The sequence below is a fragment of the Streptococcus sp. FSL E2-3488 genome, from assembly GCF_038003585.1.
In the GTDB taxonomy this organism is placed as follows: Bacteria; Bacillota; Bacilli; order Lactobacillales; family Streptococcaceae; genus Streptococcus; species Streptococcus thermophilus.
On record NZ_JBBOPL010000001.1, the window covers coordinates 230686 to 461371 of the forward strand.

210 protein-coding genes, 1 tRNA gene, 15 pseudogenes and 1 riboswitch (2 of these 227 running past the window's edge) are annotated in these 230686 nt (G+C 40.1%); of the genes and pseudogenes, 174 read left to right on the plus strand and 52 right to left on the minus strand.

Annotation, left to right across the window (positions count from 1 at the left end; genetic code table 11):
- The 3 genes from recD2 to rnhC all read right to left on the minus strand — a co-directional run.
- Window positions 1-2397 carry the 5' portion of an SF1B family DNA helicase RecD2 gene (gene recD2 / locus MHH90_RS01385; RefSeq protein ID WP_011681635.1) on the minus strand. Its footprint begins 108 nt before the window's first position, so only the first 2397 of its 2505 coding nucleotides appear in the window; its start codon is at window positions 2395-2397; its stop codon lies beyond the left edge, outside the window.
- 61 nt (window positions 2398-2458) lie between these two features.
- Entirely contained in the window at window positions 2459-3082 is a 624-nt protein-coding gene (lepB, locus tag MHH90_RS01390) for a signal peptidase I (RefSeq protein ID WP_002947854.1), read from the minus strand.
- An 18-nt stretch (window positions 3083-3100) separates the two neighbouring features.
- Complete coding sequence (rnhC, locus tag MHH90_RS01395) at window positions 3101-3991, minus strand: ribonuclease HIII (protein WP_011681634.1); 891 nt, start codon at window positions 3989-3991, stop codon at window positions 3101-3103.
- Between the two features lie 313 nt (window positions 3992-4304).
- Between rnhC and MHH90_RS01400 the strand changes: the two genes are divergently transcribed.
- Both MHH90_RS01400 and MHH90_RS01405 read left to right on the plus strand, forming a co-directional pair.
- Window positions 4305-4622 carry a hypothetical protein gene (locus MHH90_RS01400; RefSeq protein ID WP_002947863.1) on the plus strand — a complete coding sequence of 106 codons (318 nt, stop codon included), beginning with the start codon at window positions 4305-4307 and terminating at the stop codon, window positions 4620-4622.
- Complete coding sequence (locus tag MHH90_RS01405) at window positions 4619-5161, plus strand: CvpA family protein (RefSeq protein ID WP_002947866.1); 543 nt, start codon at window positions 4619-4621, stop codon at window positions 5159-5161. Before MHH90_RS01400 ends, MHH90_RS01405 begins: the two co-directional genes overlap by 4 nt.
- Window positions 5162-5261: 100 nt before the next feature.
- Here the strand turns inward: MHH90_RS01405 and MHH90_RS01410 are convergent, their stop codons facing one another.
- The gene (locus tag MHH90_RS01410) at window positions 5262-7613 is read right to left on the minus strand and encodes an endonuclease MutS2 (RefSeq protein ID WP_014621960.1); all 2352 of its coding nucleotides are present in this window, start codon (window positions 7611-7613) and stop codon (window positions 5262-5264) included.
- Between the two features lie 206 nt (window positions 7614-7819).
- Here MHH90_RS01410 and polA point away from each other — a divergent pair, with 206 nt between their 5' ends.
- The 4 genes from polA (at window position 7820) to MHH90_RS01430 (ending at window position 11960) form a co-directional block, all read left to right on the plus strand.
- The gene (gene polA, locus MHH90_RS01415) at window positions 7820-10459 is read left to right on the plus strand and encodes a DNA polymerase I (RefSeq protein WP_082309136.1); all 2640 of its coding nucleotides are present in this window, start codon (window positions 7820-7822) and stop codon (window positions 10457-10459) included.
- A gap of 588 nt (window positions 10460-11047) precedes the next feature.
- Window positions 11048-11392, plus strand: a complete 345-nt coding sequence (locus MHH90_RS01420) for a hypothetical protein (RefSeq protein ID WP_023909938.1) — start codon at window positions 11048-11050, stop codon at window positions 11390-11392.
- Window positions 11379-11606 carry a hypothetical protein gene (locus MHH90_RS01425; protein ID WP_011681629.1) on the plus strand — a complete coding sequence of 76 codons (228 nt, stop codon included), beginning with the start codon at window positions 11379-11381 and terminating at the stop codon, window positions 11604-11606. The genes MHH90_RS01420 and MHH90_RS01425 overlap by 14 nt, the downstream gene beginning before the upstream one ends.
- A 102-nt stretch (window positions 11607-11708) precedes the next feature.
- Window positions 11709-11960: a hypothetical protein gene (locus tag MHH90_RS01430; RefSeq protein WP_011226551.1), complete on the plus strand. Its 252-nt coding sequence runs from the start codon at window positions 11709-11711 to the stop codon at window positions 11958-11960.
- Between the two features lie 326 nt (window positions 11961-12286).
- Here the strand turns inward: MHH90_RS01430 and mutY are convergent, their stop codons facing one another.
- Together mutY and MHH90_RS01440 are read right to left on the minus strand one after the other, a co-directional pair.
- Complete coding sequence (mutY, locus tag MHH90_RS01435; RefSeq protein WP_011681626.1) at window positions 12287-13438, minus strand: A/G-specific adenine glycosylase; 1152 nt, start codon at window positions 13436-13438, stop codon at window positions 12287-12289.
- Window positions 13439-13977: 539 nt separating this feature from the next.
- Complete coding sequence (locus MHH90_RS01440) at window positions 13978-14931, minus strand: hypothetical protein (RefSeq protein ID WP_011681625.1); 954 nt, start codon at window positions 14929-14931, stop codon at window positions 13978-13980.
- Window positions 14932-15149: 218 nt separating this feature from the next.
- Here MHH90_RS01440 and rpsF point away from each other — a divergent pair, with 218 nt between their 5' ends.
- From rpsF to rpsR, 3 genes are read left to right on the plus strand one after another with little or no spacing between them, the layout of a single operon-like run.
- Window positions 15150-15440, plus strand: coding sequence for a 30S ribosomal protein S6 (rpsF, locus tag MHH90_RS01445; protein WP_011681624.1), 291 nt, complete (start codon window positions 15150-15152; stop codon window positions 15438-15440).
- An 11-nt stretch (window positions 15441-15451) separates the two neighbouring features.
- Entirely contained in the window at window positions 15452-15970 is a 519-nt protein-coding gene (locus tag MHH90_RS01450) for a single-stranded DNA-binding protein (RefSeq protein WP_002951905.1), read from the plus strand.
- A gap of 41 nt (window positions 15971-16011) precedes the next feature.
- Complete coding sequence (gene rpsR / locus MHH90_RS01455; RefSeq protein ID WP_002945024.1) at window positions 16012-16251, plus strand: 30S ribosomal protein S18; 240 nt, start codon at window positions 16012-16014, stop codon at window positions 16249-16251.
- Window positions 16252-16377: 126 nt separating this feature from the next.
- Here the strand turns inward: rpsR and MHH90_RS01460 are convergent, their stop codons facing one another.
- The 3 genes from MHH90_RS01460 to MHH90_RS01470 form a co-directional block, all read right to left on the minus strand.
- Window positions 16378-17259: a DUF4300 family protein gene (locus MHH90_RS01460; protein WP_011681623.1), complete on the minus strand. Its 882-nt coding sequence runs from the start codon at window positions 17257-17259 to the stop codon at window positions 16378-16380.
- Window positions 17260-17375: 116 nt separating this feature from the next.
- Window positions 17376-18047 carry a DUF1129 domain-containing protein gene (locus MHH90_RS01465; protein WP_011227551.1) on the minus strand — a complete coding sequence of 224 codons (672 nt, stop codon included), beginning with the start codon at window positions 18045-18047 and terminating at the stop codon, window positions 17376-17378.
- A 69-nt stretch (window positions 18048-18116) separates the two neighbouring features.
- Window positions 18117-19061 (minus strand): magnesium transporter CorA family protein, encoded by a 945-nt coding sequence (locus MHH90_RS01470; protein ID WP_340725743.1) that lies wholly within the window; start codon window positions 19059-19061, stop codon window positions 18117-18119.
- Between the two features lie 302 nt (window positions 19062-19363).
- Between MHH90_RS01470 and uvrA the strand changes: the two genes are divergently transcribed.
- The 11 genes from uvrA to nusB all read left to right on the plus strand — a co-directional run bounded on the left by uvrA (window position 19364) and on the right by nusB (window position 27804).
- The gene (gene uvrA, locus MHH90_RS01475; RefSeq protein ID WP_011681621.1) at window positions 19364-22189 is read left to right on the plus strand and encodes an excinuclease ABC subunit UvrA; all 2826 of its coding nucleotides are present in this window, start codon (window positions 19364-19366) and stop codon (window positions 22187-22189) included.
- Between the two features lie 162 nt (window positions 22190-22351).
- A complete protein-coding gene (locus MHH90_RS01480; RefSeq protein WP_231910741.1) occupies window positions 22352-22555 on the plus strand; it encodes a DUF3923 family protein in 204 nt (67 codons plus the stop codon).
- Between the two features lie 161 nt (window positions 22556-22716).
- On the plus strand, window positions 22717-22908 hold the full coding sequence (locus tag MHH90_RS01485) for a hypothetical protein (RefSeq protein WP_014727693.1): 192 nt from the start codon (window positions 22717-22719) through the stop codon (window positions 22906-22908).
- Window positions 22909-23116: 208 nt separating this feature from the next.
- Entirely contained in the window at window positions 23117-23485 is a 369-nt protein-coding gene (locus tag MHH90_RS01490; protein WP_231838383.1) for an ATP-binding cassette domain-containing protein, read from the plus strand.
- A gap of 145 nt (window positions 23486-23630) precedes the next feature.
- Window positions 23631-23861, plus strand: coding sequence for a hypothetical protein (locus tag MHH90_RS01495; protein ID WP_232694062.1), 231 nt, complete (start codon window positions 23631-23633; stop codon window positions 23859-23861).
- Between the two features lie 231 nt (window positions 23862-24092).
- On the plus strand, window positions 24093-24521 hold the full coding sequence (locus MHH90_RS01500; RefSeq protein WP_095559450.1) for a hypothetical protein: 429 nt from the start codon (window positions 24093-24095) through the stop codon (window positions 24519-24521).
- Window positions 24522-24708: 187 nt separating this feature from the next.
- Window positions 24709-25770, plus strand: coding sequence for a M24 family metallopeptidase (locus tag MHH90_RS01505; RefSeq protein ID WP_011681620.1), 1062 nt, complete (start codon window positions 24709-24711; stop codon window positions 25768-25770).
- Window positions 25771-25788: 18 nt separating this feature from the next.
- Window positions 25789-26244 (plus strand): deoxycytidylate deaminase, encoded by a 456-nt coding sequence (locus MHH90_RS01510; RefSeq protein WP_002951893.1) that lies wholly within the window; start codon window positions 25789-25791, stop codon window positions 26242-26244.
- A gap of 112 nt (window positions 26245-26356) precedes the next feature.
- Entirely contained in the window at window positions 26357-26917 is a 561-nt protein-coding gene (efp, locus tag MHH90_RS01515; protein WP_011227545.1) for an elongation factor P, read from the plus strand.
- Window positions 26918-26987: 70 nt separating this feature from the next.
- Window positions 26988-27377, plus strand: coding sequence for an Asp23/Gls24 family envelope stress response protein (locus tag MHH90_RS01520; protein WP_002951891.1), 390 nt, complete (start codon window positions 26988-26990; stop codon window positions 27375-27377).
- Window positions 27370-27804, plus strand: a complete 435-nt coding sequence (gene nusB, locus MHH90_RS01525) for a transcription antitermination factor NusB (protein WP_002951890.1) — start codon at window positions 27370-27372, stop codon at window positions 27802-27804. The genes MHH90_RS01520 and nusB overlap by 8 nt, the downstream gene beginning before the upstream one ends.
- Window positions 27805-27893: 89 nt before the next feature.
- Here the strand turns inward: nusB and MHH90_RS01530 are convergent, their stop codons facing one another.
- Together MHH90_RS01530 and MHH90_RS01535 are read right to left on the minus strand one after the other, a co-directional pair.
- Complete coding sequence (locus tag MHH90_RS01530; RefSeq protein ID WP_340725744.1) at window positions 27894-28718, minus strand: LacI family DNA-binding transcriptional regulator; 825 nt, start codon at window positions 28716-28718, stop codon at window positions 27894-27896.
- Window positions 28719-28726: 8 nt separating this feature from the next.
- Window positions 28727-30169: a sucrose-6-phosphate hydrolase gene (locus MHH90_RS01535; RefSeq protein WP_101415702.1), complete on the minus strand. Its 1443-nt coding sequence runs from the start codon at window positions 30167-30169 to the stop codon at window positions 28727-28729.
- 248 nt (window positions 30170-30417) lie between these two features.
- On the opposite strand from MHH90_RS01535, the gene MHH90_RS01540 reads away from it, so the two are divergent.
- From MHH90_RS01540 to recG, 10 genes are all read left to right on the plus strand, one after another.
- A complete protein-coding gene (locus tag MHH90_RS01540) occupies window positions 30418-32319 on the plus strand; it encodes a sucrose-specific PTS transporter subunit IIBC (protein ID WP_340725745.1) in 1902 nt (633 codons plus the stop codon).
- A gap of 183 nt (window positions 32320-32502) precedes the next feature.
- A complete protein-coding gene (gene scrK / locus MHH90_RS01545; protein WP_100273134.1) occupies window positions 32503-33396 on the plus strand; it encodes a fructokinase ScrK in 894 nt (297 codons plus the stop codon).
- A 65-nt stretch (window positions 33397-33461) separates the two neighbouring features.
- Window positions 33462-34409, plus strand: a complete 948-nt coding sequence (gene manA / locus MHH90_RS01550; RefSeq protein WP_011226534.1) for a mannose-6-phosphate isomerase, class I — start codon at window positions 33462-33464, stop codon at window positions 34407-34409.
- A gap of 86 nt (window positions 34410-34495) precedes the next feature.
- Window positions 34496-34756, plus strand: a complete 261-nt coding sequence (locus MHH90_RS01555; RefSeq protein ID WP_014621950.1) for a hypothetical protein — start codon at window positions 34496-34498, stop codon at window positions 34754-34756.
- A 182-nt stretch (window positions 34757-34938) separates the two neighbouring features.
- A complete protein-coding gene (secA, locus tag MHH90_RS01560; RefSeq protein WP_084830776.1) occupies window positions 34939-37506 on the plus strand; it encodes a preprotein translocase subunit SecA in 2568 nt (855 codons plus the stop codon).
- Between the two features lie 5 nt (window positions 37507-37511).
- Complete coding sequence (locus tag MHH90_RS01565) at window positions 37512-38543, plus strand: 3-deoxy-7-phosphoheptulonate synthase (RefSeq protein ID WP_011681613.1); 1032 nt, start codon at window positions 37512-37514, stop codon at window positions 38541-38543.
- Window positions 38544-38640: 97 nt separating this feature from the next.
- The gene (locus MHH90_RS01570) at window positions 38641-39672 is read left to right on the plus strand and encodes a 3-deoxy-7-phosphoheptulonate synthase (protein WP_002947699.1); all 1032 of its coding nucleotides are present in this window, start codon (window positions 38641-38643) and stop codon (window positions 39670-39672) included.
- 3 nt (window positions 39673-39675) lie between these two features.
- Entirely contained in the window at window positions 39676-40035 is a 360-nt protein-coding gene (gene acpS / locus MHH90_RS01575) for a holo-ACP synthase (protein WP_002951878.1), read from the plus strand.
- Window positions 40036-40055: 20 nt separating this feature from the next.
- On the plus strand, window positions 40056-41159 hold the full coding sequence (gene alr, locus MHH90_RS01580; RefSeq protein ID WP_014727691.1) for an alanine racemase: 1104 nt from the start codon (window positions 40056-40058) through the stop codon (window positions 41157-41159).
- Window positions 41160-41287: 128 nt separating this feature from the next.
- Window positions 41288-43306, plus strand: a complete 2019-nt coding sequence (gene recG, locus MHH90_RS01585; protein WP_014608687.1) for an ATP-dependent DNA helicase RecG — start codon at window positions 41288-41290, stop codon at window positions 43304-43306.
- Between the two features lie 768 nt (window positions 43307-44074).
- Here the strand turns inward: recG and MHH90_RS01590 are convergent.
- Window positions 44075-45040 (minus strand): asparaginase, encoded by a 966-nt coding sequence (locus MHH90_RS01590; RefSeq protein ID WP_041827163.1) that lies wholly within the window; start codon window positions 45038-45040, stop codon window positions 44075-44077.
- A 73-nt stretch (window positions 45041-45113) separates the two neighbouring features.
- Here MHH90_RS01590 and MHH90_RS01595 point away from each other — a divergent pair, with 73 nt between their 5' ends.
- The 7 genes and pseudogenes from MHH90_RS01595 (at window position 45114) to addA (ending at window position 57540) form a co-directional block, all read left to right on the plus strand.
- Complete coding sequence (locus MHH90_RS01595) at window positions 45114-46499, plus strand: Cof-type HAD-IIB family hydrolase (protein ID WP_084830774.1); 1386 nt, start codon at window positions 45114-45116, stop codon at window positions 46497-46499.
- Window positions 46500-46616: 117 nt separating this feature from the next.
- A pseudogene (locus MHH90_RS01600) lies at window positions 46617-47640 on the plus strand (DUF6574 domain-containing protein).
- 461 nt (window positions 47641-48101) lie between these two features.
- On the plus strand, window positions 48102-48722 hold the full coding sequence (locus MHH90_RS01605; RefSeq protein ID WP_011226524.1) for a hypothetical protein: 621 nt from the start codon (window positions 48102-48104) through the stop codon (window positions 48720-48722).
- 217 nt (window positions 48723-48939) lie between these two features.
- Window positions 48940-49386, plus strand: coding sequence for a LytTR family DNA-binding domain-containing protein (locus MHH90_RS01610; protein ID WP_011681598.1), 447 nt, complete (start codon window positions 48940-48942; stop codon window positions 49384-49386).
- A gap of 4 nt (window positions 49387-49390) precedes the next feature.
- Complete coding sequence (locus MHH90_RS01615; RefSeq protein WP_011681597.1) at window positions 49391-50086, plus strand: hypothetical protein; 696 nt, start codon at window positions 49391-49393, stop codon at window positions 50084-50086.
- A gap of 490 nt (window positions 50087-50576) precedes the next feature.
- Entirely contained in the window at window positions 50577-53897 is a 3321-nt protein-coding gene (rexB, locus tag MHH90_RS01620) for an ATP-dependent nuclease subunit B (RefSeq protein WP_340725747.1), read from the plus strand.
- Window positions 53887-57540, plus strand: coding sequence for a helicase-exonuclease AddAB subunit AddA (addA, locus tag MHH90_RS01625; RefSeq protein ID WP_340725748.1), 3654 nt, complete (start codon window positions 53887-53889; stop codon window positions 57538-57540). Before rexB ends, addA begins: the two co-directional genes overlap by 11 nt.
- Window positions 57541-57891: 351 nt before the next feature.
- On the opposite strand, the gene MHH90_RS01630 is transcribed toward addA, so the two are convergent.
- Window positions 57892-58623, minus strand: coding sequence for a DUF554 domain-containing protein (locus tag MHH90_RS01630; protein WP_014608678.1), 732 nt, complete (start codon window positions 58621-58623; stop codon window positions 57892-57894).
- Window positions 58624-58897: 274 nt separating this feature from the next.
- Between MHH90_RS01630 and MHH90_RS01635 the strand changes: the two genes are divergently transcribed.
- The 6 genes from MHH90_RS01635 to MHH90_RS01660 all read left to right on the plus strand — a co-directional run bounded on the left by MHH90_RS01635 (window position 58898) and on the right by MHH90_RS01660 (window position 64597).
- Window positions 58898-59629 (plus strand): ABC transporter ATP-binding protein, encoded by a 732-nt coding sequence (locus tag MHH90_RS01635; RefSeq protein ID WP_002891761.1) that lies wholly within the window; start codon window positions 58898-58900, stop codon window positions 59627-59629.
- A 2-nt stretch (window positions 59630-59631) separates the two neighbouring features.
- Complete coding sequence (locus tag MHH90_RS01640) at window positions 59632-61221, plus strand: ABC transporter permease (protein ID WP_014608677.1); 1590 nt, start codon at window positions 59632-59634, stop codon at window positions 61219-61221.
- A gap of 120 nt (window positions 61222-61341) precedes the next feature.
- Complete coding sequence (gene proB / locus MHH90_RS01645; RefSeq protein WP_014621941.1) at window positions 61342-62145, plus strand: glutamate 5-kinase; 804 nt, start codon at window positions 61342-61344, stop codon at window positions 62143-62145.
- A 1-nt stretch (window position 62146) separates the two neighbouring features.
- Window positions 62147-63397, plus strand: coding sequence for a glutamate-5-semialdehyde dehydrogenase (locus MHH90_RS01650; protein ID WP_113870479.1), 1251 nt, complete (start codon window positions 62147-62149; stop codon window positions 63395-63397).
- 333 nt (window positions 63398-63730) lie between these two features.
- A complete protein-coding gene (locus MHH90_RS01655; protein ID WP_014621939.1) occupies window positions 63731-64021 on the plus strand; it encodes a hypothetical protein in 291 nt (96 codons plus the stop codon).
- 219 nt (window positions 64022-64240) lie between these two features.
- A complete protein-coding gene (locus tag MHH90_RS01660) occupies window positions 64241-64597 on the plus strand; it encodes a DUF805 domain-containing protein (RefSeq protein ID WP_014621938.1) in 357 nt (118 codons plus the stop codon).
- A 305-nt stretch (window positions 64598-64902) separates the two neighbouring features.
- On the opposite strand, the gene MHH90_RS01665 is transcribed toward MHH90_RS01660, so the two are convergent.
- Window positions 64903-65166, minus strand: a complete 264-nt coding sequence (locus MHH90_RS01665; protein WP_164926319.1) for a hypothetical protein — start codon at window positions 65164-65166, stop codon at window positions 64903-64905.
- A 67-nt stretch (window positions 65167-65233) separates the two neighbouring features.
- On the opposite strand from MHH90_RS01665, the gene MHH90_RS01670 reads away from it, so the two are divergent.
- From MHH90_RS01670 to MHH90_RS01730, 13 genes and pseudogenes are all read left to right on the plus strand, one after another.
- Window positions 65234-65620, plus strand: a complete 387-nt coding sequence (locus MHH90_RS01670) for a hypothetical protein (RefSeq protein WP_011681587.1) — start codon at window positions 65234-65236, stop codon at window positions 65618-65620.
- A complete protein-coding gene (locus MHH90_RS01675) occupies window positions 65617-65832 on the plus strand; it encodes a hypothetical protein (protein ID WP_011681586.1) in 216 nt (71 codons plus the stop codon). Before MHH90_RS01670 ends, MHH90_RS01675 begins: the two co-directional genes overlap by 4 nt.
- Complete coding sequence (locus tag MHH90_RS01680) at window positions 65798-66226, plus strand: hypothetical protein (protein ID WP_011681585.1); 429 nt, start codon at window positions 65798-65800, stop codon at window positions 66224-66226. The genes MHH90_RS01675 and MHH90_RS01680 overlap by 35 nt, the downstream gene beginning before the upstream one ends.
- 164 nt (window positions 66227-66390) lie before the next feature.
- Window positions 66391-67341, plus strand: coding sequence for a 16S rRNA (cytosine(1402)-N(4))-methyltransferase RsmH (rsmH, locus tag MHH90_RS01685; protein WP_014621931.1), 951 nt, complete (start codon window positions 66391-66393; stop codon window positions 67339-67341).
- Window positions 67342-67343: 2 nt separating this feature from the next.
- Complete coding sequence (ftsL, locus tag MHH90_RS01690; protein ID WP_002948801.1) at window positions 67344-67664, plus strand: cell division protein FtsL; 321 nt, start codon at window positions 67344-67346, stop codon at window positions 67662-67664.
- 3 nt (window positions 67665-67667) lie between these two features.
- Window positions 67668-69935 (plus strand): penicillin-binding protein PBP2X, encoded by a 2268-nt coding sequence (gene pbp2x / locus MHH90_RS01695; RefSeq protein WP_167401594.1) that lies wholly within the window; start codon window positions 67668-67670, stop codon window positions 69933-69935.
- Window position 69936: 1 nt separating this feature from the next.
- Complete coding sequence (gene mraY / locus MHH90_RS01700) at window positions 69937-70959, plus strand: phospho-N-acetylmuramoyl-pentapeptide-transferase (protein WP_167401593.1); 1023 nt, start codon at window positions 69937-69939, stop codon at window positions 70957-70959.
- A 74-nt stretch (window positions 70960-71033) separates the two neighbouring features.
- Window positions 71034-72377, plus strand: a complete 1344-nt coding sequence (locus MHH90_RS01705; RefSeq protein ID WP_113870481.1) for a DEAD/DEAH box helicase — start codon at window positions 71034-71036, stop codon at window positions 72375-72377.
- Window positions 72378-73224: 847 nt separating this feature from the next.
- Window positions 73225-74580, plus strand: a complete 1356-nt coding sequence (locus MHH90_RS01710; RefSeq protein ID WP_113870501.1) for a bifunctional metallophosphatase/5'-nucleotidase — start codon at window positions 73225-73227, stop codon at window positions 74578-74580.
- A gap of 52 nt (window positions 74581-74632) precedes the next feature.
- The gene (locus MHH90_RS01715) at window positions 74633-75355 is read left to right on the plus strand and encodes a YutD family protein (protein WP_113870482.1); all 723 of its coding nucleotides are present in this window, start codon (window positions 74633-74635) and stop codon (window positions 75353-75355) included.
- A 63-nt stretch (window positions 75356-75418) separates the two neighbouring features.
- Window positions 75419-75955 (plus strand): annotated as a pseudogene (locus MHH90_RS01720) (23S rRNA (adenine(2503)-C(2))-methyltransferase RlmN); the annotation flags it as partial.
- 56 nt (window positions 75956-76011) lie between these two features.
- A complete protein-coding gene (locus MHH90_RS01725; protein ID WP_013646119.1) occupies window positions 76012-76692 on the plus strand; it encodes an IS6-like element IS1216 family transposase in 681 nt (226 codons plus the stop codon).
- A gap of 193 nt (window positions 76693-76885) precedes the next feature.
- Complete coding sequence (locus MHH90_RS01730; RefSeq protein ID WP_340725749.1) at window positions 76886-81850, plus strand: mucin-binding protein; 4965 nt, start codon at window positions 76886-76888, stop codon at window positions 81848-81850.
- A gap of 64 nt (window positions 81851-81914) precedes the next feature.
- Here MHH90_RS01730 and MHH90_RS01735 read toward each other — a convergent pair.
- Window positions 81915-82148 (minus strand): annotated as a pseudogene (locus MHH90_RS01735) (transposase); the annotation flags it as partial.
- 93 nt (window positions 82149-82241) lie between these two features.
- Here MHH90_RS01735 and MHH90_RS01740 point away from each other — a divergent pair.
- Window positions 82242-83389, plus strand: a protein-coding gene (locus MHH90_RS01740) for an IS3 family transposase (protein WP_144239074.1) whose coding sequence is annotated in 2 segments (ribosomal slippage) — window positions 82242-82494 and window positions 82494-83389 — 1149 coding nt in all. Because the reading frame shifts where the segments join, the coding sequence is not laid out codon by codon here.
- Window positions 83390-83430: 41 nt separating this feature from the next.
- Here the strand turns inward: MHH90_RS01740 and MHH90_RS01745 are convergent.
- Window positions 83431-85001 (minus strand): IS3-like element ISSth1b family transposase gene (locus tag MHH90_RS01745; RefSeq protein WP_113870474.1). Its coding sequence is split into 2 segments (ribosomal slippage): window positions 83431-84356 and window positions 84356-85001, totalling 1572 coding nucleotides; the frame shifts between segments, so codons are not numbered across the junction.
- Between the two features lie 193 nt (window positions 85002-85194).
- On the opposite strand from MHH90_RS01745, the gene MHH90_RS01750 reads away from it, so the two are divergent.
- The 4 genes from MHH90_RS01750 (at window position 85195) to MHH90_RS01765 (ending at window position 87672) form a co-directional block, all read left to right on the plus strand.
- A complete protein-coding gene (locus tag MHH90_RS01750) occupies window positions 85195-86121 on the plus strand; it encodes a thioredoxin family protein (protein WP_084829083.1) in 927 nt (308 codons plus the stop codon).
- A 164-nt stretch (window positions 86122-86285) separates the two neighbouring features.
- Window positions 86286-86582 (plus strand): bacteriocin immunity protein, encoded by a 297-nt coding sequence (locus MHH90_RS01755; RefSeq protein ID WP_004197070.1) that lies wholly within the window; start codon window positions 86286-86288, stop codon window positions 86580-86582.
- 321 nt (window positions 86583-86903) lie between these two features.
- Window positions 86904-87167, plus strand: coding sequence for a hypothetical protein (locus tag MHH90_RS01760; protein ID WP_002945924.1), 264 nt, complete (start codon window positions 86904-86906; stop codon window positions 87165-87167).
- Window positions 87168-87291: 124 nt separating this feature from the next.
- The gene (locus MHH90_RS01765) at window positions 87292-87672 is read left to right on the plus strand and encodes a hypothetical protein (RefSeq protein WP_002951783.1); all 381 of its coding nucleotides are present in this window, start codon (window positions 87292-87294) and stop codon (window positions 87670-87672) included.
- Window positions 87673-87751: 79 nt separating this feature from the next.
- Here MHH90_RS01765 and MHH90_RS01770 read toward each other — a convergent pair whose 3' ends face one another.
- On the minus strand, window positions 87752-90019 hold the full coding sequence (locus MHH90_RS01770) for a Xaa-Pro dipeptidyl-peptidase (protein WP_113870483.1): 2268 nt from the start codon (window positions 90017-90019) through the stop codon (window positions 87752-87754).
- Between the two features lie 120 nt (window positions 90020-90139).
- On the opposite strand from MHH90_RS01770, the gene gla reads away from it, so the two are divergent.
- Window positions 90140-91003, plus strand: coding sequence for an aquaglyceroporin Gla (gene gla / locus MHH90_RS01775; protein WP_002951781.1), 864 nt, complete (start codon window positions 90140-90142; stop codon window positions 91001-91003).
- 86 nt (window positions 91004-91089) lie between these two features.
- Here the strand turns inward: gla and MHH90_RS01780 are convergent, their stop codons facing one another.
- Window positions 91090-91452: a CPBP family intramembrane glutamic endopeptidase gene (locus tag MHH90_RS01780; RefSeq protein WP_014608659.1), complete on the minus strand. Its 363-nt coding sequence runs from the start codon at window positions 91450-91452 to the stop codon at window positions 91090-91092.
- Window positions 91453-91733: 281 nt separating this feature from the next.
- On the opposite strand from MHH90_RS01780, the gene MHH90_RS01785 reads away from it, so the two are divergent.
- From MHH90_RS01785 to MHH90_RS01810, 6 genes and pseudogenes are all read left to right on the plus strand, one after another.
- Window positions 91734-92489 (plus strand): CppA family protein, encoded by a 756-nt coding sequence (locus tag MHH90_RS01785; RefSeq protein WP_011681560.1) that lies wholly within the window; start codon window positions 91734-91736, stop codon window positions 92487-92489.
- Complete coding sequence (locus MHH90_RS01790) at window positions 92489-93445, plus strand: serine hydrolase domain-containing protein (protein ID WP_002951776.1); 957 nt, start codon at window positions 92489-92491, stop codon at window positions 93443-93445. Before MHH90_RS01785 ends, MHH90_RS01790 begins: the two co-directional genes overlap by 1 nt.
- A gap of 202 nt (window positions 93446-93647) precedes the next feature.
- Window positions 93648-94298, plus strand: coding sequence for an ABC transporter ATP-binding protein (locus tag MHH90_RS01795; protein WP_011681559.1), 651 nt, complete (start codon window positions 93648-93650; stop codon window positions 94296-94298).
- Window positions 94295-95050, plus strand: a complete 756-nt coding sequence (locus MHH90_RS01800; protein ID WP_011681558.1) for an ABC transporter permease — start codon at window positions 94295-94297, stop codon at window positions 95048-95050. Before MHH90_RS01795 ends, MHH90_RS01800 begins: the two co-directional genes overlap by 4 nt.
- Window positions 95051-95494: 444 nt before the next feature.
- Window positions 95495-95997, plus strand: a pseudogene (mobV, locus tag MHH90_RS01805) (MobV family relaxase); the annotation flags it as partial.
- A gap of 129 nt (window positions 95998-96126) precedes the next feature.
- Window positions 96127-96333: a restriction endonuclease subunit S gene (locus tag MHH90_RS01810; RefSeq protein ID WP_223899683.1), complete on the plus strand. Its 207-nt coding sequence runs from the start codon at window positions 96127-96129 to the stop codon at window positions 96331-96333.
- A 350-nt stretch (window positions 96334-96683) separates the two neighbouring features.
- On the opposite strand, the gene MHH90_RS01815 is transcribed toward MHH90_RS01810, so the two are convergent.
- The 3 genes and pseudogenes from MHH90_RS01815 to pflB form a co-directional block, all read right to left on the minus strand.
- Complete coding sequence (locus MHH90_RS01815; protein WP_167740672.1) at window positions 96684-97136, minus strand: GNAT family N-acetyltransferase; 453 nt, start codon at window positions 97134-97136, stop codon at window positions 96684-96686.
- A 50-nt stretch (window positions 97137-97186) separates the two neighbouring features.
- Window positions 97187-97969, minus strand: a pseudogene (locus MHH90_RS01820) (carbonic anhydrase).
- A 266-nt stretch (window positions 97970-98235) separates the two neighbouring features.
- Window positions 98236-100545, minus strand: a complete 2310-nt coding sequence (gene pflB, locus MHH90_RS01825; protein ID WP_011226473.1) for a formate C-acetyltransferase — start codon at window positions 100543-100545, stop codon at window positions 98236-98238.
- Window positions 100546-100823: 278 nt separating this feature from the next.
- Here pflB and dinB point away from each other — a divergent pair, with 278 nt between their 5' ends.
- The 14 genes and pseudogenes from dinB (at window position 100824) to MHH90_RS01895 (ending at window position 113243) form a co-directional block, all read left to right on the plus strand.
- Window positions 100824-101927 (plus strand): DNA polymerase IV, encoded by a 1104-nt coding sequence (gene dinB, locus MHH90_RS01830; protein WP_011681554.1) that lies wholly within the window; start codon window positions 100824-100826, stop codon window positions 101925-101927.
- A gap of 317 nt (window positions 101928-102244) precedes the next feature.
- On the plus strand, window positions 102245-102478 hold the full coding sequence (locus MHH90_RS01835) for a hypothetical protein (protein WP_002947030.1): 234 nt from the start codon (window positions 102245-102247) through the stop codon (window positions 102476-102478).
- A 459-nt stretch (window positions 102479-102937) separates the two neighbouring features.
- Entirely contained in the window at window positions 102938-103768 is an 831-nt protein-coding gene (locus MHH90_RS01840) for a transporter substrate-binding domain-containing protein (protein ID WP_014608653.1), read from the plus strand.
- Between the two features lie 395 nt (window positions 103769-104163).
- Window positions 104164-104910, plus strand: a complete 747-nt coding sequence (locus MHH90_RS01845; RefSeq protein ID WP_095559509.1) for an amino acid ABC transporter permease — start codon at window positions 104164-104166, stop codon at window positions 104908-104910.
- Window positions 104910-105653: an amino acid ABC transporter ATP-binding protein gene (locus MHH90_RS01850; RefSeq protein WP_011681551.1), complete on the plus strand. Its 744-nt coding sequence runs from the start codon at window positions 104910-104912 to the stop codon at window positions 105651-105653. Before MHH90_RS01845 ends, MHH90_RS01850 begins: the two co-directional genes overlap by 1 nt.
- Window positions 105654-105867: 214 nt before the next feature.
- The gene (locus tag MHH90_RS01855) at window positions 105868-106092 is read left to right on the plus strand and encodes a DUF4059 family protein (RefSeq protein WP_082309114.1); all 225 of its coding nucleotides are present in this window, start codon (window positions 105868-105870) and stop codon (window positions 106090-106092) included.
- Window positions 106093-106124: 32 nt separating this feature from the next.
- Window positions 106125-107078, plus strand: coding sequence for a thioredoxin-disulfide reductase (trxB, locus tag MHH90_RS01860; protein WP_259699870.1), 954 nt, complete (start codon window positions 106125-106127; stop codon window positions 107076-107078).
- A gap of 90 nt (window positions 107079-107168) precedes the next feature.
- A pseudogene (gene rsmD / locus MHH90_RS01865) lies at window positions 107169-107768 on the plus strand (16S rRNA (guanine(966)-N(2))-methyltransferase RsmD); the annotation flags it as partial.
- A gap of 33 nt (window positions 107769-107801) precedes the next feature.
- Entirely contained in the window at window positions 107802-108299 is a 498-nt protein-coding gene (gene coaD, locus MHH90_RS01870) for a pantetheine-phosphate adenylyltransferase (protein WP_014621910.1), read from the plus strand.
- Window positions 108277-109353, plus strand: coding sequence for a SepM family pheromone-processing serine protease (locus MHH90_RS01875; protein ID WP_011681549.1), 1077 nt, complete (start codon window positions 108277-108279; stop codon window positions 109351-109353). The genes coaD and MHH90_RS01875 overlap by 23 nt, the downstream gene beginning before the upstream one ends.
- A gap of 84 nt (window positions 109354-109437) precedes the next feature.
- The gene (locus MHH90_RS01880; RefSeq protein ID WP_011226463.1) at window positions 109438-110382 is read left to right on the plus strand and encodes a TIGR01212 family radical SAM protein; all 945 of its coding nucleotides are present in this window, start codon (window positions 109438-109440) and stop codon (window positions 110380-110382) included.
- Window positions 110379-110927 carry a tRNA (mnm(5)s(2)U34)-methyltransferase gene (locus MHH90_RS01885; protein WP_011226462.1) on the plus strand — a complete coding sequence of 183 codons (549 nt, stop codon included), beginning with the start codon at window positions 110379-110381 and terminating at the stop codon, window positions 110925-110927. Before MHH90_RS01880 ends, MHH90_RS01885 begins: the two co-directional genes overlap by 4 nt.
- The gene (locus MHH90_RS01890) at window positions 110924-111166 is read left to right on the plus strand and encodes a hypothetical protein (RefSeq protein ID WP_084830769.1); all 243 of its coding nucleotides are present in this window, start codon (window positions 110924-110926) and stop codon (window positions 111164-111166) included. The genes MHH90_RS01885 and MHH90_RS01890 overlap by 4 nt, the downstream gene beginning before the upstream one ends.
- Before the next feature lie 8 nt (window positions 111167-111174).
- Window positions 111175-113243 (plus strand): annotated as a pseudogene (locus MHH90_RS01895) (cation:proton antiporter).
- Window positions 113244-113864: 621 nt separating this feature from the next.
- On the opposite strand, the gene MHH90_RS01900 reads toward MHH90_RS01895, so the two are convergent.
- Complete coding sequence (locus MHH90_RS01900) at window positions 113865-114647, minus strand: ABC transporter ATP-binding protein (protein ID WP_011226459.1); 783 nt, start codon at window positions 114645-114647, stop codon at window positions 113865-113867.
- Between the two features lie 110 nt (window positions 114648-114757).
- On the opposite strand from MHH90_RS01900, the gene MHH90_RS01905 reads away from it, so the two are divergent.
- The 5 genes from MHH90_RS01905 (at window position 114758) to MHH90_RS01925 (ending at window position 118705) form a co-directional block, all read left to right on the plus strand.
- The gene (locus MHH90_RS01905; RefSeq protein ID WP_002951727.1) at window positions 114758-116089 is read left to right on the plus strand and encodes a hemolysin family protein; all 1332 of its coding nucleotides are present in this window, start codon (window positions 114758-114760) and stop codon (window positions 116087-116089) included.
- 697 nt (window positions 116090-116786) lie between these two features.
- Window positions 116787-116897, plus strand: a complete 111-nt coding sequence (locus tag MHH90_RS01910; protein ID WP_014621906.1) for an LPXTG cell wall anchor domain-containing protein — start codon at window positions 116787-116789, stop codon at window positions 116895-116897.
- A gap of 187 nt (window positions 116898-117084) precedes the next feature.
- Window positions 117085-117885, plus strand: coding sequence for a pyruvate formate-lyase-activating protein (gene pflA / locus MHH90_RS01915; protein ID WP_002946980.1), 801 nt, complete (start codon window positions 117085-117087; stop codon window positions 117883-117885).
- Window positions 117886-118096: 211 nt separating this feature from the next.
- Window positions 118097-118471: a membrane protein gene (locus MHH90_RS01920; protein WP_011681547.1), complete on the plus strand. Its 375-nt coding sequence runs from the start codon at window positions 118097-118099 to the stop codon at window positions 118469-118471.
- 60 nt (window positions 118472-118531) lie between these two features.
- Entirely contained in the window at window positions 118532-118705 is a 174-nt protein-coding gene (locus MHH90_RS01925; protein WP_167401590.1) for a hypothetical protein, read from the plus strand.
- Window positions 118706-118776: 71 nt separating this feature from the next.
- On the opposite strand, the pseudogene MHH90_RS01930 reads toward MHH90_RS01925, so the two are convergent.
- Both MHH90_RS01930 and MHH90_RS01935 read right to left on the minus strand, forming a co-directional pair.
- Window positions 118777-119348: pseudogene (locus tag MHH90_RS01930) on the minus strand (IS30 family transposase); the annotation flags it as partial.
- Between the two features lie 179 nt (window positions 119349-119527).
- Entirely contained in the window at window positions 119528-119980 is a 453-nt protein-coding gene (locus tag MHH90_RS01935; protein WP_002946987.1) for a universal stress protein, read from the minus strand.
- Window positions 119981-120334: 354 nt separating this feature from the next.
- On the opposite strand from MHH90_RS01935, the gene MHH90_RS01940 reads away from it, so the two are divergent.
- The 22 genes and pseudogenes from MHH90_RS01940 to MHH90_RS02045 all read left to right on the plus strand — a co-directional run bounded on the left by MHH90_RS01940 (window position 120335) and on the right by MHH90_RS02045 (window position 140928).
- A complete protein-coding gene (locus tag MHH90_RS01940) occupies window positions 120335-121549 on the plus strand; it encodes a pyridoxal phosphate-dependent aminotransferase (protein WP_002951721.1) in 1215 nt (404 codons plus the stop codon).
- A gap of 259 nt (window positions 121550-121808) precedes the next feature.
- Window positions 121809-122594, plus strand: coding sequence for a GTP-sensing pleiotropic transcriptional regulator CodY (codY, locus tag MHH90_RS01945; protein ID WP_002951720.1), 786 nt, complete (start codon window positions 121809-121811; stop codon window positions 122592-122594).
- Window positions 122595-122656: 62 nt separating this feature from the next.
- On the plus strand, window positions 122657-123208 hold the full coding sequence (locus tag MHH90_RS01950) for a cysteine hydrolase family protein (RefSeq protein ID WP_002946999.1): 552 nt from the start codon (window positions 122657-122659) through the stop codon (window positions 123206-123208).
- Between the two features lie 123 nt (window positions 123209-123331).
- Window positions 123332-124180, plus strand: coding sequence for a MetQ/NlpA family ABC transporter substrate-binding protein (locus MHH90_RS01955; protein ID WP_014608646.1), 849 nt, complete (start codon window positions 123332-123334; stop codon window positions 124178-124180).
- An 11-nt stretch (window positions 124181-124191) separates the two neighbouring features.
- On the plus strand, window positions 124192-124701 hold the full coding sequence (gene msrA, locus MHH90_RS01960) for a peptide-methionine (S)-S-oxide reductase MsrA (RefSeq protein WP_041827375.1): 510 nt from the start codon (window positions 124192-124194) through the stop codon (window positions 124699-124701).
- Window positions 124702-124853: 152 nt separating this feature from the next.
- A pseudogene (locus MHH90_RS01965) lies at window positions 124854-126298 on the plus strand (6-phospho-beta-glucosidase).
- A 363-nt stretch (window positions 126299-126661) separates the two neighbouring features.
- A complete protein-coding gene (locus MHH90_RS01970; protein ID WP_224102937.1) occupies window positions 126662-126823 on the plus strand; it encodes a glycosyltransferase in 162 nt (53 codons plus the stop codon).
- 12 nt (window positions 126824-126835) lie between these two features.
- Window positions 126836-127090 carry a glycosyl transferase gene (locus MHH90_RS01975; protein ID WP_024010053.1) on the plus strand — a complete coding sequence of 85 codons (255 nt, stop codon included), beginning with the start codon at window positions 126836-126838 and terminating at the stop codon, window positions 127088-127090.
- Window positions 127091-127229: 139 nt separating this feature from the next.
- Complete coding sequence (gene gatC, locus MHH90_RS01980) at window positions 127230-127532, plus strand: Asp-tRNA(Asn)/Glu-tRNA(Gln) amidotransferase subunit GatC (RefSeq protein ID WP_002884769.1); 303 nt, start codon at window positions 127230-127232, stop codon at window positions 127530-127532.
- Entirely contained in the window at window positions 127532-128998 is a 1467-nt protein-coding gene (gatA, locus tag MHH90_RS01985; RefSeq protein WP_014608642.1) for an Asp-tRNA(Asn)/Glu-tRNA(Gln) amidotransferase subunit GatA, read from the plus strand. The genes gatC and gatA overlap by 1 nt, the downstream gene beginning before the upstream one ends.
- A complete protein-coding gene (gatB, locus tag MHH90_RS01990) occupies window positions 128998-130440 on the plus strand; it encodes an Asp-tRNA(Asn)/Glu-tRNA(Gln) amidotransferase subunit GatB (protein ID WP_113870484.1) in 1443 nt (480 codons plus the stop codon). Before gatA ends, gatB begins: the two co-directional genes overlap by 1 nt.
- Before the next feature lie 97 nt (window positions 130441-130537).
- Window positions 130538-130891 (plus strand): hypothetical protein, encoded by a 354-nt coding sequence (locus MHH90_RS01995; protein ID WP_014727668.1) that lies wholly within the window; start codon window positions 130538-130540, stop codon window positions 130889-130891.
- A 106-nt stretch (window positions 130892-130997) separates the two neighbouring features.
- Window positions 130998-131912, plus strand: coding sequence for a DMT family transporter (locus tag MHH90_RS02000; protein ID WP_014727667.1), 915 nt, complete (start codon window positions 130998-131000; stop codon window positions 131910-131912).
- Window positions 131913-132048: 136 nt separating this feature from the next.
- The gene (locus MHH90_RS02005; RefSeq protein WP_002951705.1) at window positions 132049-132576 is read left to right on the plus strand and encodes a YqeG family HAD IIIA-type phosphatase; all 528 of its coding nucleotides are present in this window, start codon (window positions 132049-132051) and stop codon (window positions 132574-132576) included.
- Complete coding sequence (gene yqeH, locus MHH90_RS02010) at window positions 132576-133694, plus strand: ribosome biogenesis GTPase YqeH (RefSeq protein ID WP_002951703.1); 1119 nt, start codon at window positions 132576-132578, stop codon at window positions 133692-133694. Before MHH90_RS02005 ends, yqeH begins: the two co-directional genes overlap by 1 nt.
- A 238-nt stretch (window positions 133695-133932) precedes the next feature.
- Complete coding sequence (gene yhbY, locus MHH90_RS02015; RefSeq protein ID WP_002951701.1) at window positions 133933-134250, plus strand: ribosome assembly RNA-binding protein YhbY; 318 nt, start codon at window positions 133933-133935, stop codon at window positions 134248-134250.
- 103 nt (window positions 134251-134353) lie between these two features.
- Complete coding sequence (locus MHH90_RS02020; RefSeq protein WP_002951698.1) at window positions 134354-134986, plus strand: nicotinate-nucleotide adenylyltransferase; 633 nt, start codon at window positions 134354-134356, stop codon at window positions 134984-134986.
- Window positions 134983-135573: a bis(5'-nucleosyl)-tetraphosphatase (symmetrical) YqeK gene (gene yqeK, locus MHH90_RS02025; protein WP_002951696.1), complete on the plus strand. Its 591-nt coding sequence runs from the start codon at window positions 134983-134985 to the stop codon at window positions 135571-135573. The genes MHH90_RS02020 and yqeK overlap by 4 nt, the downstream gene beginning before the upstream one ends.
- 23 nt (window positions 135574-135596) lie before the next feature.
- Window positions 135597-135950 carry a ribosome silencing factor gene (rsfS, locus tag MHH90_RS02030; protein WP_011227491.1) on the plus strand — a complete coding sequence of 118 codons (354 nt, stop codon included), beginning with the start codon at window positions 135597-135599 and terminating at the stop codon, window positions 135948-135950.
- Window positions 135951-136274: 324 nt separating this feature from the next.
- A complete protein-coding gene (locus MHH90_RS02035) occupies window positions 136275-137015 on the plus strand; it encodes a class I SAM-dependent DNA methyltransferase (protein ID WP_277426406.1) in 741 nt (246 codons plus the stop codon).
- A gap of 6 nt (window positions 137016-137021) precedes the next feature.
- Complete coding sequence (locus MHH90_RS02040; protein WP_011681536.1) at window positions 137022-138113, plus strand: nucleotidyltransferase; 1092 nt, start codon at window positions 137022-137024, stop codon at window positions 138111-138113.
- Between the two features lie 715 nt (window positions 138114-138828).
- On the plus strand, window positions 138829-140928 hold the full coding sequence (locus MHH90_RS02045; protein ID WP_011681535.1) for an ATP-dependent Clp protease ATP-binding subunit: 2100 nt from the start codon (window positions 138829-138831) through the stop codon (window positions 140926-140928).
- Between the two features lie 377 nt (window positions 140929-141305).
- Here the strand turns inward: MHH90_RS02045 and MHH90_RS02050 are convergent, their stop codons facing one another.
- A complete protein-coding gene (locus tag MHH90_RS02050) occupies window positions 141306-142481 on the minus strand; it encodes an IS256-like element IS1191 family transposase (protein WP_340725732.1) in 1176 nt (391 codons plus the stop codon).
- A gap of 177 nt (window positions 142482-142658) precedes the next feature.
- Between MHH90_RS02050 and MHH90_RS02055 the strand changes: the two genes are divergently transcribed.
- The 3 genes from MHH90_RS02055 to MHH90_RS02065 all read left to right on the plus strand — a co-directional run bounded on the left by MHH90_RS02055 (window position 142659) and on the right by MHH90_RS02065 (window position 143792).
- Window positions 142659-142784, plus strand: a complete 126-nt coding sequence (locus tag MHH90_RS02055) for a hypothetical protein (protein ID WP_011681534.1) — start codon at window positions 142659-142661, stop codon at window positions 142782-142784.
- A gap of 18 nt (window positions 142785-142802) precedes the next feature.
- The gene (locus MHH90_RS02060) at window positions 142803-143438 is read left to right on the plus strand and encodes a DUF4230 domain-containing protein (protein WP_011681533.1); all 636 of its coding nucleotides are present in this window, start codon (window positions 142803-142805) and stop codon (window positions 143436-143438) included.
- Window positions 143439-143507: 69 nt separating this feature from the next.
- On the plus strand, window positions 143508-143792 hold the full coding sequence (locus MHH90_RS02065; protein ID WP_445330286.1) for a hypothetical protein: 285 nt from the start codon (window positions 143508-143510) through the stop codon (window positions 143790-143792).
- Window positions 143793-143816: 24 nt separating this feature from the next.
- Here MHH90_RS02065 and MHH90_RS02070 read toward each other — a convergent pair whose 3' ends face one another.
- Complete coding sequence (locus MHH90_RS02070; RefSeq protein WP_340725732.1) at window positions 143817-144992, minus strand: IS256-like element IS1191 family transposase; 1176 nt, start codon at window positions 144990-144992, stop codon at window positions 143817-143819.
- A 61-nt stretch (window positions 144993-145053) separates the two neighbouring features.
- On the opposite strand from MHH90_RS02070, the gene MHH90_RS02075 reads away from it, so the two are divergent.
- On the plus strand, window positions 145054-145506 hold the full coding sequence (locus MHH90_RS02075; RefSeq protein WP_340725754.1) for a hypothetical protein: 453 nt from the start codon (window positions 145054-145056) through the stop codon (window positions 145504-145506).
- Window positions 145507-145557: 51 nt separating this feature from the next.
- Here MHH90_RS02075 and MHH90_RS02080 read toward each other — a convergent pair whose 3' ends face one another.
- Both MHH90_RS02080 and MHH90_RS02085 read right to left on the minus strand, forming a co-directional pair.
- Window positions 145558-145857, minus strand: coding sequence for a hypothetical protein (locus MHH90_RS02080; protein ID WP_014621895.1), 300 nt, complete (start codon window positions 145855-145857; stop codon window positions 145558-145560).
- Window positions 145854-146273 carry an HIT family protein gene (locus MHH90_RS02085; protein WP_011681530.1) on the minus strand — a complete coding sequence of 140 codons (420 nt, stop codon included), beginning with the start codon at window positions 146271-146273 and terminating at the stop codon, window positions 145854-145856. The genes MHH90_RS02080 and MHH90_RS02085 overlap by 4 nt, the downstream gene beginning before the upstream one ends.
- 64 nt (window positions 146274-146337) lie before the next feature.
- Here MHH90_RS02085 and MHH90_RS02090 point away from each other — a divergent pair, with 64 nt between their 5' ends.
- From MHH90_RS02090 to MHH90_RS02110, 5 genes are all read left to right on the plus strand, one after another.
- The gene (locus MHH90_RS02090) at window positions 146338-147069 is read left to right on the plus strand and encodes an ABC transporter ATP-binding protein (protein WP_002951673.1); all 732 of its coding nucleotides are present in this window, start codon (window positions 146338-146340) and stop codon (window positions 147067-147069) included.
- Window positions 147066-148103: an ABC transporter permease gene (locus tag MHH90_RS02095; protein WP_113870485.1), complete on the plus strand. Its 1038-nt coding sequence runs from the start codon at window positions 147066-147068 to the stop codon at window positions 148101-148103. Before MHH90_RS02090 ends, MHH90_RS02095 begins: the two co-directional genes overlap by 4 nt.
- Before the next feature lie 57 nt (window positions 148104-148160).
- Complete coding sequence (ccrZ, locus tag MHH90_RS02100) at window positions 148161-148952, plus strand: cell cycle regulator CcrZ (protein WP_002951667.1); 792 nt, start codon at window positions 148161-148163, stop codon at window positions 148950-148952.
- A 9-nt stretch (window positions 148953-148961) separates the two neighbouring features.
- Window positions 148962-149603 (plus strand): tRNA (guanosine(46)-N7)-methyltransferase TrmB, encoded by a 642-nt coding sequence (gene trmB, locus MHH90_RS02105; RefSeq protein ID WP_002947526.1) that lies wholly within the window; start codon window positions 148962-148964, stop codon window positions 149601-149603.
- A gap of 59 nt (window positions 149604-149662) precedes the next feature.
- A tRNA-Ser gene (locus MHH90_RS02110) sits at window positions 149663-149749 on the plus strand.
- 89 nt (window positions 149750-149838) lie between these two features.
- On the opposite strand, the gene MHH90_RS02115 is transcribed toward MHH90_RS02110, so the two are convergent.
- Entirely contained in the window at window positions 149839-151020 is a 1182-nt protein-coding gene (locus MHH90_RS02115; RefSeq protein ID WP_002951656.1) for a BaiN/RdsA family NAD(P)/FAD-dependent oxidoreductase, read from the minus strand.
- A 112-nt stretch (window positions 151021-151132) separates the two neighbouring features.
- On the opposite strand from MHH90_RS02115, the gene ilvD reads away from it, so the two are divergent.
- Window positions 151133-152851: a dihydroxy-acid dehydratase gene (gene ilvD, locus MHH90_RS02120; RefSeq protein WP_011226435.1), complete on the plus strand. Its 1719-nt coding sequence runs from the start codon at window positions 151133-151135 to the stop codon at window positions 152849-152851.
- 147 nt (window positions 152852-152998) lie between these two features.
- Here the strand turns inward: ilvD and MHH90_RS02125 are convergent, their stop codons facing one another.
- Window positions 152999-153358, minus strand: coding sequence for a metal-sulfur cluster assembly factor (locus MHH90_RS02125; RefSeq protein ID WP_011681528.1), 360 nt, complete (start codon window positions 153356-153358; stop codon window positions 152999-153001).
- Between the two features lie 504 nt (window positions 153359-153862).
- Here MHH90_RS02125 and MHH90_RS02130 point away from each other — a divergent pair.
- The 4 genes from MHH90_RS02130 (at window position 153863) to MHH90_RS02145 (ending at window position 156230) form a co-directional block, all read left to right on the plus strand.
- Window positions 153863-154399 carry a DUF536 domain-containing protein gene (locus MHH90_RS02130; protein WP_011681527.1) on the plus strand — a complete coding sequence of 179 codons (537 nt, stop codon included), beginning with the start codon at window positions 153863-153865 and terminating at the stop codon, window positions 154397-154399.
- Window positions 154400-154448: 49 nt separating this feature from the next.
- On the plus strand, window positions 154449-155039 hold the full coding sequence (locus tag MHH90_RS02135) for a 3'-5' exonuclease (RefSeq protein WP_014608634.1): 591 nt from the start codon (window positions 154449-154451) through the stop codon (window positions 155037-155039).
- Window positions 155040-155213: 174 nt separating this feature from the next.
- Complete coding sequence (locus MHH90_RS02140) at window positions 155214-155942, plus strand: MerR family transcriptional regulator (protein ID WP_014608633.1); 729 nt, start codon at window positions 155214-155216, stop codon at window positions 155940-155942.
- Window positions 155943-156047: 105 nt separating this feature from the next.
- Window positions 156048-156230, plus strand: a complete 183-nt coding sequence (locus tag MHH90_RS02145) for a hypothetical protein (protein WP_014608632.1) — start codon at window positions 156048-156050, stop codon at window positions 156228-156230.
- A gap of 265 nt (window positions 156231-156495) precedes the next feature.
- Here MHH90_RS02145 and MHH90_RS02150 read toward each other — a convergent pair whose 3' ends face one another.
- Window positions 156496-156795, minus strand: a complete 300-nt coding sequence (locus MHH90_RS02150) for a YbaB/EbfC family nucleoid-associated protein (RefSeq protein ID WP_002884818.1) — start codon at window positions 156793-156795, stop codon at window positions 156496-156498.
- Between the two features lie 308 nt (window positions 156796-157103).
- Between MHH90_RS02150 and MHH90_RS02155 the strand changes: the two genes are divergently transcribed.
- From MHH90_RS02155 to MHH90_RS02225, 15 genes are all read left to right on the plus strand, one after another.
- Window positions 157104-157499 (plus strand): hypothetical protein, encoded by a 396-nt coding sequence (locus MHH90_RS02155; RefSeq protein WP_011681525.1) that lies wholly within the window; start codon window positions 157104-157106, stop codon window positions 157497-157499.
- Window positions 157500-157759: 260 nt separating this feature from the next.
- Entirely contained in the window at window positions 157760-160120 is a 2361-nt protein-coding gene (locus MHH90_RS02160; RefSeq protein WP_340725755.1) for an HAD-IC family P-type ATPase, read from the plus strand.
- Between the two features lie 81 nt (window positions 160121-160201).
- Window positions 160202-160552, plus strand: a complete 351-nt coding sequence (locus MHH90_RS02165) for a PBECR3 domain-containing polyvalent protein (RefSeq protein ID WP_084829037.1) — start codon at window positions 160202-160204, stop codon at window positions 160550-160552.
- Window positions 160553-161146: 594 nt separating this feature from the next.
- Window positions 161147-161428 carry a chorismate mutase gene (locus MHH90_RS02170; protein WP_011681522.1) on the plus strand — a complete coding sequence of 94 codons (282 nt, stop codon included), beginning with the start codon at window positions 161147-161149 and terminating at the stop codon, window positions 161426-161428.
- 76 nt (window positions 161429-161504) lie between these two features.
- Entirely contained in the window at window positions 161505-162860 is a 1356-nt protein-coding gene (trpE, locus tag MHH90_RS02175; RefSeq protein WP_084829036.1) for an anthranilate synthase component I, read from the plus strand.
- Window positions 162857-163423 (plus strand): aminodeoxychorismate/anthranilate synthase component II, encoded by a 567-nt coding sequence (locus MHH90_RS02180; protein ID WP_011681520.1) that lies wholly within the window; start codon window positions 162857-162859, stop codon window positions 163421-163423. The genes trpE and MHH90_RS02180 overlap by 4 nt, the downstream gene beginning before the upstream one ends.
- Window positions 163424-163513: 90 nt before the next feature.
- Window positions 163514-164518, plus strand: coding sequence for an anthranilate phosphoribosyltransferase (gene trpD / locus MHH90_RS02185; protein WP_011681519.1), 1005 nt, complete (start codon window positions 163514-163516; stop codon window positions 164516-164518).
- Entirely contained in the window at window positions 164515-165282 is a 768-nt protein-coding gene (gene trpC / locus MHH90_RS02190) for an indole-3-glycerol phosphate synthase TrpC (RefSeq protein WP_084829035.1), read from the plus strand. The genes trpD and trpC overlap by 4 nt, the downstream gene beginning before the upstream one ends.
- Window positions 165269-165850: a phosphoribosylanthranilate isomerase gene (locus tag MHH90_RS02195; protein ID WP_011681517.1), complete on the plus strand. Its 582-nt coding sequence runs from the start codon at window positions 165269-165271 to the stop codon at window positions 165848-165850. The genes trpC and MHH90_RS02195 overlap by 14 nt, the downstream gene beginning before the upstream one ends.
- Window positions 165847-167055: a tryptophan synthase subunit beta gene (gene trpB / locus MHH90_RS02200; protein WP_084829034.1), complete on the plus strand. Its 1209-nt coding sequence runs from the start codon at window positions 165847-165849 to the stop codon at window positions 167053-167055. The genes MHH90_RS02195 and trpB overlap by 4 nt, the downstream gene beginning before the upstream one ends.
- A gap of 3 nt (window positions 167056-167058) precedes the next feature.
- On the plus strand, window positions 167059-167841 hold the full coding sequence (gene trpA, locus MHH90_RS02205; RefSeq protein WP_084829033.1) for a tryptophan synthase subunit alpha: 783 nt from the start codon (window positions 167059-167061) through the stop codon (window positions 167839-167841).
- 144 nt (window positions 167842-167985) lie between these two features.
- On the plus strand, window positions 167986-168417 hold the full coding sequence (locus MHH90_RS02210; RefSeq protein WP_014608622.1) for a CopY/TcrY family copper transport repressor: 432 nt from the start codon (window positions 167986-167988) through the stop codon (window positions 168415-168417).
- Window positions 168418-168420: 3 nt separating this feature from the next.
- Entirely contained in the window at window positions 168421-170649 is a 2229-nt protein-coding gene (locus tag MHH90_RS02215) for a heavy metal translocating P-type ATPase (RefSeq protein ID WP_084829032.1), read from the plus strand.
- A 73-nt stretch (window positions 170650-170722) separates the two neighbouring features.
- The gene (copZ, locus tag MHH90_RS02220) at window positions 170723-170926 is read left to right on the plus strand and encodes a copper chaperone CopZ (protein ID WP_004197587.1); all 204 of its coding nucleotides are present in this window, start codon (window positions 170723-170725) and stop codon (window positions 170924-170926) included.
- A gap of 160 nt (window positions 170927-171086) precedes the next feature.
- Window positions 171087-172133: a D-alanine--D-alanine ligase gene (locus MHH90_RS02225; protein WP_011681512.1), complete on the plus strand. Its 1047-nt coding sequence runs from the start codon at window positions 171087-171089 to the stop codon at window positions 172131-172133.
- Between the two features lie 85 nt (window positions 172134-172218).
- On the opposite strand, the pseudogene MHH90_RS02230 reads toward MHH90_RS02225, so the two are convergent.
- Window positions 172219-173469 (minus strand): annotated as a pseudogene (locus tag MHH90_RS02230) (ISL3 family transposase).
- Between the two features lie 525 nt (window positions 173470-173994).
- Between MHH90_RS02230 and MHH90_RS02235 the strand changes: the two are divergent.
- The 4 genes from MHH90_RS02235 to MHH90_RS02250 are packed head-to-tail and all read left to right on the plus strand — an operon-like array spanning window position 173995 to window position 176969.
- On the plus strand, window positions 173995-174675 hold the full coding sequence (locus MHH90_RS02235; RefSeq protein ID WP_011681511.1) for an amino acid ABC transporter permease: 681 nt from the start codon (window positions 173995-173997) through the stop codon (window positions 174673-174675).
- On the plus strand, window positions 174635-175312 hold the full coding sequence (locus tag MHH90_RS02240; protein ID WP_023909876.1) for an amino acid ABC transporter permease: 678 nt from the start codon (window positions 174635-174637) through the stop codon (window positions 175310-175312). Before MHH90_RS02235 ends, MHH90_RS02240 begins: the two co-directional genes overlap by 41 nt.
- Before the next feature lies 1 nt (window position 175313).
- Window positions 175314-176072 carry an amino acid ABC transporter ATP-binding protein gene (locus MHH90_RS02245; RefSeq protein ID WP_004197293.1) on the plus strand — a complete coding sequence of 253 codons (759 nt, stop codon included), beginning with the start codon at window positions 175314-175316 and terminating at the stop codon, window positions 176070-176072.
- A gap of 42 nt (window positions 176073-176114) precedes the next feature.
- Window positions 176115-176969 (plus strand): cysteine ABC transporter substrate-binding protein, encoded by an 855-nt coding sequence (locus MHH90_RS02250; protein ID WP_004197296.1) that lies wholly within the window; start codon window positions 176115-176117, stop codon window positions 176967-176969.
- Window positions 176970-177061: 92 nt separating this feature from the next.
- Here the strand turns inward: MHH90_RS02250 and MHH90_RS02255 are convergent.
- Window positions 177062-177742, minus strand: a pseudogene (locus tag MHH90_RS02255) (hypothetical protein).
- 808 nt (window positions 177743-178550) lie between these two features.
- Here MHH90_RS02255 and MHH90_RS02260 point away from each other — a divergent pair.
- From MHH90_RS02260 to MHH90_RS02270, 3 genes are all read left to right on the plus strand, one after another.
- Window positions 178551-179924, plus strand: coding sequence for a UDP-N-acetylmuramoyl-tripeptide--D-alanyl-D-alanine ligase (locus MHH90_RS02260; RefSeq protein ID WP_014608619.1), 1374 nt, complete (start codon window positions 178551-178553; stop codon window positions 179922-179924).
- 88 nt (window positions 179925-180012) lie between these two features.
- Window positions 180013-180678 (plus strand): YwaF family protein, encoded by a 666-nt coding sequence (locus tag MHH90_RS02265; RefSeq protein WP_011681504.1) that lies wholly within the window; start codon window positions 180013-180015, stop codon window positions 180676-180678.
- Window positions 180679-181027: 349 nt separating this feature from the next.
- Window positions 181028-182572 (plus strand): peptide chain release factor 3, encoded by a 1545-nt coding sequence (locus MHH90_RS02270; protein ID WP_011681503.1) that lies wholly within the window; start codon window positions 181028-181030, stop codon window positions 182570-182572.
- 369 nt (window positions 182573-182941) lie between these two features.
- Here the strand turns inward: MHH90_RS02270 and MHH90_RS02275 are convergent.
- From MHH90_RS02275 to thiT, 3 genes and pseudogenes are all read right to left on the minus strand, one after another.
- Window positions 182942-184120 (minus strand): annotated as a pseudogene (locus tag MHH90_RS02275) (ryptide export MFS transporter).
- Between the two features lie 116 nt (window positions 184121-184236).
- Window positions 184237-185100, minus strand: a complete 864-nt coding sequence (locus MHH90_RS02280; RefSeq protein WP_100262537.1) for a helix-turn-helix domain-containing protein — start codon at window positions 185098-185100, stop codon at window positions 184237-184239.
- Between the two features lie 451 nt (window positions 185101-185551).
- On the minus strand, window positions 185552-186127 hold the full coding sequence (gene thiT, locus MHH90_RS02285; RefSeq protein WP_340725756.1) for an energy-coupled thiamine transporter ThiT: 576 nt from the start codon (window positions 186125-186127) through the stop codon (window positions 185552-185554).
- A 77-nt stretch (window positions 186128-186204) separates the two neighbouring features.
- Window positions 186205-186325, minus strand: a riboswitch (TPP riboswitch).
- Between the two features lie 102 nt (window positions 186326-186427).
- Between thiT and MHH90_RS02290 the strand changes: the two genes are divergently transcribed.
- The 3 genes from MHH90_RS02290 (at window position 186428) to MHH90_RS02300 (ending at window position 189507) form a co-directional block, all read left to right on the plus strand.
- Complete coding sequence (locus MHH90_RS02290) at window positions 186428-186808, plus strand: PH domain-containing protein (protein ID WP_011681500.1); 381 nt, start codon at window positions 186428-186430, stop codon at window positions 186806-186808.
- A 13-nt stretch (window positions 186809-186821) separates the two neighbouring features.
- Window positions 186822-187730, plus strand: a complete 909-nt coding sequence (locus tag MHH90_RS02295) for a magnesium transporter CorA family protein (protein ID WP_340725757.1) — start codon at window positions 186822-186824, stop codon at window positions 187728-187730.
- A 190-nt stretch (window positions 187731-187920) separates the two neighbouring features.
- Window positions 187921-189507, plus strand: coding sequence for a DEAD/DEAH box helicase (locus tag MHH90_RS02300; protein WP_014608618.1), 1587 nt, complete (start codon window positions 187921-187923; stop codon window positions 189505-189507).
- A 554-nt stretch (window positions 189508-190061) separates the two neighbouring features.
- Here the strand turns inward: MHH90_RS02300 and MHH90_RS02305 are convergent.
- The 3 genes and pseudogenes from MHH90_RS02305 to MHH90_RS02315 all read right to left on the minus strand — a co-directional run bounded on the left by MHH90_RS02305 (window position 190062) and on the right by MHH90_RS02315 (window position 192046).
- On the minus strand, window positions 190062-190331 hold the full coding sequence (locus MHH90_RS02305) for a GIY-YIG nuclease family protein (protein ID WP_011226404.1): 270 nt from the start codon (window positions 190329-190331) through the stop codon (window positions 190062-190064).
- A 3-nt stretch (window positions 190332-190334) separates the two neighbouring features.
- Complete coding sequence (locus MHH90_RS02310; RefSeq protein WP_011681498.1) at window positions 190335-191099, minus strand: tRNA1(Val) (adenine(37)-N6)-methyltransferase; 765 nt, start codon at window positions 191097-191099, stop codon at window positions 190335-190337.
- A 49-nt stretch (window positions 191100-191148) separates the two neighbouring features.
- Window positions 191149-192046: pseudogene (locus tag MHH90_RS02315) on the minus strand (polysaccharide deacetylase family protein).
- A gap of 93 nt (window positions 192047-192139) precedes the next feature.
- On the opposite strand from MHH90_RS02315, the gene MHH90_RS02320 reads away from it, so the two are divergent.
- Complete coding sequence (locus MHH90_RS02320; protein ID WP_232971255.1) at window positions 192140-192895, plus strand: lysophospholipid acyltransferase family protein; 756 nt, start codon at window positions 192140-192142, stop codon at window positions 192893-192895.
- On the opposite strand, the gene MHH90_RS02325 is transcribed toward MHH90_RS02320, so the two are convergent.
- A complete protein-coding gene (locus tag MHH90_RS02325) occupies window positions 192833-193519 on the minus strand; it encodes a hypothetical protein (RefSeq protein ID WP_176243228.1) in 687 nt (228 codons plus the stop codon). The genes MHH90_RS02320 and MHH90_RS02325 overlap by 63 nt on opposite strands.
- Before the next feature lie 849 nt (window positions 193520-194368).
- Between MHH90_RS02325 and MHH90_RS02330 the strand changes: the two are divergent.
- A pseudogene (locus tag MHH90_RS02330) lies at window positions 194369-195618 on the plus strand (ISL3 family transposase).
- 47 nt (window positions 195619-195665) lie between these two features.
- Here MHH90_RS02330 and MHH90_RS02335 read toward each other — a convergent pair.
- The 8 genes from MHH90_RS02335 to MHH90_RS02370 all read right to left on the minus strand — a co-directional run bounded on the left by MHH90_RS02335 (window position 195666) and on the right by MHH90_RS02370 (window position 201476).
- A complete protein-coding gene (locus MHH90_RS02335) occupies window positions 195666-196244 on the minus strand; it encodes a hypothetical protein (protein WP_014621870.1) in 579 nt (192 codons plus the stop codon).
- The gene (locus tag MHH90_RS02340; RefSeq protein ID WP_014621869.1) at window positions 196237-196977 is read right to left on the minus strand and encodes a hypothetical protein; all 741 of its coding nucleotides are present in this window, start codon (window positions 196975-196977) and stop codon (window positions 196237-196239) included. Before MHH90_RS02340 ends, MHH90_RS02335 begins: the two co-directional genes overlap by 8 nt.
- Window positions 196974-197867, minus strand: coding sequence for an ABC transporter ATP-binding protein (locus MHH90_RS02345; RefSeq protein ID WP_340725758.1), 894 nt, complete (start codon window positions 197865-197867; stop codon window positions 196974-196976). Before MHH90_RS02345 ends, MHH90_RS02340 begins: the two co-directional genes overlap by 4 nt.
- A complete protein-coding gene (locus MHH90_RS02350) occupies window positions 197860-198123 on the minus strand; it encodes a hypothetical protein (RefSeq protein WP_014621867.1) in 264 nt (87 codons plus the stop codon). The genes MHH90_RS02345 and MHH90_RS02350 overlap by 8 nt, the downstream gene beginning before the upstream one ends.
- Window positions 198110-198628: an SPASM domain-containing protein gene (locus tag MHH90_RS02355; protein WP_340725759.1), complete on the minus strand. Its 519-nt coding sequence runs from the start codon at window positions 198626-198628 to the stop codon at window positions 198110-198112. Before MHH90_RS02355 ends, MHH90_RS02350 begins: the two co-directional genes overlap by 14 nt.
- A 51-nt stretch (window positions 198629-198679) precedes the next feature.
- The gene (locus MHH90_RS02360) at window positions 198680-199195 is read right to left on the minus strand and encodes a radical SAM protein (RefSeq protein WP_340725761.1); all 516 of its coding nucleotides are present in this window, start codon (window positions 199193-199195) and stop codon (window positions 198680-198682) included.
- Entirely contained in the window at window positions 199185-200318 is a 1134-nt protein-coding gene (locus tag MHH90_RS02365; protein WP_231838380.1) for a radical SAM protein, read from the minus strand. The genes MHH90_RS02360 and MHH90_RS02365 overlap by 11 nt, the downstream gene beginning before the upstream one ends.
- A gap of 285 nt (window positions 200319-200603) precedes the next feature.
- On the minus strand, window positions 200604-201476 hold the full coding sequence (locus MHH90_RS02370) for an Rgg/GadR/MutR family transcriptional regulator (protein WP_014621863.1): 873 nt from the start codon (window positions 201474-201476) through the stop codon (window positions 200604-200606).
- 369 nt (window positions 201477-201845) lie between these two features.
- Here MHH90_RS02370 and MHH90_RS02375 point away from each other — a divergent pair, with 369 nt between their 5' ends.
- The 11 genes and pseudogenes from MHH90_RS02375 to MHH90_RS02425 form a co-directional block, all read left to right on the plus strand.
- Entirely contained in the window at window positions 201846-202541 is a 696-nt protein-coding gene (locus tag MHH90_RS02375; RefSeq protein WP_014621862.1) for a helix-hairpin-helix domain-containing protein, read from the plus strand.
- Window positions 202531-204771: a DNA internalization-related competence protein ComEC/Rec2 gene (locus MHH90_RS02380; RefSeq protein ID WP_340725763.1), complete on the plus strand. Its 2241-nt coding sequence runs from the start codon at window positions 202531-202533 to the stop codon at window positions 204769-204771. The genes MHH90_RS02375 and MHH90_RS02380 overlap by 11 nt, the downstream gene beginning before the upstream one ends.
- Before the next feature lie 85 nt (window positions 204772-204856).
- A complete protein-coding gene (locus MHH90_RS02385; protein ID WP_014608612.1) occupies window positions 204857-206119 on the plus strand; it encodes a UDP-N-acetylglucosamine 1-carboxyvinyltransferase in 1263 nt (420 codons plus the stop codon).
- Between the two features lie 65 nt (window positions 206120-206184).
- Entirely contained in the window at window positions 206185-206730 is a 546-nt protein-coding gene (locus MHH90_RS02390; RefSeq protein WP_014608611.1) for a GNAT family N-acetyltransferase, read from the plus strand.
- A complete protein-coding gene (spxR, locus tag MHH90_RS02395) occupies window positions 206723-208003 on the plus strand; it encodes a CBS-HotDog domain-containing transcription factor SpxR (RefSeq protein ID WP_014608610.1) in 1281 nt (426 codons plus the stop codon). The genes MHH90_RS02390 and spxR overlap by 8 nt, the downstream gene beginning before the upstream one ends.
- 43 nt (window positions 208004-208046) lie before the next feature.
- Window positions 208047-208907 carry a methionyl aminopeptidase gene (locus tag MHH90_RS02400; RefSeq protein WP_011226395.1) on the plus strand — a complete coding sequence of 287 codons (861 nt, stop codon included), beginning with the start codon at window positions 208047-208049 and terminating at the stop codon, window positions 208905-208907.
- A 1-nt stretch (window position 208908) separates the two neighbouring features.
- Window positions 208909-209874 carry a YihY/virulence factor BrkB family protein gene (locus MHH90_RS02405; RefSeq protein ID WP_002946154.1) on the plus strand — a complete coding sequence of 322 codons (966 nt, stop codon included), beginning with the start codon at window positions 208909-208911 and terminating at the stop codon, window positions 209872-209874.
- Between the two features lie 90 nt (window positions 209875-209964).
- The gene (locus tag MHH90_RS02410; protein WP_014608608.1) at window positions 209965-210474 is read left to right on the plus strand and encodes a QueT transporter family protein; all 510 of its coding nucleotides are present in this window, start codon (window positions 209965-209967) and stop codon (window positions 210472-210474) included.
- Between the two features lie 50 nt (window positions 210475-210524).
- Complete coding sequence (ligA, locus tag MHH90_RS02415; protein WP_024703971.1) at window positions 210525-212483, plus strand: NAD-dependent DNA ligase LigA; 1959 nt, start codon at window positions 210525-210527, stop codon at window positions 212481-212483.
- Window positions 212484-212492: 9 nt separating this feature from the next.
- Complete coding sequence (locus MHH90_RS02420) at window positions 212493-213506, plus strand: diacylglycerol kinase (RefSeq protein WP_004196827.1); 1014 nt, start codon at window positions 212493-212495, stop codon at window positions 213504-213506.
- A gap of 134 nt (window positions 213507-213640) precedes the next feature.
- Window positions 213641-214478: pseudogene (locus tag MHH90_RS02425) on the plus strand (transposase); the annotation flags it as partial.
- On the opposite strand, the gene MHH90_RS02430 reads toward MHH90_RS02425, so the two are convergent.
- Together MHH90_RS02430 and MHH90_RS02435 are read right to left on the minus strand one after the other, a co-directional pair.
- Complete coding sequence (locus MHH90_RS02430) at window positions 214456-214935, minus strand: QueT transporter family protein (RefSeq protein ID WP_002944734.1); 480 nt, start codon at window positions 214933-214935, stop codon at window positions 214456-214458. The pseudogene MHH90_RS02425 and the gene MHH90_RS02430 sit on opposite strands and share 23 nt — an antisense overlap.
- 73 nt (window positions 214936-215008) lie before the next feature.
- Window positions 215009-215836: an exodeoxyribonuclease III gene (locus tag MHH90_RS02435; RefSeq protein WP_011681485.1), complete on the minus strand. Its 828-nt coding sequence runs from the start codon at window positions 215834-215836 to the stop codon at window positions 215009-215011.
- A gap of 530 nt (window positions 215837-216366) precedes the next feature.
- Here MHH90_RS02435 and MHH90_RS02440 point away from each other — a divergent pair.
- Window positions 216367-216525, plus strand: a complete 159-nt coding sequence (locus MHH90_RS02440; protein ID WP_014727655.1) for a hypothetical protein — start codon at window positions 216367-216369, stop codon at window positions 216523-216525.
- 469 nt (window positions 216526-216994) lie between these two features.
- Here the strand turns inward: MHH90_RS02440 and tehB are convergent, their stop codons facing one another.
- Complete coding sequence (gene tehB, locus MHH90_RS02445) at window positions 216995-217873, minus strand: SAM-dependent methyltransferase TehB (protein WP_002951563.1); 879 nt, start codon at window positions 217871-217873, stop codon at window positions 216995-216997.
- A 432-nt stretch (window positions 217874-218305) separates the two neighbouring features.
- Here tehB and rpsP point away from each other — a divergent pair, with 432 nt between their 5' ends.
- The 7 genes from rpsP (at window position 218306) to MHH90_RS02480 (ending at window position 225118) form a co-directional block, all read left to right on the plus strand.
- Window positions 218306-218578 carry a 30S ribosomal protein S16 gene (gene rpsP, locus MHH90_RS02450; RefSeq protein ID WP_002884675.1) on the plus strand — a complete coding sequence of 91 codons (273 nt, stop codon included), beginning with the start codon at window positions 218306-218308 and terminating at the stop codon, window positions 218576-218578.
- Between the two features lie 11 nt (window positions 218579-218589).
- On the plus strand, window positions 218590-218838 hold the full coding sequence (locus MHH90_RS02455; RefSeq protein WP_002951562.1) for a KH domain-containing protein: 249 nt from the start codon (window positions 218590-218592) through the stop codon (window positions 218836-218838).
- 154 nt (window positions 218839-218992) lie between these two features.
- On the plus strand, window positions 218993-220255 hold the full coding sequence (locus MHH90_RS02460; RefSeq protein WP_022097000.1) for a bifunctional folylpolyglutamate synthase/dihydrofolate synthase: 1263 nt from the start codon (window positions 218993-218995) through the stop codon (window positions 220253-220255).
- Between the two features lie 63 nt (window positions 220256-220318).
- Window positions 220319-222163 carry an APC family permease gene (locus MHH90_RS02465; protein WP_340725764.1) on the plus strand — a complete coding sequence of 615 codons (1845 nt, stop codon included), beginning with the start codon at window positions 220319-220321 and terminating at the stop codon, window positions 222161-222163.
- A gap of 145 nt (window positions 222164-222308) precedes the next feature.
- Window positions 222309-222872, plus strand: coding sequence for a GTP cyclohydrolase I FolE (gene folE, locus MHH90_RS02470; protein WP_011226385.1), 564 nt, complete (start codon window positions 222309-222311; stop codon window positions 222870-222872).
- Between the two features lie 18 nt (window positions 222873-222890).
- The gene (folP, locus tag MHH90_RS02475; RefSeq protein WP_023909858.1) at window positions 222891-223691 is read left to right on the plus strand and encodes a dihydropteroate synthase; all 801 of its coding nucleotides are present in this window, start codon (window positions 222891-222893) and stop codon (window positions 223689-223691) included.
- A gap of 75 nt (window positions 223692-223766) precedes the next feature.
- Window positions 223767-225118, plus strand: a protein-coding gene (locus MHH90_RS02480) for an IS3 family transposase (RefSeq protein WP_148259541.1) whose coding sequence is annotated in 2 segments (ribosomal slippage) — window positions 223767-224226 and window positions 224226-225118 — 1353 coding nt in all. Because the reading frame shifts where the segments join, the coding sequence is not laid out codon by codon here.
- Between the two features lie 45 nt (window positions 225119-225163).
- On the opposite strand, the gene MHH90_RS02485 is transcribed toward MHH90_RS02480, so the two are convergent.
- A complete protein-coding gene (locus MHH90_RS02485; protein ID WP_011681482.1) occupies window positions 225164-226615 on the minus strand; it encodes an alpha-amylase in 1452 nt (483 codons plus the stop codon).
- Window positions 226616-226835: 220 nt separating this feature from the next.
- Here MHH90_RS02485 and folB point away from each other — a divergent pair, with 220 nt between their 5' ends.
- The 5 genes from folB to MHH90_RS02510 form a co-directional block, all read left to right on the plus strand.
- Window positions 226836-227195 carry a dihydroneopterin aldolase gene (folB, locus tag MHH90_RS02490; protein ID WP_011681481.1) on the plus strand — a complete coding sequence of 120 codons (360 nt, stop codon included), beginning with the start codon at window positions 226836-226838 and terminating at the stop codon, window positions 227193-227195.
- Window positions 227192-227683 carry a 2-amino-4-hydroxy-6-hydroxymethyldihydropteridine diphosphokinase gene (gene folK, locus MHH90_RS02495; RefSeq protein ID WP_011681480.1) on the plus strand — a complete coding sequence of 164 codons (492 nt, stop codon included), beginning with the start codon at window positions 227192-227194 and terminating at the stop codon, window positions 227681-227683. The genes folB and folK overlap by 4 nt, the downstream gene beginning before the upstream one ends.
- 188 nt (window positions 227684-227871) lie before the next feature.
- On the plus strand, window positions 227872-228774 hold the full coding sequence (gene murB / locus MHH90_RS02500) for a UDP-N-acetylmuramate dehydrogenase (RefSeq protein WP_014608604.1): 903 nt from the start codon (window positions 227872-227874) through the stop codon (window positions 228772-228774).
- Window positions 228775-228818: 44 nt separating this feature from the next.
- Window positions 228819-229973, plus strand: coding sequence for an ABC transporter ATP-binding protein (locus MHH90_RS02505; protein ID WP_002953381.1), 1155 nt, complete (start codon window positions 228819-228821; stop codon window positions 229971-229973).
- A protein-coding gene (locus MHH90_RS02510) for an ABC transporter permease (protein ID WP_002951547.1) crosses the window boundary here: on the plus strand, window positions 229957-230686 show its 5' portion. 65 nt of this gene lie beyond the right edge of the window; the window shows 730 of its 795 coding nt (coding positions 1-730); it begins with the start codon at window positions 229957-229959; its stop codon lies beyond the right edge, outside the window. The genes MHH90_RS02505 and MHH90_RS02510 overlap by 17 nt, the downstream gene beginning before the upstream one ends.

Sequence of the window (230686 nt, forward strand, 5' to 3'; positions counted from 1 at the left end):
AGGTTTGTTAACAGACTTATCCACAGGATGTGAATAAGTGTTAATAAGAGTTTGGGATGGATTGATATTTTCCGAGAAGTCTTTGTTTTCAAGGGTTTCTGAGGGTCTATTGTTTTCCGTTTTTGTTTGATTGAAGGCGTCTGTTCCCTCGTTTTTAACATTCTTTTCGACAGACTTATCAACAGCTTGTGTATAAGTTTGTTCAAAACGTTGGATGAGGTAGGTATTACGTTTGGCCCCCTCGTTGTGAACGGCATAATCGAAGGCTGCGATTTCCCCCAACATGACCAGTTTACTCTTGGCGCGTGTGATAGCGGTGTAGATGAGGTTACGTTGAAGCATACGCCCACTTTGGCGTGTGATGGGAAGGATAACGACTGGGAATTCACTCCCTTGGGATTTGTGTATAGACATGGCATAGGCCAGAGTAATCTTATTCCATTCGTTACGAGGATAGATAACCTCATTGCCATCGAAGGACATGTAAATTTCATCTTGCTTACTTTCAGTATATTTACCAGGTATGAGATCAGTAATGATTCCGATATCGCCATTGAAGACATTGAGTTCTGTATCGTTGACCAGGTGGAGAATCTTGTCATTCTTACGGAAGAAAATATCATTAAAGGCAAATTGATTGGCTTTTTCTTTGGGATTAAGTAGATCCTGCATAATGGTATTGAGATTGTTGATACCAGCCTGTCCCCGGTACATGGGGGCCAGAATCTGTACATCCTGAGCAGCGATCCCACTTTTAATAGCAGCAGAGACAATTTTAGGGACCATCTGTGGAATATGGTTAGCATTAGCCTCAAAGTATGATCGGTCAGCTTTTTTCTCTGTGAAATCAGTGGGTAGTTGGCCTTGGCGTATCTGGCTAGCTAAGGTAACAATAGTGGAATCCTCAGATTGTCTGAAAATTTTGGTTAGGGAAACCTTAGGCAAGTCATCAATCTGCAAAAGGTCAGCTAAGACTTGGCCAGGGCCTACAGAAGGTAGCTGATCTTGGTCACCTACAATGATTACTTGAGTAGTATCGGAAATGCTTTCGAAGAGTTGATTGGCCAACCAAGTATCAACCATAGAGAACTCATCGATGATAATCAAATCGCAATCAAGATAGTCATCTAAGGTCTTGAAATCGTCCTCGCCATTAAGCCCCAAATGTCTATGGATAGTGGCACTAGGAAGCTTGGTCAGTTCGTTCATCCGACGAGCAGCCCGTCCCGTTGGCGCTGCTAAAATAATGGGTAAATCAGACTTTTTGAGGTCTAAACCATGAAGGTCAGCATAGGTTTTAATAATTCCGTTAATAACAGTGGTTTTTCCTGTTCCGGGACCACCTGTCAGGATGAAGACCTTGCTTTGTAGGGCTTTAATAATGGCATCTTTTTGAACCTTGTCATAGGTGATACCAAGCTCATCTTCCACCCTTTCAAGACTTGCTTGGATTTTGTCCTCAGCACTGATGTCAGGCTGGTCTTTCGTGATACGAGTTAGGTGGGTATAGATGCCCTGTTCTGCAAAATATAGGGTATTATCAAAAATTTTAGTCTCTATATTTTGCACCTTATCCTCTTGGATGAGGTTGGTCAATTGGTGAGCAACCAAGGCAGGGTCAAGTTCAATCTGGCGAGAACTTTCCAAAAGAATGATAGTCCGTTCAAGCAAGGACTTGGCTTCGATGTAGGTGTCCCCTTCTTCCATACTAGCTTCTAGCAGACAGTGAATTAGGGCGGCTCGTAAACGCTCAGGAGCATCGCTAGCAATCCCTAGGCGTTCGGCTAGTTGATCGGCCATTTTAAATCCAATTCCCTGGACTTCCTCTACCAAGAGATAAGGATATTTTTCGATAAGGTTAAGTGATTCTTCCTTATATTGGTTGAAAATTTGTGCGGCAGCCTTTGGTGTGAGTCCATAGCTGGAAAGTTTTGACAAGATTTGTTCAGTACCATAGTTGATTTTTAATTTTGCAAGGAAGGCTTCTCGGTTTACCTTGGACAGATTAGGAATCTGCTCTAATTTACTAGGGTCTTCGAGAATCTTGTCAATAGGGTCTTCGCCATAAATCTCGACAATACGCTCGGCCGTTTTCTTACCGATTCCTTTGAAATTATCACTGGAGAAATATTTGATAAGGCCACTGGCAGAGGGTTTTGAACGCTCGTAGCGAGTCATTTGGAGTTGTTTGCCATATTTGGGGTGATTGGTTAGCTGACCCCAGAAGGTATAGTCTTCCCCCTCCATGACTTCCCCCATAGTTCCAGTAACAATGATTTCATAGTCTTCAAAATCACTGTCAGTTTCATCAATTTCTAAGAGTAGGATACGAAAAAAATTACTGGCATTTTCAAAAATGATGCGCTCGATAGTTCCTGAAAAATAAAATTCTTGCATGTGTTTTTTCCTAGATACATAATAAGGCTGGGTCTCCCCAACCTTATCTTATTTAGTGTTCTTAGTTGTCCTCAACTGTGCCAATTTTATCAAGTGGCCAGAAGCGGAATTTGACTTCCCCGACAAGAGCACTCTTGTCAAAGTAACCAACTTCGCGGCTATCTTTTGAAACGATACGGTTATCTCCGAGTAAGAAATATTTGCCTTCAGGAACAGTGACAGAAAAAGTAGTGTTTTTGTCAGCATTGACAGTGAAGGCCTTTGATTCCTTAGCCAGTTGTTGGAAGTAGTCGCTGTAGGCGTACTCTTTTTGGAGTTTATCCTTAGCAAAGGCAGCGTGGAATTCTTTGAGGTATTCTTCCTTAACTTCTTTACCATTGATAGTAAGTTTATCGTTTTGATAGGTAATGGTATCACCTGGCATACCGATGATACGTTTTACGATTTGTTTAGTCTTACCATTTTCAACTTCCTTGGCAACGACAATGTCAAAACGCTCAATGGACGTGTGTTTTAAAACGATCACACGTTGTCCATCTGCTAGGGTAGGATCCATTGAGTGTCCTTCAACCTGAACAGGGAGCCAGAGGAAGAGACGGGTCAAGAGGAAGAGACTGATAAAGAGAATGAAGAGTCCCCATTCATGAAGAAAAGTGAGGAAATATCGGGTCCATTTGTTTTGCATAGTTAAGGCCTTTCAGGTTTATTTTAAGCGTTGGTAGGCTTTTTTAGTATTGGCAAAATGATATTTAGCAGTAGTCTGGAGAGCCTGGTCTCCATAAGCTTGAAGGAGTTTAGCAGCGACCTGGTCTGACTTGGCACCAGCACCTGAAGGAAGGGTGTAACCCACCTCTTGGCTGAGTTTATCCAGATTTTCCAGGAAGAGGTTTCGAGCAATGATAGAGCTCACCGCGACGGCCAAGTATTTACCTTCAGCCTTTTCTTCTAGAGTGATGGGGAATTCAAAGTGATTGCGTTCGTTCTTGAGGTATTTTTGATAATTCTTCTCACTGATAAAAGCATCAATGACAATCTTATCTGGTTTAGCACCAGATTGTAATAGTAGGAAAATAGCCTGATTGTGGAGGGCTACTTTGACGGATACAGCATTGTGAGCTTTACCGTCTCCAACTACCTCATTGTACTTTCTAGGAGAAAGTAGGAGTGCTTTGTGGGGAATTTTCTCCTCCAAGAGAGGTGCAATCTGACGAATCTTGCTATCATTTAGATTTTTAGAATCGTCGACTCCTAGAGATTTCAAAAAAGCATGGTCAGCGGGAGTAACTAGGCTAGCTACAACAGCCAAACCACCAAAATAGGAGCCGTTTCCGACTTCGTCTGATCCAATTAGGGCTAGGTTTTGCCCATCAGGTGACTGCTTAGGCTCAGCTTGGTAACCAAAACGGCTAGCTAGGATTTCTGGTTTAGCACCCTGGAAGGTCACCTTGCCTGAAGTATAGGCGATGACACTTGTTCCATCGACCTTGGCTGAAAAAAAAGCGTATGGATTTTTAGTCGCAGTTGCATAGCTTGCTAGATCCTTCTGGAGTACTGAAATCTGCTCTGCTGTCATTTTTAATACGATTGTGCCCATGGAATCTATTTTAGCACAAAAAAGGAAAATTGGTAGATATTTTACAGGTTAGGAATCCTTGAAAAATGATTTTTCTGGAGAAGAACAAAGTCTAAAATTTACGAAATTTAAAATTTAGGATATAATGATTAGAAAGAGAATGCCAAATTCTGCTCTTTTTTTCGATGATTGGAGGAGTCAGTTGGTATTTATGTGTCGAACACGCCCTGGAGAAGGTGTTAAAATCTGACTAAAAAGGGTGCTAAAAACAAAAATAAGGAGAAGCTGCGGTGGAGACTCCATGTCCACCATTGATTAGGCAGTTAATAAGCAAATGGCAAACAAAAACCGTTACAAATTTCATTTTGGAGAAAAAAATCTCACGCTAACAACTGATAAGGATAACTTATTCATGGAAGAGGTGGAGCGTGTTGCTTATGAAAAATATAAAATTATTAAAAAGCAGATGAAAAATGCTGATAATGAAACGATTGCTATCCTAATGGCCATCAACTCTTTGTCGACTCAGTTGGAACGTGAAATTCAAGTTGAAGATATGGAAAAAGAGTTGGAAATTTTGAGAGCTAAGCAACTCGAACAACTTAAAGTCAAGGCGACAGCTCAAAGTGATGACGATGAGGAAGACGCATGATTGGACTCCTTGTCTTAGCCCTCATGGCTTGGAATTTCTATATTGGCTACCGAAGAGGTCTCTTTATGCAAGCCTATTACGTGGTTTCAGTCATTATCGCCATGTGCGTCGCGGCCTATTTTTATAAGTCTCTAGGAGAGGCTATCAATCTTTGGGTACCTTATACTAATCCAACTAAAGATGCCAGTGTAGCTTTTTTTACAGACCAGAATATCTTCTCACTTGACCGTGTCTATTATGCGGGCGTCGCCTACTTCGCCATTTATTGTGTGGCCTATTATGGTTTGCGTTTTCTTGGGATTTTCTTCCATTTTGTGAGAATTGAGCGCCTTGATCAGACACGGTTCAAAGTGATAGGCGGTGTTTTGGCTTCCTTGGTAAGTCTGGTACCTTTGACGATGTTGGGGAATATCCTTGCGACCGTTCCCATAAACAATATTCAAACGGTCTTGTCATCTAGCTGGGTTTTGCGTCTTTTAATTAATTGGAATTTTCCAGTTAGCCAGATTATCCAACACTTGTGGACAAGTGTGATATAGAAAACAGACGTCTTCCTTGCTTAAGGGAGACTTTTTTGTGTTTGGATTTGAGATATATGAAAAAGACTGGACATAGTGTCTCAGTCTCTCTTAATTAGTTTTAACCCAAGGTTGCGATGGTACATCCGGAACCACCAGCACTTTGTGGGGCATATTCAAAATTTTTAACATGGCGATGACGGCGGAGATATTTGGTTACAGCATCTCGGATGACACCGGTACCAATACCGTGAATGATTTCCACCTGACTCATGTTGTTAAGTAGAGCTTGGTCAATAAAGGCATCGAGCTCTTGCATGGCTTCTTCGTAACGTTTCCCACGAAGGTCTAGACGGGCACGAGGCCCATCAGAAGATGTCTTCTTGGCTTTTTTAACCACATTAATTTGTTTTTTCTTGGGTTGTTGTGCTTCTGCTTGGGCACGAACCAGAGTGAATTCGTCTGCCTTTAGGCTCATCTTGATGAGACCCACTTGAGCTTCCCAGTTACCATTTTTGGCTTGACTGGTGAGCGTACCACGTTGCCCATAGGCAGTAACGATGATATCATCACCGACACGAGGGGCACGCGCAGCCTTTTCTTTCTTGGCTTTACGAAGAACCTTGTTCTTAGAAAGGTCGACTTGTGCGGCAAGTTTCTTAAGTTTCCCTTTGGCGTCGATAACTTCATGAGGCTTGAGTTGACTCTTATCATGGAGATTTTTGAGAATACTATCGCTTTCAGCTAAAGCTGTATCCACCATCTCTTGAATTTCTTTTTGAGCCTTTTCGAGTTCCTTGTCGTACTCATGGGAGAATTCATTATAGAGTTTCTTGACCGCACGGTTGAATTTAAGGTTCTCTTGCTCAACGTCCTTGATGTGCTCCAGACGTTTTTGTGTTTCTACAGTTTGGGCTTCAAGTTGCTCGATGATACGGTTGACATCACTATCCGTATCAGTGAGGTTTTCTGCTTCCTTGACAATAATCTCATTCAGACCGAGGCGGCGAGCAATCTCAAAGGCGTTAGAGCGACCAGGAACCCCTTGCATAAAGCGATAGGTAGGTCTTAGAGTTGCTGTGTCAAACTCCATGCTAGCATTTTCCACATGTTGTGTCTCAATCCCATAGGCCTTAAGCTCAGGATAGTGAGTAGTAGCCATGGTCTTAATCTGGCTCAAACGGAGGTGCTCTAGGATTGCCATGGCTAGACTAGCCCCTTCCTGAGGGTCGGTACCAGCCCCAAGCTCATCGACCAAGACCAAGCTATTGCTGTCGGCAGTGTTCAAAATCTCGACAATGTGCGTCATGTGACTAGAGAAAGTTGACAAGCTCTGTTCGATAGACTGTTCGTCTCCGATATCCGCAAAAATCTCTTGGAAAATGGCTACACGACTGCCCTTATCAGCCAAAATTGGCAGACCAGATTGAGCCATTAGTTGAGCTAGTCCTAGAGTTTTAAGCATGACCGTTTTACCACCAGTATTGGGACCTGTAATGACAATGACCGTGAGATCCTCATCAAAGCGCAAATCGTTGGCTACTGGATTGATTAAAAGAGGGTGACGAACGTTAAGCAGTTGGAGTGTTTGGTTGTCACTAATCTCTGGAATAATTGCCTTTTTATCATGGAGATAGAGGTATTTTCCTCTAATGAAGTCCATATGGCCCAAAATCCAAGCATTGTTAGCGATGGCAGCAGTATGTGGACGGAGTTGATCAGACAGTTCATGTAGGATACGTGCCATCTCATGGCGCTCGTCTGCACGTAATTGTGTAATTTTTTCGTTAAGCTGGATAACGGCTCGTGGCTCGATATACACTGTGTTCCCAGAGCTTGAGATGTCATGAACAACCCCCGCAATACGGTTACGGTAGGTATTTTTGACAGGAAGCACTGAACGACCATTACGACTAGCAATTAAGTTCTCGGCTAACATGTGCCCAGATTTCTTGAGAATGTCTTGCAAGGTCTGGCGAATGGCATCATCACAAGCCTTAAGTTGACGACGGATATTTTGCAACTCAGGACTAGCAAAATGCTCAATAAAACCACCATCATTAATACTTTGAAGACTACCTTGTAGACTTGGAAAGGCCTCAATCTTTTCAAAAAGACGTTTAAGAGCGATGAGTTCAACATTTTCAAGGTCAGCGTAGAAGCGGCTAAGGTCAGCTGAAGCTTGCAAGACCTTCTTGATAGCAATGAGCTCCTGGATGTTGAGGTCAGCATCCAGTTCCAAGCGACGCAAGGGCTCAGAAATATCTCTTAAGCTACCAATGGCAAAGCCATGATGCTCTACGAAAATCTCAGACATTTCTTGGATTTCTGTAAATTGGTTTTGAATTCTTTCTGGATTGGTCATAGGCACCAAGTCACGTAACTCCGCCTGAGCCTGTTCGGTCTGCAGGTATTCTGTGAACTGGTCTTTGACCTTGTTAAATTCTAATTGGTCTAAAATCTTTGTGTTCATAGCTCCTATTATAGCATATTTTACTATAGGACGTGGAGCTGGGAAATACCTGTAACAATACTGTTGACTGATTCGTTCTAAAATTTGTCGATGGACAATTTTCCTTATGGCTTATTATTTATGAATGTTTATTTTACAAAACAGTCTTCTCAAAATAAGAGATTTTCAATCAAAACCAATGCACCCATCTATGCTATAATAAACCTATGACTAATCAAAAAAAATTACTATTAATCGACGGTTCGTCCGTTGCCTTTCGTGCTTTTTTCGCACTCTATAATCAAATTGACCGTTTTCGTAACAATAACGGCCTTCATACCAATGCCATCTACGGCTTTCACCTTATGTTGGACAACCTACTTGAGCGTATTCAGCCGACCCATGTCTTAGTAGCTTTTGATGCGGGAAAAACAACTTTTCGTACAGAGATGTTTGCGGACTATAAGGCTGGTCGTGCCAAGACTCCAGAGGAATTCCGTGAACAGCTCCCTTATATCCGTGAGATGTTGGCTGCACGTGGCATTGCCTATTATGACTTGGCTCAGTACGAAGCAGATGACATTATCGGTACCTTAGCTAAGATGGCTGAAAATACTAGTGAGGCCTTTCAAATTACTGTTGTTTCTGGGGATAAAGACTTGATTCAGCTGACTGATGAAAATACAGTCGTTGAGATTTCGAAGAAAGGCGTAGCTGAGTTTGAGGCCTTCACTCCTGACTATCTCATGGAGAAAATGGGGATTACTCCAGCTCAATTCGTCGATCTTAAGGCCCTCATGGGTGACAAGTCCGACAATATTCCAGGGGTTACTAAGATAGGTGAAAAGACTGGTCTCAAGCTCCTCTTGGAACACGGTTCCCTTGAAGGCATCTATGACCACATTGATGAGATGAAAAAGTCCAAAATGAAGGAAAATCTCATCAACGACAAGGAACAAGCCTTCCTTTCTAAGACCTTGGCGACCATTGATACACAGTCACCTATTGAAATTGGCCTAGATGATACGGCCTTTAAGGGACCTAACCTTGAAAAATTGCTAGCCTTTTATGACGAGATGGGCTTTGTTCATTTCAAAAATGCTCTTCGCAGAGAGGCTGTCCCACAGGATTTTGATGTGGCCTATGTAGAGCCTAGCCAAGTGACAGCGGATCACTTTAGCTCTGAAGATTTCTTCTATTTTGAAATCCTCGGTGATAATTATCACACAGAACCTATCATCGGTTTTGCTTGGGGAAATGAAAAGCAGATTTATGCGTCTACAGATACTGACCTACTCAAATCAGAAGCATTCCAAGCAGCTCTTTCTAAGGCTGTTAATATCTACGATTTCAAGCGCAGTAAGGTCCTTTTGAGCCATCTAGGTATTGACTTGCCGACAGCTAATTTTGATGCCCGTTTGGCCAAGTATTTGCTCTCAACTGTTGAGGACAATGAATTGTCAACCATTGCTCGTCTCTACACAGATTTACCACTGGAAACAGATGAGGTGGTCTATGGTAAGGGAGCTAAGCGTGCCATTCCTGAAAAAGAGGTCTTGCTCAGCCACCTGGCTAAAAAAGTCAAGGTCCTTCAGGTTGCCAAACCGGTCATGCTAGAAAAGTTAGCTGAACATGGCCAATCAGAGCTTCTCTTTGACATGGAATTACCATTGGCAAATGTGTTAGCCAAGATGGAAATGGCTGGTATTAAGGTCGATGGACAAACCCTTAACGAGATGGCAGTGGAAAACCAAGCAGTCATCGACAAATTGACCCAAGACATCTACGAAATGGCGGGCGAAGAATTCAATATTAACTCGCCTAAACAGTTGGGTGTTATCCTCTTTGAAAAAATGGGTCTACCTTTGGAATACACTAAGAAAACCAAGACAGGTTATTCAACGGCAGTGGATGTCCTTGAACGTTTGGCACCAATTGCTCCAATAGTAGCTAAGATTTTAGAGTACCGCCAAATCACTAAGCTTCAGTCTACCTATGTCTTGGGGCTTCAGGATTATATCCTTGAGGATGGTAAGATCCATACCCGTTACATGCAAGATTTGACCCAGACAGGTCGACTTTCATCTGTGGATCCTAACTTGCAAAATATCCCCGTTCGCTTGGAGCAGGGTCGTCTCATCCGTAAGGCCTTTGTCCCATCGACTAAGGACGCAGTGCTACTAAGCTCGGATTACTCACAAATTGAGTTGCGCGTGCTTGCCCACATTTCGGGAGATGAGCATTTGATTGCAGCCTTTAAGGAGGGGGCGGATATCCATACCTCTACAGCCATGCGTGTCTTTGGTATTGAAAAGCCAGAGGATGTCACACCTAACGACCGTCGTAACGCTAAGGCTGTTAACTTCGGTATCGTTTATGGTATTTCTGACTTTGGTCTTTCTAACAACCTTGGTATTAGCCGTAAGAAGGCCAAGGAGTATATTGACACCTATTTTGAGCGTTATCCTGGTATTAAGGCTTATATGGATAATGTGGTTCGTGAAGCCAAGGATAAAGGATATGTATCAACCCTCTTCCACCGCCGTCGTGAGTTACCAGATATCAATTCTCGTAACTTTAATGTCCGTAACTTCGCAGAGCGAACAGCCATAAACTCTCCTATCCAAGGAAGTGCTGCTGATATCCTCAAGATTGCTATGATTAACTTAGACAAGGCTCTGGTAGAAGGTGGCTATAAAACCAAGATGCTCCTCCAAGTACACGATGAAATCATCCTTGAGGTGCCAAGAGACGAACTTTTAGCTATGAAAGCTTTGGTTAAAGAAACCATGGAAGCTGCAGTAGAACTCGCTGTCCCCCTCATCGCAGATGAAAATGAGGGCTGTACATGGTATGAGGCAAAGTAAAGCATGAAAGAAAATCTCCCATTTACCTATTTTCTCCTGCGTTATATGCTGGGGTTTCTAGCCGTTGTCCTGGGTATCGTAGCAGTATTGGTGATTATCACCTACTTTATGACCAAGTAGAAATAGACAGATAAAAGCTGGACTGAGGTCCGGCTTTTTTGGTAGAACTACTTGTAATTATAAAGGATTATTGCTTAATCTATAGATAATTTAATTAATCTTCTAATTTAATCTAGTTTAGAATTGCTAAAACATAGCATTTAGTCCAATTGTATAAACGATTAGAGATATAAAAATATAGATTGATTTCTCAAAAAAATACTTAACTTATCACCTGTGGGTAGTGTAAAATAAGTTGTGTAAACACAAAAAAGGAATAAATCCGTTATAGTAGAGTTGCGAAACATTACTAGAAAGAGATTTAAGTGATTTAATGTTTTTATTAGGTCATTTTTCATGAAAGAATAGTTATGAAAAAGAAATTAACAGGATTTGCGCTCTTATCAAGTTTGTTCTTGCTGACAGCTTGTAAACGCAACACATACGGATGGTTCAGGATCAGGAGACGGTACTGCTAAGTCTGAGCAAGTGAGTGGCGATTCGTCCGAAATCGAGGAAGTGAGCTACGATGAGCTCTATGCTTCAGTCTTGGATCTCTATCGACCTATTGCTTTGAACGGCGATACATCAGCTGTTCCAAGCAACCTCTCAACTGAGGAAGCTTATTCAACTAATACGATTTTTGAAGCCAATAGAGTGGGTGAAAAAGTCCAATATAGCTATGTAGATATCAACGATGATGGCTCGGCTGAGGTTTTGATTGATACCCATGACAGTGTTCATGCATTATATTATCTTAATAATGATGATGAGCTTGTATTTGCCAAAAGTGCTGGAACCTTTGCTAAGCTTGAGCACTATGAAATACTATAAAGATGGTACCTTTAATCAGCTTCAATCGGTTGATTTCAGCATATCTGAGACGACAGATGGTGCAAGTAAGGTTAGCCTGGGAGACGTTCAGACCTTGGACTTGTTTTCCGAAGACTGGTACGACTTTGATGACTCAAGTAGCGACAATATAGAAGAAAGTAGTAGCAACAGCAAGTCAAGCAAAGAGACTGGAATAGATATCGATGCTATTTAGGATGGTGATTTTAGTATTCTGGAAGGAACTTGAGAAAATGGAAGAGGAGACACTATTGTATTTAGCAAGGATAGAGTCACACAATCTGGTACAATTATTATATTGAAATTCGGAGAAGTAAAAGAGCGTATTTTGAAGGAGTATAGTTGGGCGGGGGAATCTGTAGGAAGTTCACAACTTTTTATGATTTCTTCGGGAGTTTCTATTCTAGACAATAACGAATCTGATAATAGTAAAGATAGACTTTTAGGAACACAAAGTGAGCTTGAGTTAGGTCAATCATCTGATTTTTATTATCGTAAAATAAGACAAAGTGGTTGGGATTTGTATTCTCAATGGCTTTGTTCCCCATAGTGACATTTATGTTATTATTTTTATGCACTTATTCTTGCAATCTATCATAAATAAAAGCGGAACCAGAAGCTGTGATAGGAGCTTAAAAAAGCAAAAGGAGAACCCATGTTTGATTTGAAAAGTTATATAATAGGGATGGTTTGTATGGGTTTGTTGACTCTTTTTGATAGGTCAATTATATCCTATCTTAAAAAATATAAGTCAAGTAAACAGAGGAAAGATATTTACTGACTCTTATGATAGCACTATTATTTTGATTGGTTATATTAAGGGTCGTAGCCGTAAGTACGATAAACTTGGCGCATAAGAAAAAGGCTAGCGCGATGCTACCCTTTTTTGCTATCTTCATAAGTTTTAATCATTTTTTTCTGTGGTGTGGCCATTGGGAACTGGTTAAAGTCCTCAGTCGTTACCCAGCATAGCTCCTTGTGGGTAGGGAGTTTGTCATCTTTAACAATACCTTCCACTATTTCGATGTTCCATTTTTGGTGGCTAAAGGTATGTTTTACGGGTGTAAAGTTATTGTCTGTCCAGACTGGTTTAAGAGCATAATTTTCCTCGAAAATAGCTTTTTGTGAAACGGTTTCGAGGGCACAATTATCCTTTTTAAAAAGACTGAGTTGTTGGCCAATAAAGTCCGTCTCTATGATAGGGAAAGTCCAGAAACCACCTAGTAGGCGCCCGTCGATATTTTTTTCTAGAAGAAATTCACCCTTCATATTTCTGATAATAAAAGCCTGAATTTGCACAGGTTTGGGCTTTTTCTTTGGCAATTTGATGGGGTATTTGTCATAGGTTCCATTGAGATAGGCTGCACAGAAAAAGCGAATAGGACTTTCGTCTGGTCTTGGATTTTTAGCCGATTCGATATCGGACCCGAGGTCCATAAGCGCCTGATTGAAGTCACCTGGACGGTCAGGATCAATCAAAATTTCCATAATAGCTTGGAAAATCTTACGATTCTTAGGGTCTCCGATGTCATAGTTAACTTCAAAGAGGCGAGCCATGACTCGCATAACATTCCCATCAACAGCAGGTTCAGGGAGATCAAAAGCGATGCTAGAAATAGCACCAGCAGTATAGGGGCCGATCCCCTTGAGTTTTGCAATATTGTCATAAGTATCTGGGAACTGACCAGCAAAGTCAGTCATGATTTGTTGTGCGGCCTTTTGCATGTTTCGGACACGTGAGTAGTAACCTAGACCCTCCCAAGCTTTGAGGAGTTTTTCTTCTGGAGCCTCAGCCAAATCCTTAACTGTTGGAAACCAGTCTAAAAAGCGCTCGTAATAGGGAATGACAGTCTGCACTTGAGTTTGTTGTAACATGATTTCACTGACCCAGATATAGTAGGGATTCTTAATTCGACGCCAAGGTAGGTCCCGTTTTTCACGATCGTACCAGTCCAGGAGGGTGCGACGAAAAGATGCAATTTTCTCAGCATCCCACATAACAATGCCATATTCTTTTAAATCTAACATATATCTATTGTAGCAAAGAAATCTTTTTTCAAAAAATCTTGCATTTCCTAGAGAAAAAGATTGATAAAAGTAAGCGTTTACATTATAATAAAAATGTAAAGAAGATAAGGATTCATCAAGGAGGTAAAAGCCATGGTGAGAATCAATATTTCAAGGTATAAAAACGGAGACCAAGATCTCTAAACAAAATAGTAGGCAAAACAAATAACTTTACCAATCATCTCTGAGGAGCGTGGTCACATGACAGTAGGGCGTTACAAGAATGGAGATTAATTAAGTCGCATAAAATAGCTACAAGGGAGTGATACCATCAGAAGTTGAAAGCTAAAATCAAATCAATTAACTTACGAAAAAAGTGAGGTAAAGCTCATGAGAAATGTTAGTAGGTATAAAAATGGTGACACACAATAGCTCTTCCTTATGAAAATATTTTTTACAAAATTCCTAAAGGATGTTCTAATGACAATTGAAAAATCTTAAAAGCTCATTCTAGTGTGTAAGAATGAGCTTTTTGATATGTTTATTTTGGCGAAAGATTCTTAGTCCTTATTGTTTAACTGAACCTTTCGAAGCAAGGCTAGTCTTTTTTGTTCCTCTACTAGAGATAAAAAAATTTGGTATTGTTTTTGAAGATGTGGCAGGAAACTCTTGGGAATTTTGCTATCAAAACTTAAGTTGTCCAGAAAAATCGGTGCACTACTATCTCTGTAAATTTGACCCTGAAAGAAGTAGTTATTAGTCACGATGTCAACAGAAATACGTGAAGATCGCCAACGGCGTTTGCGCATGTATTTAGGTTTCCAACGGATCTTAAGCTGTTGATCTTTAATATACCAGCCCATGATGTCGATTTTGACAGTCTGTCCAGTTTTATCATCAAAGTAGGTCACAGGTATACTCAGGACCTGATGGTTCCGTGGTGAGCTTAAAAAGGGATGGAAATCAGGGAGAAAATCGTAGTCTTTGCTAGACACCTCGGACAAGTTGTTTTCTTCTTTCACCTTGCCTCGACTGGTGTACTTGAAAAATTCAAAAACCTTACCTTGTCTTTCTAGTTTCTCCGACTCCAGTTGGTACCTTGTTACCTGGTCACCTATATTTTTTGTCGTCTTGAGGTAACGCATGGTTTCTGGGTCTTTAAAGTATAGAGCGACTAGATTTTTAAGATACTGACTGGGTGCCAGAGAGTGTAATTCCTTTGGAAAAGCAAAAATCTGGATGCTGTAGACAGCCGCTAGGGGTACAGCTGCGATACCTGATAGGAGCTTGTCTTTTGTAAATAGAGAGGCGGCATCAAAGTGACTGGTGTGACCAAGATCATGTGTCATATCAACAATAAAGAGGTTGTTGTCCTGTTTGAAAGTAATGATGTAGGTATCACTCTGTCCCGGGTTTTTAAGGTAAAATTCAAGAGCAGTGATAGAAATATTATAGTAGTGGTTAAAGATCGGAAGCTCTAGTTCCTCTCCCAGTTTATTTTTACGGTAAAGCATTCTATTATTTTAGCATGAAGTTTGACCTGAGAAAAGATAACAGATAGGGCTTAGTATTTTCTGAGTGATTTTTAAGTCTCACAAAAATAGAGCAGACACATTGACTTTTTCCTTGCATTATCACCTATTATTTGGTAAAATTATCTATTGTGAGTGCACCTCACTTACTCGTGGCGAAAGACCATGAGTCATTAGACCAAAAGAGGAGGAAAATATCAATGGCTAAATACGAAATTCTTTATATCATTCGTCCAAACATTGAAGAAGAAGCTAAAAACGCTTTGGTAGCACGTTTCGATTCTATCTTGACTGACAACGGTGCAACTGTTGTTGAATCAAAAGATTGGGAAAAACGTCGTCTTGCATACGAAATCCAAGATTTCCGTGAAGGAATTTACCACGTCGTAAACGTTGAAGCAAACGACGCTACAGCTCTTAATGAGTTCGACCGTCTTTCAAAAATCAACGGCGATATTCTTCGTCACATGATCGTTAAACTTGACGCGTAAGAAGGTAAATTATGATTAATAATGTCGTACTCGTTGGTCGCATGACCCGTGATGCGGAACTTCGTTACACACCAAGTAATGTTGCTGTTGCAACATTCAGCCTTGCGGTTAATCGTAACTTTAAAGGTGCTAATGGTGAACGTGAAACTGACTTTATTAACTGTGTTATCTGGCGCCAGCAGGCTGAAAATTTGGCTAACTGGGCTAAGAAAGGTGCATTGGTTGGAATTACAGGTCGTATTCAGACCCGTAACTATGAAAATCAACAAGGTCAACGTGTTTACGTAACTGAAGTTGTCGCTGATAATTTCCAAATGTTGGAAAGCCGTGCGGCACGTGAAGGTCATAGTGGTGGTTCATACAACGTTGGAGGATTTGATAATTCAAATTCATTCGGTGGTGGAGCTTCCACTGGTGGTTCGTTTGGTGAATCACAACCTGCACAATCTACACCAAACTTCGGTCGTGATGAAAGTCCATTTGGTAATTCAAATCCAATGGATATTTCAGATGACGATCTTCCATTCTAAGAATGGGCAAAACGAATTAAATATATAAAGGAGAAATAAACATGGCTCAACAACGTCGTGGCGGATTCAAACGCCGTAAAAAATTTGATTACATCGCAGCTAACAAAATCGAATATGTTGATTACAAAGATACTGAGCTTCTTAGCCGTTTCGTTTCAGAACGTGGTAAAATTCTTCCACGTCGTGTAACAGGAACTTCAGCTAAAAACCAACGTAAAGTAACAACAGCTATTAAACGCGCTCGCGTTATGGCACTTATGCCTTACGTAAACGAAGATTAAAAATAATGCCCTCATCTGAGGGTGTTTTTTTCTGTCTTAATTTTTTAGATTTTTGTCATTTCTAGGGCTAAGAGTGGAGAGATTTAATCTTGTGCTTTAGGGTAAAAGAAAAATCAACTGGTCTTCTCATTTATCTTGAGGAGCTAGTTGGTTGTTCTGTGGTATAAAGAATGTATTTTCTAAGAAATCATCAAATTTCTGATCATTAACGAGGATATCAACATTGTCTTTGAAAACCTTGAAACGATTGCCTAACCAGTGTGCTTTGATATCGGCCCAATTGTTGAAACGACTCCAGCGGTAAGGAAGTGTTGGATCTTGTTTTTCAAAAACATAGATACTACCATCTTTTTCGTAAGCTATAGCTGTATGGAAGTTACTAACATCACCAGGGCTATTTTGAAAGACGGAGAGGAGTTTTACATTTTCTAGAAACTTGAGTCCAGCTTCTTTCCAAGCTTTCAGGAGGTCATCTGTAGACTGGTAGTTGATATTATCCCCAAAGAGGAGGCTGTAGAGGGCTTGATCCTTGGCGTTTAGCTCTTTGTGATGGGACTTGAGATCAAGAAATTCATTTTGAAGGGGGAGGTCCAATTTAGTAAGGTCCTCTGAACTTGTAATGAGGTCGTGAAGGATGAGGAAGGACGTCCGTCGGCAGTTCAAATCATCGGTGAAGTGAGATTTATTATCTTCGAAAGTTTTTTCGTTAAGGAAGGTGACAAATTGATTTTGATCCTTACCGATTTTGCTTGTGGTCCATTTTTTGACAACAGGTTGAAGATTTGTGTTTTCCTGATTGTAGCGGTTGATATAAGGAACTAGATTATCCCAGTCTTTTGTTGGAATACCCTTGTTTTTTAAATCTTTAGCTAGCTGCTTTACCTGAGTTGGAATTGTCACATTGTTGAAATTATAGTAAGCCTGATAGCTTTTTTGACTAGTCTTGTGGCCGCAAGCCATCAGTAATAGGCAGCAAGAGATGATAAGTAAAGGAAATTTGATACGCATCTATTGGAGTTCTTTCTTTTGTCTATTAGCTTTAATATTTTAGTATAGAACAGCCAGCTATGTCAAGATTTCTGACGCAAAAAAGCACCCTTGTGGGTGCTTGAGGTATCGGTTGATTAAGATACTGGTGCGTAAGTGCTTTGAACGTTGTAATGACGTTTGAAGAAATATTTGGCAACACCAGCGATAACACCAATAATAAGGGTTACAATTGGAGAAAGCCCAGGATTGAGGTAAGTTGGAAGAAGGGCTGTAAGACTAAAGAGGGCAAACCATGCAATGAAAGAAAGTGTAATGATGGTCATGCTAAACCACCATTTAGGACGTTCTTCTTTTGGTTTGTTGTTATGACGATAGATATAGTGGTAAGGGGTATACATAGCAAGGCCACCAATAAATGAGACTGAAAGAAGGGTTGTGAGGCCGTAGCTTGTTTGTGTTCCCGAGAAACCAAAGATTGCGTTCATAATAGCAACAATGGATAGAAGGAATAATGAGGTATCAAGCCACATCTTCCAAGGAGTTTTGTCTGTTTCTGGAATTTCTTTGCTAGGTTTTCCAGAAACAGCTTGTTGGTGCTTTTCAGGAGAGAAGCTAGCTGCCCAAACAGTTGGAGCACCAAGGAATCCACGGCCTGTGATTCCTTTTTTCTGATTTTTGATAAGTTCAGGAATAACATCGCTAAGGATATCTTTGATTTCTTGGTCTGACTTACCATCTTTGATAAGTTGGTTAGTTGCTATGTGAATAAATTCTTGGTTTTTCTTGGTGAGTTTTTGGATGTCCATGAGATGACCTTTCGATAATTAATATTATTTTTAGTGTTGAAGTTTAGAGAAAAGAAGAGGGGCTCTATGTTAGAACCATTTTTTTCTGATAAAGTAGATAACAACGCAAGATGACCCGAAAGCCGCAATGAAGAAAATGATCCAAAAGGCGTTATCTAAATCGTTTAGTGGTATAGAATTGTTTTTAAAGTTCATACCGTAAGCGGAGAAGATAACGGTTGGGATGTCCAGAGCCATAGTCATGAGAGCGAGTGTTTTCATGATAGTGTTCTGGTTGTTATTGATGATAGAGGCTGAGGTTTCGGTCATGGCGTTCAAGACATTTTCATAGATGCCTGCCATCTCAATGGCCTGTTGGGTTTCGACTAAGGTATCTTCCAAGAGATCCTCGTCCTCGATATATTTCTTCAAGCTAGAGGCATTACCTGTTAGTTTTTTGACAATTCGCTCATTCATCTTAAGTGAGGCTTTTAGATAGACAATGGATTTTTCCAATTCCATCATGTCAATCAAGTGTTCATTCTTTGTCGAATTTTCCAACTGAGCTTCCAATTTATCGTTTTGACGGTCGATAGAACGTAGGGCGGTTAGGTAATGTTGAGCATTGCGATAGAGAATTTGGAAGACAAAGCGTGTCTTCATGAAGGTATAGAAGTTACGTACACGGTGATTGAGGAAGTCGTCCATAAGGCTGATGTTCTCGAGGCAGGTAGTTACGACTACCTCATCGGTAACGATGATACCCAATGGAATGGTAACGTAATAACTTTTGTTATTACGCTCTTCTTGGGTTGGGATGTCGACCAGGATTAGGGTGTAGTCATCTTCGACATCGATACGTGATGTTTCTTCCACGTCCAGAGGGGCGCGGAGATCTTGGATATCAATGTTAAAACGTTCTGCAACCTTTAAGGCTTCTTCCTGGGAAGGGTTTATCAAATGAATCCAAGCACCAGGCTCGAATGTTTCAATTTCTTTGAATTCTTTTCCGGTGGATAAGAACATTTGTTTCAATGGGAACCCCTCCTTTGTCATTCGTTAAGTGTTGGCGTTATTATCTGAAAATGTCTTGTCCGTTTTTGGACCAGAAAAAGTCAGATAAATAAGCAGCTCTTAGCTTTTTAGTGATATCAATTGAGGCCTAGAGACTATTCTCTTTGCCTTTTTTACACACTCAACCATTATACTATATTTGAAACATTTTTGGGTTGGATAAATTGAAATTTTGTTATAATTATGAAAGAGACTAGGGATGGTGTTCCCATCCGTCTGTAGAAAGGAGTGGCAGTGGCTTTAGGTCTAGGCCTCTTAAAAATATGCAAGATAAGTTAGTGATTCGCGGAGCAAGAGCTCACAATTTAAAAAATATTGATGTAGAGATTCCTCGTGACAAGCTCGTCGTCGTGACGGGGTTGTCGGGGTCTGGTAAGTCTTCTTTGGCTTTTGATACAATTTATGCAGAGGGTCAGCGCCGTTATGTTGAAAGTCTCTCAGCTTATGCCCGCCAATTCTTGGGAAATATGGAGAAACCTGATGTGGACTCGATTGATGGCTTGAGTCCTGCCATCTCCATTGATCAGAAAACAACGAGTAAGAACCCTCGTTCGACTGTGGGAACTGTAACGGAGATTAATGACTATCTTCGTCTCCTTTATGCGCGTGTGGGTGTGCCTTATTGTATCAATGGGCATGGAGCCATTAAGTCGTCATCAGTGGAACAGATTGTAGATGAGGTTTTAGCCCTTCCTGAACGGACACGTATGCAGATTTTAGCGCCGATTGTCCGTCGTCGAAAGGGGCAACACAAGGCGATTTTTGAGCGCGTGCAGAAGGACGGTTATGTTCGTGTTCGTGTGGATGGTGAGATATACGATGTGACGGAAGTCCCTGAGCTATCCAAGTCGAAGATGCATAATATTGAGGTGGTTGTGGACCGTTTGGTTAATAAGGAAGGTATCCGTAGTCGTCTCTTTGACTCAGTCGAGGCAGCGCTACGTTTAGCGGATGGCTACTTGATTGTGGATACTATGGATGATAATGAATTGCTCTACTCGGAGCATTATTCTTGTCCAGTTTGTGGTTTTACAGTGCCTGAGTTGGAGCCGCGTCTCTTTTCCTTCAATGCGCCATTTGGTTCTTGTCCGACCTGTGACGGTTTAGGAAATAAACTAGAAGTTGATATTGATTTGGTCATTCCTGACCCTAGTAAGACCTTGCGTGAAGGTGCACTAGCGCCTTGGAATCCTATCTCATCCAACTACTATCCTGCCATGCTTGAGCAGGCCATGGAACAGTTTGGCGTGGATATGGATACGCCATTTGAAAATCTTAAAAAAGAAGAACAAGATTTGATTCTCTACGGATCTGGTGACCGCGAGTTCCATTTCCATTATGTTAATGATTTTGGTAGGGTGCGTGATATTGACATTCCTTTTGAAGGGGTTGTGACTAATATCAATCGACGCTATCATGAGACTAACAGTGATTTCACCCGCAATGTCATGCGTGGTTATATGAATGAACTGTCATGTCCAACTTGTCATGGCTATCGTCTTAACGAAGCAGCACTCTCGGTTCGTGTTGGTGGTGAGGATGGCTTAAATATTGGTCAAATTTCTGAGCTGTCTATTTCTGATCATCTTCAAGAAATAGATCGCCTTGAATTAGGTGAGAATGAAGAAATGATTGCCCGTCCAATTATCAAGGAAATCAAGGATCGTCTGACTTTCTTAAACAATGTCGGCCTTAATTACTTGACTCTCTCTCGTATGGCCGGAACACTTTCAGGTGGTGAGAGTCAGCGTATCCGTTTGGCGACACAGATTGGCTCCAACCTTTCTGGAGTCCTTTATGTTTTGGATGAGCCCTCTATAGGTCTTCATCAGCGTGATAATGATCGCTTGATTTCAAGTCTTAAAAAGATGCGTGATTTGGGCAATACCTTAATTGTGGTGGAGCATGATGAAGATACCATGCGTGAAGCTGACTGGCTTATCGATGTAGGACCTGGCGCCGGTGCCTTTGGTGGACAAATCATAGCTTCAGGAACCCCAGAAGCAGTTGCTAGAAATAAGAAATCAATTACTGGTCAGTACCTGTCAGGTGCTAAATCAATTCCTGTACCGACGGAACGCCGTGTAGGAAACGGCTGTTTTATCGAGGTTAAAGGAGCCAGTGAAAATAATCTTAAAAATGTGTCTGTCAAGTTCCCACTTGGAAAATTAATCGCAGTGACAGGCGTTTCTGGTTCTGGAAAGTCAACTTTGGTTAACAGTATTCTCAAGAAAAAGATTGCCCAAGAGCTTAATCGAAACAGTGAGAAACCTGGGAAACATAAATCGGTGACTGGAATCGAGAATATCGAGCGTTTGATTGATATTGATCAAAGTCCAATCGGGCGTACTCCACGTTCCAACCCTGCAACCTACACAGGCGTCTTCGACGATATTCGCGATCTTTTTGCTCAAACCAATGAGGCCAAGATTCGCGGTTATAAGAAGGGACGTTTCTCTTTCAATGTCAAAGGTGGCCGTTGTGAAGCCTGCTCTGGTGATGGGATTATCAAGATTGAGATGCACTTCTTGCCTGATGTTTATGTACCTTGTGAGGTTTGCCATGGCACACGCTATAATTCTGAGACCTTAGAAGTTCGTTATAAAGGGAAGAATATTGCTGAAATTCTGGATATGACAGTTGATGACGCGGTTGATTTCTTTGCGGCTATCCCTAAGATTGCTCGTAAGGTGCAGACAATCAAGGATGTGGGGCTCGGGTATGTGACTTTGGGGCAATCAGCAACAACCCTATCAGGTGGTGAGGCACAGCGTATGAAACTGGCTAGTGAACTTCACAAACGCTCTACTGGGAAGTCTTTCTACATTCTCGATGAGCCTACGACTGGTCTCCATACAGATGACATTGCTCGTCTCTTGAAGGTGCTTCAGCGTTTTGTGGACGATGGTAACACGGTTCTCGTGATTGAGCACAATCTGGATGTTATTAAGACAGCAGACCATATCATTGATTTGGGTCCTGAAGGTGGTGTTGGTGGAGGTACTATCGTAGCTACAGGGACTCCAGAAGAGGTAGTAGCCGTTCCCAAAAGCTATACAGGACAATATTTGAAAGAAAAATTGAAATAAAGTGAAAAGGGCTCTCTGAGTCTTTTTTTGCTTTAGTCTGGTTTAAGTTGAGTTTGCTATTCTACGGTTAAGAAAAAACAAAAGAGTCACACTATGGTTAAAAAGCGTTTTTTCATATGATTTAACGGTATTTTTCTAGTCCTATTTCTAGATATTTGTCTTTTGATTAGTATTCGTACAGTTGATCATCATGGTCGTTTTGAATCAATAACGGATAAATGGCAAACCTTACTTTACGTTTCTGGAGTTTATGTTAGTCTTCTCCTTTTTGAAATGATTTTGTTTCTTATTATGAGACATCGTAAAATAAGCAGATTGTTGGACAAGTCATATAAGGACTTGTTTTTTCGTAGCTATTTATGGTGACATCTATGTCACTATTTTTTTGATAAGGGAGATTCTATAATAAAGTCAAGCTCTATAAAATTAGCTGCTAAAAATAAGAGAGTAGCTGTATTTTTTTGGCTTCAAATCTCATCTAAAAGATTACTCAAGAACAGCTATTTTTAGAGTTATCAGGGATTAGAATGACACCTTTGAAAGGACCAGATATGGAGAAGAAAAATATGGATGTAATGACAATGAATAAATTTGATGGTTTGTCTATTGATAAGCTTTCTGAAATTGTTGGAGGAAATGTACCATATGATATTGGCTATGGAGTAGAGCCGGTAAGTTATATTGCGGTTGAGATTCTAAAACTAAGAAAAATAAGATAGCATATTGGAAAATATTTATGTTTATGAGAATTAATGAAGAAGAATTGTTATAAGTTTTCATCGTCCAAGTGAATAGTTCACTTGGATGTTAAAGATTTATATTTAAAATATAATTAAGCAAAGAAAGGAAATACATTACAGTACTAGAGGTAGAGGGGTAAACTACAATTTTGGAAAGCAACCTGTCTTGGATAATATCTCTCTAACCTTGAAAAAGGGGAATATTGCTGGTCTGATTGGCAATAATGGTGCAGGAAAGACGACCTTAATGAAATTAATTTCGGGTATCTTAGAGAGACCTAATGGAACTATTGACTTAAATACTAAAACTGTGGGTGTCTTGATTGAAGCTCCAGCTCTATATCCCAACATGACGTTTGAGGCTAACCTTAAGTTTTATTGCAGACTTTATCATAAAGATTATTCATCGATTGATTGCGATAAAGAAGATTTAGAGGTAGCAACCTATCTCAAACGCAAGGCTTCCAAATTGTCCTTGGGTATGAAGCAACGTGTAGGTTTGTTTATTGCTTTAATTGCATCAGATGAATTTATTCTTCTTGATGAGCCTACCTAGCTTGGATGCCAATGGTATCAATAGTCTTTTAATCTTGATTGAAAGGATAGCTAAAAATCATGGTCTAACTTTTATTATTTCCAGTCACATCTTATCAAATCTTTAACAGGTTTGTACAAAAAACTATTTGTTGAAGAATCACAAATTGATTTGTTTGGATGATGATGCGAATGCCAAATATAAAATTTACACTGAGGATTTAAGCATGAAGTCTTTGATGACCCTACTAAAACTAAATGACCTTGCTTTTGAACGTCAAAAGAATGATATTCTGGTTAAAGGAATAGAAAAGATCAAACAGGTTTTGGGACAAGGGGGAATTCTTTTCACATATGAAAAAGCGGGATTGAGTGAGGTACTTTTTTATGGCGACTAGATTGAAAACGGTATTTTTAAAGCAAGAATGTGTGACAAAGAGTGCCTTTATTTGTCTTGTATTGCTAGGGCTGATTGGTGCGATTGTTATCTTATGTGATGGTTACAAGGGATCTTATCTTGGACTATCTGCGATTTTAGCTAGCTATTCTATCATGGTGTGGTGGATATTGTCTTTGCTTACTTAGCTTTATCCAGTTTGGGAAGAGAATTTCAGAATTGAACGATTAATATGATTCGGGTGAGTGACTTATCTGGTCGGGAAGTGATTCTCCGAAAGCTTCTGAGCTTCCTTATTTTATCTATATTTGCAGCTACTATCTTGGCTTTAGAGTTGATTTTTTACAAGTACTATGTGCAGCATGTCAATTTTCCTTTGTGGGTTTATGTCAGACAAATCTATGTTTATTTTCTAGCTTATGGGACTTTTGTTTATATGGTTTCAACTTTGATTATCTTACTTTTAAAGAATACCTTAACAGCTTTTGTAACAGTCTATTTTGGGGTAACAGGAATGACCTTCTTTACACTCTATTTGGCTAGTTTAGGAGATACTATGACTAATCTAATGACTTACGTTTCGCTGAGTTTTATGCGAGCGGTCTTTACTAGTGGTCAACAGTTCTTTAGTCTTCGTGATGCCTTTGTTTTGTTTGCTTGAACCCTATTTTTGCTCCTTTTGACGCCAGCCATTTACGAAAAGCGAGCCTATGTATAGTACTTATAAAGTCAGAGTTTCATCTGGCTTTTTATTAATGCCATCAAAAAAACACGCCAAAGCATCAACTTCGTTCTTTAAAATCTGAAAATTTGATATAATTAACCTAAAATACAAAGGGGTCATTCAAATGCAACGTAGACTTGAGCGATTTGATGCTAAACTTGTCCAATCAGGCCTAGATGCCTTGTTGGTGACAGGACAAAATAATATTTACTATTTGACGGATTTCTGGGGGACAAATGCGACTGTTTTCATTACGAAAAATCGTCGTCTCTTTTTAACTGATTCACGTTATACGCTTATTGCCAAACAATCTGTACACGGCTTTGATATTATCGAAAGTAAGGATCCACTAAAAGATATCGTTAAATTTGTCGAGGTAGATAAACTTGAGACAATAGGCTTTGACAATCAGGTGTCATTCGCTTATTATCAAGCTCTTCAAGCGATTTTTGAAGGCTATACCTTGTCACCGCAAACCAACTTCATGGAAGAGTTGCGTATGATTAAGGATGAGAAAGAATTGGCAACTATCCGTAAGGCTTGTTCTATCTCAGATCGTGCCTTTACAGATGTTCTTGATTTTATCAAACCAGGTCAAACAACAGAACTACAAGTGGCTAACTTCCTAGATTTCCGTATGCGTGAATATGGAGCTTCAGGTATTTCCTTTGAGTCTATCATTGCTTCAGGTTACCGTTCAGCTATGCCTCACGGTGTTGCTTCAGACAAGGTCATCCAGTCAGGAGAAACTTTGACTATGGACTTTGGTTGTTACTACAATCATTATGTTAGTGATATGACTCGTACTATCCATATTGGTGAAACGACTGACGAGGAGCGTGAAATTTATGATATCGTCTTACGTTCAAATCGATCTTTGATTGATGCAACTAAAGCTGGCATGACGCGTCGTGATTATGATAAGGTTGCGCGTGATGTTATTGTTGAAGCGGGTTATGGTGATTACTTTACACATGGTATCGGGCATGGTATCGGTCTTGACATTCACGAGATTCCTTACTTCGGTAATTCTGATGAGACTATCGAAGCTGGTATGGTCTTGACGGATGAACCAGGTATTTATTTGGCTGACAAATACGGTGTTCGTATTGAAGATGATATCATTATTACTGAGAATGGTTGCGAAGTGATTACGCTTGCACCTAAGGAATTGATTGTGCTCTAAGATTTGGAGGAATACTTTATGACAAACCGTCTATCTTGGCAAGACTATTTTATGGCTAATGCAGAGCTGATTTCTAAGCGTTCTACCTGTGATCGTGCTTTTGTTGGTGCTGTTTTGGTCAAGGACAAGCGTATTATTGCTACAGGTTATAACGGTGGAGTCTCTGAGGCAGATAACTGTAATGAGGTAGGTCACTACATGGAAGATGGTCATTGTATTCGTACGGTCCATGCGGAGATGAACGCTCTTATCCAGTGTGCCAAAGAGGGGATTTCTACTAAAAATACAGAAATCTATGTGACGCATTTCCCTTGTATTAACTGCACTAAAGCTCTCCTTCAGGCTGGCGTTGTTAAGATTACTTATAAGGCTAATTATCGCCCCCACGCCTTTGCGATTGAGTTGATGGAACAAAAGGGAGTCTCTTATGTGCAACATGATGTTCCAGAGGTACACTTGGGGATGGATGACTAGATTCTCCTTGGAAAATCCTAGGGTTTAGGTTTGATTCTATAAAATATTTGAGCCATGCTGTCATTTATGGTAAAATAAACTGATAATAATTTTTACAAAGAGGTATTTAATAATGATTGAAGCAAGTAAACTCCGTGCGGGTATGACTTTCGTAACAAATGATGGCAAATTGCTCAAAGTTCTTGAAGCTAGTCACCACAAACCTGGTAAAGGTAACACAATCATGCGTATGAAATTGCGTGATGTCCGCTCAGGTTCAACTTTTGACACCAGCTACCGTCCAGAAGAGAAATTTGAACAAGCGATCATCGAAACAGTACCAGCACAATACTTGTACCAAATGGATGATACTGCATACTTCATGAATACTGAAACATATGATCAATATGAAATTCCAGTAGTCAACGTTCAAGAAGAATTGAAATTTATCCTTGAAAACTCAGACGTAAAAATCCAATTCTACGGAACAGAAGTTATCGGTGTGCAAGTACCAACAACTGTTGAATTGACAGTTACTGAAACACAACCATCAATCAAAGGTGCAACAGTTACAGGTTCAGGTAAACCTGCAACACTTGAAACTGGTCTTGTGGTTAACGTTCCAGACTTTATCGAAGCTGGTCAAAAATTGGTTATCAACACAGTTGAAGGTACTTACGTATCACGTGCCTAAGCCTAACTAAGTCTTTCGAACCACTGGTTTGAAAGATTTATTTTCCAAACTAACGGAAAGGAAATATGCGATGACTACAGAAAATATCGGTGAAATCGTAATTGCCCCTCGTGTTCTTGAGGTGATTACTGGTATCGCTGCAACTAAAGTGGACGGTGTTTACGCCCTTCAAAACAAAAACGTTACGGATGGTCTCAGCAAAACAAGCTTGGGACGTGGTGTTTATCTTCAAACTGAGGAAGATGGTACAGTAAACGTTGATATCTACGTTTCCCTTCAGTATGGCGTTAATGTGCCTGCGGTTTCAATTGAAATTCAAAAAGCTATTAAAACAGCTGTCTACGATATGGCCGAAGTGTTAATTTCAGAAGTAAACGTTCACGTTGAATCTATTGTCACTGAAAAGTCACAAAAACCAGACTTGGCTGAATTGTTTAACGAGGATTTTTTGAATGACTAATATCTTTAAAGATTCACGTCGTGACCTTCGTGAGCGTGCTTTTCAAACGCTGTTTGCCCTGGAGTTTGGTGGCGAAGCTTTAGATCAAGCCTATTTTGCTTACACTTACGACAAGCCAATTGATGAAGAAACAGAAGTTGATCTACCATCTTTTTTACTTAGTCTAGTAACAGGTGTTCGTGAAGAGTTGCCTCAACTGGATAGTCAAATTGAAGAAAAATTGAAAGAAGGTTGGAGTCTCTCACGTTTGATTATGACAGACCGTACCCTCCTTCGTTTGGGGCTTTATGAAATCACGTCTTTTGAAGAGACACCAGGACGTGTGGCTATCAATGAAATTATTGAAATTGCTAAAAAATATTCTGATAAAACATCTGCTAAGTTCATTAATGGTGTTCTTAGTCAGTTCGTGACAGATGAAGCATAAGAAAAAGAAGTTGATTGCTGTTTCAACTTCTTTTTTTGATAACTAAGCTCAAGAAAAAGTCGCAAGTACAGACTTCTTGCGACTTTTATTTATATACTGGAACCAGAAATCAAATTTATTGGTAGCACATAATCACGACTGACTATTTCGCCTTTGATTTTCTTCAATAGAATTTCGACACAAAGTTTAGCAATTTCATCCAAAGGCTGTTGGATGGTTGTTAGCTCTGGATAGAAGTGTCGGATAAAGGCAGTACCGTCGTAACCGATGATTTTTAAGTCATTTGGGACAGGACAGACAATACCCTGTTTATTCAATTCGTAATTAAATCCAAGTTGACGGAGTCCAGTTGGGGAATCTGAATTATCATTACCTGTAATCATGACAATACGCTGACAACCGGCCTTGACCAAGGTTTTTGCGGCTAATTTTCCTCCTTCAAAGTTATCAGATGAGATAATAGGAATCTTTGGGGCCAGATTACGGTCGAAGGCAATGATAGGAGCTTCAACCTTTTCATAATCTTCTATACCAAGATTGTGAGAAGACGAGATGATACCATCACATTGGTTGGCGGAAAGCATTTCCAAATAGTCCTTTTCCTTGTTGGGATCATGCTCACTGTTACAAATGATGGTTTTATAACCCTGCTTAAAGAGCTCGTCCTCAAGTCGTTCGATAAGCTCAGCGTAAAAAATGTTGGAAATATTTGGAAAAATCAAGCCAACGAGCTTGGCTGATTTTCCTTTGAGACCTCGAGCCAAATTATTAGGCTTGTAATTCAGCTCCTGCATGGCAGCGTGTACTTTGTCAATGGTTTTTTGTGAGAGGTAGCCCTTTTTGTTTATGACGCGGGAAACTGTGGTTGGGCTCACACCAGCCAGTTCGGCAACGTCAGTAAGCTTTGCGACCATAAATCACCCTAGTATTTTAAGTCGAAGTAGTGACCAGAAACGTTCCCTGATGCTACTTTGATACCAGTTTGTTCAGCACTTGGGAAGACGCGGCTAGTGAAGACTTTCTCACCTTTATTGAAGAAAATTTCAACAATTGAGTTATCCACAAAGATGTTTGCTGTTGCAGCTTGTCCGGCATCAAGAGTGCATTCACGACTTGTGCCAAAGTCTGTAGCGTACTGTTCGCCAGCTTTAGAACGGTCAAGGATAACTTTTCCTTTTGCAGTATCAACGGTAAGTGATAAGCCATTTCCTTCTTGGTCTGCGAAGAGGACAAGTTCTGTTTGAGTGTTAGCTTGGAAGTTAAGTTCAAGCTCGTAAGTGTTAGTTGTTGCCGTTTTTTCAGAGAAATCTTCTTGTCTAGTACGTAAGCTTGTAATAGCTTCTACTGGGTATTGGTAGAGTTTTCCATCTTTGATAGATAATTCTTTAACCAAGCTCATAGCACCTTGGTAGTCGTATTTGTCAGTTGGATAGTCCACGTCTGGGAGACCAATCCAGCTAACAATAAGCGCACGACCATCAGGAGTGCTAAATCCTTGAGTAGCATAAGCTTCGAACCCGTAGTCCAAGTTGATGATTGGTGTACCACCAACAAGGGCAGCTTTCTCAGGGTCGAAATCTTGGAAAATCTTATAAGTATTAGGATAAATATTGTTATAGTCGAGTTCAGCTTTATCAAGACCTTGTGGGCAATAAAGAAGAACAGGTTTGCCATCTACAAAGACAATATTTGGACACTCAATCATGTATTCTGAGCCAGTGCCACCAAAGTCGAGGTCTCCAACCTCAACCCAGTTTTCGACATCATTATCAACTGCTTTGTAAAATTTGATGAAACCTTGTTTATTATGGTTTTGAGCACCTATGATAGCATAAAATTGTCCCTTGTAATCGAAGATTTGAGGGTCACGGAAGTGCTCAGTAACGTCAGTAGGTTTTTTGATAAGAACCTTGTCGATTTTTTTGATTTTGTAGTTTTTATCCATCCAGGCACCGATTTGACGTGGATCGCGAATCCAGTTTTCATCACGGACATTACCTGTATAGAAGATAAAAAGTTTATCACCGATTTGATAAGCAGAACCTGAGTAGGCACCGTGGCTGTCATTTTCATGATCTGGCAAGAGTTTGACACCAGTTTCTGTAAAGTGAACCAAATCTTCAGATTCAGTATGAACCCATTGTTTCAAACCATGAGCGGCTCCAAATGGCCAACTTTGATAGAAAAGTTGGAACTTACCATTAAAGTAAGAAAAACCGTTTGGGTCATTTAGAAGTCCTGTTTCTGGTTCAATATGGTAGCTTGCACGCCAAGGTGATTTGCCAACATTCTCTTTAATCTTTGTTTTTTCTCCGTCTATCCAATCTGTGTATGGACGGTAACGAACTTCTGTTGGTAGATTCATATTTAATAATCTCCTAATTTATTTGTTAGTAATATAGTAAACGTTTTACCTAGAAAAATCAACGATTTATAATAAGAAAACAAAAAAATGCTAAACGTTTGACATATGACAGAAAGATGTTAAAATTAATATCGTAAAGAAAAGTGAAACGTTTTCAAAAACAAATTTTGTTAAAGATGTTAAAATTGATATCGTAAAGAAAAGCGAAACGTTTTCAAAAACAAATTTTATTAAGGAGAATTTTGCAAATGGATTACAAACAAATTGCAAAAGAAGTCATCGAAGCCCTCGGTGGACGTGAAAATGTTAACAGTGTTGCTCACTGTGCGACACGTCTACGTGTTATGGTTAAAGATGAAAACAAAATCAATAAAGAAAAAGCTGAGAATATTGAAAAAGTTCAAGGTGCTTTCTTTAACTCAGGTCAATACCAAATGATATTTGGTACAGGTACTGTTAACAAGATTTACGACGAAGTCGTTGCTCAAGGTCTTCCAACAGCATCTAAAGACGAACAAAAAGCAGAAGCTGCTAAACAAGGGAACTGGTTCCAACGTGCCATCCGTTCATTCGGTGACGTTTTCGTTCCATTGCTTCCAGCTATCGTAGCGACTGGTCTTTTCATGGGTATCCGTGGAGCCATCAATAATGATACAGTTCTTGCTCTTTTTGGTACAACATCTAAAGCCTTCGCTGCTACTGATTTCTACACTTATACAGTTGTATTGACAGATACAGCCTTTGCCTTCTTCCCAGCCTTGATCTGTTGGTCAGCCTTTAACGTTTTCGGTGGTTCACCACTTCTTGGTTTGGTTCTTGGTTTGATGATGGTTAACAATGTTCTTCCAAATGCTTGGGATGTTGTATCAGGTGCTGCAAAACCAATTTACTTCTTTGACTTTATTCCAGTAGTTGGTTACCAAAACTCAGTCCTTCCAGCCTTCTTCGTAGGTTTGATTGGTGCTAAGTTTGAACAATGGGTTCGTAAATGGGTTCCAGATGTTCTTGACCTTCTCTTGCGTCCACTTGTTGTCTTTGCTGTGATGTCAGCTTTGGCCCTCTTTATCATTGGTCCTGTCTTCCACACAGTTGAGAGCTACGTACTTGCTGGTACAGAGTGGATTCTTGCCTTGCCATTTGGTCTTGCAGGTCTTGTTCTAGGTGGTATTCACCAAATTATCGTCGTTACAGGGGTTCACCACGTTTTCAACTTGCTTGAAGCTAACCTTATTTCTAATACAGGTAAAGACCCACTTAACGCTATCATCACAGCTGCGATGACTGCTCAAGCTGGTGCAACACTTGCTGTTGGTGTTAAAACTAAAGACTCTAAGTTGAAAGCTCTCGCTTTCCCTGCAAGTCTTTCAGCAGTACTTGGTATCACTGAACCAGCTATCTTCGGGGTTAACCTTCGTTTCGGTAAACCATTTATCATGGGTCTTATCGCTGGTGCTGCTGGTGGTTGGTTGGCATCAATCCTTAACCTTGCTGGTACAGGATTTGGTGTAACAATCGTTCCTGGTACTCTTCTCTACCTAAATGGTCAAGTACTTAAGTATGTAATCATGGTACTTGTAACACTTACTCTTGGTTTCGCTCTTACTTGGATCTTTGGATATAAAGAGGAAGAGGTTGAAGCTCAAACAGAAGTTGTTGCTGAAGATATCGCCTCAGCAGGTTCTGCTCCAGTTGCATTGCAAGCTGAAACAATTGCTGCACCACTTAAAGGTGAAGTTGTAGCTTTGGAAAATGTAAATGACCCAGTCTTCTCTTCAGGAGCTATGGGTAAAGGTTCCGCTATCAAACCTTCAGGTAACCGAGTTGTTGCACCATTTGATGGTGAAGTGCAAATTGCCTTCCCAACAGGTCACGCTTACGGTCTAAAATCTGATAAAGGTGCTGAAGTGCTTATCCACATCGGTATCGATACTGTCTCACTTGACGGTAAAGGATTTGATGCTAAGGTTCAAGCAAATCAACGTGTTAAAAAAGGTGATGTCTTGGCTACCTTCGATAGCTCAGTTATCACTGAAGCAGGTCTTGACGATACAACTATGGTTATCGTTACAAACACTGCAGACTACGAAGATGTTTCATCAGTAGCAACTGGTTCAGTTGCTGAGGGTGATGACTTCATCGCAGTTAAATAATAAGCTAGAAAAGTCGAAGCTGTTTCGGCTTTTTTAGTTGAATGTTTTATAAAGAAGAGTGATATGAAGCCAAGTTGGTAGCAGCTTAAATATGCTTTTATTTAGATTGTCTTTTATCTTGCTTTTCTTTATAATAGTGACAAGATAGTTATTTATTAATCATAAAAGGAGTTAGCTTTACATATGGCTAAACTATACGGAAGCTTGGAAGCTGGTGGTACAAAGTTTGTTTGTGCTGTTGGTGATGAGAAATTCCAAGTCATTGAAAAAACTCAATTCCCAACAACTACACCTTACGAAACAATTGATCGTACGGTTGAATTTTTCAAACGTTATGAAGATCAGTTGGAAGGAATCGCTATTGGTTCATTTGGTCCGATAGATGTTGATCCAAATTCAGAAACATATGGTTTTGTAACTTCAACGCCAAAACCACACTGGTCAAACATAGACCTTCTTGGTTTAATCGCTAAGGAATTTAATGTTCCGTTCTACTTTACGACTGATGTGAATTCATCTGCTTATGGTGAAACACTTGCTCGTAAAGGTGTTAAGAGTCTTGTTTATTACACTATCGGAACTGGTATTGGTGCTGGTGCTATTCAAAATGGAGAATTCATTGGTGGCTTAGGTCATACTGAGGTGGGTCACGTCTATGTACCACTTCACCCAAATGATGTTGCCAATGAATTTAACGGAACGTGTCCATTCCACCGCGGATGTTTGGAAGGTTTGGCTGCTGGTCCATCGCTTGAAGCCCGTACAGGTATTCGTGGTGAATTGATTGAGCAAAACTCTGAGGTTTGGGATGTTCAATCTTACTACATTGCTCAAGCTGCTGTCCAAGCAACTGTGCTCTACCGCCCAGAGGTTATCGTCTTTGGGGGTGGTGTTATGGGACAAGAACACATGCTTCGCCGTGTCCGTGAAAAATTCACAGCTCTGTTGAATGGTTACCTTCCAGTGCCAGACGTGACTGAGTATATTGTGACACCGGCTGTTTCAGGTAATGGGTCTGCGACACTTGGTAACTTTGCACTTGCCAAAGATGTAGCTGACAAATACTCACGCAAATAACCCAAATATGTAAAATCGCTTTAAGACATGATCTTAAGGCGTTTTGCTCTATACAGGAGGATGTAATGGAACCTTTATTTTTAGATTCGCCAATGCATGAAAAAATATGGGGAGGTAATCGACTTAAGACAGAGTTTGGTTATGATATTCCTAGTGAACACACTGGAGAATACTGGGCAATCTCTGCTCATCCTAATGGTGTATCTTACGTCAAGAACGGGAAGTATTCTGGTTTTCATCTAGCAGAACTTTACAAAGACAAACCAGAACTTTTTGGACATCCAAAGGCGAGTGTATTTCCTTTGTTGACAAAGATTTTGGATGCTAATGATTGGCTGTCAGTGCAGGTACACCCAGACGATGCCTATGGTATGGAGCATGAAGGTGAACTAGGAAAGACGGAGTGTTGGTATATTATTGACGCCGAAGAGGGCGCTGAAATTATCTATGGCCACAAGGCTCAAACCAAGGAAGAGCTGGCAACTTTGATTGAAGCGGGTGATTGGGATGGGCTTTTGTCGAAAACGCCTGTAAAAAAAGGTGACTTTTTCTTTGTACCAAGCGGTACCATGCATGCTATTGGTCCAGGTATCCTTATCCTAGAAACACAACAATCTAGCGATACCACTTATCGTGTATATGACTTTGATCGTAGAGATGATCAAGGCAATCAACGTGAGCTTCACATCCAACAGTCTCTTGAGGTTCTGAATCTTGGGGAGCCCCAAAATAGTGTTCCATCAACTGTTAAGACCATGCAGTTAGAGATGACTTGTTTGACATCAAACGCCTTTTTCACAGTATACAAATGGAAATTCAGTGGATTAGTTGATTTCAAGCAATCAGCCCCTTATTTGCTCTGTTCAGTGCTTTCTGGTAATGGGACTTTGACTGTCGATTCACGCATTTATTGTCTAAAAAAAGGTGATCACTTCCTTCTTCCAAATAATGTTACAGATTGGGAAATTGATGGACAATTAGAGATGATTGTCAGTCACCCTAACGAGGCTTGAGTATGAGTAATGAACAAGCATTATCAGCTCTTTTTGAGCGTGTTGAAATTGGGTGATCCTATTATTTTGAGGGAGCTTATTATCGTTTGAAAGACTATGGAGACCACATTTATGGTTTGCAACGGGCAATTTCTGATATGTGTGGTGAAAAGACAGCCTCTCCTAGTATCAAATTTTACTGGGAAAATGGTGTCCTGGAATACGAATTTTACGTGGATTTTGAGGCCAGCCCTATGATTATGAAGGATTATAGTAGTAGTGATAGAGCTTTCTTTGAACAGGCCTTTGAAAATCTCTTACATGACTTTGAGGATTTCTTAGAGAATCAAGAAATCATTGAGGGATAGCCTTGAAGTGTTATTGTCGATATTTTCAGTGAATCTAATAAAGAAGTTTTAGTTTATTTGCTAATCTGTTGTGAAAGCCTTTAAACTAGGGCTTTTTTCTTTGTCAATACTTGAGTGATTTCTTGTTTAAAAGGGGCATTTGTGGTAAAATACGGAGATAAGGACTGTCGAAAGGAAAAAAGATGGCAAATATATTACGCAAAATCATTGAAAATGATAAGGGCGAAATTAAAAAACTAGAAAAAACTGCCAAGAAAGTTGAGAGCTATGCTGATGCAATGGCAGCTCTTTCAGATGAAGAACTTCAGGCAAAAACAGAAGAATTTAAACAACGATACCAAAACGGAGAAAGTCTAGATCAGCTCTTGCCGGAGGCATTTGCGGTTGTTCGTGAGGGAGCAAAACGTGTCCTTGGACTTTTCCCATATCGTGTGCAAATTATGGGTGGTATTGTGCTTCACTATGGTGACGTAGCGGAGATGCGTACAGGGGAAGGGAAAACCCTTACTGCGACAATGCCTGTCTACTTGAATGCTATTTCAGGTGAAGGTGTACACGTTATCACCGTTAACGAATACCTTTCAGAGCGTGATGCGACTGAAATGGGTGAGCTTTATAGTTGGCTCGGTTTGTCAGTAGGGATCAACCTTTCATCTAAATCACCAGCTGAAAAACGTGAAGCTTATAATTGTGACATCACTTACTCAACCAGCTCAGAGGTAGGTTTCGACTATCTTCGTGATAATATGGTTGTTCGTAAGGAAAACATGGTACAACGCCCATTGAACTTTGCCTTGGTCGATGAGGTTGACTCGGTTCTTATTGATGAAGCTCGTACACCATTGATCGTATCAGGGCCTGTAAGTTCAGAAACTAATCAGTTGTATCACCGTGCGGATGCTTTTGTTAAGACATTGACTGAAGATGATTATGCGATTGATATTCCAACAAAAACAATTGGTTTGAATGACTCAGGTATTGACAAGGCTGAAGAGTTCTTCAACTTGGAAAATTTGTACGATATTGACAATGTTGCCTTGACTCACTATATTGACAATGCCCTTCGTGCCAACTACATTATGTTGCGTGATATTGACTACGTGGTAAGTCCTGAGCAAGAAATCCTTATTGTTGACCAATTTACTGGTCGTACCATGGAAGGTCGTCGTTTTTCAGATGGGCTCCACCAAGCCATTGAGGCTAAAGAAGGTGTACCAGTCCAAGAGGAAACCAAGACTTCTGCCTCAATCACTTACCAAAATATGTTCCGTATGTACAAGAAATTGTCAGGTATGACTGGTACTGGTAAGACTGAAGAGGATGAATTCCGTGAAATCTATAACATGCGAGTCATCCCAATTCCAACAAACCGTCCAATTCAACGTATTGACCATGATGACCTTCTGTACTCAACTTTGGATGCTAAATTCCGTGCTGTGGTACAAGATGTTAAGCGTCGTTATGAGAAGGGGCAACCAGTTCTTATTGGTACGGTTGCCGTTGAAACATCTGACTTGATTTCTAAGATGTTGGTTGACGCAGGTATTCCTCACGAAGTGCTTAATGCCAAGAACCACGAAAAAGAAGCGCATATTATCATGAATGCAGGTCAACGTGGTGCTGTTACGATTGCGACCAATATGGCCGGTCGTGGTACTGACATCAAACTTGGTGAAGGTGTTCTGGAGCTTGGTGGACTTTGTGTCATTGGTACAGAGCGTCATGAAAGTCGTCGTATCGACAACCAGTTGCGTGGTCGTTCGGGACGTCAAGGGGATCCAGGGGAGTCTCAATTCTACCTATCACTTGAAGACGAATTGATGCGTCGTTTCGGTTCTGACCGTATCAAGCATGTCTTGGAACGTTTGAACGCTGATGACGAAGATATTGTTATCAAATCACGTATGTTGACCCGTCAAGTGGAATCAGCTCAAAAACGTGTCGAAGGGAATAACTACGATACTCGTAAACAAGTCCTTCAGTACGATGACGTTATGCGTGAACAGCGTGAAATCATCTACGCTGAGCGTTATGATGTTATTACAGCAGAACGTGACCTTGAACCTGAAATCAAGGCTATGATCAAGCGTACTATTAACCGTATGGTTGATGGACACAGTCGTAACGATCAAGAAGAAGCTCTTAAAGGTATCTTGAACTTTGCACGTCAGGCCTTGGTTCCTGAGGATGCCATCTCGCTTGAAGATCTAAAAGAAGTGGGAGAGGTGACTAAACGTAGTGTTAATTATGATGCTATCAAGGTTTATCTGACTGAGTTAGCAGATAATGTTTATGATCGTCAAATTAAGAAATTGCGTTCAGAGGAGGCTATTCGCGAATTCCAAAAAGTCTTGATTTTGATGGTTGTTGATAATAAGTGGACAGACCACATTGATGCCCTTGATCAATTACGTAACGCCGTTGGTATGCGTGGTTATGCGCAAAACAACCCAATCGTTGAGTATCAATCTGAAAGTTTCAAGATGTTCCAAGATATGATTGGTGCTATTGAGTATGATGTAACTCGTACGATGATGAAAGCACAAATCCACGAACAATCTCGTGAACATGTTAATGAACGTGTTTCAACAACAGCAACAGGCAATATTCAAGCACATCAAGCAGATGCTAATGGTCAAGAGATTGACTTTAGCAAGGTTGGTCGTAATGACTTCTGTCCATGTGGCTCTGGTAAGAAATTCAAAAATTGTCACGGTCGTAAACAGTTTAAGATAAAAAGAAATAGGTAATTATAATGGTTTTTAAAGCAGTAAGTGAAAAAATTGATTTTGATGCAGTTAAAGAATCAACTACATTGACAGGAGAAGCCCTTGCCAAGAAGCAAGCTCGTGATAAAGAGCTTGAGGCAATCATCAAGGGTGAGGACAACCGTACACTTTTGGTGATTGGTCCATGTTCATCTGATAATGAGGATGCAGTTCTTGATTATGCACACCGTTTGGCTAAACTTCAAGAAGAAGTGAAAGATAAAGTATTTATGGTTATGCGTGTTTATACTGCTAAACCTCGTACAAACGGTGATGGGTATAAAGGGCTTGTGCACCAACCTGATGCTGAAGGAAAACCGAATCTAATTAATGGTATCAAAGCTGTACGTAATCTTCACTACCGTGTTATCACAGAAACTGGTATCACAACTGCTGACGAAATGCTTTACCCGGAAAACCTTCCTTTGGTAGATGACCTTGTGTCCTACATTGCCATTGGTGCTCGTTCTGTAGAAGATCAACAACACCGTTTCGTCGCGTCGGGTATTGACGTACCAACTGGAATGAAAAATCCAACATCAGGTAACCTTAACATTATGTTTAATGGTATCTATGCTGCACAAAACAAACAAGACTTCCTCTTTAACGGTGAAGAAGTTCAGACATCTGGAAATCCGTTAGCACACGCTATCCTTCGTGGATCAACAAATGAATACGGGAAGAATATTCCTAATTTCTACTATGATGATATCCTTGATACTATTAACACCTATGAAAAGATGGGACTTCAAAATCCATTTATCGTGATTGATACGAACCACGATAATTCTGGTAAACGTTACTTGGAGCAAGTACGTATTGTACGTCAGACCTTGATTAACCGTGATTGGAATGAAAAAATCAATAAGTTTGCACGTGGATTTATGATCGAGTCTTATCTTGAAGATGGTCGTCAGGACACACCAGAAGTTTATGGAAAATCAATTACTGACCCATGTCTTGGTTGGGATAATACTGAGCAATTGATTCGTGAAATTCACGCAACACTTTCAAAATAATAATTTGAAAACAGTCTGAATGTAAAGAATTGAGCCGTTTTGGGATCTTCCAAACGGCTCGACTCTTTATCCAAAATAGGAAGTAGAGAATAGGGAAATGGGAATTCATAAAATTAGTTCATTAATTGATACAGCAGAAGTAAGAAAAGCACATGCTCTTACAGGAGATGACTTGGCGAAAAAACAGGTTAATGATAGTGCCTTAGCTAAGATAATTAAAGGTGAGGATGATCGTCTTCTCTTAGTTATTGGACCATGTTCGTCAGATAATGAAAAAGCTGTACTTGACTATGCTCATCGCCTATCTAAGTTGCAAGAGGAAGTCAAGGATAAGATTTTCATTGTTATGCGTGTTTATACGGCTAAACCACGCACAAATGGTGATGGTTATAAAGGACTTGTTCACCAACCTGATTCAGAAGGAGCTACTGATCTTATAACAGGTATTAAGGCAGTGCGTCGTCTACAATCTCGCATTATTAGGGAAACCGGACTTCCGCTTGCTGATGAGATGCTATATCCGACAAATCTAATCTATTTTGAAGATTTGTTAAGTTACCATGCTATTGGTGCTCGATCAGTTGAAGATCAAGAACATCGTTTTGTGGCTTCGGGGCTTGATGTCCCAACGGGGTTGAAAAATCCAACTTCTGGAAATCTTAATGTTATGTTCAATGCTATCTATGCTGCTCACAACGAGCAAGAGTTTATCTACAATGGCCATGAAGTGAAAACAGACGGTAATCCATTAGCACATGCTATTTTACGTGGTTCTAGTAACGAATATGGTCAAAACGAGGTTAACTACCACTACGAGGACTTAGTTAAGGCTTTGGATAAATATAGTGAATTTGGTTTAGAAAATCCATTTATTCTTGTTGATACAAATCATGATAACTCTGGTAAAAACTTCATGGAGCAAATCCGTATTGTGCGTGAAGTTCTTCTTAACCGTGAGTGGGATAAGCGTATTGCTGATACTGTGCGTGGCTTTATGATTGAATCTTATCTTGAAGATGGTCGTCAAGATACACCTGAAGTTTATGGAAAATCAATCACAGATCCATGCCTCGGTTGGGAAAAAACGGTTAACCTTATTCGTGAAATCCATACTACCCTTTCAAAATAGTTTATGATTTTTGGACATGGTATAGACTTGCAGGAAATTTCAGCAGTTAAAAAGGCCTATGACCGAAACCCACGTTTTGCAAAGAAAGTACTGACACCAAAAGAATGGGAGCGTTTCGAGTCCCTTTCTGGAGAGCGTCAGATGTCGTTTCTGGCAGGCCGTTGGGCGGGGAAGGAAGCTTTTTCAAAGGCCTGGGGTACTGGAATCGGAGCAGTCGGTTTTAAGGATATTGAAATTCTAAATAATGATAAGGGAGCTCCCGTGGTTACTCAGTCGCCTTTTGAAGGAAATGTCTTTATCTCCATTTCTCATAGTGGTGATTTTGTTCAGGCAAGTGTCATTTTAGAAAAAACCAAGAGATAGGTGTTGGAAGAGGATAGCTTATGATTTCGAGTTTACATCGACCAACCTTGGCAAAGGTTGATCTGTCAGCAATTTCAGAAAATATTGAACAAGTGGTTAGTCATATTCCTAAACAGGTGCAGACTTTTGCAGTTGTAAAGGCCAATGCTTATGGTCATGGCGCTGTTGAAGTGGCTAAACATGTGTCTAAGCAGGTGGATGGTTTTTGTGTTTCTAACCTAGATGAGGCGCTTGAACTTCGTCAAGCTGGCATAGAGCAACCGATACTTATTTTGGGAGTAGTCTTGCCAGATGGTATTCCCTTGGCTATTCAAGAAAATATTAGTCTGACGGTGGCCTCACTTGAGTGGTTGGCACTGGCTCAGAAACAAGAGCTTGATTTGACAGGTTTGACCTGTCATATTAAGGTTGATTCAGGTATGGGTCGTATTGGGGTACGTAACCTAAAGGACGCAGATAACTTGATTGCTGGTCTGAAGGCTCTTGGTGCTGATGTCGAAGGTATTTTTACTCATTTTGCAACAGCTGATGAAGCAGATGATAGTAAATTTAAGCGTCAATTATCTTTCTTCACCGATTTGGTGGATAACTTGACTGATAGACCTCGCTTGGTGCACGCTAGCAACTCAGCGACAAGTATTTGGCATGCAGCAACCGTCTTTAATACGGTACGTCTGGGTGTTGTCATCTATGGTCTCAATCCTAGTGGCAGTGTCTTGGAACTTCCCTATAATATTCAACCTGCCCTAAGTTTAGAGACAGCTCTTATTCATGTTAAGACCCTTCCAGCCGGTCAAGACGTGGGTTACGGTGCAACCTATACAACTACGGATGAAGAAGTTATTGGAACGCTTCCAATTGGCTATGCGGATGGTTGGACTAGAGATTTACAAGGTTTCCATGTTATTGTGGATGGACAACTTTGTCCTATTGTTGGGCGTGTGTCTATGGACCAGATCACTGTTCGCCTTCCTAAGGTTTATCCACTAGGAACTCCAGTTACGCTTATGGGTGAAAATGGAGGAGCGAGCATTACTGCGACAGAGGTGGCTGAAAAGCGTGGCACAATCAACTACGAGGTCCTTTGTTTACTTAGTGATCGTGTACCTCGTAGCTATGACTAATATAAAAAAGGAACTCCAGTTTGATACTGGATTTTTTGATTTTAGGGAAGATCATTTCCATGTGTTATAATAGCTGATAAGGCTTCCTCTTTTACAAGGAATAGAACTCGATAGAAATGATATAGAATATGATTCAACTAGATTCACCAATTGCAGATTTGAAGGGCTTTGGTCCTAAGTCCGCTGAAAAATTTACCAAATTAGATTTACACACAGTTGGGGACCTCTTGCTTTATTTTCCTTTTCGATATGAAGATTTTAAGAGTAAGTCCATCTTTGAACTGATGGATGGAGAAAAGGCCGTCATTACAGGAACAGTGGTAACACCGGCCAATGTGCAGTATTATGGCTTTAAACGTAATCGTCTTAGCTTTAAAATAAAGCAGGGTGAGGCTGTGATTGCCATTAATTTCTTTAATCAGCCTTATCTTGTGGACAAGTTTGAGGTGGGGGCAGAAGTGGCTATCTTTGGCAAGTGGGACCGTAAGAAGTCTGCAGTGACTGGTATGAAAGTCTTGGCTCATGTTGAGGACGATATGCAGCCAGTCTACCATGTGGCTCAGGGTGTTAGTCAGGCCCAGCTGATAAAGGCTATAAAGGTAGCTTTTGACAGTGGCGCCCTTAATTTGTTGGAGGAAAGTCTCCCCCAAGTGCTGATGGACAAGTATCGTCTCATGGGACGTCAAGAGGCTGTGCGTGTCATGCATTTTCCTAAAGATTTGGCTGAATATAAGCAGGCCCTACGTAGGATTAAGTTTGAGGAGCTCTTTTATTTCCAGATGAATTTACAGGTGCTAAAGGCTGAGAATAAATCAGAGACCAATGGACTAGCGATTTCTTACGATGAGGTAAAAATAAAAGCCAAGATTGCTACCCTTCCTTTCCCTCTGACCAAAGCCCAGGAGCGCAGTTTATCAGAAATCCTAGCTGATATGAAATCTGGGGCTCACATGAACCGTCTCTTGCAGGGAGACGTGGGCTCAGGAAAGACAGTTATTGCTAGTCTTGCCATGTATGGGGCTTATACGGCAGGATTGCAGTCTGCCCTTATGGTGCCGACGGAAATCTTAGCAGAGCAGCATTATCAGAGTTTGAAGGGACTTTTTCCTGAGCTAAAGGTAGTCCTCTTAACTTCTGGGATGAAGATGGCAGATAAGAAAGTAGCTCTTTCTAAAATTGAGTCTGGGGAGGCTCAAATGATTGTGGGAACTCACTCACTGATTCAGGATGCGGTGATTTATCATAAACTTGGGTTGGTGATTACTGATGAACAGCACCGATTTGGAGTTAACCAACGTCGTATTTTCCGAGAGAAGGGAGACAATCCTGATGTCCTCATGATGACAGCAACACCCATTCCTAGGACCTTGGCAATCACTGCCTTTGGGGAGATGGATGTGTCAATCATTGATCAGATGCCGGCTGGACGTAAGACTATTATTACCCGTTGGGTTAAACATGAGCAACTAGACACCGTATTGACTTGGATTAAGAGTGAGTTAGAAAAAGATGCTCAGGTCTATTTTATTTCTCCTTTGATTGAAGAGTCTGAGTCTCTTGATTTGAAAAATGCTGTTGCCCTTCATCAGGAACTCACAGAGTTTTTTGGAGATTCAGCTACGGTGGCTCTGATGCATGGTCGGATGAAAAATGATGAAAAAGACCAAATTATGCAGGATTTTAAGGACAAAAAATCTCAGATTTTAGTATCAACCACAGTTATTGAAGTTGGAGTTAACGTACCTAATGCTACGGTTATGGTTATTATGGATGCGGATCGTTTTGGACTTAGCCAGCTTCACCAGCTTCGAGGCCGTGTAGGGCGTGGAGACAAGCAGTCTTACTGTGTCTTGGTGGCTAATCCTAAAAATGATACCGGTAAAAAACGCATGCAGGCCATGTGTGAGACTACGGATGGTTTTGTTTTAGCAGAAGAGGACCTTAAAATGCGTGGCTCAGGAGAGATTTTCGGGACGCGGCAGTCAGGCATTCCTGAATTTCAGGTGGCTGATATTGTGGAAGACTATAATATCCTAGAAGAAGCAAGGTGCGTGGCCAGTCAAATTGTTTCTGACCCTAACTGGCGTGAGAATCCTGATTGGCAGGTGCTAGAAGCTCATTTGAGAAACCAAGATGAGTTTGACTGAGGAGGAAACCAATGAAAAAGAAGCGGTTAAAACTCGATTTTTTGCTATCTGCCATGCCTTCTTTCTTAGGATGATAGGTCTTATATTTTATTTTGCAGGCTTTACCTTATTTTATCCATGATAACAAAAACTCTCAGTGAACTCACTGAGAGTTTTTGCTTCCTTCAAGTTTATTACAAGCTTTCTTTAAGTTAGAGACCCTATAATAAAACCATCAAAACGAGTTAGGTTTTGATAATAAAACGTTTTGGCTAGGTCAAACCATTCCTAAAAAGGAGGAAAAACAATGACAGTAAAAATTAAAGTAATTTATAACCCCAATTTTCAAAAGCATCCTCAAGACTTTAAGGTTTATCAAAACTAATAGTGATGCCCAGGAAGAGGCTAAATTTACCCATATTCTACAGCTTTCATCCCTCAATTTCCAAAAATCCTTTTTTCTTTTTCATAACGTAGAATCCCTCTTCTTAAAATCATAACAAGTCTAGACGGAAGAATGACCAGTTTAGGCGATTAACATAAGTAAGATAACCGGTTGAGATTTTCTTAACTGGTTTTTCTGTTTTTCGAATCATTGAACAAATCTTATTTGTAAAGTAGTAAAACCTTATCTATAAACTAGTATTTTTTCTTCAGCCATGCAATCCGGGATAGACTGGCTAGCACAGTACCACAGACCATGGTGACATGTGTCTGTAAGACGATTAGTTCCTAGTGGAAATCTTTGTTTTCCAATTTATCAGTTGCTTCAATGCTAAGTTTCATGTCTTACCCTTCAATATAATCTTTTAATTCTTGGCCTTCTAGTCCTGCACTGAGTGCAATGAGGAGCTTGAGACGAGCTTTTGGAGCATTGAGTTCTTTGATGAACATAACGCCTGCTTCTTGGAGTTTAACACCACCACCTTCATAGGCATAGACTGGCTCGGCGATGCCGTTAAAGCAACGGGAAACGAGTACAACGGGAACTCCCTTGTCCATAAGTGACTTAATTTCTCTTGCAGCTAGTGGTGGGAGATTTCCGGCGCCTAGAGCCTCGATAACCACGCCGTCAATCTTTTCAGGGGCTAGGAGACTGATGATACCATCTCCAATTCCCATTCCAGCATAAGCCTTAATGATTGGCACAGTTCCTGTAATTTGTTTCAAGTCAAAGCGAACACGAGGCTCAGCAGTTTTGAACCAGAGGATATCATGCTTCATGATGATGCCTAGTGGACCATGGGTTGGTGTTTGGAAGGTTGCCACGTTTGTAGTATGGGTCTTAGTCACGTACTTGGCCGCATGGATTTCATCGTTCATAACGACTAGGACACCTTTATCGGCAGCCTTGTCATTGCTTGCGACACGAAGGGCTGAGAGATAGTTGTAGACGCCATCGCTTCCTAGCTCATTTGACGAACGCATGGCACCAGTTATGACGATTGGAATTTCAGGAACGTTCATGGTATCTAGGAAGTAGGCTGTTTCTTCCAGGGTATCTGTTCCGTGGGTGATAACCACCCCATCATATTGTCCAGCTGTTTCCTTGATTTTTTTATAAATATCAAGCATGTGGTAAGGCGTAATGTGTGGGCTAGGGATGTTAAAGAAGTCTAGAACAGTTAAGGCTAGATTATCTAGATCAAGTCCAACATGGTTCATGGGATTATCAGCATTTTGACTGACCTTGCCATCGTCATCTGCGGACATGGAAATGGTTCCTCCAGTATGAAGGACTAGGATTTTTTTAATCATTTATACTACTCACTATCTTATTTATGTTATAATTTATTTTAGCATAAAATGTTAGAAGGAGGGGAGCTCTGTGGCCATTAAAGCAGTCTTTTTTGATATTGATGGGACTTTTCTAAATGACCGAAAACGCGTGTCTAGTTCAACCAAAAAAGCCATCAGTCAGATGAAGGAAGATGGTATCTTAGTTGGTTTGGCAACAGGTCGTGGTCCAGGATTTGTCCAGCCTTTCATGGACAATCTAGGTTTGGATTTTGCAGTCACTTATAACGGTCAGTATATTTTGACTCACGACAAGGTCCTTTATCAAAACCAGCTCCCTAAATCAACAGTCTACAACTTGATTCGCTATGCCACCAAGCACCGTAGAGAGATTTCTCTAGGGACTAGTACAGGTCTTGTTGGTTCTAATATCATCAGTATGGGGACGAGTAAGTTTGGGCAAATCGTTAGTCGTATTGTCCCTAAGTCCTGGGCTAAGATGGTGGAGCGTAGTTTCAAGTCTTTGATTCGTCGTTTCAAGCCACAAAGCATTGAAACCCTTAAAACTATCATGCGTGAGCCTATTTATCAGGTAGTTATGGTAGCGACGGTGGGTGAAACACAAGATATTGAAGAAAAATTTCCTCATGTGAAGATTACCCGCTCAAGTCCTTACTCAGCCGATATTATTTCAGCGGATCAATCTAAGTTGAAAGGTATCGCTCATCTAGGTGAGGTTTTTGGTTTCGAACTCAGTGAGGTTATGGCCTTTGGGGATTCGGAAAATGATCTAGAAATGCTGTCTGGCGTCGGCGTTGGTGTTGCCATGGGAAATGGGGAAGATGAACTGAAAGACCAGGCTACCCATGTCACTGATACTAATAACCAGAATGGGATTGCCAAAGCCTTGTCACACTATGGTTTGATTCACTTTGAAACAGAGAATTCATTTACCAGTGATGATGATAATTTCAACAAGGTTAAGGATTTCCACCATTTGATGGATGGCTCAACTATCGATATGCCTCGTGTTTACGGTATTGAGGAAGCTAGTCACCGTTCGGACTTCAAGTTGGAAGAAATTGTCGAATTCCTCTATGCTTCATCAGGTGGGGACAAGCGTGTCTTTGGTCAGGCTGTTCTAGATTTGCATGCTGCTCTTGACAAGGCAGCGCTCAAAGTTAGTTCTAAAGAGCACTCAGAGTCAACTATGGTTGATCAGGTGGATGCATTGACTGACTTGCTTTACTTGACCTATGGCTCATTTGTCCTTATGGGTGTGGATCCTAAGCCTTTCTTTGATACTGTTCATGAGGCTAATATGGGTAAAATTTTCCCAGATGGCAAAGCTCACTTTGATCCTGTGACCCACAAAATTCTTAAACCAAGTGATTGGGAAGAGCGATTTGCACCAGAACCACACATTAAACGTGAGCTAGATCGTCAGATTCAAAAATCTCTACAAAGAAGTAAATAAGAAGAGAAAAAGGTTTGGACAGTCTGCTCCAAATCTTTTTCTAATAAAAATGACAGTTATTGATAGCCCTACTTGTGGAAAAATAATGTCATTCTATGTATTTTTAAGGAGTTTATTATGACTAAAGCAGATTGGTTAGATTTTTTTGAAGCCATTAATGGTCGTTCAGCAACTGAAGAAGAAATTGCAGCAGCACTTGCAGCAGGTGAGTTTCAAGATGACGCACCAGCAGTTGAAGCGGCACCTGTTCAAGAAGCACCAGCACAACCAATCTTTGCAGGGGCTTAAACCAACTCCAGTCCAAGGAGTGCCAAATCAAGCAGTGCGACCACAAGCTGGTTTTGCGAATGGGCAAGCTGGTCAGCAAGTAGCTTTTGCTAACGGTCAACCTCTTCAACCAGGTCAAAATATCCAATTTATCAATGGCCAAGCTGTAGTTGTTCCAGCCCAACCATCAGCATTTGCAACAACTTTCAAAAATTACTGGACAGGGTTGCTTAATGCATGGCGTCGTCCAGCAGATATGACAGATTATGGTAAACATAATGCTTGGCTTAATTATATCTTCTTGTCATTCTTTACAGGGCTTGCATTCTTTACTATCTTGAGCGCAATAGCACGTAAAGTGGTTAACACTTTAAAGTCAACAGCGAGTGTATTCAGCAGTATCTTTGGATCTTTCGGATCAAATGATTACTCACCATCAGTTTCAAGTCATGCATCTAGTATTGGTTTTGCGGCTTTCTTTGCAAGTATTTTAGATGCCTTCCTCTTTATCTTTGCCTTCATCTTGGCAGGATTTATAACACGTAAGGCCATCTTTTGTGCCCCTGCAACAACCTTCTTAAATAGCTTCGATCGTTTTGGTCGTTTGACATCATTAGCCTTGCCAGTATTGCTTGTAACTATCTTGTTGGGAGCTATTGGACTTGTTGTCTTCCCAAGCTTTTTGTTTAATATAGTTTGTACTTTGTTTGCAATTGCTAACCTCTTTACAATTGTTCCTGTAACAACAGCATGGAAGGCTGATAAGTTCTATCAAATGATCTTGGCAGCACTCTTGAACGGTGTCGTTTTGTCTATCTTGTTTGCAATCGTATTTACTATCATGTCATCATTTACAATAGGTCTTCTATTCTAAGTAAGCTTAACGATTTTTGAAAAGGCAAGTGTATAGGAGTCTTTATGGCAACAAAAGAAAAGTAGATTGATTTATTTGAAAAGGCAGTTGGTCATCCGCCCCATGTCTTAGAAATTGAAGAAGGCCAAAAATCAGATTTTGATTTAAAGGCTATTAAAGGCATTTCCGCAATGGGATTGGATTAGGAAGTTACTTCTCCTGAACTAACAGAAAAAATTGATGAGTATGACGTTGCCGAGGAAGTGGTTGAAGATGTGGCCCTTGATGACGAAGAGGAAACGACTTTATTAGAAACTGAGGAGCTCACGCCGGTGTCTCGCGAAGACCAGACTCACACCGAAGAACATTCATAAGCTACTTCTAAAGAAGCACAAGTAATCTGGATGAAGGCCTTCAAAAACTAAGTAGGTCGTCAGCCTCTTCCTGAGGAATTTCTTATAGGTAGGTCTTCAGGTTATGATGTGTCGATCATCTATCAGTTTATCTCATATGGTAAGGCTGCTAAACTGGCCAATCCAGCCATGGCAAAAGGAAAGAGAATCCTGATTATTGCTGGTATTGTTGTGGTAGTCTTAGCGCTTGCTGGTTATGGATTTGGTTTTTATTATTACTCACGTGGTCAAGTAGCAGATCGTTATGAATCAGCAACTTATGGTAAGTTTGATAGTTATGCCTCAAATCATAACACAACCCCAGATGGTGTTTCTGACATTTTCCTTAATGATACTGATGATACCATGTATAAGGATGTAACGGCTGATATCGATAAAAATACTACGGGAGCCAAGAACCGTTCCGCTGATAGTATTACTTTCTCAGATGTTGATGTAACTAAAGTCGTTCAGACTGGTGAAAAGAACTTTAAAGTAACTTTCACGGCAGTCTATAATTTCTTTTATGGCTATGATTCGAAGCTCAAGTCATCAGGAGATATTAAAGACAAAATTTCATGGTCATGTAATGTGGAATATGTTGGTGACGATAGTGACTCTAGTGGTAGCAGTTCTAACTACAGCGACTACCATATCAATGGTAAAGCTATCGAATCACAAAAAGTGAGTCGTGAAGATACTGTGAAATAGTAGTTGTTTTCTCATAGAGCTAGTCATTGTTAAACTGATTACAATTAGGAGGGTAGTCCTCTCTACTAAAAATGAGAGCCTGGTAATTGCCAGGTTCTTTTGTTTGTCTGTTTTTACCTCTTAGGGTCTAAACTTTACCACTTACCTAAAAGGCCTTGTTTAGTTTAAAGCAGCTGTTATAATAGAAGAACCATCAAAAGGACAGGAAAGGAGTATTATGAAAGTTAGAATCGAATTGGACCCATCCATGGATGAGCCTGAAATCTTGATTCGAGCTCCTCGGTTAACACAGGAATTGGCCCAGCTCCAAGAATCTATTCTAAAGAAAAAGTTAGTTCCTTTAGCCTTTTACAAGGATCGAAGCGAATATTTTCTGGATTTGGCAAATATTCTCTTTTTTGAAACAGACGGGGAAAAGATTTTTGGACATACCAAGGATGAGGCCTATGAGGTGAAGCAAAAGCTCTACGAATTAGAAGAGTTGCTCCCGATTGCCTTTTGTCGGATTTCCAAATCGACGATTGTTAATGCTAAGCAGATTTATTCTTTAGAGAAGTCTTTTTCGGGGACTAGTACGGTGAATTTCTATCAGACCCACAAGCAGGTCCATGTATCAAGACGCTACTATCAAGTTTTAAAAGAACGACTAAACGAAATGAGGTAAGATAATGAGAAAGAAATTAATTGGGATCCTCTTGATCCTTTTGGCAGCTTTGGTAATTGTACAAGACTATTTTATAAAATGGGAAATTAGTATTTGGATGTTGGCCTGGGTAGTCTTATTGGCAATTTTGTCCCTTTCTAGTCTTTTGAAGCGACATTTTGGTCTTGGTTTCGCCTATGGCATTGTGGCTCTATTTTCACTTAATGGACAGTTCCATTTTCTTCCAGTATCTAACTCGGTCCTTATCTTCTCTTCCATTCTTGCAGTTATTGGCTTGAACATTCTCTTCAATTCTTCTAGTAAAACAAAGAATCGCTTTGGACTGGGTTCTACTGGCTCAGACGCTAATAATGGTGGAAATGATATTGATGTCACTTTTTCAGTAGTGACCAAATATCTCAATGACCAGCAATTTACACATGGGAGTGCGGATGTTAGTTTAGGACAGGCTTCCGTTTATTTTGATAATTGCCGTATTGAGGGGCCATCTGCTCAGTTTGATGTGGACGTTTCTCTTGGAAGTCTTAGCCTCTATGTGCCCAGTGATTGGCGGGTGCATGTGAATGTGGATAACTCTCTTTCAGCTGTACAGCATGAGGAAAATCCTAGCAACTTAACTAACAAGGACTTCTACATCAAAGGTGATGTTTCCTTGGGTAATTTAGAAATTATTTATGTTGGTGAGAGTTCGATTGATTAAGTTAGTGGAGGGAACCTCTGATTAATATAATACCTATTGTTTTATCTCATCTCCTGTGATAAGATAGGCTCAATCTATTTTCAGGAGGGACAAGAGCTCTGGGATTCCTAACGTCATCAAGTCTTTTAAATCAACTAATACTCGAGGGAGTAGGACAAGGGAGAGTTTTTGAAAAGCTGTTCGGTATCACTCTCTTTTTTCCTACTAGAACAGGAATTAATTTTTAAATAAAGTTGTGGTGCTAAATCTTTTGATTTGGTTCTTTTTTTGGCTAGAGGACCAGATATTTTGGGCTTTTCCTGCAGGAGATAAGCTTATGCCTGGACCATAGGCCAGAGGGCTAGAAAGGGATGAGGGAGGAGTCTGATTGTTGGTTAATTCTGTGTTATAATAGCAAGGATTAGTGGTTGTTAGTGCTAAGTGAATGGAAATTCTTGCTTAGTCCGACTTAGTCCGAACGACTGGTGTAGAGACAAGAAAGGGACGTCTTATGAAATTACTTTATACGGATATGTCTCAGGATTTAACAGAAATTCTGACGGAGCAGGCGTCTAGCTATGCTCAAAAGGGAAAGAGGGTTTTTTATATTGCTCCTAGTGCCCTATCCTTTGAAAAGGAGCGAAAGGTTTTAGAATACCTGCCTCAGTCAGCATCTTTTGACATTACGGTGACTCGTTTTACTCAAATGGCTAGGTATTTTATTCTCAATACGAGTAACCCAAAGACTCAGTTGGATGATACAGGTTTGGCCATGATTTTTTATAAAGTGTTGTTGCACATGGGAGATGATGAGCTCAAGGTCTATGGCCGTTTGCGTAAGGATAGCAACTTTATTAATCAATTAGTGGACCTTTATAAAGAGTTGCAGCAGGCCAATATGACAGTATTGGATTTACAGCATTTGGATCAGGTTGAAAAACAAGAGGATTTGGTAAGGATTTTCAGTGCAGCTCAGGACCTCTTGTTGGCAGGAGATTTTGACAATCAATCAAAGCTTAGTGCCTTCTTTAAGGAAATTACCTCAGGACATCTGGATGAGGCCTTGAGTAACACAGTTTTGGTCGTTGATGGTTTTACCCGTTTCTCGGCTGAGGAGGAGGCTCTGGTTGCACTCTTGAACGACAAGTGCCACCAGATTGTAGTGGGGACCTATACTAGTCAAAAAGCTTATAAGGCCAATTTTGTTTATGGCAATGTTTATCAAGCCTCAGTGGATTTCTTGAGGACTTTGGCTCAGACATATAAGGTGATACCCGACTACGTGACGACAGACAAGGAGGGCAATCTTTCTTTTGCGCGTATTAGTCGTCTTTTGGAGAGCCGTCATGACTTTAGTACGGTAGATGAGACGGTAACTGAGCAGGATAAGCATGCCCTGAAGGTTTGGGAAGTGGTCAACCAGAAAGAAGAAGTGGCCCAGGTTGCCAAGAGTATTCGCCAGTTGCTGGCAGATGGCAAGCGTTACAAGGATATTTTGGTCTTGCTTGGTGACGAGGAGAGTTATAAGCTTCACGTGGGGCAGATTTTCCGAAAATTTGATATTCCTTATTATTTCGGTAAGGAAGAAAGCATGTCTAGCCATCCTTTGGTGGAGTTTGTGGATTCGCTAGAGCGTATCAAGCGCTATAACTACCGTGCTGAGGATTTGGTTAACCTTGTAAAATCCGGTCTCTATGGTGGTTTTGCTCAAGAGGATTTAGACCTTTTTGAGTATTATGTCAATTTTGCGGATATCAAGGGGCGTCATAAATTCTTGTCTGATTTTACAGCTAATAGTCGTGATAAGTATAATTTAGACCAGATCAATGCCTTGCGGTCACAATTGATAGAGCCCTTGGACAAGTTTCTTAATAGTCGCAAACAAAAGGGATCTAGTCTACTCAAGAAACTGGTGGTCTTTTTAGAGGCCGTGCAACTGCCAAGTCAGATGGTTGAATTGTCCACCAAGGCCAGTGAAGCTGAAAAAGAACAGAATGAACAGGTTTGGAAGGCTTTCACTCATATCTTGGAGCAGGTTGAGACTATCTTTGGAGACGAATCGCTCTCAGTGGACGACTTTTTGTCTATCTTGCGTTCGGGAATGTTGGCCTGTGATTACCGTACGGTTCCAGCTACTGTGGATGTGGTCAATGTGAAAAAATACGACTTAATACAGCCACATTCGGCTCCGTATGTTTTTGCCTTGGGGATGACCCAGTCACATTTTCCTAAGGTGGGACAAAATAAGAGTCTCCTGTCTGATGAGGAGCGTAGTCGTATCAATGAGGCGACGGATGAGCACAGGAGATTGGATATTGTTACGCAGAGCAATAGTAAGCGAGGTCATTTTGTGGCTATGTCGCTTTTCAATGCTGCTAGTGAACAATTAGTGCTTAGTCAGCCACAAATTATAAATGAAAGTCAAGATGACATGTCGGTTTATTTGAAGGAGATTCTTGACCTTGGTATTCCATTGGTGGAAAAGGGACGCAATCGTTTCGAAGCAAAGGGGGACCAGATTGGGAACTATAGAGACCTTCTGTCGACTGTCATTGCCCTTAACAGTAGTCATTTGGATCTTGACTTGGACAAAGAAACCCAGACTTTCTGGTCGGTTGCTGTACGCTATCTCCGTAAGCGACTTGATAAGGATCAAGTCTTGATTCCAAAGGTGATTGACGATGTGACGACAACCAAGGTGGACGATCAGGTCATGCAGTTGGTCTTTCCGGAGGAAGAACCACTGAAATTATCAGCTACAGCTCTGACGACCTTCTATAACAACCAATATCTTTATTTCTTGCGTTATGTTTTGGAACTTGAGGAGCTAGAGTCTATCCATCCGGATGCTCGACACCACGGGACTTATTTACACCGAGTCTTTGAGCGTGTGATGGGTGATTCGTCATCAGAAAGCTTCGATGATAAATTGGAAAAGGCCATTGCTCAGACCAATCAGGATCAACCTTTTGAAATTCTCTATACCGAGGACCAAGAGAGTCGTTTCTCTCGTCAGATTTTGGAGGACATTGCGCGTTCAACTGCCAGTGTTCTACGTGACAATGCGGCGGTTAAGGTTGAGTGTGAGGAAGTCAAGTTTGACTTGCTTTTAGCAAATAGCATCAAGATTACTGGGATTATTGACCGAGTGGACCGTTTAACAGATGGTGCTCTGGGTGTTGTTGACTATAAAACAGGTAAAAATGTCTTTGATATTCAGAAATTCTACAATGGCCTAAGTCCGCAATTGGTGACCTATCTGGAGGCTCTCCGTCAAACCTATAAGGTTGATGCTGATCAACTTTTTGGGGCTATGTATCTTCACATGCAGGTCCCACAGCTTAACCTAGCTCAGATTGGTTTGGAAAAGCTAGCGGCTCAGGCTCATAAGGAATTGACTTATAAGGGACTTTTTGTGGCTTCAGAAACGGAGCATTTGACTGGTGGAAACTATGATCTGCAAAAGACTGTCACCTATGACAAGGAGGATTTAGAAACCTTGTTGGACTACAATATTAAGCTCTTTAGGAGTGCTGCTGAAGTTATTCGAAGTGGGAATTTTGCGATCAATCCTTATACTGAGGATGGCAAGTCTGTTCAAGGGGATCAAATCAAGTCTATTACTCACTTCGAGGCCGACCGCCACATGGGACAGGCTCGTAAACTCTTACGTTTACCCAAAAAGGGCAAGAAGGAAGCCTATTTGGAGTTGATGGCAAAAACTGAGGAAGAGAATCAGATGCAAGTTTCTGAAAATACTATCTCCTTTCCAGTCATTGATCATGCTGTGAGAGTAGACAAAAAAGACCAGGAGGATAACCATGTTGACTAAAGCTTTTTTAAGTCCAGCAGAGATTGAGGAACGTATTGCCCAAGAAGCAGCTTCTGACAAGGATCGCAAGTTAACACCAGAACAGATTGAAGCTATTTACAGTAATGGTACTAATATTTTGGTATCTGCCTCAGCTGGTTCAGGGAAAACCTTTGTCATGGTTGAGCGTATCCTTGATATGATTGGACGTGGCGTTGGTATTGATCAACTCTTTATCTCAACCTTTACGGTAAAAGCTGCAGGTGAGTTAAAGGAGCGTCTGGAAAAGCGGCTGACAAAGCATTTAGGACAGGCAGAGACGGATGAGGAGCGGGCATTTCTTTCAGACCAGATTGCCAAGATTGGGACGGCTGATATTGGAACCATGGATGCCTTTACCCAGAAATTGGTCAATCAGTATGGCTATCTCCTGGGTGTGTCACCTACTTTCCGTATCATGACAGACCTTGCTGAGCAGACGCTTATGAAAAATGAGGTTTATGCTGATCTCTTCAATGATTACATGCAAGGAAAGGATGCCCAACTTTTTCAAAAATTGGTCCGTAATTTCACTGGACATAGCAAAACTAGCAAGGCTTTTCGTGATTTAGTTTACGATATTTACAGCTTTTCTCAGGCTACTGCAGATCCTGAAAAATGGCTACGTCAAAATCTCTTGAAAGGACAGATCGAGGCTAAGCCAGAACAGGCTAAAAATGAGCTTTTAGACAGTCTTAAAGATGGATTGTTGGCTGATTTCCTAGCTTTCTTAAGAGACCATTTAGGTATAGCTCAGCGTGAATTTGCCAAGGCCAAGTATCTGAATAATGTGTCAGATGCCATTATCCTTCTTGAGGGCTCCTTGATTAATGACCAAACTGATATGGAGGACCTCCTCAAACAACTATTGACTCTGTCAGGAGGTACTGGTTTGACCAATATGACCCGTCCTAAAGACGAGGAACTCAAGGCCTACAAGGAAGCATACAACAAGACCAAAAATGAGTTTGTGGCTCAGTTGCGAGAGGTCGATACTCAGCTCACCGTTCTGGAGGTTTTGGCCAAGCATAATGATGATATCCTACCTATGTTGGAGCTACTTCAGTCCTTTGTACTTGATTTTTCGGATCAGTATTTACAGGCAAAGATTCAGGAAAATACCTTTGAATTCTCGGATATTGCCCACTTTGCTATCCGTATTTTGGAAGAAAATCCAGAGGTGGCAGTCAGCTACCGGGACCGTTACCATGAAGTTATGGTGGATGAGTATCAGGACAATAGCCATACTCAAGAACGAATGTTGGAACTTCTATCTAACGGCCATAACCGATTCATGGTGGGAGATATCAAGCAGTCCATTTATCGTTTCCGTCAGGCAGACCCTCAGATTTTTAATGATAAGTTTCAGCTTTTCCTTGAAAATCCTGATGCAGGTAAGCTGATTCTCCTTAAGGAGAACTTTCGTAGTCAATCTGAAGTCCTTGATGCGACAAATGGTGTTTTTAGCCACCTCATGGATCAGGCAATCGGGGACATCCTATATGACAAGACTCATATGTTGGTAGCAGGTAGTCAGAAGCAAAAAGAGCCCCATCCTGAAAATGAAACTGAGGTTCTGATTTATAATAGTGATGAATCTAGTACGAGTGAGGATGAAGAAGGTCCTGATCAAGCTATCAGCAGCGGTGAGATTTCCTTGGTTATCAAAGAAATTATCAAACTTCATGAGCAGGGTGTACGTTTTGAGGACATCACCCTCCTAGCACCGAACCGTAACACCTATCTGGACTTGATGGTAAGTTTCGAGGAACACGGTATTCCCTTGGTTCCTGACGAGTATAAGTCAAGCTACCTAGAGTCACTAGAAGTTATGATTATGTTGGACACCCTTCGTGCTATCAATAATCCTCTTAACGATTATGCTCTCGTTGCTCTCCTTCGTTCACCTATGTTTAACTTCAACGAGGATGACCTGACTCGTATCGCAGTTCAGGCTGACAAAGGCCAATTCTATGATAAGCTTCTTGCAGCTCATACCAAATCAGGCCTTCATCCGGAAGTTGCGATGCAAGGACTTGATGCCAAGTTGACTCTCTTCACAGAGACTCTGGCAGATTGGCGTGACTACAGTAAGTGTCATTCGATTTATGACCTCATTTGGAAGATTTACAACGACCGTTTCTATTATGATTACGTCGGAGGTCTTCCACGAGCTGAGCAACGCCAGGCCAATCTTTATGCCCTTGCCTTGCGTGCTAATGCTTATGAAAAGACAGGATTTAAGGGGCTTTCTCGTTTTATTGGCATGATTGATAAGATTATTGCTAGCGGTAACGACCTAGAGGAAGTGACAGATTTGGTTCCCAAAAATGCCGTTAGCCTCATGACCATTCACAAGTCCAAGGGGCTAGAGTTCAAGTATGTCTTTGTCCTGCAGATGAATCGCAAGTTCATTGGTCACAGCAAGGATGGCCTGAGCGGTAAGTATATTATCAATCGTGAAAAAGGGCTTGGTATTAAGTATCTAGCTGACCTCAAAGACCAGATAAACACCAATTTGCCTAAGTTAAATGTTGTTCTTGAGACCTTGACCTTCCAGGAAAATCGTAGGGAAGAGCGCAGGGCAAGTATTTCAGAAGAGATGCGTCTACTCTATGTGGCAATGACACGTGCAGAGAAGAAACTCTACCTAGTTGGTAAGGGAAGTAAGGAAACCTTAACCCAGAAGTATGGCACTGATGTCGAAAATAATCGCCTACCAGTGGCTCTACGTGACCAGATTGCTACTTATCAGGATTGGATTATGGCACTTGATACTGCTTTTATGAGAAAGGACCTCAAGTTTACTGTTCGCTTTGTTGAGGATGAGGAGTTGACGCCAGAGGCTATTGGACAGGTTGAAGTCAAGGCAGCAGTAGATGCTGATGATCTATCTAACAATCGTCAGACGGAAGATATTAAGCGTGCTCTAACTGTCTTAGAAAGTGTTGAAAAACTCAACCAGCTTTATGCACCAGCGATTGACCTGCCATCTGTGCGTACGCCGAGCCAGCTCAAAGCCTTCTACGAACCTGTTATGGATACCGAAGGGGTGGATATTATGGACAAGAAAGAGGAAGTGCAACTTCTTGAGACTACCACTACCTTTGAGCTTCCAGACTTTGGGCAAAAAACTAAGGTCACTGGAGCTGCAGTTGGTTCAGCCACCCATGAACTCATGCAACGCTTGATTCTTTCTGACAAGGTGACCCTCCAAGATTTGACACAGGCGTTGAGTCGGGTATCGGCAGATGATCAAGTTAAGGCGCGTGTGCAGTTAGAAAAGCTACTAGGCTTCTTTGACACCGAACTTGGGAAGCTCATTCTAGCTAACCGTGGTAAGTTGCGTCGTGAAGCACCATTTGCTATGTTGGCAGAAGATCCCGCTAGTAAAGAAGACTTTGTCGTCCGTGGTATCATCGATGGCTACCTTCTTCTTGAAGACCGTATTGTCCTCTTTGACTATAAGACGGACCGCTTCACTCATCCTAGTGAACTTAAGGAACGTTACAAAGGGCAAATGAGCCTCTATGCTAAAGCACTCAGCCAAGCCTATCAAATAGATAAGATTGATAAATACCTTATTCTCCTAGGTGGAAAAGACTTGGAAGTCGTAGAAGTATAAGCTATAGCCTAACCATTCTTTCATGGTGAAAGAGTGGTTTTTTGTGTCTTAATCCCACCAAAAAAGACCGGTGTGCACACACCAGTCTTTTCGATAGATTTCCATCAGTATTGTAAGTTCGTTAAAATATTAGAGGATGGAAATAGTTATGAAAAAAAGTATCTTGTAGGTTGCTTAGGCCTACAAGGGCTATTATAACAAACTCATCTTAGTCTAAACAAGGTTAGAAAAATTAGAATTAACTGCCACAAACATTACTAGTTTTTAATAGTTAGGATCCATAATAGCAATAAATAGAGATAAAAACCGTCAGCATGAGACTGACGGTTTTAGTTTATTTTAATCCTAATATCAACTAATCAAAGGAACCACCCAATTGACCCAGGCCCAGGAAATAGGCATAACCAGAATCATGGCTGGAATCATATCTGCTGTTGGGAATTGACGCAGTTTCATAATACGAAAACCGGTCGCAATCATGAGGAAGCCCCCGCAAGCCTTAAAGTCTCCAATCATGGCTTTTGTTGTTAGAGGGAGAATGAAACCAGCACTCACAAAGAGGAGGAAGAAAACGATAAATTGTGGAATGGCAATCATGGAGACGATGTAGCCTAGACTACAAGAGAAAATCATAGCCGTAAAGAAATCTAGGATAGATTTAGAAATTAAGATAGAAGCATCGCCTGTCATCCCAGACTCAAGACTCCCGTAAATTCCTGTACCACTCGCACAAAAAAGGACGATAACTGTCAAGAGCTGCGCATAAAATTCATCGTGAGCTAACCCTGTTTGCTTGCTTGGTGTAATCTTGGACAAGCCTTTTTCCATAAGCCCAGCTCCCTTGTTGATGAGGTTTCCAAATTTTAGGGCCAGCCCAACGATGGTACCGATAACTACGGCAAAGATAACCGCAGGCATATTAACCATATTCATAATAGCGCTAATCCCCATTACCATAGAGGCTAGACCAAAGATAAGGTTAAGATTTTCCTTGAAATCGTCTCTGAGATAGTCCCCGAAGAGCCCTCCAGCGATTCCTCCTAAGATAATAGATAGCGAGTTGATGATAATTCCGCTTGGCACCAGTGATTTTCCTCCTATTTATTCTAAATACTATAAGTTTAGCATTATCAAAGACCGAATGCAAAATTGTCTCGTTTTTACAAACGTTTTATTGAAATTGTACCTTTGAAATGATACAATAAACGAGAAGATAACAAAACAGCGTTATCTAAAACTAGTGCTGATATTATTAGAGTATTGTCCATAAAAAACAAGGTAATAACTCTAATTTACAATCTAATATAAAGCGTAAAATGAGACTATTGTTAAATAGATTCTCAAGAAAGGATAAAAGATGATTCGTTTTGAACACGTAACGAAACGTTATGAAGATAAGGATGCTCTCTCAGATCTTAACCTCGAGATTCGAGATGGGGAGATTTTTGGTCTGATTGGTCACAATGGGGCTGGTAAGACCACGACTATTTCCATTTTGACGTCTATCATTGAAGCTAGCTACGGTGAAGTTTACGTCGATGATATGGCCCTCAGCCAACATCGTGATGCTATCAAGAAAAAAATCGCTTATGTGCCAGATTCACCAGACTTATTCTTAAATTTAACTGCTAATGACTATTGGTACTTTTTGACACGTATCTATGATTTGGAAGCTAGTCAGGTTGAGGAACGTTTGACTAATCTTATGGCTACCTTTGACTTGACGGAAAGTCGCTATAACCTCATTTCTTCCTTCTCTCACGGTATGCGTCAGAAGGTTGTCGTTATCGGTGCTCTTCTGGTTAATCCGCAGATTTGGGTTTTGGATGAGCCTTTGACTGGTCTGGATCCACAGGCATCTTATGATTTGAAAGAAGCCATGCGTAACCACGCTAAGGAGGGTAATAGTGTGCTCTTTTCAACCCACGTTCTAAGTGTAGCTGAGCAGCTCTGTGATCGTATTGCTATTTTGAAGAAAGGAAAACTCATCTTCCAAGGGTCTCTAGCGGAACTTAAGTCTCAGTACCCTGACAAGGATTTGGAAACTATTTATCTGGAAATGGCTGGACGTAAGATCGAGGAGGTGTAGTCATGAACTGGAACCATGTTTGGGAGCTTTTTAAAATTAATCTCCTCTATGCAAATCCTCAAGCAGTAACTAACCTACAGAAACGTCAGGAGAAAAAGAAAAAGGCTAATTTCTCCATCGTTAATGCCATGCTTAGACAACAACTCTTGATTTTAATTATTTTTACGGTTGTATATAGCTATCTTTTTGTAGGTGTCGATTATAAGGCCAATCCTGGAGTCTTAACCCTATATCTTTTGACATTTTCAGTCATGGGGCTTCTCCAGACTTTTACGGCTCTCTATAGTACCTTTTACGATAGTAAGGATAGCAAGGCTTATCTGCCTCTTCCCTTAAAGCCATCAGAAGTCTTTTTGGCCAAGACCTTGTCAGGTTCTATGGTTGGGATGACTTTCATGGTACCTATCCTTAGTCTTCTCATACTAGCTTACTGGCAATTTATTGGCCCGCTGGGGATAGTCGTGGGGCTGCTATCCTTTATCGTTTCTCTCTTTATCAATCTCGTTTTTTCAGTGATTCTGTCTAATAGTATTGGAACGCTGATTGTTCGCAGTTCTCGTCAAAAGCTCTATTCGACTATTTTGATGACCCTGTCAACCCTATTGATTATGTTCCCTATCATGATGGTTAGTTTTCTTAATGGTTATGTTAAGGGTGCTGGACATCTCGATTTTCCTTTGTTGCCTTATCTAAGAGGTTACTATGATGTGGTAGCTGCTCCTCTATCTCCGGAGGCTCTACTAAATTTTTATCTTCCTCTTATCTTAGTGCTTATCTTGGGCTTTTGGTTTTATAAAGTCAGAATGCCTCGTTATTTCCACGAAGCCATTTATAACAAAAAGGCTAGAAAGACTCAGGTAAAAGTTGTTACTCGAAGTCAAAGACAGGTCTTGGTTCGCCATCATTTATCTACTTTGGGAAACTCAACCCTCATTATCAATACCTATGTGGTACCAGTGTTGTATATGATCATGCTGGGTGGAGGTGCGTTCTTTTTGAAAGATTTAGGTCCAGACTATTTCGGGCTCATGCTTTTAGTCGGAATTGCCTTTGGTTTCTTTTCAGCGCAACCAACAAGTTTTCTTGGGGTGGCAACTTCCTTAGAGGGAACAAACTTTGACTTTATTCGTAGCTTGCCAATCAATACTGGTGACTATCTTCGTCAAAAGTTTTGGATTTTCTATGGCTTGCAAGTCAGTGTTTCCCTCTTATTAGGAGGACTTGGTTTAATATTCCTTGCACATCTCCATCCGGTTTTAGTACTGAGTTTCATCATTGGTTTCCTTGCGACAACCTATCTTGTAGGTGGCTATTTCTTTGAACGTGACCTTAAATTGTTAGAAGTGAATTGGCAGGAAGTCACTCAGCTCTTCAATCGGGGTGGCGGACAGTGGCTCTATATGGGTATCTTTATTCTTACAATTTTCATCGCTGCCTTGCTAGGAGGTATTGTCTTCTTTGCAAGTAAGTTCTGGATTGCCCTAGTTGTTAATGTTATAGCAACTGGACTTCTAGTTTTAATTGCTCTAATCATTTATCTTTTTGTTGATCGTAGACGTTGGAAACGCATTAGAACTATGTTTTTTACCTAGGTCAAATTGTTTAAAGAGTCTCTCTGATTGAAGGGATTCTTTTTTGATGGATAATACTGGATGTGTAAACCTATGCATTATATATGTTAAAATACAAGAATTTAGTATATAATCATAAACATGAAACGAAATTTTGACTCAGTAAAACGCCTAGTTATCAAAATCGGGACCAGCTCCTTGGTTTTGCCATCAGGGAAAATTAATCTTGAAAAAATCGATCAGCTAGCTTTTGTGATTTCTAGCTTACACAATAAAGGGATTGAGGTTGTCCTCGTATCCTCTGGTGCTATGGGATTTGGTCTTAATGTTCTAGATCTTGAGAAGCGTCCAGCAGAGGTAGGTAAGCAACAGGCTGTCTCAAGTGTAGGGCAGGTGGCCATGATGAGCCTTTATTCTCAAGTCTTTTCACATTACCAAACCAAGGTATCTCAGCTTCTTTTGACCCGTGATGTGGTCGAGTACCCCGAGAGTTTGGCCAATGCCATCAATGCCTTCGAAAGCCTCTTTGAGCTTGGAGTAGTTCCAATTGTTAATGAAAATGATGCTGTCAGTGTAGATGAAATGGATCATGCAACTAAGTTTGGGGACAATGACCGCTTGTCAGCTATCGTAGCTAAGGTTGTTGGTGCGGACTTACTTATCATGTTGTCAGATATTGATGGGCTCTTTGATAAGAACCCAAATGTCTATGAGGATGCAACCCTTCGTAGCTATGTACCAGAGATTACCGAGGAAATTCTAGCCTCAGCTGGTGCTGCTGGTAGTAAATTTGGTACGGGTGGTATGATGAGTAAAATTAAGTCAGCTCAGATGGTTTTTGAAAATCAAAGCCAAATGGTTTTAATGAATGGTGAAAATCCACGTGACATTCTTCGTGTCCTAGAAGGAGCCAAAATCGGTACACTTTTTAAACAGGAGGACTAATATGACATACGTTGATACATTGGGCCAGCAGGCCAAAGTGGCGAGTCGTCAGATTGCTAAATTGTCAACAGCAGCTAAAAACGACCTTTTAAATCAGGTAGCTAAAGCTCTAGTAGCTGAGAGTGACTATATTATCACTGAAAATGCTAAGGATATGGCCAATGCCAGCGAAAATGGCATTTCAAAGATTATGCAAGACCGCTTGCTCTTAACGGAAGACCGTATCGCAGGGATTGCTGAAGGTGTTCGTCAAGTCGCAGATCTCCAAGATCCCATCGGCCAAGTAGTTCGTGGTTATACAAATCTAGATGGTCTTAAAATTGTTCAAAAGCGTGTTCCCATGGGTGTTATCGCTATGATTTTTGAGAGCCGTCCTAATGTTTCAATCGATGCTTTTAGCCTTGCCTTTAAGACTAATAATGCCATTATTCTTCGTGGAGGACGTGATGCTATCAATTCCAATAAGGCTTTGGTTACGGTAGCTCGTAAAGCTTTGAAAAATGCAGGAATTACAGCAGATGCCGTTCAGTTTGTTGAAGATACCTCTCATGAGGTAGCCGAGGAACTCATGGTGGCGACCAAATATGTTGACTTGCTCATCCCTCGTGGCGGAGCCCGTCTCATCCAAACTGTGAAAGAAAAAGCCAAGGTTCCAGTCATCGAAACGGGTGTTGGTAACTGTCATATTTATGTGGATAAATATGCTAACTTAGATATGGCGACACAGATTGTCATCAATGCCAAGACCCAACGACCAAGTGTGTGTAATGCTGCAGAATCTCTCGTTGTTCATGCTGATATTGTAGAAGAATTCTTGCCTAACTTGGAAAAAGCTATTTTAAAAATTCAGTCTGTTGAGTTCCGCGCGGATGAAAGGGCTTTGAAACTTATGGAAAAAGCTGTACCCGCTTCACCAGAGGATTTTGCGACAGAGTTTCTTGACTACATTATGTCTGTTAAAGTAGTAGACAGCCTTGATGAGGCGATTAATTGGATTAATACTTACACGACATCACATTCAGAAGCTATCGTGACTCAGGACATCAGTCGTGCTGAGCAATTCCAAGACGATGTTGACGCTGCAGCTGTCTATGTCAATGCCTCGACTCGTTTCACAGACGGTTTCGTCTTTGGACTGGGTGCTGAAATCGGAATCTCAACCCAAAAAATGCACGCCCGTGGACCAATGGGACTTGAGGCCCTAACTTCAACCAAGTTCTATATTAATGGTCAAGGTCAAATTAGAGAATAACCCATCAAGCTCCATGAGGGGCTTTTTTGGTCAGTTTGCTAGAGTAAGACGCTTCTGATATATTGGGGGCATCAAAAATGAGGAGCTTTGGTGATGTTTAAAGACCAATAAAAAGCTTCGTGTATACAAAGCTAAAAAATGAGGTGATTTCATACGTCAGGTTATACTTGGCGTTTTTTATTATATTTTAAATTCAGTAATAAAATTCTAGATTAGAAGAGTATTGTTTTCCTGAAAAAATGAAAATATATTAAAAATAATCTATTAAATTTTTCAAAAAATACCCAAAAAAGTCTTGACAAATTTTCGGAGGGATAATTAGTGGGAGTTTTAATGTTTAAAAGTCAAGAGGAGTTTAGGATGAATTCTAAGAAAATCATTTCATCAGTTTCTTTGGCGACAGCTGTCCTTGCGACAGGTATCATTAGTCAAGAAGCACATGCTGATAGTGTTGATAATACTACTACGACAACAGCCAGTCAGGCACAGCCCCAGTTAGTTACCGCAGAACAATTTGCATCCGCAAAAGCAACATTTGAAAATAATCAAGAAGCTCAAGCACAAGCTCAGTCAGCGGCTGATAGTAAAAAGCAGACCTTTGGAGTCTGCTTTTTGGATACCTAAATTTTATCGAAAATAGTAATATTATTTTGATAATAATTTTTGTATTCAATTATAATTGCTAGTCTATTTTATGGTGTTAATTGTGTCAATTTCATCCCAATTTTATGGCTTTTAGTCTATTTTCATGAAAGTTTCATTTTTTTAAATATTGATATAAAGGGATTTGTAAGTATTGAGTATTTGTAGTTTTCAATAGAGAAATTCTCTAAAAAATATTGGATGGGCTATGTCGATTTCACGGGACGTTCAAGCTGCTCAGATTATTGGTTTGCCTATTTGGTCAATGTTCTGATTACATGGTGCCCATATATAGTGGTAGCAGTTGTTGGAATAATTTCTTCTTCAATTGGTTCAAGTGCTCTGGCAATCATTTCACTCATCCTTGGACTTATCATGTGGGTCTATACAATTGGTGAGTTCTTACCAGGTCTTGCTGTAATAGTTGGTAGTTTGCATGATACTGGATATACATGGCCTTATATTTTTACTATTTTTATTCCGTTTGTAGGTTGGATTATTTTACTTGTTTTGTTATGTAAGCCAACTAAAGTTGAGTCCCCATTTAACAACTCTTAGCGGTCAATCTCGTATGGAATATTGTTCTCGGTATTATGATATTTACTTCGAAACCAGGTACGAAATACCATCAAGATGCTTTAGGAAATGAATTGCTCGATTAATGGATTTTGAATAATGTGTAGGTAATCAAACCAATTTTTGAATTCTTTTAAAGTCGGTTTCTCTAATCCCCTAATCTTTATGTCAATATTGCACATTTTAATCCCTCTGATATAATTTTATCTAAGACTAATTGATACTAAAATTATATTTAAGAAATGTGAATACTCTATGAAACTACTTCGTCATTTAAAAGTAAAACGTTACCTTATTTTGGCTTTTACCCTACCGGCTATCCTTTTGGCTTTGGCAATCGTATTTTTGCAACCCACGCACAATCGTGCTAAAGTACAAGTCAAGGTAGCTACTAAGTAGTCATCATCAAGCAAAACCAAGTTTTCGTCCAAGTCATCTAGCTCTAGTTCATCGTCATCTTCAACAAGCTCAAGTGAATCTTCGTCCTCAAGCTCCTCGGTATAACTATGAGCCACCAACAACTGATACCGACTCAAATAGTGATACCCCAAGCTATACAGATCCTGCCTACGGCTCAGATATTAGCTCTACTGCAACCGAATAGAGAGAAAGATTATCATGAAAAAGAAAATATTGTTATTAGTAACTGGCTTATCTAGCCTAGCCCTTTTGGTAGCCTGTTCAAATCAGTCTAATCATTTATCACAAACAAATTCTGCCTCATCAGTAGAGCAGTCCCAATCAGACGGGAGCGAAAGCGAAGACTCAAGTTCAAGTGAAGAGAAGAAAGTAGATACCTCTGCTTATGAAGACATTATCAGCAAGTATCAAACAGCTGTAGCTGACAATCAAACTGACGCTTCAATTAATCCTTTGGTGGTGACCTATGCTCGTTCTCAAACGAATCCGGCGTCCACTGTCTATGCTTATTATGATATGGATGGTAATGGGTTGACGAGTTGGTGTTTGCTTTTAAACCTGGAAATGTCTTTAAAGACTATATGATTACGGATATCTACGCTATTTCTAAGGATGATGGTCAGGTGATTCGTCTGACTGATGGTTTGCAATTGGGAATGTTAGGTGAGCGTATGACCTTGGCTTACCTCAAGGATAAGACGTTTAGCTACTATGGTAGTGTCGGTGTCACGGCAGGCGGTGGTTCAGGTTACCACTTTAATAATGACGGTCCCTCCTCTTGTCAAAAACGACAGTGATTCAGGTGCTGAAAAAGCAGATCTTTCTAGTTGGGATTGGGAGGATTTGAGTAGTGATGAAAGTAATAGTAGTTCTAAAACATCATTGGAAGATAAAACAAGCTCAAGCTCACTTAAGGCTGATGAACTGAAAAATGGTAACTATAAGTCAGCTGTAGGCACATGGAAGTCCTCAAATGGAATGACCATCAAAATTACTTCGGATGGACAATTGGAACTTTGGGGGAATGCTTATCCAATTGATAAGGTTTCACAAAGTCAATATGTGTCTGGGATATATAGTTTAACTTATATTGATTCCATTCCGACAGGTAACACACCCCAATTGAGCTTTGTCCTAAAGGGGTTAGCGATGGAAGTGATGCTGGAGATAACAGTAAGGACCGAATTTTAGCGACTAATGGGATGCCTTCAGAGAAAAGTTATTATTACAGAGTAGACTAATTTTTGAGTACTAATATATCAATCATAAAGCCAGGCCTAGGGTCTAGCTTTTTTGACTTCCTAACAACTTTCAAGTCGAGACAATTTCTCTGTTCTTATGCTATAATAAAAATTATGACTAATGAATTTCACCATGTAACTGTTCTTTTGCACGAAACTGTTGATATGCTTGATATCAAGCCTGATGGCATCTATGTAGATGCGACTTTGGGTGGCGCAGGACATTCGTCTTATCTTTTGTCACAATTGTCTGAAAAGGGACATTTGTATTGCTTTGATCAAGACCAGAAGGCTATTGATAATGCTCAAGTGCGTCTCAAGGACTATATTGATAAGGGCATGGTGACCTTCATTAAAGATAATTTCCGTAATCTCAAGTCCAACCTTGAAGCTTTGGGTGTGTCTGAAATCGATGGTATTCTCTATGACTTAGGCGTGTCTAGCCCGCAGTTGGATGAGCGTGAGCGTGGTTTCTCCTACAAACAGGATGCCAAGCTGGATATGCGCATGAATGAGGAGGCAAGTCTGACCGCATATGATGTGGTCAATACCTATCCTTACAATGATTTAGTACGTATTTTCTTCAAATACGGTGAGGACAAGTTCTCTAAACAAATTGCACGTAAGATTGAGCAAGTACGTCAGGTAAAACCTATCGAGACGACGACGGAACTGGCAGAAATTATTAAATCAGCTAAGCCTGCTAAGGAATTAAAGAAGAAGGGCCATCCAGCCAAACAAATTTTCCAAGCCATCCGAATCGAGGTCAACGATGAGCTTGGTGCTGCGGATGAGTCTATTCAGGAGGCTTTGGATCTCCTAGCTGTGGATGGTCGTATTTCGGTGATTACCTTCCATTCTTTGGAGGACCGGTTGACTAAGCAGCTTTTTAAGGAAGCTAGCACGGTAGATGTGCCTAAAGGCTTGCCCTTTATTCCCGAAGACTTACAACCTAAGGTAGCTCTGGTTAATCGCAAGCCTATCCTACCTAGTCAGGAAGAATTAGAAGCCAATAACCGCTCGCACTCTGCTAAGTTGCGTGTGGCTAAAAAAATCAGGAAGTAACTATGGAAAATAAGGAACGTCAGATTGTTAATAGGGCTATTAGAAACCATATTCGTTTTATGACACGTATGGAAAAGGCCTTCTATTCGGCAATTGTTTTGACAGCTATTGTAATGAGTATCTCAGTCGTCTATTTGCAAGGACGTAATCAAGCCATCAAGAATCAAATCACAGACCTTAATCGCAAGATTAGTGACGAAAAGACAGAGCTTAACAATGCTAAGCAGGCAGTAAATGAGTTAACTAACTCTGATCGTATCAAAGAGATTGCCACTAAGGCAGGCCTGTCTATTAATAACGATAGTATTAAGAGTGTGAAATAGCAAATGAACAGACTTAAAAAACTTAAACATTTATTTCTAAACTATGTCGTAAGGGATAGGAGAAAGCCAGCTCAAAACCGACAGCATGTTGGTCAGAACCTGATGGTTCTCAGTATTTTTATCTTTTTTGTTTTTATTATCAACTTTGTGGTAATTATTGGAACCGATAGTAAGTTTGGTGTTGATTTGTCAACACAGGCTGCTAAGTCTTATAAAACGAAAACCACAGTGGCGGCCAAGCGTGGGACGATTTATGACCGAAATGGGAATGTTTTGGCTGAGGATTCAACCAGTTATTCCATTTATGCTATTGTATCAACCAGCTATGTGTCACCAACTCGGGAAAAACTCTATGTACAAGAGAGTCAGTTTGATAAGGTTGCCGATATTTTGAAAGACAAGCTAGGAATTAAAAAGAGTTATACTTTGGCTCAATTGCGTACCAAGGGTGCCTATCAAGTATCCTTTGGACTAAAAGGAAAAGGAATCACCTACTCTGTCAAAGAGGACCTTGAAAAGACTTTTAAGGATGCAGGTATTAAGGGGATGGCATTTGAGGCAACAACATCACGTATGTACCCTAATGGCATCTTTGCATCAGAGTTTCTTGGTCGTGCTGAACCTATTGAAAATAAAAAAGATGGTTCTTATTCTTTGATTGGTCAAACGGGTTTGGAGCGTTCGCTTAATAGCTTGTTGACTGGGACAGATGGGGAAGCTATCTATGAGAAGGATAAAGACGGTAATACGCTTCTGGGTACGGAAACGATTACCAAAGAAGCAATCGATGGTAAGAATATCTATACGACTTTGTCGGCCCCCCTTCAGACCTTCTTAGAAACGCAGATGGATACCTTTATGGAGCAGACGCAAGGTGTCAATGCTTCAGCGACAGTTGTTAATGCTAAGACAGGTGAGATTCTTGCAACGACACAACGTCCGACCTATAATTCTGATACTCTTGAGGGACAGGCTAAGAAAAACTATGACTGGGTTAACCGTCTTTACGAAGCTCAGTATGAGCCTGGATCAACCATGAAGGTCATGCTCTTGTCAGCTGCTATTAACAATGGAAGTTTCAACCCGAATGCGACCTACAGTAATGCTAATGGTATTAAGGTTGACGACGTTGAAACTAATGACTGGTCAATCAATGAGGGTATCTCAACAGGTGGTACCATGACATTTGCTCAAGGCTTCTCTTATTCAAGTAACGTTGCTATGACCATGCTAGAACAAGAGATGGGAGACAAGGTTTGGTCTAACTACTTATCTCTTTACAAATTTGGTCTTCCTACCCGTTTTGGGATGGTCGGTGAGTCCTCAGGGGTTGTCTCTCGAAACTCTGTTAATATAGCTCAATCATCATTCGGACAAGGGATTTCGGTGACTCAGGTGCAGATGCTTCGAGCCTTTACCGCTATTTCAAACAATGGTATAATGCTAGAACCTCAATTTATCAAACAAGTTGCCGATACTAACCAAGGCACAGTTCGTACAGCGAAGAAGGAAGTTATCGGTAAGCCAGTTTCTAAGCAGGCTGCCTCTGAAACGCGTAACTATATGATTTCCGTTGGTACGGATCCAGAGTTCGGTACCCTTTACAACAAGTCTGAAGGTTCACCAATCATTAAGGTTGGTAACTATGATGTTGCGGTTAAGTCAGGAACAGCCGAAGTGGCCGATGAAAAGACAGGAACCTATAAAGTTGGGACCAACGAAACGCTCAACTCAGTTGTAGCTATGGTTCCTTCTGATGATCCACAATATGTTATGTATGTAACAGTTCAGGAACCTAAGACTTGGGATAATAATTTTTATGCAACTGTGGTGAACCCGGTTTTGGAAGAAGCCATGTCTATGGGAGACACCCTAGATACTTCTGTGTCTGAAGGTAGTGAAAAGACCGAGGAAACGAGCTATCAAACCGGCGATATTATCGGTAAGAGTACGGGCGAGACAGCTAACACCCTTCGTCAAAACTTGATTCATCCGATTGTTCTGGGTGTTGGTGATAAGATTGAGAAGGTTTCTGTAGATTCCAAAGCCAATATCAAGGCTAATGAACAGATTCTTATCATGACCAATGATTTCACAGAACTTCCAGACATGTATGGTTGGACCAAGAAGAACGTTGAAACCTTTGCCAAATGGAAAGGCATTAAAGTTACTTATAAGGGTGGCAAGTCAGGGACTGTTACCAAACAAAGTGTTGCGGCAGGAAAAGCCCTGTCTAAAACCAAGAAGATTACCATTACTTTAGGAGACTAAGATGACTATGAGTCTGATAGCAGGTGTGGCCGCCTTTGTGTTGACGGTGCTCGCCATGCCTCACTTTATTACTTACTACAAAATCAAGAAAATCGGTGGCCAACAAATGCATGAAGATGTGAAGCAGCATTTGGCTAAGGCTGGGACACCAACTATGGGAGGGACAGTCTTCCTAGTGGTTGCCATCTTGGTTAGCTTGATTTTCAACTTCCACGTCTTTAGCGAGGGACACCAAGCCTATGGTGCTACAGCGGGGATTCTCTTTGTAATTTTGATTTATGGAATCATCGGTTTCCTTGATGATTTCCTTAAGATTTTCCGTCAAATCAATGAGGGACTTAAACCTTGGCAAAAAATGGCCTTGCAGATTATTGCGGGTTTACTTTTCTACTTTATCCACGTACTCCCTAGTGGGACAGATAGCCTAGCTATAGGTGGATTAACCATTCATCTCGGTGTCTTTTATGTTCTCTTTGTCCTATTCTGGATTGTTGGTTTCTCAAATGCTGTGAACTTGACAGACGGTATTGATGGTTTAGCTTCTATCTCTGTGGTTATCAGCTTGATTGCCTATGGGATTATCGCTTTTGTCAAGGGTGAGTTCGCTATCTTGACTATCATTATCACTATGATTGGGGCACTTCTTGGCTTCTTCGTCTTTAACCACAAGCCAGCCAAGGTCTTTATGGGAGATGTCGGTTCCTTGTCACTTGGGGCTATGCTTGCGGTTATCTCTATTGCCCTACGTGTAGAGTGGACGCTACTCTTGATTGGTGTGGTTTATGTCTTTGAGACAGCTTCTGTTATGCTACAGGTCAGCTATTTCAAATACACTAAGCGTAAGTATGGTGAAGGTCGTCGTATTTTCCGTATGACACCATTTCACCATCATCTCGAGTTGGGTGGTATCTCGGGTAAGGGTGAGAAATGGTCAGAATGGAAGGTTGATGCTTTCCTTTGGACTATTGGAGCTCTTGCAAGTTCCATTACCCTTTGGATGGTTCTTGGAAACGTTATGAAATAAATGAAAAAGAGCAGAAATGCTCTTTTTCTGTTATAATGATAAGGGTAGACTAGATAGAAAAGAAGTAAGAAAAAATGTCATTTAAAGATTTTAATTTTAAAGACTATATTCAAGAGGCTCTCGACGAGATTAAATTTAAGGAGCCAACACCTGTTCAGCAAAAATTGATTCCAGTAGTCCGTTCTGGCCGTGATTTAGTGGGTGAATCAAAGACTGGTTCAGGGAAGACACATACCTTCCTATTGCCAATTTTTGAGAAGCTTAATCCAGAGAGCAGGGATGTTCAAGTTGTTATCACAGCTCCATCGCGTGAATTGGCGACACAGATATATCAGTCGACAAAACAGATTGCCAAACACTCTGATACAGAAATTCGTGTTGTTAATTATGTCGGTGGTACGGATAAACAACGTCAGATCGAGAAACTTAAGGTAGCCCAACCGCATATCGTTATCGGGACACCAGGGCGTATTTATGACCTGTTTAAGTCTGGTGACTTGGCTATCCACAAGGCACATACTTTTGTCGTTGACGAGGCCGACATGACCATGGATATGGGATTCTTGGCTACTGTGGATAAGATTGCGGCAAGTTTTCCTAAGGAAGTTCAAATTTTGGTCTTCTCAGCAACCATTCCTCAAAAATTACAACCATTCTTGAAGAAATATTTGACCAATCCTGTCATGGAACAAATCAAGACTTCAACGGTGATTGCGGATACCATTGATAACTGGTTAGTATCTACCAAGGGGCGCAACAAGAATGGACAAATTCTTGAGATGCTTAAGGGGATGCAGCCATACTTGGCAATGATTTTCGTTAATACCAAGGAACGTGCGGATGATTTACACAGTTATTTGGTATCAAACGGTCTTAAAGTAGCGAAAATTCATGGCGGTATTCCACCACGTGAACGTAAGCGTATCATGAATCAAGTTAAGAAGCTTGAATTTGAGTATATTGTAGCGACTGACCTTGCAGCGCGTGGAATTGATATTGAAGGGGTTAGCCATGTTATCAATGACGCTATTCCTCAAGATTTGTCATTCTTTGTTCACCGTGTAGGACGTACTGGACGTAACGGCTTGTCAGGAACAGCAATCACCCTTTATCAACCAAGTGACGACTCAGATATTCGTGAGCTTGAAAAGATGGGGATCACCTTTGAACCTAAGGTCTTTAAAGATGGTGAGTTCCAAGATACCTATGACCGCGACCGTCGTGCCAACCGAGAAAAAGCCTATCAAAAACTTGACACGGAAATGATTGGTTTGGTTAAGAAGAAAAAGAAAAAAATCAAGCCTGGTTACAAGAAGAAAATTCAGTGGAAGGTTGACGAAAAACGCAAACGTGAACGTCGTGCAGCCAATCGTGCTAAGGGACGTGCTGAACGTAAAGCTAAGAAGCAAAGCTTCTAAGCTTGGCTTTTAGATAAAGGTAAATTTAGATTAAAAAAATTTAAGAGGTTGAAACTATAAAGTTTCGGCCTCTTTACTTATTATTCATCTTTTGAGCCGAAGGTCTCACTCCCCAAGCCTTATGACTACAAAGATTTAGGTGTTTTTATCACAGTGGAAAGCCTTAGTTTTTAGAAGATTTTCTTTAAAAGTAAAAGAACTTGTAAGTTCTAAGCTGAATCAACTCTCAAAATTATAATTTCACTACTTTTTGTTGGCTTCCCATCTATAATAAAATCATAGCTTTAAGAAAAGCATAAAACAAAATAGTTTAAAGAAGGTTTTTTTCATGACAACAAAAATCATTAACAATTTTAATTCACTTAATTCCGAAGACCTTTCTATTATTGAAGGTGAGGGTGTGATTGGTTGTGTAGCTGGGGCTGCTGGGATCTCCTGTGCTTAGATTTTTGACTGGAATATCAGTTGGAACCCATACATTACCGATTGTTGGGACCATTCAGGTGGGGTATTTGGGGCATGGTCAGGAGCCGGTCTTGGAATGGCTACATTTTGTGGAGTTTAGTTAGAAATTTGAAAGAACAAAATGATCCGTGCGTTTTTATTTGTGTGTGTTTCATTCTAGCAAGTTGCTATCAGTTGTGTGTTCCTCATCATTGGTTCATTACAATGATAGATGTTTTAGGAGTTACAGGTTTTGTAGTCCTTATCTATACTAAAAAACATCATTACTCATAAGCCTTTCAGTAATTAAAAAATTGGATAGCAAGGAGCATCGTCTCACATATAAAAACTTGGCTGAATGAATGTCAAGTTTTTTTGTGGTAAAAGTGCTAAAATAGAAGTCATGAAAGACAAGATTAGAATTCTCCATATTAATGATTTGCACTCTCATTTTGAACAGTATCCACAACTCAAGCGGGCTGTGGATGATTTGAGTCAGACGGACAGAGAGTTGATTAAGGTAGATCTTGGGGATAATGTGGATAAGTCTCATCCCTTGTCAGATGCGACAGCTGGGCGTTTTAATATAGCCTTGATGAATGAGCTGGGGATAGACTATGCGACTATTGGAAATAATGAGGGGATTGGTCTAGCTAAGGATGAGCTAGACTGTCTTTATGAGCAGGCTCAGTTTCAACCGATCATAGGAAATCTCAAGGATGAGGAGGGACAGCCTGAATGGGCCAAGCCCTATCTTGTTCACAAAACTAAAGCTGGTACAAAAATTGCTTTCTTGGCCTATACCTTTCCCTATTACCTTACCTATGCTCCCAATGGTTGGCAGGTGTTAGAGCCTATGGCTAGGTTGGAAGAGGATTTGGCCCGCTCTGAGGTAAGGGATGCAGACCTAGTCATAGTACTTAGCCATCTAGGTGTGCGTTATGATGAGCAGATTTCAGAGACTTATCCACAGGTCAACCTTGTTATCGGAAGCCACACCCATCACCTTTTTGAAGAGGGCAAATTGATTAATGAGACCTATTTGGCAGCTGCTGCTAGATATGGCTATTTTCTTGGCTGTATTGACCTAACTGTGGAAAATGGGCAATTGATAGCGTGTCAGATCGAGGCTATCCCCACCAAGACTTATATCTTGGATTTGGACAAGGAGGACGAATCCTTTATCAAGGCTATGCGTGAGGAAGGCCATCGTCGTTTGGCCCAGGAAAAAGTGGCTAATCTAGGTCGAAAATTAAATTTTAATGAGACCTGTCAATTGGTTTTACAAGCTGTTTGTCAGGAGACAGATAGCCAGTTAACGCTTTTGAATACAGGACTTATCATGAAAACGCTAGGTCCTCAAGTGACAATGGCAGACCTTCAAGAAGCCCTTCCCCATCAGATGCGGATGGCCCGTCTATTTGTGACAGGGCAAGAACTAAAGGAAATTTGTCGTGAAGTTTTTACCAAGGCTGAACTCCTTAAAAACCAAGCTATTAAAGGTATGGGCTTTAGAGGTAAGGTATTTGGTGAGCTAATTACAGGGAACTTTGCTTACAAAAACGGTAATTTGTTGTATAATAGTAGGGTTGTAGATTCCAATGAGAAGTTTAGTTTGGTCCTTGTGGATCAGTACTACTTTTCTTCTTACTTCCCTACAATCAAGAAAAAGGAAGTCACGCTTCTTTTTCCAGATTTGTTAAGGGAACTTGTGGCCAAGTATCTAAGAAATCATTGTGCTGATTGGGATAAGAGATAAGAACATTATCACTGCATCAGGATAAAAAATAAGAGAGCAGAAAGGATGGCACATGCGTAAAGAAATCTTGCCAGAAATGTTTAATTATAATAAATATCCAGGGCCAGACTTTGTGTATGTGGCCGACCTTCTGAAATCAGATGCCTATCAGTTTAAGGTTCTTGAAAATCACAAGGATGCTTTAGACGCTACCCGCTTTGGGCAACGTTTTTCTGAAATCATGCTCAAGTATGACTATATTGTTGGGGATTGGTCTAATGACCAGCTTCGCCTTAAGGGATTTTACGAGGACGATCGTCCCAATACGCGTAAGACAGATCGTATTAGCCGATTGTCAGAGTATTTACGCGAATACTGTGCCTTTGGTTGTGCCTACTTTATTTTGAAAAATGAAGAGCCGCAATTAATCGTCTTTGAAGAGGAGACAGAGCCTCGTCGCAAGTGTCGTCGTTCTAATAATCGTCGTAATTCTTCTCAGGAATCTAGAGAGAAGGAGCATAATGCTTCTCAAAAGAATAAGGGACAAAAAGTTTCTGCTAAGCAAAAGCGGGATAAGTCCAAACGAGGAGACAGGGACCAAGAAGGGGCAAGCTTTGAGAAAGTCAAGCGTCGATCTAAGTTTAAATCTAGGTCCGAGGATGGTAGTCGTGAGCGAAAGCCTAACTTCAAGAAGAGTCAGAAGAAAGCTTCAAAAAATCAAACCCCCTCACTGAAAAAGCAAAGTAATGCCAAGTCAGATGGTCAGCATTTTACAATCAGAAAAAAAGGAAATTAAACTATGTCAGAAGTAACAACACAATCAAAACCAGAACGTCGTAAACGTCAGAAATTAGAGGATATGGAGGGCTACAAACCTTCAATTTACGGTCTTACTCGTGATGAGTTGATTGACTGGGCTATGGAACACGGTGAAAAGAAATTTCGTGCTACTCAAATTTGGGATTGGCTCTACAAGAAGCGTGTGCAGTCTTTCGAAGAAATGACCAACATTTCTAAGGACTTCATTGCTAAATTGAACGATAATTTCTGCATAAACCCATTAAAACAGCGTATCGTTCAAGAATCAAAAGATGGTACAGTTAAGTATCTTTTTGAATTGCCAGATGGTATGTTGATTGAGACTGTTTTGATGCGTCAACACTATGGTTTGTCTGTCTGTGTGACAACTCAGGTTGGATGTAACATCGGTTGTACTTTCTGTGCTAGTGGCTTGATTAAGAAACAACGTGACTTGACTGCTGGTGAGATTGTTGCTCAAATCATGTTGGTACAAAAGTACTTTGATGACCGTGGTGATGGTGAACGTGTCAGCCACGTGGTTGTTATGGGGATTGGTGAACCTTTCGATAACTATGACGGTTCTGTTGCAAAGTTTTAAATCTACTATCAAATAAGGTAGAATAATAGAAAAAGATAGCAGGAGGAATGACGATGAATCATTTTAAAGGAAAGCAATTTCAGCAGGATGTGATTATTGTAGCCGTGGGCTACTATCTTCGTTATAACCTTAGCTATCGTGAAGTTCAAGAAATCTTATATGATCGTGGCATTAACGTTTCTCATACGACGATTTATCGTTGGGTGCAAGAATATGGCAAACTACTCTATCAAATTTGGAAAAAGAAAAATAAAAAATCCTTTTATTCATGGAAAATGGATGAAACGTACATCAAAATTAAAGGAAAATGGCATTATTTGTATCGAGCCATCGATGCAGATGGTTTAACCTTGGATATTTGGTTACGTAAAAAACGGGACACACAAGCAGCCTATGCTTTTCTTAAGCGGTTAGTGAAGCAGTTTGATGAACCGAAGGTTGTAGTCACAGATAAAGCCCCCTCTATTACAAGTGCCTTTAAGAAACTAAAAGAATACGGCTTTTATCAAGGGACAGAACATCGTACCATTAAATACCTGAATAATTTGATTGAACAAGACCATCGTCCAGTAAAGAGACGCAATAAATTCTATCGAAGTTTACGCACTGCCTCACCCACGATTAAAGGCATGGAAGCCATCCGAGGATTATATAAGAAAACCCGAAAAGAAGGCACTCTCTTCGGGTTTTCGGTCTGTACTGAAATCAAGGTATTATTGGGAATCCCAGCTTAAATCATAGATACCGTAAGGGATTTTATTCTTTATTTAAAACTTTGCAACAGAACCGAAATTATAGTGCCTAATTTTATAACACGCATCTTTCATGTCAAAAAATTACATTAAGTATGTAAAAAATTATCATTAAGACAACTGTTTTGTATAGTATAATAGAATATAAAAAATAATAGGGAGAGTTTAACCAAAAATGAAACACTATTGTGACAGAAAAGAAATTTTTTCACTACGAAAATATAAGGCTTATGGAACACAAACGGCTCTTTTAGGAGCAGTTGCCGTAGGATTGCTTATTACACCAACTCTCGTTCGTGCTGATGTAATACCTGATACTTCAACTGGAACGGCTTCAGTCACAACACCAGTTACCAGTGATTCAACCGCAAGTAGTGTATCAGCTATCATGACACCGGCTGAAAGCACTGCTCAAAGTACTTTAACAACGACTACCAGTTCAGAAGCAACAACATCGCTTGCGATCGCCTCAAGCGATACGAGCACGACTGCTACAAGTTTAACAACGGCTTCAGTCACAACACCAGTTACCAGTGATTCAACCGCAAGTAGTGTATCAGCTATCATGACACCGGCTGAAAGCACTGCTCAAAGTACTTTAACAACGACTACCAGTTCAGAAGCAACAACATCGCTTGCGATCGCCTCAAGCGATACGAGCACGACTGCTACAAGTTTAACAACGGCTTTCAGTCCGTCAAACTTATCAACTTCAATAGTTTCAAGTACGTCAGCGACGATCAATTCAAATACCCTTACTTCAGTCGCACCAAAACCTGCAGGAACTGTACGCTTACTAGCTACTGTTACACCTAATCCTGCTACAAGTATGAATATCACTCGGATTGATACAGGAAAAGCGACAAATGATTTTACGGATTTAACGGGAAAAGCGGTCGCTTTAAGCACCAATCTTACCGTATCAGACACTGCGACTACTATTTCAAATGCTTATGTCCTTTTTACTTTTACAGATACTTATGCGGGTGGCGATATTACCAATCCTAAAATTACAGGGTTAAATAATCAAGTCGCCACTAATCTAGGTAATGGGGTCTATAAGTTGCCACTAGGTACTGTTATTTCAGGGTCTACTTTTTCTCTCCCTATCATTGTTGGAGGCTTAACGACTGACAATGGAAATGTGGAAAATGGCACGAGTATTACGGTTTTAGCACAACTCTATGATGGAAATGGTGTACTTCAAAACCAAACTAGTCAGGATGTGACCTATAAAACCTTAACGGATCTACCAACAGTTTCAACTTCTTTGACAAGTAATGATGCTGGTACTTATAATGGTGCACAGATAGTTGGCTATATTGATGATGCGACAGGAACTCGCTATGGCCGTTCGACACGAAACTATAATCTTTATGCGGATGAGACTTTTAAAACAAAATACACTACTTTCTTTGGAAGTTTAAATAATAGTGTATATGGTGGATTGGCAGACGGGTATACTGTTAGGGTAACCATTCCAAGTGATCAGATTGGAGAGTGGGCTATTCGTGATCCAATGAACTCTGGTTTCTTTACATCCGTAGATTTCGCAACAAAAGGTTATTTTGATATTTCTATAGATGGCACTGGAACTGCTACACTATTTCAAAATTTCAGTTCCTTTTTTGAGATGGTTTATACAGGAAATACATTAGATGTTCCTGATTCTTTTTTTACAATCTCAGTTTATAAAAATGGACAAAAAGTTTCAGAAATACCTGAGATGACATATTCACATAAGAATATTTGGGTTCATAAAGCCATTCCAAATGAGCGTTTAATGCGGGTAACTACATTAATAAATTTCGATAATTACTATAATGATACTAACAATAGGCTAACTAATAGTTCTGATTATGGGAAATACGTTTCACTAGCTCCTATCTCAAAAACGGCTTATCTTGTCACGGAGACAACCTTTGAAAATGCAACTCCATATCCTAATGAATTTGGAATTCCAGTTTCGAATTTAGGTTATACCGTTCCAACACAGGTAGATGGGGGTAATTATTTTCCAAATGTAACGAGTATTATTATTTATGGTTCTTCTCTAAACTCAGATCTTATTAATAATGGTCACTTGTACTATCTTGATAAATCTGGTCAACGTCATGATCTTGGGACTTATGCAAGTTATGCTTCTCTTATTCCGAAACCTATTATAAAAGATGCTATTTATGTTGGGTTGGACTTAGGTGGCTTTATTCCATTATATGGTTCGGTTACTTTCTGGACTTTTCAGAGTAGAGACACCTCAACTCCTTTTGATACTAAGAATGATTTAACTTCTTATTCTTATACTACTCAGCCAAGTTTTTACACGAATATTAGAGATTCTAATGCATATAAATATACAGCAGATATCACTTACCAACCTAATTTTAACAATCTTGATTCAAAAATTAATATCTACAAATCTAATTTTGCAGCGATGATTGATGAGGTTATTAATTTTCAATCATACATAGAGTTAACTCCTATTGGTGCTTTAGTGGAAAAAAAGGGAGTTATTTCAATTAGTAATGTCAATTGGAGACGAAATTTTTCTTATCCAATTAATGATGCAACAGCATATATTTTTATTGCAGTACCAACAAATCTTTCGATAAGTCCTTTTACAGACCCATATCCAAGTAATTTAACTTTCAGTAATAATTTAATATTAAAAGAAATCATTCGAAATAAGGAAGGAAAAGGTCTGGATTATTATATTTATGATATCAAAAACGATATCTTACAAGTTAATTTTCAAATGGGTATTAATTATACGATTAATCAGGAAATATTTTACAAAAATTTAACGGATGCTGTTTTAAATAGCACTGTCGCAACAGGAACGGTCTTCAAAGCCAATAGTCGCTTTGTTGGAAACGAAGTAGACCCACTTGATTTTGATGGGGATGGGAAAACGAATGCCTCAGGCACCGATCGCGGTGATATATTTGTCGTGTCTACATCACAACCCTTCTCGGCAATCACACCAAAAGCTCTCTTTGTTTATGATAAGTCTTTAGGTGGGGATGGCCTGGCAGACTTTAATAAGAGTGATGTTTATCCTGGTAGTACGGTGACCATCAGTCCAGAAATCGCGAATACCACTGATGTTACCTATAAAGATATGACCTTGGTCACAGCTCTTCCAAGTGTTGGGGACTTGGTGTATGCTGGGGATAAGAGTCGAGGCAGTCAAATAAGTCTGACATTAGTAGGACCAGTCACTGCAGTACCAGGTTGGACAGCCACTTATTGCACAACAAAACAAGCTTCTGGAACAGCTGTATCCGACTTAAGTGATTGGAAAGATGCCTCTCAAATCACGGATTGGTCAACGGTGACCGCCATTAAATGGGTATCCGATAGTTCTGTCGTCTTATTGAAGGGACAGAGTATTCGTCTACCTTATCAATTAAAGATTCCGTCAACTGCTAGGATAGGACAATCTTTCACCACCACTTCTGCCCTCGCAGTCAATGGGTCAACTTCTTTTCTTGAGGGTTACCGTTCGGTGACAACGCTTAAAACCTACCCAATGACTGTCACTGGTCGTATCTATGTGGATAAGAACGTAGATGGCTCTTATGAGACCACTGATAGTGGTAAAGATGGTTTACTACTTTATTTAGTTGATAGTAATGGCAATCAAGTTACCGATAGAAATGGTATCTTAATCCCAACAATAACTTCTCCAGATGGGACCTATATGATTAGTGTTCCTTATCCAGATACGAATTATAGTGTCAAGGTCGTCTCTCCTCTAACAGGACTAGCTTATGAAACGGGCTATAGTGGTATCAGCTCTAGTTTAAATCTTAACGAAACCAATAATACAGCTGTCAGAGATTTCTTACTTCTTGAAAAACAGGTTGCCCGCTTTATCTTTATTGATAAGACAGATGGTAATAAAGAGTTATTACGCCACGATAGCACAGGTTTAACAGGTGATGCGATTGGTTATGATGCCAAAGGGCAGTTAGATGCCTACTTAGCACAGGGATATGTGGTGGACAGTCAACCTACAAGCTATGATCCAAATCAAATCTATACCGCAGATGCTAGCGATTTAGAAGAGTTCATCTATGTTCTTGTTCACGGCACAAAAGCTGTGTCAGAAACAGAATCAGTAACGCGTACTATTAACTACATCTATGGCAAAGACCAGTCCCAAGCGTCCCCAAGTGTGAGTGAGACGGCCCACTTTAACCGGACAGGGACACGTGATCAGGTCACAGGAGTGGTCACTTATAACCCATGGGTCAGTAGTGATAGTACCTTCAATGCCGTAACAAGTCCTGTTCTCACTGGCTATAGCGCTGATAAACTCAGTATCGGTTCAGAAACGGTTTCAGCGACGGATGCGGATCTTGTTCATGTTGTTACTTACTTGCAAGAAGGACAAAATGCACGCTTTATCTTTATTGATAAGACAGATGGTAATAAAGAGTTATTACGCCACGATAGCACAGGTTTAACAGGTGATGCGATTGGTTATGATGCCAAAGGGCAGTTAGATGCCTACTTAGCACAGGGATATGTGGTGGACAGTCAACCTACAAGCTATGATCCAAATCAAATCTATACCGCAGATGCTAGCGATTTAGAAGAGTTCATCTATGTTCTTGTTCACGGCACAAAAGCTGTGTCAGAAACAGAATCAGTAACGCGTACTATTAACTACATCTATGGCAAAGACCAGTCCCAAGCGTCCCCAAGTGTGAGTGAGACCTTGAGATTTAAGCGTGTAGGAATACGTGATAAGGTCACAGGAAATATTATTTTCGAGGCTTGGATGACAGACGATAACAAGTTTGATGAGGTTATTAGTCCGAAACTAGCAGGATACAGAGCTGACAGATTAAAGGTAGATGCAAAATTAGTAGATGCGACAAGTTTAGATAGTGAAGAGTTTGTTATCTATACTCAGGAAGCGGTACCACCGAAACTAGTGGTACCAGTTCAGCCTAGTCCGTCTAATCAGTCTACTCCATCAACGCCATCAAAGACGGTAGAAGGTAATATCAGTCATCAAGTTGTACTTCCTCATACCGGAGATAGTGATAGACAAGCAAGTATAGTTGGACTGATGAGTTTAATGACAGCAATGCCATTATTTGTATCTCACAAAAGAAGAAAGAAATAAACAACTGAATAATTTAACTAATTGTTAATAGGCTCTTTGTCAACTGTAGTGGGTAGATGAAAAGCTAAGATCTAGAGAGTATCAAATTGGTACTCTCTATTTTGATGTTCAAAGCAATCAAAATACGTGTTTTAAAGTTTTCAAAGTTCCGAAATCCAAAAGCATTACGCTTAATGACTTTAATAAGATTGTTAGTATCTTCTAGCTTAGCATTAGAGTAAGATAGTTCCAAAGCATTGATAATCTTGTCTCTGTCCTTAAGAAATGTTTGAATGACTGATGCAAATAATGGGTTAACAGTATTATGAAGTGACCCCCAAATGTTAGACTAAATTGGAAAGGTTATAATAAACTAGACACAAAGTTAAGAGAAATCGTGGAAAGGTTTATTATGGCAAGAAGAAAATTCGATAAACAATTTAAAAATTCTGCAGTAAAACTCATTCTTGAAGAAGGTTACTCTGTTAAAGAAGTCAGCCAAGAGCTTGAGGTTCATGCCAATAGTCTTTATCGCTGGGTTCAAGAAGTTGAAGAATATGGAGAAAGTGCTTTTCCAGGCAATGGGACAGCCCTAGCTAATGCCCAACATAAGATTAAATTGTTAGAGAAAGAAAATCGTTATCTTCAGGAGGAACTTGAACTTCTAAAAAAGTTCCGGGTCTTCTTGAAGCGAAGCAAGTAAAACGTTTTGAATTTCTCTTGAAACATCATGGGAAGATAAAAATTAAGCATGCAGTAAAAGTTCTTAAGGTTTCTCGCTCAGGTTTCTATGAATACATGCATCGTCGTCCTTCAAAACAACAAGTGGAGAGAGAAATTCTCTCAGAGAAGATAAAAGCTGTCTTTCATGAGCATAAGGGACGCTATGGTGCGGTTAGAATTACCAAGGTACTTCATAATACTGGTATTATGACCAACACGAAACGTGTTGGGAAACTGATGCACTTGATGGGACTTTATGCCAAGGGAAGCCGTTATAAATATAAACATTACAACAGAAAAGGAGCTTCGCTTTCAAGACCCAATTTAATTAATCAGATCTTTAAAGCAACATCTCCTAATAAAGTATGGCTGGGAGACATGACCTATATCCCTACCAAAGAAGGCACCTTATACTTAGCCGTGAATATCGACGTTTTTTCACGTAAGATTGTAGGCTGGTCAATGTCTTCACGGATGCAAGATAAACTGGTGAGGGATTGCTTCTTACAAGCTTGTGGGAAAGAACATCCTCAGCCTGGCTTGATTGTCCATACTGATCAAGGGAGTCAATATACAAGCTCTCGTTATCAATCTACTCTTCGTCAAGTCGGTGCTCAATCTAGCATGAGTCGTAAAGGAAATCCCTATGACAATGCAATGATGGAGTCTTTTTATAAGACGCTAAAGAGGGAGCTTATTAATGATGCTCATTTTGAGACAAGAGCTGAGGCTACTCAAGAAATATTTAAATACATTGAGACCTATTACAATACAAAAAGGATGCATTCAGGTCTTGATTACAAGTCTCCAAAAGACTTTGAAAAATATAATTCTTAAATTCTCTTAACTCCGTGTCTAGTTTTTCGTTGACTTTCCAATTAGGCGACGGCCTTGTTCCTCATTTCAAGAGGGGCAAGGCCGTTATTGCGCTCTTGAAAACGTTGATGATTGTAAAAATAGATGTAGGCATCAATATCTGAAACTAGCTCCTCAAAAGTCTTATACTTCTTCAAATCATAGCACTCCGTCTTAAAGTGCCCAAAGAAACTCTCAATTGGTGCATTGTCAATACACTTACCAACACGAGACATGGAGCGGGTCATCTGATACTGGGTAGTTAAACGGTAATAATCTTTCGAAGTATACTGCGAACCTCGGTCGCTGTGAATTAATGGTGTCGCATTAGGATTAGCTTTTTGTGCTTTACGAAGTGTTTCCAATACCAATTCGTTATCATTAAATTGACCAACTACATAGGCGACAATTGAGCCGTCGTAAAGATCCTTAATAGCACTCAAATAGGCTTTACAGCTGAAACCGTACTTCAAGAAAGTCACATCTGTACACCATTTCTGATTTGGAGCAGTGGCTGTAAAATTACGATTGAGAATGTTGTCCTCTACATTGACAAAGCTAGTTTTAGTACAATAGCCCTTGGCTCTTCTGATAATGGAACGTAGACCTAGAATGTGCATCAAGCGTCGAATCCGCTTCTTGTTGTAGTTTGTTTCAAGCTTGCGATTGACAAATAGCGTCATACGACGATAACCAAGAATACCATTATGCTGGCTATGAAGTTTCTTGATGATATCCATCAAGCCTAAATTTTCCTGTTCAGAAGTTGTTTCTTGATGTTGTAACCACTTGTAATAGCCTGAGCGAGATACCTTTAGAATATGGCACAAGTGGCTGATAGAAACCTCTTCATACTCATCCGCATATTCTTTAATCGCTTGGAAGGTTTCCAAGTGCCGACCAAGTCTTACCGTCGGTTTCGTCGTTTGATTTCTTCTAACTTTTTTAGCAGGCCGTTCTCCATTTCAAGATACTTAATCCGCTCTTCCTGTTGCTTGATTTTGAGGCGTAACTCTTCTTCTGGAGTAAGGTTTGGTTTACTTGTAAGACCTTTTCCACGACGATCTAGGAGACCGTTAGAACCGTCCTTCTCGAACTTTCTGACCCAAGAATAGATCTGCTGGTAGGAAACACCATACTTCTCAACAGTCCCTTGGTAATCTTTCTCGTGGGCAAGGGTAAAATTGACAATCTCAATTCGTTCTTCAAATGTTGTCTTGCGTCCTTGCTTCATGCGTCTCATTCCTTTACTAGTAGCTTTCAGTTCTTTACCACTAGTATAACTTTTTATCCATGATCTGAGAACATAAGGGTCAGAAATTCCATATTTTTTGGTCAGATCTTTGAGACTTCCCAAGCCATTAAGATAGTCGGAAACAGCTTGTTCCTTTAGTTCCTTACTATACTTCTTCCATTGACGGCTTTCCTCTAGCCCATCAACACCAGCTTCTTTGTACTTCCGAACCCAGTTCGATAGGGTGTCTTTAGAGATACCTTGGTTTCTAGTTAACCAACTAAGTGATTTACCTTCTTCCAAGTGAAGCAGAACAATTTCTAGTTTCTCAGATACAGATTTTGGACTTCTTTTGGACATAATAAGACTCCCCTTATAGTTTCTAGTGAAAATTTTTATTTTTTCACTGTCCACTATAAGGGGAGTATATCATGGTGATAGTGGGATTTTTTATATTCTTACCATTCGGGACGTATAGTCACTTTTTGGGACGTTAGCTTCTATGAGAGTTGTAAATTGTTAAACTAGACTAAGTAATCGAAAGGAGTTTATGATGAGAAAAAGGACATTAACGCTATGGCTGATGAGTTCAGCCTTGTTACTGAATCTATCGGTAGGAACTGCTTTAGCGGATGAGGTGGTAGAAACGGGAGCTGATAATTCTCCAAAGGTTGAAGCAACCGAATCTACTCCAGTAGAACAACCATCAGATAGTCAGGAGCAGTCGCTTCCTGAAGATAAAGAGGCACCAGCAGCGACTGAATCAGTAACCTTGGCTGAGTCTGAGGAGGAGACTGCAAATGATATCCCAGCAGTATCTCGTGAGGAATACGACGCTAATGTTGCTGATTTACCTAAAATAAGTTTAGATGATGTGCGTAATGCCTTTACCGAGGATGGTCAGGCACATACGATTTATTTTGGACGTGGAACCTGTTACTATTGTCGTCAATTTTCACCAGAGTTGAAGGTCTTGAACCAACTGATGGATGGTCGTTTAGAGTATTACGATATAGATCGTGAGGATTTTGACCGAAACTATGTGTTTGGTGAGATTGGTATTCCAGGTACACCTACACTACTTTATCTGGAAAATGGTCAGCTATTATCAGGATGGGTTGGTGGTGGACCTGCTCAAACAGTTTATGACCATTTAGCCAGCTCTAGTCCACGTTTTATGACTTTGAATCAGGAACAAACAACCATCTCTGAACCTCAAACTAAAACTGTTCGTCCTACACGAGTAACCGAAGAGAGTACGAAAGAGAAATCTTTGCCAACTGTTCAACCACAGCCGATGTCAACGGTTCAGAAGGAACTGAACGCTCAAACAGGGCAAATGGCACCAATGACTGATAAAGTAGCAGACACAAAAGAATTCCCTAAAACAAATGACGGTGAGCAATCACTTGTCTCTTTTGTGGGGGCATTAGCAATCTTAGCTTCACTCATGTTAGCACTGAGATATTATATTAAATAGGTTAAAAGATTGAGTATCTCCCTCAATTTTTTTCATTTTGTATATGAATGACCATTCAGGACGTATAGCCACTTTTTGTGACGCTGGCTTTTAAATGACTATCAGTGTGCTATACTAAAGATGTGATTGAAAAATTAGTTGAAAGAAATAAGGAGGTTTTCTTAATGAAAGGACTTAAATGGTTTGCAGGAGGCAAAGAGAGACAAGAACAAGCAGTAGCTATCATCGATGAGGTAATTGAAACTATTGGAGATAAGCCAGATTATGCTGATTTGAAGCAGGTCCTGCACTCCTACCGAACGGAACTTGCAGACTCTCGTTCAGCCACTCCCTATATCTTAAGCAGGATGTCACTGGAAATATCCAAAGTGGTCAGAAAAGACCAGCTAACCTTGTCTCCCTGTATCGAGGAGCGAATGGCAGAGTTGCGAAAATTGCTAGCGATTCGTTATGGCTATTGATGTCATTAGGGAGGATTTCTTGGTTTTAAGGTTGAGTTGTCCATTGAGAAAAGGAAGATGGAGCAAAAAGGTTCTTTTCCAATCTGTTGAGGAGCAGAGAAAGAACCTTAAGTCCTAGTTATGATTATGACAAGCGGACAAGTGATTGTGATAAAAGGTGAGTGCGATGCCTTATCTTAACCGACTTCGTTCAGGAAAGTTACTTTATTTACAACTCATGGTTGTTGCCTAAGGTTTGATAGATGGCAATATTGGTTTAGAATTATTATATAATGGTTCTTCCTTCTTATTTTAGTTACCCCTGGGTTTGGTTTCCTTACTGTGTCTGACCTACCTACCAGTGTTCATCGGACGAGAGCTGAACAATCGTCCACTTGGGAACGACAGTTTACTCCTAAACAAATTTACGCTGGTATGGGCTTGGCACATTTGGCTATTATTTTAACTGGTGTTTATCGTTTGCTGACGGTGAGAGGTGCCGAATGGCGCCTAATCATTATTGTTGTGATTGTTTTGGATATTTGTTTACTAGCTTTTCTGACACCTAGAGTGCTTAAAATCATTAAACAAAGTGAACGAGGTTAGAATGGCAGTTTATGATAGACACGCCTATAAAAATAGCGAGGCTGTAAGTGCTTATCTATGCTTTGGTAACTTTGTAGGCGTTGTGAAAACTTTCTGTTTGAGAGAAGTGTGAGGTTTAAGTTTTATGTCAAAAAATCTACGTGCCCTTACGGCCATTGTTTTGTCCCAATTGCTTATTGAGTGTATGGGATTCTTTTTAGGAATTCCTCTTAGTAAGATTCTGGTTTTAACAGTACTTAGCAGTATAGCAGAGGTTCTGATGCATCTTGTCCTAGGCAAAAAATCTAAAGTCACTTTGAGTGATAAAGAGATATGGCATCAATACTTTTTATTCGTTAAGAAGACACTCTGGCTTTCCATTTTGTTTGTTGGAATTTTTCTTTTTTATACGTTGACTAAATCTGACAGCTTTATGCTTTATTTTTACTGGCATATCTTTGTGTTGTTCCACTGTCTTGGCTATATCATTTGTTTAAATAACATCAAAATGAATCGTAAAAATTGAAGATCAAATCTTGTTTATTCTCACACAATAAAAAAATCCCATGGGAGTTCTCATCCTATGGGATTTTTTGCGATAAAGATTAATAAGGCAATGTCATCTTACTTTGGCTTAGGTCCACAGTCACTTCATAGTCACTATTGTCACGAATAGTGTGCTCAAAGTCTGTGGTATAGAGAACGAGTCGGAGTTTGTCGCCCTTGTTGAGTTTGTAGATGGTTGGTTGTAAGTCCAAACCGATAGTCATCCATTCATTTGGAGTGACATTCTCAATGCTAAGGAGATCTTTGCGATTTTGCAGGTTAAGGTGTCCTTTGGTAATGACACGGTATTTTGCCTGCTTGAATGGCAATTCACGTAAGGCTTCCTCCTTGAAGAGACGGCCGTTATCTACATTCATGCGTTTTAATTCAGGTATTGGAGCTAGGTATTTTTTATCTCCCATTTCCAGAACTTGGGCCGAAATGAGACCACGGTTTGTGCTAGACTTGACCCTGAGCTCTAGGTGGACACGACCATTGATTTGGATGTCTTGGTCCAGTTCAAAGTCTAGAGTGATGGCATTGGCTTTATCCATAAAGAGGTCATCCTTAAAGCTTTGATAAGCCTTACCGTACTTAGCAAAGATTTCCTCTTCGTAATGGTTAGCGATACTAGCTTCTGCCTTACCAAGCTGAATGTGTTTACCATTATCATGACCAAAGTTATCGAGAACTTCCCAGGTCTGTTCAGACTGGTTGTTTTGCCAGATGACTGTAGGCAGTGTGTAACCATTATCTAAATCAAGGAGTTTCTGACAAATCAAGGCGTTCATGCTTTCTCGGAAGTCAATAGACTGCCAGGCATTCATGTAAACGTGGGCACCATTATGGAAGAAGAGGTGTTTTTCGAGAGATTTAGGAAGGGCTCTGAACATTTGATAGACATTAATTGGTTTGACATTCCAATCCTGGCTACCGTGTGTAAAGACTACAGTAGCTTTGACACGGTCTGCGAATTGCACATAGTTGCGGTCATGCCAGAACTGGTTATAATCCCCATGCTTACGATCAATAGCTGTGCTTAGCTCATTGAGGTAGACCTCGTAGTCTTTTTGGTGGCGTAGGTATTCTCCAGCTAATAGGGCACGAGAATAGGTGAATTCAGTCAAGGTATCGAGATCCTCACCAGGGTACCCTCCAGGGCTAACGAGGAGTCCATTTTCACGATAATAGTCGTACCAAGAAGAAATACCCGCTTCAGCAATAACCATCTCCAAACCGTCAACACCAGTTGTAGCAAGGGCGTTGGACATGGTACCCAAATATGAAAGTCCAGTAGTAGTCACCTTACCAGAAGCCCAATCAGCAGTGATTGTATGCTGTCTGCTACGACTAGTAAAGGCGCGTGCACGACCATTGAGCCAGTCAATGACAGCTTTATAGGCCAAAACTTGTTGATAGTCTCCAGAGGTCATGAAACCTTCCGAGTTGAAAGTACCGACACCAGATACATAGATAGAAGCCACACCACGAGCCAACATATAATCGTTAAGTGTATAGGTATCAGTGTGAGCAAAACGCTCCTCAGCCTTTGTGACAGGGTTGATAGGCGTAAGGTCTGCCTCTGGTGCTTTAATTTCTGGACGGCTAAGAGAAATCTTACCAGCTGGTTTGACGAGCAAGTCTCCCTCCATCTTGTGGGTCAGTTTATCAGAGGAAGGTTCATTAGTCCCTTGTTGATAAGGGCTTGCGGTCATCATGGCTGGAACTGGGAAGTCAACATTAGGACGTAAGATAGTCACCTTGACTAGGTCTAACAGCCCATCTTTGTCAGTATCTACAGGTGTTTCGACATAAACCACTTCACGGTGAAGCTGATTAGTGTCAAATGTTGCCAAGCTCTTACCATTAAAGAAGACGTAGTCATTACTTATTGGGATTAAATCTTGGGCTACTAACTGATCAATTAAGGTATTGCCAGATTGTGTGCGTGTCGCTAACAACTGGTGAAGGTTATTAAGGCTACCATCAAAAGCAATTGGGAAGGCCATTTTCTCAAGGAAAGCAACACTGTCGGTAAAGTCCACATTAGGGACAAATCCTAGCAGTTGAAGGGCTACTAAGCCAAAGACTTCAGCAGTCAAAGGACGGTCTGATTGGAAAAAGGACAGGAGGTCTGTCTCTGGATCGGCAATCCAATTTTTCAAAGCCAAATCAGTATCTTCAAAGAAAAGGAAGTACTTGCGAACAAAGGATTCAAAATTGGCTTTGGCACTAGCATCTAGAGAGACTTCAAAGCCCAAAGAACGGAGTTCCTGATAAGCCGTTTCAGGACTAACAGGGATGTAACTGAACTGGTTAAATTTCATATTCAAAAACCTCAAAAATAATACGTAAATATTCCAGAAATATCTTTACATCAGACATTATACCTGATAAAATGATAAATGTCTAAATTATTGTAAAATCGAAAGGAAATAAAGAGACAAATGAATGATTTTCTAAAAGAAGCGTTCACCAGTGAATGGCTTTTGAAATACCTCACTGAGTTGTTCGCGACTGCTTTTCTTGTAGCACTTGGTAATGGTGCTGTTGCCAACGTTGAGCTTACAGGAACAAAAGGTAACAAATCTGGTTGGATTGTTATCGCTTTTGGTTATGGTTTTGGTGTTATGATGCCAGCCCTTATGTTTGGTGATGTTTCTGGTAACCACATCAACCCTGCTTTCACACTTGGACTTGCTGCATCTGGATTGTTCTCATGGGTAGGCGTTCCTGGATACCTTATTGCACAACTTCTCGGTGCCTTCCTAGGTCAAGCTATTGTGGTTTGGGTTCACCAACCTTACTATGCACAAACTGAGAATCCTAACAATATTCTTGGGACCTTCTCAACTATCTCAGCAGTTGACGATCATGATGACACTCCAGAAAATCGTAATCGTGCCTGTGCCAATGGTTTTGTCAACGAGTTTGCAGGATCATTCCTCCTCTTCTTTGGTGCCCTTGCCTTGACAAACAACTACTTTGGTCACAAGCTTGCACAACAAGCTGTTGCTGCTGGTTACACTAAAGAAATGGTTGATGGACAATTCCATGGATCGCTTGAAACAGCCCACATCGGTGTTGGTTTCTTGGTTGCTGCTTTGGTACTTTCATTCGGTGGACCTACTGGACCAGCCCTTAACCCAGCTCGTGACTTGATGCCACGTCTTCTTCACCATCTCTTGCCAACATCAGTTCTTGGTGAGCACAAAGGTGATTCTAAATGGTGGTACGCTTGGGTTCCAGTTGTAGCGCCAATCCTTGCAGGACTTTTGGCTGTATACTTGTTTAAAGCTCTCTACCTTTAATTAATAATAAAAAATCTGAAGCAAATGCTTCAGATTTTTTATGCTTAAAATTTTGAAAGTAGCAAAAACTGAGAAAGTTTTCTCAGTTACATGGGATTAGTCATTACTAGAATGGTAGCACCTAAGGTGAAAATATTCCATAGGATATGAAGCGAGATAGTTGCTGATAGATTTTCTCTTTTTTGGTAGACCATAGAGAGAGCCAATCCCATTCCAATATAGAGGAAGAGGTGGGCAAGGTTGGTGGGCATATGGAATAGGAAAAAGAGACTGGTACTCACTAAAGCAGTAACTATCGAATAAGGAGCCAACCAAGAGCAAACCAACTTACGAAAGAGTAGTTCTTGCAAGAAGGTTGTAGTCATCACGCTAATGGCTACTGGGAGGATAGACGTTGTCGTAAGAGTTCTTTGAAGTTCTGGATGGTAGTTGGTGTGGGTCAGTAGCATAAGATTACTCCCAATAACTCTCATCAAAAAATAAGAACAGCCCCCCAAGTAGTAAAAAGAATGCCTGATCGGCATGTCTAAACGCCAAATGTGATTGACGAAAGTTTTCAAAGTCTTTATTATATTCTAAAATGAAGAAATAGCGAGTCCTAAGGTAAAGATAATATAATGATTTTCCTAATTTATGTGAAAGAATGTAAAAAATTACAATCCTGTATTTCTTAGGAAACTTCTTGTCACACAGACTCTTTTTGGATAAAATAGAAAAGATGGAGGGTATCATGACGCAATCAGGGAATCTTAAGTTTCACACACCAATTTTTCGTGTGAATAATAGACAAGAAAATATCGATTTTTACCAAAATACGTTAGGATTTAAGCTTTTGACTGAGGAAAATGCTCTTGCTGTCTTCACTGACTGGTCAGAACGTAACTCACTTTTTGTAATTGAGGAGTCTCCAGCTTACCGTTGCCGTGCAGTTGAAGGTCCTAAGAAAATTAATAAAGTGGTCATTAAGGTTTCAAATCCACTTGAGATTGAGTACCTTTTGGCGCGTGATGATAATCAAGCTAAGGCTATTTTCCAAGGGGAAAATGGTTACGCTTTTGAGACTATCTCACCAGAAAATGATCTTATTTTGGTGCATGCCGAAGATGATTTATCAACTCTAAAGACAGTCGAGTACGCAGATGTTGAAGAAAAAAAAGATTTTAAAGGAGTTTCAGATTTTACTGTTCAGTCTTTGACTTTGAATGTTGTCGATATGGCTCAAGCGGCTTTTTTCTACGATAATCTGTTTGGCGAAGAATTGCCTTTATCTATCCACTTTGAAAAGGCAGAAGGTCCGGACCTTCAAGTAAGTTCAGATCAAACTTGGGATTTGGAAGTTCTAGAATTTAAGGTAGCTGAAGACTATGATTTGGCTGCCTTGCATGAGAAACTTGACAAGGAACAGTTCTCAAGTTATCTAGATCCTAAAGGAAGTCTACTCGCACTGACTGATATGAGTAATATTGAGGTTTGGTTAACAAAATAATGACTAACTTCAAACAAACATTGTTAACAATTACAGACTACATCAAGGCTGACATCTTCCCGGGTGCCAGCCTTGCACTCTATGATGGAAAGAATTGGCAAGAGTACTACTGTGGTACTCAGGATGGAAAGAATCCAGTAATTCCAGATTTAACCTATGATCTAGCTAGTGTCTCTAAGGTCGTGGGAGTTGGAACTCTTTGTATCTTCTACTTACAGTCAGGAAAACTGGATTTGGATGAGAAGTTCTCCACCTATTATCCTGAAGTAGCAGACAAGACGCTAACCCTTCGTCAGCTTCTTTCTCATAGTAGCGGAATTGATCCTTTTATTCCAAATCGTGATGAATTAGACCAAAAAGGATTGATTGCTGCAATAAATGCCATCAAAGTTAAGTCTGATAAACCATTCTTGTATACAGATATTAACTTTATTCTCCTGGGCTTGATGCTTGAGAAATTATCTGGACAAAGACTGGACAGGCTTTTTGACAGCGAAATTTTCCAACCTTTTGGTATGATTGACACACAGTTTGGTCCAGTTGACCTTGCTGTTCCAACTGTAGAGGGAATTCCGGGAGGAACTGTTCACGATCCCAAGGCTCGAGTGCTCAAAGAGCACACAGGTTCAGCAGGTCTCTTTTCAACCCTAAAGGACTTGGAAATCTTTGTTAACCATTATTTGAAGGATGATTTTGCTAAAAATCTGACGCAAAATATCAGTCAATCCAAGAAGGAGCGTAGTGTCGCGTGGGACCTTCAAGGCGATTGGATTATTCATACTGGTTATACAGGTACCTTTGTGCTTATCAATATCCCTCGTCAACGTGCGGGGATTTTCCTCAGTAATCGTACCTATTACAAGGATGAGAGGGCTCAATGGATTAAGGACAGAGATGCTTTGATTGAGATAATGAAGAAGGAGTTGGTTTGTGAAATGGTCGACCAAGGAAAATAATGATAAATTAAAAGTTCAATTAGAACCCCTCCGTAGTTATACGGAACACTTTGACTCAGGTATGATTCATAGGGCTTTGCCAATGGCTACATAGGTTCGTGTATTAATACATCAAACAGATAAGTCCAATTTATTGACTTCTGAGCACTTTTTCATCCGGCTGTTGTCGGCGCCGATCATTGTGCGATCGGGGGGTGGGCGTATGAATTCATTGATTAGTTTAGAAAAAGTTAATTATAAAATCTCTGATCAACATATTTTACATGATATTGATTGGCAGATTCCAGCTGGGGCTCATATTACATTGACGGGACCATCCGGTGGTGGGAAAAGTACGTTATTGCGGATCATTGCGTCCATGATTTCTAAAACAAGTGGGACCTTGATTTTTGATGGGCAGCCGATTGAAAGTTATGACCCAATCATGTATCGGCGGCAAGTCTCATATTGTTTCCAACAACCGACGTTATTTGGTGAGACGGTGGCAGATAACTTAGCTTTCCCGTACCAAATTCGTAAGCAAGTCATGGATACGCAACGAGTGGTAACGGCGTTAAATAATGTTGGGCTGTCCGAACGAACCCTGCATCAGCCGATTATCGAGCTTTCCGGTGGTGAACGGCAGCGGGTCGCGCTGATTCGCAATATCTTATTCTTACCAAAAGTGTTGTTATTAGATGAGGTGACAGCTGGTTTGGATGAAAATAATAAGCAAATCGTACACGCCTGGTTACGACAGTTAAATGAGCAGGATCACGTGACAACGATCATGATTACTCATGACGCGACAGAGATTGCTGCGGCAGATCAATTAGCGAAAGTGATTGCTGGCAGATTGGAGGTGCACGCATGAATTTAGCAGTTAATAATACGTCGCTATTTTTGGCGGCAATGTTAGTGCTCGTCGCGTTAGGAATTAGTTTGTGGCAGAAACTTGGCTTGGATAGGGACATCGTCATTGGTGTCGTGCGGGCTGTTGTACAACTATTTATCGTGGGTTACTTGCTAAAGTATATTTTCCGAGTCAACAATTTGTGGCTAACGCTGGCGATGATGGGCTTCATTATCTTCAATGCGGCTTGGAATGCGAAAAAACGGGGGCCGGGGATTGACCATGCATTAGCCATTTCGTTATTAGCCATTTTTGTTAGTACAGGGGTAACACTCGGCGTCCTCGTGCTATCTGGTGCGATTAAGTTTGTGCCATCGCAAATGATTCCCATTTCTGGTATGATTGCGTCGAATTCAATGGTCGCAGTTGGGCTGGCTTATCGCAGCCTCAATAGCCAGTTTCATGACCAGCGCCAAGGTGTGCTTGAACGGTTGGCGTTAGGGGCTGGTCTACTTGATGCTTCGATTGCCATCGTGCGTGAGGCGATTCTTACGGGGATGTCACCAACCATTGATTCGGCAAAGACTGTGGGTCTAGTCAGTCTGCCAGGGATGATGTCCGGTTTGATCTTTGCAGGGGTCAATCCAGTACGGGCCATTAGGTATCAAATTATGGTCACGTTCATGCTCTTATCAGCGACTAGTTTGGGGTCAATCATTGCGTGCTATTTAGCTTACCGTAATTTCTATAATGAACAAAAACAGTTGAAGTAATGACTCCTGATTGCAGTCCCGTGGGGAGTCCTTATCCTGAATACTGATCATAATTTTTGATTGAGATGATTACGATGAGGAATATATACACACTCAGAATAAGTTGAGATAGATACCGATACTATCCCAATTTATTTTTTTGTGGTTAAGCTGACAATAGCTTGCCCCACGCGGGTAGCGTTCTGCATGACATGCTCTCACTGAAAGTGATCCTGCAATGATAAATTGCCCTGTCACGGCGTGACCCGCCGGAGGTTTTTCTAGCCGGATAATAGGCGCTGAAAAATAGCAGTTTCCCCAGAAGGAAGGGGAAACGCTACTGTCATCGCTTGTCGATGACGTGCCTCGCAGAGCCTGTCCAAAATAGAATTTTGGACAGGCTATACCAGATTTTTAACGGTGTTATACTGGTCTTGGAAAACCTTTTTTGAGGAGGCATTTTTGATGGCGCATTTAAAGAAAATTATGCGTGGTGCAGTACCCGGTTTAGCTGTCCACTTTGAACGTAAAACTGACCATCACACCAACAAAGAAATTGATGTGTCGCAAACTTATCTGAATCAAGATATCATGACGGATGGTTCTGATATGGTTTCACGCTTCAATGCGCGTTTAAATGACGTTTATTGCATGCAAAGAGACGATGTGAAGGAGCCCGTTAGCGACTTGGATAGTCACTCTTACCCGAAGATCTTGCAGAAGCGCCCTACGAGCAACAAAGCGCCTTTTTTGAAGAAACCACCAATTTTCTTAATGAACGTTATGGTCAAGAAAATGCCGTGGCCGCTGTCATGCATTATGACGAAACAACCCCTCACTTGCACTATGCCTTTGTCCCCGTTGTTTTTGATAATAAAAAATCACGTTATAAAGTCTCGGCTAAAGAAGTGCTCACGCGCCATGATCTGCAAACCTTTCATGATGATTTAGATCAAGACCTAAAAAGGTGCTGCTATAATGACCAATAAAGTACGTATGTTGGGAGAAGATAGTTACATGGATACTAATATGATGGCCCTAGAACCAAAAGGTATTGATCCTGAGTATCGCTCTATACTTTTATCAATAAGACAGGATTGTACAAGATTGCAGACACATCAACTATTCCCCAAATCAATAATAAACACATCGAACCTTACTTATTATTAATTCCCAGCTTAGAAGAGCAACATAAAATCGGCTCATTCTTCAAACAGCTAGACGAGACTATCGCTCTTCATCAACGTAAGTTGGATTTGTTGAAAGAACAGAAAAAAGGCTTTTTACAAAAAATGTTTGTTTAGGGTCCATAATTATATAATGACCCCTAGGAAAGACTACTAAAACAGCCCCCATTATCTAATAATAGTTAGATAACGGGGGTTGTTTTTTTATAAAATGATATAATACTCCCTAGATAGGAGAAAACGTATGTCTAGACAAAAACGGTCGAGTAGACACTCTAAGAAAAGAAAGCTTGTCTCTTGTTTTTTTGGTTTACATGGGAGTGTTTGTACTTTTTTTAAAAGGATAGAAATACTGGAAAAAGATTGTAGAGCTATTAAAAAAAGAAAATGTGGCAGTTCTTGCTATCGAGCATGGCTATTCTATATTTTCAACAAAAGAAGAAGCTTAAGCAGAGTTGATCTACTGCTTAAGCTTTTTTACTTATTAAGGACTTTTCAACCGTAATGTGTTGGATACCAGCTTCTTCGAAGATTTGGCCGACTTCTTGATAGCCATTATTGAGATAGAACTTAAGTGCCCCTAGTTGGGCATGGAGAGAAATAGATTTGAAGCCCTGCTCTTGAGCGAAATCTTCAGCCTCTTTTAGGAGGATGCTACCCAGACCTTGACCTTGGTAGTCGTCGAGCACGGCCATGCGTTGGAGTGTAACTTGTGTCAAGTCTATGTTAGGAAGTAGTCGTACGGTTGCTGTAGCCTGGCCCTTGTCATCATAGAGGACAAAGTGAATGCAGTAGGCTTCATTGGCATCAATATCGATGAAGCGAGGAACTCCTTGTCCCTTAACGAAAACGGTGTTTCGAATAGCCACAGCATCTAGATAAGTCTCTGAAAGTGTATCTCTTGTATGTTTGATAATCATAGGAATAGTGTAGCAAAGATTATAGTCTATCATCAAGCTTTTGATAGGTTTTATGCTTTAATTTTTCGGCCGTTTGCATCTTGGATAGGACGGTTATTTTCAAATCCAAGAGTTTGAGAGAATTTTTCCACCTGTTCCTTACTAACAGTTTCTTGGCTTTTGAAGACAATCCAGTTAACGCCTTTAGTAAAAGGCGATGTTGTCAATGAGCCTTCAAAGTTGTAATAGTCCTTGTTTTCAGGATAGAAATCATCAGGTGAGATAGCCTGAGATAAATCCGTTTCAGTATTGGCGGCTTGAGGCATTTTATCCCAGATTAATTGCAAGGCTTGGTTTTTGTCTCCATAGTCATAGAGAGCTGAGACAACTGTGATTTTTCCATTATCCGTCTTGTAGACGAAATGCCCTTCGAGAGGATAGGTTTTGCCATTTATTTCATTCTAAGCTGGTGCGTGAAAATGGAATTGTTGCAACTTGTAAACTTCCTTACTAATCGTTATGGTATTCTTTGGATTTTTAAAGCTGACTTCAATGGTGTGACCGTTGTTCTTAACATGGGCTTCTGATTCTTGATTATTAAGGTTTAGTTCTGGAAGATCAACGTCCTCAGCTCCAGTGATATTGATCGGAGATTGTTCTTTACCATTTTTGCTGAGTTCATAATCTTTAGAAAGGTCACCCCAATGTTCAGGACCAGTTATACCCGTATAGCCCCATTGGACCTCTTGAGACTTAGAGGTTTTACTTTTAGTTTCAGACTGGCAGGCTACGAGTAGGATGGTAGCTGCTATAAGAGACAATAATCCAATTAGCTTAAAACTTTTCTTATTCATCTTTTCTCCCTATAGGCTGTTATTTTTGTCATGACTGCTAGTTGACCTGTTATTTGTAAACTAGTAGTCAGACGGTGACAGGGTGATATTTCTCTAAGGTACTTCTGAAAGTGAAGTGTTTGGAGAAACCAAACAGAAACGCCTTTATTTTATAGCTAATATGAAAGATAGTCAAATATAAATTATAGTTTATTTAGAAAACTATAATGAAAAGCAAGTGTTTTACAAAAAGAAAAGAACTCGCTATTGCGAGCTCTTTATTCATTTTATCCCATAGCATCGTCCGTTGAAAGAACTTCGTGGAAGACACGTTGTGTCAATTCAGTTTTTTGTTCTGGAGTGAGGTATTTAGTGTTTACACAGTATCCAGAGATACGTACGATAACATCTTCACCGCTCATGATCTTTTTGTAAACAGCTGACAAGTCCATAACGTTCAAGTTAAGGTGTTGTCCACCGTTTTCGAAGTATCCGTCAAGGATAGTTACGAGGTTATCAACTTGTTCGTCGCGAGTCTTACCAAGGGCACGAGGTGATACTTGAGTAGTAAGCGAGATACCGTCAGCTGCATAACCGAAGTCAAGGCTTGCAAGTGAGTTCAAGTTTTGCAACCATCCACCTTTAGCTTTGTTAGATGGGTTAGCACCTGGTGAGAAGAATTCCAATTTAGACAAGTTCACTGAACCATCTTCGTTGAGGTATACCCCTTTGTGAACTGGAGAGTTACCAGTTTGTTTAGAGTAAGCAACGTTCGAAGTGATTGTAAGAAGTGAAACTGTAGCTTCTGCATCTTTGTAGAGTTTATGGCTACGAAGACGAGTAGTGTAAGCTTCAATCAACCATTCTGCCAATTCGTTTGAACGTGGGTCATCTTCACCCCAACGTGGGTATTCACCGATTGTTTCGTAGTCGTAGATGTAGCCATCTTCGTCACGGATTGGTTTAACTGTAGCGTACTTGATAGCTGACAATGTATCAACAGTATTTGCGAAACCACAGATACCGAATCCCATGTTAGCACGTTGTTTAGTTGGCAAGAAGGCCATTTGAACAGCTTCGTAGTTGTACTTATCAGTCATGTAGTGGATGATGTTAAGGGCATCTACATAAGTGTCAGTCAACCAGTCAAGAGATTTTTCGAAGTTAGCTTTAACAGTGTCAAAGTCAAGAACTTCATCACGGACTGGATCGATGTCAAATACTTTGTAGTCTTTATGAACATCGTCGTAACCACCGTTCAAACCAGTAAGAAGGGCTTTAAGTACGTTAACACGAGCACCGAAGTATTGGATGTTGTGGCGTTGTTCTTCGTTTTCTGGGTCAAGTGGTGATACACAACATGAGATACAGCTCATTTCACCGTATCCGTCTTTAGCCATAGTAGTCACACCTTCGTATTGAATAGAAGAGTGCTTGTGACTCATGTGCATACAGTAGCGACGGAATGAGTAAGGCAATTTGTCAGACCAAAGAACTGTCAAGTTTGGTTCTGGAGCATTACCAATATTATCAAGTGTGTTCAAGAAACGGTAGTCCATTTTAGTAACACGGTGACGTCCGTCAGCACCCATACCAGCCATAGAAGTTGTGATGAATGTTGGGTCACCTGAGTAAAGTTCGTCGTAAGCTTTTGTACGTGCGAATTTTACAGTACGAAGTTTCAAGACAAAATCATCAACGAATTCTTGGATTTCTGATTCAGTGTAAGTACCACGAGCAAGGTCACGTTCTGCATATATGTCAAGGACGATTGGCACACGACCAAGTGAAGTAGCCGCACCATTGATAACACGACATACAGCCATAAAAGCAATGTTTGTCCATTGGATAGCTTCTTTAGTATCGAAGGCTGGACGACGAACATCTACACCGTAAAGGTCACCAAGGCGAACAACATCTTGAAGTGCTTGGTATTGAAGGTTAACTTCTTCACGAAGACGAATAGTTTCTTCGTTGATTTCTTCGATAGAGTTCCAGTCGTTTACTTTTTCTTGCATCAAGAAGTCAGCACCGTAAAGAGCAAGGCGAGCATAAACACCGATGATACGTCCACGAGAGTAAGCATCTGGAAGTCCAGTTATAGTGTGTGCGTGACGTGCACGACGGATATTTGATGTATAAGCACGGAAGATACCGTCATTTACTGTAGTTACATGTTTTGTAAAAATTTCGTGAACAGCTGGATCAGGTTCATAGCCATGTTCCTTGAGAGCTGTTTCTGCCATACGAATTCCGCCTTTTGGCATGAAATTCAATTTGAATAACTCATCATTTTGAATACCGTAGATTAGTTCGTCGTCTTTTGAAATATAGCCGGCAGGAATATCTGCGATTGATGTCGGACGAGTATCCATTGGGAAACGAGTTTCTTCGTAGTGAGCTTTAGTTTCTTCAATGATTTTTTTGATTTTAAGTGAGCGTTCAGTTGGTCCTGCAAGGAAGCTTTCATCACCATCATATGGTGTGTAGTTTGCTTGTACGAAGCGAGACACACTTGCTTTTTCTTTCCAGTCAGTTCCTTTAAAGCCTTCCCACGCTTTTTCAAAAACATCTGTGTTAGTTTTAACCGTTGCCATAGTTTGGATCTCCTATAATACTTTCTAGAGAATGTAACAAAATCATCTGTTACATTCTCTAGAAGTATTATATCACACAGTAACCGCTTACATAACTTTGAAACTCCGTTTTTAAAGACATTCTTTTATAATACAGTTTTGAAAACTGGAAATCTGTATTATAAATTTCTGTTTTTTTGATAGATTTTGGTATCATAGGGGGAGAATGTTTTGTAGGCCCAAAGTTTTATGTGAAAGGCTTTACAATGAGATAAATTTGAGAAAGGAGGCAAGAAGCCATGCTAGAGTTCCCTCTAATTAATGATACGAGTCGGAAAATTATTCATATCGACATGGATGCCTTTTTTGCTCAGGTTGAGATGAGGGATGACCCTAGTCTTAAAGATAAACCTGTTATTATCGGTAATGACCCCAGAAAAACAGGCGGTCGTGGTGTGGTGTCTACTTGTAACTACGAGGCTAAAAAATACGGTGTCCACTCAGCCATGTCTTCTAAGGAAGCCTACGAACGTTGTCCCAATGCTGTCTTTATTTCAGGAAATTATAGCCATTACCGAGAGGTAGGGATGCAGATTCGTGAAATTTTTAAATGCTACACGGACTTGGTTGAGCCTATGTCTATTGACGAGGCCTATCTCGATGTTACGACCAATAAACTTGGGATCAAGTCGGCCGTTAAGGTCGCTAAACTTATCCAGTATGATATCTGGCAGGAACTCCATCTGACCTGTTCGGCTGGTGTTTCCTACAATAAATTCATTGCGAAGCTGGCTTCTGATTTCCAAAAACCTGCTGGTTTGACGGTAGTACTTCCCGAAGAGGCCCAGGAATTTTTGAAAAAGCTACCTATTGCAAAGTTTCATGGTGTTGGTAAAAAGTCAGTTGAGCGTCTTCATGACATGGATATATACACCGGTGCCGATCTTTTGAAAATTTCTGAGATAACCTTAATAGACCGCTTTGGACGTTTTGGCTTTGACCTCTTTCGCAAGGCTAGAGGCATTTCCAATAGCCCAGTAAAGCCTAATCGTGTCCGTAAATCTATCGGAAGTGAGCGAACCTATGGTAAGCTCCTGTATAATGAAGATGACATCAAGGCTGAGTTGACTAAAAATGCTAAACGGGTAGCGGAAAGCGCCCAGAAAGCTAAAAAAGTCGGTCGTATCATTGTCATCAAGGTTCGTTATTCGGACTTCTCAACCCTAACCAAACGTATGACCTTGGACAAATCAACCCAGGATTTTGACACCATCGATAGGATTTCTCATAGTATTTTTGATCAGCTGGAGGAAAATAGTAGTGGCGTTCGCCTGCTTGGTGTTACGCTGACAGGTTTGGAAGACCAAGAAGGTAGACAGTTAGACTTAGACGATTTGGCGTGATTATATACGTGATTATATACGTGATTATATAATTATATAATAGTAGAGTTTTGACTTTTTGCGTTGCTAGTTGACCTTAAAGCATCATTAGACCTGTGCTATCTTAATTAGTAAGTAATAGAAATGAGATAATAAAAGTAATGAAAAAGTTTTTACGTATCTGGGCTTGATTTTAGCAACATGCTTGGTTCTTGTAGCCTGTGCTTCAAATAAGTCAGCTGAAAAGAAAAAACGAATCAACTTCGACATAACGTGTCAAGGCTAATACTAAGACACCAACTCAAGTGTTTTCAAAGTTTCTCAGGGTAAGCTGTAATATGATTGGCAAGATTCAGGACTATAAACTGAAGGAAGTGAAAGTCAAGAAAGATGAAGCAACAGTGACTTTTACTTCACTCTCTGTTAGTTTCCATGGAGCTGAAGCTGCTGTTCGTACTATCCTTATGAGTCCCTATGGTATTAATATTGACAAGTTGAAGTACTGGAACCAATCTGATAAGAGTAATGATGAAAAGGGTAAGGGCAAAGATCTCACAACAAAGTTCCTTTAGTGTGAAAACTTTAACGGTGATTTAAGGATATTGATAAAGAATTGTTCTGTATACCTTTGACAGGTTCAGATAATTTGGAAAGGAACTTCAATTTATCGAAGATAATGGGGTCAACTGGACTATCTCTACAAAAAATTATAAAGAACTTGTCGAGGATCTGGTTGACCATGCTGAATCAGAAAATAAAGTCGTTTACGCTGAACGTATCCATAAGGATTTGTCAGACTATCAACCTGAAGATAGTAGCGACTCAAGTAATAAGTTATCAGGTAAGGACAAGTAGTATTTTATTGCATTTGATGTTAATCATATACGGGAAGCTTTTTTGGACGAGAAGAGTTATTACATGAGTGGCAACCATTTTCTATCACCACTTAGGTTTTTATTATTAGACAAGTTGGGATAAAGATGGTAAACTGTTATTGCTAACTATTAATGAGAGTATCGAGGATTATAGATATGAAAAAATGGCTTGCAGTCATGGGGATTCTTGGATTGTCAGTTATGACTTTGGCAGCTTGTGGAAACAAAGGTGACAGTAAGGTATCTGGTGAAAAGCAGACGATTACTGTTGCGACTGACTCTGATACGGCACCTTTCACTTTTAAAAAAGGTGATGACTTCAAGGGTTATGATATTGATTTGGTAAAGGCTGTTTTTAAGGATTCAGACAAGTATGAGGTCAAGTTTGTAACGACGCCTTTTGATTCCATCTTGACAGGGGTGGATTCTGGACGTTATCAGATTGCAGCTAATGATTTTAACTACAATGAAGAGCGTGCACAGAAATATAGTTTTTCAGATCCGATTTCACGTTCTAACTATGCAATCATCAGTGCTGAGGGTACAAAGTATACTAGCCTAGACGATTTGTCTGGTAAGACAACAGAAGTGCTTCCTGGCACTAACTACGCTCAGTTGCTTGAAAACTGGAACCACGCCAATGCGGACAAGACACCAATTACAATCAATTACGCTTCTAGCTCGACGGGTCTTTCAACACGCGTTCAACACATTCAAGAAGGAAAAATTGATTTTATCCTTTATGATGCCATTTCGTCTGAGTATATTGTTAAAGATCAAGGCTATAAGTTGGCTGTAAACAAGCTTAAAGACGATATCGGTATGAAGACTGATGGTCTTGAATACCTTATTTTCTCAAAAAATAAGCAAGGTAAGGAACTCAAGACTTTTGTCAATAAGCGTATCAAAGAGCTTAAGAAGGATGGAACCCTTGCCAAACTCAGTAAGGAATACTTCGGTGGCGATTACGTCAGTGATTTGAAATAAGACGGTTAAAAGTTGAAAAGTTGAGACTCTTGTCTCTGCTTTTTGACGTTAATAAAGCTGAATTATCAGTGATATGATTTCCTTATCACTTTGATAAGAAAAGACTATTTCACAGACTTTCTGAGTCGTGCTATAATGAATATTATAAAATTTATGATAAGATATTTGAACGGTTAGCACTAGGCTAACCGACTTTTTTAGAAAGAAAGGGCGACATTGTGAAAAAGAGTATAGAAGCATTTAATCGGTCACCTTGGTATCTTCAAGTTATCCTTGGCTTGGTTGGTTTGGCAGTAGCTGTTGCTTTAGCCATTCCCTTATCATGGCTAGTGGAAATCCTTTGGGGCTATGTTTTGCAATTGGTTACAATTGTCTTCAAATGGATTTCATCTTGGATGCCAGCTGGTAAGCTCTTCTCATGGAAGGCTGTCTTCGATGCTGTTCCTAAGATTGTAGAACGCTTGCCTTTAACCTTGGGATTGACTATTGCAGGTGCCTTCTTTGGTTTGATTTTGGCCCTTGTCTTTGCGGTTGTTAAAATTAATCGAGTACGTATCCTTTATCCAATTCAAGCCGTTTTTGTGAGCTTCTTGCGTGGGACACCAATCCTTGTACAACTCATGTTGACTTACTATGGTATTCCACTCTTCCTTCGTTACTTGAATGGTGAGTTCGGCTTAGATTGGAACATTAATGAGATTCCACCAGCTATCTTCGCTATTACAGCCTTTGCCTTTAATGAAGCAGCTTACATGAGTGAGACCATCCGTGCAGCGATTCAGGCCGTTGACGCTGGGGAAATCGAAGCTGCCCGTTCTCTTGGGATGACATCAGCACAAGTTTACCGTCGTGTCATCATTCCAAATGCGGCAGTTATTGCGACACCAAGTTTGATTAACAGTTTGATTGGTTTGACTAAGGGAACATCACTTGCCTTCAGTGCAGGTATCGTTGAAATGTATGCGCAAGCTCAAATCTTAGGTGGTGCTGACTACCGTTACTTTGAACGTTATATCTCAGTAGCTCTTGTATACTGGGCAATCTCAATCTTGATTGAGTACATTGGTCGTTCAGTTGAAAATCACATGGCCATTAAGGCTCCTGAAGCGACTGACATTTCTGGCATTGGAGGTGACCGCTAATGATTAGTATCAAAAATGTGACCAAGGAATTTTCAGGACAAAAGGTTCTAGATGGCATCGATATTGACATTGAAAAAGGTGAAGTTGTGGCTCTTGTTGGTGCCTCTGGTGCAGGGAAGTCGACTATCCTTCGTTGCTTGAACTATTTGGAACAACCTGATTCTGGTACTATTGCCATTGATGATTTCAAGGTGGATTTTGGAACAATTACCAAGGAGCAAATCCTTACCCTTCGCCGTAAGTTGGCTATGGTTTTCCAACAGTTTAACCTCTTTGAACGTCGTACAGCCTTGGATAATGTTAAGGAAGGTCTTAAGATTGTTAAGAAACTTTCTGACGAAGAAGCTACCAAGATTGCGAAAGAAGAGCTCGCTAAGGTTGGGCTTTCTAATCGTGAAAATTACTACCCACGTCACTTGTCGGGTGGTCAAAAGCAACGTGTGGCTTTGGCTCGTGCCCTTGCAATGAGGCCTGATGTGCTCTTGCTTGACGAACCAACATCTGCCCTTGACCCTGAGTTGGTTGGTGAGGTTGAAAAATCAATCGTAGATGCGGCTAAATCAGGTCAAACCATGATTTTGGTCAGTCACGACATGAACTTTATTTATCAAGTGGCTGACAAGGTGCTTTTCCTTGAAAAAGGTCATATCCTTGAACAAGGAACACCTGATGAAATCTTTAACCATCCAAAAGAAGAGCGAACAAAAGAATTCTTCGCTTCTTATTCAAAACAATATCTTTAAGATGGGATTTTTGTTACAATAGAAAAGGTGATGGGATAGGACTACATTTCTAGTTCATAGTCAAAGTCCCACAAGGATGACTAGGAACTTTTGAATACTTCAAAGGCGACTAAGGAGTCTACTCGGTGACTGCCTTATGTAGTTATTATTAATCGGATTCAGAGGTTGGAGAATATTGTCTCAGCCTTTTCTATTTTTCACTTTAGGATGATTTATGTTATTAAATATTTTTAAATTTTATCTCTTAGGCCTTGTGATTGCTTTCTTTGTTTGTTTGGTGATTGGTGTCTTTTGGCTTGGATGGCGTGCCCTACGTCATTTAGACAAAACCGTTAAGGAGCGTCAGGGTGCCCTCTATGATGCTATTATGATGTCGATGGTTTCGATCCCAGTATTGGCATTTGCTTTTATGACGATTCTTATCGTACTGAATGCATAATGCTAGCTTTGTTGGCACATTAGGTGTAAGATATCTCTACAAGAAAATCATATAAGGAGTTACTCATGTACGATACAATTGTTATTGGAGCTGGTCCTGCGGGGATGACTGCAGCACTTTATGCAGCTCGTGCCAACCTTAAAGTGGCAACTTTGGAGCAAGGTGCTCCTGGTGGACAGATGAATAACACATCTGATATTGAAAATTATCCTGGTTTTGAAAGTATTTCTGGTCCAGAACTGTCCATGAAGATGTTTGAACCCTTGGAAAAATTGGGCGTTGAAAATCTTTATGGTATCGTGTCTGGTATCGAAGACAGGGGCAATTATAAAGTTGTCAAAACTGGTGACGAGGAGTACCAAACCAAGACAGTTGTCATTGCGACGGGTGCTAAACACCGCCACATTGGTGTTGCTGGTGAAGAAGAGTACAACAGCCGTGGTGTCTCTTATTGTGCGGTATGTGATGGTGCCTTCTTCCGCAATCAAGACCTCTTGGTTGTTGGTGGTGGAGACTCTGCTGTTGAAGAAGGAATTTATTTGACACGCTTTGCCAATAGCGTGACCATTGTTCACCGTCGTGACGAATTGCGTGCTCAAAAGGTCCTTCAAGCCCGTGCCTTCGCCAATGAAAAGGTCAAGTTTATCTGGGATTCCGTCGTTGAAGAAATCAAGGGTGATGACATCAAGGTTCGCAGTGTTGATATCAAGAATGTCAAAACTGGTGAGGTGACTAACCACGAATTTGGCGGTGTCTTTGTTTATGTCGGACTTGATCCTGTTTCAGATTACTTGACAGGCCTCGACATCACTGACCAAAATGGTTGGGTAATCACAGATGATAAGATGGCGACAAGTGTTCCAGGTATCTTTGCCATTGGTGATGTGCGTCAGAAAGACCTTCGCCAAATTACCACAGCCGTAGGGGAAGGTGCCATAGCCGGTATTGAAGCTTATAACTACGTGACTGCACTTGGTGATAAGTAACATAAATGGAAATTCGGGAGAATTTCGAGTTTTTTGTGTTTGTGTGATGATCTTTAGCTAGTCTAGCCTCCTTTGGAGTAACATCTATGTGTAGTTTTTTGTTATAATAGAGAAGTCTTACTAAAAGTCAGTAAAAACGAGGTGACCGACTTGCGTGTTGTAGCAGGTGATTTTGGCGGGCGTCCGCTTAAAACGTTAGAAGGCAAAACGACTCGTCCAACAACGGACAAGGTCAAGGGTGCCATTTTCAATATGATTGGTCCTTTCTTTGATGGAGGACGTGTTTTGGATCTTTTTTCTGGGAGTGGTAGTTTAGCTATTGAGGCTATTAGCCGTGGCATGTCGTCTGCTGTCCTCGTGGAAAAGGATCGTCGAGCACAGGCTGTTATTCAGGAAAATATCAAGATGACCAAGAGTGAGGAACAGTTCCAGCTTTTGAAGATGGATGCGGCGCGTGCATTGACACAATTGACAGGTCAGTTTGACTTGGTGCTCTTAGATCCGCCTTATGCGAAAGAGCAGATTGTGGCCAATATTACTCAGTTAGAGGAGCAGGGGCTCTTGTCTGAAGAGGTGATGTTGGTTTGTGAGACTGATAAGGGTGTGGACTTGCCTGAAGAAGTTTCAAACTTTGGGATTTGGAAGCAGAAAACCTATGGTATCAGTAAGGTGACCGTTTACGTGCGTTAGCCTTTGGTAGGGAAGTTGTAGAAAGGAAATGCTATGACCAAGATTGCTATGTTTACGGGGGCTTTTGATCCGATTACAAATGGGCATATGGATATTATTGTCAGAGCCAGCAAACTCTTTGACGAGCTCTATATAGGACTTTTTTATAATAAAAATAAGCAGGACTTCTGGGATGTTGCGACTCGCAAGCGTATCTTGGATGAGGTTGTGGCAGATTTTCCTAATGTCAAGGTCATAACGGCCCACGATAGTCTGGCTGTAGATGTCGCCAGAGATCTTGGTGTAACTTATCTGGTTCGAGGCCTACGCAATGCGACAGACTTTGACTATGAGGCTAATATGGACTATTTCAATAAAGGTTTGGCGCCAGAACTTGAAACGGTTTATTTGATTGCTAGTCATGAGGTGACACCGGTGTCTTCAAGTCGTGTGCGTGAGTTGATTTATTTTGAGGGGGACATTAGCTCCTATGTTCCGCAAGCAGTTGTTAAGGAAGTGGAGGCCAAGCGTGGCAAACAAGACAAAATCTAAAGCGCTATTAGAGAAAATGTGGCGTATTAAGTGGTGGTTATTAAGTATTTTTACGGTACTTTTCCTCCTTTTTGCCCTCTTTTTCCCGCTCAATAATTACTATGTGGAGCTTCCGGGTGGTGCTTTTGATACCAAGGAAGTCTTGACAGTGAATAAGAAAGCTGATGATTCTAAGGGCTCCTATAATTTTGTGGCGGTGGCTCAAACCAAGGCGACTTTGGCCTTGATGCTCTATGCTCAGTTTAATGATTTTGCAAAGCTTCAAACGGCTGAAGAGGCAACTGGAAATTACTCTGATGAAGATTTCATGCGCATCAACCAATTTTACATGGAGACTTCTCAAAACCAAGCGGTTTATCAGGGCTTGACTCTGGCTGGTAAGGAGGTTAGTTTGGAGTATATGGGTGTCTATGTGCTTCAGGTTGCTGATGATTCTAGCTTCAAGGGTGTCCTCAATATTGCTGATACGGTGACGGCTGTTAATGGTAATACCTTTGATAATTCTACTGACATGATTAAATACGTTCAAGGACTTAAGCTGGGTTCAAAGGTCAAGGTCACTTATATGAGAGATGGCAAAGAAAAGACTGCTACTGGTAAGATTATTAAGATTGCCAATGGCAAAAATGGTATTGGTATCGGCCTAACGGACCATACTGAGATCAAGAGTCCTGAGAATGTTAAGTTTAAACTGGATGGTGTCGGTGGGCCAAGTGCTGGTCTTATGTTTACCTTGGCTATTTACGATCAGGTGTCTGGTCAAGACCTCAAGGCTGGCCGCAAGATTGCTGGTACAGGAACTATTGAAAAAGATGGGGCTGTCGGTGATATCGGTGGGGCCTATCTCAAGGTGAAATCTGCGGCTGATAGTGGCGCAGACATTTTCTTCGTGCCAAATAATCTAGTAACTAAGGAAATGAAAAAGGCTGATCCGGATGCCAAGACTAATTATCAAGAGGCCAAGGAAGCTGCCGAGAAACTGGGGACCAAGATGAAAATCGTCCCTGTTAAAACAGCTCAAGAAGCCATTGATTATTTGAAAAAGACTAAATGAGAAGTGAGAGTAGGACAGACAGAAATCTATGATTTTGTCTCTGTCTTACTCTCTTTTTTAGACTAAAGTGTTATAATAGTCTGTATGAAAAAACGTTATAGAACAGTAAATGATTACTATCGCGAGATTTTTGGCGAAAAGATTTTCAAACTTCCTATAGATGCGGGCTTTGATTGTCCCAACCGTGATGGAACAGTGGCTCACGGTGGCTGTACCTTTTGTACAGTATCGGGGTCTGGGGACGCTATTGTAGCTCCTGAGGCACCGATTCGTGAGCAGTTTTACCATGAGATTGACTTTATGCACCGCAAGTGGCCAGAAGTTCATAAATATCTGGTTTATTTTCAAAACTTTACGAATACTCACGCACCACTTGAGGTTATCAAGGATCGCTACGAACAGGCTATCAATGAGCCTGGTGTTGTTGGGATCAATATAGGTACTCGCCCTGACTGTTTACCAGACGATGTGATTGATTATCTGGCAGAACTCACAGACCGCATGCACGTAACGGTTGAACTTGGACTGCAGACGACTTATGAAGAAACCTCAGAGCTCATAAACCGAGCACACAGCTATGAACTCTATGTGGAGACGGTGAAGCGCTTGCGTGAGCGTGCGCCCAAGGCTGAAATTGTATCACACCTGATTAATGGGTTACCGGGGGAAACTCATGAGATGATGGTGGAGAATGTTCGCCGTTGTGTGACTGATAATGACATTCAGGGGATTAAACTCCATCTCCTCCACCTGATGACTAATACGCGTATGCAAAGAGACTACCACGAAGGGGGTCTTAAATTGCTGAGTCAGGAAGAGTATGTGTCAATCATCTGTGACCAGTTGGAAATCATCCCTAAGGATATCGTCATTCATCGGATTACTGGTGATGCACCGCGAGATATGCTGATTGGACCTATGTGGAGTCTCAACAAGTGGGAAGTCCTTAATGCCATTGACAAAGAGATGGAACGTCGTGACTCATGGCAAGGGTGTAAAGTCGTTAGCAAGAAGGAGGAAAAAGCATGATTAAACGTCCCATTCATATGTCTCACGACTTTCTAGCAGAAGTGCTGGATGATGAGAGTATAGTTGTCGATGCGACCATGGGAAACGGTAATGACACAGCCTTTCTGGCTGGCCTTTCCAAGAAGGTCTATGCTTTTGACGTGCAGGAGCAGGCGCTTGGAAAGACCAGTCAACGCTTGTCAGACTTGGGAATTGAAAATACGGAACTCATTTTAGATGGTCATGAAAATCTGGACCATTATGTTAGGGAGCCTATTCGAGCAGCTATTTTCAATTTAGGCTATCTACCATCTGCAGACAAGAGTGTCATCACCAAACCTCACACGACCCTTGAAGCTATTGAGAAGATTCTTGACCGCTTAGAGGTGGGTGGTCGCCTAGCTATTATGATTTACTACGGTCATGATGGTGGTGATATGGAGAAGGATGCTGTTCTTGAGTATGTGATTGGTTTAGACCAGCGTGTTTTTACAGCCATGCTGTATCAACCTCTCAATCAAATTAATACGCCGCCATTTTTGGTGATGTTGGAGAAATTACAATGATTACAGATATTAAAGAAAAACTTGCAAATATGCAGGCCAAATATATAGACAAGCAGAGTGCTGAAGATAACTTAAAAACGGTTTACAATTGCAAAACGACGAAAATCAAGAAGAAACTAGCCAGTCTTGAGGTTGAACGTTGCCATAAACTTTTAGCTAAGGAAGACGTGACTGCCATTGATAAAAAAATTCGCAAGCAAAAAGAACTATTTTCTAACTGTTGTCATAAGGAAGGTTAAGAGAAACTATGCATTTATCATTAGCTTTGCTTGTTCTTCTGTTTAGCTTAATCTTATCGAACGTTATCAACCGCATTTTTCCACGACTTCCCCTACCTTTGATTCAAATTATTTTTGGAGTGGGTATTGGTTTTCTTCTTAAGGGGGAAGTTTTTGAGCTTGAAACGGAACTTTTTCTAGCGTTTATTATTGCTCCCTTGCTTTTTCGTGAGGGCGAAGAGAGTGACATTACCAGTATTCTACGTAACTGGAAGCTCATTCTGTTTTTGATTTTTCCAGTCATCTTCGTCTCTACGCTAGGAATCGGCTATCTTGCTAAGGCCGTCTTGCCTGCTTCGGGTGCCCTTGTCTGCCTGTCTAGCCCTCGGTGCCGCTCTTGGTCCAACGGATTTTGTTGCCTATTCCGCTATCTCCAAACGCTTCAGTTTTCCAAAGTGGATTAGCTATATTCTGCAGGGAGAGGGTTTGCTAAATGATGCCTCTGGCTTGGTCGCCTTTCGGGTGGCAGTAACTGCTTTGACAACGGGATCCTTCTCCCTCCTGGACGCGAGCTGGAATTTGGTTATCTCTGTAATTGGTGGTTTTTTGGTTGGCTTGATTACAGCTCTATTGAATCGTCTTTTTTTGACCATTTTAGATAATATGGATGCAGCAGATGTCACAGGTGCACTCTTACTAGAGTTAGTGCTACCGATTTCCTCTTACTTTGTAGCTGAGGAAATACATGTCTCTGGAATTATTGCTGTTGTTGTAGCAGGGATTTCACTTGCTAGCCGTTTCAAAAAAAATCACCGTATTTGATGCCAAATTGGATAGTGTCTCCCATACGATTTGGGGAACCATTACCTTTGTTCTTAATGGTATGGTCTTTTTCCTTCTGGGGACGGAACTGCCAACCTTAGCAACCCCAGTACTGTCTAGCAGTACTTATGATACGCTTTGGATGCTTCTTGCCATAGTCTTGTTAACAGCGATCATGTTTGGAATTCGTTTTGTCATGATTAGTGCAGTGTTTGCCCAAAGAGCTTGGCGGACCAAACGGTCACTGAAAAAAATATGGAAGGTTGCTACGATTTTGACTTTTTCTGGCGTAAAAGGAACGGTTTCGATTGCAACAATCCTTTTACTTCCGGTTGCTAATATGACTGCGCTAGAACACAGTCTCTTGACCTTTACAGTAGCGGGTGTTACACTATTGAGCTTCTTGATAGGTATTTTAATTCTACCTAGGTTAGCTACCGGACCAGCACATACGACCAACCATTACATGCAGATTGCTATTCTTAATGATGTGGTAAGAGAGCTAGAAAAAGACCTGAAGCAGTCTGCAAATCAAGGAGCTGTTTATGCTACCATTGACAACTATAACCAACGTTTGGAAGATTTAATCTTGGAGCAGGAATCAAATGATGTCAAGGAAGAGTTAGCTAATATCCGTATCATGATTATGGAAATCGAGAGTGAGGGTTTGGAATATGCCTACAAGAAGGGGAAGATTTCAGAACTCGAATACAATCTATACCAACGTTATATCAAAGGCTTGGAGCGCCGTATCAACCGTGGTTTTGTTTCTAGTTTCTCTTATGCCTCTGCTGTTTTCGTTCTTGGTCTTCGTAGAATTTTGCACCTAGCTTTTACCTTCAAGTTTCGATTTGAACAAGAGGAGAATAGGCGAGGTCCTCGATTGACCGAGGAAAATCGTGATCATATGACTGAGCTTTATTTAACAAATACTGAGCAGGTTTTGGAAGCCTTGAGTAATCTGGAAGGTGTCTATCATTCAGATCTTTTGTCTTATTTGAAACGCTGTCGGATTCGAGAGGCTGAAATTATTCAATCTGGAGCCTTTGTCGAGCGGGTTATCACTCACTTAAATCCAGACTATGTTGACGAAATGTTGCGAGGCTATTTTTTGGAACGTAAGATTATCATCGAATATGAACAAGCTGGGCGTATTTCTAGTCGTTATGCCAAACAGCTTCGTAAGGAAGTCAATACTTTGGAAAACTATACTCTCAAAGAAACAAGCAATACTTTGATATATGATATGATCAATCTAGCCCGAAGGGGAGCTTAAGAAAGAATTTAGAGTAGAAAAAGAAGCTAAGTTATTAATTTGGCTTCTTTTAATGTTTGCTTTTTTCATTATCGTGGTCAGGAAAGAGACAGCCCAATCCTAGGCCTACTAGGATACCGGAAACAATCAGAGTTTCGGTAGGAATAGGGAATAGGGAGGAGTAGGTCATAGATTGCATTAGCAATCATCAGCCCAATCAAGGCACTAATGAGGCTAGACTTATAATCTTTTTTCATGAAATTCTCAATTGTAAAGAAGATTAACAAGACAACTGGAAAGAGCGGCCATCGGACAATATCATATGTCTATGTGGTTAATCTTAGAATTTATTCGGTCAAAAAAGAACTGTTTTGTTATCGAATCGGTAAAAGTCAAAAGATTTCCTCACACAGTAAAACCTCTGACAAAATCTGTTTATATATAGTCGCTGCACAATTTATTTTATTCAAGAACGTCTATAGAACACCTTGTCCTTCCAGCCTTAATTTTGTATAGCGTATCTCAAATAAAAAAGAAGTAATGATGAAAGAATAAATCCCCCCAGACTTATAGTCTAGGGGACTTGTTTCTTTAATGTTGTTCGTATATTAGCCCTAAATCAAGCTACTTTATGACTGATCTCTATAAAAGAGGGTTAATGTAAAAACGATGGTCGTCAATTGGAATAATTTGAACAGGATTTTGATAGAAGTCAGCTAAGACTTCTGGTGTGATGACATCATTTTTGGGTCCTTGTGCTACGATTTTTCCTTGACGGAGTAGGAGAATATGGTCCATGTTTTCAGTGATTTCCTCAGCGTGGTGAGTGACGTAAAGAACCAGTGGAGCATGAGGAAGCGAGGTGATACGATCAATCTGACGCAAGAGTTTTTCACGAGCAAATAGGTCCAAGCCAACAGTCGCTTCATCAAGAATAATGATGTCAGGATCTTCCATGAGACTGCGAGCAATCAAACAAATTTGTTTTTCTCCTTGAGAGAGGCCATGGTATTTACGACCTATCAAATCCCCAGCACCAAGTGAGGTCAGCATGTCCTTGGCTTCTTGCAACTCCTTATCCCCATATGCCTTGTAGAGGATTGAGCTCTTGTATTTACCAGTAAGGACGATTTTTTCTGCAGTCATATGCTTAGGCAGACGCTCAGTGATGAAGGAACTGACAATACCGATATGTTTGCGAAGACCCGTGATGTCTCCATTACCAAAGGTATAGCCAAGTATTTCAGCATGACCTTCGGAAGGAAAGAACTCAGCTGTCAATAAGCGTAGAAGTGTTGATTTTCCTGCACCATTAAGTCCAAGGATAGCCCAGGTCTGGCCTTTTTCAACTGACCAGTTAAGATTGGACAAGAGTGTTTTTCCTTGGCGAGCCAAGCTGACATTTTCTAAGCGTATAAGTGACATAAGTCTCTCCTTCGATGATAAATTACTCTAAGTATAGCATAAAATAGGAACCTATATTGGAAAATTGTGATATAATGAAAGTCAGAATTTTTTTTAGAGGAGAAGAAAAAATGGAAGACTCTAGCGGTCAGTCCTTATTATTTCAATTTATTTTATTACTAATTTTAACCTTACTTTCGGCCTTTTTCTCAGCGTCTGAGATGGCTTTAGTATCACTAAACCGTTCACGTGTGGAACAAAAGGCTGAAGAAGGCGACAAGAAATTTATTCGCCTGCTCAAGGTTCTTGAAAATCCCAATAACTTCTTATCAACTATTCAGGTTGGTATTACTTTTATCGGTCTTTTGCAAGGGGCCAGTCTCTCTGCTTCCCTAGGAGCAGTTATAGCGACCTGGTTTGGTAACGTAGCTTGGGCTAAAACAGCAGGTAGCGTGGTATCTTTGGTGGTCTTGACTTACATTTCTATCGTTTTTGGTGAGCTTTATCCTAAGCGTATTGCCATGAACCTAAAGGAAAATCTGGCCATCTACTCAGCACCTGTCATTATTGTAACTGGTAAGATTGTCAGTCCCTTTGTATGGATTCTTTCGGCATCAACCAACCTCTTGTCTCGTTTGACACCTATGACTTTTGATGATGCGGATGAGCCGATGACACGTGATGAGATTGAGTACATGTTGACCAAGAGTGAGGATACACTTGAAGCTGAAGAAATCGAAATGCTTCAAGGTATCTTTTCTCTTGATGAATTAATGGCGCGTGAAGTCATGGTTCCTCGTACAGATGCCTTCATGATAGATATTGAAGACGATACTCAGGAAAATATCCAAGCCATTCTAAAGCAAAGCTTCTCTCGTATCCCTGTCTACGAAGATAACAAGGATAAGATTATCGGTGTAATCCATACCAAAAAACTCCTTAAAGCGGCTTATGAGCTCGGTTTTGAGAATGTTAATCTTCGCCGTATCATGAATGAGCCCCTCTTTGTTCCAGAAACAATTTTCGTTGACGACCTCTTGGCAGCCTTTCGTAACACCAATAATCAAATGGCTATCTTACTTGATGAATATGGTGGTGTGGCTGGTCTGGTGACCTTCGAGGATCTTTTGGAAGAAATCGTCGGTGAAATTGATGACGAAACAGATAAAGCTAGTGTGGAAGTTCGTGAAATAGGAGAGAATACCTATATTGTTGAAGGATCTATGACTCTTAATGACTTCAATGAACACTTTGACACAGAGCTTGAAAGTGATGATGTTGATACTATCGCAGGCTATTATTTGACTGGTGTAGGAGCAATTCCCACTCAAGAAGTTAAGGAACATTACGAAGTTATTAACAAGGACAAACGTCTTGAATTTATTAACGATAAGGTTAAGGATGGTCGCGTAACCAAACTTAAGGTAATCATCACAGCTGCTCCAGAAGAAGCAGGAGAATAGAATTAACCAGCTTTAGATTAGAAAAGACTAGAGCTAAAAAGTAAGATAATGATAATTGAGCGCCTTCTTTCCTTTGGATTGAAAGTGCTTTTTATTATCTTTTTGATAAATATTTTTTAATATATAATTAGATTAAAAATATATGATAACCTCTATGCTATGCTTTATTATAAAAATAAAACATCTAGTTATTATTGACCTACGACATTTTTTTGAAGTAATTTAAACGGGTTTTGAAATTATGGTAGACTAAGAATAAAAATAAATAATATTTTGATTAAAACGCCTTTCTATTACTTTTTATGACAGAATATAAATTAACTGATAAATGATAAAGGAGAATCTTAATAGCTTCTAAAAAATCTCTATATTCTATACATAGTAGCTTACTTTTACTCACCCTTACTCTAGGAGACTTTCTACCAGTAACTTCTTTTGCAGATGCCGGCATTGCGACAAATGATACTGTTCTTATGCAGCCAAAAACTGATACAGATACAAATACAAGTGAGGACCCTCAATCACCTGAAGTTCCTTCAGTCAACGTTAATGGTTGACCTGTTGCTATTGTAACACCAGCAGCACCAGCTATAACGGCACCTGGTCAAACAATCCCTTCTAAACAAAATAGTCAGCTTGTTGTTGCCAATAATGACGGTACAACAAGTCTTGTTGTTCCATAAGTACAGGATTCAAAGTGAATGCTGACGGTACATTGACTGGTAAAGTATCAACTGTAATATTGACGCTTGTAGGAACATTCTTCCTTGTTCTTGCAGTTTTATTGGTATTCAAGAAACGTGCCTAATAGTATAGATAATAAAAAACCGGAAGAATCCAGTTTTTCCCTTTCTTCTTCTGGTATAGTATAGTTATATAGTAATTTTAGATGTATTATAGTATAACTTTTATCTTAAATTAGATAGACATGGAGCATGTTTCTGATAAAAGAGGTATAATAAAAAGTGTAAAAATCGTTTTTCAAGGAGGCTGACATGGCAGAAATTGATTACAGTCAGGTGACTGGACTTGTTCATTCAACCGAAAGTTTCGGATCCGTAGATGGTCCTGGTATCCGTTTTATTGTGTTTATGCAAGGCTGTAAGCTGCGTTGCCAATATTGTCATAACCCAGATACTTGGGCCATGAAGTCAAATAAGGCTGTTGAACGTACAGTTGAAGATGTCTTGGAAGAGGCTCTTCGCTTCCGTCATTTCTGGGGTGAGCATGGTGGAATCACTGTATCAGGTGGTGAAGCCATGCTTCAGATTGATTTTGTCACTGCCCTCTTTACAGAGGCTAAGAAGTTAGGGATTCACTGTACGCTTGATACGTGTGGCTTGTCTTATCGTAATACTCCAGAGTATCATGAAGTTGTCGACAAACTTTTGGCTGTAACTGACTTGGTTCTACTGGATATCAAAGAGATTGACCCCGAACAACACAAGTTTGTGACCCGTCAACCTAATAAGAATATCTTGGAATTTGCTCAATATCTGTCTGATAAACAAGTTCCGGTCTGGATTCGTCATGTCTTGGTACCTGGTTTGACAGATTTTGACGAACACTTGGTTAAGCTCGGCGAGTTTGTAAAGACCTTGAAAAATGTCGATAAATTTGAAATTCTTCCATATCATACGATGGGGGAATTCAAGTGGCGTGAACTTGGCATCCCTTATCCATTGGAAGGTGTCAAACCACCAACTGCAGATCGTGTTAAAAATGCTAAGGCTCTTATGCATACGGAAACTTATCAAGAGTATAAGAATCGTATCGGGGTTAAAACCTTGGATTAAAGAATAAGCTCTCAACAAGAGCTTTTTTATTTTGTTATTATTTAGGAAGCAATAAAAAGCAGGTAATTATGTTTCGTATTTTAAAAATTGATGATGACTTTGTTTACCTTAGTCATCCCGATGGGCGCTTGAAAAAATAGATCGTGCTCTTTTTGATTTTGATATAAATTTAGGGGATCGTGTTGAGGTCTATCAAGATGGAGAGTTGACAGTGGTTACTCCGGCGGAAGTTCAAATGGACTTGAGCCTTGAGGGAGATAAATCTGTTAAGTCTCATCTCTTACAAGGAATCTTAGATCTTTTCCTTGAGACCCTCAATATTTACAACAATCATTTGGGTGACTTGAAGAAGATTTCCACACAATTATTGATAACGCTTTTCATGGCTTGGAGCTTGTTGGGAGTTATTCTGGTTGAGCTTCTTCTCTTTGTGGAGTCAGTCATTGTGTTTGTATGGAGACTTTTGGTTCGACTTGTCAAATTAATGCGAATCAAAGATAATACTAAGGTCTTGATTGATGAGACGCAAAAACGCCATGCTAAGCGTGAACGTCAGAAAGCTCAAAGACGTGAGCAAGAAAGATGACGTCAAGAAGAGCAAGAAGAACGTGAGTATCTTCGTGAAACAGAACGTCAAAAGGAACTGATGATTTTTGAAGCAAGCCTTAGTCAGGAAGCAGAACGCGAGAGCCTTTCAACTAGTCTTGCTTTGGAGCAAGCAAGTGCCTATAGTCAATCTGCTAGCGAAGCCTGGGTAGAAGAAAGCCAAGCAACTTCAGAGTCAGAAGCTGTGTCTGAATCAGCAACGTCTGAAAAATAGAACAAGAAAAAGAACCGAGATTAATAACTCAGTTCTTTTTATATGATAAATCACAAGAATAAGTGCAACATTTACTCGAACTCATCCTCTAGAGATTCACAAACAGTTCTGTAAGCTAAACATTTTCGTGGTCGATGATTGATATCATCTAAGGCCTTGTTCAAAACCTTATCAGAGATAGTAGCTAAATCTGTTTTCTTTGGGAAATATCCTCTTAGTAAGCCATTTGCGTTCTCATTGCTTCCTCTCTACCAGAGGATAGCATGCAAACTCTTTTCCCTTGTCTGAAGTGAAAGTTATAAGAGTCTCTTTTGGAAATAGCCTACAAAGTTGTTCGATGGCTGAAAATATGGCTTTGGTTGTTCTATCTGGTATCTTGGAAGCTAAGTAAAAACGTGTTTTTCGCTCTAGAAAGGCCACTAAACACCCCTTGTTTTTGCCTCTGGAAGACACCACAGTATCAAGCCTCCCAGTGACCAAAGGTCTCACGATTCCTGACCTCCTTAGGACGTTTGGCAATTGGCGTACCAATTCTAAATCTTCCACCTGTTTCTTTGGGTTGTCGACTGTTTCCTTTCCGACGAAGGACGCTCAAATCCAGATCAATCAAACCAGTATAGAGCCAGTTATAGATGGTTTTATAGGTTTCTATCTTTATTCAGTCGGTTATGGTAAGCTGGGAGTAGCTTATAGTTTTTCCTCGGGTTCTGTTTGTTTCGTTACTTACAGTTTACACCAATGAAACGCTATGAGTTTTTTTGTTGAACTATATTTTACAATTTATTATATGAGAAAAGCACCGTAGGTGCTTGTGAGAGGTGACTATAGCGTTTTTTCAGAATCACGAACAACGAGCAAGTCAACTTTTGCGTGACGGAGAATGTACTCAGAGGATGAACCGACAAGAAGACGCTCAAAAGTATTGAGACCAGTGGCACCAATCATAATAAGGTCAACATTTTCCTTATCAGGGATATCAACAGCCAAAAGGCTCTTAGGATTACCGAACTCAATAACTTTGCGAATCTTAGTTAAACCAGCTTCTCTGGCTTGACGTTCATAGTTAGCCAATACAGCTTTAGCCTCGTCTTCTAGTTTTTCATAGATATAAGAGTCGAAAGTCATAATGCTTTGAAGGGCGCGTGTATCGATAACATGTACTAAAAGTAACTGTGCGTTATTACGTTTTGCAACGTGTACACCTTTGAGAAAGGCCAACTCTGATTCGTGAGAACCGTCGATGGCTACCATAATATGTTCATATTGTTGAGACATAAGCTCTACCTCCTATCTTCAGTTTTATTATACTCCTTTAATCTTAAAAATGAAAACATTGTTATGGGTTTTCTGAAATCTTTTTTGACTGCTTACTTTACGATACTATCAGTAATGGGAAGAGTTTGACCTTATCTAAAAATTGAATATTGTCTGAAAAAGAGGTATAATACAATCTGTTATTAGCTTCGTAAGAAACGAGATAATCAATGAGGAAGATAAATCTTCAGAAATGATGCCAAACGGGCTAGGTCTAAGATGGTGTCAATGAAAGTAAAAATCCCCATCAGGTGTTGAATTTTCTTATTTTCTACTAGATGTATCTGCTTTAGTATCTTTTGAAAGGATTAACCTATGAAAACATTTGATAAATCATCAAAGTTGGAACACGTTGCCTATGATATTCGTGGTCCAGTTTTGGATGAGGCCAACCGTATGATTGCCAAAGGTGAAAAAATTCTCCGTCTGAACACAGGAAATCCTGCGGAATTTGGTTTTACAGCACCAGATGAAGTCATTCGTGACTTAATTATGAATGTTCGTAACAGTGAGGGGTATTCAGATAGTAAGGGGATTTTCTCAGCTCGTAAGGCTATTATGCAGTATTGCCAGCTTAAGGGTTTCCCAAATGTAGACATCGATGATATCTATATTGGTAACGGTGTGTCAGAGATGATTCCCATGTCTATGCAGGCCTTGCTTGATGATGGTGATGAAGTCTTGGTTCCAATGCCAGACTATCCTCTTTGGACTGCTTGTGTCAGTCTAGCTGGCGGTAACGCTGTTCACTATGTCTGTGATGAAAAATCTAACTGGTATCCAGACATTGATGATATCAAATCAAAGATTACATCAAATACTAAGGCTATTGTTATTATCAATCCGAATAACCCGACAGGTGCTCTTTACCCTAAAGATGTTCTTGAACAGATTGTCGATATTGCACGCCAAAATGATTTGATTATCTTTGCGGATGAGATTTATGACCGCTTGGTTATGGATGGTAAGAAGCACATTGCTATTGCAAGTCTTGCACCAGACGTTTTCTGTGTATCTATGAATGGTCTTTCTAAATCTCACCGTATTTGTGGTTTCCGTGTAGGTTGGATGGTTCTTTCTGGGCCTAAGAAGAATGTTCGGGGCTATATTGAAGGGCTTGATATGTTGTCCAATATGCGCCTTTGCTCTAATGTGCTCTCTCAACACGTAATTCAGACCTCACTTGGGGGCTACCAATCTGTTGATGAGCTCCTGATTCCAGGTGGTCGTATTTATGAACAACGTGAGTTTATTACAAACACAGTAAACGATATTCCAGGACTCACAGCTGTTAAGCCAGATGCGGGTCTTTACATCTTCCCTAAGATTGACCGCAACATGTATGATATTGACGATGATGAAGAGTTCTGCCTTCGTCTTTTGAAGAAGGAAAAGGTCCTCTTGGTTCCAGGTAAAGGCTTTAACTGGAATGAACCGGACCACTTCCGTATTGTCTACCTTCCTCGTGTGGAAGAATTGGCTGATCTTGGAAATAAAATCGAGCGTGTTTTGTCATATTATAAGCGCTAAATTCGTGAAAACTGGACAAAAAGACTTGTTCGGTTTTTATCTTGCTTAAAAAGGAGTCGTTTTTAGTTAAAATCCGAACGTTTTCCCTGAAAAAAGACATAATATAATGAATAGTAGAATAATAAATAATTTTCAGACAATTGTTTGCAATTTTTAGTTCAGGTATGCTATAATGATAGTGCTAGCGGATCTTAACGGATATGCTTGGTACAGGACCTGTGATTATTAAGATTATAAATAGAAAGTGAAGGCAATAAAAATGGCAAATTTGCTTGATAAAACACGTAAAATTACTTCTATCTTGCAACGCTCAGTAGATAGTTTGGAAGGAGATCTTCCATACAACAACATGGCTGCTCAGTTGGCAGATATTATTGATTGTAATGCTGCTATTGTAAATGGTGGAGGTGCTCTCCTTGGTTTTGCTATGAAATACAAAACCAACAATGACCGTGTGGAAAAGTTTTTTAAAGCTAAACAACTTCCAGAGGAATACATACGTGGTATCAGCCGTGTTTATGATACTCAAGAAAATATCGGTATTGACAGTGACTTGACCATCTTCCCAGTGGAATTAAAAGATGATTTCCCTGACGGTTTGACTACAATTGCACCAATCTATGGTGGTGGTATGCGTCTTGGTTCTTTCATTATTTGGCGTAACGACCATGATTTTGTGGACGACGACCTTATCTTGGTTGAGATTGCATCTACAGTAGTTGGTTTGCAATTGTTGCATCTTCAAACAGAAAACTTGGAAGAAACGATTCGTAAACAAACAGCTATTAATATGGCTATTAATACATTGTCTTACTCAGAAATCAAGGCAGTTTCAGCTATCTTGAATGAGTTGGACGGTTTAGAAGGTCGTTTGACAGCCTCTGTTATCGCGGACCGTATCGGAATCACTCGTTCTGTTATTGTTAATGCTCTTCGTAAATTAGAATCAGCTGGTATTATTGAAAGTCGTTCGCTTGGTATGAAAGGTACTTACCTTAAAGTCCTTAACGAAGGTATCTACGACAAATTGAAAGAATACGAATAAAACATTGAATAGAAGTGAGGTAGGTTGAGGCTGCCCCACTTTTTTTAAAAGGAGAAGGTAATATGACAAAAGCATTGATTTCAATTGATTACTCTTATGACTTTGTAGCAGATGATGGGAAGTTGACGGCTGGTAAGCCTGCCCAAGCCATTGAAGATCGCATTGCTCAGGTAACGCAAGAAGCCTATGACAATGGAGATTATATCTTTGTGGCTATGGACCGACATGATGAGGGGGATACTTTCCATCCTGAGACTAAACTCTTTCCGCCTCACAATATTGCAGGGACAGCTGGGCGAGAACTTTATGGTAAGTTGGCTGGTGTATATGATGCCATCAAGGATGATCATCGTGTCTTTTGGATGGACAAACGTCACTATTCAGCTTTTTCAGGAACAGATTTGGATATTCGTTTGCGTGAGCGTCGTGTGACAACAGTCGTTTTGACGGGAGTTTTAACAGATATTTGTGTGTTACATACGGCTATTGATGCTTATAATTTGGGCTATGATATCGAGGTGGTAGAGAGTGCAACAGCCTCCTTGACGACAGAAGCACATGATTTTGCCATTGGGCATTTTAAAAATGTTCTTGGAGCGACAATTGTAGAGTAAGAGTTGGTTCTTACTCTTTTTTTGATAATTCCTCTCTATCAACTGATTAAGAATATGAATTAGTCAAGCGAATATATTCGTGTTAGACTAAAGGCATTGATTTCATCTGAGAGGAGAAAAATGATGAAAACAAAACGATTATTAGGTTTTGTGGCTATCGCTGTTGCTTCTGTAGGTATTTTGGCAGCTTGTGGTAAGGATGCTGCTAAGGATCAGACGGTGGTTCGAGTAGGGACCATGGCTAAGAGTGAGTCTGAACAAGCACGCTGGGATAAGATCGAAGAAATCTTGAAAAAAGAGGGAATTACGCTTAAGTTTAGCGAGTTTACGGACTATTCTCAACCAAACGTAGCCCTCAATAATGGTGATATTGATATTAATGCTTTCCAACACTATAATTTCCTTGATAACTGGAACTCGGATCATAAGACTGACTTGGTACCAATTGCTGAGACTTATTTCACAGCTTTCCGTGTCTATTCTGGTACAGAGGGTGGTAAGAACAAGTATAAGGATATTAAAGAGTTGCCAGAAGGTGCTACGATTGCCATTCCAAATGATGCCGTTAATGAAAGTCGTGCCCTTAATCTCTTGCAGTCTGCTGGCTTGATTAAACTTAGTGTAGGTGCAAATGACAAGGCTAAGTTGACTGATGTTAGTGAAAATAGCAAGAATTTAAATATCAGAGAAGTTGATGCTGCTCAGACAGCTGCCAACATTGATTCTGTCGATGCGGCCATTATTAATAATGACTTCGTTACAGAGGCTGGTATTGATCCTAAGACAGCTATCTACGTAGAGCCCGCTAGTAAAAATACTAAGCAATGGTACAATCTACTTGTAGCCCAAAAAGGTTGGGAAAAATCAGATAAGGCTGATGCTATCAAGAAAGTTATCAAGGCTTATCATACTGACGAAGTCAAAGGAATCATCAAGAAATCATCTCAAGGTTTGGATGAACCAGTTTGGTAAGAGAGGACGCTATGGAAAGAGCTATTTTTGCCGGAGGGTGCTTCTGGTGCATGGTGCAACCTTTTGAGGAGCAAGAAGGTATTCTATCTGTTCGCTCTGGTTATACTGGAGGACATGTACCAAACCCAACTTACGAGGAGGTATGTCGTAAAACGACGGGGCACACCGAGGCAGTGGAGATTATCTTTGATCCAGAAATTATTTCTTTTGCTGATTTAGTCGAAATTTATTGGGCACAGACCGATCCGACGGATGCTTTTGGACAATTTGAGGATCGTGGTGATAATTACCGTCCTGTGATTTATTATTTTGATGAGCGTCAAAAGAAAATTGCTGAACAATCTAAGGCTAATCTTCAAGCCTCAGGACGTTTTGACCGTCCAATCGTGACAAAGATTGAACCTGCGGAGACTTTCTACGAAGCCGAAGCTTACCATCAGGGATTTTATAGGACTAATCCTGAACGTTATGCGCAGAGTAGCGCTATTCGTCACCAATTTTTAGAAGAAAATTGGAAATAAGTCATCATCGAGAGTAGGAAGTTATCCTACTCTCAATTCTTTGTCTGAAATCATAGGATAGTATCAGTTTTCCGTAGTTTACTATAAGAAAACGATTACAGGCTATTGTATACTATTACTATATTAAGTCGAAATATATAAGAGGTAGAATAATGACTAAAAAATTAACGTTTCCTGACGGATTTTTTATGGGGGTGGTGCTACAGCAGCCAACCAATGTGAAGGTACTTATGATGCTGATGGGAGTGGGTTAGCCAATGTTGATGTGGTGCCAATTGGTGAGGATTGCCTTTCGATTATTACTGGACGTCCCAAGATGTTTGATTTTAAGGATGGTTTTATTTTTATCCAGCTAAGGAAAGCATTGATATGTACCACCGTTACAAGGAAAATATTGCTCTCTTTGGTGAAATGGGGTTTAAGACTTATCGACTTTCTATTGTTTGGTCTCGTATTTTTCCTAAGGGTGATGAGGCTGAGCCAAATGAAGTTGGGCTAGCTTTTTACGAGGACCTATTCAAGGAATGTCACAAACATAGCATCGAACCCTTAGTAACTATTACGCACTTTGATTGTCCAATGCACTTGATTACAGAGTATGGTGGATGGCGTAATCGTAAGATTCTTGGTTTCTATGAAAATCTTTGCCGTACCCTTTTCACACGTTATAAAGGTTTGGTTAAGTACTGGCTCACTTTTAACGAAATTAACATGATTCTCCATGCACCATTTATGAGAGCAGGGATCTGTTTTGAAGAGGGTGAGAATGAGGAGCAAGGTTAAATACCAAGCAGCTCACCAAGAGTTGGTAGCTTCATCTATGGCGACTAAGTTGGCTCACGAGATTGATCCTGAAAATAAGGTTGGTTGTATGTTGGCAGCCGGTCAGTATTATCCAAATACAGCCCACCCACATGACTACTGGGCAGCCATGCAAGAAGATCGTAGTAACTATTTCTTCATTGATGTCCAGAATCGTGGAGAGTATCCAAATTATGCTAAAAAGCAGTGGGAGCGTGATGGTATTAAGCTTGAGATGACTGAAGAAGATTTGGAGCTTCTCAAAGAGCATACTGTTGATTTCATTTTCTTTTCTTATTATTCAAGTCGTGTGGCTTCAGGTGATCCAGAAGTTAATGAAAAGACTGCCGGCAATATCTTTGCCCCTATTAAAAATCCATATTTAGAATCTTCAGAGTGGGGTTGGCAAATTGACCCACTAGGCCTTCGTATTACCCTCAATGCTATTTGGGATCGTTACCAGAAACCGATGTTTATCGTTGAGAATGGGATTGGTGCTGTGGATACACCAGATGAAAATGGTTATGTTGAAGACGATTATCGTATTGACTACTTGGCAGCCCACATTAATACCATGAGGGATGCCATCAATGAAGATGGTGTAGAACTTTGGGGATACACAACCTGGGGTTGTATCGATCTTGTTTCTGCCGGAACTGGTGAAATGAAAAAACATTATGGTTTCATCTATATAGACCGCGACAATGATGGTAAGGGTAGCCTTAAAAGCTCTAAGAAAAAATCATTTAACAGGTACAAAGAAGTTATCGCAAGTAACGGTGCCTCTGTAGAATAGTGGATTTGAGCTGTGTTCTGGTCTGGGTTCAATTTTACGAATCTAGCAAGCACTGAAAGAAAATTGATCTCCGATTGAAGTCAGCCTTTGGACTGGCTTTTTTGTAAGGGGTAGAAATTGTAATGTTTTCTAAAAATGATATTCTTATTAAAGTTTGAGATGGAGAAAATTTGGGTAAAAAATCAGTTGTATTTATAGCAGAGCCATCTCTATATGGAAAAGTTAGAGCTGGATCTTTAGTCTTTACGTGCACACCAAGGGTAGTGGAAAATTTATGTGCTAAATGAGAATTTACCGACAGATTAGTCTTCCCTTATGAATAGTTGTTTGGCTGCTATTGATTCGGAAATTCTCAATTGCCGTATGTCTGCAGAAAGCTTTAAACAATTTTCGCTTCCGAGTACGTATATTCATTATACGACTTTTTTCCGTTATGTGATTCCTGAGTTTGTTCAAGAAAATAGCGTTTTATATTTAGACTGTGATATGATTTTCACGCAGGATTTGTTACCACTTTTGAAGTAGATTTAAACGGATTTGGCATTAGAGCTGTTGCTCTTGCCCATCAAAAAGAGCAAAATCTTCATCAAAGATGCTGAGAATGGGTATCTGGTCCCTTATAGCGAGACTATGGATGAGGATTTACTTGTTTCTCAGGTGGTCGACAAGATTTTATTTGCCTTAGAAAGTGATCTTGAGTCTATGTACCAAGCCTCATACGACCTGGCAAAACATTATTTGAAACTAGAAATGTTAGAAGCCTGGAGAAAGCTCTTGATGCCCATACGATAACTGTTTTGAAAAAGCTGTATATTGGTAAACTGTAGTGACAAAAAAGTTGCTACAGTTTTTTTATCCTCCCAGTAAATTAGGCTAAATTATGGTAAAATAGAGGGTATTGAAAAATCATCATTTCACGAAAGGAAGCAAGATGAAAATTACGCAAGAAGAAGTAACCCACGTTGCCAATCTTTCAAAATTGAAATTCTCTCCAGAAGAGACAGCTGAGTTTGCGACAACTTTATCGAAGATTGTTGATATGGTGGAATTGTTGGAAGAAGTGGACACAACTGGTGTTGCCCCAACAACGACCATGGCGGACCGCAAGACTGTACTGCGTCCGGATGTTGCTGAAAAAGGGACTGACCGTGACCGTTTGTTTAAAAATGTACCTGAAAAAGACAATTACTACATTAAAGTACCAGCTATCCTAGAAGATGGAGGAGATGCCTAATGTCATTCAACAATAAAACCATTGAAGAGTTGCACAATCTCCTTGTCTCTAAGGAAATTTCAGCAACCGAATTGACACAAGCGACCATTGACGATATCAAGGCGCGTGAAGAAGCAGTCAATGCCTTTGTGACAGTAGCAGAAGAAGCTGCCCTTGCACAAGCTAAGGCCATTGACGAAAAAGGAATCGATGCTGACAACCTCCTGTCAGGGATTCCATTCGCTGTCAAAGACAATATCTCTACTGACGGCATTTTGACGACTGCGGCCTCAAAAATGCTCTATAACTACGAGCCTATTTTTGATGCGACAGCGGTTGCTAATGCCAAAGCTAAAGATATGATTGTCATCGGGAAAACTAACATGGATGAATTTGCTATGGGTGGATCTGGTGAGACTTCTTACTATGGATCAACCAAGAATGCTTGGGATCACAGCAAGGTTCCTGGTGGGTCATCTAGTGGTTCGGCAGCAGCTGTAGCTTCAGGTCAAGTCCGTTTGTCTCTTGGTTCAGATACAGGTGGCTCTATCCGCCAACCGGCTGCCTTTAACGGGATTGTTGGCCTTAAGCCAACTTACGGAACGGTTTCTCGTTTCGGTCTCATTGCTTTTGGTAGCTCACTTGACCAGATTGGTACGTTCTCACAAACTGTTAAGGAAAATGCCCAATTGCTCAATGTTATTGCCAGTGAAGATGCTAAGGATTCAACATCTGCGCCAGTCCGCATAGCCGATTTTACTTCTAAGATTGGTCAAGACATCAAAAGTATGAAGATTGCTCTTCCTAAGGAATACCTTGGGGAAGGGATTGACCCAGAAGTTAAAGAAACCATCCTCGATGCGGCTAAGCACTTTGAAAAATTGGGAGCAACAGTCGAGGAAGTCAGCCTGCCTCATTCTAAATACGGGGTTGCTGTCTACTACATCATTGCTTCATCTGAAGCCTCTTCAAACTTGCAACGTTTCGATGGCATTCGCTATGGTTTCCGTGCGGAAGATGCCAAGAACTTGGATGACATCTACGTAAACACTCGTAGCCAAGGCTTTGGTGATGAAGTCAAACGTCGTATCATGCTGGGTACCTTTAGTTTGTCATCTGGTTACTACGATGCTTACTACAAGAAAGCTGGTCAAGTTCGTACCCTCATTATCCAAGACTTCGAAAAAGTCTTTGCGGATTACGATCTCATCCTTGGTCCTACAGCTCCAAGCGTAGCTTTCGATTTGGATACGCTCAATCATGATCCTGTTGCCATGTACTTGGCGGACTTGTTGACCATTCCAGTTAACTTGGCAGGTCTTCCAGGGATTTCGATTCCTGCAGGTTTTGCGCAAGGTCTTCCAGTTGGTTTGCAGTTGATTGGTCCTAAGTATTCTGAAGAGACCATCTATCAAGCTGCAGCTGCTTTTGAAGCTACAACGGATTACCATAAGCAACAACCCGTGATTTTTGGAGGTGACAATTAATGAACTTTGAAACAGTCATCGGACTTGAAGTCCACGTTGAATTGAATACAAACTCAAAAATTTTCTCACCAACCTCTGCTCACTTTGGGAACGAACAAAATACCAATACTAATGTGATCGACTGGTCTTTCCCAGGGGTACTTCCTGTCTTGAACAAGGGTGTTGTGGACGCTGGAATCAAGGCCGCTTTGGCGCTGAATATGGATATCCACCAGCACATGCACTTTGACCGTAAGAACTACTTCTATCCTGATAATCCAAAAGCCTACCAAATTTCGCAATTTGACGAGCCAATCGGTTATAACGGTTGGATTGAAGTGCAATTGGAAGACGGAACAACTAAGAAAATCGGGATTGAACGGGCTCACTTGGAAGAAGATGCCGGTAAGAACACGCATGGAACAGACGGTTTCTCTTATGTTGACCTTAACCGTCAAGGGGTGCCATTGATCGAGATTGTATCTGAAGCCGATATGCGTTCTCCTGAAGAAGCCTACGCTTATTTGACAGCTCTCAAAGAAGTCATCCAATACACAGGCATTTCTGATGTCAAGATGGAAGAAGGATCTATGCGTGTGGATGCCAATATTTCCCTTCGTCCATATGGTCAAGAGGAATTTGGTACCAAGACGGAGTTGAAAAACTTGAACTCCTTCTCGAATGTCCGCAAAGGTCTTGAATACGAAGTGCAACGTCAAGCGAAAATCTTGCGCTCAGGTGGTGTCATTCGTCAAGAAACACGCCGTTATGATGAAGCCAGCAAGAGCACAATCCTTATGCGTGTCAAAGAAGGAGCAGCGGATTACCGTTACTTCCCAGAACCAGACCTTCCATTGTTTGAAATCTCAGATGAGTGGATTGAGGAAATGCGTACGGAGTTACCAGAATTTCCAAAAGACCGCCGTGCTCGCTATGTGGCAGAGCTTGGTTTGTCTGACTATGATGCCAACCAATTGACAGCTACGAAGGTTACTTCTGACTTCTTTGAAGCAGCCGTAGCCCTTGGTGGAGACGCCAAACAAGTCTCTAACTGGCTTCAAGGTGAAGTCGCTCAGTTCTTGAACGCAGAAGGCAAAACGCTTGAAGAAATTCAATTGACACCCGAAAACTTGGTAGAAATGATTGCTATCATCGAAGATGGCACCATCTCATCTAAGATTGCCAAGAAAGTATTCGTTCATTTGGCGAAAAACGGTGGCGGTGCGCGTGAATACGTCGAAAAAGCTGGATTGGTACAGATTTCAGATCCTGAAGTCTTGATTCCAATCATCCACCAAGTCTTTGCAGATAATGAAGCAGCCGTAGCCGACTTCAAGTCAGGTAAACGTAATGCTGACAAGGCCTTCACAGGCTTCCTCATGAAAGCAACTAAAGGCCAAGCAAACCCACAAGTAGCCCTCAAGTTACTTGCCCAAGAATTGGCTAAGTTGAAAAAAGATTGATAAATAAAGAACCAGCCGAAAGGTTGGTTCTTTATTTGCAATATTTGTGTTAGACTAGTCAAGAATTTTATTATAAATAGATTTTAGGAGTTACCCCATGAACAAATTCTTAAGAGTCCTTTTTATCCTCGTCATCCTCGCCATGACTGATGCTATTATTTTTCAGCTATTCTTCCCAACTTATATGGGAAGTCATTCGGGTTACGGCATTTCTGTCGGATGGCAGAGGGAGATTGGTATTTGGAATGTAACAGTTCTTGTCATCCTGATTACTGTCAATCTCAAGTACGATTGGTTTTATTTGAGAGCTGTTCTAATGTCTTTGATTATTGGAGGTCTTGGGATTGGGACTAATCATTTCCTTAGCTATCTTCAATACCGTCACTCAGTCAACGCTATTGGTGCACTTGAAAATTATCTTTTAGTTCTTGGCTGGATTATAGGTTGGTAGCTTGAAAATTCCTCAAGAAAAAGAGTATAATTTTTCTGAAGTTATCTACTGACTTACGACTCCTTGTGTTATAATAAATAGGCATTATCATAATCGAGGAAAACACATGTCTAAACAATTAAAAGGGAGTCTGATGATCTTGGTTGCTGGAATTGCTTGGGGATTTTCAGGAGTTTCGGGTCAATACCTGATGACTCATGGGATTAATGTTAATCTTTTAACGAGTTTACGTTTAATTATAGCTGGGATTTTGCTGACAGCTTCGGTCTTTTTTAGGCAGTCAGACAAATTAGTTTCAGCACTTAAAGATAAGAAAACCTTAGTAAGTATCGCCTTATTTGCACTCTTTGGTCTGGTCTTGAATCAGTATGCCTATCTTAGTGCCATTCAGCATACCAATGCAGGGACTGCGACGGTCTTGCAGTATGTCACGCCAGTACTCATTCTGACTTTCGTGTGTGCTAAGAACCGTAGATTTCCAATGGTTTCAGAGTTGGTAGCGATTATCATGGCTATTGCGGGAACCTTTATTATCGCAACGCATGGTCAGGTGACAGAGCTGGCCATTACGCCTATCGGCTTGTTCTGGGGCCTCTTTTCGGCAGTGACCTATGCACTTTATATCTTACTGCCTGCTAAGGCCATTGAAAAATGGGGCAGTTTGATTGTTATTGGCCTAGGCATGTTACTTGGTGGTTTGGTCTTTCCGATTGCTATCCAAGCTTGGAAGTATAAACTTCCTTTGACCGGTGAAAATCTCTTAGCGCTTTTTGGTTTGGTCTTCATTGGGACAGTCTTTGCTTACACCATTTTCCTTAGGGGGACGGCCATGGTTGGAGCTGTCAAAGGGAGTCTTTTAGCCTCGGTGGAACCCGTAGCATCGGTCATTTTGACCGTATTAATTATGGGTGACCGCTTCTTTGCCATTGATGTGGTTGGAATGATTTTAATTGTTCTTGCTGTCATCATCATATCGCTTAAAAATTTAGTTGCCCTAACAAAAGGAAAAATTCAGAGATAAGAATGGAGCCTGAGTGATTTTGGTTCTTTTCTTTATTGTTCTGTAAAGGTTGTTCTTAAAAAATAGGACTTAAGTTCCACACATAAAGCTTAAAAATATGGTAAAATAAGAAGTAAACTAACACTTTGGAGAGAAAATGAGTATAGACGATTATAGGCCCCAGTTTATGGTGGAGGCTGTTTATGATTTGAAACCTGACCAGCTACGTGAACACGGTATTCGTACCGTCTTGGTCGATTTGGACAATACCTTGATTGCTTGGAACAACCCTGATGGGACTCCTGAGCTACGAGCTTGGTTAGATGAGATGACAGAGGCTGACATTCCAGTGGTTGTGGTCTCCAACAATAAACATAAACGTGTTGAACGTGCAGTTGCCAATTTCCATGTAGATTTCGTGAGTCGTGCCATGAAGCCTTTCACTAAAGGCATTAATGAAGCGATTGAACGCTATCACTTTAACCGTGAAGAGGTTGTAATGGTGGGTGACCAGCTCATGACTGACATTAGGGCTAGCCACCGAGCAGGTATTCGCTCGATTTTGGTTAAGCCTTTGGTGAAATCCGATTCTTGGGTAACCAAGTTTAACCGTTGGCGTGAACGTCGCATGTGGAAAAAGATTGAAAAAGCATATGGTCCAATGACCTTCAACAAAGGAATTTAATGGAAGAATTATTTTGTATTGGGTGTGGAGCCCAAATTCAAACAGAGGATAAAGAAAAAGCAGGTTTCACACCTGCTAGCTCTATTAAAAAGGCCGAGGAAACAGGTGAGCTATACTGCCAGCGCTGTTTCCGTCTTCGTCATTACAATGAGATTGTGGATGTCCACATCACTGATGATGAATTTTTAAAATTACTTCATGAAGTTGGTGATAGTGATGCCCTCGTTGTTAATGTTGTTGATATTTTCGATTTTAATGGATCAATCATCCCAGGCTTATCGCGCTTTGTTTCGGGTAATGATGTGCTCTTGGTTGGAAATAAAAAGGATATCCTACCTAAATCCGTTAAAGACGGTAAGGTAACTCAATGGTTAACAGAACGTGCCCACGAAGAAGGGATGCGTCCTGTGGATGTCATGTTGACATCTGCTCAAAATCATCATGCTATTAAAGAGCTGATTCAACGTATTGAAGCCCTCCGTAAGGGTCGTGATGTCTATGTTGTTGGTGTTACGAATGTTGGTAAATCAACCTTAATCAATGCCATCATCAAAGAAATTACTGGTGATAAGGATGTTATCACAACCTCTCGTTTCCCAGGAACGACCCTTGATAAGATTGAAATCCCATTAGATGATGGTAGCTATATTTTTGATACACCAGGAATTATACACCGTCACCAGATGGCGCACTATCTGTCAGCTAAGGACCTCAAATACGTTAGTCCTAAGAAGGAAATCAAACCGAAGACTTATCAGTTAAATGCAGGCCAAACCCTATTTCTAGGTGGACTAGGACGTTTTGACTTCATTGATGGTGATAAACAAGGTTTTACAGCCTTCTTTGACAATAATCTAAAGCTTCACCGTACCAAACTTGACGGCGCAGATGCCTTTTATGACAAGCACGTTGGAAGTCTCCTTATGCCACCTGGGCCTAAGGAATTGGCTGATTTTCCAAAACTAGTCCGTCACGAGTTCACTATCAAAGATAAGACAGACGTTGTCTTTTCAGGATTAGGCTGGATTCGTGTTCAAGGGAAAGCAGACCAACCAACCATCGTTGCTGCCTGGGCACCAGAAGGCGTTGGTGTCGTTGTGCGAAAAGCAATTATTTAAACCTAATGAAGCAGTTAAAAGTATAAAAAAGTCTTTTCAATGATCATGAAGTTTGCCTAGAGTTAAGCCATAAGCAAACAATGTGTTTTTCGCCCTGATAGTAATCCAAGCAACATACTATGTTACGTGGATTCGAAATTTTTGAAACTTTAAGCTCAAAAAATTAGCCATGGAACCCAAAGTTTACGAGCGGCCCTATCATCTAAGAAAAACATCAAAAAATTAAAAAGGAATAAACATGTCACTAACATCAAAACAACGTGCCTTCCTCAAATCGGAAGCCCACACCCTTAAACCTATTGTACAAATTGGGAAAAACGGTCTTAACGATCATATCAAAACTAGCGTTCGTAACGCCCTTGATGCCCGTGAGTTAATTAAGGTAACCCTTCTTCAAAATACTATGGAAGATATCCATGAAGTTGCTGAAATTTTGGAAGAAGAAATCGGCTGTGATACAGTCCTCAAGATTGGACGTATCTTGATTCTTTACAAGGAATCTGCTAAAAAAGAAAATCGTAAGTTGTCACCAAATGTTAAAGCCATCCAAAAATAGTTGCTGACGTTACTTGGTGAAGGACAAATTAAGGTATAGAAACACTTTTAAAGCATTGAAGATATTAAAAAATCATATAATGCTTGAATAAGAGGAGACGAACATGGCATTAGATCTTGTAACCCCGTTTACAAAGGTTCAACTAGAGGAAGAAATTAAAGATACCGGCCGTAAGCAGGTTGGAATATTAGGTGGAAATTTCAATCCTGTTCACAATGCCCACCTGGTTGTTGCAGACCAGGTGCGTCAGCAGTTAGGTCTCGATGAAGTTCTTCTTATGCCTGAATTTGAGCCCCCTCATATCGATAAAAAAGAGACTATTGATGAAAAGCATCGCCTTAATATGCTTATGTTGGCTATTAACGGCATCCCAGGTTTGGATATTGAAACCATCGAGTTGGAACGTAAGGGAATCAGCTATACCTATGACACCATGAAGCTCTTGACAGAGGCTAATCCTGATACGGATTATTACTTTATTATTGGAGCTGATATGGTCGAGTACCTACCAAAATGGCACCGTATTGATGAACTTATCGAGATGGTTCAATTTGTTGGTGTACCGCGTCCTAAGTATAAGGCTGGAACCTCATATCCTGTTATCTGGGTTGATGTGCCCCTTATGGATATTAGTTCAAGTGCAGTCAGATCCTACATTAAGAAGGATCGTACACCTAACTTCATGGTACCGCAGTCTGTACTTGCCTACATCAAGAAAGCGGGGCTCTATAAATGACCTATGAAAAATACCTTGACTTTTCTCGTGATGAACTCCTTGAAAAAGTTAGAGCGGTTATGAGTCCTAAACGCTTTAGTCATGTTTTGGGTGTTGAGCAAGCTGCTATTGCTCTTGCTGAAAAGTATGGTTACGATACTGAAAAAGCTGGTTTAGCTGGCCTCCTTCATGATTATGCCAAGGAACTTCCAGACCAGGAATTCATAGAGCTAATCGATAAGTATGAGCTCGATCCTGAATTGAAAAAATGGGGAAACAATATCTGGCATGGCATGGTTGGGATTTACAAAATCCAAGAAGATTTGGGTTTAACTGATTCTGAGATTCTACGCAGTATTGAAATCCATACTGTCGGAAGTCATGAAATGTCAATCCTAGATAAAATTGTCTATGTGGCTGACTATATTGAGCATAACCGTAATTTCCCTTTGGTAGAGGAAGCTAGACAAGTAGCAAAGCAATCTTTGGATAAAGCAGTTGCTTTTGAAACAGTCCATACGGTAGAACACTTGGCGCACCAGGCCTTGCCGATTTATCCCAAAACTCTTGAAACCTATAATGCTTTTGTGAGTTACTTAAAAGATTAATAATTAATTACTGGAGAATACAATTGACTAAAGAAGAATTACTTGAATTGGTTGTCAAAGCTGCTGATGAAAAGCGAGCTGAAGACATCGTTGCCCTAGATTTGTATGGTCTTACTAGCCTAACAGATTACTTTGTTATTTTGAGTGCAATGAATAGCCGTCAGTTGGAAGCTATTGCCGACAACATCCGTGAGAAAGTTAAAGAAGCTGGTGTGGACGCTAGTCACATGGAAGGTGACAATAAGGGAGGCTGGATTCTTTTGGATCTTAACGACGTCGTTGTTCACATCTTTACAGAAGATGAGCGTGCACACTATAACCTCGAAAAACTCTGGCATGAAGCACTAATGGTAGATGTGTCAGCCTATTTGGCATAAGAAATTGAACTCAGTTAGCGATAACTGGGTTTTGTTGCTTAATTGAAAATCTAATGGAAAGAAAGGATAGGGTGTCGTGTTTAGTTAATTTTATAAACTTAACACGAGCTCAAAGCTATGAGAAAAAGAAAAACTTCCTTTGTATCTAGTGATACGGCAGAAAGTTTCCTATTTTCTCTCTGCTTTTAACGCTCTTTGTATCCTAGAAAGGATTTGAACCCGTCCTGTAATCGTCGGAAAATAGATAGCTTTGGCTTGGATCAGGATTCCAAGTCAAAGCTTCTAATTTTCATTCCAATTACGGACAGACTTGGTATCATGATTATGGCTACTTATGAAACTTTTGCGGCGGTCTACGACGCTGTTATGGATGACAGTCTTTACGATTTGTGGACGGATTTTTCCCTCCGTCATTTGCCAAAGACTATGGACAAAAAGAAATTGCTTGAATTGGCTTGTGGAACAGGGATTCAATCTGTACGTTTTTCTCAAGCTGGTTTTGATGTCACTGGACTTGATTTGAGTGCTGATATGTTGAAAATTGCTCAGAAGCGTGCGTCTTCTGCCAAGCAGAAAATTGATTTTATTGAAGGCAATATGTTGGATTTATCGCAAGCTGGCAAGTATGATTTTGTGACCTGCTACTCAGATTCAATCTGCTATATGCAGGATGAAGTAGAGGTTGGAGACGTCTTCAAAGAGGTTTACAATGCACTCAATGAGGATGGCGTCTTTATATTTGATGTACACTCAACCTATCAAACTGATGAAGTTTTCCCTGGCTATTCTTACCATGAAAATGCTGAGGATTTTGCTATGCTCTGGGATACTTATGAGGATGCGGCTCCGCATTCTGTAGTTCATGAATTGACCTTCTTTCTCCAAGAGGAAGATGGAAGCTTTAGCCGTCATGATGAGGTGCACGAGGAGCGTACCTATGAGGTCTTGACTTATGATATCTTGCTAGAGCAGGCTGGCTTCAAATCTTTCAAGCTTTACGCCGATTTCGAGGATAAGGAACCGACTGAAACTAGTGCACGTTGGTTCTTTGTCGCCCAAAAGTAAGAGCCTATGACAGTTACAGGTATTATTGCTGAGTTCAATCCTTTTCATAACGGCCACAAGTATCTCTTGGATCATGCTGAAGGCATAAAAATTGTTGCCATGTCTGGGAACTTTGTTCAGCGAGGTGAGCCAGCTATTGTGGATAAGTGGATTAGAGCTCAGATGGCTTTGGAAAATGGAGCAGATCTCGTGGTTGAGTTGCCCTTCTTTACGGCAGTCCAGTCTGCCGATTATTTTGCATCTGGGGCTGTCGATGTCTTGTCTCGACTGGGAATTGATAGTCTTACTTTTGGCACGGAAGAAGTCCTAGACTATCAGACTATAGCAGATGTCTATTCTGAAAAGTCAGAGGAAATGGAAGCCTTTGTGGAAAGTTTACCGAGTGACTTGTCTTATCCACAAAAGACGCAAAAAATGTGGGAAAAGTTTGCTGGTGTGGATTTTACTGGCAATACACCCAACCATATCCTAGGATTAGCCTATGCCAAAGCTTGTGCGGGTAAGGGCATTACGTTGAATCCTATCCAGAGACAAGGGGCTGGCTATCATTCCTTAGACAAGGAAGTATCTTTCGCCTCGGCGACCAGTCTACGTCTCCACAAAGAAGATAGTGATTTTGTGGATAAGTTCATGCCCAATAGCAAACTTTTTCAAACTTCTCCACAGGTCTCTTGGGATAATTATTTCCAATTACTGGTTTATCAGATTCTTACAAACCCCGATTTGACTAGTGTTTTCCAAGTGAATGAAGAGATTGCTAGCCGTTTAAAAGCTGCTGTCCGTGAGATTTCTTCTGTGGAGGAGCTGGTGGATAAGGTAGCGACCAAACGCTATACAAAAGCACGGGTACGTCGTATTTTGACCTATATCTTAGTCGGAGCTGTGGATAATTCTTTGCCTAAATCTATTCATGTCCTTGGATTTTCTCAAAAAGGGCAGTTTCATCTCAAATCTGTGAAAAAGTCTGTGGATATAGTGGCTCGTATTGGAAGGAAGCCTTGGGATATGCTTACACAGCAAGCGGATAATGTTTATCAATTAGGTAACCCCGAGCTTTGCGAACAAAACTTTGGACGTGTACCGATTAGAGTAAAATAGTTTTATAAAAGGTCTACCTCTGGTAGGCTCTTTTACTTTTCGTAAACTATTCTCAAAAAGGTCAAATAAGATCAAACAAAACTATTGACCTTTGCTGACTAATGGTGTATTATGATTCCATAAGGATTTAGCTTCCTTATAAGATTGCAGGACTAGCTTAAATACTTGTAAAAAGGTAATTATAGCTTACCTGCAAAAAAAAATACAATAAAGGTCAAAAAAAGTCAAAAATATATTGACCAATACTGACCAATGTTGTATAATATAAACATAGGGAAATGAAATCCTTATAAAGGCTGTCAAAACAGTCCATATACCGATATGAAAAGATTGCAGCTTGTCTGCTTAAATTTTCATTAAAAAGTTCAGTAAAAGTCAAAGCTAAATTCTTGACCCAAGCATATGAAAGGTATATGATAAAGCTTAAGGAAAAGAGTTTCCTTAAGCTACAAGCTTATTTCAGAAAGAAACTTGTAAGTTAGCTATTTTGAGAGATTCACAGAAAGAAGGTGGCTCTTATGCTGAATGATAATTAAATTAATTCAAGACTGTGAAAGTTCTCAGCCTTCTACCAAGAGCAAAACCGGAAATTATTAGAAGAGTAGTTGAGGCTCTAAAAATTTTTAGGGTTTTGGTCAGTAAAAGTCAAATTTTACACATTAACTAAAAAATAACACTTAAAAAATCACAAGAAAACACAGTATGAGGTGATTATATGAACAACAACTTTAATAATATGGATGATCTTTTCAATCAATTGATGGGTAACATGGGTGGTTTCCGTTCAGAAAGCCGTCGCTACATGATTAACGGTCGTGAAGTGACACCTGAAGAATTTGCAATTTACCGTCAAACAGGTAAATTGCCTGGTAATCAAGGTGAAGCAGTGAACCCAACACAACAACACGGACCTAAACAAGATGGTATTCTTGCTAAGCTTGGTCGTAACTTGACTCAAGAAGCTCGTGAAGGTAAATTGGATCCTGTTATCGGACGTAACAAAGAAATCCAAGAAACTGCCGAAATTTTGTCTCGTCGTACTAAGAATAACCCAGTCCTTGTCGGTGATGCTGGGGTTGGTAAAACAGCTGTAGTTGAAGGTTTGGCACAAGCCATCGTTAATGGTGATGTCCCAGCTGCTATCAAGGATAAAGAAATCATCTCAATTGATATTTCTGCACTTGAAGCTGGTACTCAATACCGTGGTAGCTTTGAAGAAAACATTCAAAACTTGGTAAATGAAGTCAAAGAAGCTGGAAACATTATCCTCTTCTTCGATGAAATTCATCAAATTCTTGGTGCCGGAAGCACTGGCGATGGTCAAGGTTCTAAAGGTCTGGCTGATATCTTGAAACCTGCTCTTTCACGTGGTGAAATAACAGTTATTGGTGCAACAACTCAAGATGAATACCGTAACACTATCTTGAAGAATGCTGCCCTTGCTCGTCGTTTCAACGAAGTTAAGGTCAATGCTCCTTCTCCTGAAGATACCTTCAAGATTCTTCAAGGTATTCGTGATCTTTATGAAAAACACCACAATGTTATCTTGCCAGATGAAGTCTTGAAAGCAGCGGTTGATTTTTCAGTACAATACATTCCACAACGTAGCTTGCCAGATAAGGCTATTGACCTTTTGGACATGACAGCAGCTCACTTGGCAGCACAACATCCAGTAACTGATGTCAATGCTGTTGAACGTGAAATCGAAGAAGAAAAAGCTAAACAAGAAGCTGCAGTTGCTAAAGAAGATTACGAAGCAGCTCTAAATTCTAAGATTCGTATTGAAAAACTTGAAAAGGAAATTGCTAACCATGCAAAAGATCGCAAGGTGACTGCGACTGTAAACGATGTGGCTGAATCCGTAGAACGTATGACTGGTATTCCAGTATCTCAAATGGGTGCATCGGATATCGAACGTTTGAAAGATATGGGTAACCGTTTGCAAGCTAAGGTTATCGGTCAAGATAAGGCCGTTGAAGCAGTGGCACGTTCCATCCGTCGTAATCGTGCAGGATTTGACGAAGGTAACCGTCCAATCGGTAGCTTCCTCTTTGTAGGACCTACTGGTGTTGGTAAAACTGAGTTGGCTAAACAATTGGCCCTTGATTTGTTCGGTACCAAAGATGCTATCATCCGTTTGGACATGTCAGAATACAGCGACCGCACAGCCGTTTCTAAATTGATTGGTACAACAGCTGGTTATGTTGGTTATGATGATAATAGTAATACCTTGACAGAACGTGTTCGTCGTAACCCTTATTCAATCATCCTTCTTGATGAAATTGAAAAGGCAGACCCTCAAGTTATCACCCTTCTCCTCCAAGTTTTGGATGATGGTCGTTTGACTGATGGTCAAGGTAATACTGTAAACTTCAAGAACACAGTCATTATCGCAACTTCAAACGCTGGCTTTGGTTACGAATCTAACTCGACAGAAGATGCTGATAAACCAGAACTCATGGATCGTTTGAAACCTTACTTCCGTCCTGAATTCCTTAACCGTTTCGACGCAGTTATTGAGTTCTCACACTTAGATAAGGAGGACCTTTCTAAGATTGTCGATCTTATGTTGAATGAAGTTAACAAGACTCTTTCTAAGAAAGGCATTGACTTGGCAGTTAGCGAAGCTGCTAAAGCCTATATGACAGAAGAAGGCTATGATGAAGTTATGGGTGCTCGTCCACTCCGTCGTGTGGTTGAACAACAAATCCGTGACAAAGTCACAGACTTCCACTTGGATAACCTTGATGCAAAACACCTAGAAGCTGATATGGAAGATGGTGTCTTAGTTATCAAAGAAAAAGATGCTAAATAAAAAGCATAGGAACTCCTAATCCGATTAATGAAGCAGAGATGTTAGTAGACATCTCTGCTTTTTCTTTTTTATTTAAGACTTTCCTTGGGTGCTACGGACGGAAGCGACTTCCTAACGGAATTCCATTCCTAAGATTTGAGCCTAAGTCTCAAATCTTCCGAGTGAGATAAGCAATATGGTTTCTCTCACCTTTAGCACAGCGGAAAGTCTTGTTTTGGGTATTGCTATGACTTCCATGTTTATTCTTAATTTTAAAATGATATGAAATTATAATAATCTTATGATATGAATAGTTAAAAATATATTATATTTTCAAGAAAATATTGACAGATACTGTCAATAATTATGTGTAAACACTCAAGTAGAGTTGAAGAATGTTAATCAAATAAGCTTTCAAGTGTGTCAGCACATTGGCCAAACCCTTTATGGATGCGTTGATTTTGCTTGAAATTATAATCTTCAAACAGGGTAACTAAATAACGTTCCAGAGCCTCCTCGTTAGGAAAAAGAACCTTCTTTTTCGTTTGACGTTTGATTTCTTTGTTAAGAGACTCAATGAGGTTTGTCGAATAAATGCTATGCCAAATCTGGTAGGGAAACTGATAAAAAGTTAAAAGATTATCCGTATTCTCCAGACTTTCCATGACTTTCCTATACTTTGGTTTCCATTCGGCGATAAAGTTCTCTAAAATTTGCACTGCCATTTCTAAATTTTCAGCACGATAAATCGTTTTAAATTGCTCCAGAATAACCGCTCTATCTGCTCGTTTCACTTTACTAGCTAGATTTCGACTAATATGAATTAAGCAACGTTGTTGTTTAGCTAATGGGTAAGCCTGATTGATAATCTGTTCAAGCCCCTTGAAGCCATCGGTCACTACAAGAGAAACCTGTTGGATTCCTTGGTTTTGAAGCTTGTCTAACAGGGTGGACCAAGAAGCATTGTTTTCATTTGGGGCGATTTCATATCCAAGAACAGCCTTCTGTCCTTCTGGTGTAATGCCAAGTGCGATATGAATACATTCTTTACTAACGGTTCCACGTCTTAAGGGGAGATAGGTTCCGTCAAGAAATAAAACAGAGTAATTGGCTTCTAAGCTTCGCTCATGAAAAGTAGCGACATTCTCCTGAGTTGCTTTTGAGATATTAGAAATTGTGGCAGGACTATAGTGATGACCATACATTCGCTCGATGATATCACTAATTTCTCGAGTCGTTACACCGGTTTGATAGAGTTTGATAACCATCTCTTCCAAGTGGTCATCTCGACGTCCATAAGCGGGAAGCAAAGCTGGACTAAAGTTCCCATTACGATCTCTAGGAATACTCAACTGAACAGTCCCATATTTGGTTTCGAATTTCCGTGCATAGCTTCCGTTACGACTATTCCCAGAATTATAGCCTAATTTATCGTAAGGTTCATACCCTAAAAAGGCTGATAACTCTGCTTGAAGCAGATCATTCATTGCTGTTTCAAGAGAAGTACGGAAAAATTCATCAATATCTTGCTTTTGGGCTAGGAAGTTAAGTAGTTCTGTGGTAAACTGAGTCATAGGAATAAATCTCTTTCTAGTAATGTTTTGCAACTCTACTATAACGGATTTATTCCTTTTTGTGTTTACACAACTTATTTTACACTACCTATTGACAACGTATACACATATATATATATGTTTACAGAAAATTAAATTTAGGTGAAATTATGGTATTCGTATTTTAAAGGTGATAAGATGATAAAGGTAGTTTTATGGATTTTAGCTATTTTAGTTTTTGTAGGAATAGCGATGTTGAACCCCTTAATTGCAGCTGGTATTGTGATTGCAGGATTGTTAATCCAGTTGTTTTTGAAAAAGTAGGAATGCAGGTAAATTTGAATGAAATTAGTTAAAAAAATATTGAATAAAAAAATAGCTTTATGGATTTATCTAATCGTCTTAGTCTTAATTTTAATATTAGGATTCTGGCTAAAACCAGTTCAGAATATTGAGAATGCTTTATCTCATAATCAGCAAACTGAAACTTATTCTAGCATTAAAAAGATAGAAGAGGTTCATGAAGTAGTTTTACTAAATTTAGGAATTCAAAAAATTAAGCCTATTAAGAATAATACAAAGCTATTTGGCACTAAAATTGTAATTCCAGGCTCAGAAAAGCGAGCGATTATTATTCTTAACTATACAGCTAAATTTGGTATAAAGAAAGGAGTTAATATTGAGAGTGATAAGGAACACAATTATAAGGTTAACTTACCTCAATATGAAGTTATTGGTTTTGAGTTAGACAAGAATAAACCTTATAAGTTATATGATACTAGTGGAGAATTACTCAGTGCATTAACCCCAAATGTTGATACTGGTGAGGCTGCTATAAAGGGATTATCAAATAAAGAACAGCAAGACTATTTAAAGGATTACAATGAACTTTTGAATGAATCAGCTGAGAAGTACTACTCTACAATGATTAAATCCTTGGATCATGAAGCAACAGTAACAGTTCAAAGTAAAAAATAAATTTTAGGAGAAAAGATTATGAAAAAGTTAATCACATTTGTTCTTTTGATGTTCGTTGGTATCTGATTAGTGGGATGCCAAAATGATAGTAAAAAGTCAGAGGGAAATCCAAAGGTAAAACAATCAAAGGTTCATACTGCTAAATCAGAACCTTTCCAAGAACTTATTGATAGTTCTAAATCTACGGACGAAATTTATGTTACTGATGATATTACTGTAGGTGAAAAAGGTGATGTTAAGCCTGGCATATATGATATTGAAGTTACGGGTGGTTCAGGAAATATTTTTGGTACAAGAAAATCTGAGGATGGACCACATATAAACTTTCTTGATACTGTCAATAATTATGTGTAAACACTCAAGTAGAGTTGAAGAATGTTAATCAAATAAGCTTTCAAGTGTGTCAGCACATTGGCCAAACCCTTTATGGATGCGTTGATTTTGCTTGAAATTATAATCTTCAAACAGGGTAACTAAATAACGTTCCAGAGCCTCCTCGTTAGGAAAAAGAACCTTCTTTTTCGTTTGACGTTTGATTTCTTTGTTAAGAGACTCAATGAGGTTTGTCGAATAAATGCTATGCCAAATCTGGTAGGGAAACTGATAAAAAGTTAAAAGATTATCCGTATTCTCCAGACTTTCCATGACTTTCCTATACTTTGGTTTCCATTCGGCGATAAAGTTCTCTAAAATTTGCACTGCCATTTCTAAATTTTCAGCACGATAAATCGTTTTAAATTGCTCCAGAATAACCGCTCTATCTGCTCGTTTCACTTTACTAGCTAGATTTCGACTAATATGAATTAAGCAACGTTGTTGTTTAGCTAATGGGTAAGCCTGATTGATAATCTGTTCAAGCCCCTTGAAGCCATCGGTCACTACAAGAGAAACCTGTTGGATTCCTTGGTTTTGAAGCTTGTCTAACAGGGTGGACCAAGAAGCATTGTTTTCATTTGGGGCGATTTCATATCCAAGAACAGCCTTCTGTCCTTCTGGTGTAATGCCAAGTGCGATATGAATACATTCTTTACTAACGGTTCCACGTCTTAAGGGGAGATAGGTTCCGTCAAGAAATAAAACAGAGTAATTGGCTTCTAAGCTTCGCTCATGAAAAGTAGCGACATTCTCCTGAGTTGCTTTTGAGATATTAGAAATTGTGGCAGGACTATAGTGATGACCATACATTCGCTCGATGATATCACTAATTTCTCGAGTCGTTACACCGGTTTGATAGAGTTTGATAACCATCTCTTCCAAGTGGTCATCTCGACGTCCATAAGCGGGAAGCAAAGCTGGACTAAAGTTCCCATTACGATCTCTAGGAATACTCAACTGAACAGTCCCATATTTGGTTTCGAATTTCCGTGCATAGCTTCCGTTACGACTATTCCCAGAATTATAGCCTAATTTATCGTAAGGTTCATACCCTAAAAAGGCTGATAACTCTGCTTGAAGCAGATCATTCATTGCTGTTTCAAGAGAAGTACGGAAAAATTCATCAATATCTTGCTTTTGGGCTAGGAAGTTAAGTAGTTCTGTGGTAAACTGAGTCATAGGAATAAATCTCTTTCTAGTAATGTTTTGCAACTCTACTATAACGGATTTATTCCTTTTTGTGTTTACACAACTTATTTTACACTACCACTTTCTTGCTGGTACAGTTGGAAATGATATAAATTATGCTTCAAAGATTAGACTTATTTTATTTGATGGAGATACTTTACAATTAGAAAACATTTCTAAAGTAAAATTCAATGCAGTAGCTAAGGAAGTTGAACCAAGTAATGAACTTGGTCAGGGAGAATTTATTGTAGGCAGAGATATTAAGGAGGGAACCTACAAATTAAGCACTAACGTTAATCTTGACCCACAATTTAATAATCTCGGTTGGGATGTTACTATTGAAGATTTGGATTCAAACACATCAAAGAGTCAAGAATACAATCCAGGAAATACAGATGTCGTTGTTAAATTAAAGAAAAATCAAGTCCTAAGTATTAATTATACTGGATACGATGAGTCAACAAAGACTGATGATGCTAAATTGATTTTTACAGAATACAAGTAGTTGTCGATTTTGAATCAGTAAAAAAGGTAAGTAGCCTCGTGCTACTTACCTTTATTCTTTATCGTCACTTTGATATTTTTTCAAGTGTTCTTGGATGATGCTGAGTCGGGGTTCTAGGTCTTTTTGGAAGACACGTATTTTATAGCTGAGGTCTTGTTTGATGTCATCAAGCACAAGGTTTTGTTCCTTGATGATGTCAAGGTTGCGTTTGATTCTGTCCAGATCGTGAGAGATATTTTCTCGTGATTGGTTGAGGTCTAGGATCTCTTCTTTGATGTCTTCACGTCGTTTATAGGCGTAGTAGGCACCACAGGCAAGGGTTCCAAGAGCTAGAAGGCGTCCGAGTTTCATTCTGTTACCTCTTTAGCAATGCTGTCAGCAAGGTTTGCTAGGGCAGCGAAGTCAGGTTCATGCTCATCAAAACTCATATGGATACCGTCGTCTGAACCGTAACGAGGTACTAGATGGATATGGGCATGGAAGACAGTCTGTCCAGCAACTTCTTCGTTGTTGTTGAGAACACTCATTCCGATAGCTTTTGTTGCTTTTTGGACGGCACGAGCAATTTTTGGAACACGGCTAAAGACAGTCTCAGCAGTCTCAGCAGACATTTCTAAGATGTTACGAACGTGCTCTTTAGGAATAACCAAGGTATGTCCTTTTGTAGCTTGTGAAATATCGAGGAAGGCTAGAACCTTGTCGTCCTCGTAGACTTTTGATGAAGGGATTTCTCCAGATATAATTTTACAGAAAATACAATTATCCATAATAACGACCTTTCCATGAGTTTTTGTTATAATAGATTATATCATACCAAAGAGAGAAAAGATAATGCTTAAATTAGAAAAGGTGACGGGTGGTTACGCTAATATTCCCGTCCTAAAAGATGTGACTTTTGAGGTGGCTGATGGTGAATTGGTTGGTCTCATTGGTCTTAATGGTGCTGGAAAATCAACAACAATTAACGAGATTATTGGTCTCTTAACACCCTATGGAGGACAGATTGCCATTGATGGGTTAACTATTCAACAAGATCCAGCTAGCTATCGTCAGAAGATTGGCTATATTCCTGAAACGCCAAGTCTTTATGAAGAATTGACGCTTCGTGAACATTTGGAAACGGTGTTGATGGCCTATGGTCTTGATGTGACTGAGGGTATGGCACGTGCGGACAAGTACCTCAAACTCTTTCGCTTAGATGAAAAGTTGGACTGGTTCCCAACTCAGTTTTCAAAAGGGATGAAGCAGAAGGTCATGATTATCTGTGCCTTTATTGTGAATCCAAGTCTTTTCATTGTTGATGAGCCCTTTTTGGGATTGGATCCCTTGGCGATTTCTGATTTGATTGAGCTTCTGGCTGAGGAAAAAGCCAATGGCAAGTCTATTCTCATGTCGACTCACGTTTTGGATTCAGCTGAGAAGATGTGTGATCGCTTTGTGATTTTGCACCATGGACAGATCTTGGCACAGGGGACGATTGATGAGCTTCGTCAGACCTTTGGTGACAGTAGTGCTAGTCTTAACGATATCTATATGCAGTTGACTAAGGGAGAATTGTCATGATAGCTGAGCTTTTTAAGGAGCGTAGCAGACGATTCACTACCCGTTGTGCTAAGTATGGTCGCTACGTCTTTAATGACCACTTTATCCTGGTTCTTCTTTTTTTGCTGGGTTTTGTCTTGGTTCAGTATAGCCAGTTGCTCCGACATTTTCCAAAGAATCCATGGGCCATCATTCTTGGCTTACTTGTGCTTTGTCTCTTACTGCCTTTTTGGGGCAATATTGCCACCTATTTAGAGCCTGCAGACAAGCACTACCTCTTAGTTAAGGAAGAAGAGGTGCTAGACCATATTAAGAAGGCGACAGGGTGTGCTTTTAGATTTTGGGTGCTCATCCAGACCTTGATTTTTATCTTGGTCGTTCCACTCTTTCTGGCCTTGGGTCTTCCAGTTTGGGGAGTTGTCCTTGTAGCCGTGGCTATGGCTATTCTTAAGTATTTTATTTTCCAAAAGAAAGCACAACCTTTTTATAAGCAGTCTGGGTTGAATTGGACTGATGCTATTGCAGCGGAGAATAAACGACAACAATCAATCTTGAAGTTTTTCTCACTCTTTACCAATGTTAAGGGAATTACATCGAGTGTTAAACGCCGTGGCTATTTGGATGGCATTCTCAAGCGTACAAAGAAAGACAAGAAATATACGTGGTACAACCTGTACCTAAGAGCCTTCTTACGTTCAGGAGATTACGTTGCCCTTAGCCTACGCCTTTTTGCTTTAACACTTTTGGTTATTTTTTTGGTTCCTGAAAAATGGCTGGCTATGGTACTTGTGGTTGTTTTTGACTATCTCTTACTCTTCCAGCTCACAGCGCTTAAATCGCACTTTGCTTACCAAAGGATGGCCAACCTTATGCCAATTGGAAAAGACATGCAGGTGAGCAATCTTAAGCGCTTGATTAATCAAATTGTCCTTGTAATGACACTGATTCAGGCTCTTTGTCTCTTTGACCTTAAATTTAGCCTGATTTTGATTGGAGTTATGCTAGTTTTGAGTCTTGTTTACCTACCAGCCAAGCTTAAGAAGATGATTGACTAATACCTATTAAATAAGTTAGAATAGAAGTAAGAGACTAAAGAAAAAGGAGATGCCTAGGTGACATCAACAGATAAAGATTTGAGCCTGACTCCTCTCAAAGGAAATAGTGGTAAGGCCTATATGGGGACTTATCCAAACGGAGACCGTGTCTTTGTGAAGATGAATACAACACCAATCTTGGCAGCTCTTGCCAAGGAACAGATTGCGCCCCAGCTCCTGTGGGCTAAGCGTCTGGGAAATGGTGATATGATGAGTGCACAGGAGTGGCTTGATGGTCGTATTTTGACCAAACATGACATGAACAGTAAACAGATTATCCAAATTCTTGGTAATCTGCACCGCTCTAAACACTTGGTTAATCAGCTCTTGCAGTTGGATTATCATATTGAAAATCCTTTTGATCTTCTACACGAGTGGGAGGAAAATGCTGCCTATCAATTGCGTGAGAATAGTTTCCTTCAAGATGTTGTTAGAGATTTGAAACGTCATCTTCCAGAGTTTCGTGCAGAGATTGCGACCATTGTTCATGGCGATGCGCGTCATAGTAACTTTGTTATTACAACCTCAGGATTGATTTATTTGGTTGATTGGGATTCTGTACGTCTAACTGACCGTATGTATGATGTAGCACAGATTCTTAGCCATTACATTCCTTTGGCTCACTGGCCACAGTGGTTGTCTTATTATGGTTACAAGAACAATGACCTTGTTTTGGATAAGATTTACTGGTATGGACAATTTTCATATTTGACACAAATTTCCAAATTCTTTGATAACCGTGATTTGGAACATGCCAATCGAGAAATTTATGAGCTGCGTAAGTTCAGAGAGACCTTGCACAGATATTAGAAAGTAGACATGCGAGTTAGAAAACGTAAAGGTGCAGAGGAACACCTAGCTAACCATCCTCAGTATGTTATCCTTGAGCCGGAAGCTGCTAAAGGTAAGTGGCACCAGATTTTTGGCAATGACAATCCTATCCATATTGAGGTGGGGTCTGGTAAGGGAGCCTTCATTACTGGAATGGCCCAACAAAATCCTGATATCAACTACATTGGTATTGATATCCAGTTATCTGTTTTGAGTTATGCCTTGGACAAGGTCTTGGCCTCAGGTGTTGAAAATGTCAAACTCTTGCGTGTGGATGGATCTGCTTTGACCAACTATTTTGAAGATGGTGAAGTGGACATGATGTATCTCAACTTCTCAGATCCATGGCCCAAGAGCCGTCACGAGAAACGTCGTTTGACCTACAAGACTTTCCTAGATACTTATAAGCAAATTTTGCCTAAAAATGGAGAGATTCACTTAAAGACAGACAATCGAGGATTTTTCGAATACAGTTTGACGAGTTTCTCACAGTATGGAATGATTCTTAACAAAGTGTGGTTGGATCTTCATGCAAGTGATTATGAGGGCAACGTTATGACTGAGTACGAGCGAAAGTTTTCAGAAAAAGGTCAAGCTATCTACCGAGTAGAGGCTCAGTTTAAAGATTAAATCTTGAAAATTCTAATTAAAATGAACGATTAGTCAGTAATGGGTTAATCGTTTGATATGGAGAGGTCGCATAGAGGCCGAGTGCGCACGCTTGGAAAGCGTGTAGTCCTTAACGGGGCTCGGGGGTTCGAATCCCCTCCTCTCCTTTTCAGAAATAGACAAATTCAGAAATAGACAAAGTGTCCCTTCCAGCATAGAAGGGACACTTTTTGGGTAGAGTTATTCGAAAATTTCGTTAGTCCCAAGGACTCTGAATTCCTGCTACCCAACCAGTACAGAGGGCGCTTGTAATATTAAAGCCACCGGTGTGGGCATTGATATCAAGTACCTCTCCTGCAAAATGTAGGTGAGGGACTTTTTTACTTTCTAGGGTTTTAGGATTAATCTCCTTGAGGTCTACGCCACCTTTGGTTACAAAGGATTTGGCAAGTGACATTTTGCCCGTAATTGGAATTTCCATCCCCTTGAGTTGACTGATAAGATTTTCCAAATCTTTGGGATGGAGTTGTTTAATTTTGCTATCCGCCTTATCTCCTGCTAGAAATTCAGCGACACGTTCAGGCACTAGACCTTTGAGAGTGTTTTTAACAGATTTCTCGCGATTTTCCTCAAAGTAGGTCTTGAGATTTTCTTGGCATTGGTTAGGAAGAAAATCTAGATGAGCTATTTCACCGCCTTTGACAAAGCTAGATAAACGTAGGGCAGCCGGTCCAGATAGGCCAAAATGAGTGAAAAGAAGGTCATGAGTAATCTTGTGTTTTCCATAAGATAGCGTGACATCGTCAAGAGAAATTCCCTGTAAAGCCTTATGTGGAAAGTCGGTTAGGAGTGGACTTTCTGCAGCTTCAAGATCAGTAACATGGAGTTTGAAATGTCGGGCGATATCGTGACCAAAACCAGTTGAACCTGTTGATGGATAAGATTTTCCCCCAGTTGTGACGATGAGTTTATCACTAGTAAAAATCTGGTCTGCAGACTTAACTTGAAATTGTTCATCGACTTTTTTGACAGAGACAACTTCCGTATTAGTGAGAATAGTAGCACCTAGTTCCTGGATTTTATTTTCCAGAGCTTGGATAATAGTACGTGATTTATCTGTCTTAGGGAAAACACGACCGTGGTCCTCAACCTTGAGTTTGACACCATTGTCCTCGAAAAAAGCAATAATATCGTGATTATCAAATTGAGAAAAGACGCTATAGAGGAAACGTCCATTACCTGGAATACCTGCTAAGAGATCGTCCAGAGTTCCATTGTTAGTGACGTTACAACGTCCACCACCAGTACCAGCTAGTTTCTTACCGAGACGTTTATTTTTTTCAATCAGAAGGGTTTGTTGGCCATAAAAGGCTGAGGCGATGGTCGCCATCATGCCAGCAGGTCCCCCACCAATAACGATAGTATCAAAATATTCCATAGTTTTATTTTAGCATAATTTAAAAAGAGAAAATAGTTGGTAAATGGTCAGATTTTTTAGACAATTTATGTTAAAATAGGAGTACAATTTTAAATTAGAATGGTTACTAACTATGGAGGAAAATATCGTGTCTGAAAATAACATGAAACACCGTTCTTCTGTCTACGATAGCATGGTTAAATCACCTAACCGTGCTATGCTTCGTGCGACTGGGATGACGGATGATAGTTTTGAAAAGCCTATTGTTGGGGTTATCTCAACTTGGGCTGAGAACACGCCATGTAATATCCACTTGCACGGTTTTGGTCAAATTGCCAAAGAGGGTGTCAAAGATGCGGGTGCTTGGCCAGTTCAATTTGGTACAATTACCGTTGCAGATGGTATTGCCATGGGGACACCAGGGATGCGTTTCTCATTGACATCTCGTGATATTATTGCTGACTCAATTGAAGCTGCTATGGGTGGTCACAATGTCGATGCCTTTGTTGCTATTGGTGGCTGTGATAAGAACATGCCAGGTTCAATGATTGCTATTGCCAACATGGATATTCCAGCTATTTTTGCTTACGGTGGTACGATTGCACCGGGTAATCTTAACGGTAAGGATATCGACTTGGTTTCTGTTTTCGAAGGTATCGGTAAATGGAACCACGGAGATATGACTGCCGAAGAGGTTAAAAATCTTGAATGTAATGCCTGCCCTGGCCCTGGTGGTTGTGGTGGTATGTATACTGCTAACACAATGGCAACAGCAATTGAGGTTATGGGGATGAGCCTTCCAGGATCATCATCTCACCCTGCAGAATCAGCTGAGAAGAAGGCTGATATCGAAGAAGCAGGTCGTGCAGTTGTAAAAATGCTAGAAATGGGACTTAAGCCATCAGATATCTTGACACGTGAAGCCTTTGAAGATGCCATCACAGTTACAATGGCGCTTGGCGGTTCAACAAATGCCACCCTTCACTTGCTTGCTATCGCTCATGCGGCTAACGTTGATTTAACGCTTGAAGACTTCAACGATTTCCAAGAGCGCGTGCCTCACTTGGCTGACTTGAAGCCTTCAGGTCAGTATGTCTTCCAAGACCTTTACAATGTTGGTGGTGTGCCAGCCGTTATGAAATATCTTCTTAAGAATGGTTTTCTTCACGGTGATCGTATCACGTGTACTGGTAAGACTGTTGCAGAAAATTTGGAAGCTTTCGATGATTTGACACCAGGTCAAAAAGTTATCATGCCACTTGAAAATCCTAAACGTGCCGATGGTCCATTGATTATCTTGAAAGGTAACTTGGCCCCAGAAGGTGCTGTTGCCAAAGTATCAGGTGTTAAAGTGCGTAACATTACTGGTCCTGCTAAAGTATTTGACTCAGAAGAAGATGCCATCGAGGCAGTTCTTTCTGACGAAATCGTTGACGGCGATGTAGTTGTTGTACGTTTTGTAGGTCCTAAGGGTGGTCCTGGTATGCCAGAAATGTTGTCATTGTCATCAATGATTGTTGGTAAAGGACAAGGAGACAAGGTTGCCCTCTTGACTGATGGACGTTTCTCAGGTGGTACTTACGGACTTGTTGTAGGTCATATTGCTCCTGAAGCTCAAGTTGGTGGACCGATTGCCTACCTCCGTACAGGTGATATGGTTACAGTTGACCAGGATACCAAAGAAATCACTATGCATGTACCAGACGAAGAGTTGGCGAAACGTAAAGCAGAAACTGAGTTACCACCACTTTATAGCCGTGGTGTCCTCGGTAAGTATGCTCACATCGTTTCATCAGCATCACGTGGTGCGGTTACTGACTTCTGGAATATGGATAAATCAGGTAAAGCTTAATCACATACTATAAAACAAAATCACATCGTATATTTGTGCGATGTGATTTTTATGATTCTAAGTTTTAGGGTATTGTGTGAGTTAGTAATGTCTATACACTGTCTTCTTAATAAAAAACCGATTGGAAATGTCCAATCGGTTTTGGTTTTATTTTCCGCCCCGAGGTGAGATACCTAGGGCAATACGGCCATAACGACTAATACGGGTCATCTTCCAGACTGGTGAGTAAGTGGTTTCTACTTTGACAGAATTAATGCCATCAATTGCTTTTAGTTTTTCAGCGATTTCATATGGCATAGTCTCTTCACAGCCACAGCCAGTATCGGTAAAGGTCATAAGGAAGTAGCAGTGACCATTTTCATCAATGTTGATTTCATAAATCAAACCAAGATTGTAGATATCTAGCTCAATTTCAGGGTCGAATACAGTAGTCATTTGTTCAATAATTTGCTCTAAGAAGGGCTGGGCCAAATCATTGATTTTGATATCATTACGGAAGTTTTTCATAGGACTCGTTCTTTCTATTTTGATTTTGTTTATTATGGCATAATTTAGGGCTTTTTTCAATCCGGTTTGGTAATATGAGGCTATAGTGGGCTTTGGATTGGCAACAAAAAAACTCCAACAGTAAGACCGTTGAAGCTAATGTGCCTCTATAATAAGTAGTTTTGTAACGAGAGTTACGTGAACACTGTCAATAATTGGAGTAAGAATGAAAATCCCAAACCATGCAGAATTGTTCCACCATTCCTGAATAGGCAGATTCGGTAGCAACTACACTTACTATGGAAGTACCAATCAGTTAAGCCAAAGATTTTCCTTCTATAACATATTTATACCCAAAAATAGTTTATCAAAAGCCTGCCTTCCTATCTAAACTGTTTGAAAAATGAAAGGAAAAATAGACTCGTAAGTAATTCTTCAAATGTCCTGAATGACTTGTCAAATTGACAGACAGGTGTGATTATGATATTCTCATAGTAAGAAATTTCAAGAGGAAATGAGGCTATTATGAGTATTGAAATGACCGTCAGCGAGATTGCTGAAGTCCTTGGCGTTAGTCGTCAAGCAGTCAATAATCGTGTCAAACAACTTCCAGAAGAAGATACTGAAAAAAATGCTAAAGGAGTTACTGTCGTTAAGCGTAGTGGCTTGATTAAGTTGGAGGAAATCTACAAGAAAACTATATTTGAAGATGAGCCAATTGATGAAGAAACAAAACAACGTGAGTTGTTAGAGATTCTTGTAGATGAGAAAAACTCTGAGATTGCTCGTCTCTATGCTCAGTTGAAGGCCAAGGATGAGCAGTTGTCAAACATGGACAATCAATTGCGTGTCAAAGACGTGCAAATTGCTGAAAAAGACAAGCAAATTGATCAGCAGCAGCAATTGACCTTGACTGCTATGAAGGACAAAGAAGAGCTTAAATTGGAGCTTGATGAAGCTAAGGTAGAGATTGACGAAGCCAAGGCTCAAGTGGAAAAAATCCAGATTAAACAAGAAGAAACTGCTAAAAAAAGTTTCTTTGGACGTCTATTTGGAAAATAAAAAAGAAGCTGAGACTCGGTCTCAGCTTTAACTATTGTAGGAGATTAAGATGGAAAATTTAGAAACATATATTGCCTTTGATTTGGAGTTTAATACGGTGGATGGCGTTAGCCATATCATCCAAGTGTCGGCGGTTAAAATGGGACAGCACAAGGAAGTGGACCAGTTTGATTCTTTTGTCTATTCGAATGTTCCTTTGCAGTCCTTTATCAATGGTTTAACAGGGATTACAGCAGATAAGATTGCCAAGGCTCCAAAGTTAGAGTCGGTTTTGGCAGAGTTTAAGGCATTTATTGGTAATACACCACTTATCGGTTATAATGCACTTAAATCAGATTTGCCTATTCTAGCTGAAAATGGTTTAAACTTGGAGGAGCAATATGCTTTAGATGTTTTTGACGAGGCTTTTGACCGTCGTGCTTCTGATTTGAATGGTATTGTTAACCTTAAGTTGACTAGTGTGGCAGATTTCTTTGGAATTAAGGGACATGGTCATAACAGTTTGGAGGATGCTCGGATGACCGCTCAAATTTACGAGAAGTTTCTCGAATTAGATGAGAATGCCGAGCTTTTGGAGCAACAGGAAGAAGTCAGTAACAATCCTTTTTCTGCCCTAGATTTAGGTGGCCTCTTCGACTAAAGCTTTACAGGAGCTGTAAAGCTGTAAAGAGTGATGACTAACTTTTTCTTTAAGAAAAGAAAATCCCTCTAGGGTTATGTCTTGCATATTCCCTTACGTTATAAGGTAGAATCTAGGTATCAAGGGTGGCAAATGTCCTCTTTTGATAGAAAATCTTAAAAGGTGGTGACTGAGATGTCGACGTTTTCAACAGGAGAGTTGGCTAAAGCAGCAGAAGTGTCTGTCAGGACTGTTCAGTACTATGATCAACGAGGTATTTTGACGCCATCTAAAGTCACAGAGGGTGGTCGGAGAATTTACCACGAATCAGACTTGGAACGCCTGAAAGTCATTTGTTTCTTAAGAGATTTGGATTTCTCAATTAATCAAATCAAAAACATCTCGCAAGAGGAAAATAGGGAACAGGTTTTAGAGCTTTTGTTGACAGATCAGATCGAGAGCTTGGAAAAGTCTTCGAAGGAGATAGAGGTCAAACTAAAACGTGCCCGTCACTTGCAAAAAATAACTGCTAAACGAAATCAACTTTCGCTGGATGATTTATCAGACATTTCACGTCTTATGGAAAATCAAAAATCATGGCATCATTTGCAGTGGAGAATTTATGGGAGTATCGTTCTAATCTCCCTTCTTTATCTGGTAAGTCTACTGATTGTTAGTTATTATTTTAAGGATCCTAGAGGTTTGTTTATCGTCTGCCCTGCTTTTGTTATAGTAGTGAACCTATTGGTACTTCATTATAGAAAGCAGTTTGAATACCTCTGTCCTAACTGTCATAAGATCTTTGATCCTAGTTTTAAAGAGTTTGCTCTTGCAAGTCATACACCAAGGACTCGTAAACTGACTTGCCCTCATTGTCATATGAAGGCCTACTGTCTGGAGTTGGCTAAAAGTCAAACAAAATGAGTTTTCGAACATAAAAACGCTTGGACTGGCACTGCACCCATAAAATGAGACACAAGAAAACACTCTTGTTGAATTCTGGTAAACTAGAAACAGGAGTGTTTTGTTATGGTCAAAAAAGCATATTCAGTAGAAACTAAGCTAGCCTGTATCGAAATGAAGAAAGTAGATAAGTCAAATAAAGTTATCATGGATGCCCTCGGTGTCAAAAATGCTAGTCAGGTGAAGACCTGGTGGCGATGGTATCAGAATGATGAATTATACCGTTTCCACCAACCCGTGGGGAACTAATATACTTATGGTAAAGGGATGAAGCAGTTATCTGAAGTTGAACAGTTACGTTTGCAGGTAGATTTACTAAAAAAGTATCAGAGCTTGGTAAGAGAATCGACAAAGTAAGTTTTATCAAGCTAGTTGAAGAGTATAAGAAAACTGGTCGCATTAGAGTTTTTCTCTTGTCCCATTATTGGGGTGCAGTGTCTCTCTTGTTGTATATTATGGCTGAGTTGCTAAATGAGTATATAGAAAAAGGAATCGTGAGATTCCTTTTTATTGTTTAGAATGGCAATTTGCCTGCAAAGGCACCCATTGATTTTTTAGTAGCTTCGTCGATTTGTCCAAGAGCATCGTTAAGGGCTTGAACAGTCATATCTTGAAGTGTTTCCACATCATCAGGATCCACAACAGCATCAGCAAAAGTGATGTTAACCACTTTTTTGTCACCAGTTAATTCAGCAACGACCAAGTCTTGGGCTGATTTTCCAGTGAAAGTTGTAGCAGCCAATTCAGCTTGACTTTTTTCCATTTGTTTCTGAAGCTTTTGTGCTTGCTTCATCATGTTTTGCATGTTCATCATAATAATTTCTAGATTCCTTTCATATCAAGGGTTTAGCCCCTTCTTGTTACTTTTTGATGCCTTATTTTTCCTAATAGAAGAGATAGTCGATACCTCAACTATTATACCATGTTTAGTTTGAATGACAAAGTGAGAGAGGGTCAAAGAGAATCCGTAATTATAAGAGAGTTAAGTTTGTTTACAACGATGGTATCACGAGGCTTTGTTAAAAAGCTGTAGAAGCAATTACAGAAGCCACAAATCCTTGAGTTTTAAGACTTGTTATGAATAGTGTACAATGCTTAATTGTTAACCTAGTCAACATGTAATTGGAGATAGAAAAGGAGAGAGAAGATGACAATGCAAAAAAGAAATATTTTAGGGATGTCGGACTGCTTATAGTCTTGTGTATGAGTCTCTATACTTATTGTAATTTAAAATTTAACTCTGTTTATTATGCTCAGCATATCCCTCATAATGAGGGGACAGAAACGTATTTAGTTATGTTGGTAAAGAATGTGGGGTGGATTTATACTCCTAAAATCGACAATATTATATATGATGATGGAACAAACGATATTATAAATACTAAAAGTAAATCTTTTCTAACAAAATCCTTAGGAAACTTTTTATATGATAAGGATAATATGACTGTTGGTTTTAATAGTACGTTTAGATTTGAGGACGTCAGTTATTTTTCAGAAGAAGCAAAAAAATCAAGTTAATGAATCACAAATTAAACGAGAGATTAAGGAAGATTTTTTCCTCAATCATGAAGGTTCATACAAAACCTTTTATCAATCTTCAATGGTTGTTTAATCTACTTTACCGAAGTAGGTTTAATTAGAGAATATAATCCTACAGAATATTTTTGTTGGGTTTATTGGCCTGGATGGCAGAGTGAAAAAAGCATGAGGGGTAATAGGTTTATTTCCTTGGTATTCATGACGGCTAACCTTTGAAAATACCTCATTTTTATGCTACTATGAAATTTGTGAAAAAACAGTTACAAGGCTTGACTCAGGTGGAGGTCAAGCAGCGGATAGATGACGGTAAAACAAATTATTTTAAAGCAAAAGCTGGCTCCAGCAATTGGGATATTTTTAGGCGTAATGTCTTTAACTCCTTTAATATGCTTAATTTTGCAATCTTTGTGGCCTTGATTGCTGTTCAGGCTTGGTCTAATCTATTTTTCTTCGGGATTATTGTGCTTAATGCCTTTACAGGGATGATGACGGAGTTGCGTGCCCGTCGCATGGTTGATAAGCTCAATCTCATGAATCAGGATCAGATTCGTGTGGTGCGTGATGGACAGCTTGTTTCCATCGATCCTAAGGATATTGTCTTAGATGATATCATGCTCTTGTCTGCGGGTGAGCAGGTTCCCAGTGATGCAGTGGTTGTTGATGGAATGGCTGAGCTTAACGAGGCTATGCTGACTGGTGAGAGTGATCAGATTCTAAAGAAAGATGGGAAGGAGTTGCTCTCAGGTTCTTATCTTGTGAGTGGTCAGGTCTATGCTAAGGTCATTAACGTAGCCGAGGACAATTACGCCAACAAGCTTATGTTAGAGGCCAAGACTCATAAGCCAATCGTGTCCTGTATCCTTTATAACATGGACAAGATTGCTAAGTTTACGGGAAAGATTGTTATACCATTTGGGCTTGCACTCTTTTTCGAGGCTTACATGATTAAGCAGCTTTCTCTTCAAGAGTCGGTCGTTACCAGTTCAACAGCCCTTCTGGGAATGTTGCCTAAGGGAATTACCCTTTTGACTATTACATCACTTTTGACGGCTGTCATTAAGCTTGGGATGAAACACATCCTTGTGCAAGAGATGTACTCTGTTGAAACCTTGGCCCGTGTAGATGTGCTTTGTTTAGATAAGACAGGGACGATTACACAAGGAAAGATGACAGTTAAAGGTCTAGAGCTACTGTCAGAGCGTTTTACGAAAGAGGAGTTGGAGCGTTTGCTTGCGGCTTATATGCAACATAGTAAGGATAAAAACGCAACAGCTCAGGCTATTCGAAATGCTTATGAGGGTCTGGAACATCATTATCAGGTAGGTGATGTTATTCCATTTTCAAGCAATCGTAAATGGGGTGCTGTGAGCATCAATGGGCTTGGAACTCTCTTTTTGGGAGCACCTGAGATGCTTCTTAAGAAGAATCCTAAAGCAGTCGATAAGGCTCAGGCGCGAGGGTCTCGTGTTTTGATTTTGGCTTGGAGTCAGTCAGGTATTGCCACAGAGAACATGATTTTGCCGAATGATATCGAGGCTTTGACCTTGCTTGAAATTGCCGATCCTATTCGTGAGGATGCTGCAGAAACTCTGGAATACCTGCGTTCAGAAGATGTGACACTTAAGATTATTTCTGGTGACAATCCAGTGACGGTTTCTCATATTGCTCATCAAGCTGGTTTTGCCGATTATCAAAGCTATATTGACTGTTCTAAGATCAGCGATGAGGAATTGGAGGCTTTGGCTGAGGATACTGCGATTTTTGGTCGTGTATCTCCGCATCAGAAAAAGTTATTAATCCAAACCCTTAATGCCAATGGGCATACCACGGCTATGACTGGTGACGGTGTCAATGATATCTTGGCACTGCGTGAGGCAGATTGTTCGATTGTTATGGCAGAGGGAGATCCGGCTACACGCCAGATTGCTAACTTGGTGCTAATGGATTCTGAGTTTAAGGACATTCCTGAAATTCTATTTGAGGGACGCCGTGTGGTTAATAATATTGCCCACATTGCACCTATTTTCCTCATTAAAACTGTTTATTCCTTCCTTTTGGGGCTTATCTGTATTGGCAGTATTGTTTTTGGAAAGTCGGAGTACCTCTTGGTCTTTCCATTCATTCAGGTTCAGATGACCTTGGCAGGTCAGTTTATCGAGGGTCTTCCACCATTTGTTTTGACCTTCGAACGTAATATTCGTCCTGTTGAGAAACATTTCCTCAGACGTTCGCTTCAGTTGGCTATTCCTAATGCCTTGATGCTGGTTATCAGTGTTCTTATTTTCCATCTGTCTCAGGTCTATCTTGGTATGAGTAGTACAGACATGCTGACGCTTTCTTATTATATGATGGGATCAATGGGTGTTCTTGCCGTTATTCGTGCTTGTATCCCCTTGAATAAGGGGCGTGTGGCCTTGATTATCTACTCAGTCTTTGGCTTCTTAATCAGTTCCTACTATCTTCGAGATGTGATTGCAATCTCAACACTTAATAGCTACACATTACCAATCTATCTGGTCGCAATGGCTATCTGTACACCGCTTTTCTTCTGGATTAGCTATAAACAAGGTGCTTTCCAAAAAGCACAAAGCAAAACTTAAGCTTGCTAACAGACTTTAGTTTTTTGATAGCTAAATAATAGGAAAATCCTTGATGGGCATTAGGTATGGTACAATAAAGGCATGAAAATAGTAGGGCACTTGACGCCAAAAGTCATTAAAGCTTTTAATTTAGACTACAAGCCTGGTGAAGACATCACGCAGTCTGCACAACGTAAGAAGCATATGGAAAAACATCGCCAGGAATTTAGTGATTTTGATGCCATCTATGAACGTATTCCAGAGATTATTGCTCATCCGGACTATATCGGTCGCCATCCTGATGGCCAGTCCTTGGAATACATCAAACGTATTGATGGTAATGTTTTAGTAGCGGTTACATTATGTGATAAACTTAATGTCCGTACCATGTTTGTGATTAAAGATTCTAAGCTGAAAAACTATCTAAATGCTGGTAGAGCGAAGAAAATGTGATATAACATGGGTAAGGAATAACAACGAGAGCGGAAGAGGTAGCCGCCGCACCTTCGGGACTGAAAGAGATGCAGGACTGTCACCCTGCCGTTGTTTATCAGCCCAAGAAGTCCCTTTCGGGGGCTTTTTTATTTTGTGTAGCTTAGGGGCAAGACTATCTCACTATCTGGATTAGGTATAGACTAAACCTATAGGAGAAGAATTGTCAAAATTAACAGAAAATTCTTGACATCTTTTTAAAAAGGAGTACAATAGTTAGTAAATCAGAAAGTAACTGGTCTTAGATTTTCAGGGAGCCTGCGGTGATTGTGAGTAGGTAATCGAGATGAGTGAACATTGGGCTGATTGGATGATAATGAGAAGGTAACACATATTCTTCTCGGTTGGCACCCCTTACCGTGCAACTCCTTGTTAGAGGAGATAGAGATGATGGTCGTTTTTTTGGAGACCATTAACTGAGGTGGTACCGTGTTAAACTAGATTTAATGCCCTCACAGAGTTTTTCTCTGTGAGGTTTTTTGCTTACTTTTATCTTTAAAGGTCTATTTACCTTAAAGGAGTATTATTTCATTATTCAATGAAAGGTTGGGTATTATGGATGCATTAAACGATATTCGAAGTGATATTGATAATATTGATAGTCAGTTAATTCGACTCCTGGCCCAACGTCAAATACTTGTGGAAAAGGCAGGGCGGCTGAAGCCAAAAGGAGATAAGTCCGCAGTCCGGGCGAATGATCGTGTTGCTCAAGTCATAGCTAACCGTCGCAAGGAGGCACTAGAGCTTGGCTTATCGCCAGATGTGGCTGAAAGTGTTTGGCGAAGCATGATTCAAGCCTTTATTGCTTTGGAAGAGAAAGTGAATAAAGAACACTAATGGTGCCGACACATCCTATAAAGGAGTCTTGTATCAGTCTTATTACTCTCGATAAACCAGTTTGAAAGGAAATACTATGAGAAAAATTTTACCAGCCGATACCTTAACACCAATCTTGGCTTATATGCGTGTTCAAGGGGAACACAAGGTTATCCTTGAATCTATTCCTCGTGAGAAGGAAAATGCACGTTTTTCTATTATTGCCTACAATCCGGTCTTTGAAGTAACCTTCAAGGATGGTGTTCTTTATGAAAATGGTAAGGCGATTGATCAGGATCCTTTCGAATACTTGGACCAAGTAACAGTCAAGGGCATCAAGTCTGACCTACCTTTCGCAGGTGGTGCTATCGGATTTGTAGGTTATGATATGATTGGTCTCTATGAAAATATCGGGGAGATTCCTGAAGATACGATTGGGACACCTGATATGCATTTCTTCATCTATGAGTCTTATTTGATTTTTGATCACAAAAAGGAAAAGGTTTATGTGGTTGAGGACAACATCTACTCTGACCGTGACAACGATGCGGTGCGTCAAGCTCTTGGTCAGGTGGTAACGATCCTACAGACTCAGGCGCCAAACGAGTTTACACCTCAGGCCTTGCAAGCTTTGCAATTTTCGAATCATATCGAAAAAGAGGTCTTCATGGATATGGTGGCTAAGGCTAAGAAACTCATTCGTGAGGGAGATATGTTCCAATGTGTGCTTAGTCAACGCTTTTCAGCGGACTTTGAGGGAGATCCTTTGGATTACTACCGTAACTTGCGCGTGACCAACCCATCAAACTACCTTTATTTCTATGATTTTGGAGATTATCAGGTGATTGGTGCCAGCCCAGAGAGCCTTGTTTCAGTGAAAAATGGAGAGGTGTTCACCAATCCGATTGCTGGAACTCGCCCTCGTGGCGCCAATGAGGCTGAAGATGCTGCCTTGGCGGATGAACTCTCACATGATGTTAAAGAAACTGCGGAACACCGTATGTTGGTTGACTTGGGACGTAATGATATTGGTAAGATTGCCAAAAATGGTACGGTCAAGGTGACCAAGTATATGGCGGTTGAGTATTTCCGCTATGTGATGCACCTTACTAGTGTGGTTAAGGGGCAACTCTTACCGGAGTTGACGTCCCTTGATGCTCTAAAATCAACTCTACCAGCTGGAACCGTGTCAGGAGCACCTAAGATTCGTGCTATGCGTCGTATCTATGAGCTTGAGCAGGAAAAACGTGGTATTTATGCGGGAGCTATTGGTTATCTGTCTGCGACAGGAGATATGGACTTTGCCATTGCTATCCGTACTATGATTCTCAAAAATCAAAAAGCCTATGTTCAGGCAGGTGCAGGTGTTGTCTATGACAGTGTTCCTGAAAATGAATTTTATGAAACGATTAATAAGGCGAAAGCTATGACAAGAATAGGAGATGTCCAATGATTTTACTAGTTGATAACTACGATTCTTTTACCTATAATTTGGCACAATACCTAGGGACATTTACAGAGGTGAAAGTCTTACGTAACGATGATGAGAAGCTCTATGAAGAGGCGGAAAAAGCTTACGGGCTAGTCTTTTCACCGGGTCCAGGTTGGCCAGCTGATGCGGGTAAAATGGAAGCCTTGATTAAGGATTTCGCTGGTAAAAAACCGATGATGGGAATTTGCTTGGGGCACCAGGCTATTGCGGAAACTTTTGGTGGTAAACTTGGCTTGGCTAAGAATGTCATGCATGGCAAACAAAGCAATATTACTTTTGAAACGCCATCGCCAATTTTCAAGGATATTGACAATGATGTCCCAATCATGCGTTACCATTCCATCGTTGTTGACCAAATGCCAGAGGGCTTTGATGTGACAGCCATCACAACTGATGATCAAGAAATCATGGCCATTCAACATAAGGAGCTACCAATTTATGGTTTGCAATATCACCCAGAGAGCATCGGAAGTCCAGATGGTCTCAAGATGGTTGAAAATTTTGTGAAAATTGTTGCAGGCTAGTTGGTTAGTCTTTTGACTAGATAAATCTAGGCTCAAAACATCTCCTCGTGCATCGGAAAATATTGAACCGTCTTTAGAAGGAAAACAGATATGAAAGAAATATTTCTACAAATCTCAAACCGACAAGACTTGTCTCAAGACCAAGTCCAAGCAGTCTTTGACCGCATTCTCAAAAATGAAGTCTCAGAAAGCCAAATCGCTTCCTTCCTTATGGGGCTTAAAATTAAGGGAGAAACATCAGATGAAATCACAGGTATCGTGCGTGCCCTCAAATCACATGCGACGGTCTTGCCTGAGACCTTCACAGATGCTATGTGTAACTGTGGTACTGGTGGAGACCAATCTTATAGCTTTAACATTTCAACAACGGCTTGCTTTGTCCTAGCAGCAGGTGGTATTCGTATGGCTAAGGCTGGTAACCGTTCGATTTCCTCTAAATCTGGTTCGGCAGATGTCCTTGAAGTCCTTGGAATCAACGTTGCGGCATCACCAGAAATCCTATCTAAAGCACTTGACGAGGTTGGTTTGGCCTTTATCTTTGCACAAACCATGCACCCAGCCATGCGTTTTATCGGTCCAGCTCGCCAAGCTCTTGGGATTCCAACGATTATGAACTTGGTTGGGCCACTGGCTAATCCGCTTGACCTTGAGACGCAACTCATGGGGCTCTATCGTGTGGAGCTGCAAGAGATTGTTGCTAATGCTATTCAACAGTTGGGAAGAAAACGTGCGGTTATTATCACAGGTCCTGACAATATGGACGAAGCTGCTCTCTATGGTACTAACACCTACACCCTTTTGGAAGATGGTCACATCAGCCAGCACACCTTTACTTATGAAGATCTGGGTATGGAAAAGGTTGAGTTGTCTGATATCACAGGTGGTGATGCCAAGGAAAATGCAGAGATTCTCCTTAGTGTCTTGAGAAATGAAGCTAGTCCTTATCTTGAAACAACAGTGCTTAATGTAGGTCTTGGTTTCTTTGCCAATGGTAAGGCTGGGACCATTAAAGAAGGTGTTGAGCTTGCTCGTCAATTAATTGCGGACGGATCAGCCCTAGAGAAACTTCGCAAACTCCAAGAGGTACAAGTATGAGTAAAGCTTTTCTTCCAACAATCCTAGAACAAAAAGAAAAAGAAGTGGCCCAGTTGGTCATGGAAGACTTACAGCCCTTGCGTCAGACCTATCGCCTTTATGATTTTCTCAAGTCAAATCAAAACAAGTTGCAAATTATTTCTGAAGTGAAGAAAGCCAGTCCAAGTATGGGTGATATTAACCTAGATGTGGATATTGTAGCTCAGGCCAAGACCTATGAGGAAAATGGGGCAGCCATGATTTCAGTTTTGACTGACGAAGTCTTCTTCAAAGGTGATATTTCCTATTTGAAAGAAATTTCGACACAGGTAGCGATTCCAACCTTGGCTAAGGACTTCATTATTGATGAGAAACAGATTGTGCGTAGCCGTAATGCGGGTGCGACAGTCATTCTCTTGATTGTAGCGGCCTTGCCAGAAGCTCGTCTCAAGGAGCTCTATGATTTTGCGACTAGCCTTGGCTTGGAAGTCTTGGTTGAAACGCATAATCTGCCAGAATTGGAAGTGGCTCACCGTATTGGTGCTGAAATTATCGGAGTAAACAACCGTAATTTGGTGACATTTGAGACAGATATCAATACCAGTCTTGAGTTATCGACGCATTTCAAGGATAAACCTGTTTATATTTCTGAGTCGGCTATTTTTACAGGTCAGGATGCTGACCTAGTTGCCCCATATTTTAATGGGATTCTGGTAGGAACTGCCCTTATGACGGCTGACAATGTAGCTAAAAAGGTCAAGGAGTTGCAAATTGACAAAGGTTAAAATTTGTGGACTGTCGACACCAGAAGCAGTAGCCACTGCAGTTAAAGCAGGTGCTGACTATATTGGTTTTGTGTTCGCCAAAAGCAAGCGTCAAGTGAGTCTTGAACAAGCTCACGAGTTGGCTAAAGGGGTGACAGGCCAGACAAAAATCGTTGGTGTCTTTGTTTCACCAATCCTTAAGGAACTGGAAGAAGCGATTAGTCAGGTTCCCTTAGATATCGTTCAGATTCATGGAACTTTTGATGAAGATCTGATTCCAAAGATATCAGTACCAGTTATTCGAGCAATTCAGATTTCGGATGGTGATTCTCAAGTCAAGAGCCAGGCGGGTTATCTTCTTTTTGATGCTCCTATTGCCGGCAGTGGTCAGACCTTTGACTGGCAACTCTTGGCTGACAAGCAGATTGAACAGGACTACTTTATCGCTGGTGGTTTGGCTGTGGATAATGTGGCAGAGGCCAAGGAAACCTTCCATCCCTATGCCTTGGATGTGTCCTCAGGTGTAGAGACAGATGGTTACAAGGATTTAAAGAAGATTAAAGCATTTATAGAAAGAGTGAAAGCATGACATATCAACAACCTGATGCAAAAGGATTTTACGGAAAATTCGGCGGTCAGTTCGTTCCCGAAACGCTGATGACAGCCGTTATTGAATTGGATAAGGCCTATCGTGAAGCCAAAGAAGATTCAAGTTTCCAAGCGGAATTGGATGACCTCCTTAAAAACTATGTGGGCCGTGAAACACCTCTTTACTACACCAAACGTTTGACAGATCATATCGGTGGAGCGCAAATTTACCTTAAACGTGAAGACCTTAACCACACTGGGGCCCACAAGATTAACAATGCCCTCGGTCAAGTCTTGCTTGCTAAACGTATGGGTAAGAAGAAAATCATCGCCGAAACTGGTGCAGGTCAACACGGTGTCGCAACAGCGACAGCCGCTGCTCTTTTCGACATGGACTGTACCATCTATATGGGTGAGGAAGATGTGAAACGTCAGGCGCTTAACGTTTTCCGTATGGAGTTGCTTGGTGCCAAAGTTTTCAGTGTTACCGATGGCTCACGCGTGCTTAAGGACGCTGTAAATGCTGCTCTTCGTGCTTGGGTTGCAGGTATCGAGGATACTCATTACATCATGGGATCTGCCCTTGGTCCAGCACCATTCCCAGAAATTGTTCGTGATTTCCAATCTGTTATCGGTCGTGAAGCCAAACGCCAATATGCAGAGATTTCTGGCGGGAAACTGCCTGATGCTGTAATGGCTTGTATCGGTGGTGGTTCAAATGCTATCGGCATGTTCTACCCATTTGTCAATGATAAATTAGTAGCTATGTATGGTGCTGAGGCTTCTGGTTTGGGACTTGATACTGAAAAACACGCCGCAACCTTTGCCAAAGGTCGCCCAGGTATCCTTCATGGAGCCCTTATGGATGTCCTCCAAGATGCTCATGGTCAAATAATGGAAGCTTTCTCTATCTCAGCTGGTCTGGACTACCCAGGGGTTGGTCCTGAGCACTGTTATTTCAACGAAATAGGACGTGCGACTTACGACTCTATCACAGATGAAGAAGCGCTAGAAGGGTTCAAACTGCTGTCACGTTTGGAAGGTATTATCCCAGCTCTTGAGTCTAGCCATGCCATTGCGCTTGCACAAAAAGTGGCAGCTAAGATGTCGCCAGATCAAAGCCTCATCGTCTGCCTCTCAGGTCGTGGGGACAAGGACGTTATGCAGGTTAAAGAACGTTTTGAAGCTGAAGCAGAAGGGAAATAAACCATGACAAAAACACTAACAAAACACCTACAAGCTATCAAAGACAGTAAACGCGGTATTTTCGTACCCTATATCATGGCTGGTGACCACGCTAAAGGTCTGGACGGCCTCTTTGAGACTATTACTCTCTTAGAAAATAGCGGTGTTTCAGCTATCGAGGTGGGTATTCCATGGTCTGACCCAGTGGCTGATGGTACCATTATTGAACTAGCAGGACAACGTAGTTTGGCTAAAGACGTGACTTTGACAGCTATCATCAAGAAGCTTCAAGAAAAAAAGACACAGGTGCCTTTGGTTATCATGACCTACATCAACCCAGTTTATCAGTATTGTATTGAAGCCTTTGTCAAAGATTTAGCAGAGACTTCTGTCAAGGGGCTCATCATTCCTGATTTGCCAAATGAACATGCTGACTTTATCACTCCTTATTTGAGAGACAGTGACATTGCTCTCGTGCCTTTGATCAGCTTGACTACAGGCATTGATCGTCAGAAACAGTTGATTGATGGTGCAGAAGGCTTTATCTACGCCGTTGCCATCAATGGTGCTACTGGTAAGACTGTTAATTACCGTGATGACCTTGATAAACACTTATCTAATTTGACTGCCTATGCAGACATTCCAGTTCTCACAGGTTTTGGTGTGTCAACAGAGGAAGACATTAAACGCTTTAATGCTGTGTCAGACGGTGTTATCGTGGGATCAAAAATTGTCCGTGACCTGCACGACGGTAAGGAAGAAGAAGTCGCTGAATTTGTTACATTCGGCTCACATTTTGAAAAATAGCAGATGATGCTCTCCAGAAATGGGGAGTATTTTTCATCAAAAATAAATCTACAAATGTAGATAAAATTCTTGACACCTTTCTATAATAGTGTTAAAATAAATCTACAAATGTAAACAAATAAAAGCATTCAGAAAGGAACTATTATGTTGGCAATTTCATCTGCAGAATGGGAAGTCATGCGAGTGCTCTGGGCTAAGGGGCAAGCGACTTCTTCAGAGATTATAGAGATTCTAGCTAAGAAGCTAGACTGGTCGGCTTCGACAGTTAAGACCTTGATTGGACGTTTGGCGGATAAGGGTTACCTAACCAGTCAGCGTCAAGGACGCGGGTTTATCTATCAAGCTAGCCTAGGTGAAGATGAGGCGAATTTTCAGGCTTTAGAGGCTGTTTTTGACAAGATTTGTTTGACCAAACATAGCGATTTATTGGGTCAACTCATCGCAAAGACACCAATGACGCAAGCTGATGTGGATAAGTTGCAGGCCTTGCTTTTAGCAAAAGCACCTGTGGATCAGGTGGTTTGTGACTGTGTGCCTGGCCAATGCGCTTGTGGGCATCATATGGAGGTGAATTAGAAAATGTCAAAAGAAACTTTTGTGGTTAATGGGATGACTTGTGCGTCCTGTGTGGCCAATGTTGAAAATGCTGTGAATAATTTGGATGGTGTGGACAAGGCTGTTGTTAATCTGACCACGGAAAAAATGTCTGTGGATTACTCTGGGAACAAGGTTAGTCCAGAAGCTATTGAAAAAGCTGTGGCTGACGCTGGTTATGAAGCCCAAGTCTACAATCCAGATACAGCTAAAAGTCAGGAAGAACGTGAAGAAGACAAAATCCACAAGGTGCGTGAGCGCCTCATTTGGTCATCTGTCTTCACCATTCCTCTCTTTTATCTAGCTATGGGGCCAATGGTCGGTTTGCCTGTGCCAAACTTCTTGTCTCCTCACCATGCAGCCTTGACCTATGCCTTGGTGCTTTTGATTTTGACAGTGCCCGTTATGTGGTTGGGTCGTTCCTTCTATAGTAATGGTTTTCGTACTTTGGCCAAGGGTCATCCTAACATGGACGCTTTGGTAGCCTTGGCAACTTCAGCGGCCTTTCTTTATAGTCTCTTTGGTACTTATCACATTTCTTTGGGGCATGTCCATCACGCCCACCAACTTTATTATGAGTCGGTAGCTGTTATCTTGACCCTGATTACTCTAGGTAAGTATTTTGAAACCCTCTCTAAAGGTCGGACTTCAGATGCTATCAAGAAACTCATGCACTTGTCAGCCAAGGAGGCAACCGTTCTTCGGGACGGTAAGGAAGTCAAGCTTCCTGTGGATAAGGTTGTTCTTGGTGACCATATTGTGGTCAAACCTGGGGAAAAGATAGCCGTGGATGGTCAGGTGATTTCAGGTAGCTCTGCGATTGATGAGAGCATGCTAACAGGTGAGTCCCTCCCTATTGAAAAATCTGTTGGTAAACCAGTGTTTGCAGGTTCTATTAATGGTCAAGGTAGCTTAATTTATGAGGCTGAAAAGATTGGTAAGGACACCTTGCTTTCCCAAATCATTAAATTGGTTGAAGATGCCCAACAAACCAAGGCACCTATTGCCAAGATAGCCGATCAGGTGTCAGCAGTCTTTGTTCCTGTTGTCATGGCTATCGCCTTTGTATCTGGCCTCTTTTGGTACTTTATCATGGGACAAACCTTTACTTTTGCCATGACTGTAGCAGTTAGTGTCTTGGTCATTGCTTGTCCATGTGCATTGGGACTTGCGACACCGACAGCTATCATGGTTGGTACAGGGCTTGGCGCTGAGCACGGTATTCTCTACAAGCGTGGGGATGTGCTCGAGCTAGCTCACAAGGCTGACGTCCTCGTTTTTGACAAGACAGGAACCATTACTCAAGGGAAACCTCAGTTGGTTTCTAGCTATACCTATGGCAATAGTGGAGTAGCCTTACAACTTTTGGCATCATTGGAAGCCAAGTCTGAACACCCCTTGGGTCAAGCAATTCTTTTAGCAGCAGAAAATGCTAACTTGGACGTGTTAGAGATGGACAATTTCTCAAGTTTGACTGGACGAGGACTTACTGCCAGCTATGCAGGCAAGACTTATCTAGCTGGGAACCAAACTCTTATGGCAGAGGAAAAAGTCGACTTGACTTCAGCACAAACTGATTTCCAAAACTTGACAGCTGATGGTGAAACTCCTATATTCCTAGCTGAAGATGGCAACTTAATCGGACTCTTTGGTGTATCCGATCAGGTTAAAGCAGATAGTGCAGATATGGTGGCGGCTCTTCATCAAATGGGCAAGGAAGTCATCATGTTGACTGGTGATAATGACCAAACAGCCCAAGCCATCGCTCAAAAGGTTGGCATCAAACGTGTCATCAGTCAAGTGCTTCCGCAAGAAAAATCTAGAGTGATTAGCGACCTCCAAGTAGAAGGAAAATCAGTCATCATGGTTGGTGATGGTATCAATGATGCCCCAGCCCTTGCGACTGCTGATATCGGTATTGCCATGGGATCAGGGACAGAAATTGCCATGGAAAGTGCGGATATGGTCCTTATGAAACCCAACCTCATGGATGTGGTCAAGGCTTTGAAAGTTAGTCAGGCGACTATCACAACGATTAAAGAAAACCTCTTTTGGGCCTTTATCTACAATATTTTGTCTATCCCAGTGGCTATGGGTGTCCTCCACCTCTTTGGAGGTCCCCTTCTTGATCCAATGATAGCAGGACTTGCCATGAGCTTTAGCTCTGTTTCGGTCGTTTTTAATTCTCTGCGTCTCAAGCGCTGCAAAATTTAAGTGTCGATTACTTACAACTCCCGCCGCTTAAGGTGTGTATTAAAAACTAATTAAAGAAAAGGAAGAAAGAAAAATGACAAAAACTTATAAAATCACAGGAATGAAATGCCAAGGATGTGTTAACACCGTTACTGAAAAACTCTCCGCTGTCAAAGGTGTAGACAAGGTCCAAGTTGACCTCGAAAACAAACAAGTCACTATCGAAGGGAAACCTTGGAAATGGTCTCTCAAACTTGCCCTAAAAGGCACTAAGTTCGAGCTTGGTGACGAAATTTAAGACAGGAATGAAACAGCTCTTAGGCTGTTTTTTTTGTCCATAATCTTTTTGAAAAACTCTTCCTTTTGTGATATGATTAGGGTAATTATGTTCTCAAAAAGGAGACTATTCTCTCTTTAAAACTGAGACTAGAAAATCAAGAAAAGAAAACGGTATACCTATGTCTAAACAAACCCTTATCCTTCTCTATGGTGGACGTTCAGCAGAACGTGAAGTGTCTGTACTATCAGCTGAGAGTGTTATGCGTGCGGTAGATTACAACGCATTTGAGGTTAAAACCTACTTTATCACTCAGTCTGGTGATTTTATCAAAACACAAGAATTTATAGAAACCCCAGGTGATGATGAGAAGCTCATGACTAATGACACTGTTGAGGCTAGTCAGGCTATTAAACCAAGCGATATCTACGAAGAAGATGCTGTGGTCTTCCCTGTGCTTCATGGTCCTATGGGTGAGGATGGTTCTATCCAAGGTTTCCTTGAAACCCTCAAGTTGCCATACGTGGGGACCAATGTTCTTTCATCAAGTGTAGCTATGGACAAGATTATGACCAAGCGTATTCTTGAAGTTGCTGGAGTGCCACAGGTTGCCTACACAGGCTACATCGAGGGTGAAGATTTGGAAGCAGCAGTAGCAGAGACACTTGAAAAATTGACCTTCCCAGTTTTTGTCAAACCAGCCAACATGGGGTCATCTGTTGGGATTTCTAAAGCTGAAAATGAATCAGAGCTTCGTTCAGCGATTGATCTTGCTCTCAAATATGATAGCCGTATCTTGATTGAGCAAGGTGTAGTTGCTCGTGAAATCGAAGTTGGTATCCTTGGAAATACGACTGTCAAAACGACTGATCCGGGTGAAGTGGTCAAAGACGTGGCTTTCTATGATTACCAAGCCAAGTACATTGACAATAAGATTACCATGGATATTCCAGCTCGCGTGCCTGTCGAAGTCATGACGCAAATGCGTGCCTATGCGGCCAAGGCCTTTCGTGCTCTAGGGGGTTGCGGTCTTGCCCGCTGTGATTTCTTCCTGACAGAGGATGGAGCCATCTACCTTAATGAGCTCAACACCATGCCAGGTTTCACTCAATGGTCAATGTACCCACTACTTTGGGAAAATATGGGACTCTCTTACTCAGATCTTATCAAGGAATTGGTAGTTTTGGGACAAGAAATGTTCGACAAACGTGAAAGCCATTTGATTTAAGAACGATGATTTATAAGAAAGACATCTTAGTCTCGGAGAAATCTCGGCTCTTTGTCAACTGTAGTGGGTGACGAAAAGCTAACATCTAGAGAGGACCGGATAGGTCCTCTTTTTATGTATGTTCAGTGTGATGAAGACACGTTTCTTAAAGTTGATGAAGTTTCTAAAACCGAAGCCCAAGCGTTTAATGTCTTTAATTAACTTATTAGTCGCTTCAAGTTTTGCGTTTGAATAGTCTGTTTCTAGTGCATTTTGGATGTATTGCTTGTGTCTAAGAAAAGTCCTAAAGACCGTTTGAAAATAGTGATTGACCTTGCTTCTATTTTCCTCTATCAGGTCAAAGAACTCACCTACTCTCTTCTCCTGAAAGTGAAAAAGCAAAAGCTGATAAAGTGTATAGTAGTCAGTAAGCTCTTTTGAAAAGACTAGTGTCTTCTTAACAACTTCATGTGGTGCTAAAGTTTGGCGGAAAGTCTTTGAATAAAAAGAGTTGAGAGATAAGTTTACGGCTGTCCTTTTGGAAGAGTCGCCAGTGATTTTTCAGGGCTCGATAGGGTAGTGACTTCTTATCGAATTGGTTCATAATTGCAATTCTTGTCTTTAAAAAGGCACGTCCAAGGTGATGGATGATGTGGAAACGATCAAGAACGATTTTTGCGTTTGGAAAGAGCTTGCGAGCCAGTGGAATATAAGCTCCAGACATATCCATCGTGATAAACTGTACCTGTTGTCGGACTTTCAATGGATACTTCAAAAAGTAGTTTCGTATAGTAGTTTGGCGGCGATTATCAAGGATGGTTATGAGTTGGTTTGTCTCATAATTCTGCGCCACAAAAGCCAATTCCCCTTTCTTGAACCCAAACTCATCCCAGGACATAACAGCAGGGAGTTTGTCATAATGTTTCTTGAAAGTAAACTGATCAAGCTTACGATAGACAGTGGACGTCGACACGCGAAGTCTTCTTGCAATATCAGTTAGTGACACTTTCTCAGTTAGGAGTTGTGTAACTTTTTGTCGGACTAGATTGGAGATTTGGCAGTTTTTCTCAACGATAGATGTCTCAGCTACCGTGACTCTTCTACAACTTTTACACTGGAAACGATGTTTTTTCAGACGTAGTAGAGTTGGCGTTCCCGCTTGCTCGAGAAGAGGGATTTTAGAAGGCTTTTGAAAGTCGTACTTGATCATCTTTCCATGGCAATGAGGACATGATGGTGCAGGGTAATCAAGTTTTGCTTGAATCTCGATATGAGTGTCAGTTTCAAAAACAAGTGAAATCTTGATATTTTGGTCTTTGATTCCGATTAATTCTGTGTTATTCTTAATAAGTCTCATAAGTTCTTCCTAATGATGGTTTGGTTGCTTTTCATTATAGTTCTTATGGGACTTTTTGTGTACACTCAAAAAGCTCTATAATCCCTACAGTAGTTTTACCCACTACAGAAATTATAGAGCCGAAATCTCTGAGATTGAGATGTTTTTTTCTTTATAGAAATCCAGATTGTATTTATATCTTTTCTTTATCACCTTGATAAAAAATACATATTATCCAAAGAAACTCAGCGGTGGTAGAATAAAGCTAACGTTTCAAATAATAATATAAAGCAATTTGTTCGTTTTTGATGAAGATTCACCTATCGTAAATATCGTCAGAGACGAGTGATGGTCAAAGGGCCAGAAGTAGATGTCAGTGGGTGCTCACGGATTTTTACACGCCCTTTGTATATTGTGGAATTGAACACAGGCTAAATTCCTAGAGCAAAGGATAAACTTCCTAGTGTGCCAGCACACGTCGTCAGTTTCCTATTTGCTTTATGAAATTTCACACGCCCTTTGTATCTTGTTTTGAGGAGGTAAGTTTTGGACTGGTCCATTGTTCAACAGTATTTGCCCTTCTATCAGAAGGCATTCTTTTTAACCTTACATATTGCTGTTATGGGGATTATTGGGTCCTTTCTTTTGGGCTTGGTGGTGAGTGTTATTCGCCATTATCGAGTACCGATTTTGAGTCAGCTTTCGACGGCTTATATTGAGTTATCTCGTAATACGCCGCTCTTGATTCAGCTCTTTTTTCTCTACTTTGGCTTGCCTCGTATCGGTTTGGTTCTATCCTCAGAGACTTGTGCTGTGGTAGGTTTGATTTTCTTGGGCGGTTCCTATATGGCGGAGTCCTTCCGAAGTGGTCTAGAGGCTGTTAGTCAGACCCAGCATGAAGTGGGTTTGTCTATTGGTTTGACGCCATTCCAAGTCTTTCGCTATGTGGTCCTTCCTCAGGCAGTGGCTGTGGCGCTTCCGTCATTTAGTGCTAACGTCATCTTCCTTATCAAGGAAACATCCGTTTTCTCAGCGGTAGCCTTGGCGGATTTGATGTATGTGGCCAAGGATTTGATGGGTCTTTACTACGAAACTGATGTGGCTCTAGGAATGTTGGTGGTGGCTTATCTCTTGATGTTGCTACCGATTTCTCTAGTCTTTAGTTGGATTGAAAGGAGGTTACGCTATGCAGGATTCGGGCTTTCAGGTTCTTCTTCAGGGGAATAATTTCCTACGTATCTTACAAGGTTTAGGCGTAACTATTAGAATTTCCATCGTTTCGGTGCTTCTGTCCCTCTTACTAGGAACCCTTTTTGGGATTGTCATGACTTCGAAGTCTAAGATTGTTCGGTTTTTGTCACGAATTTATCTAGAATTTATTCGTATCATGCCCCAATTAGTTTTGCTCTTTATTGTCTATTTTGGTCTGGCTAGGAACTTTAACATCAATATCTCAGGTGAGCTATCGGCTATTATCGTCTTTACCCTTTGGGGAACGGCTGAGATGGGCGATTTGGTGCGTGGGTCAATCACGTCGCTACCGAGACACCAGTTTGATAGTGGGAGGGCTCTTGGCTTGACCAATGGGCAACTCTACACCTATGTCATTATTCCGCAAGTCCTGCGTCGCTTGTTGCCTCAGGCTATTAACCTGGTGACACGGATGATTAAGACCACATCTTTGGTGGTTTTGATTGGCGTGGTTGAGGTGACCAAGGTTGGTCAGCAGATTATCGATAGTAACCGCCTGACTATTCCAACAGCTTCTTTCTGGATTTATGGTACAATTTTGATTCTTTATTTTGCCATTTGTTACCCAATATCTAAGCTGTCTACATATCTTGAAAATCGTTGGAGGAATTAAGATGACAGAAAGCATTTTACAAATCAAGGATTTGAAAAAGTCCTTTGGGGACAATCAAATTCTCAAAGGCATCTCCTTAGATGTTAAGCAAGGTGAAGTCGTTGTTATCCTGGGTTCCTCAGGTTGTGGAAAATCGACTTTGCTACGCTGCATCAATGGCTTAGAGACTATCCAAGGAGGCGATATTCTCCTAGATGGTAAGTCTATCACTGGTAGTAAAAAGGATTTCCACCTGATTCGTCAGAAAATCGGAATGGTCTTTCAAAGCTATGACCTCTTCCCGCATTTGGATATCCTGCAAAACCTGATTTTGGGGCCAGTCAAAGCTCAAGGGCGTAACAAGAATGAAGTCATTGCAGAGGCTGAGAAACTCTTGGACCGTGTGGGACTTTTGGATAAGAAACACAGCTTTGCGCGACAACTATCAGGTGGTCAAAAGCAACGGGTAGCCATAGTCCGTTCCCTGCTCATGCATCCTGAAGTTATCCTCTTTGATGAAGTGACGGCTTCACTTGATCCTGAGATGGTTCGTGAGGTTCTGGAATTAATCAATGACCTGGCTCAAGAAGGATGTACCATGTTGATTGTAACCCATGAACTTCAGTTTGCGCGTGCCATCGCTGACCGTATTATCTTTATGGATAAGGGTGTCATCGCTGAGGAAGGTACTGCTGAAGAATTCTTCAATCATCCAAAGACACAGCGGGCTCAAGAGTTCCTCAATGTCTTTGATTTCAGTCAGTTTGGTGCCTATTTGTAACCCATTGTTTTTAGTGAAAGTAAATTATTTTAGGAGAGAATTATGAAACTAACAAAGAAAATTTTTGCCCTATTAGCCCTCGTCTTTGCCTTGGTGGCAGTGACTGCTTGCTCAAGTAACAGTAGCTCTGGTAAATCAACAGCCAAAGCACGTACTATTGAAGAAATTAAGAAGAGTGGTGAGCTTCGTATCGCCGTCTTTGCGGACAAGAAACCTTTCGGTTATGTAGATAACAAGGGTGCTTACCAAGGTTACGATATTGAACTTGGTAACCGTTTGGCCAAAGACTTGGGTGTTAAACCGAAATACGTCTCAGTAGATGCGGCCAACCGTGCAGAATTCTTGATTTCAAACAAGGTAGATATTACGCTTGCCAACTTTACAGTAACTGATGAACGTAAGAAACAAGTGGACTTCGCCCTTCCTTACATGAAAGTCTCAATCGGTGTAGTGTCACCTAAAGACAAGGTCATTAAGGACGTTAAAGAGCTTGAAGGCAAGACCTTGATTGTTACTAAGGGGACAACTGCTGAAACTTATTTTGAAAAGAACTACCCAAATATCAAATTGCAAAAGTATGATCAATATAGCGATGCCTACCAAGCACTCCTTGATGGTCGTGGCGATGCCTTCTCAACAGATAATACAGAAGTTCTTGCTTGGGCTCTAGAAAACAAAGGCTATGAAGTCGGAATCACATCACTTGGTGATCCAGATACTATCGCTCCAGCCGTTCAAAAAGGTAACAAAGAACTCCTTGACTTTATCAATAAAGACATTAAGAAACTTGGCGAAGAGAATTTCTTCCACAAAGATTATGAAAAAACACTTCACCCAACTTACGGTGATGCTGCTAAAGCTGATGACCTCGTTGTTGAAGGTGGCCAAGTGAAATAAGACCAACACCCTCTTAGAGAGGTAAGTCTTGCTTAATAAAAATAAACAACCACTCCTGCTTATATCTAGTCTAGCTAGAAGCAGGAGTGGTTTTACTTGTTTTTATAGTTTCTTTTGATCTTCCATTCAACGAAAAGGACATATATAAGAAAGCCACCCAACATTCCAAATACGATATAAGGTCTCAGACGATCAGACAAGGTCTTTCGTTGACATAAGGGGATTTTGAACCGTCTTTTCAGGTAATACTTTTGTCCTTATCATCCACTAATTTGTGGGATTCGCCATTATAGGTCAGATAATTGTCTTTACGAACATACATCTTCAAATAGTTGTAGCCGTTCTTTGTGGGAAGGTCTGAAAGAAGGTGCTCCTTGGCATAAACTAGGTTACCGTCCATTAAAGCGTTCAATCTCATCAATGCGTGCATTTTTGATGAGGACATTTCCATCTTGAACAATCTCCCAATCAATCTTACTTCCCTCGCCACCTCTTTCGTAGGATATGGCAAGCTGATGGCTTTCAGGTTGCCAAAGACCGTAGATATCGTCTTTATAAACGTCATGACCAAAGAAAATACCATAGATAATGACTACAGGTAAGAGGATTAGGAAATCTATGCCAAAAATGTTAGCTAAACGGTCTGTAAATTTATCCCAGCGTGCTCGCCATCCCGTTTTGCGTTTCTGTTGTTTCCGATATGCTTTTTGTGGATGATATTTTCGATTGAGATTCTTTCGGTCAGCGTATTTTCTTTTTGTTTGGTGTCTCATTGAGCTTCTCTCTCCTCTTTTGCCGAGCCTCTATAATGATAAGAAATGAGCAAATACCAATAAGTATCAAATAGAAGGATTCAAAAACTTCATCTATAGTGGTTTTCCGTTGACCATAAGGGCTGGTGGAATCATCTTTCCAAGTGATGGACCTGTTTCCGGAGTCTATTCGTTTGTAGGACTCGCCATCATAGGTAATATAATTGTTTTTATGAAGATAGAAATCCATATAGCTGAAGCCGTCCTTTGTGGGGAGGTCTGTTAGGTAGCCTTCCACAGTGTAGAGCTCCATGTGAAGAGCTCCGTCATTAAGCAGCTTGACTGGGCGAGTTCTAGTAGCATAGATAACATCCTTACCATCCTGTGTGACCTGCCAGTCAATATTTCCTCATTTCCGAATATGCTTACAGGAAGTCGCTAACTGATGATGATCAGACTGCCAGAGACCATAAATATTATCTTTGTTGACGGTATAATGATTGTAATAATATAAACCACCATATAGCAGTGCTAGTATTAATAAGATGATCAATCCAGATGTTGGCTCTAGTAGAACTACCATTCTCCAATTAAAGCGCTAGCTTTAGGTTCTTCAATACTTTGGCAGTCACTTCTTCTGTCTTTCTCTTTGTTAGAGAAACTGATTGATTTTTTTCTTTGTCATGCCTAATCCTTTCATCAACCATTGTAACAAATTCATCTCCCAAGCAAAAGCTAGCCCGATTTGTGATATAATTGGGAGTGATTGAAGTCAAGAAAATCTTATTTCTTGTCAGACTTGTAAAAAAATATAATAGAGGATTTTAAGATGAAACTGACACTCCATGAAATTGCCAAGGTTGTTGGTGCTAAAAATGATGTCACTGCCTATAAAGATGTCGCCCTAAACCAGATTGAATTTGACAGCCGTAAGATCACAGCGGGGGATCTCTTTTTGCCGCTCAAAGGTGCGCGTGATGGGCATGATTTTATCCAAACAGCCTTTGACAACGGTGCTATAGCGACATTCACAGAAAAAGAATTACCGGCTGATCAAGCCCACATCCTAGTCGATGACACTCTTGAAGCCTTCCAAGAACTAGCTGCCTACTATCTTGAAAAGACTGGTGTTGATGTTATTGCTGTGACTGGTTCTAACGGTAAGACAACCACCAAGGACATGATTCATGACATTTTGGCAACGACCTACCGCACTTACAAGACACAAGGCAATTACAACAATGAGATTGGTCTTCCTTATACAGCCCTCCACATGCCTGATGATACGGAGAAAATTGTCCTTGAGATGGGGCAAGACCATATGGGAGATATTCATCTCTTGTCAAACTTGGCTAAGCCAAAAACAGCCGTTGTTACCTTAATTGGAGAGGCTCACTTGGAATTCTTCGGTAGCCGTGACAAGATTGCTCAAGGTAAAATGCAAATGCAAGACGGTATGCCTGATGGTAGTCTCTTGCTTGTGCCATGTGATCCAATCGTTGATCCTTTCTTGCCAAGCAATCTTGAAGTGGTACGCTTTGGAGATGGTGCAGAGCTTACAGTCTCTGAGTTGACGGAATACAAGGATCATCTTACCTTTTCAACAAAGTTCCTCGACGGACAAGTTACCTTGCCAGTCACTGGAAAATACAATGCCACAAATGCCATGGTTGCTGCCTATGTCGCAAAACACTTGGGTGTAACTGAGGAAAATATCCTCTCAGCTCTTGCTAACTTGCAACTCACAAAAAACCGTACCGAATGGAAAAAAGCGGCTAATGGAGCGGATATTCTTTCTGACGTCTACAATGCCAATCCAACAGCTATGAAGCTCGTTTTGGAGACCTTCTCAGCCATTCCTAAGAATGAAGGAGGCAAGAAAATCGCTGTCCTAGCTGATATGAAAGAACTCGGTGAACAGTCTGTACAACTTCATACACAGATGATTTTAAGCCTGACACCAGATGCTATTGATACGGTGATTTTCTATGGTGAAGACATTGCAGAATTGTCACAACTTGCCAGTCAAATGTTCCCACTTGGTCATGTTTATTATTTCAAGAAGACATCTGATGAAGACCAATTTGATGCTATGGTCAAACAAATCAAAGAAAGTCTAGGCGAATACGATCAAATCTTGCTTAAGGGCTCTAACTCTATGAACCTAGCCAAGGTTGTGCAAGAACTCCAAGCTAAGGATTAAGTTCTCTAACCTGCTCTCTAAGCAGGTTTTTGATTTACCCTGAAATTTGATATAATAGCAGGCATAGCAATTTCATCAGGAGAAGAGAATGAAGGATTTTTTGACAATGACCCCAACTCATCCCCCCCATATACCTCTGCCCTATTATTTGCTTATGCTCTTGGCGATGGTACTCTTGAGTTACCTGAGTTGGCTTTGGCATAACAATAATGTATGGCGTTGGACCTTTATCACTATTCAAGCCATTCAACTCTTTGCCCTTTACACCTGGTACCTCTGGCAAGGCTTTCCTCTTTTTATTAGTCTGCCCCTTTACCATTGCCGTATGGCCATGTTTGCTGTTCTCCTCTTGAAAAATAGTAGGACAAAGACCTACTTCGCTATTATGGGAGTCGTCGGAACCTACTGTGCATTGATTTACCCAGTATTTGATCCCTATGAGTTTCCTCATATCACAGGATTTTCTTTCCTAATTGGTCACTATGCCCTACTCGTCAATAGCCTGAATGTCATTTTTAACAGTTATAAAACCCATCCCATCAGCCTAGGACTAATCGTGGTGGCTACCTTCCTACTAAATCTAGGTCTGGTAATAGTTAATCAGACCATCGGTGGAAACTATGGGATGCTTAAACACACGCCATTTATTATGGGACCCTCCTTAGTTGTCAAATACCTTGCTGTTTCAGCAACTTTGATTATTCTTATGATAATTATGAAAAAGAGTCTGGAATATTTTGAAGATAAGTATTGAATAAATGAAGAAACACGCCATCAGAAAGCTGATAGCATGTTTTGTCATTTTATTTGTTTTATTCTAACACAAAACGCTTTCAAAATTGCTTTCACACTGTAATTTGGATATAATAAAAGAGTTATGCCTGCGAGAATTATTGCAAGCCTCGACAACAAATGTAGCTTTTAAAAGACAGAAATTTTCTGAAAGAAGTGCTACAACTATCTTACTTTTCAATCTGGTTAAAACCTATTACTGTCAGTAGCTATGGAACGTAGAAGTTTTGCGATTCCTAAGGAAGCTGCTAACGTTCGATACCACTAAGGAAAAGTACCAAAAAGATTATTTTTAAAGAAGAAAGAAAACTATGAGCATTCGAGACGAAATCAAAAAACGCCGTACTTTTGCCATCATCTCTCACCCCGATGCTGGTAAAACAACAATTACTGAACAATTGCTTTACTTTGGGGGTGAAATCCGTGAAGCTGGTACCGTAAAAGGTAAGAAGACCGGAAATTTTGCCAAATCAGACTGGATGGATATTGAAAAACAACGTGGTATCTCAGTAACCTCATCTGTGATGCAGTTTGACTATGCCGGCAAACGTGTTAATATCCTTGATACCCCAGGGCACGAGGACTTCTCAGAAGATACCTACCGTACTCTTATGGCGGTTGATGCTGCCGTAATGGTCGTTGACTCAGCCAAAGGTATTGAGGCCCAAACCAAAAAACTTTTCGAAGTTGTCAAACACCGTGGTATTCCTGTCTTCACCTTCATGAACAAATTGGACCGTGATGGACGTGAGCCACTTGACCTCTTGGAAGAGTTGGAAGAAGTGCTTGGTATTGCCAGTTACCCAATGAACTGGCCTATCGGTATGGGGAAAGCCTTCGAAGGTCTTTATGACCTTTATAATGAACGATTAGAGCTTTACAAGGGTAACGAGCGCTTTGCCAAGATTGAAGATGGTGATACTCTATTTGCCAACAATCCATTCTATGAGCAAGCTAAAGAAGATATCGAACTCTTGACAGAAGCAGGAAATGAATTCTCTGAAGAAGCTATTTTAGCTGGTGAATTGACTCCGGTCTTCTTCGGTTCTGCCCTTACAAACTTTGGGGTTCAAACCTTCCTCGATACCTTCCTCAAATTCGCGCCAGAACCACATGGCCATAAGACAGTAGATGGTGATGAGATTGATCCTCTTAACAAGGATTTCTCAGGTTTTGTTTTCAAAATCCAAGCCAACATGGACCCACGTCACCGTGACCGTATTGCCTTTGTTCGTATCGTGTCTGGCGAATTCGAGCGTGGTATGAGTGTTAACCTAACCCGTACAGGTAAAGGAGCTAAGCTCTCTAACGTCACTCAGTTTATGGCCGAGTCCCGTGAAAATGTCGAAAATGCTGTGGCTGGAGATATTATCGGGGTTTACGATACAGGAACTTACCAGGTTGGTGATACCCTTACTGTAGGAAAAAATAAGTTTGAATTTGAGCCACTACCAACCTTTACGCCCGAGTTGTTCATGAAAGTTTCTGCTAAAAATGTTATGAAACAGAAGTCTTTCCACAAGGGAATTGAACAATTGGTGCAAGAAGGAGCCATCCAGCTCTACACCAACTACCAAACTGGCGAATACATGCTTGGTGCTGTTGGTCAACTTCAGTTTGAAGTTTTCAAGCACCGTATGGAAAATGAATACAATGCTGAAGTCGTCATGACACCAATGGGTAAAAAGACCGTACGTTGGATTCAACCTGAGGATCTTGACGAACGCATGTCATCAAGCCGAAACATCTTGGCCAAAGATCGCTTTGACCAACCAGTCTTCCTCTTTGAAAATGACTTTGCCCTTCGTTGGTTTGCGGATAAATACCCAGATGTAACATTGGAAGAGAAGATGTAATGTACTAAGATTGCTTGGCTATTTCATAGCTTAAGCAATCTACACCACGTCCTATGGGACCGTGGCTAAGTCCCTTACTAACTCGAAAACGGAAAAAACATCGTTTCCGTTTTCTCATGTCGTAACACGATGACTATTTAGTTTTTGCAAATCGTTCATCTTTTGACGCTAGCCCCTATTAGGTGTCTAGCTAGCCGTCTCACTAACTGCGTCAGACGAATAATATCGATTCGTCTGACTTCGTGTCGTAATATCTTAATAATGATATCTACGCCACGTCTCTAAAATAACACAAAATATAGGACTATCTAATCAGATAGTCCTATATTTTTTATAAACCTAATAGTTATCAAGTATAGCTATAATTAATTACTTTAGATAATCACGATTATGATAAATCAAGCCAGCTTCCAAAAGTATGCAAATTGTTGATAGCCAGAAACTTGTTGTAATTCCAAAACTTTCAGTAATAGAACTCATCAGAAAGACGAAAACTGAAAAAGCAAGGGTTTAAATGACTTCAAATACAGAATAAACATGTACTAACTGATTTTCATCCACAGTTTCCTGAAGAAAGACACTTTCAGGGACTTCTTTTAACTGAGAAAAGAAGCCGATTAAACTTGAGAAAATTAAAAATGTTTGTGTGTTTGAAAAAAAGAGGATACTGGCTGTGATGGTCGCCATTGCTAAGAGTGGAAAGAGAATACTTTTCCACTTATGAGCTAAAAACTTTTCGGATAGTTTGTAGACAATTATTCCACCTAAAATGATACCAAGGGAATAGGCTGTATTTGAGTAGCCCCAGTAACTTTCAGTTTGTTTTAATACTTCGGTTACAAAAACAAGGATTACTGATGATACCCAGATTGTATTGGAGAAGTCCTCTAATAAATTTGCTTGGACAAATAACTTTAATTTAGGATTTTTTGCAACTAACTTCCATCCTTTTACTAGAGTATCCAGATTAGTTTCCGCATCTAACTGCTCTATTTTAGCCTGAGGGAGAAGGAGCATCACAGAAGTAGAAAGAAGATAAAGAAATAGGACTATCAACATTGTAGAAAATAGGCCAACCGAAGCGTAAAGGAGTCCTCCCAGTCCTCAACCAATCAATTGCACTCCCTCACTACTCATTGATAAGGCAGCATTTGCCTTTCCCAAATTTGTGGCATATCTAGGAATCATGGCATAAGATACGGGCGATGCAAAGCCATCTAAGATAGAAATAGCGACAACAAAGATATACATTCCTATGGCTGGAACAAATTGAGCCTTAAAGAGCATTACAAGGAGTATTGCTAATAAAAAAGTCTTTCCACATTGAGTGAATGAAAGAACTCTATTTAGGGCTAGTTTTTTAGTCACCAATGGCACTAGAAGGCTTGCCACGAAAGCTGATAATCCGATTAGAATGGGAACCATTGAGGTTGCAATAACGGATTTTGTAATGACGTAGATATTTGCAATGAGAGATACCCTGAGAAAAATGTCAGCTAAGTTAGCAAATAATTGAGAGAGAAGTAATTTCAGAAAGGATTTAGACATATCGTTTCTCCATATTGGTTACCAAATCTGGAAATGAAATTGGATTCACATATTTTTTAAACAAAATAATTTTACAAGAATAATAATCTTATTTAATAAATTCCCATATATGCTTTCTAACTATTTTCCTCTATCAATTTTTTCAAATGTGCTTCATAAGTCTTTGCAATATGCTCGCTCCCTGCCAATTTCATGGCCCCAATATATTTTTTCATTTCGATAATGGACTGATTATTTCCTTCTTTTTTATATTGATAATAATTTTGTGCATATTGAAAAACCAATCGTTCATAAATTTCAGTCTCGATAAAAAAGCATTGGTTTAATTGTTTTTCAAAATACAGTGCATCAATGAGTTCTTCTCTTTCTATGCATGTAATATAAACATTTAATAACATGGTTGATATCATGCGTCGATTATTAGGAATCTCTTTGTAAAAATCAGACCTTCTAGACATCTCCTTTGCCAAAACCATAAGAGTCTCATGGTTCAACACATCTAAGGTATTTGCAAAAATCAATAATTCATAATACCCCCAGTACTCGACACTAAATAGATAATCGGTTAAATCAGCTAGGTCCTGTTGCGTATAGTAGCTTTCTCCCGATAAATCTTGCAAGCGAATTTTTAATAAAATAGTATTAATGTGATGAAACTTCTCTCGTTTAGGTTCTGATTCTAATTGAGAACTGAGTAACTTCTTTAATCCATCGATATCATGAGTCGATACAAAAAGTCGAATTTTTGATAATAGCTCATTCAGATCATCACGATGAAAATCATGGACAGCATACATAAATTCTTCAATAGGCATATTGATTTCATCTAAGATCAACATAAACTTTGAAATGGTTAAATCTGTCTGTCCCTTTTCAAAACGGGATAGTTGAGACGTTGAAATACCTGCTTTTGCGACATCTTTTAATCGTAACCCTCTTGATTCACGAAATTTTTTTAAAACTTCTCCAAATTTTTGCATGGAAAACCTCCAGTTTGCACATATGGGAATATTTATGTTTTTTGTATCTTAACATAAAATACAGTAAAACAAAAGTGAGGTAATTCATATGAAGAAACAAAAATTGTTGTTATTGGTTGTTTTAGTTTGCGAAGGAATCATTGTTATCTTAGTTGAATAATAATACTCTCAGTTAGAATTTAAGGAAAAGACGAGCAATGTAGCGTCAAATTAACTATTGTGGCATGAATTATTAGCCTAATTTGTTTAGTTGTTAGAAACTATATCTCAACTATGTATAGTTTTTGCAAATCGTTCATCTTTTGACGCGAGTCACTATCTTGTGTCTAGCTAGCCGTCTCACTAACGACGTCAGACGAATCATATCGGTTCGTCTGACGTCGTGTCGTAATATTTCATAAAAACAAGAAAAACCATAGGACTGCCACTTAAGACTGTCCTATGGTTTCTTTTATTTTTCCGTATTTAGTAATCTGCCTAGGAATCGTTGCAAGGCGAAGAAAACAATGAGGCTGGCCAATGTTTCTCCAAGGAAGGATGAGCTATTGACAATGAGTGAGTAAAGATAAGGGCTTTGTCCTTTAGGGGCATAGCTTCCCCAAAAGATGACACCTGCTATAAAGTGAATGAGGTAACGAGCAAAGCTACCAAGCAGAATCCCCCCAGTGATATACATCAGAGATTTAACTTTATAGCCTTGTTTAATGGCTTTATCTAGGGCTGGTTTGACCACACCACTAATCCCAATAAGGCTAAAGGCGACAAAATACTCCAGAAAACCTTGTGTTAATGTTAGCCAACCACCGGCTGCTTGTCCCGTCGCCACTTGGAGAAGCCCCCAGATAAGGCCTCCCATAGCACCGGCTTTAAGCCCCCAGCGAAAACTGAGGAGAAAGATAGGCGCCATTTTAAAGGAAAGGGAAATCCAAGGGCCTAGGGATATTGGCTGAGTAACTAGATCCAGGATATAAGCAATGGTCGCCAAAAGGGCGATATCAATCATTGGTCGAATACTTGTTTTCGACATAAAAAACCTCCTATACCAATCGTCTTGATTGGCTATTTTTTTGCCACATCAAAACGACGTCATAGAAGTCTATTTCAATCTATTTTGAGACACATCCCTACGCAGGTTCTAACCTGATCAGGTGGTAAGAGTTTAGGCGAGTCTTGAAGAAAAGATTCAAGCTAGCCATTCTCAGCAATTGCTCCTCTTGTGACTCTTTTATTGTACTACCAGAAACCAATTTCTGCAAGTGTATTAAATCTTAAAATGTGGTATAGTTAGAGCAAGAACTATCTTTAAAGTAAAAAAGGAGCAACAACTATGGGAATTTTTTCAGGATTGCTTGGCAATGCGTCTAAGAAAGATAATGACAAGGTTGAGCGTCAATTGGAGAATATCTTGATTCCAGGTGAACAGGTGGACTTAGCCTATGTCCTTGTTCGTGACTTGATTGTCTTTACAGAGAAACGCTTGATTTTAGTAGATAAGCAAGGTGTTACAGGAAAGAAGACTTCCTATAAATCTATCCCTTATCACTCAATCTCTCGTTTCACTGTAGAAAGCTCGGGGAACTTTGACCTAGATGCTGAACTTAAGATTTGGATTTCATCAGCACTTGATCCTGCAGAAGTGCTTCAATTTAAGAGCGATAATAATGTCTTTGAAATTCAGCAAGCTTTAGCAACAGCAGTGCTAGAGTGAAGAGGAATTGACTATGTTTATTGAAAAGGAACTTGGTTACAAGCGTCACTGGATTAATATTGACTCAGACATTGTATCTGAGCAATCCTACCTTTATACTAAGTACGATATTGACCAAGAAACCGTAGAGTATGCCTTGGATAAAAATGAACGAGCCCACATGGATTACAACCGTGAGAATGGGACAATTACCTTTATCTATAATGTTCTGGCGCTTGAAAAGGACAAGGAATACTATGAGACTATCCCTCTGACTTTTATTGTACAAGATACGCGTTTGGTGACCATTAGTAACGAGGATAACGCTTATGTGATAAGAAAGATGCAAGACTATGTGGATAACCCTGAGGATTTGTCTATCTACACGTTGCTTTTTGCAGGACTTGAGATGATTTCAAATGCTTATTATCCCGTTATTGAACGCTTGGATCAGCAAAAAGACGAAGTTAGTCGACGCCTAAGGCAGACCACGACAAGTAAGAATCTTTATGATCTTTCAGATTTGGAAACAGGCATGGTCTATTTGGTGACCGCAGCTACACAAAACCGTCTCCTTTTGGAATACATTAATGGGCATGCCATTTATCGTCGTTTCAATGAGGTCGAAAAAGAGCAGTTTGATGATGCTATGATTGAAGCCAGGCAGTTGGTTGCCATGACGGATCTTATTTCAAAGGTCTTACAACAACTATCAGGTTCTTATAATAATATCCTAAACAACAATCTGAATAATAACTTGAGTAATTTGACTATTATCGAGGTACTCTTGGGAGTTCTTTCCGTCATTACCGGTTTCTTTGGGATGAATGTTCCTATACCTTTTATGACTGTCAGTCCAGCCTGGATTTTCATCGTTTTTGGTAGTATCATTCTTTGTTTGGTTTTGGCCCGCTATCTGCGTTGGTTGGTTCATAAAAAATAATCAGTGAGTGAAACCGTCTTCTCAAATTGGAGGCGGTTTTAAAACATTATTTTCTGTCTTTTTATCCTTAAATATGATAGAATAGATGAGTTGTTAAATTAACGACTGTAAAATACAAGCAGATGCTTTATCTGCTCATCCAAGTCTCATAAGGTAGCTTCGCACTACCTTCAATAGAAAGAAGAATACTTTGAAATTTACAGATTTAAACCTATCAGAAGACATCCAATCAGCTGTTGTAGCTGCCGGTTTTGAACAACCATCACCTATCCAAGAGTTGACAATTCCACTTGCTCTTGAAGGTAAGGATGTCATCGGTCAGGCACAAACTGGTACTGGTAAAACAGCTGCCTTTGGTTTGCCTACCCTAGATAAAATTCGTACAGAAGAAAATACAATTCAAGCCCTGGTTATTGCCCCAACACGTGAGTTGGCAGTGCAATCTCAAGAAGAGCTTTTCCGTTTTGGCCGTGATAAGGGCGTTAAGGTTCGCTCAGTATACGGTGGTTCTAGCATCGAGAAACAAATCAAGGCCCTCCGTTCAGGTGCCCACATTGTAGTAGGGACACCAGGTCGTCTCCTAGACCTTATCAAACGTAAAGCCCTTAAACTTAACAATATCGAGACTTTGATTTTGGATGAAGCTGATGAAATGCTTAACATGGGCTTCCTAGAAGACATTGAAGCAATTATCAGTCGAGTACCAGAGGAACGTCAAACCCTTCTCTTCTCAGCAACTATGCCTGATGCCATCAAACGTATTGGTGTTCAGTTCATGAAAGATCCTGAGCATGTGAAAATCAAGGCTAAGGAATTGACCAATGTTAACGTTGATCAATACTTTATCCGAGTGAAGGAACAAGAGAAGTTTGATACTATGACTCGTCTTATGGATGTTGACCAACCTGAATTGTCAATCGTCTTTGGACGTACCAAACGTCGTGTGGACGAGTTGACACGTGGTTTGAAACTTCGTGGTTTCCGTGCAGAAGGTATCCACGGAGACCTTGACCAAAACAAACGTCTTCGTATTATCCGTGACTTCAAGAACGGCCAAATCGATATCATGGTTGCAACAGATGTTGCGGCGCGTGGTCTTGACATTTCAGGTGTTACTCACGTCTACAACTACGATATTCCACAAGACCCAGAAAGCTACGTTCATCGTATTGGACGTACAGGCCGTGCAGGCCAATCAGGTCAATCGATTACGTTCGTTTCTCCAAACGAAATGGGTTACTTGGGCATCATCGAAAATTTGACTAAGAAACGCATGAAAGGCCTTAAGCCACCAACAGCTCAAGAAGCCTTCCAATCTAAGAAGAAAGTTGCCCTTAAGAAAATTGAACGTGACTTTGCGGATGAAACTATCCGAGCTAACTTTGACAAGTTTAAGGACGATGCTGTTAAATTGGCTCAAGAATTCACACCTGAAGAATTGGCGCTTTATATCTTGAGCTTGACCGTTCAAGATCCAGAGACAATGCCAGAAGTGGAAATTGCGCGTGAAAAACCATTGCCATTTAAACCATCAGGTGGTGGCTTTGGTGGTAAAGGTGGCAAAGTTGGCCGTGGTAACCGTGGTCGCGATAACAACCGTCGTGGTGGATACCGTGGCGACCGTAACCGTGATGATCGAGACGGTGGTCGTCGAGACTTCAAACGCAAGTCTAAGAATAACAGTCGTGACTTCGAAAATCGTGGCAACAAACGCCCACACCGTGCTTCAAGCGAAAAGAAAAATGGCTTTGTTATCCGTAACAAGGGTGATAAGTAAGAATTAAAACGCTCTAAAAAATAGAGCGTTTTCCTATACCTTGAATATACAATATAAGTACATAATAAAAACTCATAAGTTTTTCTATAACCAACCAGTGATTGATGCTCAACCAAAACCATTAATCAATCTTCAGTGGTTGTTTAATTTAATTTATCAAAGTAGGTTTAATTAGAGAATAAGATAGCTTAGAAGCATTTTGTAAGATTATTTATACCTAAAGATGAGTTTATCTATATTATGGCATTTACTGCGGATATAATTCAGGACACCTTGCAGGGTGTTTTTTTTATTTACTAAATTTGGAGTAATACTACTGATTTTAAAACTTTTTAGATCATGTAGAATTACTCACGCGCGTGAGTTGTACTACTATGAGAGCAATATTCCAAATGGAAGTGATCTAACATTGGTTGATAATCAGATCATTCAGCTGTGAGAGAACAAACTTAATAATAAGGTGCGAAAATGTCATAACTGGAAAACATCTTATGAAGTCTTATAAGAGGAAAGTATGCACTTAATTTGATAATTCAAGACCAAAAAACACACGGTTATTTTTCCGTGTGTTCTTTGATATAGGCCAATTTTTTCTCTCGGCTTTTTTTCTTAAAGAGTGCTTCGGCGCTCATGGCCTCTGGTTTGCTGGCGAAAGCTTCTGAGTAGAGGAGTTTAACTGGTAGGCGAGCTCTGGTATACTTGGCGCCTTTGCCTGCGTTGTGGGTTTTGAGGCGGCGTTCGACGTCTGTAGTATAGCCTGTATAGAGGGTGCCATCGGCACACTCAACCACATACATGTAGGCCTTGCTATCCTTTTCTGTCATCGATTAGGACTCACCCTCAGTCTTTTTTCCAAAGTAAATCTCAAAGATTTCATCGGTATAGTCACCATTTTCCTTGTGAACGAAGAGAGGTGGAAGAATTTTCAAGCCATCTGTCGAGCCGTCTTTAATGGCTTCAATCAGGAGCATATTTGCCTCACGTCCCATCTTAGGATAGATAAACTGGATGCGTTTAGGTGCTAGATTGTACTGGCGCATGGTGTCGATGATATCCAAAAAGCGGTCAGGGCGATGCACCATGGCAATACGTCCATTAGATTTTAGGGCATGACGAGCGACCTGGCAAATTTCTTCTAAATTCGTCGTGATTTCGTGGCGGGCCAAGAGGTAATGCTCTGACAGATTTTTCTTAGACGTTTCTGTCGCCTTAAAGTAGGGAGGGTTACAGAGGATAAGGTCCACCTGAGATCGTGGGGCATGGTCAAGCAAATTTTTTAGGTCGTCATTGACAACAGTCACCTGATCTTCTAATTGATTAAGAGTTACGGAACGCTTGGCCATATCAGCCAGGCGTTCTTGCAACTCAACCAAGGTAATCGGTGCCTCAGTGCGTGTGCTGGCAAAGAGGCCAACGGCACCATTTCCGGAACAGAGGTCGACGATTAACCCCTTCTTTGGAATTTTTGGGAATCGCGAGAGAAGGACACTATCGATAGAATAGCTGAAGACTTCCTTGTTTTGAATGATTTTTACATCTGTGGAGAAGAGTTGGTCAATGCGTTCTCCGTTTTTTAAAATTGGATTTGTCATAACTTTTATTGTAGCAAAAAACAGCTCCCAAAGGAACTGTTGCGAGTGATTACTCTAGGACACCGAAGGTATATCCTTGATTTTTGAAATATTCGATAATTTGTGGAAGGGTCTGAACAGTCAGCTCCTTACCAGCTGTATCGTGCATTAGTACAACTTTAACAGTAGTTTCAGGGAAATATTTCTGTGAATCGTCCATATAAGCCATCATGCTTTCAGATGTGGTTGGACGAACAGAGAGTGGTTCTGCATCTACACAGAGCGTGTTCCAGTCAATCCACTGGACATCTTGTTTTGAAATCCTTACCTAAGATGGCTTGGAAATTGGCATTGGTTTGGTCAACCTCAGAAATAATTTGACTTTGATTTGGAATACGTCCTGGATAGAGCAGATTGAAATTATGGCTAAGACTGTGGTTGGCAATGGCATGTCCTTCAGTAATTTGGCGTTTGAGGATGTCCCCATTTTCAGATGTGATGGTATAGCCAATGTGGAAGAAGGTTGCGTGAACGCCATACTCTTTCAGAATATTCATGACTTGTGGTGTCAAAGTGGGATCAATCCCATCATCAAAGGTTAAAAAGACTACCTTACCTTAACATCATCTGATTTCCCTCGGATAGTGTTATTAAAGGCAGTGACATCATAGGCGTAGTCAGACTCCTCAATGCTGTGGTTACTACCTTTCTTGAGTTGTGTTTCATCATCTTCCTTAGCTTTTTCTGAAGATGAGCTTGTGCTATTAGCGACTTGTTCAGTCTTTTCAGCCTTGGTTACTTGTTTATATTTCGTGTTATGGCGTTGGAATAGGAAAAAGCCTAGGATAGCCAGAACAGCCAAGTTTGCAATAATAAGGCAAAGATTAAGTGCCTTTCTATTTTTCCCTATAATCTCAAGACTTTTTTTTCATAGTTACATTATAGCTCAAACCATTAGAAAGTGCCACACCATTTTCAATAGTTTACAAAGAAATTCGATGAAACTAGCGCTCCTTTTTTTGGTATAATAAGAAAAAACTTGTAGAAAAAGAGGTAAAAACGTGTTTTACGCTTATTTACGTGGGCTTGTTGTCTTCCTTCTATGGATTATCAATGGGAATGCCCATTACCACAATCGCGATAAATTATTGAACAAGGACGAAAACTATATCTTGGTTGCTCCGCACCGAACTTGGTGGGACCCTGTTTATATGGCATTTTCAGCTCGTCCTAAGCAGTTTATTTTCATGGCTAAGAAAGAACTCTTCAAGAGTCGTATCTTTGGTTGGTGGATCCGTATGTGCGGAGCCTTCCCAATTGACCGTGAAAATCCTGGTCAAGAAGCTATCAAGTACCCTGTTAACATGCTTAAGAAGAGTAACCGTAGTTTGATTATGTTCCCAAGTGGTAGCCGCCATTCATCTGATGTTAAGGGAGGAGTTGCAGTTATCGCTAAGATGGCTAAGGTTAAGATTATGCCGGTTGTCTATCAAGGACCTCGTGAACTTAAGGGGCTCTTGACAGGTGAACGTGTGGATATGAACTATGGTAATCCTATTGATATTTCAGATTTAAAGCGTTTGAATGACGAAAATATCCAAGAGGTTGCTCGTCGTATCCAGTCTGAATTTGATCGCCTTGATGAGGAAGTTTTGAGCTATCAAACAGGCAAGAAACCCAATCCTTTGACTTATATTTATCGAGTACCTCTCGGTATTGTGGCTATCATTGCGGTACTTTTGACCATGGCTTTCTCATATGTAGCTAGCTTTGTTTGGAATCCTGAAAAACACCGTGCCAAAGAAACTCAGAAATAGGCTAATAACTCTGTCAGACATAAATCTTAAGTAGTCATTGTATTCTTGGACATCAATCTTAAGACTGTTTGAGTTTGGTGTCTTATTTGTTGCACGGATAACCATGAGTGTATAATCTGAAGGCACATTACGCATGACCAGATACACCTTATCTCCGGTTAACGGAATGACTTCTAAGGTCACTGCTTCAGGATTCTTAACACTACTTGGCAAGAAAACCTGCCAATCAAGATTTTCAGTATTAATCCCTTTTTTAATAGCACTAGTAGCATCTGTTGTTGTTAACTCCATAACGACCAACCCATTTGAAGAAGAGTAAGTCATAGAGGTTGCTGTGATGCTTCCAAGACCATTACCAAATGATTGTGTTGCCTGAAGTTGTGACTCTAAATAAGTAACTCGAGTTGGAGAGAAATATGCAGTTGTAGCTGTCCATACCATAGTCCCCAGTAATGCATAGCTAATAATCATCGTTCGTTTTAACCGATGTCGCCTCAAGTAAGAGAGAACCCTGTTGCTCTCCCAAAAGGACTTTATCCTATTTGCTGCTCTAATCGGAAAATACCGCCAACCTTCTAGCTCTTCGAGCCCTTGTGTATTTTCATAATCTTTAAATTCTTCCATGAAGCCATGATAGGCTATTTTATATAGCTGCCGCAACCTAGTGACATAGGTTGACTTTTGTGATAATAATACTCTTATTCTGGTTTCCTAGCCTTGAAATAACCCCGTCAATAAGCTATATAGTAATAGTGTTTGGGAGCAGTCCTAACCACTGTTTTTGTTTTTAGAAAATATTGTTGTGACTATTGGGACTTCCTGTTGTTACGATGGTTTTTCTTGTCTAAATGTGGTTCTTTGACAACAAAAAAGAGGTAGCCCTCAATGGACTACCTCTCTTCCCAAGAGAAATTTCTCTGGAGAAGAAAAACAATGACTATTTTTAGTTTAATAGCGAGGGGAGAAACCTCATAACACTAAAAACAGAAAGGATAGTTATGCTTTTAGGAAGGTCCCTGATTCATAACTAATAGAACTTAATAGAACTTAATAGAACTTAATAGATTATGTTAGATGCGAGAGGAGAAATCTCGTCTAACCTTACAACAACAATGGTTAGGTCAAGGCGAGGGGAGAAACCTCGTTCCTTAACCTTGATATAAGTATATCATAATAGATCTTGTATTCGAAGCTCAGAGGACACTTTATTTCACTTTTTTTATATTTTTTTTAACCAAATTTCGTAAATGCTATCAACTATAAGGGGAGTATGTCACCTTCACCGTCTCAGAGGTTAGGAATTGAAAGAAGATTTCAATATAAAAAAGGACTCTGCATTGAAAAAGAATCCTGGCTCTATAATTTCTGTAGTGGGTAAAACTACTGTAGAGATTATAGAGCTTTTTGAGTGTACACTAAAAGTCCCATAAGAACTATAATGAAAAGTGACAAAACTACCATTAGGAAGAACTTATGAGACCTATTAAGAATACCACAGAATTAATCGGAATTAAAGACCAAAATATCAAGATTTCACTTGTTTTTGAAACTGATACTCATATCGAGATTCAAGCAAAACTCGATTACCCTGCACCATCATGTCCTCACTGCCATGGAAAGATGATCAAGTACGACTTTCAAAAGCCTTCTAAAATCCCTCTTCTCGAGCAAGCGGGAACGCCAACTCTACTACGTCTGAAAAAACGTCGTTTCCAGTGTAAAAGTTGTAGAAGAGTCACGGTAGCTGAGACATCTATCGTTGAGAAAAACTGCCAAATCTCCAATCTAGTCCGACAAAAAGTTACACAGCTTCTAACTGAGAAGGTGTCACTAACTGATATTGCAAGAAGACTTCGCGTGTCGACGTCCACTGTCTATCGTAAGCTTGATCAGTTCACTTTCAAGGAACATTATGACAAACTCCCTGCTGTTATGTCCTGGGATGAGTTTGGGTTCAAGAAAGGGGAATTGGCTTTTGTGGCGCAGAATTATGAGACAAACCAACTCATAACCATCCTTGATAATCGCCGCCAAACTACTATACGAAACTACTTTTTGAAGTATCCATTGAAAGTCCGGCAACAGGTACAGTTTATCACGATGGATATGTCTGGAGCTTATATTCCACTGGCTCGCAAGCTCTTTCCAAACGCAAAAATCGTTCTTGATCGTTTCCACATCATCCAGCACCTTGGACGTGCCTTTTTAAAGACTAGAATTGCAATTATGAACCAGTTCGATAAGAAGTCACTACCCTATCGAGCCTTGAAAAATCACTGGCGACTCTTCCAAAAGGACAGCTGTAAGTTATCTCTCAACTCTTTCTATTCAAAGACTTTCCGCCAAACTTTAGCACCACATGAAGTTGTTAAGAAGACACTAGTCTTTTCAAAAGAGCTTACTGACTACTATACACTTTATCAGCTTTTGCTTTTTCACTTTCAGGAGAAGAGAGTAGGTGAGTTCTTTGACCTGATAGAGGAAAATAGAAGCAAGGTCAATCACTATTTTCAAACGGTCTTTAGGACTTTTCTTAGACACAAGCAATACATCCAAAATGCACTAGAAACAGACTATTCAAACGCAAAACTTGAAGCGACTAATAAGTTAATTAAAGACATTAAACGCTTGGGCTTCGGTTTTAGAAACTTCATCAACTTTAAGAAACGTGTCTTCATCACACTGAACATACATAAAAAGAGGACCTATCCGGTCCTCTCTAGATGTTAGCTTTTCGTCACCCACTACAGTTGACAAAGAGCCAGAATCCTTAATTTCTTATAATCCCATCAAATAATTTCTTCAAGTTCCCAAAACTCACCACTGGAAAGACGAGTCCTGAGTAGAATAAGAGTACGGTGTTTAGAAAATCTACCAAGACTGAAATTCGTTGGAAGCGGATAGTCAGTCGAATCATGACAAGATAATAGCCGAGGAAAATCAGGAAACCAATCAGTACCACGAACAGTCCTTGGAAACTGATGACCTTCAAAGAAAAGTGAGTTGGTAAACCCTGATGAATCAAAAGCAGAGCAATCCAGAAGATCAAAGACAACCAAACAAAGTAAACCACTGCTCGTTGCAGGTAAATTCTATACACTGATTGCAAAGCATACTGGGTACCAAAAGATTGCCCAGACCGAATCTCGTACTCCAACTCTTCATTTCCCAAGGAAACCACATGAGTCAAGATGAAATAATAATAGAAATAGGACAACTGAAAGTCAGAATTTCCTCTCAAAAGGCTATAAAAACCAAGAATGAAAATGACGTGGTAGAGGGTGTCAAACAGGGTATCCGCCCAGCGTCTCCTGCGAAAGAGATAAAATCGCTTCACTTCATTATACATGGAACAAACTTCCCTTCTTTTTGGCATAGGTCAAACAAGTTTGAAAGCACAAGTAACCCAAGAGCCAGTAAATCAAACCGTATCCCAGTAATAATAAAAGAACGAACCAACTTGGCTGACGGATAAAACTCACCAAGAGATGGAAAGGCAAGAAACGAGTTAAAGTAGCAATCAAATGACTCGATTGTTCCTGAAAACCAACCAAAAAGAGAATCCCGTAAGCAAGGAGGCTAGTAATACTGGAAATTTTTGTAAAGACAAAGGAAAAACTGGCAAAGAGAAAGCCTAGACCATAAAGGGACGCAATAACCACAAAGGACAGAAGAAAGGTAACAAATGTATCGACCCAGTCAGTAGGAAAGGCAATCTGCTGAACCAAGGCAACCAAGCAAAACAAAGGAATGGCCTTGACCAAGTCCAACAAAATCTGTACGATAATTTTGATAAAAAGCATGACAAAGATGCTCCTCCGACTCTGAATCACGTTGATAATGGTGCGGTCTGCAATCTCATCCTCGATAAAATAGGTCGGATGAGTGATACTGTGGCTAGAAAAATACCAAGTAAAAAGCAAGATAAACAGCTCAAAAGTATCTTTCTGACTGTCAAAATAGGTCAGAAAACCCGTAACTAGAAAGAAAATTCCCATGTTAGCAAAGAGAAGATTGACTTTGAACTGTTTGTATTCGCTGAGTTGACGACTAAACTCTCTCCCAATCGCTGATAGCATCATTTGAGCACCTCATACAGCAAATCTTCCAAAGAGGCAGGTTCTCGGGTAAACTGTAAGACTTCCGTTTCTTCCAGCAATAGCCGATAAAGGTCTGGAATTCTGATCTCTACCGAAATCCCACCATCAAGCACCTTGTAGTCCAGCTCAGAGAATCTTTGTCTCAGTACACTTTCTGAACTCTTATCTAACAGCAAGTGATAGACTTCATGCTGGTGGACATTACCAAAAATCTCCTCAAAGGTTCCTTCTCGATAAAGCCGTCCCTCCTGAATTACCACCACCCGAGTGCTGACCTTCTCGATAAAACTAGCGTCATGACTGGTGATAAAAATACTGGCTTGATGGTAACGAGCATAATCCTGCAAAAGAGTCATCAGCTGTTTTTTTGCCAGCAAATCTAGCCCATTGGTCGGCTCATCCAAACAGAGTACTTTCGGTTTTTGCACCAAGGCTAAGATTAAGGTCAATTTTTGACGGTTGCCCTGGGACAGTTCTGAAACCAGCGTGTCCTTATAAGGGGTAAAAGCCAGCTGGTCACACAAGACATCCACCTCTGCCTTGATATGAGACAAGGCAATCCCATTCAAGCCTAGAAAATATTGGAGATTCTCCATAGCTGTCAAATAACTGTACAACCCCTGCCCGCTCTCCAAGACAAACTTGACCAGCGAGTGGATTTTCTTGGAGCGATTAGAAACGCCATAGACACGAACCTCGCCCTTATCCTGCAAAAAAATCCCTGCCAAGAGCTTGATAAAAGTCGATTTCCCGGCACCATTGCTACCAACGATGGAGAAGATTTCACCTGAATCCGCTTGAAAATCAGGAATGTCTAACAACAACTTCTTGTGAAAACTCTTTTGAACTTGTGAAAATGTTATGTTAGTCATTTAAGATAACCCCTAGATTTAGAAGATTCTCTTTAATTTGTTGAATTATTTTTTCAATATCTATATTTTCAGTATTATATCGTTGCTTTAGAGCATCTTGACAACTTTTCTTATTTCTTATACTTTCTAAAAAATGAAAATATATTTCAGATACTTCATATAGTTCGCCACTAGACTTATTATATAATATTGTCTTTTTATCTCCTTGAAAATTAGGCTCAAAACGAATAAACCACACTTTATTATTTATATGCATGTAAACTACACCTCATATCATAATCCTTATTAGACACACTCGCCAGAGCATAACAACCTCCACCACAAAATTTATATAGTGAACAGGACTTACATTTAGTATTTTTGCTCCAATTTGTATGGTTTAGTTCTTCTACTCCAGAATACCATACTTCATCAAAGTCATTATTCAGTAAATTCCCCATTTTATGTTTTTCATCGTGCAAAAACGGGCAAGGATAAACATCGCCATGCATATCTATCTCAAACTCTGTTTTTTGTGCTGGACAATATAAAGGGGATCGGTAATCGTAACCTTTTTGAATAGCCAAAGACCATGGATGACAAAAAGGAGCTGTTCTAAAAATTATTCCTTGTTTTTGATAAGTAGTTAATAATTCCTCATAATAAAGCAAGTAATCAAGATCATTAGTTAACAATCGTTTACTCGTAGTAAATATTGATGATAACTGAATATATTTCAACTTATTAGATAAACAAAAATCAAAAATTTCTGGAAGCTCCATTACATTTAAAGAGCTTATTACAATATTAACTATGATATTTTCAAATTTCTTTTATTGTAATCTTTTACAAAAATTAACAATTTGAGTCAAAGGATCTTCATCAATTAGATTTGGTCTCAATTTATTAAAATTCTTTATTGAGTCTAAACTAATTTGAATCGATGAAAATTTTTCAATATTATTTAATATATATTTTTCTGTATTAAGGGGAACTACACCCGTCGTATGTAATTTAATCAAAATACCTAGACTATCTATATAATCAACAATTTTATCAAATTTCGGATGAAGAGTTGCTTCTCCCCCAGTCAAATAAACTTCGTATGGATATTGAGGTAATTTGGACAAAACAGTTTTCAAATCCTGATATCTCAAATATTCCGAATTCTTACTTACAAAACAATAAGGACATCTAAAATGACATTCATTAGTTATTTTCAGACCAATCTTCAAAGGCGCAATTACTTTTTCATTGCTTTTAGAACTTATCTTTGAATAGATATAAAATGGCAAGTCAAAACTTGACTCTATTTTTTTACATGTTTCGATCAAATTTTCAGATTTCAAAGCTACACCTCCTAAAATCTGAAGCAATCTCAGGGTAGGAATTAAGATATCCAAACCCCGTACAATAATCATTCAAGGTACACTGTGAACATTTTGTTCCCACCGAACTATGATACATAATAGAGGTTTGAATCTTATAATCCTTTGATAGTAACTCGTCAGTAGTGTTAGAATATATATTCCCTATCTTGAGTTCTTTTATAGGAAAATGATCCATAAAATGAAATATATCTCCCTTTGCGTCTATTGTCCAATGTAATAAATCTAAATTGAAACGAGAAATATCTTTCGAATTCTCCAATTTTCTAGCTTCTCTAGATTGAATTTCTATTGGATAAATTATTTCAAGATGCATTGTTTCTTTAGTTTTAGAATACAATTTTTTTATCTTTTCAGAATTTACAAGGTATTCATCGTAATCAACTAACGGAATTAAGTTCTTTCCTCTTCTTAACGGATAAACTGGAGAGATAGAAAACGAAGCTATTCCAATATCTCTCAACAACTCATATACTCCTAACATATCATTAACATTTAGATGAGTAATAGTCATATTGACTCGAACATTAATGCCATAAGTCACAAGTAATTGAATATTTGCCACCACATGCTTGAAATTATCTACACCTCTCTGTTTCATGTAACTCTTTTCTAAACCGTCCAAACTCACTTGAACATAGTCATTTTCATCAAAAATTTTTGATAATCTCTTCACAGATTCTTCTGTAAATAAAACAGCATTAGTGAATAACTCAACAATTGGAAAATTGTTTTTTGCATATTGAACTATTGAAAACCAATCTTCATGCATTAAAGGTTCTCCACCTGTTATGGTTAAATGAAGAGGTTGAAGTTGTTTAAGTTTATCAAGTCCTGATATAACGTCATTTAATGACGGTACCACCCCATCATTTTTTCCAGCCCAGCAGTGAACACAACGTTGATTACATCTCTCAATAATTTTATAACCTACATAGATAGGTTTTATTGCATCATTTAACGATAAATCTTTTGTTAAATACAAACGATTAAAAACTTCCAACCAAGTTCTTTCATTCATAAAATGCACCAAGTTTCTTAATTTGATAAAAAATGAGAGAATTTTAACAATACCAATAATCATACAGGAAATTAAAATTCTCTCATTTTGCTTCACAAATATCATCGCTAATCAATATAAAGCTCATTAATGACCATGTGATTTAGACCATGATTTGTATAACTTAATCTTTCCGCAATCAATTTTTTCTACCGACAAATCGATTGCTGTTAGTTTAGTTTCCATTAGTTCACGTTTCTCTAAACTAGACATGACTATCCCTCCCTTACTTCAAATTGTATTTGTAAGCTTACGAGTATAGTATATCACTTTATAAATCTAATTCTATTTTGTCCCGAATCTGCTCTTTTAATTATCATCTGAGAAAGAAGACAATATTTTATTTAAATGTTCTTCATATCTTTCTGCAAGTTTCTCACATTCGACTACACGCATAAATCCAATTACTTTTCTCATTTTTAGGATTGATTGTGTTGTCTGCTTTTTTTTAAATTCATAAAAAGATCGTGCGTATGTATAAATTAAACGCTCATAAATCTCAGATTCATCAAAATAAAAACGAGAAATTTGTTTTTCAAAGTATTTTGCATCCACTAGGTAATCCCTTTCAATACAGATAATAAAAGCATTTAGAGCTATACTAGCAATCACTCTCCTATAACTAGGTATATCATGATAAAATTCTGTTCTATGTAACAGTTCTTTAGATAACAATAGGAACGTTTCGTAATTAAAAATGTACATGATATTTCCAAATAATAAAATTTCAAACATTCCCCAATAATTAACACCAAATAAGTAATCAGTTATTCTATTTATATCCGTATCATTAAAATATTCTTCGCCAGAAAGTTCTTGTAATTTTATTTTTAAAAAAATAATTTCTATTGTGGAAAAGATAGAAGTATCATCATTTTCCATGCGTTTAATCAACATTTTATGTAATTTAGGCACATTTCTATTAAGAAAACACTGCTTGACTTCATCTATTAGTTGATAAAAACAATCTCTTTTAAAATCCTTAACAGCATACATAAATTCCTCGATGGGTACATTTATCTGTTCAAGAGCTAAAAAAAATTTTGTTGTTGTTAAATCTGTTTCTCCTTTTTCAAACCTAGACAGCTGTGAACGTGATATCCCTCTGTGCTCAATGTCTCTAAGAGTAATTTTTCTTGATTCTCTAAATAATTTATATATTTCCCCAAATTTTGTTAACATTCTATACCTCCATGAGCAAATATGGGACAGTTCTAAAATAAAGCCTCTTCATGTGATAAAATATACATAGATTATATCATATAATTAAAGTTTTTATTAATTTATTCAAGGAGGTTTCACATGAATATTTCTATAAAAAGATTCCTAATGATTTTACTTGAAATTATCATTATCATCGCCTTATAATTATCATTCAGTAATTTAGGTCCTATATTTAAAAAGAGTTCTTATGAGACTTTTTGTGTACACTCAAAAAGCTCTATAATTTCTACTATTAGGAGTCATTAGCGATGGAGTTTTTTTCTTTTTGATATATTTTTCAAGTTTTTTACGAATAAGAAAGAAAATATATCAATTAAGGAGAATAGCGTGAAGGAAAAGATTCTAGCCTATGTCAAAGATAATCGTCTGTTTGTGAGTGTCATCGCTGTACTGATGGTGATTTTTTGCTTCTTTTTATGGATGACTTGTGGTGCCGGCAGCAGCATGGAGGCGGAGACGTCTTATACAGATGTGACAGCTTTGTCAACGTCTTCATCCAAACAAAGTTCACAGTCTCTTTCTGAGGCGTCTTCCCAGTCAAAGACCGAAGGAAGTGAAAAAGTTAAGTCAAAAGTAACGGTAGATGTTAAGGGGGCTGTGGTCAATCCAGGTGTCTATACGCTAAAGGCAGGCGCTAGGGTGACAGATGTCATTCAAGAAGCTGGAGGAATGACAGAAGATGCAGACGCTAAGAGTGTTAACTTAGCCGCAAGCTTGTCAGATGAAGAGGTTATTTATGTAGCCAATAAAGATGAAAATGTTTCTGTCCTTGATCAAACAGGTACTGGTCAGGTCTCTGATAAAGGAGGGCAGGCTGTATCTAAGGATGGCAAAATTAACTTAAATACAGCAACCTCAGAGCAGTTGCAAACCATTTCTGGAATTGGAGCTAAGCGGACAGAGGATATCATTGCCTATCGTGAAAGTCATGGCGGCTTTCAGTCCGTAGATGACTTGAAAAATGTCTCAGGAATTGGTGATAAAACATTAGATAAAATCAGAGAGTCCCTCTATGTGGCTTAAAAAAGCTCCAATCAATCTTTTTTCCCTAGCGCTTTTAATAGTTGCTCTTTATTTTACTATTTTTGTATCTAATTTCTATGCTATTGGGACTTTTGTCTTTCTGATGATATGTTTTTTGAGGCATCATTGGAAGAATAGAGCAGCTCTAAAGTTGGTGGGACTTATAGGTGGTTTCTTTTTGGTCTACTTTTTATTTTTATACCATATAGCTATCATGCAAGATAAACAAACTCCTGCTGAAATTCATCAGGTGACACTGGTTGCAGATACGCTCTCAGTTAATGGTGAGCGATTATCAGCAATCGGGAAGTCAAATGGACAAACCTATCAGGTCTTTTACCGGCTAAAATCTGATAGGGAGCAGCATTTTTTTAAGACTACTAGTCAAACGCTTGTTTTAAAAGGGAAAATAAAGTTGTCCTCGGCAACTGGTCAACGTAATTTTCAAGGATTTGATTATCAGTCTTATCTAGCTAGTCAGGGCATTTATAGGATTGCTCAGATTGAGCGCCTGGAACATGTCGTAACCCCAAAATCGATATCTCCAATAGCTTTTTTTCATCAATTGAGGAGGAAGACTCTAGTTCATATTCAGACGCATTTTCCTAATCCGATGAGACACTACATGACAGGACTGCTCTTTGGGTATTTGGACAAGGAGTTTGATGAGCAGAGTCAACTCTACACTAGCTTGGGGATTATTCATCTTTTTGCGCTATCGGGTATGCAGGTTGGATTTTTTCTTGGCTGGTTTCGCTATGGACTTCTCCGTTTGGGGCTTCCCAAAAATTATATCCTTGCTATCTTATTACCTTTTTCGATTTTCTATGGCTTAATGACTGGTTGGACGGCTTCGGTCTTACGTTCTTTGATTCAAAGCCTCTTGGCTGAGTGTGGTATTAAAAAACTGAACAATATGGGCATAACGCTACTTCTATTTTTTCTAGTCTTGCCTCATTTTCTTTTAACGGTAGGAGGTGTTTTAAGTTGTTCTTATGCCTTCTTGTTGTGTTTATTTAATTTTGAGGAGATGTCGTCCTTTAAAAAGTCAATTTATATGAGTTTAGTATTGAGTCTTGGGACTTTGCCTTTTTTGACCTACTATTATGGAACTTTTCAACCATTGAGTTTGATTCTGACGGCAATCTTCTCTCTAGTTTTTGATAGCTTTCTCTTACCTGTCTTAACAGTACTTTTTACACTTTCAGGAATGGTAATTTTTTCTCAATTTAACACACTTTTTGAATGGATGGAGTTCTTTTTGACTTGGGTACAATCTTGGGGAGTCCAGACATTGATTTTAGGAAAACCTAGCTTGTTTCAGTTTGTCTCAATGATATTTGTATTGGTTTTGCTCTTTGATTTTTGGAAAAAGCCTCAGTTTAGAATATCCTTCTTGATGATTTTTAGTCTTTTGATGGTCTGGGTCAAACATCCTTTAATAAATGAAGTAACGGTGGTCGACGTTGGTCAAGGAGATAGTATTTTTTTAAGGAGTATGAAAGGTGAAACGGTCCTAATAGATGTAGGTGGCAAGGTGACTTTCGGCTCTAAGGAAAAATGGCAAGAGGGGAGCCAGACGAGTAATGCGGAGAAAACCTTAATTCCCTATCTACAGGCAAGGGGAGTGTCTCAAATTGACTATCTGGTTCTGACTCATACGGATACAGACCATATTGGTGATTTGGAGGTAGTGGCTAAACGGTTTAAGATTAAGAAAATTTGTGTCAGTGAGGGGGCTTTGACTAAGCCTAGTTTTGCCAAACGTATTCGATTTCTTAAATGTCCCGTTCGCACTTTAAAGGCTGGTGATAAGCTGCCTATGATGGGAAGTAACCTACAGGTTCTTTATCCCAATAAAATTGGTGATGGTGGTAACAATGATTCACTTGTTCTCTATGGAAAGTTATTGGGAACCAGTTTTCTATTTACTGGTGATTTGGAAAAAGAAGGAGAAGAGGAATTGATGGCTAGCTATCCAAATTTAAAAGTAAGGGTCCTCAAAGCAGGACATCACGGTTCTAAAGGCTCTTCATCAGAAGCTTTTTTGGATCAGCTAAAGCCATCACTTGCTCTTGTCTCAGCAGGTGAAAATAATCGTTATAAGCATCCAAATGATGAAACATTAGAGCGTTTCAAAGAACGTCACATTAAGGTTTTACGCACAGACCAGGATGGTGCCATTCGGTTTAAGGGATGGTTCCAACTATCAAGTGAAACTGTCCGATAATTGTTTGGATTCTTAATTTGTCATGCACCTCAATCTATGGTAGAATGTAAAGGTTAATATTCAAGTATAAGAAAGATTGAGCAGTATGCGTAAAATTATCATCAATGGTGGTAAGAAACTTCAAGGAGAAGTTACAGTATCAGGAGCTAAAAATTCAGTTGTTGCATTGATTCCAGCCATCATTTTATCTGATGGAGTGGTTACTCTTGACGGGGTACCAGCAATCAGCGACGTCGATAATCTAATTGAGATTATTGAAGTAATGGGTGGTTCTGTTAAGCGTGATGGCGAAACACTTGAAATCGACCCTCGAGGCGTTAAAGATATGCCAATGCCATTTAGTAAGATTAACAGCCTTCGTGCTTCATATTATTTCTATGGTAGTTTGCTTGGGCGTTATGGTCAAGCTATAGTAGGTTTGCCTGGTGGATGTGATTTAGGACCGCGTCCTATTGACCTTCACCTTAAGGCCTTTGAAGCTATGGGTGCTAGCATTTTCTATGAAGATGAAGCTATGCGTATTGCTACGGATGCCGGCCAACGTATCAAGGGTGCTCACATCTATATGGATACGGTTAGTGTGGGGGCGACTATCAATACCATGTTGGCAGCGGCTAAGGCTGACGGTCGTACTGTTATTGAAAATGCGGCTCGTGAACCTGAGATTATTGATGTGGCAACGCTTCTCAACAATATGGGTGCGCGTGTACGTGGCGCTGGTACAGAAGTCATCACGATTGAGGGTGTAGAGAGCCTACATGGTACTCGCCATCAAGTTATTCCAGACCGTATTGAAGCAGGCTCATACATTGCCATGGCGGCAGCTATCGGTAAGGGAATTAAAATTAAAAATGTTCTCTATGAACACCTTGAAAGTTTTATTTGTAAGCTTGAAGCAATGGGTGTTCGCATGACCGTTGAAGAGGATGCAATCTTTGTGGAAGAACAGGGTGATTTAAAACCTGTTGACATTAAGACATCACCTTATCCAGGTTTTGCGACGGATTTACAACAACCAATGACACCATTGTTGTTGAAAGCAAGTGGCCGAGGAAAAATCATTGATACGATCTATGAGAAGCGTGTAAATCACGTTCCTGAACTGGCTCGTATGGGTGCTGATATTCAAGTACTTGGTGGTCAGATTGTTTATAATGGTCCAACGCAACTTTCTGGTGCACCTGTGAAAGCTAGTGATTTGCGTGCGGGTGCTGCACTCGTTACTGCAGGACTTATGGCAGATGGTCAGACTGAAATAACAAACATTGAATTTATCCTTCGGGGGTATTCAAATATCATTGAGAAACTTTCTGATCTTGGTGCGGATATTCGTTTGATTGAAGATTAAGTCTAAGGTTTAACCGCTAGTGGTTGAGCCTTTTTCCATTTCTAAAACTGTGTTATAATACTATCATGGATATTTGGACTAGTCTGGGTGCTTTTGCCTTCTTTGAGTCGGAGCGCCTTTCTTTTAGACCACTCGTCTTTTTAGATCGTTTTGACTTACATGAGATTGTGTCAAATCCAGAGAATTTACAATTTTTCTTTCCTGCTACGCAAACTCAGTATGAAACAGATTGCCTCTTGGTACATTATTTCATGAAGGAGCCTTTGGGTGTTTGGGCAATTGTAGATCGAGAGTCTAATAAGTTGATTGGGATTGTTCGCTTTGAAAAGATAGATGTCCAGAAAAGGACTGCAGAGCTCGGTTATTTTTTGAATGCTTTATACTGGGGTAGAGGTATAATGACTGAGACAGTTACTTGTTTGTCAGATTTGGCATTGACAGCTATGGGAATGGAACGCATTATCCTTATTGCTCATTTGGAAAATAAGGCATCGATTCGTGTGGCAGAAAAGTCTGGCTTTAAACTGGTGTCTCGTTTCAAAGGAGCAGACCGATACACCCGTACCATGCGAGATTATCTCCGCTTTGAGAAGGAGAAGAACTGTGAGTAAACATCAAGAAATTATGGATTATCTAGAGGCTTTGCCCATCGGTAAACGAGTTAGTGTGCGTAGTATTTCTAACCACTTGCAGGTTTCTGATGGAACTGCTTATCGAGCCATTAAAGAAGCTGAAAATCGAGGGCTAGTTGAAACGCGTCCTCGAAGTGGAACAGTTCGAATTGAAAAGAAAGTTCAAGTACGGCTTGACAAACTGACCTTTGCGGAGATTGCAGAGATTACAGAGTCTGAGGTGATTTCGGGTCATGAAGGTTTAGAACGTGTCTTCAGTAAGTTCTACATTGGGGCCATGACTATTGAGAATATCACCCGTTATCTAACAAAAGGCGACCTTCTCATTGTTGGAGACAGGGAAGATATCCAGTTATTAGCCTTAGAATACAATAATGCTATTCTGGTAACTGGAGGCTTTCGGGTTTCTGATAGGGTTAAAGAGCTTTCTCGTTTGAAGCAGTTTCCAGTCATGGTCACTACTTACGACACATTTACTGTGGCGACTATGATTAATCAGGCACTTTCGAATGTTCGTATTAAAACAGAAATTAAAACAGTTGCTCAAGTCTATACTAGACGAGAAGAATACAACTATATGACTCCAGAAATGACAGTCAAAGATTTTCAAAATTTGGTTAAACGGACTAACCTTGTTCGTTTTCCTATTGTGTCTGAGGATGATAGGGTTATTGGGATTGTGACCATGCGTGATGTGGCTAATCAGCTTCCTACCACTATGGCTAAGGCTATTATGACAAAACCGACAGTAACTCGTTTGGAGGCTAGCCTTGCGTCTGTGGCACAAAAGATGATTTTTGAAGACTATGACATGATTCCTGTTGTGGATGACGAAAAACATTATTTAGGGACTATCACTCGTCGTCAGGTTTTAGAGGAACTTCAAGATAATAACCGTGGTGATCTCCATACATTTAGCGATCAAATGATAGCTAACCTTAATCGTGAAAAGAATGCCTTTAGTTTTGAGGTAGAACCGACCATGATTGATAATTCTGGGAACCTTACACAGGGTGTTCTTGTAGAAATGGTTAAAGAGGTTGTTTACCGAACGATGGAGAAACAAGAACAAAATAGTCTGGTGTTTGAAGAGATGATGTTTTACTTTCTGCAGGCGGCTCAAATTGATGATAAGGTGAAGATTACACCCAGTATCATTGCGGAAACCAGACGCAGAGCTCATTTAGACCTTATGGTTACTCATGGCAATCATGCGGTTTGTAAGTCAGTAGTAGTGGTCAAGAAAACTTAATAAGCCATTTAAAATTAAAGAAATAAAGAAAACGGAGAAAATAATGATTACACTGAAATCAGCACGTGAAATTGAAGCGATGGATAGAGCGGGAGATTTTCTTGCAAGTATCCACATTGGCCTACGTGATCTCTTGAAACCAGGAGTGGATATGTGGGAAGTAGAAGAGTATGTTCGTCGTCGTTGTAAAGAAGAAAATGTTCTGCCACTTCAGATTGGGGTTGAAGGAAGCATCATGGACTATCCTTATGCGACATGTTGTAGTCTTAATGATGAAGTAGCACACGCTTTTCCACGTCATTATATTTTGAAAGATGGAGACCTCTTGAAAGTTGATATGGTCTTGTCAGAACCTATTGATAAGTCAGTGCTTGATGTATCAAAATTGGACTTTGATAATGTTGCCCAGGTAAAAAAATATACAGAATCATATGCTGGTGGTTTGGCTGACTCATGTTGGGCATATGCGATTGGAACGCCTTCTGATGAGGTTAAAAACCTTATGGAAGTAACCCGTGAAGCCATGTATCTTGGTATTGAACAAGCGTTAGTTGGTAATCGTATCGGTGATATCGGTGCAGCTATCCAAGAATACGCTGAAAGTCGAGGCTATGGTGTCGTACGTGATTTGGTCGGACACGGAGTTGGACCAACAATGCATGAAGAACCAATGGTTCCTAACTATGGCGTGGCTGGACGTGGTCTTCGCCTTAAAGAAGGAATGGTCTTGACCATCGAGCCAATGATTAACACAGGAACTTGGGAAATCGATACAGACCTTGAAACTGGTTGGGCTCATAAGACACTTGACGGTGGCCTTTCATGCCAATATGAGCACCAATTTGTAATTACTAAAGATGGTCCAGTAATTTTGACTTCTCAAGGGGAAGAAAGAACTTATTAATATGAAACGACAAGGCATAATGGCCCGTCTCCTAGATAAGCTTCAATGGCGCCCTTTTCAGGTTTATCTTAGCCATTATCGTAGTGCTGAGATAGATATTTCTAGCATTGCTGTGGCTTATTATTTGATTTTGACGGTCTTTCCGCTCATTGTCATTGCTGCCAATGTCTTTCCCTATCTGAATATTGATACGACTGATCTCTTGAAGTTTATGAATGAGCATCTTCCTAAGCATTTTTATGCACCTGCAGCTAATGTTGTTCAGGATATCTTCTCCACACCTTCTGGACGGTTGTTGGGAGTGGCCTCTTTGACGGGATTTTGGACCATGATTAAGTCCTTATCTTCGCTTCAAAAAGCGATTGACAAGGTATATGGTGCTTCAGAACACCGTGATGTCTTTATCAGTCATATCATTGGTGGACTCTTGAGTTTGGTTATCTTGTTTTTGTTAACCTTTGCGCTCATGTTATCTACAATTATTCAGTCGGTCCTTCGGGTAATCAATCAGACCTATCCTATTGGGTCTAACCTAACTCAACTGATTTTGAATAGTATTCAGCCCTTGAGTGTTGCAGTTGTCTTCCTGGGAATGATGGTACTTTATTTCATTCTTCCGAATGTAAAGATTCGAAAAATCCGCTACATCATGCCAGGGACTATCTTTACGACTTTGGTGATTGGGTATCTGAGCAATTTGTTTGGAACTTACGTGATTCATACCTTGAGTAGATTGATTGATATCAAGCTGTTCGGATCGATTATGATTTTCATCTTCATCTTCATGCTTTGGTTCATCTTCCTAGCTAGAATATTGATTTTTGGTGCCGTCTTTAATGCGACCTATCAGGAACTTAAACAAGGTGAACTACACAGTAGGAGGGGTGACGTACTTACCATAATTCAGAGTTTTTCTGGAGACGGTAGTAACAGCAAAAAAACAAAAAATGATAGGGATAAGTCATAGAGCATAAAGAGAGCTTGGCTAAGCCCAGGCTCTTTTGATGGATTAGTTGGTCCTTGTTAGTAGAAAAACATCTCATTTATGGAGGAAAAGATGAAAAACAAAACTGTTCGTGATTTAACACATATTGCGATTGTGGCGGCACTTTACGTGGTCTTGACCATTGTGCCACCTTTCAACTTGATTTCGTATGGTCCTTACCAGTTCCGTATTGCGGAAATGTTCAATCTTTTAGGATTTTATAATCGCAAGTATATCATTGCTGTTACTTTGGGATGTGTGATTGCTAATTTCTTTAGTTTTAACATGATTGATGTGGTTGTTGGCAGTCTCTCAACGCTAGTTTTTGTTGGTTCAGGTGTTTATTTCTTTGACCGCTTTAAGAATCAAGATATTTTGGGTGGTCTCTTTGATAAGGCTCATGTTTATTTTGCCTTTTATTTCTCATTCTTCATGGTGACCATCGCTGCAGAGTTGTCCTTAGTTGCTCAAGCGCCATTTTGGGCTACTTGGTTCACTGTCGCTTTAGGAGAACTGGCATCACTTTTAGTTGGTGCGGTCCTTATCAAGAAATTAGCCAAAGTAATCGATTTTGTTTCTTAAATTAACGTCTGTAAAGGCGTTTTTTTCTGCTTTTATGTTAAAATGTTCCTATGGAAAAACGAATGAAAGAGCTGGTTGACAAACTTAACCAGTATGCAAAAGAGTATTATACCGAGGATAATCCATCGGTGTCAGATGCCGAGTATGATAAGCTCTATCGTGAGTTAGTAACTTTAGAGGCTGAACACCCAGAACTTGTTCAGGCGGATAGCCCTACGCACCGTGTGGGTGGCCTGGTTCTTGATGGTTTTGAGAAATACCAACATGAGTATCCGCTTTATAGTTTGCAGGATGCTTTTTCACGAGAAGAGCTAGATGCCTTCGATAAGAGGATCAAGTCCGAATTTCCTAACGCTGACTATATGGCCGAGCTCAAAATTGATGGCCTTTCAATTTCTCTAACCTATGTGGATGGTATTCTTCAAGTAGGTGCAACGCGAGGTGATGGTTCTGTTGGTGAAAATATCACTGAAAATGTTAAGCGAATCTCGGATATTCCTCTGAAGTTGGATCAACCGCTTAATATCACCGTTCGGGGTGAGTGTTATTTGCCACGAGCTGAGTTTGAACGCATCAACACCCAGCGCCAGGAGAATGGTGAGGCCGAATTTGCCAATCCACGTAATGCTGCAGCAGGAACTCTTCGTCAATTAGATACGAAAGTAGTTGCTGAGCGTCGTTTGGCCACCTTCTTTTATCAAGAAGCTGGTCCCACTGAGCGCCTGACACAAAATGATGTCTTGAATGAAGTGGCAGAACTTGGCTTCTCCGTTAATCCACGCCGTATTGTGACATCATCGATGGATGAGATTTGGGACTTTATTCAAGCTGTTGGGCAAGATCGTGATCACTTGGCTTATGATATTGATGGAGTTGTTATCAAGGTCAATAGTTTGGCCATGCAGGAAGAACTTGGCTTTACCGTTAAGGCACCACGTTGGGCCATTGCCTATAAATTCCCAGCTGAGGAAAAGGAAGCAAAACTTCTCTCGGTTGATTGGCAGGTGGGTCGTACAGGTGTAGTAACGCCGACGGCTAATTTGACCCCAGTACAATTGGCCGGGACAACAGTTAGCCGAGCTACCCTACACAATGTAGATTATATTACGGAGAAAGACATTCGTATTGGTGATACCGTTATTGTTTATAAGGCTGGTGATATTATCCCTGCTGTTCTTCGTGTGGTAGAAAGTAAGCGTACAACACAAGAAGCGATGCCAGTTCCGAGTCAATGTCCATCTTGTGGTAGTGGTCTCTTACATTTTGAAGATGAAGTAGCCCTACGTTGTATCAATCCATCTTGTCCTGCTCAGATTAAGGAAGGTCTTATTCATTTTGCTTCTCGTGATGCCATGAACATCTCAGGTATGGGACCTTCAGTGGTTGAAAAACTCTTTAAAGCTGAATTGGTTAAAGAGGTGGCTGATATCTATGGTTTAAATAGTCAGGATTTCCTCCAATTAGAAGGTTTCAAGGAAAAATCAGCTGAAAAACTATATGCAGCTATTCAAGCATCAAAAGAAAATTCTGCAGAGAAACTGCTCTATGGTTTGGGAATTCGCCATGTTGGTGCCAAAGTTAGTAAGCAATTGCTAGAATCTTTTGGAACTATCAAGGAGTTGGCAAGTGCAGATGTCCAAGCTATTGCTGCTGTAGATGGTTTGGGAGAGGTTATCGCCAAGTCAATCCAGCGTTATTTTGCCAAGGAGGAGGCTCAAGTTCTTCTGAAAGAACTGGAATCCTATGGTGTTAATTTATCCTATCTTGGTCAAAAAGTAGCAGATGATGCCATTCTATCTGGTAAGACTGTTGTTTTGACAGGGAAATTGGAGCATCTTAAACGTAGTGAAGCGAAGGCAAAACTAGAGGCCCTGGGTGCTAAGGTGACGGGTTCAGTCTCTAAGAAAACAGATTTAGTGGTTGCTGGTAGTGATGCCGGAAGTAAGTTGGAAAAAGCACAAAGCCTAGGAATTGAAGTAAAAGATGAGGCTTGGTTGCTGGATTTATAGGAGTTCAATATGAAACAAAAACGTGCCCGCTTAATTTATAATCCAACATCTGGACAAGAAATTATGAAGAAAAATGTTGCTGAGGTCTTGGATATCCTGGAAGGTGCTGGTTTTGAGACATCTGCTTTTCAAACAACCCCGGATGAGAACTCAGCCAAAAATGAGGCCACTCGTGCAGCAGAAGCAGGCTTTGATTTGGTTATTGCGGCTGGTGGTGATGGAACAATTAATGAGGTTGTTTCTGGGATCGCCCCTCTTGATAAACGTCCTCAAATGGCTGTTATTCCCACAGGGACAACAAATGACTTTGCACGCGCCTTGAAGATTCCAAGGGGAAATCCTGTTGAAGCAGCCAAGGTTATTGCTAAAAATCAAACCCTTCAGATGGATATTGGTCGTGCCTATGATGATAAATACTTCATCAATATTGCGGCTGCAGGGTCATTTACGGAACTAACCTACAGTGTTCCTAGTCGACTTAAGACAGTCCTTGGTTATTTGGCCTATCTTGTTAAGGGAGCCGAATTACTTCCTCAAGTTAAGAAAGTTCCGGTCCGCATTACGCACGATCAAGGTGTCTTTGAAGGCGACCTTTCTATGATTTTCGTTGCCTTGACCAATTCAGTTGGTGGTTTTGAAATGATTGCTCCAGATGCTAAATTGGATGATGGTCAATTTACCCTAATTATGGTTAAAACGGCCAACCTCTTTGAATTGGTTGACCTTATTCGTCAGGTTCTTCAAGGTGGCAAGCACATCTACGATAAGAGAGTTGCTTATATCAAAACAAGTTCGCTAGATATCGAGCCTTTAGGTGAAGATCGTATGATGATCAATCTGGATGGGGAATACGGTGGCGATGCCCCAATTCACCTCCAAAATCTTAAGAATCACATTGAATTCTATGCTAATATTGATGAGATTTCTGATGATGCTATCACGCTTCCCGATACAGACAAATTGGCTCTCGAAGCTATTGTACAAAAATTCAGTACAGAAGCTGAAAAAATCGAAAATGATTAATATTAATCTTTTAAGCAACCTAGGTCAGATTGCTTCAGATTGAAGACAAAGTCCTTAGAAGTTATACTTTTGGGGACTTTTATTGATTTGAAGGAGTATAATAAAAGAAAAAGGTATTTGATGTTGGTAGGTTTCACAAGGAAGTCTTTGCTTATAATGCTCAGGTAGGTTGTTATAAACACGGTTGGGCCTTGGATTTTACAGTTGAAGCAGATAACATCCATGATAGTCAGTTCTTTCCTGCTCTTTTAGCCAAGTTAGAGCCCTTCTCACCTGAATTCATTATTGCGGATTCAGGCTACAAAACACCTAGTGTTGCTAAGTTTCTTTTAGAAAATTGGATTATACCGGTATTCCCTTACACTAGGCCAAGAGATAGGAGAGACTTTCTACGTCTTAAAGACTTTGTCTATAACGAGTATTCTGACTGCTATCTTTGTCTAGAGAACCAGGTATTAACTTATCGTACAACGACACGTGAAGGTTATAGAGAATATAAAAGCAATTCCAAAATTTGTAAGATCTATCTCTTGTTAGCGATTTGTACTGAAAGTCGCCAGAACCAAAAAGTTGTTGTGCGTCATATTTGGAAAGACGCCCTAGAAGTCTGCGAAGATATTCGTCATCAAAATGAGATGAAGGAGCGGTATCAACACCGTAAAGAAACGATAGGATGATTATTCGGAACATCTAAAGAATATCACAACTTGCGTTATACCAGAGAAAAAGGAAAGTCCAAAATGGAAGATAAGGTTGGGCTTACTTTGGCATGTTTAAATATCAAAAAATTGGTAAAAATGATGGTAGGAAAGACCTGGTATTTTATCTAAATACCCCAATATTATTCGATTATGGAAGAATTTAGTGTGAATATAAAAAGAGACAAACATCGTTTTTGATGTTTGTCTTTATTCTGACATCTCTGCAATTGCAGAGATGTTTTTGATTGTCAGTCTTTGTATCCGCGTTTAGCTAGCTCGTGTACAAGTACAGCTCCCAAGATTGCAGGAACTAATTGCCCTAAGATAAGGTTAATAACGAGAGCGACATAAGGAAGTTTAAGTAGGGCACTAAGCCATATTGGTACTACTAAGGATGGAACGAGTAGGATTGGGAGTACGATAAACCAGCTAGATAGCTTAATTTTACGGATGAGGTAGATGCTACCAGTTGCTAAAAAGCTGGCACAGAAACCACCGACAACATCAATCAATCCCAGGCCACCAAAAGAGTTAGCAATAGCATTTGCGAGACTGAGTGGGACAACCAAAAATGGAAAGATATAGGTTAATCCATATAAAGCCGTGGCCAGACGCATCTGAACAGCACCAAAGGAAATAGCTTGAGAAATAAAGAGAATGGCGATATATAGGGCCATGATAATAGCTGAGAGAACAAGCTTTTGTGTAGGGTTAAGTTTATTTTTCATCATTTCTCCTTAGTTGGGTAAAGTAAAAGAGTAGCGGTTCTACTCTTTTTAGGGGGTTAGGTCTAGAGTTATTTTATAAGTCAATCTCTAAGACAATAGGTGTGTGGTCTTGGCGATCACCAGAGTCAATCATGTTTGATTTTATGACCTTATCGGCAATACGATTTGAAGTCAACCAGTAGTCAATTCTCCAGCCTGTATTATTAATTTTAGATGTTTTGCTACGTTGGGCCCACCATGTATAGGCACCTGTAACATCACCATTGAGGTGACGGTAAGTATCTATAAAACCTTTATTGAGGAGATTAGTGAATCCAGCACGTTCTTCATCTGTAAAGCCTGGTGAACGACGATTACTTGAAGGGTTGGCCAAGTCGATTTCCTTGTGGGCAACGTTGTAATCACCAGTAGCAAGGACTGGTTTCTGAGCGTCCAATTCAGCTAGGTAATCCGCATATTTTTCATCCCAGATTTGACGTTCGAGTAGACGTTTGAGCCCGTCACCAGCATTTGGTGTGTAGACCTGTGTCACAAAGAAGGTGTCAAATTCGAGAGTTATGATGCGTCCTTCACAATCCATGGTTGAAGGTGCTCCGATTTCAGGATAAGTGATGACTGGTGTCAATTCTTTTTTATACAAGAACATGGTTCCAGCATAACCTTTACGGGCAGGTTCAACAGATGAACGCCAAGTAATGACATAGTCAGGGAAGTAGTCTTCTAAGATTTGCAAATGCTTTTTAGTTGGCCCTTTAGCAGATAATTTTGTCTCTTGAATAGCAATGATATCCGCATTTTCAGTGACCAAAGTATCGATAACGGCGCGTGATAATTGAGCACGCGTAGAGTCACCGGTAAGAGCAGCATTTAGGGAATCAATATTCCAAGAAATTAATTTCATATGTACAGTTTCCTTCTTTGAATTGTTTTTTTCTATTGTAGCAGAAAATAGGATGTCAGACGAGTTATGGGATTGATAATTGAAGATAGGAGGACTATACTTAACCTAGATGGAGGTGACAATCAATGAAAAAAATAAATATGCATTTATGATTTGTTTTTGGTTTTCTTCTTTGTACAAATCATTCTTAGTGTTATGATTTGGTGGTTACAGGGGCTAGTGCTTCCTCTTGTCGTTTTTCCAGGGATGAGTTTCTTCTTCCTGATTTATCCAAGGTATCTCTTACACTACAACCTTAATCAGTCTCCTACTGATCATGGGTTTCCTGATTTCCTTCTTTTGACTGAATCTGTCTGCTCTTATAAGTCTTTAATCCCCCTGCTAAGAGTAAGTTCAGGGACGTAAGCCAAAAACTGATGAACTACAACTGGCTTATTAGTTTAGCCTTATTGAAGTCTCGAAACATTATAAGTATATCTATACACTCTTAGAATACCTCGTAGCAATCGTAGTAGCCATTAGTCTGACTCTTGAACTATAAAGAGACTAAGTCATCTTTCACAGTGGCTAGCTTGATATTCGCATCAACAGAGGATACTATCACTTCATCTAGTGAAAATAATAAGCCAAACGAATCTAGCAGTGCAAGTATTGATACACCTGATTCTAATCATGCCAAGGAAGCCTAGACTGAAAATCTGAGTTGGTCCAATGACAGGGCTAGTCAATCTGCTAGTTTGATTGTTTCTTGGGGAAAGTAGATGAATAAGTCTAGATACAAAGAAATTACAATGAATCCTCTTCTTTGCCTATCCGTTGGATGTAGGACAATGGTCTGTCTTTGGATGCAACCTATGGCTACAACTGGTAATAATAGCAATTCTGAGTATACCATTATTTCGGTTTATGAGAGATGGGGAAATGCTTCTGTTCACCACTGTTTCTTTACGACTAAAAAAAGACGAAACGCCCATTGTTCTTTACTCACCAACTACTAATAGTAGCGCGTGTATTATGTCAAAAAAACAGAAAACGCAGACCTTAAATCAGGGGATGCAGATATTGTAAACAATTAAAAACTAGAAATTTAGCTGGATTTCTAGTTTTTAATTTGAAGATAAGTCAAGCTGTAATCAGTTCTTTTACAGTCATTCGTTCTTATGTTACCTTCTTGGCTAACATGGTCGCAAATTGAAGGGCGATTGGATTGCCATGCTCATCTAAACGGTGAAGGTGACCAAGATTTTCATTGTACTTGATTAATTCCCAGTCACTATAGTAGTTTTTCAACTCGCCTTCTTCAAAAGTAAATGGGAAAGGCATGGTACAAGGGTGTTCTTCTGTATCCATAGCACAAACAATTAGGTTGTAACCACCAATGGCTGTACGCTCTTGCATATTTTGGATAATAGCTGGAATTTGATTAGGATCTAGGAACATGAAGACCACTGTTGAGAGGATGAAGTCAAAGGTTTCAGACTCAGGAAGAGCAGAAACATTGATATCGTAGTAGCCAGCTCTAACATTGTAACTTTCTTCATCAGCAATCATTTGGATACGTTGTGTGGCTTCATTGTTAATATCAACGGCAGTAACTTCGTGTCCAAGTGATGCTAAATAAAGAGCGTTACGACCATGGCCACAGCCTAAATCAAGGGTACGACCAGGTTTAATATGTCCAGACTGGACGGCTTCAAGAACCTCAGAGTGGGCTTTAGTATCATACTTTTTAGCCATGTAGTCCTCTGGCTTGCAGTAGAAGGAAAGATAGCATTCTAAATTATCTGAAGCAGCAGCGATTCGATGCCAAGATTGTGGTTCGACAAAAGGAATTTCTGTTTCAGGCGTGAAGAGGTGCTCTGCAGTAATCTCTCCCTGTTCATCTAATTCATAAAAGTGAAGAGTTCCTGATAGAATAGTCAGTTTAGCCCAGGTTCCAACCTTAGTGTTATGTTTTTGAGTCACCATTTCTGGGAGTGTTGTGGCTGTCCAGTTTGGAAGGCGTTTGTAGCAAACAAGTTGCTGATCTATTATCATATATTGAGTTCCTTTTGATAGGTATGGCTCTATTATAGCAAAAGTATGGAAAAAGAAAAAAGGCCTAGTCAAACTTGAACTGCACCCCAAAAGTTAGATAGAGAAAGTCTAACTTTTGGGGTGTTTTTATTATGAAATTGATTTATGAAGATAAAGTTCAAATATATGAACTGAGAAAGCTTCTAAAGTGACAGTTAATGGCTTAGAAGTCGAGTATGCTGAAGCAAAGGTGGCTTATGAAAAAAATCATAATAGTACTACAAAGAAATAGTCCTATAAGGAAGTTAGAGCTTGTCTCTAGTTTTTTGTAGAAAATTTAAATCTGTCAAGTTTTTTTCTTGACACATAAAAATGATATGGTATACTAGTTAAGGTAAAGAGGCAGTAAGTGCCTCCACCATAATAAAAAAACTAAAGAAAAGAGAAATTAAAATGGCAGTAAAAATCCGTTTGACTCGTATGGGTTCTAAGAAAAAACCTTTCTACCGTATTAACGTTGCAGACTCACGTGCTCCACGTGATGGACGTTTCATCGAAACAGTTGGTACTTACAACCCACTCGTTGAAGAAAACCAAGTAACACTTAAAGAAGAACGTGTTCTTGAGTGGTTGTCTAAAGGTGCACAACCTTCAGATACAGTTCGTAACATCCTTTCAAAAGAAGGCGTTATGAAAAAATTCCACGAATCAAAATTCTCAAAATAATTTTTTAGCCTATGGATACCATTGAAAATCTTATTATCGCTATCATTAACCCCTTAATTACTTCACCAGATCAGTTGACCATCAAGATTATTGACGGTCCTGAGTTTTTGGAGTACCATCTTGATCTTGCCCCATCCGATATTGGGCGTGTTATCGGGAAAAAGGGACGTACTATTAAGGCGATAAGAGCGATTGTTTATTCGGTACCTACTCAAGGTAAAAAAGTTCGTCTTGTTATTGACGAAAAAGAGAAAGCTTAAGAGGTGACCCTAGGGTTGCCTTTTTTATATTTTGGTTGTAGCTAGCAATCTTTGGTATAATAAGAGGGTTAAAGTGGTATTAGGCTCATAGAAAAACTAGTTTAATGGTTAGTTTAATGGCTAAGTCAAAGCATTAGCTTAAAAAGGAGCAATTATGATTTATCAAGAAGCATTGGATTGGATTCATGGTCAATTAAAATTTGGCATTAAACCTGGCTTGGAACGTATGGCCTGGATGCTTGAAGAACTAGGAAACCCACAGGACAATCTTAAGGCTGTGCATATTGTGGGAACAAATGGTAAGGGATCTACTGTCAATGCCTTACAAACGATTTTTTCTCAAGCCGGCTATGAAGTTGGAACATTTACCTCACCCTATATTATTGATTTCAAAGAACGCATTTCTATCAATGGTCAGATGATTTCAGAAGAGAATCTACTTGGCTTGGTTGAGCGTGTTAAGCCGGTGGTTGAACGTCTCCCAAAAGAGACAGAGCACGAAAATGCGACAGAGTTTGAGATTATCACAGTCTTGATGTTCCTCTACTTTGGGCAAGTCCATCCTGTTGATATTGCTTTTATTGAAGCTGGAATGGGTGGCCTGCATGATTCTACCAATCTATTTAGTCCTCTAGCGGTCATCTGTCCATCGATTGGCTTAGATCATCAGGCGGTCTTGGGCAATACTCATGCTGAAATTGCTACAGAAAAGGCTGGTGTTTTAAAAAATGGAGCGTCTTTTATTTATGCGACTGACCGTACTGACGTTCGAGATGTTTTTAAACAGAAGGCGAATGAAGAAGGTTCTAAGACCTATGAGTTGGGTAAAGATTTCACCGCTGAAGGGTCTAGCCATTCCTTTGATTTTATTTACAAGGAGCAGAGGTTGGAGGGTATAGCCTTGGCTATGGCTGGTCAACATCAGGTGGCAAATGCTAGTTTGGCTATCATGGCTAGTCTTTTGCTTCAAAAGGATTATCCTAAAGTAACTCCTGAACTCATAAAGGATGCACTGGCTCATGCTAGTTGGTTAGGTCGGACAGAGTTCTTGATGCCTAATCTTATGATAGATGGTGCTCATAATAACGAAAGTGTTAAGGTCTTAATTGATTTGTTAAGGTCAGAGTATGCGGATAAGGATATCGAATTGCTTTTCGCAGCTATTGATACTAAGCCTATTGATAGTATGTTGGCTCAGTTAGAGTCAGTCGGTGATTTGACAGTAACAAGCTTTGAGTATCCAAATAGTGTAAAATTGGACAAGTACCCAGTTACTTATAAACAAGTGTCAGACTTCCAGACATGGATTGAGGAACACGTGACTGCTAATGATGATAAACTTTATGTTATTACAGGATCTCTTTATTTTATTTCTCAAGTTCGAAAATGGATTTTAGAGCAGGAAAGTGCTGTTTAAGACTTGAAGGATAAGAATTAGGGGCGTATAATACTTCATGTGTTTTAAAAGTAAGGAGAAAAAATGTTACAACGTCTGAAAAACTTTTTAATAGGTGAACCCTTGACCCATGATAATAGCAGTGATGATCACTTATTATCTAAGGTTCAGGCATTAGCTATGTTGTCGAGTGATGCTCTATCATCTATCGCATACGGCCCTGAGCAAGTCGTATTGGTTTTGATGGCTGTATCAAGAGCTGCTATTTGGTGGTCTATCCCGATTGGGATTTTGGTTTTAGTCCTTTTGATTAGCCTTACCATTTCTTACAGACAGGTAATTAAGGCCTATCCACAAGGTGGTGGAGCCTACATGGTAACTTCGGAAAATCTGTCACCTAAATTTGGTTTGATAGCTGGAGGTAGCCTCCTAGTCGACTATATGTTGACAGTTGCCGTTTCAGTTGCCGCAGGTGCAGATGCCATTACCTCAGCCATTCCATTACTTCACCCCTATAATCTTCAAATCTCAATAATTTTGGTGCTTGTTTTAATGGTGTTGAACCTCAGGGGAATGCGTGAGTCGGCAAAGTCTTTGATGGTTCCTGTTTATCTCTTTATTGCCTCAACGCTGTTCCTATTAGGATATGGTTTCTTACAGATCTTAACGGGGCATATGCCTTATGCGGCTACGGCGCATTTAGGCCAACCGATTACAGGTGTGTCAGTGATTCTTATTTTAAGGGCCTTTACTTCAGGTTCGGCTTCATTGACAGGGGTGGAAGCTATCTCTAATGCAGTGCCTTTCTTTAAGAAACCTAAGTCTAAGAATGCGGCATCAACCCTCTTTATCATGTCAAGTATTTTGGGAATTATGTTTACTGGAATTACCTTTCTTAACTGGTGGACTGGTATTACACCTCATTCAGGTGTGACAATGTTGGCGCAACTGGCTAGGGAAATTCTTGGTGATTCATGGTTTGGCAGTATCTTATTTTATATTTTTCAGTTCTCAACTGCCATGATTCTTGCAGTGGCAGCAAATACTGGTTTTTCAGCCTTTCCGATGTTGTCCTTTAACATGGCTAAGAATAAATACATGCCTCATATCTATCTTGAAAAAGGTGCACGTATGGCCTACTCTAACGGTATCTTGACGCTGGCTATTGGGGCCATTACTCTCTTATTCATTTTCCGAGGAAATACGGAACGTTTGATTCCGCTTTATACAATAGGGGTGTTCGTTCCTTTTGCACTTTCTCAAACAGGTATGGTTGTTCATTGGAGTCGTGAATATGGTAAGGGTTTCTGGAAGCATTCTTTAGCTAATATTTTAGGTGCCTTAATTTGTTACGGTATTGTTCTCATTCTCATTCTCTTCCGTTTAGGGGATATTTGGCCATTCTTCCCAATTATTGCTATTTTGATGTGGATGTTTCTTAAGATTAAGAAACATTACGATGGGGTTGCTCAACAGTTGCGTATTGATGGCCCAGTCAAAGAACATCATTTTCAAGGTAACATTGTCCTTATCTTGGTGGGAAATGTTACAAAGGCTAATATTGGTGCCATTTCTTATGCACGTTCTATTGGTGATAAGGTTATTGCTATGCACGTGTCTACTAAAGATACAGAGAATAAGGATAAGGAAATCGAACAAGAGTTTAAAAAATATTTCCCAGAAATCGAGATGGTTCATATCCGATCACCTTACAGCTCAATTACACAGTCAACTATTCAATATGTAGACGAAGTGGCTACTCAGGCTGATAAGGATAATGCGACTCTGACTGTTTTGATTCCACAGTTTGTTCCGAAAAAATCATGGCAAAATATACTTCACAACCAGACGAGTTTACGATTGAAATATTATCTCAAATGGCGTGAAAATATTGTCATTTCATCATATTCTTACCACTTAAAAGATTAAATAAAGATAAGCGAAAACGGTTCTCATGTGACGGGGAGTTTTCGCTTTTTTGGTTAGAATTCAGCTAGACAATTTTATTTTTTGCAAGAAAAATCAAGCAAAATGAGTTATAATAGATAGTATTATAAGATTTCAAGAGGAAATTATGGAAAATCAAGAAAAAGTAGAACAAGCAGTCTATCAATTATTGGAAGCTTTGGGTGAGAATCCTGAGCGTGAAGGTCTTTTGGATACGCCAAAACGTGTGGCTAAGATGTATGCTGAGATGTTTTCAGGTTTAAATGAAGACCCGAAAGATCAGTTTACAGCGGTTTTTTCAGAAGTTCATGATGAAGTTGTACTTGTTAAGGATATTCCTTTTTACTCTATGTGTGAGCATCACTTGGTTCCTTTTTATGGCATGGCTCATGTAGCCTATTTGCCAAGTGGGGATAAGGTGACAGGACTATCAAAATTGGCACGTGCTGTTGAAGTGGCAGCCCGTCGTCCACAATTGCAAGAACGTCTCACAGATCAAGTCGCTACAGCGCTTGAAGAAGCCCTTAATCCTCGAGGGGTCTTTGTTATGGTGGAAGCTGAGCACATGTGTATGACTATGCGTGGTATTAAAAAACCAGGAAGTAAGACCATCACAACGGTTGCTAAAGGCATCTATAAAGAAGACCGTGAAGAACGTAAGGAAATTCTTTCTTTGATGCGTGATTTTTAGGAGTTGATAGGAGTTAAAATGTTTATTGGTAAACATGAAATTGCAGGTAAGGCCTGCATTATGGGAATCTTGAATGTTACCCCAGACTCTTTCTCAGACGGTGGGGATTTTGACACAATTGAAGATGCATTAGCCCAGGTTGAGCGTATGATTTCCCAAGGGGCTAGCATTATCGATGTAGGTGGTGAATCTACAAGACCTGGAGCGGAATTTGTAACCGAGGAAGAAGAGATTGCTCGTATAGTGCCAGTTATACAAGCTATTAAGGAAAAATATGATGTTCTTATCAGTATTGATACTTACAAGACAGCCACTGCCAGAGCTGCTCTTGAAGCAGGTGCAGATATTCTTAATGATGTCTGGGCAGGACTTTATGATGGTCAGATGCTAGCCTTATCAGCTGAAAAAAATGTACCGATTATCCTCATGCATAATCAAAAAGAAGAAAAATACAACGATGTCACAGAGAATGTCTGTACTTTCCTTAGTCAACGTACGCAAGCTGCCTTGGAAGCAGGTGTAGCTAAAGAAAATATTTGGATTGATCCTGGCTTTGGTTTTGCCAAGAATGTTCAACACAATATTGACCTGCTTAGGGGCTTGGACAAAGTTGTTGGACTTGGGTATCCTGTTCTTTTTGGGATTTCTCGTAAGCGTGTTGTGGATTTTCTCCTAGGTGGAAATATTCCTGCCAAGGACCGTGATCAAGGGACAGCTGCTTTATCTGCTTATGCTGTTAGCAAAGGATGTCAGATTGTCCGTGTCCATAATGTTGAAGCCAATCGTGATGTCGTTAAGACTATCTCAGGAATTTTATGAAATTAAAAAAAGCTCAAATTGACCTGCACCCCAAAAGTTAGACAGAAAAAAATCTAACGATTGGGGTGTTTTTGTATGAAATTAAGTTATGAAGATAAACTAGAAATATATCAGTTAAGACAGGCTGGTTTTTCTTGGCCTTATATTAGTCGAAAGTACGGTGTATGTCTATCCAATCTTAAGTACATGGTACGGCTTATGGAGAGACATGGTATTGAGGTTGTTAAAAAAGGGAAAAATAAGTATTATCCCTCTAAATTAAAGCAGGAAATCATTAATAAAGTTCTTATTGACGGTCAATCTCAGCTCACCGTATCACTGGATTATGCTCTTCCCCAACAATCCCTACTCACCAATTGGATAGCACAATACAAGAAAAACGGGTATACTATTGTTGAGAAACAACGAGGGAGACCGAGTAAGATGGGACGTAAACCAAAGAAAACTTGTAAAGAAATGACTGAGCTAGAACATATTCTGGAAGAGAATGAGCGTCTGCGTACCGAGGTAGCTTATCTAAAAAAGTTGAGGGAATTGCGCTTGAGGGACGAAGCCTTACAGCGCAAAAGGCGGAAACAGTTAGAGAACTGGTCTCAGGAGGATTTCGATTAGACCTCTTACTAAAAACCGCTAAGCTAGCTCGTTCTACTTATTATTATCAGTTGAAACGGTTTAATAGAGCTAAGAAAGATAAGAAGGTCAAAGAGATGATTCAAACCATTTACGTTGACCATAAAGGCAATTATGGATACCGTCGTATTCATTTAGAACTAAGAAACCGAGGATTTGTTATCAATCATAAGAAGGTTCAACGGTTAATGAAACTCATGGGACTCGCTGCTCGTACTCGTTGTAAGCGTAAATACTCGTCTTACAAGGGAGAGATTGGGAAGAAAGCTGATAATCTAATTCAACGTCAGTTTGAAGGGGCTAAGCCTTATGAGAAGTGTTATACGGATGTCACTGAATTCGCTTTACCAAATATTAGAGAGAAACTCTATTTATCCCCTGTTCTTGATGGATACAATAGTGAGATTATTGAATTCACCTTGTCACGCTCACCTGATTTAAAACAGGTTCAAACCATGCTTAAAAGAGCATTTCCGGCTACCTCTTACCAAGGAACTATTCTTCACAGCGACCAAGGGTGGCAATATCAACACCAGTCTTATCATGATTTCTTGGCATCCAAAGGGATTCGTCCATCTATGTCACGCAAGGGAAATAGTCCAGATAATGGCATGATGGAGTCCTTCTTTGGCATCTTAAAGTCTGAGATGTTTTACGGTTATGAAAAGACTTTTAAGTCGCTTGATAAGCTAGAACAAGCCATTACGGATTATATTTTTTATTACAACAATAAACGTATCAAGACAAAATTAAAAGGACTCAGTCCTGTGCAATACAGAACTAAATCCTTTCAATAATTTATTGTCCAACTTTTTGGGGTCAGTACAAATCGAGCTTTTTTCTTAGTCTTGAATTGTCCAAACGCTGACAGATTTTTCAGAGACTGGGAAGTCTCCCCACCCGTCTTCGTCAATTGTTACAGTATCAGAGCAGTTTCCAAGAATATCATAGAAAGTTTGTCCAGCCCAGTCACTTCCAATTTCCATAGATTTGTTGTTGGCAGCATCATTAGAAATGGTTACGGCTAATGGAGTACAGTCTTCATTACCAGAGCGTGTCCATCCAATACAGTTAGGGTCGTCAAAGTAGTCTGTTTGCTCTCCATAAGCCAAATCTTTACGAGCGTAAAGTAAGGTGTCTAGGACCTCTTTGAAACTTTCTTGAGCAAACTCACCATCAATGCCATAGTAGTCACCATAAAATAGGCAAGGAAGGCCGTCTTTACGAAGAAGGATGAGGGCATAGGCAGATGGTTTAAACCATTCTTCAACAGTAGATTCCAATGCTTGTCCACGTTGGGTGTCATGGTTCTCTACGAAGGTTACCGCATGCTCAGGGTGATTTTTGACCAATGTTTGTTCGAAAATAGTCGTCAAATCGTAATCTGCTCCTTTTAGGCTGGCATCATATAAATTGTAATGAAGGCGAACATCCACAAGATCAAAGCGGTTTTCAGTTTTTTCGAGATAAGTATTATTATCCTCTTCCTTGGCATTCCAAAATTCACCAAAAACATAGAAATCTTGACCTTGTTTTTCTTTGACGTCGCGAATAAAATTACGCATAAAGAAATAATCAATGTGCTTGATGGCATCCATTCGGAAACCTTGGACACCAGTTGTTTCGACGAACCAGTCAGCCCATTCGTAAATATTTTCTATAACTTCAGGATGCCTATAATCTAGGTTGGCAAACATAAGGTAGTCAAAGTTACCATTTTCATTGTCAACCAAGTCATTATGTGCCCAGCCTTTGTTGTCACCTTGGATAAGATAGATACCTTTTTTATTTCTTTTGGCATCGAAGTCAGTCCCGTTAAAGTGGTACCAGTGCCATTCAAAGTCGTTGTAAGCTTTCTGACGTCCGTCAAAAGTGAAATGAGTCCAACCCTCGATTTCAAACGGTTCGCTGATTACTTTGGTACGGTCCTCAGGGTCAACTTCTACCACATAAAAGGTTTCAAGTTTATCCGCGGCTGCCTTGTGGTTGAGCACAACATCGGCCATAGGGATGATACCAACATTTTTGAGTTGGTTGATGGCATTAAGGTATTCTTCCTTGAGACCATATTTGGTGCGTATGGTTCCTTTTTGGTCGAATTCCCCAAGGTCAAAGAGGTCATAGACTCCGTAACCAACATCATCTTTGTTAGTAGCTTTGAAAGCAGGTGGCATCCAAACATGGCTGATGCCAAGGTCTGCTAGATGTTGGGCATCTTCAGCTAAGTTGTTCCAATGCTGGCCGTCACTTGGGAGATACCATTCAAAGTATTGCATTGCAGTTTGATTTGTCATAGTTTTTTCCTTATTAGTTGACATAGTCTTGGTTTAGATATCAGGGAGTTTTTAAACTTCTGTGCCTTTATTTTACCAAATCAGAAGAATTACGCAATCGATTGTATGGCCGAAAAACAATAACTTCAGATTTGTCTAAAATATCATACTAATTAGAGCCCAACTTTTCAACTTTTTTGTGTTAGAATAAAGATGAGTTTAGTCGTCTTAAGGAGAAAATATGGATAAAATTATTTTAAATGGTTGCCGTTTTTATGGCTATCACGGGGCTTTTGTTGAGGAGCAAACCCTAGGGCAAATTTTTGTGGTAGATCTGGAGCTGGCTGTTGATTTGACCAGGGCTTCACAAAGTGACAATCTAGCAGATACGGTTCATTATGGTTTAGTTTTTGAAGCCGTACAGAGACAGGTGGAAGAAGAAAAGTATATTTTGATTGAGCGTTTAGCTGGTGCTATTTGTGAGGACTTGTTTGATCAATTTGTGCCAATCCAATCTATTAAAATTCGAATTACTAAAGAAAATCCACCAATTAATGGGCACTATAGAAGTGTTGGAATTGAATTGGAGCGTAGTCGATGACAAAAGTTTATTTAAGTTTGGGATCTAATATGGGAAATCGTCAAGACTATCTTAAAAAAGCGGTGGAGTCATTGGATCGCTTGCTTGAGACGGAAGTTAAAGCAGTGTCCTCTTATTATGAGACGGCTGCTTGGGGATTAACTGACCAGGCTGATTTTTTGAATCTCGCTTTAGCACTTGACACTCAGTTGCCGGCTGAAAGCTTGCTGAGTGCTTGTCAGGCAATTGAGAAAGATTTAGACCGCGTTCGCCATGAGCATTGGGGCCCTCGAACTGTGGATATTGATATTCTTTTATATGGGCAGGAAATCTGGGGGACTGAGCACCTTAAAGTGCCTCATCCTCTCATGACTCAAAGGGCCTTTGTTTTGGTTCCTCTGCTAGAAATTGCCGAGAATTTAGTTGAGCCTCAAACTGGTCAAGCCTACAAAAAATATTTGAGTCAAATAGACACTAGTGATGTCCGCAAATTGGAGCAAGTGGACTAGTTTTTACTAAAATTCCTTGTCGTCAAGATAGGGATTTTTTGCTATAATTAATTTTGGCTTTTTGTGGTATTTTTCTTTTAATTGTTAGGGAAAATACTAACTCATTTTTAGGTTGTGATAGTAATAAGGGGAAATTTTTCACAATACCTACAAAGAAATAAATGTATAGAAAAAGTATGGGAATTAACATGTTAGATGAACTTAAAGAAGATTTAGTTGGGATTGATATTCGTTTCGACGAACCCTTAAAACGTTATACTTACACCAAGGTTGGAGGTCCAGCGGATTATTTGGCCTTTCCACGTAACCGATATGAGCTTTCTCGTATTGTCAAATTTGCCAACAAGCACAACATTCCATGGATGGTGCTTGGTAATGCCAGTAATTTGATTGTTCGTGACGGTGGTATCCGAGGTTTTGTGATTATGTTTGACAAGCTTAATGGTATCGCTGTCAATGGTTATCAAGTTGAAGCAGAAGCGGGAGCTAATTTGATTGCAACAACCAAGGTGGCTTGTTTCCATAGTTTGACCGGTTTTGAATTTGCGGCGGGAATTCCAGGTAGTATTGGTGGTGCTGTCTTTATGAATGCGGGTGCCTATGGTGGCGAGATTGCACATATCTTGGTTTCTGCTCAGGTTCTTACAAAAGATGGTGATATTCGTACGATTGATGCAAGAGATATGCGTTTTGGTTATCGTCGTTCGGTGCTCCAAGAAACAGGTGAAGTGATTATTTCAGCAAAATTTAACCTCAAACCAGGAGACTACGAACAAATCAAACATGAGATGAACCGCCTTAATCACTTACGAGAACTTAAACAACCTCTCGAATACCCATCATGTGGTTCGGTCTTCAAACGTCCGCCAGGTCATTTTGCTGGTCAGCTTATTATGGAAGCTAACCTCAAGGGACATCGTATCGGTGGTGTTGAGGTTTCAACCAAGCACGCTGGTTTCATGGTCAATGTCGATCAAGGAACAGCGAAAGACTATGAAGATCTTATTGCAGATGTTATCGCTAAGGTTAAGGAAAATTCGGGTGTTACACTAGAGCCTGAAGTTCGCATCATTGGCGACAAATTAAATTAATAATACTAACCCTATTTTTGATATCCATGGAGGATTTATGACAATTGACTAATCCGATTATTGCCTTTCAAAACGTCTCGAAAGTATTTGAAGACAGTGGCACACAAGTTTTAAAAGACATCAACTTTGAACTGGAAGAAGGTAAGTTCTATACCCTGCTTGGGGCTTCTGGTTCTGGTAAATCAACTATCTTGAACATCATTGCTGGTCTCTTAGATGCGACCAGTGGTGACGTTCTTTTGGATGGAAAGCGTATTAATGATATCCCTATCAATAAAAGGGATGTTCACACCGTTTTCCAATCTTATGCCCTCTTTCCACACATGAATGTCTTTGACAATGTGGCTTTTGCGCTTAAGTTAAAAAAAGTGCCTAAGAAGGAAATTGAAGAGCGTGTAAAAGAAGCATTGAAAATGGTTCAACTAGATGGTTATCAAAAGCGCTCGATTCAAAAATTATCGGGTGGTCAACGCCAACGTGTAGCTATTGCCCGTGCGATTATCAATCAGCCACGTGTGGTCCTTTTGGATGAGCCCTTGTCAGCACTGGATTTGAAGTTACGTACTGAAATGCAATACGAGTTGCGTGAACTACAGAAACGTCTAGGGATTACTTTTGTCTTTGTCACCCACGACCAGGAAGAAGCCTTGGCCATGTCAGACTGGATTTTTGTTATGAACGATGGTGAAATTGTTCAATCAGGAACGCCTGTTGATATTTATGACGAGCCTATCAACCATTTCGTTGCAACCTTTATCGGAGAATCTAATATCCTACCAGGAGTCATGATTGAGGACTATTTGGTCGAGTTCAACGGAAAACGTTTCGAATCTGTTGATGGAGGAATGCGTCCAAATGAACCTGTCGAAGTGGTTATCCGTCCTGAAGATTTACAAATCACGCTTCCTGAGGAAGGTAAGCTTCAGGTTCGTGTAGAAACACAGCTTTTCCGTGGGGTCCACTATGAAATCATTGCCTATGATAATCTTGGCAATGAATGGATGATTCATTCAACCCGTAAGGCGATTGAGGGTGAGATTATTGGCCTTGATTTTACGCCTGAAGATATTCATATCATGCGTCTTAATGAGACAGAGGAAGAATTCGATGCTCGTATTGAAGAATATGTGGAAATGGAAGAGCCTGAGGATGGCTTGATTAATGCCATTGAGGAGGAGCGTCATGAAGAAAACAGCTAGCCTCTTCTCGGTACCATACCTTCTTTGGCTTCTACTTTTCGTAGTTGCTCCAGTACTCATGCTGCTCTACCAGTCATTTTTTGACATCAGTGGCAATTTTACTTTGGACAACTATGGAACCTTCTTTTCCAGTTGGACTTACTTGAGGATGAGCTTTAACTCGGTCCTTTATGCGGCCATCATAACCTTAGTGACACTCCTCATCTCTTATCCGACCGCATATCTCCTAACCAGACTGAAGCATAAACAACTTTGGTTGATGTTAGTTATTTTACCAACCTGGGTCAACCTTCTTCTAAAAGCTTATGCCTTTATGGGGATTTTTGGCCAACAAGGTGGAATTAACGCCTTTCTTGGTTTCTTTGGGATTGCTCCCATGCAAATTCTCTTTACAGATTTTTCTTTCATTTTTGTAGCCAGTTATATTGAAATTCCATTTATGATTCTACCGATTTTTAATGCTCTGGATGATTTGGATGAAAATATTGTCAATGCAAGTAAGGATTTAGGAGCTAATGATTGGCAGACCTTTACCAAGATTATCTTTCCTTTGTCGCTTAATGGGGTACGCTCGGGTGTACAATCGGTCTTCATTCCTAGTCTTAGCCTCTTCATGCTAACACGTTTGATTGGTGGGAACCGAGTTATTACACTAGGAACGGCTATCGAACAGCATTTCCTCACAACACAAAACTGGGGAATGGGTGCGACCA

What these genes read in the sequence shown, in the direction of transcription:
- lepB (WP_002947854.1), bottom strand. Translation starts at nt 3,082, where the DNA reads ATGCAAAACAAATGGACCCGATATTTCCTCACTTTTCTTCATGAATGG.
- rnhC (WP_011681634.1), bottom strand. Translation starts at nt 3,991, where the DNA reads ATGGGCACAATCGTATTAAAAATGACAGCAGAGCAGATTTCAGTACTC.
- MHH90_RS01400 (WP_002947863.1), top strand. Translation starts at nt 4,305, where the DNA reads ATGGCAAACAAAAACCGTTACAAATTTCATTTTGGAGAAAAAAATCTC.
- MHH90_RS01405 (WP_002947866.1), top strand. Translation starts at nt 4,619, where the DNA reads ATGATTGGACTCCTTGTCTTAGCCCTCATGGCTTGGAATTTCTATATT.
- MHH90_RS01410 (WP_014621960.1), bottom strand. Translation starts at nt 7,613, where the DNA reads ATGAACACAAAGATTTTAGACCAATTAGAATTTAACAAGGTCAAAGAC.
- polA (WP_082309136.1), top strand. Translation starts at nt 7,820, where the DNA reads ATGACTAATCAAAAAAAATTACTATTAATCGACGGTTCGTCCGTTGCC.
- MHH90_RS01425 (WP_011681629.1), top strand. Translation starts at nt 11,379, where the DNA reads ATGAAATACTATAAAGATGGTACCTTTAATCAGCTTCAATCGGTTGAT.
- mutY (WP_011681626.1), bottom strand. Translation starts at nt 13,438, where the DNA reads ATGTTAGATTTAAAAGAATATGGCATTGTTATGTGGGATGCTGAGAAA.
- MHH90_RS01440 (WP_011681625.1), bottom strand. Translation starts at nt 14,931, where the DNA reads ATGCTTTACCGTAAAAATAAACTGGGAGAGGAACTAGAGCTTCCGATC.
- rpsF (WP_011681624.1), top strand. Translation starts at nt 15,150, where the DNA reads ATGGCTAAATACGAAATTCTTTATATCATTCGTCCAAACATTGAAGAA.
- MHH90_RS01450 (WP_002951905.1), top strand. Translation starts at nt 15,452, where the DNA reads ATGATTAATAATGTCGTACTCGTTGGTCGCATGACCCGTGATGCGGAA.
- rpsR (WP_002945024.1), top strand. Translation starts at nt 16,012, where the DNA reads ATGGCTCAACAACGTCGTGGCGGATTCAAACGCCGTAAAAAATTTGAT.
- MHH90_RS01460 (WP_011681623.1), bottom strand. Translation starts at nt 17,259, where the DNA reads ATGCGTATCAAATTTCCTTTACTTATCATCTCTTGCTGCCTATTACTG.
- MHH90_RS01465 (WP_011227551.1), bottom strand. Translation starts at nt 18,047, where the DNA reads ATGGACATCCAAAAACTCACCAAGAAAAACCAAGAATTTATTCACATA.
- uvrA (WP_011681621.1), top strand. Translation starts at nt 19,364, where the DNA reads ATGCAAGATAAGTTAGTGATTCGCGGAGCAAGAGCTCACAATTTAAAA.
- MHH90_RS01485 (WP_014727693.1), top strand. Translation starts at nt 22,717, where the DNA reads ATGACACCTTTGAAAGGACCAGATATGGAGAAGAAAAATATGGATGTA.
- MHH90_RS01500 (WP_095559450.1), top strand. Translation starts at nt 24,093, where the DNA reads ATGATTCGGGTGAGTGACTTATCTGGTCGGGAAGTGATTCTCCGAAAG.
- MHH90_RS01505 (WP_011681620.1), top strand. Translation starts at nt 24,709, where the DNA reads ATGCAACGTAGACTTGAGCGATTTGATGCTAAACTTGTCCAATCAGGC.
- MHH90_RS01510 (WP_002951893.1), top strand. Translation starts at nt 25,789, where the DNA reads ATGACAAACCGTCTATCTTGGCAAGACTATTTTATGGCTAATGCAGAG.
- efp (WP_011227545.1), top strand. Translation starts at nt 26,357, where the DNA reads ATGATTGAAGCAAGTAAACTCCGTGCGGGTATGACTTTCGTAACAAAT.
- MHH90_RS01520 (WP_002951891.1), top strand. Translation starts at nt 26,988, where the DNA reads ATGACTACAGAAAATATCGGTGAAATCGTAATTGCCCCTCGTGTTCTT.
- nusB (WP_002951890.1), top strand. Translation starts at nt 27,370, where the DNA reads ATGACTAATATCTTTAAAGATTCACGTCGTGACCTTCGTGAGCGTGCT.
- MHH90_RS01530 (WP_340725744.1), bottom strand. Translation starts at nt 28,718, where the DNA reads ATGGTCGCAAAGCTTACTGACGTTGCCGAACTGGCTGGTGTGAGCCCA.
- MHH90_RS01535 (WP_101415702.1), bottom strand. Translation starts at nt 30,169, where the DNA reads ATGAATCTACCAACAGAAGTTCGTTACCGTCCATACACAGATTGGATA.
- MHH90_RS01540 (WP_340725745.1), top strand. Translation starts at nt 30,418, where the DNA reads ATGGATTACAAACAAATTGCAAAAGAAGTCATCGAAGCCCTCGGTGGA.
- scrK (WP_100273134.1), top strand. Translation starts at nt 32,503, where the DNA reads ATGGCTAAACTATACGGAAGCTTGGAAGCTGGTGGTACAAAGTTTGTT.
- manA (WP_011226534.1), top strand. Translation starts at nt 33,462, where the DNA reads ATGGAACCTTTATTTTTAGATTCGCCAATGCATGAAAAAATATGGGGA.
- secA (WP_084830776.1), top strand. Translation starts at nt 34,939, where the DNA reads ATGGCAAATATATTACGCAAAATCATTGAAAATGATAAGGGCGAAATT.
- MHH90_RS01565 (WP_011681613.1), top strand. Translation starts at nt 37,512, where the DNA reads ATGGTTTTTAAAGCAGTAAGTGAAAAAATTGATTTTGATGCAGTTAAA.
- MHH90_RS01570 (WP_002947699.1), top strand. Translation starts at nt 38,641, where the DNA reads ATGGGAATTCATAAAATTAGTTCATTAATTGATACAGCAGAAGTAAGA.
- acpS (WP_002951878.1), top strand. Translation starts at nt 39,676, where the DNA reads ATGATTTTTGGACATGGTATAGACTTGCAGGAAATTTCAGCAGTTAAA.
- alr (WP_014727691.1), top strand. Translation starts at nt 40,056, where the DNA reads ATGATTTCGAGTTTACATCGACCAACCTTGGCAAAGGTTGATCTGTCA.
- recG (WP_014608687.1), top strand. Translation starts at nt 41,288, where the DNA reads ATGATTCAACTAGATTCACCAATTGCAGATTTGAAGGGCTTTGGTCCT.
- MHH90_RS01610 (WP_011681598.1), top strand. Translation starts at nt 48,940, where the DNA reads ATGAAAGTTAGAATCGAATTGGACCCATCCATGGATGAGCCTGAAATC.
- MHH90_RS01615 (WP_011681597.1), top strand. Translation starts at nt 49,391, where the DNA reads ATGAGAAAGAAATTAATTGGGATCCTCTTGATCCTTTTGGCAGCTTTG.
- rexB (WP_340725747.1), top strand. Translation starts at nt 50,577, where the DNA reads ATGAAATTACTTTATACGGATATGTCTCAGGATTTAACAGAAATTCTG.
- addA (WP_340725748.1), top strand. Translation starts at nt 53,887, where the DNA reads ATGTTGACTAAAGCTTTTTTAAGTCCAGCAGAGATTGAGGAACGTATT.
- MHH90_RS01635 (WP_002891761.1), top strand. Translation starts at nt 58,898, where the DNA reads ATGATTCGTTTTGAACACGTAACGAAACGTTATGAAGATAAGGATGCT.
- MHH90_RS01640 (WP_014608677.1), top strand. Translation starts at nt 59,632, where the DNA reads ATGAACTGGAACCATGTTTGGGAGCTTTTTAAAATTAATCTCCTCTAT.
- proB (WP_014621941.1), top strand. Translation starts at nt 61,342, where the DNA reads ATGAAACGAAATTTTGACTCAGTAAAACGCCTAGTTATCAAAATCGGG.
- MHH90_RS01650 (WP_113870479.1), top strand. Translation starts at nt 62,147, where the DNA reads ATGACATACGTTGATACATTGGGCCAGCAGGCCAAAGTGGCGAGTCGT.
- MHH90_RS01655 (WP_014621939.1), top strand. Translation starts at nt 63,731, where the DNA reads ATGTTTAAAAGTCAAGAGGAGTTTAGGATGAATTCTAAGAAAATCATT.
- MHH90_RS01660 (WP_014621938.1), top strand. Translation starts at nt 64,241, where the DNA reads ATGGGCTATGTCGATTTCACGGGACGTTCAAGCTGCTCAGATTATTGG.
- MHH90_RS01670 (WP_011681587.1), top strand. Translation starts at nt 65,234, where the DNA reads ATGAAAAAGAAAATATTGTTATTAGTAACTGGCTTATCTAGCCTAGCC.
- MHH90_RS01675 (WP_011681586.1), top strand. Translation starts at nt 65,617, where the DNA reads ATGATTACGGATATCTACGCTATTTCTAAGGATGATGGTCAGGTGATT.
- MHH90_RS01680 (WP_011681585.1), top strand. Translation starts at nt 65,798, where the DNA reads ATGACGGTCCCTCCTCTTGTCAAAAACGACAGTGATTCAGGTGCTGAA.
- rsmH (WP_014621931.1), top strand. Translation starts at nt 66,391, where the DNA reads ATGACTAATGAATTTCACCATGTAACTGTTCTTTTGCACGAAACTGTT.
- ftsL (WP_002948801.1), top strand. Translation starts at nt 67,344, where the DNA reads ATGGAAAATAAGGAACGTCAGATTGTTAATAGGGCTATTAGAAACCAT.
- pbp2x (WP_167401594.1), top strand. Translation starts at nt 67,668, where the DNA reads ATGAACAGACTTAAAAAACTTAAACATTTATTTCTAAACTATGTCGTA.
- mraY (WP_167401593.1), top strand. Translation starts at nt 69,937, where the DNA reads ATGACTATGAGTCTGATAGCAGGTGTGGCCGCCTTTGTGTTGACGGTG.
- MHH90_RS01705 (WP_113870481.1), top strand. Translation starts at nt 71,034, where the DNA reads ATGTCATTTAAAGATTTTAATTTTAAAGACTATATTCAAGAGGCTCTC.
- MHH90_RS01710 (WP_113870501.1), top strand. Translation starts at nt 73,225, where the DNA reads ATGAAAGACAAGATTAGAATTCTCCATATTAATGATTTGCACTCTCAT.
- MHH90_RS01715 (WP_113870482.1), top strand. Translation starts at nt 74,633, where the DNA reads ATGCGTAAAGAAATCTTGCCAGAAATGTTTAATTATAATAAATATCCA.
- MHH90_RS01725 (WP_013646119.1), top strand. Translation starts at nt 76,012, where the DNA reads ATGAATCATTTTAAAGGAAAGCAATTTCAGCAGGATGTGATTATTGTA.
- MHH90_RS01730 (WP_340725749.1), top strand. Translation starts at nt 76,886, where the DNA reads ATGAAACACTATTGTGACAGAAAAGAAATTTTTTCACTACGAAAATAT.
- MHH90_RS01750 (WP_084829083.1), top strand. Translation starts at nt 85,195, where the DNA reads ATGAGAAAAAGGACATTAACGCTATGGCTGATGAGTTCAGCCTTGTTA.
- MHH90_RS01755 (WP_004197070.1), top strand. Translation starts at nt 86,286, where the DNA reads ATGAAAGGACTTAAATGGTTTGCAGGAGGCAAAGAGAGACAAGAACAA.
- MHH90_RS01765 (WP_002951783.1), top strand. Translation starts at nt 87,292, where the DNA reads ATGTCAAAAAATCTACGTGCCCTTACGGCCATTGTTTTGTCCCAATTG.
- MHH90_RS01770 (WP_113870483.1), bottom strand. Translation starts at nt 90,019, where the DNA reads ATGAAATTTAACCAGTTCAGTTACATCCCTGTTAGTCCTGAAACGGCT.
- gla (WP_002951781.1), top strand. Translation starts at nt 90,140, where the DNA reads ATGAATGATTTTCTAAAAGAAGCGTTCACCAGTGAATGGCTTTTGAAA.
- MHH90_RS01780 (WP_014608659.1), bottom strand. Translation starts at nt 91,452, where the DNA reads ATGCTACTGACCCACACCAACTACCATCCAGAACTTCAAAGAACTCTT.
- MHH90_RS01785 (WP_011681560.1), top strand. Translation starts at nt 91,734, where the DNA reads ATGACGCAATCAGGGAATCTTAAGTTTCACACACCAATTTTTCGTGTG.
- MHH90_RS01790 (WP_002951776.1), top strand. Translation starts at nt 92,489, where the DNA reads ATGACTAACTTCAAACAAACATTGTTAACAATTACAGACTACATCAAG.
- MHH90_RS01795 (WP_011681559.1), top strand. Translation starts at nt 93,648, where the DNA reads ATGAATTCATTGATTAGTTTAGAAAAAGTTAATTATAAAATCTCTGAT.
- MHH90_RS01800 (WP_011681558.1), top strand. Translation starts at nt 94,295, where the DNA reads ATGAATTTAGCAGTTAATAATACGTCGCTATTTTTGGCGGCAATGTTA.
- MHH90_RS01815 (WP_167740672.1), bottom strand. Translation starts at nt 97,136, where the DNA reads ATGATTATCAAACATACAAGAGATACACTTTCAGAGACTTATCTAGAT.
- pflB (WP_011226473.1), bottom strand. Translation starts at nt 100,545, where the DNA reads ATGGCAACGGTTAAAACTAACACAGATGTTTTTGAAAAAGCGTGGGAA.
- dinB (WP_011681554.1), top strand. Translation starts at nt 100,824, where the DNA reads ATGCTAGAGTTCCCTCTAATTAATGATACGAGTCGGAAAATTATTCAT.
- MHH90_RS01835 (WP_002947030.1), top strand. Translation starts at nt 102,245, where the DNA reads ATGATTGGCAAGATTCAGGACTATAAACTGAAGGAAGTGAAAGTCAAG.
- MHH90_RS01840 (WP_014608653.1), top strand. Translation starts at nt 102,938, where the DNA reads ATGAAAAAATGGCTTGCAGTCATGGGGATTCTTGGATTGTCAGTTATG.
- MHH90_RS01845 (WP_095559509.1), top strand. Translation starts at nt 104,164, where the DNA reads ATGCCAGCTGGTAAGCTCTTCTCATGGAAGGCTGTCTTCGATGCTGTT.
- MHH90_RS01850 (WP_011681551.1), top strand. Translation starts at nt 104,910, where the DNA reads ATGATTAGTATCAAAAATGTGACCAAGGAATTTTCAGGACAAAAGGTT.
- MHH90_RS01855 (WP_082309114.1), top strand. Translation starts at nt 105,868, where the DNA reads ATGTTATTAAATATTTTTAAATTTTATCTCTTAGGCCTTGTGATTGCT.
- coaD (WP_014621910.1), top strand. Translation starts at nt 107,802, where the DNA reads ATGACCAAGATTGCTATGTTTACGGGGGCTTTTGATCCGATTACAAAT.
- MHH90_RS01880 (WP_011226463.1), top strand. Translation starts at nt 109,438, where the DNA reads ATGAAAAAACGTTATAGAACAGTAAATGATTACTATCGCGAGATTTTT.
- MHH90_RS01885 (WP_011226462.1), top strand. Translation starts at nt 110,379, where the DNA reads ATGATTAAACGTCCCATTCATATGTCTCACGACTTTCTAGCAGAAGTG.
- MHH90_RS01890 (WP_084830769.1), top strand. Translation starts at nt 110,924, where the DNA reads ATGATTACAGATATTAAAGAAAAACTTGCAAATATGCAGGCCAAATAT.
- MHH90_RS01900 (WP_011226459.1), bottom strand. Translation starts at nt 114,647, where the DNA reads ATGTCACTTATACGCTTAGAAAATGTCAGCTTGGCTCGCCAAGGAAAA.
- MHH90_RS01905 (WP_002951727.1), top strand. Translation starts at nt 114,758, where the DNA reads ATGGAAGACTCTAGCGGTCAGTCCTTATTATTTCAATTTATTTTATTA.
- pflA (WP_002946980.1), top strand. Translation starts at nt 117,085, where the DNA reads ATGGCAGAAATTGATTACAGTCAGGTGACTGGACTTGTTCATTCAACC.
- MHH90_RS01925 (WP_167401590.1), top strand. Translation starts at nt 118,532, where the DNA reads ATGATTTTTGAAGCAAGCCTTAGTCAGGAAGCAGAACGCGAGAGCCTT.
- MHH90_RS01935 (WP_002946987.1), bottom strand. Translation starts at nt 119,980, where the DNA reads ATGTCTCAACAATATGAACATATTATGGTAGCCATCGACGGTTCTCAC.
- MHH90_RS01940 (WP_002951721.1), top strand. Translation starts at nt 120,335, where the DNA reads ATGAAAACATTTGATAAATCATCAAAGTTGGAACACGTTGCCTATGAT.
- codY (WP_002951720.1), top strand. Translation starts at nt 121,809, where the DNA reads ATGGCAAATTTGCTTGATAAAACACGTAAAATTACTTCTATCTTGCAA.
- MHH90_RS01950 (WP_002946999.1), top strand. Translation starts at nt 122,657, where the DNA reads ATGACAAAAGCATTGATTTCAATTGATTACTCTTATGACTTTGTAGCA.
- MHH90_RS01955 (WP_014608646.1), top strand. Translation starts at nt 123,332, where the DNA reads ATGAAAACAAAACGATTATTAGGTTTTGTGGCTATCGCTGTTGCTTCT.
- msrA (WP_041827375.1), top strand. Translation starts at nt 124,192, where the DNA reads ATGGAAAGAGCTATTTTTGCCGGAGGGTGCTTCTGGTGCATGGTGCAA.
- MHH90_RS01970 (WP_224102937.1), top strand. Translation starts at nt 126,662, where the DNA reads ATGTCTGCAGAAAGCTTTAAACAATTTTCGCTTCCGAGTACGTATATT.
- gatC (WP_002884769.1), top strand. Translation starts at nt 127,230, where the DNA reads ATGAAAATTACGCAAGAAGAAGTAACCCACGTTGCCAATCTTTCAAAA.
- gatA (WP_014608642.1), top strand. Translation starts at nt 127,532, where the DNA reads ATGTCATTCAACAATAAAACCATTGAAGAGTTGCACAATCTCCTTGTC.
- gatB (WP_113870484.1), top strand. Translation starts at nt 128,998, where the DNA reads ATGAACTTTGAAACAGTCATCGGACTTGAAGTCCACGTTGAATTGAAT.
- MHH90_RS01995 (WP_014727668.1), top strand. Translation starts at nt 130,538, where the DNA reads ATGAACAAATTCTTAAGAGTCCTTTTTATCCTCGTCATCCTCGCCATG.
- MHH90_RS02000 (WP_014727667.1), top strand. Translation starts at nt 130,998, where the DNA reads ATGTCTAAACAATTAAAAGGGAGTCTGATGATCTTGGTTGCTGGAATT.
- MHH90_RS02005 (WP_002951705.1), top strand. Translation starts at nt 132,049, where the DNA reads ATGAGTATAGACGATTATAGGCCCCAGTTTATGGTGGAGGCTGTTTAT.
- yqeH (WP_002951703.1), top strand. Translation starts at nt 132,576, where the DNA reads ATGGAAGAATTATTTTGTATTGGGTGTGGAGCCCAAATTCAAACAGAG.
- yhbY (WP_002951701.1), top strand. Translation starts at nt 133,933, where the DNA reads ATGTCACTAACATCAAAACAACGTGCCTTCCTCAAATCGGAAGCCCAC.
- MHH90_RS02020 (WP_002951698.1), top strand. Translation starts at nt 134,354, where the DNA reads ATGGCATTAGATCTTGTAACCCCGTTTACAAAGGTTCAACTAGAGGAA.
- yqeK (WP_002951696.1), top strand. Translation starts at nt 134,983, where the DNA reads ATGACCTATGAAAAATACCTTGACTTTTCTCGTGATGAACTCCTTGAA.
- MHH90_RS02035 (WP_277426406.1), top strand. Translation starts at nt 136,275, where the DNA reads ATGGCTACTTATGAAACTTTTGCGGCGGTCTACGACGCTGTTATGGAT.
- MHH90_RS02040 (WP_011681536.1), top strand. Translation starts at nt 137,022, where the DNA reads ATGACAGTTACAGGTATTATTGCTGAGTTCAATCCTTTTCATAACGGC.
- MHH90_RS02045 (WP_011681535.1), top strand. Translation starts at nt 138,829, where the DNA reads ATGAACAACAACTTTAATAATATGGATGATCTTTTCAATCAATTGATG.
- MHH90_RS02050 (WP_340725732.1), bottom strand. Translation starts at nt 142,481, where the DNA reads ATGACTCAGTTTACCACAGAACTACTTAACTTCCTAGCCCAAAAGCAA.
- MHH90_RS02055 (WP_011681534.1), top strand. Translation starts at nt 142,659, where the DNA reads ATGATAAAGGTAGTTTTATGGATTTTAGCTATTTTAGTTTTTGTAGGA.
- MHH90_RS02060 (WP_011681533.1), top strand. Translation starts at nt 142,803, where the DNA reads ATGAAATTAGTTAAAAAAATATTGAATAAAAAAATAGCTTTATGGATT.
- MHH90_RS02070 (WP_340725732.1), bottom strand. Translation starts at nt 144,992, where the DNA reads ATGACTCAGTTTACCACAGAACTACTTAACTTCCTAGCCCAAAAGCAA.
- MHH90_RS02080 (WP_014621895.1), bottom strand. Translation starts at nt 145,857, where the DNA reads ATGAAACTCGGACGCCTTCTAGCTCTTGGAACCCTTGCCTGTGGTGCC.
- MHH90_RS02085 (WP_011681530.1), bottom strand. Translation starts at nt 146,273, where the DNA reads ATGGATAATTGTATTTTCTGTAAAATTATATCTGGAGAAATCCCTTCA.
- MHH90_RS02090 (WP_002951673.1), top strand. Translation starts at nt 146,338, where the DNA reads ATGCTTAAATTAGAAAAGGTGACGGGTGGTTACGCTAATATTCCCGTC.
- MHH90_RS02095 (WP_113870485.1), top strand. Translation starts at nt 147,066, where the DNA reads ATGATAGCTGAGCTTTTTAAGGAGCGTAGCAGACGATTCACTACCCGT.
- trmB (WP_002947526.1), top strand. Translation starts at nt 148,962, where the DNA reads ATGCGAGTTAGAAAACGTAAAGGTGCAGAGGAACACCTAGCTAACCAT.
- MHH90_RS02115 (WP_002951656.1), bottom strand. Translation starts at nt 151,020, where the DNA reads ATGGAATATTTTGATACTATCGTTATTGGTGGGGGACCTGCTGGCATG.
- ilvD (WP_011226435.1), top strand. Translation starts at nt 151,133, where the DNA reads ATGGAGGAAAATATCGTGTCTGAAAATAACATGAAACACCGTTCTTCT.
- MHH90_RS02125 (WP_011681528.1), bottom strand. Translation starts at nt 153,358, where the DNA reads ATGAAAAACTTCCGTAATGATATCAAAATCAATGATTTGGCCCAGCCC.
- MHH90_RS02130 (WP_011681527.1), top strand. Translation starts at nt 153,863, where the DNA reads ATGAGTATTGAAATGACCGTCAGCGAGATTGCTGAAGTCCTTGGCGTT.
- MHH90_RS02135 (WP_014608634.1), top strand. Translation starts at nt 154,449, where the DNA reads ATGGAAAATTTAGAAACATATATTGCCTTTGATTTGGAGTTTAATACG.
- MHH90_RS02140 (WP_014608633.1), top strand. Translation starts at nt 155,214, where the DNA reads ATGTCGACGTTTTCAACAGGAGAGTTGGCTAAAGCAGCAGAAGTGTCT.
- MHH90_RS02145 (WP_014608632.1), top strand. Translation starts at nt 156,048, where the DNA reads ATGGTCAAAAAAGCATATTCAGTAGAAACTAAGCTAGCCTGTATCGAA.
- MHH90_RS02150 (WP_002884818.1), bottom strand. Translation starts at nt 156,795, where the DNA reads ATGATGAACATGCAAAACATGATGAAGCAAGCACAAAAGCTTCAGAAA.
- MHH90_RS02160 (WP_340725755.1), top strand. Translation starts at nt 157,760, where the DNA reads ATGAAATTTGTGAAAAAACAGTTACAAGGCTTGACTCAGGTGGAGGTC.
- MHH90_RS02165 (WP_084829037.1), top strand. Translation starts at nt 160,202, where the DNA reads ATGAAAATAGTAGGGCACTTGACGCCAAAAGTCATTAAAGCTTTTAAT.
- MHH90_RS02170 (WP_011681522.1), top strand. Translation starts at nt 161,147, where the DNA reads ATGGATGCATTAAACGATATTCGAAGTGATATTGATAATATTGATAGT.
- trpE (WP_084829036.1), top strand. Translation starts at nt 161,505, where the DNA reads ATGAGAAAAATTTTACCAGCCGATACCTTAACACCAATCTTGGCTTAT.
- MHH90_RS02180 (WP_011681520.1), top strand. Translation starts at nt 162,857, where the DNA reads ATGATTTTACTAGTTGATAACTACGATTCTTTTACCTATAATTTGGCA.
- trpD (WP_011681519.1), top strand. Translation starts at nt 163,514, where the DNA reads ATGAAAGAAATATTTCTACAAATCTCAAACCGACAAGACTTGTCTCAA.
- trpC (WP_084829035.1), top strand. Translation starts at nt 164,515, where the DNA reads ATGAGTAAAGCTTTTCTTCCAACAATCCTAGAACAAAAAGAAAAAGAA.
- trpB (WP_084829034.1), top strand. Translation starts at nt 165,847, where the DNA reads ATGACATATCAACAACCTGATGCAAAAGGATTTTACGGAAAATTCGGC.
- trpA (WP_084829033.1), top strand. Translation starts at nt 167,059, where the DNA reads ATGACAAAAACACTAACAAAACACCTACAAGCTATCAAAGACAGTAAA.
- MHH90_RS02210 (WP_014608622.1), top strand. Translation starts at nt 167,986, where the DNA reads ATGTTGGCAATTTCATCTGCAGAATGGGAAGTCATGCGAGTGCTCTGG.
- MHH90_RS02215 (WP_084829032.1), top strand. Translation starts at nt 168,421, where the DNA reads ATGTCAAAAGAAACTTTTGTGGTTAATGGGATGACTTGTGCGTCCTGT.
- copZ (WP_004197587.1), top strand. Translation starts at nt 170,723, where the DNA reads ATGACAAAAACTTATAAAATCACAGGAATGAAATGCCAAGGATGTGTT.
- MHH90_RS02225 (WP_011681512.1), top strand. Translation starts at nt 171,087, where the DNA reads ATGTCTAAACAAACCCTTATCCTTCTCTATGGTGGACGTTCAGCAGAA.
- MHH90_RS02240 (WP_023909876.1), top strand. Translation starts at nt 174,635, where the DNA reads ATGCAGGATTCGGGCTTTCAGGTTCTTCTTCAGGGGAATAATTTCCTA.
- MHH90_RS02245 (WP_004197293.1), top strand. Translation starts at nt 175,314, where the DNA reads ATGACAGAAAGCATTTTACAAATCAAGGATTTGAAAAAGTCCTTTGGG.
- MHH90_RS02250 (WP_004197296.1), top strand. Translation starts at nt 176,115, where the DNA reads ATGAAACTAACAAAGAAAATTTTTGCCCTATTAGCCCTCGTCTTTGCC.
- MHH90_RS02260 (WP_014608619.1), top strand. Translation starts at nt 178,551, where the DNA reads ATGAAACTGACACTCCATGAAATTGCCAAGGTTGTTGGTGCTAAAAAT.
- MHH90_RS02265 (WP_011681504.1), top strand. Translation starts at nt 180,013, where the DNA reads ATGAAGGATTTTTTGACAATGACCCCAACTCATCCCCCCCATATACCT.
- MHH90_RS02270 (WP_011681503.1), top strand. Translation starts at nt 181,028, where the DNA reads ATGAGCATTCGAGACGAAATCAAAAAACGCCGTACTTTTGCCATCATC.
- MHH90_RS02280 (WP_100262537.1), bottom strand. Translation starts at nt 185,100, where the DNA reads ATGCAAAAATTTGGAGAAGTTTTAAAAAAATTTCGTGAATCAAGAGGG.
- thiT (WP_340725756.1), bottom strand. Translation starts at nt 186,127, where the DNA reads ATGTCGAAAACAAGTATTCGACCAATGATTGATATCGCCCTTTTGGCG.
- MHH90_RS02290 (WP_011681500.1), top strand. Translation starts at nt 186,428, where the DNA reads ATGGGAATTTTTTCAGGATTGCTTGGCAATGCGTCTAAGAAAGATAAT.
- MHH90_RS02295 (WP_340725757.1), top strand. Translation starts at nt 186,822, where the DNA reads ATGTTTATTGAAAAGGAACTTGGTTACAAGCGTCACTGGATTAATATT.
- MHH90_RS02305 (WP_011226404.1), bottom strand. Translation starts at nt 190,331, where the DNA reads ATGACAGAAAAGGATAGCAAGGCCTACATGTATGTGGTTGAGTGTGCC.
- MHH90_RS02310 (WP_011681498.1), bottom strand. Translation starts at nt 191,099, where the DNA reads ATGACAAATCCAATTTTAAAAAACGGAGAACGCATTGACCAACTCTTC.
- MHH90_RS02325 (WP_176243228.1), bottom strand. Translation starts at nt 193,519, where the DNA reads ATGGAAGAATTTAAAGATTATGAAAATACACAAGGGCTCGAAGAGCTA.
- MHH90_RS02335 (WP_014621870.1), bottom strand. Translation starts at nt 196,244, where the DNA reads ATGTATAATGAAGTGAAGCGATTTTATCTCTTTCGCAGGAGACGCTGG.
- MHH90_RS02340 (WP_014621869.1), bottom strand. Translation starts at nt 196,977, where the DNA reads ATGATGCTATCAGCGATTGGGAGAGAGTTTAGTCGTCAACTCAGCGAA.
- MHH90_RS02345 (WP_340725758.1), bottom strand. Translation starts at nt 197,867, where the DNA reads ATGACTAACATAACATTTTCACAAGTTCAAAAGAGTTTTCACAAGAAG.
- MHH90_RS02350 (WP_014621867.1), bottom strand. Translation starts at nt 198,123, where the DNA reads ATGCATATAAATAATAAAGTGTGGTTTATTCGTTTTGAGCCTAATTTT.
- MHH90_RS02355 (WP_340725759.1), bottom strand. Translation starts at nt 198,628, where the DNA reads ATGGAGCTTCCAGAAATTTTTGATTTTTGTTTATCTAATAAGTTGAAA.
- MHH90_RS02365 (WP_231838380.1), bottom strand. Translation starts at nt 200,318, where the DNA reads ATGATTATTGGTATTGTTAAAATTCTCTCATTTTTTATCAAATTAAGA.
- MHH90_RS02370 (WP_014621863.1), bottom strand. Translation starts at nt 201,476, where the DNA reads ATGTTAACAAAATTTGGGGAAATATATAAATTATTTAGAGAATCAAGA.
- MHH90_RS02380 (WP_340725763.1), top strand. Translation starts at nt 202,531, where the DNA reads ATGTGGCTTAAAAAAGCTCCAATCAATCTTTTTTCCCTAGCGCTTTTA.
- MHH90_RS02385 (WP_014608612.1), top strand. Translation starts at nt 204,857, where the DNA reads ATGCGTAAAATTATCATCAATGGTGGTAAGAAACTTCAAGGAGAAGTT.
- MHH90_RS02390 (WP_014608611.1), top strand. Translation starts at nt 206,185, where the DNA reads ATGGATATTTGGACTAGTCTGGGTGCTTTTGCCTTCTTTGAGTCGGAG.
- MHH90_RS02400 (WP_011226395.1), top strand. Translation starts at nt 208,047, where the DNA reads ATGATTACACTGAAATCAGCACGTGAAATTGAAGCGATGGATAGAGCG.
- MHH90_RS02405 (WP_002946154.1), top strand. Translation starts at nt 208,909, where the DNA reads ATGAAACGACAAGGCATAATGGCCCGTCTCCTAGATAAGCTTCAATGG.
- MHH90_RS02410 (WP_014608608.1), top strand. Translation starts at nt 209,965, where the DNA reads ATGAAAAACAAAACTGTTCGTGATTTAACACATATTGCGATTGTGGCG.
- ligA (WP_024703971.1), top strand. Translation starts at nt 210,525, where the DNA reads ATGGAAAAACGAATGAAAGAGCTGGTTGACAAACTTAACCAGTATGCA.
- MHH90_RS02420 (WP_004196827.1), top strand. Translation starts at nt 212,493, where the DNA reads ATGAAACAAAAACGTGCCCGCTTAATTTATAATCCAACATCTGGACAA.
- MHH90_RS02430 (WP_002944734.1), bottom strand. Translation starts at nt 214,935, where the DNA reads ATGAAAAATAAACTTAACCCTACACAAAAGCTTGTTCTCTCAGCTATT.
- MHH90_RS02435 (WP_011681485.1), bottom strand. Translation starts at nt 215,836, where the DNA reads ATGAAATTAATTTCTTGGAATATTGATTCCCTAAATGCTGCTCTTACC.
- tehB (WP_002951563.1), bottom strand. Translation starts at nt 217,873, where the DNA reads ATGATAATAGATCAGCAACTTGTTTGCTACAAACGCCTTCCAAACTGG.
- rpsP (WP_002884675.1), top strand. Translation starts at nt 218,306, where the DNA reads ATGGCAGTAAAAATCCGTTTGACTCGTATGGGTTCTAAGAAAAAACCT.
- MHH90_RS02455 (WP_002951562.1), top strand. Translation starts at nt 218,590, where the DNA reads ATGGATACCATTGAAAATCTTATTATCGCTATCATTAACCCCTTAATT.
- MHH90_RS02460 (WP_022097000.1), top strand. Translation starts at nt 218,993, where the DNA reads ATGATTTATCAAGAAGCATTGGATTGGATTCATGGTCAATTAAAATTT.
- MHH90_RS02465 (WP_340725764.1), top strand. Translation starts at nt 220,319, where the DNA reads ATGTTACAACGTCTGAAAAACTTTTTAATAGGTGAACCCTTGACCCAT.
- folE (WP_011226385.1), top strand. Translation starts at nt 222,309, where the DNA reads ATGGAAAATCAAGAAAAAGTAGAACAAGCAGTCTATCAATTATTGGAA.
- folP (WP_023909858.1), top strand. Translation starts at nt 222,891, where the DNA reads ATGTTTATTGGTAAACATGAAATTGCAGGTAAGGCCTGCATTATGGGA.
- MHH90_RS02485 (WP_011681482.1), bottom strand. Translation starts at nt 226,615, where the DNA reads ATGACAAATCAAACTGCAATGCAATACTTTGAATGGTATCTCCCAAGT.
- folB (WP_011681481.1), top strand. Translation starts at nt 226,836, where the DNA reads ATGGATAAAATTATTTTAAATGGTTGCCGTTTTTATGGCTATCACGGG.
- folK (WP_011681480.1), top strand. Translation starts at nt 227,192, where the DNA reads ATGACAAAAGTTTATTTAAGTTTGGGATCTAATATGGGAAATCGTCAA.
- murB (WP_014608604.1), top strand. Translation starts at nt 227,872, where the DNA reads ATGTTAGATGAACTTAAAGAAGATTTAGTTGGGATTGATATTCGTTTC.